Here is a 163411-nt window from a genome sequence, read left to right on the forward strand (position 1 = left end):
AAAAAAAGGGAAGCTGGTATTGTTATTCTTATAATTACGTGTGCTTCGTTTTGATGTCCTAGATACTAATTATAAAAAATTAAATTATACGTTCTCAAAACCTTTAGATTTTTTGAATCGTTAAAAACTAATAAAAGGGTTGACTTTACGACCTGAAAACCTTAAATTAGGGAAAACAGAACTCATGAAAACTATTCTTACAAGTATTTTACTTTTATTTTCAACCACTATTTTTGCGCAAATCCCGGATGCTATGAATAGCTCAAGTTTAAAAACTGAAGCTGATCGCATTACTGATGAATATGATCAACATTTAGGTTTAACGGGAATTCAATATCCCTTATTCAAGAATAAAGTGGCAGATTATTTAAGATTGGCTGAAAAAATTAAAGATGAAAATGAAGGACGTGCAGAATTGGATGCTCTTGTGGAAATGCAAGCTAGAGAATCTCTAGCTATGAATGATATTTTGACGCGACTTCAATACCGCTTGTATAAAAAACTAAAAAGTGAAATTCAGCCTTTAAAAATTGTAAAGAACTAGAGAATACATTTAATTTGACATTTTTCCGTATTCCGGAGTTTTTTAGAATTATTGCCATAAACAATTATGACTTGGTGACTTTAAGCTCCACTAAGTGTATGGACGCAGTTCCATTAACAGCTTCGTTGGAAATGTAAAGATCACCTTCTTCACTAAAAGTCATCCCTTCGGGTTGTGGAAAATTGATTTCGTCCAATTTATAGACGGTTTTTAAGGTTCCGTTAGCATCCAGAATAAGCAACTTCGGATGCTGTCCTTCCACTACATAAATATCATTGGTTATCGGGTGCACGGCAATTTCTGAAGGATTAAACGTCTTGTAGAGTTTTTTGTCTCTATATATTTTTAAGGCTTTTGCATTCATTTCAATTTTATACGCAGGCGTGTTGGTGTCTGCCTTTTTTGATGAAAGCGGAATTGTATATATGCCTTTAAAATCATCTTTGGAATCTCTGTCTTTGGGGATGGTGAGTAACGACGAATCAAGTGCAGAATAGGCCAAGGATTCCATATTATTGGCATCTTGAAAGCCTGTTTTATGTGTACTGACTATCTTGTTGGTAGTGTTCCAATTTTTAATTTCAAATAGCAATCCGTCACTTTGCATCACATACATGTCATCCTTATAAAGAGCAATGCCCTCATAATCACCCTTACCAGCAAACGGAATTTCTTCACTTATCGCTTTATCAGTTAAATCATAAATGAACAGCTTGCCGTCTTCATCTTGTATGCAAGCCAGAGTGTTATTGCCAACCCATACCATTCCACTAATTTCATTAAGTTCTACCGGCAATTCCCACGTTTCAGCAATGGTATAATTGTCCATACCATCAGCGATCTTTGCATTCGCTTTATTAACCCTCGAAAAACCGATGATACCAACGGCAAGCAAAACAGCAACAAATAGGCCGACATATAAATTTGCTCTTTTCATAACATTTAGTTTCTATGTCAAAGATCCATCATAAAACTGAAAACAAATTGGAATTGGTTGCGAATTGATTGATTTTATGGAATTTTTAACGTCTATTAGGAACGTGTAAACTTAACGTGTCAGAAAATGAATTACCTCCTAACATTGCCGCTGCAGTGAAAAACAAATATGCAGATTATAAAATTGATTCTGCAGAAGTTTATGAGCGAGATGGAACTAAAACTTATAAAATAGAAATTGAAAAAGGCTGGTTTAATGAACGCGATTTGACCATCGACGCCTCAGGGAAGATAGTGAATGATATTGAAGATTAATTTTTGATAGTGAGAGTGATTAGTAGGAAGGATTGGAACTAGGTTTCAGTCCTTTTTTTTTAAAATGGATGTTCAATATGGCCACAACCCAACATTATAAACTATGCCTTGTAGTATTGACTACAATTATTTTGAGCAAGTCTCAGGCACAGGCAAATTTTACTGGATATTTTGAACCTGCAGTTGAATTGTCCTACAAGATATCACCAACTTATAGTCATAGTTTCGCTATTGAAAATCGCAATGTCATTTACAGAAATAATGAGACGGAATATAATGTAAGGCAAATTGACATCTCCCATCTTTCTGAATATCAGTGGGACGCAAAATATGCTTTGGGACTAGGATTGCAATACCGTTGGGAAAATGCTTTTCAGACTGATGAAGAAAATGAGTTGAGACTGCAGCAACAAGTTGTGTACACGTCTGAAGCATCAAGTTTCAAGGCCTCTCACCGTTTTAGGACAGAGCAGCGGCTGTACGCATCTGTCACCAAACACAGACTTAGATACCGGTTGGGTTATACCATTCCACTGGCTCGCGAAAACTCTTTGCGACCTTATATGAAAGTGGGAACTGAAACTCTTTTGGAAGTTGCGTCAACCCAAAAGCCAGAATTGGAGCAGCGTTTTGGTGTTGGATTTGGATGGCTGTTAACTCCTAAGACAACATTTAAATTGGGAGTTGAATATCAATTGGCAGATTATCTTCAAGATTTAAACCATGAATTTTTTATGCTGGCAGAATTTGGGATTCAGCTTTAAAAATGACTGATAGGAAAATCTAATAATATCTCAAAACACGACGCTACAGTCCTCATCGTTGATTGTCATGTCAATTTGTTAAAGGTAAATACTAATCAAATCTCAGATAGAAATAAGGATTATACTCTGTTGGTATACAGTATTTTTTAAGTTTCGTGTATGGCACTTATGCTTCATCAGTTATTGCTGTATTCCTTTTCCTTTACTTCAAGAAAATGAATTAAAAATAAAAATATCTATTTTTGGCTGTCTTTTTCTTATTTTTAAAAGATTTTTAAAATTGATGTGTTCTTATAAGTAATTCATTACATGTAATTTAGGTGTAAACTTTCGTCTTAATGATTACAAAGTATAACTAAGTCAACTCAGCTTTAATATTATTAATAGCATTCCCCAATGATCTACTGAAAAGGTGTTTCCTATTCGTACAATTGGCATGTATTAATCTTAAAAAAAGCATATTATGAGCGCATTATTTCTTGGTAGCTGCGATGCAGGTAAACTTCCCGCAGACCGCAAAAAATTTCTGTCCCCTTATCACAAAGATGGTTTATTGGTTGGCACCGTTTCCTTTAGGGACGATGACCGAACAACTTGGCGTTCCTTTAGAGAGGAAAATGGATCTGACGTAGCAAAACTTCAGGAATTTCTTTCCGAGGCAGGATTTATGCCCAGAGGAGTTGTAGACGGTATTTTTGATTATGTCACGCAAGCTGCGGCAAGATTGTTTCAGGAATATGTTCGTACTCTTGATCCTGAGGGTGATAAAACCATGGTGCCTGATGGCATTGTGGGCAACGGTACCATGCAGCACGTCCAGCGTTGGAAAGATCAAGGAAAAGTTGCCGATTGGGGTAAAGCATCCGCATCAAATCCATCAGAAGAATATTCCAAATGGATCAAATTGCTCAATGAGGCCAAAGCCCATTACAAGGCAAACCCTGGCCCAATCATGAAGCATGTCAATACGCTCAATAAAACCTATTCTACACTAAAGGTCAATGATTGGGATTTTAGTACTAGTGAGATCCATCTTATTGGTGTCCGAAGAAAACAAGATGAAAGTATTCACGATCGTAAAAATGATGATTTGTTTGTCTTGCTCATCAATGGTATGGTCTTTAAATTTTGGGGTTCGACAGACCCAAGTTCCCGAATGGCGGGTCGAAAAGATGAAGCTTTTTTGGTAGAAGGGCAGCACAAATACCGCTTTGGATGGCATAAAATCTCTGAAGAACAAAAAATTTACCGAGCGCTCAAACCTTTTGACCCTGCCGGAGTTTTGGTACTGCGCGATTGGGATAATGATAATGCGCTAACAGCAAAGGATTTAGAGAAAGGCGGTGTACACCCAAACAATAGCATCAATATTCATTGGTCTGGTATTGGGAATTCCAATTATTCCGCAGGATGTCAGGTAATTGCAGGTAAGAATTACATTAACCATAAAGATCAATTGGTGGACTGCTCAGGGTTTGCATCTTCAAGTTATGGTAGTCTCAATGCCTCTGCAAAAATGACAAAAGGGGCCTACAATGTGCTGGCAGATTTAGTGGTTTGCTATTCCAAGCCCAATGTCAATCATATTTACTACACTCTTGGTAGGGAAGAATCTTTAAATATCGACTCAAACATCGGCGCAAATTATGCTCTTGACGCCATGAAAAAGATGAATCCAAGTGGTTTATAGAAGAGGATAAACATACACCAAATGATATTTTGATGTTGCTAATGCTGTTCTATCGAGAGCCTTCCGCAACAAAAAATTAGCGCTTAAAAGTGAGATTGATTACAATGGAGAAATTGACATTAACAGGATATCTGACATAGCATTTGTTAGTTCATTGTTTCGTTGATAACAAATGACAATAGCAAAACTATTGTATTCCTGCTCAAAGGCCAGATCAATCTATTTCCACTGATTGTCGAATAACATGTTAATCCCAAAATATCGGACAGTTGGTTTCAATCAAGCTCTAAATAGTAATGGTTATTAGTGCTGATTGGACTTGTAAAAATGTCACTGCCTCTTAGATAATTTCGACTTAAAAATGATATTATTCTAGATTCTCGGAATCATTTTTCTTCTTACCACTCATCATGAAGTTAATAAGGATGCCTATTAATGCGACACAAACTAATGCGAAAATGACGATCATGAAGACACCGTTGTTCCAGTTGGCATCTAAAAGTAAAGGTTGATACATGTTTATTATGTTTTAATTGTTTCCGGTAAAAATATACCAAATGGCTTTTAATAAACATGATTTTTGTCAGTCATTGGCAGCTTTTGTTTGAAACCGCCTATTTTGCCAAAAAATCTTTGATTTTAGCTTTGAAAATTAAAATGAAATCACATTTTAAGATGTGGAAATTGCATAGTTTTGCAACGTCTTAATACACAGTTAAAATGAAACCATATATTGTATTGATCCTTATGTTATGTTCCATAAGATCAGTAGCACAAATTGATTATAAGAGGCAGTTGGACAGTCTTACTACAGTCCACAAAATCTGCACTATAGAAAGCTCGATCAGGAATCATCGCGTGAAGTTAGATCAACTGAAAAAAGAAAACAAAAACCTCAACACGCAGTTGGTAGAGATCCAAAGTTTTCAACTTGGCCGCACAGATGCTGAAAAAGAGGAGCAGTTATTAGAGATTAATGTTTTGATAGAAGCTAATGCCACTGCGCTTACCAACGCAAAAGTGCAACTAACCACGCTCATTAATGATTTGTTGATAGCCAATGAAGTTGTCAAAGATTTACAGAATAGATAAACAATTTTAACTATAATGGGAATGTTGTTTTTTAACAACACCGATTGAACACAGTGATAATGATCAAAAGGGCAGCAAAGCAGCACTCCCATTGTTCTTCAATATTAAGCCTTCTTTGGAGGTAGTGCAAAGGCTACCGCATCGTGCTCAAAATGGTTGCGGTGAGAGCCATCGCAAAAAGGCTTATTGGCTGACAATCCGCATCTGCATAGAGATACCACATCACGTCCACCAAGGTCATAAACATTTCCGTCCTTATCTACAATTTCAAAATTTCCTTCCACTCTTAGTGAGCCGTTGTTGTTTACTTTTAGGGTTGTTTTACTCATAGCAATTTTTATTTAAATAGTGATTCTTGAGGTTGTTGATTTGAGTGATGGTCTTCAGGAATTAGAAGATTGATTATCAAGTTTCTAAAAAAGGAGACGCTAGATAGTCAATGATCTAAAAATGCAATACGTTCACTTTGCCGCTAATTTAGGTTAAGTTTTTGAATAACCCATTCACTAGTTGCTAGATGTTCACAACGCAATACCCACCATAAACAAAACCTTGGGAAATCTTTATTTTTTAATTTCTGTAATTTTATAGCAGTTAATTGCGAATAAGAACCCTAAAAAACTATGAATTTGAAACAGGATAAAAAATATTCTTGCCCTCAATAAATTGCTTTTGAAGGGAGTCCCACACAATTCGTATGTAAGCCAAGAGTCCATTCAGTAAAATCCGAGAGTGCTCTTTTGGGTCTCAAAAACTAGGATTAACAAAGCGCTAACAGAAAGACTAAAATTATTGCTGTAATTTAGTGTTTTTGGGCTAAAGTCTAGCCTGTCTTTTTTAACTACAAGTTGATAACACATGAAATCTCCACATACAGCATATTCTATTCTTGATTTAGCCTTAGTTTCTGAAGGCCATAGTCTACAGCAAACCTTTAATAATTCGCTTGATTTGGCACAAAACGCTGAACGTTTCGGTTACACGCGCTATTGGTTGGCGGAGCACCACAATGCCGTGAATATTGCCAGCAGTGCCACCTCCGTACTTATAGGTTATATCGCACAAGGCACAAAAACCCTTCGCATTGGTTCTGGTGGCATTATGTTGCCCAACCATTCGCCATTGATCGTAGCTGAACAATTTGGAACCTTAGGCTCTTTGTATCCAAACCGTATTGATTTAGGTCTGGGGAGAGCACCAGGAACCGATAGAGAAACTGCCCAAGCCATTCGCTCAGATTTTATGCAGGCCGCACATTCGTTTCCAGAAGAATTGGAAGACATACAGCAGTATTTTTCTATGGATAATGTAAAATCTAAAATCAGGGCCACAGTGGCAGAAGGCGTAGAGGTGCCTATTTATATTTTAGGATCCAGTACTGATAGCGCACATTTGGCCGCAAAAAAAGGCTTGCCTTATGCCTTTGCCAGTCATTTTGCCACCAAGCATTTAGAAGAAGCTTTGGAAATCTATAGAAAAGAGTTCAAGCCCTCTGAAGCTCTAAACAAGCCTTATGTCATGGCTGGTATCAATATTATTGTGGCCGAGACCGATGCTGAAGCTGAAAGTTTCGCTACCTCACTTATCCGCATGTTTGTTGGTATTTTCACTGGTAAAAGAGATTATATGCAACCCCCAACCGCCATGACTCAAGAGTTTAGAGAAATCATGCAACATCCGCAAGTACACCAAATGTTGAAATACTCTTTTATTGGTAGTAAAGCGACTGTAAAAACACAGGTCAAGAATTTTTTACAAAACAATCCTGTAGATGAACTTATAGCTGTCACCAATATCTATGATGTAAAAGATCGGATCAGGTCTTATGAATTGTTTGCGGAAATTATGGAAGAATTAAATACTGGACAGTAATGTCATAATAGTTTAGTTTGTAGCTTTTGCGTTAATATTCATTTAGTTAAGAGCAATAGATGTACTAATTATAAACCATCTTAAGTGTCTATAATTAAAACAATAAATGATGATAAAACCAAGAACTAAAACACCAGACTTATCCATTAATTTGGTTAATGATACCCAATGGACTTTAACCGATCAGCATCCTGAAAACTTTATACTACTCGTAGTCTACAGAGGTAAACATTGTCCTATTTGTAAAAAATATTTACAGACCATTCAAAAACATTTGAGTGAGTTTATTGAAAAAGGGGTGAATGTGATCGCTATAAGTTCTGATTCGGAAAAGCTTGCCAAAGCAACTTATGACGAATGGGATGTGGCCGATTTACCAATTGGCTATAACTTTCCAATTGCTGATGCACGAGAATGGGGACTTTATATCTCTAAAGGCATCAAGGAAGAACCTAAAGAATTCATTGAGCCCGCACTTTTTATAATCCGCCCTGACCAAACTCTTTATGCATCTTCAATTCAAACCATGCCATTTGCGAGGCCTGAAATTGAAGCGCTTTTAAAATCCATTGACTTTATCCTTGAAGAAGAGTATCCGGCAAGGGGAGAGGCCTAATTATTAGTTGACAGAAATAAAGAAGCACCTCAAAGTATTAAATTTGAGGTGCTATTTTTTTTTTTTTTCGTCTTGTAGAGAGATCATATGGGTAAGCATATTATTTTTGCTGGCTAGGAACAATGTATATCTCATTAATGTTGACGCGTTTTGGTTGCGATAATGAATAATAGATAGCATTGGCGATGTCTTCAGCCTCAAGCGGAGTCATTTCTTTCATCTCAGACATTTTATCTTTAATATCTTCATCTGTAATGGTGTCTGTAAGATTCGTGGCCACAGCGCCTGGTTCAATAGAGGTCACATTTATGCCATATTTGGGCGCCAATTCTTGACGTAAACCTTCTGAAAACATTTTAACCGCCGACTTGGTGGCACAATACACCGCACCTCCAGGAAAATAACGGTTTGCAGCCATAGACGAAATGTTGATGATATCGCCGCCTTTATTTTCAATTAACTGAGGTAATACAGCAGAAACACCATTAAGGACACCTTTAATATTGACATCCACCATTTTGTCCCACTCATCAGTTTTTAATTTTTCAACAAAAGATAAGGGCATCAGACCCGCATTGTTAATCAACCCATCTACTTTGCCGTAGGTTGCCACAGCTTTGGAAACTGCCTGTTTAAAATCGTCAGCTTTGGTCACGTCGCCAACAACTACGAGTGCTTTGCCGCCATTATTGGTTATACTGTCCTTTAAGGACTTCAGTTTGTCTTCACTTCGTGCCATGAGTATGACGCTAGCGCCGTGTTTAGACAATTTTTTTGCAGTCGCTTCACCAATACCACTGGATGCACCAGTAATAATGATTACTCGGTTTTCTAATGTCATAGTTTTATATTTTTAAGATTAGTATTTTCTAAAGATAGTTCGCCTGTGTGTAAATAATTTGCTCATTAGTAGTAGATATTGATGCAAATAATACAAATTCAACATTTTAAATTGTGATGATCAGAAATAATTATCGTAAAATAATGATGGAAACTGACAGATTGTAGATGGTTACGTGCTATTTCTATCCTTTAGTTTTGATAAAATTCATTATATTTAATGTTGAAGTATTCTTTGAAACTATTTGGGTTATGATCTCAAATTTCTTTGAATCTAAATTATAATCAACCTTTCAAAATAACCGATGAAACTTTTAACTCTATTAATTTTGATGACCATGATTCCACAGGACAATTCAGTCATTTTTGACTTTCAAAGACAGAAAGGTGCCGCCACTTGGTATGTCGTTAATGATGGTGTTATGGGCGGACTCTCTCAAGGAAAAATGTCCATCAATGATGCCGGCAATGGTGTTTTTAAAGGTTATGTAACTACCGAAAACAACGGCGGTTTTTCGTCGGTGAGACATTCGTTTTCTAAAAAGGACGTCTCGAATTTTAAGGTGGTTAAATTGCGAATAAAAGGTGATGGGAAACCGTATCAATTTCGCATCAAAGCCAATGAAGCTCAACAATATTCATTTATCCAAGAATTTAAAACTTCAGGAGAATGGGAAACGATTGTCATTCCATTTGATTCCTTTTATCCGAGTTTTAGAGGGAATAAACTTAATCGGCCCAATTATGATGGAAAATTTATGGAAGAAGTCACTTTTCTTATAGGTAATAAAAAGAAGGAAGCGTTTGCGTTGGAGATTGAGCGCATTTGGCTGGAGTGATAATAAGAAAAAAGGTTGCCTTTTAAAGACAACCTTTTTTGATAAAAATAATATGTTCTAATTATTTAAGACTTTCAAATAATTTTTGGGCAACCAACTCAGATGATGCTGGATTCTGTCCGGTAATTAGATTTCCATCTTGAATGGCATAAGGCGCCCAGTCCTCTTTTTTGGAGTAAATGCCGCCATGTTCAGTCAACATATCTTCCACTAAAAAAGGAACAACATCTGTCAATTGAACAGCTGCTTCTTCAGTATTTGTAAAACCGGTCACTTTTTTTCCTTTAACTAATGGGTTTCCGTTGCCGTCTTTAACATCTTTTAAAGCTGCGGGAGCGTGACATACAAAAGCAATCGGTTTCTTTTGACTGTTAAATTTTTCAATCAAAGTAATGGAGGTAGTGTCATTTGCTAAATCCCATAACGGACCATGGCCGCCTGGATAAAATACCGCGTCAAAATCATCTGGATTCATATCAGATAACTTGTTTGTGTTCGCAATCCTTGCTTTTGCTTCTTCATCCTTGTCAAATCGCTTTGTTGCTTCTGTCGCAGCATCTGGTGTATCACTAGTAGGATCTACTGGCGCAGCACCACCTTTTGGAGTTGCAATGGTAATGGTTGCGCCTTTATCTAACAACGTGTAATATGGGTTCGCAAACTCTTCAACCCAAAATCCTGTTTTTTTTCCTGTATCTCCTAATTTATCATGAGATGTCAATACAAATAATATGTTCATGTTGTTTTCTTTTTTAATTATTATGTGTTCTCCTGAAACGTTTTCAGAAGCTGTTTTGTTTTTTGTGTCTTTACAACTTGCTACGGTGATAATAGTAAGCACTATAGCTAATGATTGTGCTATTGTCATACGTTAGATTAATACGCCATTTTCACAATCTTTTCTACCTTATCTGGTGATAACGATTGGTGCTCGCCCAATCCCATCCAACCACGATCTGTGAAACGCTGTGAGATTTTTTCTGCCGTTCCTTCGTAATCCTTAGTATAATCAGATAGTTTAGTGTCGATACCCAATTCATGGAAAAAGGCTGTGGTTCTTTCAATAGCCGCATAGGCTTTATCGTCTATACTTCCATCTGTGATATTCCAAACGCGCTCAGCATATTGCGCCAATTTTTCTTTTTTAGCTTCAAAATTAAACTTGTAATGGCTTGGCGCGATAACCGCTAAAGTTCTGGCGTGATCAATTCCAAATAAAGCAGTCAATTCATGTCCCATGGCATGCACCGCCCAATCTGTAGGAACACCTTTTTGGATCAATCCGTTTAAGGCCATAGTACAACTCCACATAAAATTGGAAGCGGCTTTATAATCAGCCGGATCTTTTAATACTTTTGGAGCAACTTCAATGAGCGTTTGCAAAATACTTTCAGCAAATCGATCTTGTAATAAGGCGCCAATAGGATAGGTCATATATTGCTCTAACACATGGGTAAAAGCATCTGTCAAGCCATTTGCCAACTGACGTTCTGGAATAGACACAATTACTTGAGGATCCAATATGGAGAATTCAGGGAATAGACCTGGGCCTCCCATAGCTAACTTTTCCTTGGTTTCTTTTCTTGTGATGACAGCACCCGAATTCATTTCAGAACCTGTGGCTGGCAAGGTCAATACGGTACCAAAAGGCATACCTTTTTCTGTTCTGATATTTTTGCTTAAAATATCCCACGGGGTATCACCTTCATATAATGCAGCAGCAGATAAGAATTTGGTGCCATCAATTACAGAACCACCGCCAACAGCCAATAAATACGTAATGTTTTCATCTTTAATGATTTTTAAGGCGTCCATTAACACAGCGTATTCTGGATTTGCAGGAATTCCTCCAAACTCAATAACTTCTACTTTGGCCAAGGCTGATTTTACCTGATCATAAATCTCATTCTTTTTAATGCTTCCGCCACCATAGAGGAGCAATACTTTGGCATCTTTAGGAATTTCGTCTGTTAATTTGTTTATAGTGTCCTTCCCAAAAATAATTTTGGTTGGATTTTTAAATTCAAAGTTATTCATCTTCTATTTTATTTTTTTTGATTAAAATTTAAATTTTGACAATCATTTTCCCTTTGTTTTTACCATCAAATAAGCCGATAAAAGCGTTCGGGATCTTATCAAAACCATTGACTACAGTTTCTGAGTAGGTGAGCTTGTCTTCTGCTAACCATTCTGACAGCTTTGTCATGGCTTCAGGGAACTTTTCAGCATAATTGGAGACAATAAAGCCTTGCATTAAAGCACTGTTTTTAATTAGAAAAGGCTGTACACTGACGCTTTTTGGAATTTCTGTATTGTTATAAACGGAGATGGCGCCACAAATTACCATTCTCGCAAATTTGTTGATATTAAATAACACTGCATCAGATATTGGTCCACCCACATTGTCAAAATAGACATCAACACCGTTTGGTGCCAACTTGGCAAGGTCTGCTTTGATATCTTTGCTGGTGTTGTAGTTGATGCCAGCATCAAATCCAAACTTTGTCTTTAACAGGTCTATCTTTTCATCGGTACCAGCAATGCCGATAACCGTGAGTCCGAGAATTTTTCCAATCTGGCCTACAACACTTCCAACGGCACCAGCAGCTCCAGAAACGACAAGGGTTTCTCCAGCAACAGGTTTTCCTATTTGGGTAAGGCCTAAATACGCCGTTAAACCGGTCATTCCTAAGATTCCTAAATAGGCACTCAATGGCGCTTTGGAGGCATCAATTTTTAAAAGGTCTTTGCCATTAGAGACTTGTTGAGTTTTCCAATCCAACATTCCGGAAACAAAATCACCTTCTTTAAAGTTGTCATTTTTAGAAGTGATTACTTTGGCGATCACACCAGAATGTATGGGTTTGTTGAGTTCAAAAGGAGGAACGTAAGATTTGGCATCGCTCATCCGTCCTCTTAAATAAGGATCTACAGATACATAAGTTGTCTCCAGCAATAGTTCGCCTTGATTAATTGATATCTTGGAATCGTCGGTTACAAATTCAAAATCTGAAAGTGCAGGTTTTCCTTTTGGTCTATTTTTTAATAAAATTGATTGTGTCATAATTTATGTTTTTTATGGTATCTATTGTTATTTGCTAGTTTTTATGCTGCTCCAAGCCGATTGATAGGCTTCTTCCAAATGCGTTTCGTCCAATTTAAAATCACCGCGGTTCTGGGAGATCATTAAAAATGACAACGGTGTTATGGTGTAGGCATACAGCAAATAATCTGAAATGGGTTTGATAATGCCTTCTGTTTTACCACGTTCCCAAAGGTCGAGTAGCGGTTGTAAATGCTTGATACCTTCCTGTCTGATTGGTGCATCAATCATGGGTGCATTATCACACTGTGCTAAAAACATAGCGTTTTCACATTCTTTAAGCTTAAACGCAGCAATACGTTTCCAAATGGTTTCGAAACCTTCTTCCACAGACATGGTCTCATCAAAAGTTGCAAAGGCATATTTTGTGTAGTCTGCTTTTACTTCAATATAAGTTTTGTTGACCAAATCTTGCTTATTTTCAAAATATAAATAAATAGTGGCGGGAGAAACCTCAGCCATTTTTGCAATCTTGCTCATAGGCGTGGCATGAAAGCCATTGTTGATAACCAACCCGATGGTGGCCTTTATTAAGGCGTTTCGTTTATCTATGCTTTTCTGAAGTTTCGCCATGTTTGATTTTTTCTGATACAAATATATATAAAAATGAACGTTCATTCTTTTTTTTAACAAGACTTTATAACTGCTCGTGTTAAAGAAGGCCAAGGTATACTCGCTAATGTGTAAATCCCAAATTTTATCGTTGTAAAAGTTAAAAGCAGTACCATAGATATGCTCAAATATGAAGGCAGCCGAAACCCATTGGGTAACTATAGAAGCGCCTTTCATTAATGGAACTCGTAACATGGCTATTGCTTTGCAACAATCACTTGTTGTTATTCACTTCACATTTATGGAACAAAGGGTGTTATTACCCGCTAAAGTGTGTTTATATTTGCACAAAATAGAGTTTATGTCACAACAGTTTTCAGATTTAGGAATTAATGAGCCATTACAAAGTAGTTTAGCCGATTTACAAATTTCCTCTCCAACAGCTATTCAGGAAAAGACCATTCCCGTTGTTCTGAATCAAAAAGAAGATGTTGTGGTGTTGGCAAAAACAGGAACAGGAAAAACTGCGGCGTTCGGTTTGCCTTTGCTGCAATTAATTGATGTGACAAATACCACTGTACAAGTCTTGATTTTGGCACCTACACGTGAATTAGGTCAACAGATTTACAATAATTTAGTGTCATTTTCTACAAACAGTCCCGATATTTCTATCGCTTCACTAACGGGTGGTAGCCCCATTAAACCTCAAATAGAACGTTTAAAAACCACAACCCATATCGTGGTTGCCACGCCAGGGCGTTTGGTAGATTTGATGAAACGTGGCGCTATTGAAATTAAAAGCGTTCACTATTTAGTATTGGATGAAGCAGATGAAATGATAAGCGCTTTAAAAGAAGAGGTTGATATCATATTAAAGGACATTCCAAAATCAAGACGGACATTTCTTTTTACGGCGACCATGCCTGGAGCAATCAAACAGTTGGTTCAGAATTATATGTCCAAGCATGTGGTGCAGATTGAAGCAGATATGGCGACGGTTGGGCATCAAGGTATCGACCATCAGTATGTGGTGGTAGAACCTATTGAAAAATTGGAGGTATTGCTTCATTTTTTAAATTCGAAAGAAGGCGAACGCGGTATTATATTTTGTAAGACTAAGGCTGCCGTTAATAAATTGGCAAAAAACTTGGCCATCAATAAATTTTCTTCTGGTGCCCTGCATGGGAGTTTGACCCAAGGGATTCGCGATCGGATCATGGGGCAATTTAGAGAAGGCTATATTGATATTTTAGTAGCTACAGATTTGGCAGCACGTGGCATTGACGTTAAAGAAGTATCTTACGTGGTCAATTATCATTTGCCAGACACCTATGAGGCGTATGTACATAGAAGCGGCCGAACGGCTAGGGCAGGTGCAAACGGATTATCATTGACCATATTACAAAAAGAAGAAGTTGAAGATATTGCCGATTTTGAAAATGAATTGGGTATTGTTTTTAATGTATTTAAAAAAGCAGACGCACAAAGCATTGAAGAAAATAATGGCCTTTTGTGGGCTAAAAAGATCTTTAAGACCAAACCAAATCGTGAGGTTTCAGAAGATTTTAAATCGAAGATAAAAACTATTTTTCACCACTTGACAAAGGAAGAGCTGGTAGACAAAATACTAGCCAATTATTTGGCACAATCCACTTCTGAAATTCCAAAACCAGAAGTTCAAAAAAAAATAAAAAGAACCAATAACTATGGCCAATAGCATAAAAGATCAACAGGATATTTTAGATAAATTAAATATCAAAACCTTGCACCCCATGCAAAAGGAAGCCATTGCTGTAATTGCTTCAACTACCAATACCATATTATTATCACCAACAGGTACCGGTAAAACATTAGCATTTTTGTTACCATTATTGGACGTTTTAGACCCAACAAATCTAGATGTACAAGTACTTATTATCGTACCCTCACGTGAGCTTGCCATTCAAATAGAGCAGGTGGCCAGAGAAATGGGTTCTGGGTTTAAGGTGAATGCGGTTTATGGCGGCAGACCGATGTCTAAGGACAAAATCGAGATCAAGCATGTGCCTGCCATATTAATCGGAACGCCTGGCCGAATTTTAGACCATTTTGAAGCAGATCGTTTTTCTAAGACTAGCATTAAAACACTTATTTTGGATGAGTTCGATAAATCACTTGAAGATGGTTTTGAAGAGGAAATGAAAGCCATTATAGGGCAATTGCCTAGCATTAATAAACGGATTCTAACTTCCGCCACGCAACTTGAAAAAATTCCGGGGTTTGTGAGACTTAACAAACCTACAACGGTTGATTATTTGACCGTAAAAAGAAAATCGACTTTGGCCATTAAAACGGTGGTGTCCCAAAAGCCAAACAAACTGCCTGCTTTGTTGGAATTGCTACAGCACATTGGCAATCATCAAGGCATCGTGTTTTGTAATTTAAGAGAGAGCATTGACAGGGTAAGTCATTTTCTAACACGAAACAAGATCAATCATTCCTGCTTTTCTGGGGGGATGGAACAACAAGACCGAGAACGGTCGCTTATTACCTTTAGAAACGGGACAAGTCAAATACTCTTAGCTACTGATTTGGCTTCTAGAGGGCTTGATATTCCTGAACTCAACTTCATCATCCATTATGAGTTGCCCAAGCATAAAGAAGAATTCATTCACAGAAATGGGAGAACGGCCAGAGTCAATGCTAAAGGTACAGCGTACGTTCTGAAAGGAAGCGATGAGCAGTTGCCAGACTTCATAAAAGCATCCAAAGATATTAACATCTCCAAAAAAGCACCCGTTACGGAATCTTTTTGGGAAACCCTTTTTGTCTCTGGCGGACGTAAAGACAAGATTTCAAAAGGTGATATCGTTGGACTTTTTATGAAACAAGGTGGACTTACTCAAGAGCAACTGGGCAACATTGAATTAAAACAAGACTGTGCTTTTGTTGCGGTCCCACTTGCAGAGTCTCAACGCCTTGTAAAGATCTTAAACAACACGCGTTTAAAGAAGAAAAAAGTACGGATAAAGATTTTGGAGTAGAGACCTTAAACGTCCTATTTCCTAACCTTAATCGGTTTCAACTGAATCACGCCAACGGCATCCAAAACTCTTATAATAAGATAGGTCATGTCAATCTCATACCATTTGATGCCAAAATTTGCTCTACTGGCATATTTATGGTGGTTGTTGTGATAGCCTTCGCCCATCATTAGAAAGTCAAAACGGAATAAATTTTTGCTTGTATTTTTCATCTGATAGTTGACATAGCCATAAATGTGGCCAAACCAGTTGATGATCACCCCATGAATAGGCGCCATTAAGAAAGTCATCGGCAATAATAACCACTGCCACCATGCTGTGGCGAAGTACACAAAGAATAAGATATAAAGCCCAATCCAGAGCAATCGAGAAAAGCGTGAGCCTGCAAATTTATCAAACGTTGCCCATTGTGGTACATTTTTGGTAAAACGCTGGTCAACATCAATACGCTGTAGGTTAATATCCTGATAAATGGTTTTTGTTTTCCACATCATGGCAAACATATTTGGATCATGGGATGGGGAGTGAGGATCTTTTTCAGTATCGGTATATGCATGGTGCATGCGGTGCATAATTCCATAACCATAAGCACTTAAATAGCTTGAGCCTTGAAAAATCCAAGTCAATACAAAGGTAATGCGCTCCATGGTTTTAGACATCGTAAACACTTGATGTGCAGCATAGCGATGTAAAAAGAAAGACTGAAAAAACAAACCTCCATACCAAAGAACGAGAACAAAAATAACGATTATCATAACTTTTTTTTACAAAGATAGATGCATGCATTGTGCCAAACAATGAATCTAAATCAATAAAAAACGGAAACGGCCCCAGATACTGTTAAAACTTTCTAAATAAAGGATGGATTAAATGCGTTTCCTGATGCGGCTCAACGCTTGGGCTGTAATGCCAATATAAGAACTGATGTATTTTAGGGGAATGATTTTCAAAAGTTCTGGACGTTCCTTAAAGAGTTTCACATAGCGTTCTTCTGCTGTAAGGTTAAGCAAGTTTTGCTCGCGGCTGGATTTTATTAAAAAGAGCCGTTCTGCAGTCAATCTCCCAATAAGATTTCCCATCTGTGTTGTTTTATACACTGCTTGCAAATCATCATAAGTGATACTCAAAATAGTTGTTTCTGTAAGCGCCTGCAATTGATAGGCTGATGGTGTTTGGGTTAAAAACGAATCATAGGCACTGACAAACTGATCCTCAAAACTAAAGCCAAAAGTGATTTCCTTGTCTGGATTTTCCTTGGGAATGAATAAGCGCACCACACCAGATTCAATAAAAGAAATGTGTTTTTCTATGTCGTTGACTTTCAAAAAAATCCTCTTCTTGGGTATGACACGGCGCTGTAACTTAGACATAAAAAAATCCCAATCTTCATGAGATATGGTCGCAATTTGGTCGAGATAGGCCTTAATTTGTTTCACGTGGTATTGTAGTAGTTATTTGTGTTGTAAAGATAAGGATTTGAGTTTGGTTTTGAAATTCTGATGACGCGTCTTAGGTCTTTATTGTTTTGATTAGGAAATAAGACAAAAAAAGAGGTCGGCATTTACATACCGACCTCCAGAATAGATTCAAAAAATTAAGTTAATTTTCTACCTTTTTTCTTTTGAAATTATAGATGGTTTCGTCTATAGTAAACCAACAGAAATAGAAGATTCCCACAGAAAAGATGACATCACCAATCATTCGCAACCATTTTAAGGTCTGAACCACTGGAGAATATAATAAGTCTGCGTCTCTAGCAAATGAATATCCTTTTGTAATTGAAGTATATGCTTGAATGATGCCAATGGGCAACAAGCTAAAAAGCACCATGGCGGTAAGACCAATATTCAATAACCAAAATGCACGTTTAAGCTTGGTGTTTTGCCATACACGGTCAGAATAAAAACGCAGGCAGATAATAATAAAGCCCATTCCCAACATTCCGTATACACCAAATAAGGCGGTATGCGCGTGAACTGCCGTCGTGTTTAACCCTTGAATATAATACAATGCAATTGGCGGATTGATTAAGAACCCGAACACGCCAGCCCCGATAAAGTTCCAAAAAGCCACGGCAATAAAGAAAAATATCGGCCATTTGTATTTCTGAATCCAGTCTTTACTTTTTAATAAATTCCAGTTTTCTCTAATTTCGAAACCCATTAAGGTTAAAGGCACAACTTCTAAGGCGCTAAATGTAGCTCCTAAAGCGATGGCTTGAACGGGAGTTCCAGAATAGTATAAATGATGTAACGTTCCGATGATTCCTCCAGCCAAAAATATGGCAGCAGAAGCTACAGATACGCGACCTGCAGTTTTAGGAGAGATGACCTTCATTCTAGAAAAAATAAAGGCAATCACCACGGTTGCAAAAACTTCAAAGAAGCCTTCAACCCATAAGTGAACCAGCCACCATCTCCAGTAATTAATCACCGGCAAGCTACTGTTTTCGCCATACATCAAGCCTGAGAAAAAGAACATCCCAATAGCCACTACAGAAATTAGCAGAATGATGATAAGATCCTTTGATTCGTCTTTTTGTCTAATTGCAAACAGTAAATGTCTTCCCACCATAATGACCCACAAGACAAGACCAATGGCCAAGAAATATTGCCAGAAACGTCCCAAATCCATATATTCATAACCTTGGTGCCCAAAGAAAAAATTGGTGGTCAAATCCAAAAACTGATGCACACCAAGCCACTCACCAAGCATGGAGCCCAAGACAATAATTAGCAAGGCAAAAAACAAGAAATTAATGCCAAAAACTTGGTATTTCATTTCTTTGCCGGAAATCATCGGTGCCAAGAACAGACCCGTTGCCAGCCACGTAGCGGCAATCCAAAAGATGGCCAGTTGCGTATGCCAGGTTCGGGTAATGGAATAGGGTAGAAAACTTGAGAGATCGTACCCAAAAAATGCCTGACCTTCCACCGTATAATGTACCGTGATCGCCCCTAAGATAACCTGTAGGGCAATCAATAGCGAAATCACAATAAAGTATTTTAATACAGCTCTTTGAGAGCCCACCAATTGAAGATTAGAAAGTGGATCTACATTTGGTTTTTCTAAAATTTCTCCTTTTTCGTGATTCCTTAAATAATAATAAGTGAGAATTCCAATAAAAAGTAATAACAGTACAATCGACAAACCTGACCATATGATAGAGTCGTCGGTAATTAAGTTGTCAATCAAAGGTTCATGCGGCCAATTAGAGGTGTATGTATAATCCTTTTCTGGACGATTGGTACTTGCTGCCCAGGACGTCCAAAATAAAAACGCATTCAGCTGCCCTAATTTCACGGTGTCCGTCAAAGCACCTTTTGGGATGGCGTACTGCTCATAACCATCAGAAAAAATAGAACTGTAATGTTTGATGTTCTCTGAAATAGCATCCCATCGGACTTGAGAAATCGTGATGGTTTTAGTATCCGGATTAAAAGTGTTGGTTTTAACGTCTTTGATCAAACGTGCCTTAATAGCAGCTTTTTTTTCGACATCTAGGTCATCATAAGCGGTATCAAAATCAGCTTGTGCCCAATGTTCCAGCATGTATACCGCTTCTTTGTGTATCCAATCGGCCGTCCAGTCGGGAGCAACATAACTGCCATGACCCCAAATGGAGCCTACTTCCATACCGCCAATAGACTCCCAAACATTTTGTCCTATTTGGATGTCTTCTTTGGTGTAGGCCACCGCATTTGTTTCTTTAATAATAACTAGTTCTGGGATAGGTGGTTGGGTCTGATAAACTTCGGTGCCAACCCATATAAGTACTACAAAGGATAGTACAATAACGCTTATAAAAGCGATCCAAATTTTTCTCATGTTTTCTTGTAGGTTTAGTTAGTTTACAACACTGTTAACGCGGTCAATACTGTCATTTTTAGATAGTGACAACCGTATAATACAGTCTTTAGTGCAATAGAGATCGTGGGGAACATTAGCCTCTAAGGAAATGAGGTCTCCTTTTTTGAGTTCAAGTTTTTTTCCGTTGACGCCAAATTCTATTTCGCCATCAAAAAGCTCAATGACAATAGGAGATGGGGCTTTATGCTCTTTCATTTTTTGCCCTTTTCGCATGGCGATTCTCACTTCCTTAGAGTGGTCAGTTTCTAGAAGCACACTAATGGCAGGTTTATCCGTTTGGAAGACCAACTGGTCTGTAATCGATTGTTTTTTTCAATAAAATTTTGGGATTGAATTGTTAATTACTATAAAAAGGCCTTTTTATCCTTTATTGATATAAATGTTTATTTTTTGGAGAATCGACCACTTGAAAAACAGTGGCGAAATCCGCTTTGGTTTTCAAAATATAATGGGTGTGCTATAAAAACGGCTGGTCTTAAACTGTGGTTAAAAAACTTTAAAAACATGTGTATAGTTTAGACTACAAAAGTAAGTCAAAATTTAATAAAGGACAATTTTATCCTATTTAAAATTGAATAAAAAACACTAGTGTTTCTAGTACACTGAGGGTTAAGATTTTAAATTTAGTGAAGCTCGAAATGGCCATCCAAATAAATTCACGTATATAAAAAGTCATAGTTACTATTTATTGAGCTATGTTTACGATCATAAGTCAAATTCTTATTTTTAATCAAAAGTCACACCTATAGAACTTCAAAATGGCAGAACTATCATCGCATAAAGTTTGTTATTTGTTTTTAAACACCTATAATCAATGATTGCATCAGAAGCCTTAGTGACCTACATGTGGATTTTATTGGCCGTTTATGCTGCCGTCATCTTGTTTTTTGTCATCCGTGGCGCAAGGAAAAATAAAGATATTCAGGATTATGCCGTTGGTAATATTGGTTTTCCTTCTTGGGTGGTAGGTTTGTCTTTGGCGGCTTCCATGACCAGTGCGGCAACGTTTATCATAAATCCGGGATTTATTGCACTTTACGGGATCTCCGGAGTTATTTCTTTCGCTTTGGTATTGCCAATAGCAGCATTTATTTCGTTGATTGTTTTTACCAAAGGTTTTGCCAAACAAGGGAAAGCCGTGAAAGCAACCACTATGGCGCAATGGATTGGCAAGCGTTATCAAAGTAAAAACTACGCCATTTTCTTTGCTTTTGTTGCACTGTTGCTCATCACTTTTATTGTATTGATCAATGTGGGGCTCACGCAGGTCATCTCCAAATCGCTTAATGCTGAACCGTTTTATGTGCTGATGGGCATAACTGCATTTGTGTTTGGCTATATGATGTTTGGTGGTGCAAATTCTATGGTGTATACCAATACCATTCAAGCTATCATTATGTGTATTGTGGCCATTATTTTAATTGGCTCTGGCGCTGAATACTTTACAGATGGTGTTGATGGTTTTCTTGCAAAACTCAACGCAATCGACCCTAACTTAACAAAGCCCACCAATCCGTCAAGTTTCCTGTTTCGTGATTATTTTGAAATTATTGTTACGCAAATCGTTATTGGTGTTGCTATTGTTTGTCAACCGCACATTATTACCAAATCGTTGTTGTTAAAAGATTCAAGTAAAGTCAATACGTATTTGTTCAGTGGTATTTCTTTTATGGTCATTTTCTTTTTGGTGGTCATTGTTGGGTTATATGCGCGTATCAGTTTTCCTGATTTTACGGTGAATGGAGAAACCTTAAAAATGGATGAAATCATACCAACTTACGTGGTTATGAAATTCTCAGTAGGTGTTGGATTGGTAATTGTTGTCGGATTGATTTCTGCGGGCTTATCCACTTTGGAAAGTCTCATCCAATCCTTATCCATTACCATCACTTCAGATATCATCAATCCGCTATTTAAGGATAAATTTACCGAGAAAACAATTTCCATAAATAAAGTGGTGATTGTCGTGCTAGGAATTGTGAGCTTTTTGCTGAGCTGGAACCAGATTAAAAACCCAGATATCAGCGTTGCCATTTTTGCGCAAAACGGGGTTTATGCTTATTTTGCCGCCGCTTTTGTGCCTGTGCTTTTCGGAACATTTTTAAAGAATGTTTCCACAAGATCAGTGTTTATAGCAAGCATCACTGCCATTGTCGTGCATTTTGGTATATATTACGGACGGCTTACACCTTATATGCAGGAGCCTGTCAATAATCCGGGGGTTTCTGCAGCAATAGGAATTGTTACATCGCTTATAGTTGGCTATATATTTTATAAATTAGACGAAAAGAAACAACGTGGACTCACTAGATTGGACAGCTAAATGGGCTGATTATACGCCTGAAAAAATTGCGATGACTTCGTATGACACCAATAAAAGTTATACGTACAGCGATTTACATACCTATGCCAATCAATTAACGCACAAGTTTCTGGAACTTCATCTTGAAGAAGGCGATAGAATTGCCGTTTTAGCTGAACATAGTTTGGAATATATCGTTCTGTTTGTGGCGTGCCAACGGATGGGAATTATTATTGTCCCTTTGAACTATCGACTGTCACTAAAGGAAATCTCGAGACTGATCTCAGACTGTACGCCAAGTTTACTGATTTATAATCAAAACCATCAGGATAAAGTTGGGCAGCTATTACCTCAAAACCTAAAATCGGTCTCTTTTGATACACTGAGAACATATTATCAAAAAGTAGATGGAGTAGTGGCCAAATCCTTTCAAATGAAAGCCGACAACCCCTTATTCATATTTTATACCTCAGGAACCACTGGGGCACCAAAAGGCGTTATTTACACCAACAAGATGTTGTTTTGGAACAGCCTTAATACCTCCATGCAACTGGGGATTACGTTTAGGGATTCTACCATCAATATCCTGCCACCATACCATACGTCTGGTTGGCATATTTTTGTTACCCCATTATTGCACAAAGGCGCACACATAGGGATGTTAGAGAAATTTGATGCTGAAAAAACCTTGTGTTTATTGGAACTCAATAAAACGACCTTGTTTATGGCACTGCCCACCATGTTGATGATGATGCAGAAATCGGCAGTATTTAAAAAGGTAAACCTTAAAAAACTACGCTATATCATTTCTGGCGGAGAAAAAGTACCCTCAGAGCTTGTGAGCTATTGGAAACAAGAAAAAAATATTTACATCAGGCCGGGTTATGGCTTAACTGAAGCAGGACCGAGCATCACCTCGTTGCATCACAAAATGGCGCAACTGAAGCCCAATTCAATCGGGAAACCCAATTTTTATTTAGAGGTGAAAATCGTCGATAAAAAAGGCGCTAAGGTAAAACCAAATGAAGTAGGCGAGTTGTGCATTAAAGGCGATATTGTGACGCCTGGGTATTGGAACAATTCGGTTAAAACAAGTAATAAAATAAAGAAAGGCTGGCTCTTTACTGGGGATTTTGCCTATTGCGATGCCGAAGGTTTCTTGTATATGAAAGGCCGTAAAAACGACATGTACATCTCTGGAGGTGAAAATATTTATCCGCAAGAAGTGGAGGCGCAACTTGAAGAATTCATAGACATTAGCAAAGCCGTGGTATTAAGTGTAAAAGATGATAAATGGGGCCAATGCGGCATCGCTTTTGTTACCACGACCAATAAAATTCTTTCGGTCACACACATTCGAGAATTTTTAAAAACAAATCTTGTGGCATTTAAACATCCGAAATATATCTTTATTTTAGATGAAATCCCACTGACAAGCTTAGGGAAAGTATCCAGAAAACAACTCTATTCCCATTTTAACACCATCAAATCAGAACAATGAAACACTTTAACGTCTTACTTATTTTTATTTTGATCAATGCCTCTGCTTTTTCACAAAACTCCCAAAAGCCTATGAAAGAACTACTTTCAGACTATGATTTTAAAACGCATTCGATCACTTTGAACGATTTGGAAATCAGTTATATCAAAGAAGGCACTGGAAAAAAAACATTGCTTTTTGTACATGGGTTGAGCAGCAATGCTGATGCGTGGTCCAAAAATATCGCGGTTCTAAAAAAAGACTACACCTGCGTCGCTTTGGATTTACCTGGGTATGGAAAATCGTCTAAACCTGAAGCAGCCTACACAGCTTCCTATTTTGTAGACGTTGTGCACCAATTCATCGAAAAGTTGGAGTTGAAAAACATCGTATTGATCGGGCATTCCATGGGCGGACAAGCAAGTATTAAGTTGGCAACACTGCATCCTGAGGGCATTGAAAAACTCATTCTTGTGGCACCGGCAGGTTTGGAGCAATTTTCTGAAGCGAGTTCCAACGTAATGAAATCCTTTTTTACCACAGCATCCGTTAAAAACACTACAGATGCACAGATTGAAAAAAATTACGCGCTCAATTTTTATGTGCAGCCGGAAGATGTTTCCAAAATGATTGCTGACAGAAAAAAAATTAAGGAAGCGTCAAATTTTGATGCCTATTGCGAAGCTATTGTCAAGAGTGTTTCAGGGATGTTAAATGATCCTATTTATAATGATTTGGAGAACATCTCGCAACATACGTTAGTCATTTTTGGAGATCAGGACATGCTTATCCCAAACCGCTATTTCAATCCGACGTTGACCACAGAAGCTGTGGGGAACATCGCTTTGGAAAAAATTGAACATGCGCGTTTGGAGTTTATAAAAGATGCTGGCCATTTTGTACAGTTTGAAAAACCCAAGGAAGTCAACGCACTCATCCAGCAATTTGTAGATGGGAAATGAAAACGAAGCTCAAAAAATTTACAGAATTCAGTAAAAGTATACTACCTAATGAAGCCAAATATCTTGAGACCCAGTATCAGTTTGTAGATCAAGAAAAGCTTCAAATTATCCAGATGGTCATTGCCAATGCTTTGTCTCAAAGCACACGTAATGATTTTGATGACACTATAGACAAGCGTAAATATTCTTATATCAAAGATTGGATTGAAAAGAAACTGCTAAGTATTGATGTAGATGCGACCATTGGTTGGATCATGACTTTAAACCAAAAAATCCTTACAGATGCTATTGCTTCCAATGAAGAAAAAGAGTTTCTGAACTATATTTCTTCGTACAAAAATATCGATTTTACGTTTCAAAATTTATATGAACTTGCCAAGGAGTATAAATCCTATCTTTTGGTAAGAATGCGCTATAAGGACCATCAAATAGTGTCTGACTTTATTAAAACATATACCACACATGCTTCAAAGGCCAAGGAAATTAAGGAAAAACTCTATACAGCCACTACAGAAATTACCAACCAATACACCTTAAACAATAACGAAACCAAACATTTGGAAGAGTGGTTGCTGCAGGTTTTTAAAGACGATGGCATTAATGGTAAAAATAGGTATCAGGCGTTTGTATTGTTGGCTTTTATGTACACCAATTACAGCGAAAATGACAAGTTAAAAGTACTGTTTGACCAAATTGACATCTACTTCAGTCAAGGCATGATGTACTCCAGACGTTTGTTGTCTAACTATTATGCCAGTCGGGTGTTGTTGCATTCCAAACAGGATGAATTTAAGGAAGCAGAGTTTTATGGCTATCTTTCCATCCGCCAAAACAACAGCGATACCTTGATGTATCTGAATAACTTGGTCGCCATCTTATTGCGAAACAACAAACCTGAAAAGGCATTTTCCCTATTGGAAAAACATAAAGACCTGTATAAAGAAACGCATAATTACCATCAAAAAATTGGTTATTGTTCCTATCAAATTCGCGTATTATCTGAACTTCAAAAAAACAGTCTTGCAGAAGCCACAGCCAAAACCTTTTTAAGGAAACACAAAAACGAAGTCCTAAAACACCGTTGGCATCATTTTTTTACGTCGTATATCAGCACTTTGATCGCACAGGAAAAATATGAAGAGGTACTCAAACTCGCTACCAAGTTCGACTTGATTGAAAAAGAAGTAGAACGTCAGAAACAAAACAACTATGTCCCCAATATTTCTTGGAGTATTTCATTATCCAGATACATGGAGGGCAAGATCAATTCCGTGCGTTTATTGGAAGAAATCAAGGCGCCATTATTAGATATCCAGCCTACCAAAAATCAGAAGCAATTGATGATTAAAGTGATTGATCGTCTATCAAAAAACTTACCTGAAGCATTTTTAAAACTAAAGTCGCACATCTGATTTTAAGAGCCATGTCATTGGTATAAAGTAAGATAGTAGTCAATAAATCTCAAGATAATCCTTATAGTCACACCAAAAAGCTTTTGTTTTTGCTGAGCATTGTTCTCTAATTCCTAATAGATTGCCATCTAAACGAACTCAATCAATATGTCTTCATTATGAAAAAACTACTCTTATTACTAACCCTCATTGGTTCTTTTGTGGTCAACGCACAAGAAATGGGAACCGTTAGTGGATTAATTACTGACGCTGACGGTATGCCATTGTCTGGAGCAACGGTGTCTATTAAAATTTTGGACAAAGGCGCCATGACCGATTTTGATGGACGCTATACCATCGAAAATGTACAAGTAGGCTCTTACAATGTAGCTGTGTCTTACATTGGCTACGAGACAACCACCAAAAGTATTTTGGTCGTTTCCGGGCAAACAACCCAAGTGGATGCTTCACTAAAAGGTTCTGATACCGTTTTGGATGAAGTGATCCTGACAGCAAACAAACAACCCCAAAAAATTACGGATGTTCCTGCTACTGTTAACGTGATCCGTGCAGTAGATATTCAGGAGTTTCCAAGTTTTAATATTGGAGAATTGGCAGCACGACAAAAAGGTGTTGACTTTGTAAGAAGTGGGGTATTGGGCACTGGTATTAATATCAGAGGTTTTAACTCGGCCTTCAATTCAAAAAATCTTCAGGTTACTGATGACCGCTTGTCTACTTTAATTGCCACTGGATTGCCACTAGGCTCTTTTTCTACCATAACTAAGGATGATATTGAACGTGTTGAAATCCTTCTTGGTCCTAATGGAACGCTCTACGGGCCTAATGCACACAACGGATTGGTAAGTACCATCACCAAAGACCCGAGAAAATCTGAAGGAACAACCTTCGCTATTGGTGCAGGAAATCAAAACGTGCTTACCGCAAGATTGAGACATGCCCAAATAATTGATGATAAATTTGCCTATAAATTCCATTTTGAAAGATCTCAAGGTACAGAGTTCGATTATGTAGACAGTGTTTATGTTGGAACAACAGCCTATAAAGAACTCGATTTAGATCGTGATTTTGATTCGCAAAAATATGGTGCGTCCTTATTCTACAAGCCAACCAAAGGATCTGAGTTGATTGGATATTATGGACATAGCAATAGTAATAATATTGGTGTTACCAGTGCTGGTCGTAACCAAATTAAAGATTGGAGCATTGATGTTGCACAGGTTAAATTTGTGTCTAAAAACTTTTTTGCTAACACGTATTATACTTGGAGTAATACAGAAGATACCTATGCCATTAACCAACGTACCCAGAATTACGTCTCGTTTATTAACAATGGGTTCTCTGAGCAAGAAGCTCGCGAACGTTCGTTTTCAGAACAATGGTTTCCTACAGGCCCAGGCACAGGCATTGTATTGCAACGGGGCGCGCTATTTAAAGATGACTCAAGACGTTTCAATGCTGAAGGACAGTACAATAACAATTGGGATGCGTTCTTTTTAACCTTAGGTGCACAATACCAAAGGGATATGGCAGACTCCAAAGGCACGTATCTTTTAGATGAAGGCGGGATAGATTTGGACCAAACCGGTGTTTACGCCCAAATGGAATACAAACTGGAAGAAACAGGTTGGGGATTCTTGGCAGGTGGACGCTTGGATAATCATGATTTATACGGTTCCAACTTCATACCAAAATTAGCAATTACCAAAAAAGTAAATAATGGCACTTTCAGAATCACTTATGGTAAAGGCATTGCCGTGCCATCGATTTTGAATCTTAAAGGAAAATTATTTGGCGGATTGGTATTAGGAAACGGCGAAGGATTTACATTGACGGATGGTACAAAAATCCCAAAATTGGATGTAGAAACCATCAACTCTTATGAGATTGGGTACAAGGGCAAATTATCAGACAAGTTATTTATTGATACCAATGCCTATTATAACCGATCTGATAATTTTATCAGTCCACTGGTCAACGTTGCAGATGCTGCCAATGGCAATAATGTGACCTTCGTTGGCGACAAACCAATTGGGGAGGTCGTTGAAGGTTCTAATGGCGCTTTTGTATTGACATACCTAAACTTTGGTAATGTAGATACGTACGGAGTAGATGTTGGCTTAAACTATTATTTTGATGATAGTTTCAGAGCGGTGTTCAACTATTCATACTTTGGTCGTAATCTTGATAAAGAAGACCTTGCCAACGACGGAAATTTAGATGGCAAAGTGTTGGAAAGTGAGTTGCCAATCAATACCCCAAACAACAAGTTCAGTTTAGGATTCCACTACAATAAAGGCAACTTTTATGGCGCCATTTATGGACGTTATGTGCAGAAGTATGATTTCTTTTCAGGAATCAATATCGCTGCTGAAACACAGGATTTAGATGGCGATGGTGTTAATGAAATTGTTGAAAATGCACGTAACGGTAGAACATGGAACTATGGCCAATTAGGAGGTTTCACAGTAGATGCCAATGCAGGTTACAATTTTTCAGACAGCCTATCTTTAGGGGTGAGTATCACCAACTTATTTAATGCAGAAGTGAGAGAGTTTGTAGCTTCGCCAGTAATCTCAACATTGATTTCTTTCGAGTTAAAATACAATATCAACTTCTTTAAAAACAAGTCAGTAGCAACCAATTAAGTTTCTTGACCATGTCCAAAATACAAGTGAATACTATAGAGCTTGATTATGAAGATTATGGAAAAGGAAACGTACTGCTCCTGCTTCATGGTTTAGGATCATCAAAAAAAGATTGGGACTCACAAGTCCCTTTCTTTTCTAAAACACACCGCGTTATTACTTTAGACTTAAGAGGTCATGGCGCTTCAACAAAGCCTACAGATGCTTATGGCGTTGGGTTGATGACTGAAGATGTCAAGGCATTCTTAGACCAGTTACACATCAAAAAGGCGACGTTTGTAGGGTTTTCAATGGGTGGTGCTGTGGCATTTCAAATGGCGGCCAGCTATCCAGAATATGTAGAAAATTTGGTCATTGTCAATAGTGGCCCCGATTTTAATGATATGGGCAGCATCGGTGAAGACCTCTTAAATAGCAGGACCCACTTTTTGGAGACGAAGGGATTGACATTATTGGCAAAGGAGATTTCTTTTAATATGTTTCCTGAAGATCATCAAGTCGATTTGAGAAATGCTTTTGAAACACGCTGCAAAAACAATGATTACAATGCCTATTACCAATCTTTTGTGACCTTGATGGATTGGGGTTTGGGCAATCAATTGGAACACATTAAAGCAAGAACGCTAGTGGTCGCTTCAGATATGGATTACACACCCATTGCGTTCAAGGAAGCCTATGTTGAAAGAATGCAAAACGCCAGATTGACTCTTATAGAAAACTCCAGACATGGCGTGGTGATCGATCAACCAGATGCTTTTAACACCGCACTCGAAAAATTTTTAAAAGATGAATAAAATCGTTCTTATTACAGGAAGTACCAGCGGTATTGGTCTGGCGATAGCTACTCAATTTGCGAAGGAAGGTTACAACATTATGTTTCATGGTTTAGAATCTAATGGCGATGACATTGCAAAAGAGATAGGAGAGAAGTATCAGGTGAAAGTGGCATTTTCCAAAGCCAATTTGCTTCAGTCAGAAGCTGTGGAAGGCTTGATTGCAGAAACCATAAGCACTTTCGGGCACTTGCACGTGTTAGTCAATAATGCAGGGATCCAATTTGTGTCGCCCATAGAAGATTTTCCAAATGCTAAGTATGAAACTATCATCGCCATCAATATGAATGCGGTTTTTTATGCCTCGAAAGCGGCCTGGAACCAGATGAAAACACAACAATTTGGTAGGATTATCAATATTTCCTCCGTCCACGGATTGAGAGCTTCAGAGTTCAAATCAGCTTATGTGGCCGCAAAACACGGTGTGATCGGGATGACCAAAGTATTAGCGCTAGAAGGTGCACCATTTAATATTACTTGCAATGCCATCTGTCCGGGCTATGTCAAAACGCCATTGGTTGAAGGTCAGATAAAAGACCAAGCCAAAGCCCATCATATGACAGCAGATGAGGTAGTGCAAAAGGTCATGCTTAAAAAGCAGGCCGTCAAACAATTTATACCTGTTGAAGCCATTGCTGACATGGCGCTATTGCTGGCTAAAGAGTCGTCGACAACCATCACAGGAACGTCGTTTGCTTTAGATGGGGGTTGGAGTGCGCAATAAATAAAACCCAATAATAAGGTTAAAGAATTCATATTTGAATTAGTTGATAGAAACTCCTCGATGGTTATGCTTCGGGGTTTCTTGTTTTTTTACCCTGCCGTCTTTAAACTCTTTCCGGAGCTTAATCCAGCTCCTTTTGAAGGAGGAGTGGCTTCTGCTTCCACAGAGAAGCATAAGCCAGCTGGTTTTAAAATGTCGTATGGATTATTAAACTTCTTAGTCTCTAAGTTTCGTGAAGGACTTGGTTCTTGAAAATGCCCCCTGACCTATCCGTAGCTTTTCGAAGCAGTCACATAAACCTCCTGACTCCATACTTCGGGCTTCAAGCTTCTAGCTTTTTCTATAACTTTCAATAAAATTCACCAAACTGATTTCCAATAGGTTGCCAATCCTTTCAGTATTTATATTTTATAAAAAAATAATAAGCAACTCTAATTAAAATTTTACTATGGATTATTTTTTATAAATTCGTTATAATTGAACTCAACTAAACTACCCACAATGGAAATCACTGACTATATCCTTATTATATTAAAACTAATAGTAGGAATAAGTATTTTAAACGTCTGGTTGGTACAGCCTAACAAGGCCACAAAATGGAGGGGAGGCAATGCCAAAACAATTGTTGAAGAATTTGAGGTGTATGGGCTTTCTAAAACATTTTGTTACGTTATAGGTTTTTTGAAGGTAAGTTTATCTTTGCTATTGCTGGCATCCATTTGGTTTGAGAGTTTGACAGGGTATGCCAGTTCAGGTTTGGCTCTTTTATTATTAGGCTCAATTATTATGCATATTAAGATCAAAGACCCGATGTACAAATCGGTTCCAGCCACTTTATTTCTTCTGATGAATATTGCCATTGCGCTTTTAGCAGCTTAAAAGTATTTTGAAATTGTTTTAATAGCAATCAGCAGGTTGATCGCCGCAAAAGTAAACGCTGGTGACGATTTGATGAAATTATCTTTAATTTTAAGTCGCACAATAAATCCGGCAAGCATCAACATACTCAATCCTATGGAAGCCACGAGCAATATGATTGGGCTAACATAGAGACCTACCAGCAAGCCGATGGCTCCCAAAAGTTGTAAATATCCCGTTAAACGTCTATACTGTGGTAAGCTATAGCGCATAAACTCTGATTTGATAAATTCTGAATAAAAGCAATTGATTCCGAAGTAGACGAATGCCAAGCTAGAAAACCAGGTTAGTGCGGTGAGTAAATCCAAAAGTTTTAATCAAAGATACAAAATTGTACAAGGAAATGTCATGAAAGTGGCTATTCCATTGTAATTCGAGTTCCTCTTTTTTAAGCCCTTTCGTTGGTGTTCTTATGGAAGTGCAGGAGGGAAGCATAATGGAATGAAATGGAATAAAAGTTATAAAGCATTGAACCAAAATTGTAGTTTTTTGGACTAAAAGCACAATCATTTAATTTTAAGTTGTTTTAGTTTTGAAGTATGAACATTTAAAACATAGATCATGAAAACAATCAAATTAGTTTTAATCCTTCTTGTATTTACTCTAAATTATGCACAAGCACAAAATCAAACAACCTCTGAAAACAATAGCCTTATGAAAACTTATGTGATCGAACGTATTATTCCAGGAGCAGGAGACTTAACGGTAGAACAACTAAAAGGAATCTCTCAAACGTCCTGTTCTGTACTGGAAGAAATGGGACCAAAAATTGAATGGCAACAAAGTTATGTTACAGGAGATAAAGTGTACTGTGTTTACAAAGCAGAAAATATCACATTAATTGAGGAGCATGCTAAAAAAGGAGGATTTCCTGCAAATTCGATAAGTGAAGTTAAAACTATAATTAGTCCTGCAACGGCTAAACTATAGTTTTAAATTTGCAATCATCAAGAAGCTATCTGTCTCACAGGTAGCTTCTTATATTCTAAAAATGATTATCTTTCCTAAAAGATAATCAAATGCCAATATATATGGATTTTCATGATTTGCCTGATGGTGTTACGGCGGCACATATTGCAGAAATGCATCAAGCAGATTTAAAAATTGAACATAAATATAAGTGTCGTGGATTAACCTATTGGTGTGATGAAAGACGCCAAACCGCTTTTTGCTTAATAGAGGCTCCCAATGAACAAGCCATTAAAGAACTCCATGAAAAATCTCACGGAGCTGTACCACAACGCATTATTGAAGTTAATGACATACTCGTTGAATCGTTTTTAGGTCGAATTCAAGATCCTGAAAACCCGCAAAACACAAAACTTAATATTATAAACGATTCCGCATTTAGGATTTTAATGGTTGTAAATATCAAAAAGCAGGAATTAAGAACTGAAAATATAGACATATTGCAAGCCGCTCTTAGAGGTTATAATAAATCAATACTTAACATTGCCATCAACCATAAAGGACGTGTTGTTAAACAAGTAGCAAATTCATTTCTAATATCATTTACAAGTGTTGCAAATGCCGTGGAAAGTGCTATTAAAATTCAAGAATTGTATAATTGTGTCATTACCCCAGATGTCGAATTTAAGATTGGAATAAGTGCCGGAATTCCTGTAACAGCTAAAGAAAGCATTTTTGAAACATCTATACAAGAAGCCAACTATCTGTCTTATGTTACTAACGGAAAAATAATAGTATCACCAGAAGTTGAAGATTTATATGAGCATGAAACTCAAAGCAATCCAATTAAGATAAGGGGCGTCATTGCATTAAATACTACAGACATGGAGTTCTTAATTCGCCTATTTGAATATACCGAGAAGGTATGGACAAATTCAAATATAACCGTTGTTGATTATTATAAGAATTTAGGTTATAGTAAATCAAAATTGTATCGCACCATGATGTCTATAATGGGTCAGTCTCCTAACTACTTTTTAAGAGATTACAGACTGAATAAAGCGCTTGAATTATTAGACAGACACCTCTCAAATATTTCTGAAATTGCTGATCAAACAGGATTTAGTAGCCCATCGTATTTTTCAAAATGTTTTCAGGATACTTATGGGATATTACCATCTACTTATGTTAAGCAACTAGCTTATTAGACTTTATTTCAAAATGCCAATCCGCATCTGAGATGATAGCTACCTGCTCTAAATAGGTTTTTATTTTTTTAAGGTCTGTCAATTCATGGCAACTGAACGCCGTTAAAATTCAATAGAAATCCCATGTAGGTGGGAAGCGTCATGCATGACTGCCTTTTAACGCATCACCAAAGGCCCCAAAGTCTCCCAAACCGTATCCGCCAATATCTTATGGCCTTCCACATTAGGATGGATTCCATCACTTTGATTGAGGGACGCAATGCCGCCCACATCTTTCAAAATAAAAGGAATAAATTCCACATTATTTTTTTCGGCCAAGTCTGCATAAAGTTCTCTGAATTCAGTGGTGTAATCCTGACCCATATTTGGAGGTAATTCCATCCCTGCAAGAATGATGGTGGTCTCGGGACTTTTTTCTTTCACCACATCAATAATCGCCTGCAAATTAGAACGCGTTTCAGATAGCGCTACGCCACGCAAGCCATCATTGGCGCCAAGTTCCAATAAAAACAAATCCACATTCTGTTTGATGACCCAATCAATCCGGCTTTTTCCACCAGCAGTCGTTTCACCACTAACGCCCGAATTGATCACCGTATAATTTAAATCCAACGAATCGATCTTTTGCTGCAATAGCGCTGGAAAGGCATCGGCACTATCATCAAGTCCATAGCCCGCAGTAATACTATCCCCAAAACATAATATGGTTTTCGAACTTGTTTGTGTTGCCGCAGGAGCTTCAGTTTGTTCTACAGCCTGCTGGTCTTCCGTTGTTTTTTCAGATTTAGAATCGTCACAGGAGAACATAAATAGTGGGATCATAAAATAACAAAACTTTAAGAGTTTATGCCTAAACGACGTTGGTAGATATGAATGCAATTGTTTATTTTGAGCGTTGAACATAAGTCGCTATTTAAAATTAAAATTAGATGTCAAAGATATTAAAGATTACCGGGTTGGAAAAGACATATCCCAGTGGTAACAAACAATTAACGGTATTGCACGATATCTCCTTTGAGGTGGAACGCGGACAAACCTTTTCCATCGTAGGTCCTTCGGGAAGTGGGAAGACGACATTGCTTGGCCTTTGTGCTGGCTTGGATTCCCCAAATGCAGGCAGTGTGGAATTATGCGGACAGGATTTAAATAACTTAAATGAAGACGAACGCGCCCAATTACGAAACAAGGAAGTGGGCTTCATCTTCCAGAATTTTCAATTGTTGCCAACATTGACCGCGCTTGAAAATGTAAGTGTGCCTTTGGAATTACAAGGCAATAAAGACGCCACAAAGAAGAGTAAGATTTTACTGGAAAAAGTAGGCTTGGGCGTCCGCATCCATCATTATCCGTCACAACTTTCTGGTGGTGAACAGCAACGGGTGGCATTGGCAAGAGCCTTCGCGAATGCACCGTCCATCTTATTTGCTGATGAACCTACCGGCAATTTAGATGCCGAAACCGGTGAGAAAGTGATTCAGTTATTGCTCGACCTCAATAAAGAAAATGGCACCACCTTGGTGATCATAACGCACGATTTGGAATTAGCCAATCGCACCCAACAAATCTTGAAACTTAAGGGAGGAAAAATAGTAACCAACCAACCAACGACTGTCCTGTGAGCAACTCCAATTATAACCAAAACCTACAAACACCCTGGCTTTTTAAAATGGCATGGCGTGATGCCAAGGCCAGTAAAGTGCGGCTGCTGTTATTTATGGCCTCGATTATTTTGGGCATTGCGGCCGTGGTGTCCATTCAATTATTCAGTACAAATTTAAAAGACAATATCCAGCGCCAATCGAAATCCTTAATGGGGGCTGATTTTATAATCGACTCTAGACAAGTGCCGACGGAACGTGCACAGGCCATTATCGATTCGCTACAACCTGATGCGTCAGAGGTCAACTTTGTATCCATGGTTGCTTTTCCGAAGAATGGCGGCACCAAATTGGTACAGGTTCGCGGTCTCGAAGGTGATTTTCCTTTTTATGGTACCATTGACACGCAACCGTCTGATGTCGCAACAAGCTATCAGACCTCGGGCGGCGCTTTGGTAGATGCCACATTGATGCTTCAGTTTGATGTTCAACCGGGCGATTCCATAAAAATAGGCGAACTGACCCTTCCTATTGCAGGCGCTTTAATATCAATTCCGGGAAGTTCGGCTATTTCGAGTTCTGTGGCCCCTCCTGTGATCATCCCGTATCGGTTTATTGCCGAGACGGACTTGCTCCAGTTTGGAAGCCGGAAAGAATACCAATATTTCTACAAGGTTTCAGATACTTTAAACATAACCCGACTACAAGACCAACTCGAGCCATTACTCGATTTGGAGAATGCTGATCTGGACACCCATCTGAGCACCACCAAACGCTTAGGCCAGCGTTATGAAAATGTGGGCAAATTTTTGAACTTGGCGGCTTTTATTGCCTTGCTTTTAGGGTGTATTGGCATTGCCAGTTCGGTACATATTTATATTAAAGAAAAATTGAGAGCCATTGCCGTTCTGAAATGTATGGGCGCCTCTAGACTCCAGAGTTTTCTGATTTTCCTGATTCAAATTGCAGGGATTGGGATTGTTGGAGGTCTTATCGGGTCGTTGATAGGGGTCGGACTTCAAGAGTTGTTTCCGTATCTACTCAAAGACTTTTTGCCGTTTGCACTCGAAATTACGATTACGGCGCAACCCATCATTATTGGGGTGTTGCTCGGGTTATTTATGTCAGTGTTATTTGCGCTCTTGCCATTGCTGCGTACCTGGTATGTGTCGCCATTGGATGTGCTGCGTGTGGATGAAAAAGCTTCCCAAGAACCGCAAAGCATACGATTTTTGGTCTTTGGGGCAATTTTAGTATTCCTGTTTTTATTTTCACTGTGGCTGATCAAAGATGCCCTATACGCCTTGGTTTTTGTAGTTGCCACCGTCATTACCTTTGCGGTTTTAGCGGGGGTCGCCTTGGCTTTTATAAAGACCATCAAACGGTTTTTCCCCAAGCACTGGAGCTTTACGGCACGTCAAAGTTTGCTCAACCTCTTCAGACCCAACAATCAAACCGTCGTACTGGTGGTTGCCATTGGCTTGGGTACGTTTTTAATCAGCACCTTGTATTTCACCAAGGACATTCTGTTGGCAAAAACAGAAGTAGGGCAAAGCTCTGAAAATGCGAATATCATCATCTTGGATGTCCAACGTGAGCAGCGCGATTTGGTAGCCCAAAGTATAATAAGTTCGGGCTTGCCAGTGCTCAATAGCATCCCGTTGGTGACCATGCGGATGCACAGCATCAATGGCATCTTGGTTAATGAATTGCGCCAAGATAGCACCCGTCAAGTCCGCGGTTGGATCTTAAACCATGAATTCAGGACCACTTATAGAGATGAGCTGACTCCGTCAGAAGAACTGTTGGAAGGTGAATGGATCCCGAGATTAACGGCTGACGACCCTGTGGTCATTTCCATTTCAGACAATCTCGCATCCGACGCTAAATTGAGTGTTGGCGATCCTGTGACGTTTAATGTGCAAGGCGTGTTGATGGAAACTACAGTGGGCAGCATCCGTCAGGTAGATTGGGCACAGATGCAGCTCAATTTTACCATTGTCTTTCCTGCTGGCGTACTGGAGCAAGCGCCACAGTTTAACGTTTTTACCACCACAGTTCCAGATGAGGCAAGCTCCGCCGCACTGCAGCGGAATTTGGTCTCTAAATTCCCTAATGTCACCATTATTGATTTGCGACAGGTGTACACGTTGGTAGAAGATATCTTGGATCAGGTGTCATGGGTCATCAACTTTATGGCTTTTTTCAGCATCCTTACGGGCATTATTGTGTTGATTGGCTCGGTAAGAACCAGCAAATATCAGCGGATAAAAGAAAGTGTTTTGCTCCGGACGCTCGGAGCCAAAAACACACAAATCTTAAAAATTTCAGCTTTTGAATACGTGTTTTTAGGACTGCTAGGCAGTTTGATCGGGATTTTATTGGCATTGGTGAGCAGCTTGTGTTTGGCGCTTTTTGTGTTTAAAGAACCTTTTATACCGTCGCTGATTCCTTTTGTGGTGTTTGTACCTGGCATTACGGTATTGGTTGTTGCAATAGGGTTGAGCAATATTCAGACTGTTTTAAGAAGTTCTCCGCTAGAGGTGTTGCGGAGGGAAGGGTAGAAGTGGGAATCCTATTTTAGAAAATTTGTTTTTGATTTCGGAATTGATGACCCTTCCAATTCCTTTTCTGGAATTGGAGCCACCTTCCCTTAAAAAAAGGAAGAAGCTTTATTTGGGATGTCATATTAAAATTTAGACAAATCTTAGTTCTTGATGCTCGAAGTGCTGAAGTTTTACGATGGGTCTAATTCTTTTCTACAACATTAATTCTACCTTTAGAAACATTATTCCCTATTAATTGCGTAAATTGAGAACTAACATTTAGAAAAAAACTATGCAAAATATAATATTTCCTTTACTACTACAAATACCTACAAATGCCCCAAATCCTGGAGACAGTGGAACCGTTGATTTGTCAGAGCCCTTCGATCTGATCGTCTTTATCATTCTGCCCATAGTATTTGTCATCCTTTATTTTATTTGGAAGCGGAACAAGAAGCGGGATAGGGAGTAAAAATATGAGGCATATAAACGTTGTCAATAATGCAAAAAACAATGGAGATTATTTAAGTATATTGCATAAATGATTAAAAGATGGGAAGTTTAACTATATCAAAAAAAATATTGGACAAATACTTCGGGTACTTGAAAAATTTGGATAACAACGCCAAAAAAAAGCTGATAATTAAATTGACCAAATCACTAGAAACCAAATCGGAAAAAAAATTTGAAATCGCATCGGTTTTTGGAGCTTGGGAAGATGAAAGAACTTCAGACGAAATAATCAGCGAAATCAAATCTTCAAGAGTTGAAAAGCGAAATACTGCAAATTTATAATGAAATATTTACTTGACACGAACATCTGCATCCATCTTTTTCGTGGCAAATTCAACCTGATTGAAAAATTTTAACAAATTAATATTGAAGACTGCGCAATTTCGGAAATCACTCTGGCAGAGTTGATTTTTGGTGCGGAAAACAGCCCAAAACCCAAAAAAAATAATAAAATCATCGACAACTTTTCAGAACAAGTTAAAATTCTTCCAATTTTCAACTCAATCCCAACCTACGCAAAAGAAAAAGTGAGATTACGAAAAAAAGGAATGATGATTAGTGATTTCGACCTTTTGATTGGCTCAACAGCAATTGCGAATGAGCTGATTATGATTACAGAAAATGTTAATGAATTTGAGCGGATTTCTAATATCCAAATAGAAAACTGGGTAAAGAGATGAAGCATTATTGGCAACAAAGTTATGGTAAAAACAAGCAAAAATGTATTAACTTTTTACGAAAATGCTTCTATAGGTATCTTCATTTACCAATCCTGATGTCGCAATTGCTATCACCTGTGGTTTCTGTTCTCTCATAGATTTTAGTCAACCCTTATTCAATTGCCATTGCCTTAATTGCTACTATTTCAGATAAAAAACTTTCGATTAGATGTTCTGGATGACTTGTGTCTGGAATAGGGAAGTTGAACCAATCTTGTAAGTCTTTCGTAAACCCCGTTTTGTTTAAATAACTGTGCAATGCAAGGTTTAACCCCTTCGTGTATTTGGGATGGTCAGCACCTTGAGGGTCCTCATGGTATAAATCGTTTTGAGCAAAGCCTTCAAAAACAGGTCCTGTTATGTGTATTCCGAAATCTTGAGGATTCATGCCAATGGGACTATGGATTGTGGTTGTGAACTGATGCCAAAATGCAGATTGAATACAATTTTTTTGAAATAATTGCCTCACGACCTCTAGGGAATCAATAGTTTCTTGTTCGGTTTGGGTGGGAAATCCATACATAAGGTAGGCATGGACCATAATATTGTTTTGAGAAAAGTGATGGGTCACTCTCGTAACTTGCGCGATATCTACCCCCTTTTTCATTTTACTCAATAACCGGTCAGAGGCTACTTCCAATCCGCCAGTAACAGCAATACAACCCGATTTTGCCATGAGTTGGCACAGGTGGAAGTCGAAGGTTTTTTCAAACCGAATGTTGGTCCACCAGGTGATGTTGACCTGTCGTTCTATCAACTTGTTTGATAAAGCGCGTAACATTTTGGGTGGGGCAGCTTCATCTACAAAGTGAAAGCCTGTAATGCCGGTATCACTAATAATCTTTTCAATGTTATCCACTAAATGATCTGCCGTTGTATTTTGGTAGTTGCCAATATAGTCTAGGCTCACATCACAAAAAGAGCATTGTTTCCAGTAACAGCCGTGAGAAATGGTAAGTTTATTCCATCTGGCATCCGTCCACATGCGGTGCATGGGGTTGACCACATCTAAAAAAGACACATATTTATGAAAAGGGAGCCCGGAATAATTGGGTGATGGTAAATTTTTATGATGGTAAATAGTATTTGGGAGTTTGTTTTTGTAGACAACTTGATTGTTTTCAAGAACAAACGTTCGTTCCAGATGATCGCTGTCAATGTTACCATCAAGATGATCTACTAGTTTTAGCAACGGACCTTCGCCATCATCTAACGTGATAAAATCAACAAATTCAAAAATTCTTGGGTCTTTAAGAGAGCGTAATTCCGTATTGCAATAACCGCCTCCAAATGCAACGTGAATGTCAGGAAACAGCTGTTTGATAAATTGCGAACACCGCAACGCTGCAAATAAATTCCCGGGAAAGGGAATGCTAAAACAGACCAGGTTTGGAGTCTCGCTCTCAATTTGAGCGACTAGAATATCCAGCATTTGCTCTTCAATGATGGTGGGTTGGAAGCTCAAAAATTCATCTAATTGGTCAAAACTACTAGCAGAAGTTGCTATTTGCTCAGCATACTTTGTAAATGCAAAAAACTCATCAACATTGGCTTGAATAAAATCGCCAATTTCTTCAACAAACAGTGTGGCGTGATGCTTTGCTTTGTCGATAATTCCAAGGTCTCCAACTTCCCATTTGATGTCAGTATTAACATGAGACAACCGATGCCCTAAGGGTAAAAAACCAGTTTCCAAGATGTGATGTGCGGTTTCAATATCTTGTTTTTGAAGAAATTTAATAACCACATCAACCCGTGTTATGTACATTGATTTCATTATACTAAGCTCCGGATACTGATAATTATGTAAGTCTTCCGCTTCCTCAAAAATAGCAGTCAGAAACTCACTTGTAAAGATGGCTGTAAATAACTCAATGCTCAAATCGAAATGCGATACAGAGATGTGGTGCGATTCCAAGAAACCTTTCAGATACGCCGATGCCGGATACGCGGTATTTAACTGCGTAAAAGGAGGGATGATAAAAAGGATTTTAGACGACATGCTGCAAAGATAGAATTCTCTTCAAAGAAATGGATTGAATTGGAACTGTTTTATAATGCGCTTCAGATATATTTAATAGTTGAAATTTACCTTTTTAATTTAGGCGGGTCACAACTGTTTTTCAAACCTATCATGTTATGACCTGTAAGTGCGTTGACAGGCGTTTTGATGCGTTCAATAGTGTTGCGCTTAAAATTAGCTTGGAAGAATTGAAACTGATTGAATATGGGGTTCAAGATGTCAGCCCTTCAACGGAAATGTCTCAACCCAACCAGTCCATCCTGTTGCAACTTGAACAATGTACCAAACATGATCATGCACCCACTCATCGGTCAAAATTATTGAAGCTTCGCAAAGGGAGAAATACATTATAAATGAGATCTCCTCAGTCTTGAAGCTCTTTTTCGGTGGAGCGGTAAGGTTTATCTGACTTCAGTTACACACCTTTATCGGGTTATTCAACCTAAAAACATAAAGATTCATACAGGCGTTCATTAAATTTCACAAAGCCTGTCTCATAAAAAAAGAATTTGTGGCGGAGATGATTTAATTTACGATGTAATACAGCTTTGGTAACTTTTAGAGCGCTATCTTCGTCCCGTGATAATCTACTCACATTAATTAAAATAGCCCCAAATCATGAAAATCAAAAATGTATTACAAGCCTTTGCATTGGCAGCGGTTGTTCTTTTTACAGCCTGTTCAGATGATGATACCTCTGCAACCTACCTTTCCCCATCTGCGATCGTATCAAATCCGGCAGATGACGAGATAGACGTCGCAAGAAATAAAGTTATTTCTGTAGACTTCAGCGAAGAAATGGATCCATCCACTATTAATGCTTCGACATTTATAGTAACACAAGGAGATGTCACTATAGAAGGAACAGTATCTTATTCAGGAACCACTGCAAAGTTTATTCCGAAAACTAATCTTTCAGCAGACAAGGTCTATACCATCAGCATAACCACAGGAGTAAAAAATCTGGCTGGAAATGCTCTTGAAACTCGTATGGAACGAAAATTTACAACAAACATCAACGTTGCTGGTTTAGCAGTTGTAGACCTAGGAGCTGCAGGAAATTATGTGGTTCTTGCAAAAACAGCAATCAACAACAATCCAACGTCTGCAATTACAGGCAACTTAGGATTAAGTCCAGCTGCCACTTCTTACATCACCGGATTATCCTTGACAGATTTTACGGGCTATGCAACCTCAGCTCAAGTTACTGGAAAACTATATGCAGCGGATATGGCATCACCAACTCCAATTAATCTTACCACAGCAGTAGAGAACATGACTACGGCATATAACAATGCCGCAGGACGTCCTTTACCTGATTTTCTTGAACTAGGAGCAGGAAATATTGGTGGCATAACATTAACCGCAGGTCTTTATAAATGGACAAGTACGGTAACTATACCTACTGATGTCACTATTTCAGGAACAGCAGATGATGTATGGATTTTTCAAATTTCAGGAGATCTTACCATGAGTGCCGCAGTAAACATTACCTTACAAGGCGGAGCTAAAGCTTCTAACATTTTCTGGCAGGTAGCTGGTGAAGCCACCTTTGGTACAACGTCTCATTCTGAGGGGATCATCTTGTCAATGACAGGGATCACCTTTCAAACAGGAGCTACTTTTAATGGTAGAGCGTTAGCGCAAACGGCAGTTATACTTGATGGAAACACAGTAGTACAACCACAATAAATTAAGTTCTCACCGTATTAAAAAAGAGAGATGTTCCCTATGGGTCATCTCTTTTTTTTTGTGCTTAAAAGTAATCCGCATTCTTATGGATATAAGAAACCATCTTAACGGGTTTTTTTATTTTACACCAAAAGTATTCCTATGAATGTGCCACAATTTGCTGAAGTAGCAAACATAGCATGACATGAAGATACTAGTGTTTGGAATGAGATCAATTTTTGACAGACAAGGTTTAGATTCCGTTTGACCGGCCTTAATGTTTTAGGTTATGTTACCTTCCTATTTTAAGTAAAAACCCCAACTTAAATCCAAACCATCACTCCTTCTTTTTAAGCAAATACGCATAAGCCTCCATCCCTTTGGCATGTTCATAGATCACCTTGATCACGCCCACAAGGGGAAGCGCAATAATAGCACCCACGGTGCCCCACAGCATAGAGAAAAGAATAATGCCAAACACCGTTATAAACGGATTCAAGTCTATTTCATCACCAATAATCCACGGGGTAAGAATGTAATTTTCCTCCAATTGTGCTATTGAAATAACACCAATCACAATAAGTGCAGGGGTTGTACCTGCGTATAAATACGATAAGACCACTGCAATCCCACCGCCTATAATATTTCCAACATAGGGAATGATAGAAAAAAGCGCTGCAAACAAAGCCAAAACACCGCATAAGGCACAGAAGCTAGCATAAAACCCAGATAATAGAAACCGAACAAGAACAGCATAATCTTACTTTTACCAAAAAGATAGCTGCTAATGCTGTTAGAAGCATCACTTAAAAGTGAGGTCATGGCAGCCGCATTGAAAGACATTTTTTTAAAGAAATTAATGAACCTTCGCTTCTGCATCAATAAAAGGATGATGTACACAAAAATAATAAGTGATTGCGACAGTACATTCATGAGTGACGAGAGCACAACACCTGCCACACTCTCCATCTTGTCAACCAACCGTTTGTTATTGTCTATATAATCTTTATAGTCCCAATTCAAACGCTGGTTAGCCCATTCACTTAAGATGTTCAATTTTTCGGTGGCTTTTTTCTTTATTGTAGGCCAATCTTGGGCCATGGTATTGATTTGTGAGCGTATCAACCAGGTCAGTAGTAAAAAAATCACCACCATAATTACAATAGAAAGCGTGATGGCCAGCCAATTTGGTACTCCCCAATGCTTCATTTTTTGAGCAAGTGTATCTCATAAAATAGCAATAACGGCCGCAACCACAAGGGGCAATAAAAGGCTGGATCCAATGTATAGCAGCGCCAAAAGACCGCCAACACTAAGTAACGTTTTGATCAAATAACGTCCTGAAATCTCTATTTTGGTCGCTCATAAATTGGTCTTTAAGTTAAAAGTTTGGTATTTTTACCACAGCGGGCGTTGTAAAGTTGAAATAAATTTTCCGATGCGCTTTAGGGTGCTTTTGTTTATTACGTAAACTCTGAAAGTCGCCAAAGCCAAATTTCCGCTTCAGTGTCGCTTAGCCCAAAGTAGTTACCTAAATCATCATTTAATAGAAAGTACACGCGTCATCTCATGACTAGTAATAGCATTGAGAGGCCTATTGATGGTCATCTCACAACACAGCAATCTCATAAAGTTTTTCACTTACTACAATTAAGAGCAATCACTTGCTACTTATATGAGTAATTTTGTCTTATGAACTTTACAGAATACTATTCTCGGATATTGGAAATTCAAGGCCAACAGCCCAATCTCAGTTTTGAACAGCATAAAAAAATGTTCAATATTGTTGCCCTTGAAATGCGTTTGGAAGAATTAAAACGGATTGAACACCTCCTACAAGATCCTGAACTGCAACGGAAGATCCATCGGCGTGACCAAGCGGTGCGGGAGCAACTGGCAACACTTACCAAACATGATCATGCTGCCAATCTTTTGGCGAAAATGATAGAGGCGTCGCAGAGGGATTGAGATATTCGGAATCTAAGGTTTTTGAGAGCTACGACTAACTTAATGGATGTGATGTTAATGGTGTATTACATAACTTGCATTTTGTTTAAATCTACTTCCTTTGAATAGCCACATTGTTCACTAAAACCTTGATGAGGTTAAAAGGGTACCTCTACATGTCAGGATATTTCATCACCTAAAATGCTTTTTTTTTGAGAATTTACTGCTGTTCAATCGGTCAAATGGTATATATTGTTGGACAATAAAAAACCGAAAGGTGATTCTATTCCAGCAATAGACCTGCTTGTGAACAAATTTTGTACGGTTAAGAACAAGTTGGAACAATTATGAAAAAAATAATCTTGATAATCATTGCTTTAGTTTGGATTTCAGCTTTGATTATTTTAATAATCTCACTAACAGACATATATCCGAACACTATTTTTAAAGAGCATCGGAGTGTTGTGGGAATTGGTTTTATTGTAGTATCTGGATTATTAAAACTAATTTATAATTCATTTATTAATAAAAATAAAAACGTACACATTAAATTAAAAAACTATGCTGAATCTCAGAACTCGAGAAAATGAACAAGATAAATAAGAGTGAAATCCTAGCAAACCTGTTATGGACAGCCTTTGGAGTTATTGGCGCAATACATTACTACTCAAAAGCAGACTATTGGATTTGCGGAATCTTGTCTTTAATTGGTGTTCTTTATGCTTATAAATTAGTGAAATCAGTAACGGTACAATGAAAAAAATACACTTTGATAATATGAATATCTGGATATGGATTGCTATTCCAATCCTTTCTGTAGTTTTAATATTAATTGGTTCTTTTGAGCTGATCGACTTTGATAATCCCAAAATTATTAGGAGAATTGGTGCGGTCGGATTTGGTCTCTATGGAGTGCACTCCAGTAAGTTGTTTTGGTATAAAAATTTTGTGCAGTGAACCAAAAGAGGAGCATTGATCAAAATTGAATCTTTTATGGGAACAACTTTGAACTTTAACCAAATTAAAAAGACTGAACTGATTGAAAAAAAGTTGATCATCACTAAAATCAATGGAAACCAAGTGACGTTCGACTTGAATAACATAGCGGCGTCTGATATTCAAAGACTGAATGATATTCTTGTTAAAAATACTGTTGTGAATCCCGTGTAAAAATTTGGCTTGTTTCATGATTATTAAGGGACTGTTTCGTCATTGCCAGGAGCATCGTGTTAGCGTCATTGCGAGGAGCAAAGACAGTATATGAAAATTATAATGACTGCCTCTTGCGACGAAGCAATCTCATAAAAATACCTAGACAGATAAAGTTCAATCACTACATAAAAAATCCGTCGTTGTGACTTACTGATTGCTTTGTCGTGCCTACACGCAATGACGCCAGGGCGGGCCTCGCGCTATCGCATATGTGCAACAAGTGCTGTTTTCTTTTGGCTTTTTCCGAACTTAAATAGTTCATTGCCAGTAAAACTTCATTAGTCTATTTTGTTTAATGTTTTGTTAATTGTATTAAACACTATAAATTTTTGTTATATATTTGTTTCAATAACAACCATTTAAATATAAAACTATGAACATTTTAAAAACATTATCAGTTTTTGCCGTTGCCGGATTAATTTTTACATCATGCGGTGAATCTAAGAAAGAAAACACTACTACGCAAGAGATGGAAACTTCAGTAGAGGACACCTCCAGTACAATGGCAATGAATGAAACATCAGAACCAAACATTGTAGAAGTTGCGGTAGGAAACGAGAACTTTACAACATTAGTTGCTGCAGTAAAAGCTGCCGATTTGGTAGAAACATTAAGTGGAACAGGACCATTCACCGTGTTCGCTCCAACAAATGACGCTTTTGCGAAGTTACCAGAAGGAACTGTAGAGACGTTATTGAAACCAGAGAACAAAAGTAAATTATCTGGTATTTTAACCTACCACGTGGTATCAGGTAAATTTGAAGCTGCTGCAGTTATCGATGCTATAAAAAAGAATAACGGCAAATTTACTGTGGATACAGTAAACGGAGGCGCTATCACTTTAAGTTTAAACGGTGACAAAGTGATGTTGACTGACGCTAATGGCGGGACATCTACAGTAGTTATGGCCGATGTTGCTGCATCTAACGGTGTTATTCATGCAATTGATTCGGTTGTAATGCCTAAGTAAGTAATTACCCCTAAATAAACGATTAAAGCCAGCATGTTGCTGGCTTTTTTTATGTGGTTTGGTGAACATTGGTTTGAGTGCAAATTAAATTTCACTTCACAATGTGAGTTCTTTCCTAAGTCTGTTTTTTTTCAATTTCAACAACGCAACGCTATTCCGATTCCCAAAGTAATTTTTGGGCGGTACCGAAAGCTCCCAACTGATACACGGATATGGAGGCCGCCTGGAATTTCATGGTGCGAAAATTATGTTCCGCCAAACTATCCAACAAAGACGTTTTAGCAACACCCAGGCTGATGTGTGGATTATAATTTTCAAAGCTGTGTGCACTTACAAATTTGGGCACATAGGTAATGGTAAATTCATCTATGGGCGTTCCATCTGCATTTTGTACATACGATTCCTGAGAGCCGTTGTCAAGGATGTATGGTTCCAAAAGAGAAATGGTCTTTTTATGAAGTGCCATTAGCGATTTACTTTTTTCAATTCCCATTGAAGCGAAACTCTCGGTCTTATCCTTTTTATATTGGAGCTCATCAACCAAAAGGGTATCATTCTTTATAGTTTTATAGAGGCCAAGTAATAATTTTTCTATTTTGGGCAGATTCGTTTCTTGCACGTAACACTGTAATAAGGTGATGTGAGGGATCTGATTATCGTTGAGAGTGATATTCTTGGGATGGTTTTTCAATATCGCACCATTTAATTGAATGGCTTCTCGGGCAACGTCCTCAGGTAATGTGAGCAACACATTTATAGCTATCACTTTTTGTTGATTTTGGGCGCAGGAGTTGGTGAGCGCAAATAGTATAAGCGTTATTAACAGGTAATTATTTTTCATTTTTAAATTTTTGAATATTTCTTATAGTTTTCCAATAGCATCACATAAAATCAACGGGAAGCTGCCTCTGACAACCTTAATTTTACATGTGATTGCAACTTCCAAAGCATTGATCTCTCAGTTCGTGATTTTAATGGTCTCTAAATTAGTTAAAACCAAGCACTTTCCCCATGCTAACGTTTTTATGCTTGTCCGTTTCCACCAAGCGTAATCTAAAGTCATCAAAAAAGTACGTATCTTTAACTTTCATTTTTTAAGCTAAAACCCCAGTAAATTTATGAAGTATTTTTCATTAATGTCCTGCCTGCTCGTCTTACTTTTATTTGGTTGCAATGAGGTCAATCCTAAAGACGAAAAAGAGGTAAGTAATTTTGTAGAACAATGGAACGAAGCCCATACACAACTTAAGTCTCCTTACCTACAACGCGACTATATGGATGTCGTAACCTATTACGGAAAAGAGCGCACCAAAACCCAAGTGCAGCAAGATAAGAATTTGCTGTTTCAACAATTTCCAGATTATACACAGCGTATTTTAGATGACCAGCTTATCATCACGGAAGAGGCAGGAAACTATTTAGTGACCTTCACCAAGCGCGTCAACTACAACGGAATAGAAGCAGATTATCCCTCATTTCTCTCAGTGATGAATAAAAATGGTGATTTTAAAATTCTAAGGGAAGGCGTTGCTGAAAATGCTAAAGACCTTGATGTGCCTATTTTCCCTAGTGCGCGTGAAAATAATGTGATCCTTGCTAATAAAAGGAAACTGTACGGCGATTTTAATGGCGACGGTCTATCAGACTTTGCGACTGTGATCTCTCCAGAAATAAGCGCCGTTACAACTACGGAAGACCAAAGCAGTGATTTAGTAGAATGCAAAGGAGGCTGCAACAGCGTGATCATTTTTAGTAATAAGGACTTAGAACCTATCAACATTACAGGTGCGTACCAATCACAGATAGAAAACCTGAGAGACCTTAATAACGACGGGGCCGATGAGATTGGCTTTTGGGATATTAAACCAACCACTAAAAGCCTCTATATTTTTAATGCCACTACTGGTGCTCTACTTACCGAGCCAGTTGTAATTAATACAGCCGTCCATAAAAACCTCAGGCTTATTGACGTTTTTAAAAAAACAGGCCCCTATAAAATTACAGTCACAAGCAGTGCTCAAGTTAATGGGAAGTGGATCTTAAAGAGCGAGGTGATTGTATTGGACTGAGAAGCGGATCATAGAACTATGGGAGTTTCTTCAAGATTGACAGCTGTCGCAGGTGTCTAGGCCCGTGGATTCTATACAAATTCTACACTCAAGAGAGTAAAAATTCATCTGAGACATCCGATACATTCATGGGGATAACTGTGCAGCGTTGAGCATGATATAGGCATCTCCATTCCCAAGGTTCAGTAACTAAGCCTGCTTTTTAACCGTTTCATTAATCTTAAATTGTAGCAGTAACACCATCGCCACAAAAGCGACGCCAGTGATGAGCGATAACATGGTTATCTCTGATGAAATGGACGCTAAATCGCCACCATAAAACGCAATTTTCCTAAAGCCACTCAAAAACTGCGTTACCGGAATAAATTGGGATACGCTAGTAATGGCATGAGGTATGGCTGCGGTTGGCCATGTAAAACCACTCAAAATAAAAGCGGGGGTGGAGATGACCATCAATAATTCAGTAGCTTTTAATTGGCTTGGGATGGCAATGGAAAACAACATGCCAATGAACATCGACGCCAACGTAAGAAGGACGGTCAATACTAACATTGGGAAATTAAAAATGTCAGCAGTAATCCTAAAATAAACAAAAAACGAACTTATGATCAGCCATATAAATGGCAGCATGATCAAAAACGGCGTTGATTTTAATAAAATAAGGTATAAGGACGACTTATGATCTTTTACAAGATTGGCAAAATAACCATCTTCAAAATCTCTTGAAAACGCTAAGGCCATGGCTAAAAATATGATTTGTTGCATGATGGCGGCCAAGATGCCCGGGAGCATGAACGTGACATAGTTGCCTGTAGCATTGTAAAGTTTATTGAAGTTGATTTTAAAACTCTCATAAGACGCTTTTGCTTGATCAGGGTGCATGCCTTGTTTTTTAAGACCTTCTATTTCCATACCGGCATTTAAAGTCATCAACACTGTATTGATATGATTGCTTGCGGTATTGGCATTGACGATGTTTGCCATATTGAGATCTACACGGATTTCAGGATGCTTTTTTTGGAGGACGTTTTTTTCAAAATCGGTAGGCAAGGTGATGACTGCCGCATATTGTTCGGTTGGCATCTCATCTACAATAGCACCAGGAGTAGTGCGCACATCTTTAACAAACAAGCCTTCATTAACTTCAAAGGCATCAATGATCTTATCTGTTGTGGGACTTTGGTCTTGGTCCACAATAACGATGGGCAAATCCTTAACCTTGGCTTGTTGGTACACATAGCCGAACAAAATACCATAGCCAATGGGGGCACCAAAAAAGATAGCCATCAACACGCTATTTGAAAAAATACGCTTGAATTCTACCTTGAGTAAACTTCTGAAATTTTTCATGGGTTAGCGTTTTATAAGGATGGTGGCGTTGGTGTAAAATTGTTGATCAGATATATCAACTGTTGGTACAACCTTCAGTTCATAAATAGATTCAGACAACTCATACAAAGGTGAGGTGCTGGTAATATCAGCATATTGGGCCAGTTGTTTAATGGCTACAATTTTGGCGTTTGTTTCTTCTTTCGTATAAGGATTGACCACTATGAGTGCTTTGCCCACTTCAAAATCATAAATCTCTGATTCTGGAATGGTGAATCTGAAATACATGCTATCGGTTTTATAGCCGTTGAACAAGGTATATCCGGGGGTCAGCAGTTCGCCTTCCTCCAAGGTTACGGTTTCTACAGACATGTTTGCAGGTGCAATCAGGTACTGCTCATCAGAGGCCGACATGACTTCCTCTTTGGCGCCAAGCGCTCTGTCCAATTGACCTTGGGCTTGGGCTATTTGTTCTGAACGGGCGCCTTTTTTGACCTCGTCACTTTTGGCTTCTAAGGCTTTCACCTGTGCCTTGGCCATATTGAGTTTCATTTTTACTTCATCAAATTGCTGCTGGCTCACTAAAGAGTCCTGATACATATTTTGCAATCTATTATACGATTCCTGTGCAAACTCCAATTGGGCTTTCCCAGAATTCAACTGACCTTCAATTTGGTTGAGCTGCTCTACCGTAGCGCCATTAAAGGCCATATTCAATTGTCCTTTGGCAGCGGTAATGGCGCCTTCGGCTTGCATGAGTTTGGCATTGACTTCGGGGACGTTCATCAGCGCAAGCGTGTCGCCTTTTTTGACGGTTTGGCCTTCTTCAACGTAAATCTTATCAATCCGTCCGCCTATTTTACTACTGACGGAAATGGTTTCAAACTTTACTTTTCCTCTGTTGGAAGTGATCTCTTCGTTTTTGCAAGCATTTAATGCGAGTAGGGCAAAGGTGGCCAAAACTATGGTGGTATGTGTTTTCATATGTTGGGATAGTGTGTGGTTAATAAGTGAGTATGCCTTTGGCGTGCAGCAAATCGGCCACAGCACGTCGTTCATTAAAATAGGATTCCTGTAATTTGAAATTGGCTTTTTCAACATCATTTAGCGCATCAAGCACGTCATTGATGGACGCCAGGTTGTTTTTATACTGTTTGTTGATCATTTCATAAGTCTCATTGGCCAATTCAATTTCCTTTTTGACTATGGTTGTGTTTTGAAGTGATGCCTGATAGGTCAGCTCGGCTTTGGTGATGCTCAGCGCGATCATTTCTTCCGAATCTTCTATTTGATCTCTGTATTTCTGACTTTCCAAATGTGCCTTTTTACTTTTTAATCGGGATTGGTTGCCGTCAAAGACATTCCATCGGATTCCTGCACCGATAAACCATTTTGGATCTAAGAGCGATAAATCGTCTTCAATAAATTCATAATGACCCTTGACGGCTACCTTCGGAATAAAATTACTTTTCTCCATTTTTGCTTTGTAGAGGGTTGCTTTTTCAGCTTCTTCCAACGCTTTGATTTCATTGCGTTTTTCGGCAGTGGCAGCCTCAGCAACAGAAACGGACTGTAATTGCGGCTCTAACAATCTTAAATTCGCTTTGGTTTCTCCCGTAAGTTGGTGGAGCACTTCAATGAGCAAAATGTTATTGTGTTCAAAATCCAATTGTTTGCCTGCCAATTGTTGCTGTGCCAATTCAATTTTTTTTCGGCTGATAGGTGTTGCCAACCCATTCTCAATAGCTTTTTTGACATAGAACACTTGTTCTTCCAGGTACTCTTCTGAAGTGGTCAGCACTTTTTTGGAGGCTTTGACCAAAGCCAATTTATCATAGGCTTCAATAATTTTTAAGGCGACTTTATCCTTTTCTGCAAGTCCCAAATAATTCAGGGAAGTTTCCTTATGCTGACTCGCCTTTAGGGCATTACTGGCTTCAAGGCCGCTGAACAGCACCCAATCCAAATCGACCGACGATTTTAGGATGTTTTTGTTTTGTAGATTCGGCGCATCCTCTAATGGGATGTTATCAGGAAAGGGCGAATTAAACGGTAATCCAACCGCCTCCTTAATAACGAGTTTTTGGGTGGCCAGGAGTAAGTTTTGAGTGTTCTGATCAAATGTAATGTCGTCGTTGAGTCTTGTAAAACTGCCATTAAGGGTGATTTTTGGCAAGAACACGGATTTTGCTAATTGCTGGTCTACTTGGGCCTGTTCTGCTTCAATCCGATTGGTATTCAGGTTGTGGCTTTTGTTGAGTCCTTTTTGGATTAAATTGGTCAACTCCGGATCCAATTGCTGCGCTGTCATATAAGAAGGCACTGCGGTTGCAATGACAAACAAGAGAATCGCTACTACCACTTTTTTTCTTTTCATTATAAATGGTTTTATAAATACACTACAAAGATATCACTGAAGTTTAACTCTTCTTTTGACATAGGTCAAATAGTGGGGCGATGGGAAGGTTAGGTGTGAGATGGTAGGTGTGAGGGAATTTAGAACTGTTCACTAAATGGTGGTGGTTATTTTCGGGCATCGCCTTTTCTGATGCGGCTTAAGGTTTCTTGTGTCATCCCCAAATAAGACGCGATATGACCTAAGGGTACTTGATGGGAAATATCCGGAAACTCGGCCAGCATATAATCATAACGTTCCTTTGCGGTTTGAAACTGAAGGGCGTTAAGTTTATTGACCATTTTTGTCAGCATCTCGGTAGTGACCAATCGGCCTAATTTTTCCATTTTGTGGTATTTGGCAAACAGTAGATCGAGGTCTTCCTTAGGGATACAATAGACAATTGAATTTTCGAGCACTTCTAAATTGTATAAACTCGGCGTTTGTTGAAAAAAGCTGTCTGCACTGGTCATAAACTTACCAACGCCAAAAAACCATTGGGTAATTTCTTTGCCATTCTCATTGAGATAATAACTTCGGCCCATGCCTTGTTCCACAAAATATAGGGATTTGCAAACCTCACCTTGACGGACAAGAATTTGATTTTTTGGTCAGCGATTGTTTCTTGAAATGCGCAAGAATATCAGTCAACTCGTCTGGTTTTAAAGGTACTAAGGAGATGAGGAAGTCAGTGATATTCATAGGATAGTTGCTGTTCTGGAAGCTGTTGAAGTTTTTTACAAGATAGGTAAAATTGTAGAGATGCTTAAGGATGATAAATAGATCCTATTGACCGAGGATGATTAGATTAAGTACCAAAATTGAAACATCAAATTCTAAAAATTAACAGGCGTGTCCGTTAGTATAATTCGTGTCTTGAAGATTTTTTTATGTGTTTAACTTGTGCTGAGTACAGCAGAAGTATAGGGAGGGACATACGTTTATTTTCATAGAATTTATAAGAAATAAGCATCATAAAAAAGTCACAACCATACAATGATGTAGGTGTTTTAGATCGAACATTTTTAAAAAAAATTAACGTACATTGTATTCAAAATCAAGTATATGCCAATCTATATGGATTTCCATGATCTTCCTGACGGCGTTTCAGCAAAGCACGTTGCCGAAATGCATCAAGCCGATTTAGAAATTGAACACAAATATAACTGTCGTGGCTTGACCTATTGGTGCGATGAAAAACGACAAACTGCGTTCTGCTTAATAGAAGCTCCCAACCAACAGGCGGTTTTAGATTTGCATCAAAATTCGCATGGTGCGGTGCCACAACGTATTATAGAAGTGAATGATACCATTGTAGAATCATTTTTAGGGCGCATAGAAGACCCAAAAAAATCAAAAAACACAAGCCTGAATATTATTAACGATCCTGCGTTTAGAACCATCATGGTGGTTAAACTAAAACATAAGGTCTTACGAACCTCCAGTTATGATATTTTAAACGCCGCTATTAGAGGGTATACAACCTCCATAAAAACCTTGACCTCTGAATTTCATGGACGTTTAGTTCGGCAGGAATCCAATACCTTCTTGATATCCTTTGACTCTGTCACGGATGCGATGCAGTGTGGTGTAAAAATTCAAGAAGTACACAATTGTGTCATTACGCCAGATTTAGAGTTTAAAATAGGCATTAGTGGTGGCGTACCTGTAGCTAAAAGCGAAGGGCTTTTTGAAGACACCATAAAAATCTCCGATTATTTGAGCGATATCGTCAACGGCGATTTTTCTATTACAGAAGATGTAAGAGATCTTTACGAAGGGGAAAACCAAAATATATCTATACCCGAAAATAAAGCCATACGGGTTTTATCGAGCACCGATGTTGATTTTATGACGCACTTGATGGCCTATACGGAAAGTGCTTGGTCGCAAACGACAACAAATGTCAATGATTTTGAAGAAAGTTTAGGTTTTAGTAAATCTAAATTATACCGAACCATGATGCATTTGGTTGGGAAACCACCTAATATCTTTTTAAGAGAGTATCGCCTAAATAAAGCCTTGGGATTGTTGGAAAAACAACGCTCTAATATTTCTGAAATAGCCTATCAAACAGGCTTTAGTAGTCCGGCTTACTTTTCAAAATGCTTCCATAAAAAATATGGAATTCTGCCTTCCAATATGTATACTTCCTAAATAAATTACTGTTTCACAAATAATTACCCATTACTTCTTGTCTGGTCTAAAACTATTATTATTTGGTCTATTTGTAGATTCATAGCGCATTTTTCTATGCTACTTTTGATGTAAATCAATTTATAACCACAACAATTAAATTCAAAAGACATGAAAATTTCAAAAGACGACATCGAGGTGAAAATGGAGATTCCTGGCGCTATTCTACGTCAAAGAACAAACTTTGGAGATGCCACAGGACTAGGGAAAATGAGTGCAGAATATTTTAGTTTGTCTGCAGGAGTGGACACAACGCCCTTATTTATGGGACTTGAAGGGAATCTATGCCAATGCCCACATTGGGGTTACTTGTTAAGCGGCGAGATTACTACAACTGATGCCAACGGAATGGAAGAGAATGTAGGTTCAAAGGAATTGTTTTATTGGCCGGCAGGACACAATGTAAAGGTCAATGCAGATGCGGAAATCGTGATGTTCAGTCCTCAGAAAGAGCACACACATGTCATCAATCACATGATTGAAATGACCAAAAGTTAAAATCTTTTGCTTACTTAATTTCCAATCATAGATCATTTAAAATAATAGCTCCGAAGATTCCAAAAAAGTGGGATTGGCCATTTTATGGTCCTTAATAAGAATGATTGTTTCAAAATAAATAAACTCTAACCAACTTAAAACCAAGAATCATGTCAAATTCAGTAAAATCACTAGACCCTTCAATAATTGAAGCATTTGCCTCACAATTAAGAGGAAGCCTCATCCAACCATCGCACGCAGACTATCATGACACACGAAAAGTCTACAACGCCATGATTGATAAACGCCCAGGACTTTTCGCTATGTGTGTAGACGTTGCCGATGTAATTGCATCCGTGAATTTTGGCAGAGAAAACAATTTACTTGTTGCTGTCAGAGGCGGCGGACATAATGGCGGCGGATTAGGTCTTTGTGATGGCGGCTTAGTCATCGATTTATCTGGACTTAAATCGGTTCGTGTAGATACCTCAAACAATACCGTGAGAGTCGGTGGCGGAAACCTTTGGGGAGAAGTAGACCACGCCACACATCCTTTCGGATTGGCGGTGCCTTCAGGCATCATTTCTACAACTGGTGTTGGTGGCTTGACCCTCGGTGGTGGCGTTGGCCATTTATCTCGGAAATATGGATTGACCATCGATAATTTATTGGAAGCAGATTTGGTGCTGGCGGATGGCTCTTTTGTTACGGTCAATAAAGACCAAAAAACAGATCTGTTTTGGGCAATTCGTGGTGGTGGCGGAAACTTCGGCATTGTCACGTCATTTAAATTTCAAGCGCATCCTTTAAAAACAGTGATTGGTGGACCCACCTTATTTCCTATTGAAAAAACAGAAGAGATTATGGCATGGTATCATGATTTTATCATGAATGCGCCAGATGACTTAAATGGTTTTATCGCGACGATGGTTATTCCTGGAGCGCCTTTTCCTAAAGAATTGCACAACAAAAAATTCTGCGCCATTGTATGGTGCTATACGGGGAGTCAAGAAGAGTTTGACACACTTTTCAAAACAGTATTAGACCTCAATCCCGTGTTTGCGCATGTTGGCGAAATGCCTTATCCTGCAATACAGGCCCTATTTGACGGCTTTTTCCCTCACGGTTTACAATGGTATTGGCGAGCCGATTTCTTTAAAGAATTAAGTCCAGAAGTAAGCGTGCAACATTTAAAGTTCGGTTCTAAAATACCAACGCCCTTATCACAAATGCATTTATATCCTATCAGTGGTGCCGCAAGTAGAGTAGGCGCGGAAGAAACGCCTTGGGCGTATCGAGATGCCAATTATGCAGGCGTCATTGTTGGCGTAGATCCAGATCCTAAAAATGCGGATACAATTACGAATTGGTGTAAAGACTATTGGGAAGCATTACATCCCTATTCATCGGGCGGTGCGTATTCCAATTTTTTGATGGATGAAGGGCAAGAACGTGTGAAAGCCAGTTACAAACATAATTACGAGCGATTGTTAAAAATCAAAGCCGCCTATGATCCAGGGAATTTATTTAGGGTGAATCAGAATATTAAGGTGTGATAGGCATCATTTAATTGTTGATCACCAAATCCACGCAACTTTTTCAGCGCTTCCATAACAAAAGCAACAACCTGACTTTATACCCTTTTTTTGCCATACCATAAGTTGGCCCTATAATGCAGGCATGAAATGAATTCTATGTAATCATTTTTTTATATATTTACTTAACCACTTTATTATGAGTGATTAAGATCTCCCCACGTAAGAATTACAATTGTACAATCAATACCCTTTGTTGGGTATGTTCTCTCGATTTAACCTGTAATATTTTTATAACTAATACTCTGTTACCAACGTCATGAAAAAACTAATGATCATCTTCGTCATCCTGCTTATAAGTGGTTGTGCAACCATTCCACCCGAAATCACAAAGGCTCATTCCAAAGAATTAGAAATTATTGAGGCTTTAAAAGTGTCTCATTTGGCTATGGTGGACTCGTTCATTGATCAAAAAATCACAGTGTTTGAAAACTTCTTCTTTTCTAAATATGGACCAGTGTTTCGCGCCAACTGGATGGCATCTTTCAAGGAAATAAATAATCGAGAGTATGACGAAGAGCAGGATTTCCCGAGTTTGTATAATGACTTGGTGGCTGAATACCAAGAACTCATTGCACCAATTGAAAAGATCAGATTCGATTTAAAAACCTCTATAACGACAGAATATACCAATGCAGTTTCCTTGCACACTACCACTGGAAATTGGATAGAGAACCTCAAAAAGTTAAATGATTCTCAGCGTAAAACAATTAATTCTACTTTAGACACCATTAAACCAGGACTGTCGATAGATGCCATTAACATTGCTGTTGAAGAAGCAATTACTAAAGTTAAAGCTAAGTATCAATTGTAAAATAATGATTAACTAATTATAAGATTATGGCAAAAAAGAGCGAAATAGGCGAAGCCGCAAGTGAAAAGAGCAAGAAAATTTTTGCAGATGAAATTTCAAGCTTGACCATGTTAACTGCTGAAGAGATTCTAACACTATTTCCAAAGGAAACAGATAGAAAGGAACTTGAAGAACTTTTGAAAATAATTAATGCTGATAGTGAAGATAAAGTTAAGCAGCAAAAATTGGTTGACAACATTAATAAAATAAGCGGTGCAATCCTGACAATTGGAAAGAAATTTATTGGTGTGGTTTGAAAACCGAAATAAAAGTACCTATGACTTTAGATTAACTTACCGCTGACACAGGTCAGTAGGTTTTCAGATCTTAATAATTTATCAAATACTGATATTAAGGATTTTAAATGTTATTTGAAGAGATTGAAAGTTTAATAATATTCTAAATTATTTATTATGGCTTCACAAAATTACTTCTCCCTTTACCGAGAAGCGGCAGGACCTTCTATTTTTAAATCAGATTCAGAAGGTGATACTACTGGGACTGGTCCAAAAGCAATATTTCAATGGTTAGCACTTTTTTTAGGTGTATTAATACAACCATTTTATGCCTTTTATAAAGAGGCTAGAAATCTAGGTTCTCTAGGTGAAGTCTACCAAGATTATTACTTTGTATTGTTTGCAATAATAGTTTCTGTAGTTGCTTTTCCTAGTGTTTATAGAAATTCTTTCGATGTTAACAGGCCCAAATGGATGCAGTTAATTCCAGTATTTACAGCGGGTTTGGGCTGGCAAACTATTGTTGATACTGCGGTAGAAATAGCAAGCTCATCGCCACAGAAAGTAGAATCTGTTACTGCTGTATTAAATTTTATCAATAGCATATTAGTCTAAAAAACTATCATGCAAAAAATGCAATTATAACTTGAAGCCTATTTGTCCTATAATGTATTTGCTTTATGTAACTTGAACTATATTCACTAGATTTTACTTAAATTTCTGATTTGTTGAATCTTTCACTAAACCAAAAAATCAGGTTATATGTTACAGAACGTTTTATTAGCACGCGAAATATACGCATCAGAAGAACATCAAATGATGCAAACAATGATCCGGGATTTTATACACAATGAAATTATAGATCAAACAGATGCATGGGAAAAAAATGGGATGGTGAGCAGAGACATCTGGGAACGTGCAGGAGCTTTGGGTTTACTATGCATAGATATGCCTGAACAGTATGGTGGCAGTGGTTTGGATTTCAGCTTTAACGCCTTATTTATTGAAGAATTAGCAAAGGAAGGCATCAGCGGACCAGGTTTTTCATTACATTCTGATATTGTTGCGCCCTATCTCGTAAAGTATGGTACCAAAGCCCAAAAGCAAAAGTATCTCCCGCCAATGGCTACCGGAAAAATGATTACTTCCATCGGTATGACTGAGCCCAGCTGTGGTAGTGATCTTCAGTCTATCACAACAAACGCCGTAGATAAAGGCGACCACTATCTGGTAAACGGACAAAAAACCTTTATTACCAATGGGTATATGTGTGACATGTCTGTCGTTGCAGTTAAAACCAACGTAGGAACAGCCAAAGAAGGTGTGTCTTTATTGATTATGGAAAGTACTTTTGAAGGTTTTGAAAAAGGGGTGCCTTTCAAAAAAATAGGGATGAAAGCCCAAGATACCTGCGAATTGTTCTTTGATAACGTAAAAGTTCCAAAAGAAAATTTATTGGGTGAAGAAGGCTCAGGATTCAAAATTATGATGACCGAATTGGCTAGAGAGCGTTTGACAGTAGCGCTCAATGCTATTGGTGGCGCAGAAGGCGCCATTGAAAAAACGATTGCCTATACCTCGACAAGAACTGCTTTTAAACAGCCCATTGCCGGATTTCAAAACACACAATTTAAATTGGCCGAATGTGCCACACAATTACAAGTGCATCAAGCTTTTTTAGACCGCTGCACACTGTTAGTGTCAAGTCATCAACTCACTGCTGAAAGCGCATCCATGGCGAAATATTCTGCCACAGAAATGCACAATAACGTGGTAGATGAGTGCTTGCAGTTATTTGGAGGATATGGGTATATATGGGATTATCCAATTGCCCGTATGTATGCGGATAATAGGGTAGCCAGAATTTACGCTGGCACAAATGAGATCATGAAAGTATTGATTGCCCGTGGTTTGTTTAAAGAATTGTTTCAAGAAATGAAAACGAAGAAAAGAGAAAAAACAAAATAAATTTATCCAAAACCAGTGTGCAAATCCTTATTCTGGATTCTTAATACTTTGTACTAAATACTGAATTCTATTCAAACGTATGCCTTTGTTCCGCGGTTGCAGAGGCATTCAGTAATTGATTAAATAATTTTACGGTATTAAAATCGCGGGTAATTTCTCCCGATACCGCAATTCCCGAAATACCTGTTTCTAAAATAGCTGTAACATCATCTGTGGTGATGCCACCAACACCAATAATGGGCGTTTCCGTTTCTAAGACGTCCATAATCGCGGTATAGCCGTTTAATCCTAGAACCGGAGCCAAATTATCTTTGGTTGTCGTCAACCTAAAAGGCCCTAAACTGATATAATCAACTTCCTTGGTAAGTAATGCTTCACAATCTTGCAAAGTATTTGCTGTGCCGCCAATCATTTGCCAAGTGTATAAATGTTTTCTCGCTAGAGTAGGGCAGGCGTCTGTTTTTCCTAAATGGACACCATCAGCTTTGACGGTTTTTGCTATTTTGTAATAATCGTTTATAAGTAACCGGGTTTGAAAATGAGAAGTAATTTCTCTCGCTTCCCCAGCTATTTTTAAGACTTTTTTTTCTGACACATTTTTTAAACGCAATTGTACTAATTCTGCACCAGAAGAACACGCCTTTTGAATGTTTTCCAAATGTTCTTTCGGAGAGTTTCCTTGAGATATGTAATGGAGTTTAGGGATGATCATAACTTAGATTTTTTGCTATTGGGTATATTTTTGGCAAGGTACATATTTTAGGTGCGACATCATTCGGAAACATGGCCTGTAAAGTCCGAGGACCGTCAGAGATACCATTTTAACTACATTTAAAGGTTTATCGACACCAGTTTTATTATGTCAAATAGATTCAAAAATCTAGGTTGTTACATATCTTGCACAATTTGTTACATATGTTATATTGCTTATATACAAAGAGATATACCTTTATAATTGAAATGTAATTGTCCCTTGCAAAAGCGATTCCTTTGCCTTTCAAATCAAAACATAATTTTAATAGTTAAACCTTTATAAATGAAAAAACAACTACTCACTTTGTTATTTATTTTATTTGCGTCTTTAATTTCAATAGCGCAAACCACTGCAATTCCTGATCCAAATTTTGAACAAGCTCTTATTGATCTAGGCCTTGATTCCGGTCCTATTGATGGCGTAGTTACAACAGCAAATATTGAATATAATGTCTCTTCTTTAAATGTTTCTAATAAAAACATAACCGACTTAACAGGAATTGCAGATTTTGTTAATCTGAAACAATTATACTGTCAAGATAATAAGATTACCTCTTTGGATCTATCACAAAATTTAGCACTGGCATTTCTTGCTTGTTATAACAACGGAATGACAAATTTAAATCTGAACGGTAACATATTTCTAAAAAGTTTAAGCTGTTATAACAATCAATTAACGACTTTGGATCTGAGCTCGTTAGACAAACTCGATTACCTAAGGTGTGATCAAAATCAACTGAAAGCTTTAGATGTGAGCAATAACAAAGAGCTAAAAGTTCTTTACTGTTGGAACAACGAAATAGAAACATTAGATGTGAGCCTATTAACAAGGTTGGAGTTCCTTAATTTTTCAAATAATCAAATTTCAACACTAGATGTTAGCAATGCACCAAACCTTGAAGATTTGGTATGCTTTAGTAACAATCTAACTACATTGGATGTGTCACAAAATCCGAAGTTAATTAATTTAAATTATGGAAATAATAAAATGACAACAGCTGTTGACGTTACTCAAAACTTAGCGCTGGAACAATATTACTGTTATGAGAATGGTCTAACAAGTATTGATGTGTCAAAAAATGTGGCTTTGAAAAACTTAGGATGCTATAGAAATGAATTAACTGAGATTGATGTTTCTGGTAATCCCAAATTAGAAAGGCTATTTTCTTATATCAACCCGCTTACAACTAATCTCGATCTTACCAATAACCCACTTTTGGAACGTTTATGGTGTTATGCAAATGGACTTACAGCTCTAGATTTAAGCCAAAACGTATTAATTGAATCTTTGCAATGTGGTGGTGGTGATCCAATAACGAGTTTAGATTTAAGTAAGCAAACAGCGTTAACTTTTGTGAATGTTGGAGCTGCTCAATTAACGGAGTTAGATTTACGAAATGGTAATAACACAAATATCACTGATTTTAGAGCTGGCGGGAACCCAAACCTAACGTGTATTTTAGTGGACAACGCCGCATATAGTAGCACTAATTGGACAGTAAAAGATAACGCAAGCACTTTTGTGGAAAGCGAAGTGGCTTGTAGGGCTTTGAGTATAGGTGATGCTGATTTGGCAAATTTTACTGTGTATCCAAATCCTGCAAGAAATTTTATTAATATTAGCTCATCCACACCAATTTCAAAAATAGAAATTTATTCGCTTTTAGGAACCAAGGTTCTTGAAACCCTACAGACAGAACAAATAAATATCAGTACATTACCCGCAGGCGTTTACATATTAAATGCTCATACAAAAAATGCTAAAACTGCTGCTAGGATTATAATTAATTAAAATTTACGAAAGCATAAATGAATTCAAATTTCAAAACCTAGCGGCACTAATTCCCAACCAGACAAACATTCCTTATGGAGGTTTTCCAAATGTTTATTGGAAAGCTTCCTTGAGATTTGTAGTTCAAACGCATTATTATAAATAATAAGTAACAGCACTTTAATTTTAAATGTGGTCATTAAATCGATAGTTGAACCCTCTAAATCTAAGACTGGTATTGAAGTTATGACGTTGTTCATTTTAGATGTTGCTGCGTTTGGAAATGGCTGCAAAGTCAGGGATTTAATGCTTTTAAGTGTTTTTAATCAAAACTATTTAATGGTTACGTTTTCAATAGTATTTTGATCCACCAACATCTTTTGAGGTCAATCTGATCCTTAATTTTTATTGCGCTTTATCTCAGATCTTCTCATAGGCATGCCATCAATAGTCACAAAGATATCCTCCATAGGAGTGAGGCTGTATGTACGCAGTTTGATGCTCCCATCAAGACCAATTAACACTAGTTCAAAACCACTATCCTTTGATATGTATTTTTTGTACAAAGAACCACCAGTATTCCAACGGTCATCATTGGCGTTAAAATTTTTATAAGCGTCTGGGGAGGCAAGATAGATTTGTAGTTTTCGTTCTTCAAGTCCCGGTCGATTGTTTTCAAATAGCTGAACTTGTTTCTTAAAAGCATCACTAGAAGAATCTGTAGTTAAAACAATCAATATCCTTTCTTTCCATTGGTGGGAAGACATGTTTTGGGCGACTGTAGCGAAGGTTGTTAGAAGAATCATGAGTATGGAAAACACTATTTTTTTCATCTTCTTAAGATAAGGAATTAATTTGGAATTGATATAAAGAAGAAACTCATTCCGATGGCTTGATTGAAGTAAATGTTGCTGTTTTTAAATTATTTTGTATGAGCGAAATTTAATAATGATTGTGAGCTTTTTTTAATGCAATCATTTCAAATGTTACCTATTAAATCTAATTGTGATAAGTCTAAAGGTGTTAAATCTGTATCTATGTGAACTAAAATAAAAGGTTCAATTCGCAATTCTATTTAAACACATGTGCCTAATAATTGTTCTATAATTTATATTATGTAAAATAGAATATTTGGAGTACCTTATAAATCATGCACTTCGCCATCCTTCATTTTATTCCTCCTCTTTTATCTTTGTTTCCATTGATGACCTTCACTGCAATTGGATCTTCAGAACTATTATTAGTATTAATACCGAACTCCGGCCCAGATATTATTGTTTACGTCCACCCAAACATCATAGACTAAAAGTTTTTGGCCCGGCTGTACAAATAAACCGTTACGCTCATAATTTTCTCCTTCGTAGAGTTCGCTTTTAAACAATGGAGTTATGATATCTTCGTATTGTGGTGGTGTCGTTTGATCCCCAGCATAATACAGATGCTTACTGAAATTAAAATCGCCACCCTTGCTACCATACCAAACTGCTGCGGTTTTGGGAAGGAATTTGTTTATTTCACTATAAGCATCCGTATAATATTTTGTTGTTTTTCCGTAGTGATATAAAAAGGCAATATAACTGTCCAAATTATTTTTAGTGTAAGTGCTATTCCAATCTTGGTCCTCGACCGTTGTATTGAGCTGAGTTTCTTGATAGGCGTTTTCTGAATCATAGTCACCACCGTCTATGTTGTCAGAATCTGGAGTGAATACAGCTACTAAAAGAATAATAAAAGCCACGACCATTATGCCGCCCAAAATAATGCCTCCGATTATATATACAAGATTATTGTTAGACTTTGGCTTCGGTGTTGGAAAAACTGGCGCCGTATGTTGTTTTGGAGGAACAAAAGTTCCCTTTGGTACCTGTACAGTGTCATCATCCATTAATTGAAGGTTGATATCCTTTACCAACCTTTCAAATCCCAAATCGTGGCCAAGGATTGCAAAATCAATGAATTGTTTCCGCGCCAAGCGCATGGGCACATTGCACTCCTCTATTTTTATAGGGTTGACGCTTTTCCCTAAACTCAACGCGTAGGACATCTCATCTTTTACATTTTCTGAAGCCACCGAGGTCTTTGACAGAATAAGAATCAGAGCGTCTGCATTTTTTATTTCCTCTTCAATGGTGTCGTCCCAATCATTGCCTGTCATTATATTTTTGTCAAACCAAACATCAAAGCCCTGTTGGCGAAGTGCCTGTACAAGCGATGATACATACTCTGTATCCTTTTTGGAATAACTGATGAATATCTTTTTTGAAGCCATAACCTGAAGTTTTAAAATTTTAGCTCACGTTGTACAAAATTCTAAAGGAGAATATTTTTGTAATCCAAATTTACAAAGACTAAGGATTTTTTCAAATGTTGCCTTGTCACAGACATGTTTCTCAACAATTACTCGCAATATCAATCAAAAAGCTCATCTTGATTGCATAAGAGCATTACCGTCAAATTTTGAAATTAAATTACGATAAAAAATTGACTTTAAGGGATTTAATAAATGGTTCTTCTATGCTTTCGGCACCTATCAAACGGGTAAGGTCATTGAATGCATCGGAGTACCTCGATTTTTTTTCAGAAATTCCTGCCATTTTCGCGGCTTTTACTTCATAGTTATGAATTTTTCAACATACTATATTTAGCGATGTACCGCGCTGATTGGAGTTTTCCACATACTGTAAAATGGGTCTTTTTGGGTGCGCTACCTGTTTTGGTGGAAAAATGGATTAGCGCTGGGTTGGTCTTCATTTAATCGACTTAGAAGAGTGAGTTTAATTGCGGGAAAATAAACCAGTTTGTAGTCTGGATGAGTTCGGCCATCAATTGGGATTGCTTATAATATTTAATTTTATTCAGTCAAGTTTGGGTTGAAAAAGTGTTCAAATATTTTGGTCTGTACCTACCCCCTGTTAATCCTTAACCTCTTCCAGTGGACTTACACGTCCTGTGTATTCAATAGAACTTCTTGTTGTAGATTGTATTCTTATAGTACTTCTGTTATTTGGATATAGTGTGATCATGACATTATAATGTTCATTGCTGCGATGTTCGTCGTCAATTTTAAACCGAATATCAACCGCATGTTTTCTATTGTCATTTACAACTTTATAATTTTCGGGTACGTCATTAAATTCGATACCTGAATGGTTTCCGTTATAACCGCCACCAAAATTCTGTTCTCCAAAATAGGGTAAATACCCCTGAATGCTGTCGCCTTTAATGATCAATCTGTTGGCGTTTGTTGTAAGATCAATATTATTAGCACTGTTTCCTGGACCTAAAATATTGGAATTTGCCACTCGGCTAAACGCTGCACTCGCAAATGGCGACGCACTATTGGAGACTATCTCCAAAGATTTTGAAGCTATCAAATCCTGTAAATTTTGATACGCTTGGTTCTCTTGTTCGGTATAGTTTCTGTTGGAGCCACAGCCCATAAGTAACACGAATACCACACTATATAATAAGACTTGTTTCATAATTATTAATTTACGACATCTACTTGAAATTAGATTGATTTTGCGTGCTAAACTATTCTTAAATTTTTCTCGCAGAGGCGCGGAATAGTGTTTCTCGCAGAGGCGCCGAGTCGCGGAGTTGGTTGTTGCAGAATTGTAAATTCTCGCAGAGTCGCAGAGTCGCAGAGTCGCAGAGGGCAGGTAGGTTGCTGAAAACTCTATGTATCCCTTTTTGATTTTAAAAAAACGCAAAGCACTGAACACTAGTGCTAACTAGATAAGTCCACTAAAAGAAAAGGGTTAATTACAGTCGCCTGCAAATAACCCAATTTCTTTACTACTCTACAAGGGTAGATTCTATTTAGGATCTAAAATCAATTCAATCCGCTTTACAGCATCTTGATAATGGTATTTGGTTTCTGTATTTGAAACCGAGTTTTTACGGCTGTTCAATTGAGTTTTGAGTGTATTCAATTCGCCTCTAACCAAAGCCCTGACATCCGACTGATCAACATTATAGTAATCTCCAAAACGACTTGGTTTCAAAACTTCGGTCATTAAATACGCCATACGCTCAATATAAGCACGTTGCAAATTACGACGGTAAACATCTACGGTTTGGTTGCCGCTCAGCTCTTTCCAAATGCCTTTGCGCACGTCTTGCAACATCTCCAACGTTGAGTAATTATCCTCGCTGATGGCGCTTCCGTTAATCAATCTTCCCATCACATCAAAAGCAAGGATGCTGTTGAGATGTCTTGCTTGGGCACTTCTAAACATTTCTGTATACCCAGTGTGATCGATGTTACGGAGAATATTAAAGTTAACCATCCACGTTGGTGTTGCAAAAGCATTGTCGTGTAACCATGCCATCGCTTCATTTTGATCAGCTTTTGAGGCTGCTGTATAAATCACGCCGCCTTGGTTTGGTTTTTTAGTGTCTTCATAAACGCCACCAATATGAGTGGTAACGTGACCGATATAGCGGTTCCAAACACCCAACAACTCCCCTTGCAATTCTTTTAAATCGTCATAATCATTGCTTTTGTCACTGGTCCATTCTGGAAGATGCTCTGCCACATATTTTAAATTTTTGAGTCCGTAGCTACTGGCTTTTATAGAATTATTGCCAATATCCTCAGTTTGTGATGACGGATCAAAACGACTGCTTTGTTTGCCATATTTATAACGCGGATCGTCTGCTTTATCTAAGATCCATTTATTCAAGGTTGGGGTCTCCCCTTCTGTAGTTGCACCATTAATATAGCGGTAGCCCCAATTGGTCGCATAATGATCATAAGGTCCCATCTGACGGATAAAACGTACATTCTCATCTCCAGGTTGGGCTATATAATTGTAACGTGCATAATCCATTATACTTGCGGCAATTCCGTTTTCTCTTGTGAAAGCGCCATTACGGTAACTTTCCACATCATAGGCATTACTGGCGCCCATATTATGCGGAAATCCTAAGGCATGACCCACCTCATGGGCAATCACCATGCGCATCATTTCTCCTATTTCTTCATCGCTGGTATTTAAAGTGCGTGCCGTCGGGTTGGCAGCACCAGTCTCAAGCATGTAACGGTTTCTGTACGAACGTAAATGGTTATGGTACCAAATGATATCACTTTCAATGATTTCCCCGGTCCGCGGATCAGACACACTTGGCCCTACGGCATTTCTTGTGGTGCTTGCCACATAGCGTACTACGGAATAACGGATATCCTCCGGACTGAAATCTGGATCTTCTTCAAAACTAGGTGGATCTTTCGCAATGATGGCATTTTTAAAACCAGCCGTTTCGAAGGGTTTGTTCCATTCTTCAATGCCTTTTTTTATGTATTTACGCAGCTTTTCAGGTGTTGCAGGATCTAGATAATAGACAATTGGTTTGATAGGCTCAACCAATTCGCCACGATTATAAGCGGCAAGATCTTTGGGTTCCAAACGCCAGCGGCGGATGTATGTTTTTTGGTCTGATTTTAAAGCTTCACTGCTATAATCATATTGACTGACAGTGAAAAAGCCCACACGCGGATCAGCAAGTCTCGGCTGCATTGGTATGGATGGCAATAAGACCATAGACTGGTTCATTTGCAGACTAATGGTTTCTGTTTCCGGAAGCATCGGAGGTTTTGCAGCGTTGTAGCTAAAATCTTGTACGACTTCAATATTCAACGGAAAACTTTTTGCCGAGGTGATAAAACTACGGGAATCATCTAAATTGCGCACTTTGTAAGTCTCCCGCAAACTGCTTGACAAACCGCTGATGGCCTTTACATCACTGCTGTAAAATTTGGTCACATCAATAACCACTGCTGATGAATCTTTGTTAAAAGCTGCAATATCAAAAGCATATAAGATGGGTTCATAATTATTTGCCTTTACGGAAATGTTGATAGGCAAACTGTCATTGGCCACGGCGTTATACGATTTGACTTTGATTACTATTTTGTCTTGAAAACGCTCCCAGTTGATGAGTTGCTCATTGGCTTTAGAACCGGCGTTGACATAGCCTCCACCAAGATCAGAAGGTAATTTAGCAATACGACTCACGAGCAGCATGTCTTTATTGAGCAAGCTGTCCTGAATCTCAAAGAAATAGGTGTCCTTTATTTTATGGACCTTAAACAGACCTTCATCAGTCACGGCATCTTTGGTGATCACCTTGTCATAGGGTTTGATGGCCTCCTCTTTCTTTTTTTCAGGTGCTGGTGCCTCTACCTGATTTTTTGACTTCCTTTTTTTGTTTTTTGTGGATTGTGCATGGGTTGCCAGTGGATTTATAAGACAGCCAACAAACAGTGCTAAAAGACATAGTTTCTTCATTCGTTAATTTGTTTTATTAAGGTTGATAAAGATAGGAATAAGTTTTTAACAAGGATAACTTGACTATGTAAGTTGGAACTTATTGAAAATAAAAATGACCTTATCAGTTTATAGATAAGGTCATTTTTGTATGTACTATAATTTATGTTAGAGCATCGCTTCCAATTCTGCCCTATTCACAGATTTGCCATATATTTTCTGGTCAGGATCCATGATTTTAGTTTTGCTCAAATCGCCCACATAAACGGCATCGAAACCAATGTCTTCTATCAGTTGTCGGGTCACTTGTTTACTGTCTTCATCCTGTGCAGCATACGGAATCGCAATCCTATCCTGATCTCTCCAGGCTCTATTTTTGAGATGCTCTGCTTTGATCGTATTAAAAGCCTTAGCTGTTTTTGCAGTCCCAAATTTCATCGCCGTATATTCTGATGCATTTTCATTCCCGTCCCTAACGTCTTGTGCCATTTTTCCATCGCGTTCTGGATATGGATTTGTAGCATCAATAATCACCCGGTTGCCATATTCTCCTGCATACAATTCTGCTAACTGGTCAATCGCCTTAAAAGGGACGGCTAGCAAATACACATCAGCATTAGCTTCAAATGCTTTTTCAACACTCACTGCTTTCGCATTCCCTTCGGTCTCTCTGATCAAATTACTTAATTCTTCTGGGTGACGTGAACTGAAAAGTACCTCATGGCCCGCTTTGGCCCAATGTTTTCCTAAATTTCCACCAATATTTCCGCTACCTATAACTCCTATTTTCATGTATCTACCTATTATGTAATGTTATTGATTATTTTTTTATCGCCGTTGGCAACACAGCCTTGAAGTTCAAGGTCTACAATAACCCTAAGATATGTTGATATCAGAAAGAAACGTTGTTGGAATGCACAAGATGTTGACCCAATCCGTGTTTGGTTAGGGTAAATGAAAATCTTAGACTATAAAATTTAAAGGTAATTGAAGTTTGTTTGATTATTCTTCAGGTGGATGGCCATGGATGTCTTCAAACACCGTATCAAAGTTTTCTCTGATGTAAGCACGAAGTTTCATCCGGTAATCGTCATGCAGCCATTTCACAAAGTTATAGGTACTTTTACTGATGCACTGTGTGTAACGTTCCAAGCGGTGATTGATATCATCTTCCAACAATTTCATCAAGGCCAACGCATCATAAACATCTTCACTATTTTCAACACATATATGAGTGTGGTGTGCGATAGACTGCTCTAAAAGCACTTTTGAAGAATCGCCTTTATTGACAGAATCGATATAGGCCTGTTTCATGTCAAAATACACCTCTTCAGAATTGGCAAATTCCTTACGGATGGCATCAGGCATCTCATATCTAAAATTGGATTCAATATCGTCATCGTTAACAAGACTATCCAAGTAATAGTTAGGAGAACCAAAGATTTTATTCCAATCAATATCAGCACCCCATGGTCCAAAACGGTGGAGGTTGTTGCCCAAATCGATGATCTTAAAGACTTCTTTATCTTTATAGATACGTGACCCACGCCCTACCATTTGATAATATAATGCCAATGATTTAGTAGCTCTATTAAGGATGATGGTATCTACGGAAGGCTCATCAAAACCTGTAGTCAAAATACTCACGGATGATAAAATAGCATTTGGGGTTTCCTTAAACCATTTCAAAATCATCTTACGCTCCTTTTTGGTAGCTGTATTATCTAAATGGGCAATAGTATACCCAGCTCTTTTAAAGGTGTCATAAACATGTAGAGACGTATTGATGCCATTGTTGAAAATCAGCGTTTTCTTATTTAGCGAATGTTGCTCATAAGCATACACCACTTTTCTCAACATGTCTGTATTGGTATACAAATCTTCAGAAGATTTTACAGTATAGTCACCATTGGAGCCTATTTCCAAAGAGGTCAATCCCACATTATACTGATAGGTTTCTGCTGGAGATAGGAACTTATTTTCAATGAGTGATTCAATGGTTTCACCCGTAATAAGTTCATTATAATTGTCCTTCATTGGCAAATCTTTATTAGAGCTCAACGGCGTTGCCGTAACGCCCAAAATAAAGGATTTTTCGAAGTATTTGAAGAGTTTTGTAAATGAGTTGTAATGGGCCTCATCAATGATAACCAAGCCAACGTCAGAAATATCCAACATGTCTTCTTGAAGTCTGTTGTTCAGGGTTTCCACCATCGCCACAAAGCAGCTGTAATCTGCCTGATCATCCAAATTGGCCTTACTGTCCACCACTTTATTGGTGACATTAAATTCCGTCAGCATTCTTGAGGTCTGTTTCAACAATTCAATACGGTGGGTTAAAATCACTACTTTCTTATCGTGATTTTTGATATATTGTCTCACAAATTCAGAAAAAATAACCGTTTTTCCACCACCAGTAGGCAATTGGTAAAGCAAATGGTAATCTTCAGGAGCTTCATCAAAAGCTTTAAACACCTTGTCGATAGCTTTTTTCTGGTAATTGTATAAATCTTTACCGGTTTGACGTTCTAAATTTTCTGAAAGAGTTTTTACAGACATTGGTAATGTGGCTTAGGCGATTGGAATATTAAGAAGCTACAAAGGTAAGTGTATTAGAGGGGTATTACAATTTTTAGTCTAAAAGATATTTGTAATTTGCGAAGGTTAATCATGGATTTAAACAATTTACAACGCAATTTCGAGGGGTATTTGAACACTCCAATATTATGGTGTGATGATGATTTATATCGTTTAAAACCTTATATACTAAGGACTAGCGCCCCTGAACCATTTGAAGAACATCTTGGTCATAATCTCAGACTTGGGAAAATGGTGGAGCGATTTGTGTTCCATCAACTGGCAGCTGACCTCTCATGCACTATTTTAGCTGACAACATACAGATACAAGATGGTAAGCGAACAATTGGCGAATTGGATGTACTCCTTATGACTAAAGCTGGCCCCGTCCATTTAGAAATTATCTATAAATTTTACCTGTATGATCCCGATGAAGGCGATACTGAAATTTCACATTGGATCGGTCCGAATAGACAAGATGCATTGGTTCAAAAACTCAGCAAGCTCAAAGAAAAACAGTTGCCTCTCCTCTACCATCCCAAAACTCAACCCTTACTTGAACATTTAGGTCTTGCCCTCACTAAAATTAAACAAGAAGTGTTATTTAAAGCCCAATTATTTTTGCCGCTTGATCTTAAAGACGCAGTATTTCATAAATTGAATCCGGCATGTGTTGTCGGGTTTTATATCAGGAGAGATCAACTTTGTCGGTTTAAAAGTGCTCAATTTTTTATTCCCGAAAAAGGAGATTGGATCATGAATTGCCATGAAAATGTAGCTTGGTTGGATGATGTCGATTTTACAACTGAGGTCAATACCTGGCTCGATAAAAAGCGGTCACCTTTGTGCTGGTTAAAGGAGGGTGACACTATTGAAAAATTCTTTGTGGTCTGGTGGTGATTTGTGTGCTCAGTTGATCAGCGGGACCTTCGTGTGTTTTATCTTAATTCTTGCAGTATCCCTTCAAAAAGTTTTACTTTGCACACGCCAATTTTTAGATGGTGTGACATCGTCTGAAATCTAATTACTCATCATTCAACAACTTAAATATAAACTCTTATTTTGAAAGTCTGTATCGCCGAAAAACCAAGCGTAGCGCGAGAAATCGCCACTATATTGGGAGCCAATAGTAAACATGATGGGTATTATGAAGGCAACGGTTATGCAGTAACCTATACATTTGGACATTTGTGCACCTTGATGGAGCCCAATGACTATAAGCCGCATTGGAAAAGTTGGGATTTGAACAATTTGCCCATGCTGCCCGAAAAGTTTAAAACGAAGGTGGTGAGCAATTCTGGCATTCAAAAGCAGTTTATGATTGTCAAGAAGTTATTTGATACTGCTGATGTGGTTATTAATTGTGGAGATGCTGGTCAGGAAGGGGAATTGATCCAACGTTGGGTTTTGGACCAGGCGAATTACAAAGGCAAAGTGCAGCGTTTATGGATTTCTTCATTAACTGCCGAAGCCATTAAGGAAGGTTTTGAAAATCTGAAACCGTCAGAACAGTATGATAATCTTTTTTACGCAGGATTTTCTCGCGCCATTGGCGATTGGCTTTTGGGGATGAACGCCACACGTCTGTACACTCTGAAGCACGGCGGCTACAAGCAGGTATTGTCTGTGGGCCGCGTGCAAACGCCAACCTTGGCCATGGTGGTCAACAGGTTTAAAGAGATTGAAAACTTTGTGCCTCAACCCTATTGGGAATTGCAAACACTTTATAGAGACACGTTGTTCAGTTATGAAGAAGGTCGCTTTACCAAAATGGAAAATGGTGAAGTATTGGCCAATAAAGTTAAGGAGCACGAGTTCGAAATTGTGTCCATTACCAAGAAAAAAGGAAAGGATTACGCACCAAAATTGTTCGACTTGACAGGGTTGCAGGTGTATTGCAATACGAAATTCGGATTCTCGGCAGATGAAACCCTTAAGATTGTTCAGAAACTGTATGAGCAGAAAGTCGTCACCTATCCAAGAGTTGACACCACGTTTCTACCCAACGATATTTACCCTAAAGTGCCAGGCATATTAAGTAACCTTTCAAAATATGCATCGTTAACGACGCCAATTTTAGGAAAAAAGATTAAGAAATCGTCAAAAGTCTTTAATGACAAGAAAGTTACAGACCATCACGCGATAATTCCTACTGGTGTTGAAAGCAATTTGCAGTATAACCAACAGCAGGTGTATGACATTATTACAAGACGTTTTATCGCCGTGTTTTATGACGATAGTACGGTATCAAACACGACCGTTATTGGAAAAGCAGCAGATGTAAATTTTAAAGCCACCGGCAAAGAGATTTTGAGCAAAGGCTGGCGGGTTGTTTTTGAAACTGCCAATGGCACTAGTGGTACTGCAAAAGAAAACTTATTGCCAAGCTTTGTCAAAGGTGAAAAAGGATCACATGAACCGTCCTTTTTGGAAAAACAGACCAAGCCACCCAATCAATTTACAGAAGCGTCCCTTTTACGTGCCATGGAAACCGCAGGAAAGCAAGTTGATGATGATGAGATGCGCGAATTGATGAAAGAAAATGGAATTGGCCGTCCTTCAACACGCGCCAACATTATTGAGACCCTCTTCAAACGTAAATACATTGAGCGTAATAAAAAGCAAGTTCTGCCTACACAAATAGGCATTCAACTCATTGATACAATTCAAAATGAATTGCTGAAATCGGCCGAATTGACCGGCATGTGGGAAAAGCAATTGAAAGACATTGAAAAAGGCACCTATAGCGCAGCCCAATTTATTGCCAATATGAAAAAAATGGTGGATGCCTTGGTGTACGAAGTGCGGAGTGAAACCCAACGTGCCAACATCTCCCATATAAAGATTGAAGATAAGGCGGTAGCGAAAAAGGAGCCTAAGAAAAAAGCAGGAATCACTTCAATAACCTGTCCGAAATGTAAAAACGGAACATTGATCACAGGGAAAACGGCTTATGGTTGCAGTGACTTTAAAAATGGCTGTCGTTTTTTGCTACCATTTAAGTTTAAGGATAAAAAGGTTTCAGAAAAACAATACCTGCGCTTGCTTCAAAAAGGCTCTACAGTAAATCTTAAAGGATTCAAAAATGAAACTGGAGAATTGGAAGGACTCATCAGATTTGATGATATGTTTCAATTGGTATTGGAACCAAAAAAAATGGCCAAAAAAGAAACTTCAGACAGTTTGACTTGTCCAAAGTGTAAGAAAGGCACTGTCATAAAAGGGAAAACTGCTTATGGTTGTAGCCATTATAAAGAAGGTTGTGATTTTAGGTTTACGTTTGATGATGTGCGAAAAAAAGGTGAAGGAAAAAAAATGAGCAAAGAACTGGTTTACAGTATTTTAAATGGAAGAATCTAAATCATCACAACACGTTCATTATCTGCTTCATAAACCCTTAGGATACCTCAGTCAATTTATGAGCAACGCCAAACATGAGCGCAATAAAAAGTTTTTAGGTGCCCTTTATGAGTTCCCTGATGGTGTGATGCCTATTGGGCGCTTGGATAAAAATTCAGAAGGACTTTTATTGCTGACCACTGATGGTTTTTTGAGCAACACAATCTGTAGCAACCACGTTGAAAAGGAATATTATGTGCAGGTAGATGGTGCCATTACAGATACCGCAGTTGAAGAACTTCAGCGAAGTGTAACCATAGGATTCAAAGGCATTAAATACGACACCCAGCCCTGTAAAGTTTTCAAATTGAAGCATACGCCCAATTTTGCAGAGCGATCTAAAAAAATAAGGGATGCACGCCATGGGCCAACCTCATGGATTTCAATCACCTTAAATGAAGGAAAGTTTAAGCAGGTGCGCAAAATGACTTCTGCGGTTGGTTTTCCTACCCTGAGATTGGTACGTGTGCGCATTGGTAGCATTCATTTAAACAGAATGGCACCAGGAGATGTTATTAAAATGGATGAATTAAAGGTGGATTAAACGCGCTTTACTCTTACAGCATTCATACCTTTCATACCGCGTTCCAATTCAAAAGTTACTTTGTCATTTTCAGCGATATCATCTAAGAGTCCACTAACGTGACAAAAATACTTTTCATTGTTTTCAAGGTCGATGATAAATCCGAAGCCTTTAGAACTGTCATAGAATGACACTTTTCCTTGTCTTATTGGATCTTCTTCTTCACCTTCTTCTTTTTTGGGTACACCCAAAACAATATCTTCTGCTTCTACTTTAATCTTATCTGCAGGATTTGGTGGTGTATCTGTCAAATTGCCGTGAGCATCAACGTAAGCAAATTGGATACCATCGGTTCCTCCTTCTGCTTTACGGGCTTCTTTTTTCTTTCTTTTATCTTCACGCTTTTTTGCACGTGCTTTTTCTTTTTCAATTTTGTTAAAGGTCTGTTGCGACTTAGCCATTCTTTTTTTTTAATATGTTTTAAGGGTTAATTTTGAAATACCAATCAATACTTAGGATAAGCAATTTTGGAAATTGAAATGTCGAAAGATTAATCTAGTGATTGCAATGTAAATAAATAATACAGTAACATAAGTCTCTGATTATCTATATACCTTACAAATATAGGATTTTGATTTTAAATTCCATCTTTCAATACACTATTCTTTATGCGTGTCTGTTCAATTAATTAATCTGAGGGCCTTATTATAGTATATATCTTATGATTTAATTAAAGAATTTGAATTTCACTTTTAATAGCAAAAAAGAGCGACTAGTGATTAATAAATAATCCTTACGTTAATAACAGGCAGAGCGATCAGATTGATAAATGTCGTCTCAACTAATATTACTTGGAAAAAACTGACCTAATAATGCAATCTTATTTTAGCATTTAATTTCATATGAAAACGAACGAGCTGACAAGGGACATTGAGAAGGGATTCTTAAGAAGTGTTTTCCAAAATAGAGAATGCGGCTGTTTTTCCTTTAACTTAATTATAACACCTCCAAAAATCTTAAGATTAAGAAGTTACCTTCAATAGGCGTCAAAACCTTTTATAAAGCCGAACTGCATTAGGTGAAGTCTAATTATTTATCTAATTTTATAGTTAGAATCACATTAAACGTTTAAGAAAATGACTTTTATCTCTGAAAATATAATTCCTGGAAATTACGGCAAAAAATTCACAACAGATGTTGATGAAGCCTCTGAACAAGCAAAACTTGAAGCGGCCATTATGGATGTTGAGGGCGTCAAGGATGTTGTTTTTGAAAAAGATGTTTTCCCATTAGTGTTTACCGTGTATACAAATCAAGTTGTAGACATCACTGACCTGCAAAACAAAGCACTAGAGTTAGGATTTCATGTCATTGCCAAAGAGCCTTTCTTCCCTTTATTCTAAAAACTATTTCTCTTTTACAATTATAATACTGGCCGTTACACCAGTGAGAAGATTCCATTTTTTTGAAGATACCTGCAGACCATTATCATCAAAGACATGGAATTCTGCTGTATTTGGCCCTGACTCACCTTGGTTGAGCGCCACAAATTCTATTTTGTTGATACCTTCTACCAAAGGGACATCAAAATTCTTATAGCCTCCTGTCAGTAAAAGATCGGGTATAAAAACGATGCCATTTACAAAAACACGCACGCGGTCTCCATCAGGATATTCATGGTCTCTACATTTTATGTTGGCTTTCTTTCCGGTCATCCTAAAAGTGCCCAAAAACTGATCTTCCATGGTTTCCATCCTAAAACCTTGCTCTACAGCTTTACTGTTCCATTTTTTATCAAAGATTTCACCCGGATCTCTAAGGGTGCTGTTGTCAAACATTGAAAACTCTGTTTTCTCTTTTTCAAATGTGATGGGATTCTTAACCGTAGGTTTTTCTTCCTTTTTGACCGGTTCAATTTTAATAGGTGTAGGTGCTGGTTCCTTTTTGTCATCCTCTCGCTCTACGGCAGGAATAGGAATACTTTTAATTGGAATTTCCTGAGCCTTCATTTGAAAAATGGCAACGAGAAAGAAAATGCCTAAAAGATTATATTTATAAAATGCCATAAGCCTAAAACCGATTTTGAGTACTTAAATCAAAAACTGTACCTCTTAGCGAAACTAACGATTAATTCTGACTCTAATTTTTAAGGAAACGTTAAAACTTGCCGTTGAAACTCAACCTTAGCTTTCGGATGTATTCATCTATGAGCCAATCTTTGTAATTCTGGGTACTGTTCATCATACAATAGGAATATTGCTTGATTCTATAAGAAATATCATCCTGCAAATATTTGATCAAATCGCGTGCATCAAAAATAGTTTCGGCATTGGCAATGATCATCTGAGAGTGCTGTTCTATTGAACGTTCAATAGCAGTAATGGATTTTCGTCCTTCTGAAACAACTTTTTCATACTCTGCCTTAACATCAAAATCAATATTTTCAGAGTTGCTGAAACGTTCTCTGACCGAGTCTGGCATGACATAAACAAAGTCGCGCTCAATATCTTCATCATTGCGAAGGTTTTCAAGATAAAGATCTGGATATTTAAAAATGTGTTGCCAATCTACAGCTTGATTCCATGGTCCAAAACGAACAGCATTATTACCCAAGTCTAACACCAAAAAAGATTTTTTATCTGAAAGGATGCGAGAGCCACGCCCGATCATCTGAAAATATAATGTCAATGATCGTGTGGCACGATTCAAGATTACAGATTCTACGGTAGGTTCATCAAATCCGGTAGTCAAAATACTGACAGAGGTCAAGATGCCATCTGGTGTGTTTTTAAACCACTTCAAAATTTCCTTCCGCTCTTGTTTACTACAGGTGTTGTCTAAATGCCTCACATTATAACCCGCACGTTGAAATGAATAATACACCTCTTTTGAGGTTTGGATACCGTTGTTGAAAATTAAGGTTTTCTTGCCTTTAGACATTTCTTCATAAGCAAAAATAAGCTTGCTCAACATATAGGAATTGGTGTAGAGCGCTTCTGAAGATTTTACAGTATAATCGCCATTGATGCCAATTTTTAAGGTATTCAATTCCACATCAAAATTATACAGCTCTGCATTTGCCAAAAATCCATTTTTTATCAAGGTTGAAATATCATCACCAACTATCAATTTTTGGTAATTATCCTTCATTGGCAATTTGATATTGGAACTCAAAGGCGTAGCCGTGACACCAAGAATAAAACAGTTTTCGAAGAATTTAAACAGTTTTCTGAAAGAGTTATAATGGGCCTCATCAATAATAACCAATCCAATATCTTCCAAACGAAGCTTTTTTTCATTGAGACGGTTGTTCAAGGTTTCAACCATGGCCACAAAACACTTGTACTGATCTTGGTCTGGAAGTTCCTTAACCTTGCTGTTGATAATCTTGTTGTGGACATCAAAGCTGGTCAGCATTTTTGAAGTTTGCTTGCACAGTTCAATCCTATGGGTCAAAATAACCACTTTCTTATTATGGTTTTTGATATAGCGTCTAACAATTTCAGAAAAAATAACCGTCTTCCCTCCTCCCGTTGGCAGTTGGTACAATAAATTATAATTGTCTGGAGCAGTTTCCAATACCTCAAAAATCCTGTTGAGATCAGCAAGCTGATAATCATAAAGATTCTTTTTGGTTTTGGCTTCGTTAAGGTGTTCTGCAGTTTCAGACATAGAAATAGGACGTTCGGAAAAAATTTCCACAAAATTAAGGTATTATAGGGGTTAATGTTAGTTAATGTTGAAAAGATTTAACAAGTTGAGGATCATTGTCTCTAACCAATGCTTGAAGTACACTCCCTTCTAATTAAAGTCGGTTCAAAAAAAGCTTTCAGGTAAAATTCATTCTGCTAGAAGTACTTTTAAAAGAGATGAAGTGACTGTTTTAATACATGATGAGGCTGTGTCTATATTATTTAAAAATTATTTTCAGAATTAACATATTGATAAATAAGGACTTATCTATTTAAAAAAATATAAATTACTTTGTATTGCATAGTACTGTAACAAAACATTATTTGCTTCGTCTCTATAGTATAAACAACAACAAACCATCTAAAAATGTGGTACATTAAATTATAGAAATCATGAGAACATTAAACAGTAATCAAACAACAGGAACATTTCAGAACTCAAAAACCCTTACTTGGAACAGTAAAAGACGTTTTAAGAATTAATTTCAAAATTTCATCAATCATTTATACCAAGGTAACTATGAAAGCTTTAGCTAAAATAATCGATTCTTCAGGCAGTCTCGACGACGATCTAGACACTTTCAAAATGTAACCACCCCATTCAATCTGGCGCTCTCATCAAGCGCCAGTTTTTTATTTGGCACCAATTTTGTGATTTCTTTAACACATCCTTAAAACTTCACACTATGAGACACTCACAAAACTCTTCGCCACAAGTTAATGCTGGTTCAATGGCCGATATTGCCTTTTTATTGTTGATCTTCTTTTTGGTGGCCACCACCATCTCGGCCGATAAGGGTATCAATAGAAAACTTCCTCCTGAATGTCCGCCAGGTACGGACTGTTCTGCAGAAATCAACGAGCGTAATATTTTGAGAATAGAATTGAACTCTAAAAATGAGCTCATGGTTGATGGTGAAATTATAGAACTACAAGATCTAAGAGAGGTTACAAAAGCCTTCTTGGACAATAATGGCAATGGCACCTGTACGTATTGCAACGGAAATTCTCTTGAGCTATTTTCTGACCATCCTAAAGAAGCGGTTGTATCCTTAACCACGAGCGATACTTCTAACTATGCCGCCTTTATTGCAGCACAAGATGAATTATCAAAAGCCTACTATGAACTTCGTGAAGTATATTGCTATGCTGTTTTTGGGAGATCTCCAAAAGATTTAAATCCTGCACAATTAAAGGAAGTCAAAGAAGCCTATCCCTTTATCCTTTCTGAAGCTGAAACAAAATAAACTTTAAAAGCTGGTTCTTGATGTTAACTAGAACCAGCTTTTAATTTGAAGTCTTCTACACTCTATTTTAAATTTTTTCGATCTAAATTGATAAAAAACGCATAGGTTAATGCAGTGCGTTTGTAGCGTTCAAAACGACCTGAAGCGCCACCATGACCGGTATCCATGTTAACGTCCATCAACAATAGATTATCATCAGTTTTCATCTCACGCAATTTAGCGACCCATTTTGCTGGCTCCCAATATTGGACCTGACTGTCCCAATAGCCTGTTGTGACCAGCATGTTTGGATAGTCTTTTGCTTCTACATTATCATAAGGAGAATAGGATTTCATATAGTCATAATAGACTTTTTCTTTCGGATTTCCCCATTCATCAAACTCAAAGGTGGTTAAAGGAATCGTTTCATCGAGCATTGTAGAAACCACATCAACAAATGGAACAGCAGCCACAACGCCATTAAACAAATCCGGTTCCATATTAATAACCGCCCCAATCAATAAACCACCAGCACTACCGCCCATTCCATAAAGGTGTTCTTTGCTTGTAAACCTTTCATTAATCAAAAATTTTCCACAATCTATAAAATCTGTAAACGTATTTTTCTTTTTGAGCAATTTGCCATTTTCATACCAATCACGTCCCATTTCCTGTCCACCTCTAATATGCGCTATGGCATACACAAAACCTCTATCCAACAGGCTTAAAATGTTTGAAGAGAAAGCGGCTTCCTGATTAATCCCATAAGATCCATAGGCATATAATAACAACGGATTTTTGCCATTTTTCTCTACTCCTTTTTTATAAACCAATGAAATTGGAATTTGAGTGCCATCAGTAGCTGTTGCAAATAGGCGATTAGAAACGTAGTTTTTGCCGTCAAAAGTACCGCCAACAACTTCCTCCTGCTTTAGCAATTTCTGAGATTTCGAGTCCATATTATACTCATAGGTAGTAGAAGGCGTTGTCAATGAAGTATACACGTAGCGTAAAATGTTGGTATTGAAATCGAGATTGTTTGTGGTATATGTCCTGTAACTTGGGTCTTGAAAATCCAGATAATAATCCTGCGATTTGTCCCAAGTCATGACACGTATTTCACTTAATCCGTTTTTACGTTCAGAGGTGACCAAATGGTTCTTAAAAAGTTCAAAATCCTGTAAATACACATCCTCTCTATGTGGAATGACATCTACCCAATTTTCTTTGGCAGTATCATTTACAGGCGTTTTAACAAGTTTAAAGTTATGGGCATCCAAATTTGTTCTGATATAAAAATCATTGGCATAATGATCTACAGAATATTCGAGATTTTTTTCTCTTGGCTGTATAATTTTAAATTTTCCATTAGGTGTATTGGCATCTAAAAATTGAAATTCTGATGATAGGGTTTGGCTACTTCCAATAATAATGTAGGCATTGGATTTTGTTTTGTAAACATACGTGTTGAAGGTTTCGTCCTTTTCTTCAAAAACCAGTACATCCTGAGATTGATCTGTACCCAGAACATGTTTGTAAATTTTATTGTCCCGCAATGTTTGTGGGTCCTGTTGTGCATAAAAAAGGGTCTTATTGTCATTGGCCCAAATAGCGCTACCGCTGGTATTGCTTAATTTGTCTGTCAATAATGTACCAGTTTCTAAATTTTTGATATAAAGAACATACTCTCTACGTGAAATAGTATCAATACCAAACACCATGAGGTTATTGTCTGGACTTACAGAACGTCCACCAATACCATAATAGGTGTATCCATCAGCCAATTCAGGTCCATTCAAAAGGATTTCCTCATTGTCGCTTCCAGTTTTCTTTCTGCAATACAATGGGTAATCCATCCCTTCTTCATAGCGGGTATAGTAGCTGTAACCATTGTCAGTAACTGGAACAGATTGATCATCTTTTTTGATACGGCCTACCATTTCTTTGTATAAGGTATCCTGAAGTTGTTCAGTACCGCTCATCATCGTTTTCAAGTAGCTGTTCTCAGCTTCAAGATAGTTGAGTACATCTTGGGTTTGGGCATCAGGAGTTTGGGCATTTTTTTGTGCATCACTCAACCGCATCCAAAAATAATTATCGATGCGTTTGTCATCATTTGCAATCAGTTCTTTAGGGACTTTCTTTGCAATTGGATTCTCATGTTCATCAGCTACAGCAATTTGCTCATTTTTTTTACATGCAGAAAGCACGATTAAAAATGACATCAAGACATAAAATTTAATTTTCATAACACCCTTTATTTGTTAGTGGTTACAACGCTTAATTTTTAATAGGTAATCGAAAATCAATACAAACTTTTCTCCTTCCCCACTGCCTTGCGGCTTCAACATCAGTACCCATATAGATATCGATATGTTTACGCCATTTATGGTGCATTTTATCCTTTACCAAATACACACCTTCAAAACCTTCAATAACCACAGGCGTGTTGTACTCTAGTCCATTTTTCAAGAGATCTCGGGATACCGCAATATATTTCATGCCTGGTTTTAAACTGTCGCCAAAAGCGGTAATTTGAGGATTGTTGCCTGTTTGCCTAACTGTTGAGTTATAAGCACTTGCGATGACCGTAACGGAGTCCCAGTAATATTCGGGTTCTTCTTTTTGTGCTTCAGCACAACTCGTTAACATCAAGAGTAGTATTAAAAAACGTATTTGCATGAAATAAATATACAACTTAAAGAAACATAAATTCATTTTTGTAACTTGTCACATCATAAATTTATTGTAAAATCCATGACAAAAACTATGCTTTCTTTAAGTTTAATCACGCTTTTTATGAGCTGTAAAACTGACAACAAAAAAATGACAGATACCAATTCAAGTCAAGATTCCATCGCACTTATAGAGCGTGCAAAGGCTATTCATGAGCGTGTAATTACCTTAGACACTCACTGTGATTTTAACGTTAAAAACTTTACTGACTCTACTAATTACACCCAAGATTTAGAATCACAGGTGACATTGCCAAAAATGAACCAAGGCGGATTGGATGTGGCGTGGTTTATTGTCTATACAGGGCAAGAAGACTTGACGGACGAAGGTTTCAAGAAGGCTCATGAAACGGCTATGGGCAAGTTCAATGCCATTCATAAACTGGTAGATGATTTTGCACCTGAGCAAATTGAGTTGGCCCTGACTTCAGATGATGTAAGACGTATTGTCAAATCTGGAAAAAAGGTAGCCATGATTGGCATTGAAAACGGCTATTCGGTCGGAACGGACATTACAAATGTGGAGAAATTTTATGATTTGGGCGGACGTTATATGTCTTTGGCCCACAATGGCCACAGTCAATTGAGCGACAGTAATACTGGAGAATTGGATTCCATTTGGTTACATAACGGATTGAGTGCTTTAGGAAAACAGGTCATAACAGAAATGAACCGTGTAGGGATGATGATTGATGTGTCGCACCCAAGCAAAGAAGCGATGAGAGCTATGATTGATTTATCTCCAGTGCCACTTATCGCCTCTCATTCTTCAGCAAGAGCGTTATGCGATCATAGCCGAAATTTGGATGACGAGCAATTGGAATGGTTAAAAAAGAATGGTGGCGTTGTGCAAGCAGTGGCATTTTCGGCTTATTTGAACACTGAAAAGCACGAAAAATATGCGGCTTTCAAAAAGGAGATCGCTTTGAAAATAATGGACTCCATGAATGTGGCATATTTGGAACGAAGTGATCTTAAGGAATTATCAGAAGAAGAGCGAGATGCCTATTACAGTGTTCTTCAAAAGGTAAATCCTTTGGTAGACGCAAAATTAAAGACGATGAAAAATGTACCAGAAGCTGTAAACGTTTCAGATTTTATAGACCATATTGATTACATGGTGAATAAAATTGGAATAGAACACGTGGGTATCAGTAGTGATTTTGATGGTGGTGGCGGTATCGAAGGTTGGAAAGATGCTTCTGAAACTTTCAATGTAACATTAGAACTCGTTAAACGTGGCTATACTGAAGAACAGATTGCTATGCTTTGGAGCGGCAATTTGTTGCGTGTATTAGATGCAGTGCAGGCATTTGCAAAAAACATGCAAAGTTAAAACTCAAACATATAAATGTAAAAAGTCCGCTACACGCGGACTTTTTGCATTTATAATCAATAACGATTTACTTTGTTCTACTGTCTAAAATCAACTGTGCTTTTTCAGCATCAGCTTCAGAAACAAACAGCTGTATTTCACCAAGGAGCCCTGCATAAGAAGAATCCAATTTGTTCATTTCGTGGAACGCAATACCTTCATTTTCCAATAAATTTTTGATTTCCATAACTCTCACTTGGGAGGTGCCGGAATATATTTTTATGTCGCTCATGCTATCTGATTTTTAAAATTGAGGATTGAACTTTCTAAGTTAGGAAAAAAAAGTGACTTAAAAAGAGTTATTGCAGATTTGAACTAGCTTTTGATTTTAGTTTATGAGTGTGAATCAATAAAGTGTTGTGCTCTAAAACATCAACAATGGGTTAGATTTAGAAATTGAGCATTTAAAATATAATGGTTCGTGTATTCGTGGCAAAAATAACCCATGCAAAAAAAGAATCAATACGCTAAAACCTCCCTCAATGCCTTTTCAAACTTACCTTTTGACAAATACTGATCTTCCAATTGGTTGATGAACGGAATAGGTGTTTCCATACTCGCGACACGTTTTACTGGTGCGTCCAAATATTCAAAGCAGGTTTCCATAATCATGGCGCTCAAATCGCTCGCAATACCACCGAACATAGAATCCTCCTGAAGAATGATCACACGCCCTGTTTTCTTGACTGAGGTAAAAATAGCTTCGGTATCTAGAGGTTGCAGCGTTCTTAAATCGATAAGATCAGCTGCGATGTCTTCATTTTTTTCTAAGGTATCCAATGCCCAATGCACACCGGCACCGTAAGTTATAATTGTTACTGATTCGCCTTCTTTTAAAAGTGCTGCTTTGCCAAATGGAATGGTAAAATAATCCGTCGGTACTTCTTGACGAATGCTTCTATACAAAGCTTTATGCTCAAAATACAACACCGGATTTGGATCATTGATTGCGGTGGCCAACAAGCCTTTGGCATCATAAGGAAATGCTGGATAAACTACTTTTAATCCTGGGGTTTTTGTAAACCATGCTTCATTGGTTTGTGAATGGAAAGGTCCCGCGGCAACACCTGCGCCACAGGGCATTCTTACCACCACATCGGCATTTTGGTTCCAGCGGTAATGGGATTTTGCCAAATAGTTGACAATCGGATTAAAACCTGATGTCACAAAATCAGCAAACTGCATTTCTACAACCGCCTTCATTCCTGCAATGGATAAGCCCATGCCGGCTTCAATTATGGCCGATTCACATATAGGCGTATTTCGGACACGGTGGTTTCCAAACTCTTCTACAAAACCTTCGGTAATTTTAAAAACACCACCATATTCTGCAACATCCTGTCCCATAATAACAAGATCCTCATGCCGTTGCATACTTTGTCTCAATCCTTGGGAAATGGCATCTATAAAACGAATTTCTTCCTGTTTTGATTGTGGTTCAATGTGCTGATATTCATGCGATTTGTATACGTCGTTTAACTCAATACTTTCATCCGCAATAATCGCTTCTTCCGCGCCTGCGGTTTGTAAAGCCTTGTCAATTTCTGCCTTGATGGCGTGGTGCATTTCTTCATCGGTGGTTGTATTTAATACCCCTAAATTGAGAAGATATTTCCTATAATTATTTATAGGGTCTTTAGCTTCCCATTCTGCAATCAACTCCTGAGGAACATATTTGGTGCCACTCGCCTCTTCATGACCTCGCATTCTAAAGGTCTTGAACTCAATCAAGATTGGACGCGAACGCTTGCGCACACTTTCTGCAAGTTTTGAAATTTTACCATACACTTCAAGAATATTATTGCCATCTAATATAAAGGATTCGATGCCATAGCCTTTGCCTCTATCTGCCAAATCCTTGCAATAATACTGCTCGTTGGTTGGCGTTGACAAACCGTAACCATTATTTTCAATACAAAAAATGACTGGCAATTGCCATACAGCGGCAACGTTAAGGGCTTCGTGGAAGTCGCCTTCACTGGTACCTCCTTCTCCAGTAAAAACTGCGGTCACCTGATTTTTATTTTGGAGTTTGCTCGCCAAGGCAATACCATCAGCAACGCCTAATTGTGGTCCTAAATGAGAAATCATACCTACAATATGAAATTCTTGCGTTCCAAAGTGAAATGAACGGTCACGGCCTTTAGTAAAGCCATTTGCTTTTCCTTGCCACTGACTGAACAATCTGCTTAAAGGAATCTCACGTGTGGTAAACACCCCTAAATTTCTGTGCATTGGCAAAATATATTCTTCAGGTTGCAATGCCATAGTCACCCCAACAGAAATGGCCTCCTGGCCAATACCAGAAAACCATTTTGAAACTTTGCCCTGACGTAGAAGAATCAACATCTTCTCTTCTATCAATCTAGGCTTCAACATATTTTTGTAGAGCTGAAGAAGCGTCTTGTTGTCAAGATTTTTCTTATCATATTTAATAGCGCTCTTGGTAGGTGTCAACATAAGGTTGGATTTTAACTCTCAAATGTAAATAAAAATAGAGAGATTGACTCAAAACACTTGTTTTTTTAGCGTAATAAAGCGACTACGTTTTACAGTATTTTAGTTACTTTTGTAATAAAGCAGTTAAATCTAAAACCATATATAGCGATGAATGTGATACCAAGTGTAAACCTTCAGGATTTCGTTTCAGGCGATCCAGTCAGAAAACAGAAATTTATTGATGAAATTGGAAAAGCTTATGAAGAAATAGGTTTTGTAGCCCTTAAGGGTCATTTTTTAGATGATGCGTTAGTGGACAATCTTTATGGAGAGGTCAAGAATTTCTTTTCTTTACCTACAGAAGCCAAACAAAACTATGAAATTCCTGGTATTGGAGGTCAACGCGGATATGTCTCTTTTGGAAAAGAAAGCGCTAAGGGCCAGAAGCAAGGCGATTTGAAAGAGTTTTGGCACTTTGGACAGTATGTGGAAGATGATCCCGTACGGGCAAAAGAATATCCTGAAAACGTTACTGTTACTGAATTGCCAAGGTTTAATGAAGTGGGCAAAGAAGCTTACGCCATGCTTGAAAAAACGGCCAAATATGTACTCAGAGCCCTAGCGCTCCATTTAGATTTAGAAGAAACCTATTTTGATAATTACATTCATAATGGCAACTCTATTTTGAGACCTATCCACTATCCGCCAATTAAGGAAGAACCAAAAGATGCTGTACGTGCGGCGGCTCATGGAGATATAAATTTGATCACCCTTTTAATGGGGGCCCAAGGGCGTGGACTTCAGGTGCAAAACCATAAAGGCGAATGGCTTGATGCTATTGCACAGCCCGATGAAATTATGATAAATGTTGGTGACATGCTTTCAAGACATACCAATAACAAACTAAAATCTACCATCCATCGCGTGGTCAATCCACCAAGGGAGTTATGGGGTACTTCCCGTTATTCTATTCCATTTTTTATGCATCCAATCAGCGAAATGAAGTTGGATGTGTTAGAAAGCTGTGTTGATAAAGACCATCCCAAACAGTTTGAGGACATCACTGCTGGCGAATTTTTACATGAACGCCTAATTGAACTAGGGTTAATCAAAAAATAGTTTGCACTCGGCAGTCTTTAGTTGGCGTTCTTGTAACCACCGTAAACTGGAGACTGACGACTGAAGACTCAAGACTAAAAAAATGGATTTACAAGATCAACTTAAAAATTTGTTCCCTGAGCATACACCGGAAGATGCACCAGAAGCTGAGTCCTCCAACGTATGGCTACAAGATGACCCGATCATTTGCAAATATGAAAAGCGAAAGGGAAAACCAATCACTATTTTGGAAGGCTATACGGGAGCAACTGAAGATTTCAAAATTTTAGCCAAAGAACTTAAAACAACATTGAGTGTTGGCGGAAGTTTCAAAGATGATAAAATCATTATCCAAGGTGATTTCCGAACCCAAATTATGGAGATCTTAAAAGAAAAAGGTTTTGCTGTAAAACGTGTTGGTGGCTAATGTTACCTCAAACCCTACATATCACCAACGGCAATAATCTGACCGATTATTTGAAGGACCTTCATTATGAAGGTCACTTTTTGACTTGGCAAGAAATGCTTTGTGAAGGCCCAACCATAGAACGTATCGATTCTGACAAATTTTTCAATCTCAGAAAAAACTTTTTATTGGACTTTTATGACATTGAAATCAATGAAGATGAGCTCCGGCAAGAATTGGATATCTTAAACCATACTGATCAATTTCAAGAAATTGTCTTATGGTTTGAATATGATTTATTTTGCCATATTAACCTGATTGCTATCCTGAGTCTGTTACATCAAAAAAATGTCGAGCTCCCACTCTATTTGGTGTGCAGTGGCAGAGTAAAAGGAGAAAAAGAACTTAAAAGCCTGACCGAATTAAAACCGGAACAACTGCAGGAACATTATAACAACAAAATTGCGTTGTCTCGCAGAGATAGTGATTTGATGCATTCCTTATGGCAAGTATATTGCGGAAAAGACCATAATTTGTTCAAGCCATACATTGTTCAACAATCTTCTTTTCCCTATTTGAGCAATTGTTTGAAGGCTCATCTGGAGCGCTTTCCTGATTCAGAGACCGGCCTTTCAACTTTAGAGACGCATACGCTTCAAATGATATCAGATTATAAAATAAAATCAAAGCGTCACCTTTTGGGGTACATTCTTAATTTCCAAGGGTACTATGGCTTTGGTGATATGCAGATTAACAGAATGGTTGACGTGCTTGAGATATTCTTTTCTAAAGAAGGAGAGCAACTTGTTCTTAACAAAAAGGGATATGAAGCTATTGAAGAGCAGCATGATTTTTCTTCAGAATTTAATGCTCCAATGATTTTTGGAGGTGTCATAAAACATGATTTTAAGTTCAGTAAAATTCAAAATAAACTTATAAAAACAAATTAATGTCTATACAAGCATCAGAACTTATATTAAATCCAGATGGTAGCGTATATCATCTCAATTTGAAACCAGAACATTTGGCCAACACTATTATTACTGTTGGCGATCCTGATCGTGTGGACAGTATCACCAAACATTTTGATACCGTAGAATTTCAAACCAAAAAAAGAGAATTCCATACCCAAACCGGGACTTATAAAGGCAAACGTATCACGGTCATTTCTACAGGAATTGGTACCGATAATATTGATATCGTGTTTAATGAGTTGGATGCATTGGTGAATATTGACTTGGAAAATCGTGAAATAAGAAAGAAACTCACCACTTTAGAAATCATCAGAATAGGAACTTCAGGTTCCATCCAAAAGGAAATCGCAATAGATGCTTTTTTAATCAGTGAGTATGCCGCGGGTTTTGATAGTTTATTGCATTTTTATAAAAATGAAAATATTCAAGATCACGAGATTTCAGATGCTCTTGTAAAGCATACCAACTGGAATCCGTTAAAGTCAAAGCCCTATATTGTAAAATGCAATAACGCCTTATTTCGTAAATTTAGTTCTGACAAAACAGTAAAGGGTTTTACGGCTACGAATGTCGGGTTTTACGGACCTCAAGGCAGGGTTTTGAGACTCGCTTTAGAGGATGATGAACTGAATGCTAAGTTGGCAAGTTTTAGTTATAACACTATGCCTATAACCAATCTTGAAATGGAAACCGCAGGGATATATGGCTTATCAGCACTTTTAGGCCATAAGGCCATCTCGATGAATGCTATCATCGCGAATAGAGCGACGGGCGAATTTAGTGCGGATCCAAAAGCTGTTGTTGATGCCTTAATAGCATATACCTTGAACAAATTAGTAGAGTAATTAGGCTAAAAAGTATCCAGTACAATAGTAAAATTAACAAAAATATATTTCCTCACGATCACATTGATCTTGTGGGAATTAATTATAAAATATGCAATGAAGACTGTAAACATTGGAGGTGTTCCAGAACATTTCAATTTGGCGTGGTACTTAACGCTTAAGGGTGGGGAGTATAAAGATGAGGATATCAATTTGCGTTGGAAAGATTACCACGGCGGCACGGGCGCTATGACTGAAGCGCTCAGAACTGGCACCATTGATATGGCCGTTATACTGACAGAAGGAATTGTTAAGGATATTGCTGAAGGAAACCCGAGCAAAATTGTGCAGACTTTTGTACAAACACCTCTTATCTGGGGCATTCATGTAGCTCATGGTTCTGAATTTAAATCGGTTGAAGATTTAAAGGGAAAACGATGCGCTATTAGTAGATATGGGTCAGGTTCTCACTTAATGGCTTATATCAATGCTGAAAACCATGGCTGGAATTTGGAAACGGATCTAAATTTTGAAGTGGTACAAGACTTGGACGGAGCCGTTGAAGCTTTGAGCAATGGCAATGCTGATTATTTTATGTGGGAAAAGTTCATGACCAAGCCCATTGTAGATTCCGGTATATTTAGGCGCATTGCCAATTGTCCAACGCCATGGCCCTGTTTTGTCATTGCCGTAAGAAATGAATTCTTGGAAGCCAATGAACGTATCGTCAAAATTATTCTGGAAATCATTAATAATACAACTATTGATTTTAAGGAGATCCCAAGTATTGATCGGATGATTGCCAATAGATATGCTCTCAAATTAGAAGACGTTCAAGAATGGTTGACACTAACAGAATGGTCACAGAGTCATTTAGATGAAGCCACAGTAAAGAAAGTTCAGCAAAAATTAATTCAGCTAGATATTCTATCAGCACAACGCCCTTACCATCAAATTGTTAAAAATGTATAGATGAGTTTTAATTTTAACGTTTTATTAAGTTATTATGGTTTCATGATCCACGCGTAAAATTTTTTTATAGATTTGTACTCTCAAATCTTCATAGCCCTTTGACACAACCTATAAATTATGATCATCACTATTCTTGTTGTTGCTTTTTTAATTGCTTTAAATTTTCTACTGCTTGCCTTTAGTTGTAATAAAATCATGAAAAAAGACTTTATTCAGGCTCCTAAACCTGATCATCAATCTGACGCAGTAGTTACCAAACAATTGCACGAGCGTCAACTTGCTCCAACTGGGAGTTAGTTTTACTAAAACTTTTATTTCCAAACCAATATCCTCTATTTGCACTTAATGGTGACGGATGGCCTGAAGTAATGATCCTGTGTTTTGACGCATCAATAAATTTCAATTTTTGCTTTGCAAAACCTCCCCAAAGTATGAAAACTACATCCCTCTTCTGTTCGCTTATGGTTTTTATGACACTGCTTGTAAAGGTTTCCCAGCCTCTCTTTTGATGGCTTCCTGCTGCTCCTGCACGTACTGTTAAAGTAGCGTTGAGCAAAAGCACCCCTTGTTTTGCCCATGGTTCCAGATCTCCTGATATTGGATAGGGTTTACCCACATCTGTTTCCAACTCCTTAAAAATGTTTTTTAGCGATGGCGGATGTGCAATCCCATAGTTTACAGAAAAGCATAACCCATTGGCTTGGCCAGGTCCGTGATAGGGATCTTGTCCTATGATGACCACTTTTACCTGATCAAATGGGCACCAATCAAAAGCATTGAAAATGTCTTCTTCTTTTGGATAACAGGTATGCATACTATATTCCTCCCTAACAAATTTGGTCAAGTCCTTAAAATAAGATTTTTCAAACTCTGACTTCAATTGCTTTAGCCAACTGGAATGCATTTTGACGTCCATAATCATTTTTTTTATTTTGAATAAAAATAAAGCCATTTTTGTATGTGTTAAAATATATATTCCAAAACTTTAAATTTCCTTAAATTTGAACTTAATTATAAGATCCACCAAAAGCGAATGCACATTCAAGAGAAAACCCTAATAGACATTGAATTCCACACCGTCTTAAATCAAATGTCGTCCTATTGCATTACTCATTTGGGAACAGAGAAAGCCTTGCAGACGGCTCCTTTCGCCAACAAAGAAGTCTTGTTGAAGGCTTTGCTGCTTACCAACGATTATTTGTCGTCTTTTGATAATGATAATCGGATTCCAAACCACGGATTTGAACCAATTACCAGAGAAATCCAACTTCTTAAAATAGAAAACTCGGTTTTGGAGACTGAAAGTTTTAGAAAGATTAAAGCCATTTCCTTAGCGAGTAATGAGATTATTAATTTCCTGAAAAAATTTAAGGATTATTATCCCAACCTCTTTAATTATTCATTAAGTATTACGGTTACCGTAGAATTGATCAATGATATTGATGCGGTGATTGATCGTTTTGGGGATGTAAAAGACAATGCTTCGGAAGAGCTTTTTAAACTCCGCAAAGACATTAACAGCGTGAGGGGAAAAATCAACCAAAGTTTCGGATCGGCTTTAAACTCTTATATCGCTTTGGATTATTTAGATGACATTAGAGAATCTGTAGTTGAAAATAAGCGCGTTTTGGCGGTAAAGGCGATGTACAGGCGCAAAGTGAAAGGCAGTATTTTAGGGGGAAGTAAAACCGGAAGTATTGTTTATATAGAGCCGGATGCCACTTTTAGATACTCGCGGGAGCTCAACAATTTGGAGTTTGAAGAGAAGGAAGAAGTGACCAGAATCTTAAAGCAGCTCACGGATTACATCAGGCCATTTCATAATTTGCTAAAAGAATATCAGATTTATTTGACAGAATTGGATGTTATTTTTGCAAAAGCCAAGTATGCAGCGTCCATGAACGGTATTTTACCTGAAATTACTGACAACAGAGAATATGTCTTGAGAGATGCCATTCATCCTTTGCTCTATATTTCAAACCAAAAGAAGAATATAAAAACTTTTCCGCAATCAATTGAACTGCATCCCGACAATAGGATTATCGTGATTTCAGGACCAAATGCCGGCGGGAAAAGTATCACATTAAAAACGGTTGGTTTGCTGCAAGTGATGTTACAAAGCGGCTTGTTGATTCCTGTACATGTGCGGAGCAAATTGTGTTTGTTTGATCGGATACTGACAGATATTGGTGACAACCAATCGATAGAAAATCATTTGAGCACCTACAGTTACCGTTTGAAACAGATGAATTATTTCTTGAAAAAGTGCAATAAGAATACACTTTTTTTAATTGATGAGTTTGGTACAGGTAGTGACCCTGAATTGGGAGGCGCTTTAGCAGAAACCTTTTTGGAAGAATTTTACCATAGAGAAGCCTTCGGTATTATTACCACCCACTACTCCAACCTTAAGGTATTGGCCAATGAGTTGCCCTTTATGCAAAATGCCAATATGATGTTTGACGAAATAAGCTTGGAACCCATGTACAAATTGGCTTTAGGTCAGGCAGGTAGTTCATTCACCTTTGAGGTGGCGCAAAAAAACGGCATACCCTATAGTTTGATCAATCGTGCAAAAAAGAAAATAGAACGCGGTAAAGTCCGCTTTGATGCCACCATTGCAAAGCTCCAGAAAGAACGCAGCAAGCTTGAAAAAACAGAGCAATCCCTAAAGATTAACGAGCGGAAAACACAATCTGAAGCAGAAAAGCTTGAAGAAACCAATATTAAAATCCAAAAGAAGCTGGAAAGCTATCAAGAATTGTATGATAGCAATCAACGGTTGATTTATTTGGGTCAGAAAATGAATGATCTTTCTGAAAAATATTTTGACAACAAGAGAAAGCGAGAATTGATGGACGAGTTGTTCAAGTTGGTGCAGATTGAAAACTCAAAACGAAAGAAGCTTTCTGCCAAAGTGAAAAAAGTTCAGAAAGCCAAAGAAGAAAAAGTCATTAAAGAGGCTGAAAAAACGGTGGACGTCATTCGACAAAAAAAGAAAGCAGCGAAGATCAAAGTAGAAGCAGCACCAAAACCGAAAGCTATTTTTAAAATTGGAGACCGGGTCCGGTTACAAGATGGAAGGGCCGTCGGCAGCATTGACAAACTCGAAAAAAATAAAGCTACCATAAATTATGGCATGTTTACGACTAACGTGAGTGTGGACCAGTTGGAATTGGTTGAAAGAGTGAAGTAGCTATTAGTGGGCAGTTGGCAATTTTGAATGGTCTGTTTGTCAGTTTCAGTGTAATACATAAATATAAAAGTTAACATATCATGGCGCTAAATTTAGGAAACAACAAACAGCTGATTCTTTTTGACGGGGTTTGTAACCTTTGTGACGCATCGGTGCAATACATCGTCAAACATGATCAGCATGATATGTTCAGGTATACAGCGCTGCAAAGTGATGTGGGGAAAGAAATTATAGAGACATTTAATATTGACACCGCAAAAATGGATTCTATTCTGCTTTATTCGGTAGAGAAAGGAATTTACTATAAATCGACAGCCGCATTGAAAATTGCATCACAACTTGGGTTCCCAAGAAATCTCATGGCCATATTTCTAATTGTCCCTCCATTTATTAGAAATTGGGTGTATGATTATATTGCGAAAAACAGGTATGAATGGTACGGCAAGAAGGAAGAATGTATGATTCCGACAGCGGAATTGAAATCTAAATTTTTATAAATCAGAACCTACAGAATACAAAAAAAGTCCTCGGCAAAGAACTTTTTTAAAATTTAACAACTTAGTTGAAAATTAATCGAAACTAAAAAACGGAACTTTTAATAGTATCGAGGGAATACTCTTTGATGTAGCACATTATTTTGATACAGTAAATTTATAGCATTGGGCTGCACTCCAAAAACAAAATCGTTGTATGCCTCAAAATATTTGATAAAAAAGAGAAACGTGCACAAAACAACTGAAAACCGACATTTCGCTGAAAAAAAGCCTCAAAATAAATCTTTCAAATAAATCCAACCTTTAAAAGTTGGGAATGACTGAAAATCTTCAATTCCATTAATTTACACCGTCGACCCCTATCAAGCCAATAGAAAAACTCTTAATTTAAGGCCATATCTTATAATGTTGCCAATCTGCTATTGTACAAATAATCTTTATACATACTCTTGTAATAAACTTTACGCTCAATCGATTCAATCACGGGAGTTGCAAAATCAGCATCGTACATTTGCCCCATTACATTTAATCCGCCAGGACTGAACACGTTTATTTCCATCAGTTTTGAGCCCACGATATCAATTCCTACCAAAAACATACCGTCTTGCACAAGTTTAGGTCTCACAATATCTGCCAGCTCCATGATTTGATCGGTCATCTTAACTTTTTGGGGTTGCCCACCTGCGTGAATATTACTTCTGATATCTCCGGAGGCATTTACGCGCTGCATTATGGCATATTGCCCGTTGGCCTTCAACGGTTCGCCATTCATTAAAAATAAACGTGTGTCGCCTTTTGTGGCTTCGGTTAGATATTCTTGTGCAATCACAAAGCCGTCTCTACAAATGGCATCAATAGTTTGCGAAAGGTTGTGTTCATTTTTTTTATCCATCATAAACACATTGGTACCTCCTGAGCCTTGCAATGGTTTAAGGATCATTTTTTGTTTCTGGTCCTTGAAAAACTCTTTGATTTCGTTGTGATCTCTGGTGATGATGGTTTTTGGACGGAGGATTTCAGGAAAATGCTGAAAGTACATTTTGTTGACAGCGCCAGCTAAGCTACTGGGATGGTTAAGAACAATAACGCCGTTTGCCGCAGCAATTTCACCAAAAATAAAGGCCGCATTATAGGCCCAATCACGTTCATTGATTTCATCGGCAGGATTGTTTCTTAAGAACAGGACATCCAAATTTTTGGATGACATATTAACAAATTCTTCCTTTTGCAGGGCTTTAAAATACGTTTCTTCACTTTTAAAAACCCTGTCTTTTATAGTTTTGCAGCGTACTGACAGATGCCCTTGAGAGGCATATGACAGCTCGCCAACACCAATAAAAAATACGTCATGCCCTCTTTTGTAGGCCGCATAGCCCAAAGCGGGCGTTGTATAATTCCATTTTTCTGTGGAATGTTCATTTATTATAAATCCTATTTTCATTTTATTTAATTTACAAGTTCAACAATGGTAATGCCTTCACGTAGCTTTTGTAATCGTAATTTTACGTCGTTACGATCTAAAAATCTTGGTAAAATAGGCTCTTTCAAAACCTTTCGGTAAAGTAATTCTTCAATTAATTTAATATGCGTCACATTAAACTTACCTGTATAAAGAGGTTCAAGCTTGCCACCGTTTTTCAAATAGGCCATTAAATCAATTAGTCCTGCAAGATAGACCGCATCTTTTGTTAGTCCGCCGCCTCTAAATACACGCATCGTAATGTAATACGCAGTACGCTCAGAGAATGAATAGGTTTCTCTTAGCATATCAAAAGTTTCTATAAAGCTGGCATTATCAACCATAGATTGTACAGCAATAACCCGTCCTGCCAAAAGCCTGAGTCTATTAACTGTTAAACCTCCCACCAAATACTCTGCTATTACCGCTAAGCCTTCCTGCAATTGATCATAGCCTTCAAAACCTTCATACATTTGCTTCAAGGGTTGGCTTTTTCCATTACAATAGGTTAAGATATGTGTACCAATTTCATGCTGAATAAGCGCGTCACATCTATTGGCATCAAGGTCCATTTCAATATTTATGAGTAATTTTGACTTTGAGACCATGATGCCTGCAACATCATCCCTAATTTCAATACCGAGGTCTAAATCTGGAAATAGTTCTACATAATGATTCATTTCTCTTTGTGCGTATGCTGCAAATTCTACCCCGTTTAAACGCTTTGAACTTTTAATGTTTTCTGTTTGGGGGTATACTTTTAAAATATGCTCTGCAGTGGCTAAAACGTCTTCTCTAATCACGCCATAGAGACTTTCTCCTATAAATCTAAAATTATCAGTACCGCGTTCCTCCAGCATAATCAGTTGCTTTTCTATTTCAAGACGTTTACCTCTCAAAATAAAGGCTATGGTGGGGTCTTCTATAAGATCTAAAGGGATGTTATAAAGTTTACGTTTTTCAAGTTCCGGATCAATGGCAAGGAGTCTGTATTTGAAAGAAGGAACGGTTTTGAATTGATTTTGCTCAAATTTGTCCCATTCTTCATTACTGTTTACAGGTGTAACTCTTAGCAGGAAAGACATACCTTCACTAATCTCTGCCAATTTTGCATCTGATGATAAGGTCACCTCATCAATGTGGGTTTTACCAAGCATCAAATAGTTTTCAAATGCATCTGTAGTTTGCACTCTTATAAATTCATAAACAGCCCTTTTAATTGTTTCGGAGAAAATGGTATAAAACTTCCTGAAAAACAGAGTGAACAATTTATTGGTGTACGTGTTTTTGTAAACTACCGGTATTGAAATTCCTATAATCAGTGTTCCTGATTTTTTAGACGCATTAATATCTAGTAAAGACGTTAAGTGTTTTGGGTGCCTAAATTCCGTTTGGATGATTTTACAACTTACATTGGACAAGGTTTTTTTGATTTCGCTAAACCCATCGCTTAAAGCATTCACCGTCTCCAATGATTTATTTTTAGGAGCGTAAATTTGAAACTGATTTCTCAAAGAGTCCTCGTTTGGCCATAATTCTAAGATCAAAAAAGTATCAAACTTTTCAGAAGTCATTAGTCTAATGGCTTCCAATAGATGCGAAATATCAATACTTTCGTCCACAATAACATAAGACGCCTGTGTTTTCAAAAGCCTTGAAAAATAAACATCTCGCTCTTTAAATCTGTAAACACAAATAAAGGGAAGCAGTTTATCAATATGCAATAAGCCTTTTCTTGGCAACGCCACATTTACTGGAACATTTTCAGTAATATTTTTGCAAATTGTTTCAATTAATTCAGCAGCTATATGGTGTTGTTCAATCATTTAATTGGAATATATATTATAAAAATTTGAAGCGTGTTCAGGAAGCCGCTTTTTAAGACCTTTTCTAATGGCAGACACCACTTCTGGGTATGAGACTTGACCTTCTTCATCACAATATATTTTAGCCACTTCTGTAGCCAAGACCAAAGAGTTATCGAAATTGTTGGTAATAAATTTTAAAAAATAGCCATTTCCTTGGAAGGTATCATTTACTTTGGCTGTTGTTGGGATACCATTAGGCAGTTTAATTTCAGATAATTCTTTCCTCCAATCTTCCACCGAATTTCTGTAGCGTTCATTATCAATATTTGAAGTCCCTAAATTCCAGGTTGGCACTTCTCTGTCCCAACGTTTCCAATTATAGCTATGCATATCATAAACAATACAGCATCCAAATTTCATCTCCAACGTTTTAATGAGCGCATAAACAACTTTATAAAAATTTTGATGTTTTTCAAGACTTCTTGACTTCTCATCTTCAGTCAATGGTTCTTTCCACAGTTGTTTGCCCCAAGCATCTTCATAGATTGCAGTATCAGGGTCTCTGTTTAAATCATATTCAAATCTTGAGTCTAGGCCCGAAATCACTATAGGATGGGGTTTCAACATGTTTTTGGTTTTTGGATCTTCTTCATACCAACGGTCATATTCCGAATGCAGACATTTTGACCATAATTCTTTCCGGAACTGATGCCCGTTATGTATTGCTGCACAAGCATAGGGTACATAGTCGTCAATTTTGATAGTGAAGGAATAATCAGAGGCCACGGCATGAAATAACTCTTCAGATTCAATTTTTGAGATAATGTCTTTAACTGATAATTTCCGCATATGCTAAAATTTTAATTAAATTTAAAATTAGTGCTTTCAAAATAGGTAGACTGACTCATATCATAGCAATTGTGTCGGTAATTGATTTGTCATACAGTATTAAGAATTTATTAAGAGTTTACTAAGTTTCAGTCTGCCTAAGTACATCAGAAACTTCTGTAAATTATAATATTTTACGTGTGATTTTTGGGATACATTTGCCAACTTATTTTAAACATTGCGATGAACTCTAAATATTATGTTGCAGTTATTACCGCCTTTAGCATTTGGGGCTTTTTTAGTGTGGTGCTCAAGTCTCTTGAAGCATTTACAGCATTTGATATTTTGAGCTATCGAACCTTAGGTTCTGTTGTTATTATGCTTTTTGTGTCGTTACTGCTTCGGCCAAAGGCTTTGAAAGCAAATTTAGATTTGTTCAAAGGATTGGGGCAGCTAGACAAACGACGGATTATCATTGTCAACATTCTGAGTGGTCTCTTCTTGGCTTTAAATTGGTATATCTATATCTATGTAATGAACAATGTTAGCGTAAGTGCTACGTCATTGGCCTATTTGATATGTCCTATTTTAACCATGGTGTTGGCGTATGCAATTCTGAAGGAAAAGCTTTTTAAATTGCAGTGGGTTGCTGTGGCATTGAGTTTGACAGGATGTTTGATGCTCTCTTTAGGTAATTTAACTGACTTGTTTTACAGTATGATTATTGCACTTACCTACGCTTTGTATTTGGTTTTACAACGAAAGAATCAAGAGATGGATCGGTTTTTAGTCTTAACCTGTCAGGTTTTTTTTGCGGTTCTTTTTCTTTTGCCATTTATAGTCACCTACGATTCTCCAAATGAAAAAACACCTTTTTTCTATGGCATGTTGGCATTAATCGCGGTGGTATTCACCATTATTCCAATGTTTCTTAATATTTATGCGCTAAGAGGTTTAAACTCGTCTGTTGTAGGTGTTTTTATTTATTTAAATCCGCTCATCAATTTTATGTTCGCCATTTTCTATTTTGATGAAAAGGTCAGTTTTTTGGAAGCGATATGTTATTTTCTCATCCTTGTTTCTATTGTCATTTTTAATTTTTCAGCGATAAAAAACAGGATCAACAGAAGGCGCGCGGCACATATTTAATAGCTGTTATATTCTAGAAAAGAACCAAAACCGCTAACTTAATATATTAGAATCGAGACTCAAACCGCAGATAATACGGTAAAATATCAAACTTAAGGCCGGCTTAATTTTAATTGGAGATGAATGATTCGAAGCTAGGGCATATTCCTGAAATTACCACAGGATTTGGATTACCCTTAGTTCTAGTTGTTATTCCGTTAAAGTTCCATATTCTGTCCAAGAGCCGTCGTAAACAGAAATGTTATTGTAATCAGCTAAGGTCGCTCCGAGCGCCACAACACAAGCTGTTATACCAGAACCGCATGAAAAGGTCAGTGCGTCTGATGGTTTGGCTAGCGTATTGAAGATATGTTTTAATTCATTAGTGCTTTTAAGACAATACTCGTCTATTAGACTTTCAAAAGGTAAATTAATCGAATTTGGAATCGTACCTCTTCTCAAACCGGCCTTTGGTTCATCAACCAGACAATTAAAGCGTTTTTCCGACCGTGCATCAATAATAATTTGAGACTTATCTTGAGTTTCAGCGCTGACATCCTCGAAAGATTTCATCAAATTGTTATCCTTAAGGCCAACAAAATTGCCTTTCTGTCCCTTATATGATTGATAGGGCCCAGTCTTGTATTTGAATTTATTCCATTCAGGAAGTCCACCGTCCAAAACAGCGACATTGTGATGACCAAACACCCTGAAAAGCCACCACGCCCTTGCACTCGAATAAATCCCTTTATCGTCATAAACAACGATAACACTATCTTTATTTATGCCAAGAGTTTGTGCTTCTTGTGTAAACTGCCCTTCTGAAGGACATGTGCTCGGAAAGGGTGCTAAAACATCACTAAATTTAATTTTAATATCAAAAAACCGTGTGTGTGGAATTAGTCTTTCAGCTAAAACAGTTTCAGATACTTCACCTGCTTTTGGAATGCTGGCATTCAAAACAATAAGCTCGGGTGCTTCTAAATTATCTTTTAGCCACTTAACTGACACGATAGGATGCATAATTGCTGATGGTTAAGAATCGAGATCAAATGTTTCCGTTGGGCTTTTATGATCTTTATAATCCATCATGTTTTCGCCATCGGCTATAATAGAACAAACCGTGGCATCTCCAGTAACGTTAACCACGGTTCTGAACATGTCCAGAATCCGGTCCACTGGAAAAATAATTGCAATCCAAGCGGGATTTAGTCCTACAGAATCCAACACAATAATCAACATGACCAAACCTGCACTCGGCACTGCGGCTGAGCCAATAGATGCTAACGTAGTGGTCATCACAACGGTCAATTGCTGGCCAATAGTCAAATCAATCATATGTAATTGCGCCAAGAATATAACGGCAACTGCTTGGTAAAGACTCGTCCCATCCATGTTGACAGTAGCTCCAATAGGGAGTACAAAACTGCTTATTTTTTTGTTGACGCCAAGGTTTTGCTCTACACACTCCATTGTTACAGGAAGTGTTGCTGCACTACTGGATGTAGAGAATGCCAAGGTTTGCGCTGGGCTCATAGCTTTAAAGAAGCCTGCGTAAGGAATTCTTTTAACAAAACCCTTCAATATTAAAGGATAGGTTACAAATATCATGATGAGGAGCCCCGATAGAACCGTCAAGGAATACCAACTCAAGCCTTTGAAAATTTCAATTACCTTTCCAATATCATTACCTGCCATTTTGCTAACGACCCCTGCCAATAATGCAAATACAAAAAATGGTGCAGCTTGCATGACAATATCTACCATTTTGAGGAAGACCTCATTGATGCCATCGACCAATTTTAGCACAGGACCCGATTTATCATCGGGAATAAACAGCAGACAGACTCCAAAGAAAATTGCGAAAAAGATAATTTGCAACATCAGGCCATTGTTGGAGAGTGCATAAAAGAAATTATCAGGCACAATATCCACCAATGGCTGTAAGGGTGTGGATTCCTTTTGCTTACCGGCAGTTTCAATCTTATCTGAAACAGAAACTTCTCTCAAATCCTTTTTGGTCAAATCAGAAATTTCCTGTGCTCTTTTAAAAAATTTAGGATCTTTTAAATAATTGATCCCATCTTTAATTTGATACCCTTGCGAATCTGCCCAGATTTCATAGTTGATCCGGTTGTCTATTCGGCTTTGCTTGTCAATAAGTTCGCCTGGTTTTACCGTGTTTACCAATAAGAGTCCAAGTGAAATTGCAAGAATTGTGGTTACTAAATAGATAAGTAAGGTCTTCCCTCCCATTCTTCCTAAACTCGACGGGTCTCCAATATTAGCAACACCACTTATAATTGAAAATAATACTAAAGGAACGGCAATCAACTTTAATAAGTTGATGAAAATGGTTCCAAACGGATCAATCCAGTTGATGGTAAATGCGCTCCAGCCCATAGTGCTGGAAACTAATGCCCAAATAATACCAAGGACCATTCCGATGATGATTTTCCAGTGTAATGCTAGTTTCTTCATAAGCTGCATTCCTGCAAAGGCAAGAATCTTTTCTATTAATTAATTATAAATTATAAAGCTCAAGGCATCTCAATTTAGTGATGAGACTCCTGCCTGCGCAAGAGCTGGTAGTCTGCTAAAACCAGCGCTGCCATGGCTTCCACAATAGGGATTGCTCTGGGTACTACACAAGGATCATGTCTTCCTTTACCTTGCATTTCTACAATGTCTCCTTTATTGTCGAGAGTGTTTTGCTTTTGGATGATGGTTGCAACAGGTTTAAACGCGACCCTGAAATAGATATCCATTCCGTTGCTGATGCCTCCTTGGATGCCACCAGATAAATTGGTTTTTGTACTACCGTCTTCATTGAATTGATCGTTATGCTCACTGCCCTTCATTTTAGCACCACAGAATCCGCTGCCATATTCAAATCCTTTAACGGCATTAATGGAAAGCATTGCTTTACCTAGTTCGGCATGTAATTTATCAAAGACAGGTTCTCCAAGACCTACTGGTAGATTCTGAATGACACAAGTGACCGTTCCTCCTATGGTATCGCCTTGCTTCCTGATTTCTCTTATTTTTTCAATCATTTGATTGGCAATCGTTTCGTCAGGGCAACGTACAGTATTGCTTTCAATCTTTGAAAAATCTAAATCTTGATAAGGTTTGTCCAAAAAGAGATCCCCTACAGACGATGTATAGGCATGAATCTTCACGTCTTTTAACATTTGTTTTGCAATGGCACCTGCCACAACTCTACATGCGGTTTCTCTTGCAGAGCTTCTTCCGCCGCCTCTGTAATCGCGTACCCCATATTTCTGATCGTAGGTATAATCTGCGTGACTTGGGCGGTATACATCTTTTATGTGCGAGTAATCATTTGATTTTTGATCGGTATTTTTGATGATAAACCCTATTGGGGTTCCTGTCGTTTGCCCTTCAAAAATTCCAGATAAAAATTCAACTACATCTGACTCTTTTCTTTGGGTTACAATATCAGACTGTCCGGGCTTGCGACGGTCCATTTCTAATTGTATGGCTTCAAAATCTAAGGGTATTCCTGACGGGCAACCATCAATAATACCGCCAATAGCGACACCGTGGGACTCTCCAAAAGTGGTGAGCTTGAACAATTTTCCGAAGGAATTTCCTGCCATATATGTTATTTTATGCTAATGTAATTGTATTCTGAGAGAAACAAAAATAGAATTTTAAAACCTTTTTTGACTTTTTAATTGCACAAACGTAACAATTCCTTAATAAAATGCTCATAATTAATTAATTGTGCAGTAACCTTTAAGACATATTTAATTTTTTCCTTTGTCTGCAGAAACTGAATCTAAACCATTGAAATTAAAAAGAAAAGTTGAAGTTGCAGTCATCTCAGATGTACATTTGGGAACTTACGGCTGCCATGCTAAAGAATTGCTCACGTACCTTAGTAGTATAGATCCGAAGAAGCTGGTCTTGAATGGAGACATTGTGGACATTTGGCAGTTTAGCAAGCGCTATTTCCCTAAATCACATTTAAAAGTCATTAAGAAGCTTATAGATATGGCTGCTGATGGCGTTGAAGTGATTTACATTACGGGAAACCACGATGAAATGTTGCGTAAATTTAGTGGGACTTCCATTGGTAATATTTCTATTGTAGATAAAACTGTCTTAGAATTAGATGGTAAGAAAGCGTGGATTTTTCATGGTGATGTGTTTGATGTTTCAATTCAAAATGCTAAATGGCTTGCCAAACTAGGAGGTTATGGCTATGACATGCTTATTGTTTTGAATGGTATCATCAATTGGTGTTTGGAAAAATCTGGAAGAGAGCGTTATTCGTTGTCCAAAAAAATAAAAACAGTGTCAAAAGTGCTTTAAAATACATCAACAATTTTGAAGATGTCGTTTCTGATCTCGCTATTGAAAACAATTATGATTACGTTATTTGTGGACACATCCATCAACCTAAAATGCTGCTAAAGGAAAACAAGATGGGTAAAACAATGTACTTAAATTCAGGCGATTGGGTCGAGAATTTTACCGCGTTGGAATATCAATTTAAGCGTTGGAAAATCTACAATTACCAACATGATAAACTGTCTGCTTTTTTTGGTGATGAGGAGCTAAAAGACATGGATATCAAAGACTTAATTGCAGCAATCACCATTATCGACCCAAAAAAAATAAGTTTTAGGCGGTTATGAATGAGGTGTCACTTAAATTCTATTCTTGTAAAATCTAACTTCGTCAAAGCATCCAGTAATTCATAAGGACCTTACAGAAGTGCGCGTCTCAAAATAGTGATAGGGTGCAACGCCTCTCTTTGTGTGCCATCTTTAATTTGGTGTCTGCAGCTGGTTCCATTTGCTGAAATTACAGTGTCTACTGTGGTGCTTCTTACCGCAGGGAATAGCGTCTGCTCACCCACTTGCATGCTGACTTCGTAATGTTCTGCTTCATAACCAAAACTCCCTGCCATTCCGCAACACCCACTTGGGATAATGGTCACTTTATAATTCTCTGGCAGATTTAAGACCTCGAAACTTGAAAGTTGGTTGCGCAGCGCCTTTTGGTGGCAATGGCCATGAAATTTGATGGTTTTGGTGTTCTGGGTAAATTGTGAGGGTTTAATGTTGCCTAATAGGATTTCTTGTTGGATAAACTCTTCAATCAAAAAGGTGTGTTTCGCTATGCTTCTGGCAGCTTCTTTTTCATCGGCTAACTTTGGATATTCATCCGTAAAAGTTAAAATTGCAGAGGGTTCTATTCCTACCAATGGCGATTCTGAAGAAATGAGCTCTTTAAAAATAGCCACATTTTCATTCGCCACTTTTTTGGCCTGTTCGAGCAGTCCTTTGGATAAAAATGCGCGACCTGATTCTGAGTGCGAAATAAACTTAATGTGGTAGTTTAAACCTACTAATAATTCGATGGCATCTTGTCCAATGGACGCATCTAAATGATTTGTAAACTCGTCATTAAAGAAGTAAACCGTTTTTATATTTTTTGATCCAACTATCTGATTAACATTCTTTTTTATATAGTTATTTAAGCTTTTGGTTGAGATCAATGGCAAGGTCCTTTTTTTGGCAATCTTGAACGTGTTTTTCAGCAATGAGGACGTCAATTTATTATTAAAAAAGAAATTTGTGAGTTGAGGCATTCTACTCGCAAAATTGTTCAAATCATTATTATAGGCAAAGAGTTTTGTCCTTAAAGAGACACCATTTGCTTTTTGATATTGGTACTGAAATTCTGCCTTTAAACTCGCGACATCCACACTGCTAGGACATTCACTCGCGCAAGCTTTACAACTCAAGCAGAGGTCAAAAACCTCTTTCAATTCATGGTGATCGAACTTATTTACTTTTTCCGAATTTGTCAAAAACTCCCTCAGGGCATTTGCCCTGGCTCGGGTAGTATCTTTTTCATTTCTTGTGGCTCTGTAACTTGGGCACATCGTCCCGCCAAATTCAGGGAGTTTCCTGCAATCACCAGAACCATTGCATTTTTCAGCTTCCCTTAGGATTCCTAATGATGCTGAAAAGTCCAATAAGGTTTCTATTTCTGGCTCGACTCTATCCGATTGATAACGCAGATTTTCATCCATAGGATAGGCATCTACAATTTTGCCAGGATTGAAAATATTTTGAGGATCGAAAACAGTTTTGATACGTTTCAGGAGTTGGTAATTTTCCTCACCAATCATTAAAGGTATAAATTCAGCTCTGACAATACCGTCACCATGCTCCCCACTCATGGAGCCTTTGTACTTTTTTACCAAATGTGCCACGTCAGTTGTTATTTGCCTGAAAAGCGCCACATCCCCACTCTTTTTTAAGTTTAGGATGGGTCTTAAATGCAACTCTCCTGCGCCAGCGTGTGCATAGTATATGGCTTTTTGATCATGGCGCTTCATTAATTGTGTAAACTCATTGATATAATTGGCCAGATCAGGTAAGGCTACAGCCGTATCTTCAATACACGCTGCCGATTTTTTATCGCCCACCATATTGCCAAGTAGTCCCAGGCCTGCCTTTCTTAGTTCTACTGCTTTATCAATCTCTGATCCAACCAAAACAGGCGTTGCATAGCTCAATCCTGAATCTTGAATGACTTTCACGAGAGCGTCAGCTTGTTTTTGAACATCTTCAAACGAGTTCGCTCTGACTTCACACATCAAAATCGCCTCTGGATCACCAATAATAAAGGTTCTGTTCTCTGCTTGGGTTTTATTTTGTTTGGTACAATCTAAGATGGTCTTATCCATCATTTCACAGGTAAAAAGATGGTGCTGCATGGTCATTTCTACACTTTGCAAGCACGCTTCTATACTTTCAAAATGTGCTGCAACCATTATGCTTTCACTCGGTGGCAGTAGATCTAGGTGTAATGTAATTTCTGTTGTAAAGGCTAAAGTACCTTCACTCCCAGACAAGAGTTTACACATATTGAACTCTTCTGAAGTTGTACTGAACACCTCACTTTTTAGAAGTTCATCAATGGCATAACCTGTATTGCGGCGGTGGATTTCTGGCTTGGGGAAACTATCAGTGATACGTTGTTGCACGTCTTGTGGTTGAAGCTCTCGATACAGTTCCTCATAGATACGTCCTTCTAAGCTGTTCAGTTTCGTATTCGAAAAGAAATCTTCCTTAGATGTATTTGCAAAGACCGCCTCACTCCCATCACTTAATATGGTTTTCATTTTTAGAACCTTGTCCCTGGTAACGCCATATTGAATTGAGGTGGTGCCAGAAGAATTGTTTCCCACCATACCGCCAATCATACACCGGTTGGATGTAGATGTATTGGGTCCAAAAAAGAGTCCAAAAGGCTTTAAATAGTTATTGAGTTCATCTCGTACAACGCCTGGCTGTAGGGTAACAGTCCTTGCTTTTTCATTGATATCGAGAATTCTGGTAAAATGTTTAGAAACATCCACAACAATCCCTTCTCCAACACACTGGCCTGCCAAAGATGTGCCTGCCGTACGTGGAATCAAGGAGGTTTTATTGACTGTTGCAAAATTAATCAGCAATTTTAAATCGGTTATGGTTTTGGGATATGCCACGGCCAAGGGCAACTTTCTATAAACTGAAGCATCCGTAGCATAAAGCGCTTTCATTAAGTCATCTGTAAAAAACTGTCCTTCCAATTGATCCTTAAGACCTTGTAATTCGGCGCTGAACTCTTTATTCATCTATAGGTGTAAAATTCTGATTAAGACTAATAATAATGGCTTAAAATTAGGTGTATTTTGCCAATTTTAACATAAAGTTGGCGGATTATTTTAGCTTCTATAGCAATTCAAAATGTACATTTGTTAAAACTTAAAAACTCAAATTATGAAAAAAATACTTTTAATTGCTGTTGCATTTGTTGGTGGTACCATGATGATGAATGCTCAGGATATTGCTGACAATGCTATTGGTTTACGTATAGGCGGAAACAGCGATGGTTCTGGTGCTGAAGTTTCTTACCAGCGTGCACTTGGAGATTCTAATCGTTTGGAATTAGACTTAGGTTTCATAAACTCTAATAAGAAAAATGATGAATATGACGGATTTAAACTTGCTGGTATATACCAATGGGTATGGAATATTGATGGCGGCTTTAACTGGTATGCTGGTCCTGGTGCTGGTATTGCAAGTAAAAATTATAATAAATATAGAGGATTAGATATTGACGAAACGCAAACGTTTGTTTTTATAGGAGGAGACGTAGGAATTGAATATAATTTCGATTTTCCATTATTATTATCTCTTGATTTCAGACCAGAATTTGGTTTAGGAAATGACGAGTTTAATAATAATGAATTAGATTTTGCATTAGCCTTAGGTGTAAGATACCAATTCTAAAACGCAACCAATTTTCTTTAAGGAAGATATGACACGAAAAACCATCATTTTAAAAAATGATGGTTTTTTTTATTGTTATTTTTTTAGATGCAGATTGCGATATTCGGTAGGCGTCATCTGATATTCTTCTTTAAAGATTTTAGAAAAGTAGCTGCGACTAGTTAAGCCAATTTTATAAACCACTTCAGAGATATTGAAATTTGTGCCTCTTAACAATGTTGACGCAAGATCTAAACGCACCGTGTTGATGTAGTTGTTAATAGTAGCTTTATATAGAATTTTGAATCCTTCTTGAAGTTTTGCTTCGGTTAGCCCTACTTCTTTACAGATATCACCGATGGTAAATGTCTTTTCAATATTCTGTCTGATATATTGCACAGCCTCTCTAACTTTAGAGACTTCATACTGCCTTAAAACATGTCGGTTTTCTTCGCTCATCAAATCGTCTTGGTACTGTAAAATTTGTTTTCCCAACAATTGATATCCACTACTGATCATAAAAATGGATCTTAGGAGAAAGTTATCTTCAAAATTTTTAATCTCTTCAAACACTTCGGCAAGTGCCAAACTGTAGTAGCCTTCGTGATAAAAACTATTTTTGGCAAGGACATCTCCAAATATAGTGTTGAGCTCAGATTTGATAATTTCTGAAGAACATTCTCCATAAAGCGCAAACTGTTCTCTGTCCATTTCCAAACTGTAAAGGTTGATCTCTTGATCTTTCTTAAACCGTATCACATGACCATTATAATCTTTACTGGCAACAATAGCTTGTTGATATTCATGCAAATCGTGCACTTGAGCTTCATTGGAAAACCTATGATCAAAATTGCCTTTAGTGCAGTACAAAAATTTTAATGGATGGGTTAAATCTTTGACGAACTGAATTTCCACATCCATTTTAAACTGACAATGGTATTCTATAATGCCCAATCCAGATTCAAGCATCATCGCTTTTATATAGCCTGTGCCTACGTTTTCGGTAAGTTCTAGGTGATACTCTCTGCAATGGAGCTGGTAAGATAATTGCAATGCTTCAGCCAAATCTTTGATGACCAAATCCACTGGTAAAGAGTTAACTTTTATCGTAATCATGAAATGAAAATTTTAAGTTTTGGAATTTTGAATGATGGCAGCATTTATATTGGAAGCTTTATTTAGTAAGGGCACATTCTTTTAAAGTTCGAACATAGATGGCTTCATATTGTGGTACGACATTGGTGATCGCAAATTTTGCTGCTTCTTTGGTGGCATTCAACTTAAATGTTTGCAGTCGGTCTTCATCGCTCAAAATATGAATAGCATTTTTTGACATGTCCTCAACATCACTCACATTGCTTAAAAATCCGGAGACACCTTCGATGTTGACTTCAGGAATTCCCCCAGTATTACTAGAAATAACTGGTACTCCTGACGCCATTGCTTCTAATGCTGCCAAACCAAAACTTTCGGTTTGCGAAGGCAATAGAAACAAATCGCTAAAGCATAATATTTTATCAATTTCATTACTGTTTCCAAAAAAGACCACTTTATCTTCAATCCCCAATTTTTCACAAAGACGCTCAGCTTCCAATTTTTCAGGGCCTTCCCCTACCATCATTAATTTTGCGGGCATCGCTTTCTGAATGTTATAGAATATCTTGATGACATCAGGAATTTGTTTCACTTTACGGAAATTACTGATATGGGTGATGATCTTTTCATTATCCTCTGCCATAATACCTCTTTGGCAATCAGTAAATTGTGTTTTATGTCTGCTAAAATCTATAAAATTGGGAATGACATCAATATCTTTCTTAATATCGAATAAACGTAGGGTGTCGTCTTTCAAACTTTGGGAAACTGAAGTGACGGCATCAGATTTGTTGATGCTAAACGTGACCGCTGGTTTATAGAACGGGTGGCTTCCTACCAGAGTAATATCTGTGCCGTGGAGTGTGGTTACAATAGGAACATAAATGCCCTCTTCCTGCAACATTTTTTTGGCCATATAGGCCGCGTACGCATGTGGTATGGCATAATGGACGTGCAAAATTTCTATGCCGTGCAATTTGACCATATCTACCAACTTGCTGGACAGCGCCAGCTCATAGGGTTGGTATAAGAACAAGGGATATTCAGGAACAGTAACCTCATGATAATGGACATGTTCTCCCAACAAATCCAATCTTACAGGTTGGCTATAGGTTATAAAATGAATTTCATGACCACGTTTGGACAGCGCAAGACCCAACTCTGTTGCCACCACACCACTACCGCCAAAGGTTGGGTAACATACAATTCCTATTTTCATGTTTTAGTTTTTAATTGAAATACCTAAATGCACTTAGGGTTCGGGTTTATAAATTTATAAAATTTAAAATTAAAGTTTTTTAACCTTTTAAGAGTGTGGCTGCATACTTTACGTACTTACAACTTGTCCTCAGTTTAATCAATGATTGCTTCGTAGATCAATCTCTGAATTTCAGTTCTGATCCCTTCTTTGAGCAAAATATTATTATTGGCGGTTGGATAGGTTCTGTTTGACAAAAATACATATATAATTTCCTCATCAGGATCAGCCCAAGCATAAGTACCTGTAAAACCGGAGTGCCCAAAGCTAGATAAAGAGACACATCCACAGGTGGGTCCCGCCGTTCCCAATTGCGGTTTGTCAAATCCAACGCCACGTCTTACCCCATCTTCACAGTAATAGCAGGTGTTAAATTTATCAATCGTTTCTGTTTTCAAATACCGTTTACCACCATAAAACCCTTTTTGAAGGTACATCTGCATAATTTTGGCAACATCGTTACTATTGCTAAATATCCCGGCATGTCCGCCTACGCCATTTTGCATTGCCGCACCCATATCATGCACATAGCCCTGAATGGTTTGGTATCTGTAATAATCATCTTCCTCACTAGGCACCAATTGTGAATTACTAAATTTTGAAGCGGGATTATACGTGGTATGGTTGGCACCCATAGGTTGGTAAAAATGTTCTTGCACCAACTCATCCAATCCTTTATTATAATAACGTTCAATGTATTTTTTCAGAATAAAATAAGGGAAGTCGCTATACCTGTAACTCAAACTTGGTAATAAATCAGTATCCCTTATTATTTTTTGGATGGTGTCAGGATAATCGTGTCTTAAATACATCTCCTCTGCTACCTTAACGTTGAACATCGGACTGGACTTTCTTCTGTAAAACTTAGGATCTGGTTTTTTGTTGGCATCAAGAGTAGCTGTGTAAAAAGGGATCCAAGGTTTCAATCGCGCATAATGTGATAACATTTGTTTTAAAGTGATATTTTTTTTGTTGGAGTCTCTATACTCAGGTAAAATTTGAGACAGCTTTGTTTCTGTAGAGACAATGCCTTTCCCTTCCAGTTCCATCAGTAACGGTAAAGTTGCCAGAATCTTTGTCAGCGAAGCTACGTCATACATATCATCTAAATCCACCATTTCATTGCCGTCATAGGTGTGTTTGCCAAACGCTTTGTTATAGATGACCTTGCCTTTTCGTGCCACCAAGATTTGTAACCCTGGTGCTGCTTTATGAGCAATAGTAATATTGGCCATAGAGTCCAATTTTTTCAATTTTTCTGAACTCATCCCTACCGATTCCGGAAGTCCATAACTTAATGACTGTAAGCTATTATATATATACCCGACACCAACCTTAAAATGTTCAGCGGTCGAAACGGGTAATGTGCCTTTTGCAGGAATGGCTCCAAAGATAAGTTGGGCCGATTTGCGCATGGAAATTTCACTGTTTTGATAGCTCACCACGATGCCCTCAATATTTTCTATAGAATGTAAGTCGATAAGCGCATAAGGACTTGCAAAAACATCTAGAATAACCGTGTTGGTGCGTGCCATTTCATAAAGCCAAATCATTTCCTTATCTGAAAATTGATAGGGTTTCCATGGATTGACGTTCGACTTATGAAGGCCCACAATCACTGTATTGTAATTTTGAAGTTTGGTCAGCAGCTCATCTAACTTATCAGCTTTAATGTGATGGACCTTGGTATATTTTCTCAATTCCTCAAGATAGGCGGAGTTATCAAGAGAATCACCCAGTTCTACATAGGCTATTTCTTTTGTTGCCAAATGTCTTAAAGGCAGAATTTCCTTCTGGTTACGCACCACTGTAATGGCATTTTCAATAAGTTTTTCGTAAAGCAAATCATCTTTCAATCGGTTGAGATCTTCTACCAAATTTGCAGTCCCTATAGGTATGTAATCCTGAAGGCCCACTTTGTATTTGGCCATTAGTATTTTTTTGACAGAATGTGCCAATCGTTCTTCAGTATAAACATTGTTTACATAAGCGTCCACCATTTTATCAATGGCGATAGGCACGTTTTCAGAAATTAAAAGTACATCATTGCCCGCCAGAAAAGCCGCAAGATCAATATCTCCAGGTGTACTGAAATTAGACACCCCTTTCATTTCTAGGGCATCAGTGAAAATAAGTCCTTCAAATTGTAAGCGCTCCTTTAAGATATCTGTAACAATATGTTTTGATAAAGAGGAAGGTGTTCCTTCTATAGGCTCTAAACTCGGTACGTTTAAATGGGCCACCATAACACTGGATAAGCCTTCACTGATCAGTTTTTTATAGGGGTAGAGTTCAATGGAGTCGATCCGTCTTTCATTAAAATTAATGGTAGGCAGTGTTTTATGACTATCTGTATCTGTATCTCCATGACCAGGAAAATGTTTGGCGTTTGCCAGCACTCCGGCACCCTGCATTCCTTTCATAAATGCCAAGGCTTTGGCGGTCACATTGTCTCTATCTTCTCCAAAAGAGCGGTTTCCGATAATTGGATTTTTAGGATTGGTATTAATGTCTACAGCTGGCGCAAAATTAAAATGAACACCAATACGCTTGCAATGTTCCCCAAGTTGATGGCCCATTTGCTCTATCAGAGTGTTATCTTTAATTGCGCCAAGTGTCATATTATATGGAAACGCATAAGTAGAATCCAAACGCATGCTCAGGCCCCACTCGGCATCCATACCTATCAACAGAGGCACTTTGGAAATGGCTTGGTATTGGTTGTTTAGTTTTGCTTGTTTAACAGGACCACCTTTAGAATAAATGAGCCCTCCAATGTGATAATCATTAATAAGCTTGGCAATCTCAGTTTCATTAGATTTGCTGTTGTTGGACAGTGCCCTAGCCATAAACAATTGCCCTATACGCTGACGAAGATTCAACCCGTCATAAATGCTATCCACCCATTTTTGTTGTGCCACTGCATCTGTTGTTGCTAATGGATTTTTAGAGTTCTGGGCTGAACTCGGAAAAATATAGAAACAAAAAATGAGGGAGAATATAAAGCGCATATAGATTAGGTATTTTAAGCTAAGTAATCAATTTAGATACGGTGGCAAAGTACCACTTTTACTCGTAAGCCTATAAAATTTTAAGATAGTTTTATAACGAGCCTCAGCAATTAAATAGCTTGAAATTTTAGACAGTATTTTGTAGAAAAAAATTGGTATTCAATGCTTTAAGAGAATAGAATTCAAAAAAGATACCTCGTAAGAGATGAATAGTTTAATTTAAGAAACGATTGTGCCAACTTTCACTTGCAGGGACTTCCCAATTCTCATTAAATTCTGCAATGTTGATGACCAAATTATTGAAAACAATGGTGTTTTTTGAAACTGCCTTTTCCTTCGCCATTTTTTTGAAATCCAATAGTGTTTTATAGGCAATGAAATCCCCCTGTTTGTAAGACACATTCATCTTGTCCATAAGGTCTACATTGTAATCTTTTTCCAATTGCTGAACAAAATGCACCGAAGCATCAATGCTGCAACCCGTGGCCTTGTTTAAGTTTTGATTTAAAGCAAAAACGATAAACCGCTTGTACTTGATAAGATATCCAGACCGTAAATCACTACCATGTGCGGTCCAGTTTGTAATAAAGGTATCTATTTTAGATTCTAACTCTACAATCTCTTCATCTGTAAATGAACGATTGGCTTGATAGATCCAAACTCTAGATTCTTCAGGTAAGGTATTAAAATCGACTAGCATATTTTTGTTTTTTCTGACTACAAAAGTACACTTTTACATCCAATTCTTATCTTGGGATTCAATCTTAAATAACAGATAATCATAGATGGATCTGGCGTCATGTTCTTTAATGTATGGAATTTTAACCTGCTCTGATGCCGTAGCGATGTAAACGGACGCGATATTTTTTTGTTTCTGAAAAATGCTCTGTTTCAACTCTACTGATTGAATTTTGTGGAGTTCGCTGATATTCCGTAACCGATCAATAAATCCGCTAGTGATGGTGAGATAGGTATCGGTAATTTGGTAGCTGGCCTTTTTATAGGTGTAATGGACAAATAAAACTATCCACGTTATACTAATGAAATTAATGAGCCAAAAGTAGGCTCCAAATACAAAAAAAGCAGGAATATTAACCAGAGCGCCAATACCAATGGAGCGCCACATTAGCAAACGTTTGTAATACCTATCGGGTTTTTGGTACACTCCTTCATCATTATAATCCTTAAAAAATTTTTGGACCAAGTGAGAAACCTGATCTTTTTCTAGAGCTACAATCTTAAAGTTTTTCTGTTGTTTTTTATTGACCATCGCCTGTTTGATGGACAGGGTGTGCAACCCCAAATACCTTTTAAGGCGGTTGGTTTTAATGACTAGATTTTGGATCTTTGCTGGTGTTAAAGTCAATGACACTTTGTTAAACAGCCCTTTATTGATCTCAATGGTGTCTTCATTTTCAATCACTTCCAGATTATAATTAGAAACAAATGTTTTGATCACCGAAAACAGCATCGAAATAAGGATAGCAAGAGCGACAATGAGCAGGTTGGCCAAAATAAAATTGAGGATATTGCCAGTTTCAAACTCTACAGAAGATTCTAGTCGATCTTCAAGATTGAGATCTTGAACGTATTTGCCAAATTCACTATACAATCCAAATACAAAGGAAACGATGATCAAAAAACTTTGGATATGACTTTGTGACAGGCCTTCCAATAACAAGCGTTTCACTGAAGCCTTAAAAAACACGGTGGTCTGCATTTGTTTTTCATCAAGTTCCAAATCAACAAGGTGATTCTTACTGAACAATTGCTGTTTGAGATCAAGAGCAGTTTCACGATCAAGAGCATTGATTTCAATTTCAGCCTTGTCATCTCCTGCGGTTTCGATGTTTAGCGAAACGACATTGATAAGTTGCTGAATAAAATTTTGCTTAACGTAGACATTCTGGATCTTTGACTTCGGAATGATTGTGGTGTCCTTATTTATGATACCTGTGGATAAGTGAAACTCATCTGTATCCAAATAAAATTTAAAATTTCGAAATTTGAGAATCGCTAACACCAGAATCACTATAAAAATACTCAGAATGATAAGTGTGATGTGTGTGGTGGATAAAAATGCAAGTGATTTATTTTTAGATATCGATAGCCCATACACCAAAAAAAGGCCAAAGAAATTCCTGATAAACTTGTACGAATTGAGTGCGAAGATAACGAGAATCCCTTTTGACGATTGCCGTGTTGGCTTTGAAAAATCAGTTAGTTCCATTGACCTTTCCACTTAAAAAGTCATTGATTTGCTTTGCCTCATCGTAGTTTAAACCATCAATGCTCAAATCAATTCCAGATTCTCCTGCGGTAAAAATCTTCAGGGTCGCCAGGTTAAATTTTCGAGCTAACCAACTTCTGGAAATCTCTAAATGCTGGATCCGTGAAATTGGCACCGCAGAAATTGAATTCACCAATAAGCCTTTTGAATAAATAACATCCTGCTCTCTAATGGCATATTTGCGCTTTTTAAAGGCTAATACAGTGATGACGACATCAATTATGCAAACTAACACAACACCCCATAGGACATACCAGAATACCAAATGGAAATTTACAGCTTCGACCATAAATTTGGCAATGATCAATGCTGAAAACAGAAGGCTATAGAATAAGCTTCTGTTAAGAACAATAATTTTAAGATATCGTTTTGAAATAGGTTTAAAGACTATATCATCAATGGTGGGCAAAGTCTCTAAGTCAATTTGCTGATTGGTGAACATAGGCACTTTGAGTGTTTTTTTTAAAGGCGTATTATTTTTTGTTGTGTTTCTTTAAATTTCTATAGGTTAAAAACCCATACATAACTACGGCAAACGGGAAATAAAATGCCAATCGTTGCCAACTAAATTCACGACCCAAGATATAGTCAACAAATAATATCACGACACAAAATATAGTTCCACCAACAAGTGCTGCAACAATCACTCTCTTTTTACTGACTTCTGGCATGTTATAGATCTTGTGCATTTGCTATCAACTCTGCAATATCCATGACGGCAATTTCAGATTCTTTATCCTTGGCCTTAACACCATCCGTCATCATGGTATTGCAAAAAGGGCAGCCTGCAGCAATAATTTCAGGTTTCACGTCAATGGCTTGCTCAGTGCGTGCCACATTTATTTCTTTATTACCAGGTTCAGCATCTTTAAACATTTGGGCACCACCGGCACCACAGCAGAGTCCGCGCGATTTGCAACTTTTCATTTCCACCAGCTCCGCATCCAATTTGCGGATAAGCTCTCTTGGTGCTTCATAAATATCATTGCCACGACCTAAATAACACGGGTCATGAAAAGTAATGCGCTTGCCTTTAAATTGACCGCCTTCAATGGTAAGGCGTCCTTCATCTAAAAGAGATTTAAGAAATTGGGTATGATGCATTACTTGGTAACTGCCACCAAGTCCTGGGTATTCATTTTTTATCGTATTGAAACAATGCGGACAGGCCGTAACGATTTTCTTAATTTCATAAGCATTAAGCACCTCAATGTTGGTGACGGCCTGCATTTGAAAAAGAAATTCATTGCCCGCGCGTTTGGCAGGATCTCCTGTACAGCTTTCTTCAGTCCCTAAAACAGCAAAATCGACATTGGCCCTATGTAGTAGCTTTACAAAAGCTTTGGTTACTTTCTTCGCTCTGTCATCAAAACTTCCCATGCAACCCACCCAAAAAAGTACTTCGGGTTGTTTTCCTTCTGCCAGATATTCTGCCATCGTTGGCACTTTCAATGTGTTACTCATATATAATGGTTTGAGGTTTGAGTTCTATAACTTGAAACTCAAACCTTTTTAAACGTTATTAGTCGTGTTGACCATCATCAAAAACCTGAATGGTCACATTTTTGTCTACAAGATCTGTGAACTTCCCTTTATAGCGTGTTGCTTTTACCAAATGGTTATCAATCCAGTGGTAATTACCACCTCTTGGTTTGCCCATAAGCAGGGTGTGGTATTTGAAACCGTGTTTCTTTAACCACGTTTCTGTATACCCTCGATGCTCTTCCATACGAGAGGTAAAGAAACAGATCATATGGCCTTCTTTAAACCATTTATTACAGGTGATCAATGCATCTGGATAAACTTCTGCCGTGAGCATGCGTTCTGGTTCTTCATTTGGGATGTCATCGCAAATGGTACCATCAATATCTATTAAGTAATTCTTAACGCCTTTAGGAAGCACAGGACTTACCTTTTCTCCTTTTTCTACTTTGTCATGTAAAAACTTGTCTGCCTCTTCTCTTTTCATAAATTTTCACCCTTTTGAACGTCGGGATTTTTTTTATTAATTATACACTTGACTTAAAAAATTCAAGCTTAAAACTAATATTATTCTTTTAAATGACCCTTGATAGTGCCTTTATTATAATCTTTTTCAAGAATACGCAATAATTAAAGTCTTCTGTAACATTAAGTTCAATTATTGGATTGATTTTCAACACATCTTGAAAAGGCAATTTCGAAACCTATTCGTTTTTCCAGTTCAATCTATCCATTTGATTGTAAGGCCAAGGTGCGCCATTATTTTCAACATTTGTCATCATGTTATTCAGTTCCAAGGGTGCTGCAGATTGCTCCATCACCAAATAGCGGCGCATCTCCATAATAATAGATAAGGGGTCAATACTCACAGGACAGGCCTCAACACAGGCATTGCAAGTGGTACAGGCCCAAAGCTCTTCTTTGGTAATATAATCATTCAACAATTGTTTGCCATCATCTTTGAACGTACCACCGTTGGCGTCAATATTTTTTCCTACTTCTTCAAGACGGTCTCTAGTATCCATCATGATTTTACGAGGCGATAATTTTTTACCGGTTTGGTTGGCAGGGCATTCACTGGTGCATCGTCCGCATTCCGTACAGGTATAGGCATTGAGTAATTGTACCCAACTCAAATCTTGAACATCACTAGCTCCAAATTTTGCAGGTGCTTCTGTATTTTCTGGTTGGGCGGCAAAAGGATCAATGTTTGGATCCATCATCATTTTGACCTCATTGGTCACGGATTCCAAATTATCAAATTCTCCTTGTGGTTCTACTCTTCCAAAATAAGTGTTTGGAAATGCCAAAAGAATATGCAAATGCTTGGAGAAATAAAGGTAATTTAAGAATGCCAAAATACCTAAGATATGCAACCACCAAGCACCACGTTCAATGATGTGAATGGTACTTTCTGAAAATCCGTTAAATAAAGGCGCAATAAACTGACTGATCACATTGCCACTGTTCATGGCTTGAAATTTTAGGTCGGTAGCATTCATAACCAGAAACAATACCATGAGCACCATTTCAATATAGAGAATATAGTTGGCATCATTTTTTGGCCAACTCGTCATTTCATTGGCCCAAAACCGTTTGATTTTTAAGGTGTTCCGTCGCAACCAAAAGACAACCACAGAAACAAACACAAGTGTGGCGAGGATTTCAAAGCTCGCAATCAGAAAACCATAGACTGATTGAGGTAATATGGATAGAAACACTCGATGGTCTTCATAGAGTATGCCAGCAAATAAACCATCAATAATGATTTCTAAAACTTCAATATTAATAATAATGAAGCCTAAATAAACGATGACATGCAGAAAACCAGAAATAGGTCTTTTTACCATTTTGCTTTGGCCTAGCGCAATCTTTGCCATGTTTTTCCAACGCTGTGGCTTGTGATCATTGGCATCAACATCATGACCTAATTTAATATTGCGGATTAGCTTTTTTACATTTTTTGCAAAATAACCAATGCCAACAATGAGTGCTATGGCAAAAAGGATATTTGGAATGTAATTCATTATACGTTGGTTAGTTATTTTCTAGTTCTACTTGAATTTCTTCTGGTTGTGATTTTACATCTTCAATGATGTTACCTTCAGCATCAAACTGCTTTGCTTTTTTTCCGAAGACCGAAAAATGGACGTAACGTTTTGGATTCAACTTAACGTCTTGGAGCAGTTGTTCCAATTGTAAGGAGGCCATTTCAAGATTTGTATATAATTGATCGTCATTGAGCATTTTGCCAAGGGTGCCTTTGCCATCCTTAACACTTGCCAACAAATCATTGACTTCTTGAAGTGTATTATCCAGACTTGCGAATGTTTTTGAAATTTCGACCTGCTTAAATTCTGTAGTAATCTCAGCCAGGTTGCCAGATAAGGTATCAAAATTACCGATTGCAGAGGTTAAGGCAGCATCATTTTTAACCACCAAAGTACTCATGGCATTCGATACGGATCTAAAGGAGATAATAGTTTTGTTTAGTTCTGCAATGGCAGACCTCAAACCATCCTCGTTTTCATTAATGATTAACGTATTGAAATTGCTCATTAATGAATCGGCGGTTTTTAAGGTCACACCCAAGTTACTGCTGATTCCTGAAAAGTTTTTGGTTAAGCTTGTGATAAGGCCTTCTTCAATTTCAGATTCCAAAAATTCACCATCTTCAGCAAGTTCTGGTCCAGGCATTGGAATAATTGCCAAGGCATTTCCACCCATAAGGCCTGTTTCATACATGCGAATTTTACTGTTTGTTGAAAACTTGACGTTTTCAGTAACCACAATCGTCACAATTGTTTTGCCCGTAAGGTCGTCATAAGATATTTCTTCAACCTTACCTATTTTGTTCCCTTTAATAGTTACTATAGATGATGTACTCAACGCGTTGTAATCAAATTGTGTTTGGTAGCGATTATGCTCATTTAAGATGTTGATACCTTTCAAATAATTAATCGTAAAAACCATAAGTAATATCCCTGATATTACTAAAATGGCTGTTTTAACTTCTCTTGATATTTTCAAAGTCCTTGAGATTTAGTTGCACAAAATTAGGTATAAATATATTAAGAATCTTTTTAATTAGAGGGAGATTTTAGAACCTCAGAGACCTCCACACGCTTGCCATTTTGATAGGCAACAACAAAAGCGGAAGGATAGCCTTTGCTCTTTGCAACCTCTGCAAGATCTTTAACCTCATTATAATCAGAAGTATGGCCGTAGAAATATTTAAAATACTTACCCTCCTTTTCTCTTGAAATATCCTGCAACCCTTTAAAATTAAAAGATTTTGGCTCAATTTTATTTGAACTGGCCGCTAATTGTACTTTAAAAATAGTATTCAGATAAACAGCTTTAGTAGATTCTTTAGGCTTAATCTCTTGATCAACAGCTTCTTTAATCATTTCAGTATTAGCCACTTCTTTGTAAATATTTTGTCCTACATTTCTATCTAAGATCATTTTATAATCCATAATTCCTTTGTAAATGGACAAGGACATTTCGTTTTGTCCTTTGGTAGAATTGAGATAAGAACCCTCTGATTTATAAGTTAAAAATCCAGTTTCTACTAAAACACTAGGCATATACGTATTGTGCAACACCCAAAAACCTGCTTGTTTAACGCCCCTATCATTTCGCTTCAAAGAACTGGTAAAATTATCCTGAACCAATCGCGCCAATTGTGTGCTTTGATCTAGATAATCTTCTTGCATTAAGGTGAGACCTATAAAAGATTCCGGAGAATTGGGATCAAAACCATCATAATGGGATTTGTAATCATCCTCCAAGAAAATTACCTCATTTTCCTTTTTGGCAATTTCAAAGTTTTGCTGATTGGCATGTAAACCCAAAACAAAAGTTTCAGCACCATGGGCACTTGAGTGGTGAGCGTTGCAATGGACAGAAACGAATAAATCAGCATCAGCATCGTTCGCTATTTTTGCCCGCCCTCTAAGAGTTACAAAAACATCAGTTTTACGGGTGTAAATCACTTTAATATCAGGATGCTTCTCTAAGGCCTTCCCTACTGTTAAAACAATATTAAGTGCGATTTCTTTTTCCTTGTAACCGTTTCCCGTATTTCCTGGGTCATGGCCACCATGTCCAGCATCAAGAACGACTACAAATTTGCCCTTGTTTTTCTGAAAGGGATGTGCAGTTGTAATAAAACCAGCAAATAAAAGGATATGTAATACGAATATGTAATGAAGGTGCGTTCTCATAAAGGCTTTAACGAATAAAAAACTCGGTTTATTTTAATTTGAAATTTTAAATGAATAATAATCAATCACAAAAAAATATATGTAATTTTGACTTTTCAAAAACCGAGCCATACTTTTACAAAAATACACTTAAAAGCATTGCAGACAAACAGCTTTAATATTCTTTTTTCCCTGAGTTTTACAGTGTTTATTAACACTTTGGGGTTCTCTCAAGAAATCCCTAAAACCCAAACTCCCATATTGCCAAAAACAGAAAATGATACGATGAGGGTTACTATTGATGTTGACTCTCTATTAAAGCCCACCGTCAATCTTAAGGAAACCGATAGCACATTACAAGACACACTCCCCAAAAAAAAAGAATTTCTAACTGATGTAGTCAACTATAAGGCATTAGGCTATGTGACTCTCAACCAAAGGTTAAAACAGACCACCCTGTATGATGAAGCTGAAGTAAATTATCAGGATATGGAAATTAAGGCTGGCATAATTGTCATTGACCATAACAAAAATTTGGTGTATGCCGGACGATTAAAAGATTCAGCGGGTGTCTATTCTCAAGCGCCTACTTTTAAACAAGGCGCTAATTTAGTAGAACCAGATTCTATTATTTTCAATACAGAAACCAAAAAAGCCCTGATTTTTAATTCGAGGACTGAACAAAGTGGTGGCTATATCATTGCTGATGTGACCAAAAAGGAAAATGATTCTGTCTATTTTATCAATCGCGGAAAGTTTACGACCTCTGAAAATAAAGATGATCCAGAGTTTTACTTTTTAATGCGCAAGGCTAAAATTGTTCCCAATAAAAAAGTGGTAACAGGCTTGACCAATATGTATATCTATAATGTTCCTACACCCATTGGCTTGCCTTTTGCTTTTTTTCCATTGACAAAAAAGCAGACTTCAGGCATCCTTTTTCCTACGTTTGGTCAGGACAGTAGGCGTGGTTACAACCTTCAAAATGGAGGATATTATTTTGCCATTAGTGATTATGTGGATTTGGCGGTTTATGGTGATTATTATACTAATGGTAGCTACGGATTGCGCACGGAAAGCAGCTATGCCGTACGTTATAAATTTAGAGGAAATTTTGGCTTCAGGTACGAGAATTTAATTAATGAAGAACGCGGTTTTCCAAATTACTCTAAGACCTCTATTTATAATCTCAGATGGTCACACTCCCAAGATTCAAAGGCGAATCCAAGTTCACGATTCTCAGCTTCTGTCAATTTAGGGAGTAGTAAATATTATCAAGAATCTGTCAATCAAATCAACGCGTCCAATTTCTTGAATAACACGTTGTCATCGTCAGTGTCCTATGCCAAGTCATTTACAGGTGAGCCACAGGTCAACCTGAGTGTTACCGCTACCCACTCACAAAATACCAGGACGCAACAAATTGACATGACCTTACCTACTTTTCAAGGAAGTGTGAGTAGGATCTTCCCTTTTGCACCAAAAATCGGGACCAAAAAAGGAATTATTGATAATATCAATTTTCAATATAATGTCAATGCCCAAAATAAGATCAACACTACCGATTCTCTCTTTTTTACTAAAGAAATGTTCGATGATGCCAGGGTTGGCGTACAACAAAGCATTCCCATCTCAACAAACTTCAAAGTGTTTAAGCATTTTAGTGTGAGCGCAAGCACCAATTTTCAAGAAAACTGGACGCTCAATACGATTCGTAAATATTATGATGACGAGGAAAATAAAATATTAAAACAAGATTTAAGTGGCTTTGATAGCTTTAGGACTTATAATTTCAGTACAAGTATTGGAACCACCATTTACGGGATGTTCAATTTTGAAAAGAAAGGACAGGATGCGACGATTAAAGCAATCAGGCATATCATGAGGCCTTCCATAAGTTATAACATTAACCCTTCCTTTGATGAATATTATGATTCCTTTGATTATATCACTGCGAATGGCGATCTAACAAGAGCAGAATACAGCCGATTTGAAGAATCCATTTATGGCTCACCAAACAAAAACTTTTCAAGCTCATTGGGCCTGAACTTAGGAAATAATCTTGAAGCCAAGGTAAGAGATCGGGATTCTACAAAAACAGAACCCAAAAAAATCATTTTATTGAACAACCTTAATTTCTCAACCTCCTATAATTTTGCGGGTGATTCGTTACAATGGAGTCCCGTAAGAGTTTCTGGTGGTACGCAACTGTTTGATAATAAAATGAGTGTTAATTTTGGGATGACCTTAGATCCTTACGCACTTGATAATAACAATAGACGTGTAGACCGATTTAATGTCAACAATGGTGGTAGTCCGTTTAGATTGACCTCGGCAAGTTTAAATGTAAGCTACTCCTTGAGTAGTGATAGTTTTTCTGGAGAAAAAGAAGTAGATCAGGATGCTATTGACGAATCTGTAAGAAGTGGTGGACGTGCGGATGATCTTTTTGGGGAACCGCAGAATTTTGCCAATCAACGCTTAGGCGATGAAGAGCGTGATAATGAAAAAGAGATGGACTCTGAGTTTTATAAATTCACCATTCCCTGGAGTTTACGTTTAGCCTATGCTGTTAATTATTCCAACAGTTCACGACAAAACGAGATTTCATCAAATTCCCTGATGTTTTCTGGAGATGTAGATTTATCGCCACGGTGGACAGTTGGGGTGTCTTCAGGTTATGATTTCAAGAATCAAGGTTTTACGTATACACAATTGCGTTTTGAGCGCGATTTGATGAGCTGGAAGATGAACTTTAGTTGGATTCCATTCAGTCAACGTGCTTCATGGAACTTCTTTATTGGGATCAAATCAGGCTTGTTGAAGGATATCAAATACGATAAGCAACGTGAACCTGATCAAAGATTATAGTTGAAATTAAAAAAAAACTAAAAAGCTAAATTCCAAATTCTAAATTCCAAATTCCAAAAAAGTATAAAATCGTCATGAAAAAAATCATTAACACACCCAATGCTCCTGCTCCTATTGGCCCCTATAATCAGGCCGTTTTAACTGGAAATACGCTATATACTTCGGGACAAATTGCTTTTGACCCAAAGACAAATGCATTGGTACTTGATACCATTGTGGCTGAAACCAGGCAAGTCATGGAAAACCTGAAGGCTGTTTTAGCTGCTGCAGATATGACTTTTGAAAACGTTATTAAGGCTTCAATTTTTATTAGTGACATGAATAACTTCGGACAAATTAACGACGTTTATGCCACCTATTTTGATGCCGATACAGCGCCCGCAAGAGAAACGGTAGAAGTTGCCAACCTGCCAAAGTTTGTGAATGTTGAGATTAGTATGATTGCGGTAAAGTAAATCAAAATTTCAAAATCTGAATAAAAAAAGCAGTGTTCATACGTTGAGAACACTGCTTTTTGTTTTACCAATTATTTTAAATCTTGCTTACAATTTCTTTGTGTGGTAGGCCACTAAGCCTTCAATAGGGCGACGGACAAAATTTCCTGTCGTAAATCCCATTTCTTTGGCGACTTCCTTAATCTGATCTTTAGCAAAAAATGCAATTGAGCCCGCAAAATGGACCGGTACTTTTTCTACCTCATTTTTAAACTGAAAAATCATGTTTTTTGCAAACAATCTAATGCCTTCTTTAATCATATTTTGAATATAAGTAGAATCTACGTTCAAGAACATAAATTCGGCAAAATTTGCCAAATACGCATTAGGACTCGGTTGCTTATAAAGGTTGAATTTAATAAAATCAGCATCCATATTATACTTATCGGCAAAAGATACTCTGATGGTTTCTGGCATATGATTAAAGTAATAATCACGCACCATCTGTTTGCCAAAATAGTTACCCGAAGCATCGTCCATTAAAGTATATCCCAATGATTGCACACGCTGGTGTAGACGGGTCCCATCATAATAACTACAGTTAGAGCCTGTACCCAAAATGCACACAATGGCAGCCTCATCATCCTGATTGATCGTAGCTCTTACGGCGGCCATCGTATCTTCAGTGACTTCAACTTCTGCGTTTACGAAAATGTCTTCCAACACACGTTTTAAAAGCAATCTCGGATTTTCAGTACCGCAACCTGCACCATAAAAGAAGATATGAGTAACGTCGCGTTTGTTCTTCATCAATTCTTCACTCTTTCGGATAATTTTATAAAGCTTCTTTTCCTTAAGAATTTCAGGATTCAAACCACTGGTTCGAATTTTCTCCTGGATTTGTTCGCCATTATTGTCTACTGAAATCCAATCGCATTTTGTAGAACCACTGTCAACTATTAATATCATGTGTATGTAGGATAAAAAATCCGTAGAACTCCAAGCTGTCTAAAACAGCAAAAGTTATACGGATTTTATGGAGTTACTTATTTAGAGTGAATGTGTTGTGCCAATTCAACCAATTTGGTAGAATATGCAAATTCGTTATCATACCAGCCCACAAGTTTGAAGAATCTTGAATTCAATTCAATTGCAGCATCAGCATCAAAAACACAAGTTCTTGTTTCTCCCACAAAATCTTGGGAAACTACCAATTCTTCAGTATAGCCAAGTATACCTTTCATCTCTCCTTCTGAAGCATCCTTAAATGCTTTCTTAATGGCTTCCAAAGATGTTTCTTTAACTGTTCTCACAGTTAAATCTACCACAGATACATCAGCAGTAGGAACTCGAAAGGCCATACCTGTCAGTTTTCCGTCAAGTTTAGGAATCACTTTACCAACAGCTTTTGCAGCTCCAGTTGATGCAGGGATAATATTCAGTAAGGCACTTCTTCCACCTCTATAATCTTTATTGGATGGTCCGTCAACCGTTAACTGCGTGGCGGTGGTTGCATGAATGGTTGTCATCAAGGCCTCTTCAATACCAAAATTGTCATCAACAATTTTTGCCATTGGTGCCAAACAGTTGGTGGTACAAGATGCGTTAGACACGATTTTGTCTGACGCTTTTACATCTTTATGGTTAACGCCCATTACAAACATTGGGGCATCTTTACTTGGTGCAGAAATCACAACTTTTTTGGCACCTGCTTCAATATGATAATGAGCAGATTCCATAGTGGTGAAAATTCCGGTACAATCAGCAACAACGTCTGCTTCTACTTCATCCCATTTTAAGTTACGTGGATCTTTTTCGGCAGTCACACGAACGGTTTTACCATTCACAACTAAATGGCCATCCTTGACTTCAATAGTGCCGTCAAATCTCCCATGCACTGAATCATATTTTAATAAATATGCTAAGTGTTCTACTTCCAACAAATCATTGATTGCTACAACATCTACATCTGGTTTATTTAGTGTTGCTCTAAATACGATTCTTCCAATTCTTCCAAAACCGTTTATTCCTAATTTTAAATTTGCCATCTTCTTTCTATTATTTATTAGTATTATTTATTTCTTATTATCATTAATCTTCAACATTGAAAATTGTGAACCTTAAATTTTTAAGTAGACATGATCTCTGACACGCGTAATAATTCTCTGTCAATTTGCGATTTTCCTTTCACGGCTTGTTCCAATGGGGTCAACGTCACTTTGTCGTTAATCAGTCCAACCATATAATTTGTTTTACCTTCCAGCAAACTTTCTACAGCTTTAACCCCCATTCTACTGGCCAAAACTCTATCAAAACACGACGGAGAACCACCGCGCTGCATATGGCCCAAAACAGAAACCCTAACATCATACTCGTCCAAATTGGCCTCTACATAATCTTTAAGCTCAAAAACGTTTTTGCCAATCTTGTCACCTTCGGCAACTACCACAATACTAGACGATTTCCCAGACCGCTTGCTGCGTTGCAGGGATTCTAAAAGACGTTCAAGACCCATATTTTCTTCAGGAATCAAGATCTCTTCGGCCCCAGCGCCAACGCCAGCATTCAAAGCAATATGGCCAACATCACGCCCCATAACTTCTACAAAAAATAGACGGTTGTGAGAGCTTGCCGTATCTCTAATTTTATCGATGCATCCTACCACCGTATTCAAGGCCGTATCAAAACCAAGGGTATGGGTAGTCCCGAAAATATCATTATCAATAGTTCCTGGGATTCCAATAACCGGAAAATTGTATTCTTGGTTGAACACAAGTCCGCCATTAAAGGTGCCATCGCCGCCAATAACTACAAGTGCCTCTATATTGGCCTCTTTAAGTTTTTGATGTGCAATTGCTCGTCCTTCAGATGTTCTGAATTCTTTTGAACGGGCTGATTTGAGGACGGTCCCGCCCTTGTTGATAATGTCTTTCACGCTACGTGCATCCATAGACTTAAAATCACCTTCCATCATCCCTTCATAGCCGCGATAGATACCAACACATTCAACATTATGGTAAGCGCAGGTTCTAACTACGGAACGAATGGCTGCATTCATCCCAGGAGAGTCGCCTCCAGAAGTCATTACCCCAATTTTTTTTATGCTCTTTGACATTTATATTTTTGTTAGAATAGTAAAACTACTAAACAAATACTATAATTATGGTAGGAATTAGCATATTTTGACGAATCGATTAAAATTCAATCGTTTTCGTTAATAACTAAGGCGATTTAATTAAGAAAGAATGACTACAATTTTCGATTCAATCCTTTTGACCTTTCATTTTAATATACTCAGATAGTGGATCTTCTTCCTTTATCGCCACTTTCTCTTCTTTCTCAACTGTTGCTTCCTTTTTGTTTTTTCCTGAAAAAATAATTCTGAGCAGTTCTCTGAATGTATCAAATTCCACATTATAAGTCAACCCAACACCTTGTGTATAGCCAATTTCTTCACCAAAATTTCGGATGTTATTTTCTCTGTTGAAAAATTTTGCAGATAAGGTGCCATCTTCGTTTAATAACAATTCTATTTCGGCATCTCCAGCAATCACCGTCTCATTAACTCCACCAATGGGAACCCCTACTTTACCATTGAACAACACACGGTCGCTAATTTTGGTGCTTAAGGTTAATCCCAATCGGTCATCGGTTCGGTAATCAGGGGTTTGTTCTCCCGCTTGAAAATTCAAACCTAGTTTCAGTTTATCATCATCACTGGACAAGAGGCCGTTAAACAAACTGTTTACACGGTCTGCAATGGTGCCATATGCTTGTTGGCCCAAACTGATCTCACTTGCAAAAGAGCCCGTTGCCAATAAAAATAGCGCCTGGTTCTCTCTACTTTCTTTGGTTTCCAAACGGTATTCCAATTCTGATTTTACGGTAGAACTGGCATTGGGAAATGTGACGGCAAAATCTGGCGTAGGCTGTTCCAATTGGCCTGTCAGACTGATCTCTACATTTACGGGAATACTCCGGTTGATTGGATTGTCTAATAAAATGGAAGGGTTGGCCTCGGTTTTATAAATGGCCTTGAGGTTGATTTGGGCTTTTAAAGCATCGCCTTCCCAAATAATACTGCCACCTGGTTCTACCACAAGATCTTTTTGGATCAAGCCACCATAGGAAAAGTTGTAAATGCCTGTAAATACTGAAAAATCACCCCACATTTTAAACTTACCGTTGGTATTAATTTCAAACAGTAAGTTGCCTTCCCCACTGCCGCGTATCGTACTGCCTGAGTTTCTGTCAATCACAATTTCAATATCGGCATTTTGATTGACGTCTAAATCAAATTTAAGTTCCAGTCCTTTTACCCGAGTGTCTGTAATAAGTTCTCCTTTTAAGCGCGCTGCTTTTTCTTCAGGACTCAAAAAATGAATGTAAGTATTGTCTCCAAAACTTTCAACATCATTTAAAGGGATTTTAAAAACTGTGCCTTGGGAGGTGCTGCCATCTACTTCAATTACCAACTGATCTGTTGGGCCATAAATACTTGCGGTGCCGTTCATGAAAGCGGTTCCGTAATACAATGCATCCTCAGCATCATCAGTATTTAAGACCAATAATCGGTTGGTGTCAATATCCAATCCAAGCTTCCAATCAGAGAAGTTTTGATGAGAAAGGTATCCGTTTAGGGTGGCTTTTGAAAAGAATTCAGAATCAGTAAGCACAACGTCATTGAAAATAAAACGCTGGTCTTTTAGAGTAACCTCCGTATCAAAATCAAACGCATAATCCACATTTAAATACGGGATGGCCAACCCTGCGTTATCCAGGATCAAATCACCTTCAATTTGTGGTTTTTTTAAGTCTCCAGTTACTTGTACAACCCCTGAGGCCAAGCCTCTAATGTTATTGATCACATCTGCTCCAAAGACATTGAGCGGTTCCAAATCAAACTCATCAAAGGCAATCGTCAAATCAATATTGGAGTTATTGGCGCTAACGTCAATGTTCCCCTTTGCATCCAATGACTTTAAGTTGTCATTTTTTAGAAACAAATCTACCTGATAATTGGTGAGTGATTGATTGCCCGCGATATCTGCCTTTAAGTCGCCCAACAAATACTCATTAAACTTAAAGTTTTCAATGGTCACATTGGAATTAGGCACATACACACCATTTTGTTGAAGCACATCTAATTTGCCGTTGACAATGCCCCCAAATGAGAGGCTGTCCAGCGTTGGTGTAATTTTGTTCAGATCGACTTCCTTAAAACTAAGCTTGATGTCTTTATAGGTAGAATCCCGCAACACCCCGGCTAGCAGTATTTCTGCATCTTGATGACTAAATAGTACGTCAGAAATATTAAATTCCTTAAAATCTCTATCAAAAGCGACTTTATTCAATTGGTTTTTCTGCTCGTTAATAAACCAATTGTTGTCTTTTATGGTCACATCAGACTTTTTAAAGCCGACAACCGATTTGTTGTCCTCATCAATAGTATAAAACAAACTTAAATTGAATTGGTCTTTATTTTGTTTCCCACCCTCAAATTCAGATTTGATAAACAAGGTATCTCTAACAGTAACATTGATCAGGCTGAATTTTGAGATATTATAAAAATTGGTATTGATGGAGTCAATTTCTATAAACGTATTAAACAGCGGATTGCTATTATCAATGTTGATCTGAATGTCATTGGCAAAATAATCCAGCAATTTAATTTGAGGCGAATTAAATGTCAAATTGAACCCGCTTTGGTCACTTTCAACACGTCCCTTAATAAAGGTGTTTTTACCAAGTTCCAAATCGGGATAGAAAACCTCTACAATTTTGTTGTAAATGGTAAAGTTGAAATCAAGATATTGTTCTGTTAAAACTTTACGCGGCACATAATTGGTATAGATACTACCAATGGAGTTTTCGACCAGTTTTCCAATATCATTGAATTTGAAAACGCCACTCACCGTGCCTTCAACTATGTCAGGAGAATTGATTTCTATAATACGCTCAGCATCATTAAAACGTGAGGTAATCTCGAAGTCTTCAAAATAGTAATAATCGTTTTCATTGATATACGTGGTATTTTTAAAGGTCAACGCTCCATAGGCATCGTCAAGATTTGAACCATTCATGTCTATAAATATGGTCCCCATAAAAACTGAAATGCTATCCTTCTTTGCAAAATTTAATTCTTTAAGATTGGCGTACTCCACTTCCGCAGTAAAATTTAAGGAACTGACTTTTTTTGACATGTCAGCCAAACCATTAAATCTAAACTTGAAATTTTCATCGTTGGAAACTAAGTTTCCATTAAACACTTTATTCCCTAATTGCCCAGCAACGTCAATATTTTGGTAATTATAATTATTGTAATTGATGCTAAAAATTTGGCCGTTAACATTGGTTTTTAATTTTTCAAGTGTGAACCCTTTTCCATCCACATCCAGGTCAAAGTTTGTTTCCTTTACATTGGGATCATTCAGTAGCTGTCCGATATCGAAATTTTCAAAAACAATATTTCCTCTATAGCTCGCATTATCAATATCATCAAAGCGCAATAAGTTTAAATTGGAATCAATATGGCCAAGTGCAGTGTTTATACTTAAATCTGCGAAAATATCTTTTGAGGTAATTTTTGCCTTCCCGTAAATTGTAAAGCCTCCCAGTTTGGAAAAAATACTAGGTATAGACGCTCCTAAAACATTGGGCATTAACGATTTTAAATCATAATAATTGGAAGATAGATTACTGAAATCACCATCCATTGAAAATGTGTTAGTTTCAGTATTAAGTAAATTCTTGAAATTGATATCACCATAAATTTTTGTTTGACTGCTAGTGGTGAGCCTAAGGTTATTCAAATTCAAATCATTGAGGGTACCCGTCAATCTCACATTGAACTTGGCATGGTCTTCAGCTCCAAATCCATTATAAAATGTGTTCAATTCATTGAGCATGATGTCAGAGTCCTTGAAATTGGCAATGATTTCAACTTTATTACTAAAATCCTGAAAATCTTCTCTTTTGTAATTGAAAGTCAACTCGCCATTCAAATAGGATTTTGGTGTTGTGATGGAAAGGTCTGCAAAGGTCATGTGGTCCAATGTATATTCAAAATTGGTGACCATATTTTTAATGGTCAAACCTCTGCTGTCCTTGAAAGTCAATGTATTGATACGTGCGCTTACGTCACTGCCGTTGATCAGAAAATTGGTAGCATTGAGATTTAGATGGTTAAACTCAAGAATTTTGCTCGTTTCTTTGTTGTCATTGATCATCCTAAACGTACTGCCATAAATGGACACATCACTTGAGGATAGTAGGAAACTACTTTTTTTACGAGGGTTATTTTCTGCAAACCTTGCTACAAAAACGTCGAGATTGGTTTCATTTTCACCCAAATAAGTTCTGACATTAAAGGTTAAACCTTGTACATCAATGTCTCCAAACACTAATTTGCCTTTGGATAAATTTCTATAGCTGAGTATGGAGGTGTTTAACTCTTCAATGCCAATGAGCGTATCTTTTTTGTAGTCTTCAATGTAAATGCCCTTAAGTTCCACATCGCCATTGAGCTGCAGCCCTACCTTATTGACGTAAATATGGGTGCCATAATCGTCATTGATCCGTTTGGTAACCTTTTTACCTAAATAAGTCTGAACTGGCGGAATGGAGAGGATAAGCACCAAAATGATGAAGAGCAATAGAAATATTGCTACAATTTTAGATGCTATTTTTAAAAGTTTTTTGATACGTTTTAAAAGTTATAACTTTGAGCCAAAATTAACAATTATTGTGCCTAATCTTAACTAATGGCTACACAAAATATTTATATTCTTGCTATTGAGTCTTCGTGCGATGATACCGCGGCTTCTGTAATGCTTAACGGCAAAATACTGAGCAATGTTGTGGCGGGTCAAAGTATCCATGAAGCTTATGGTGGCGTAGTGCCAGAATTGGCGTCTAGAGCGCATCAGCAAAACATTGTTCCGGTGGTCCATCAAGCTTTAAAAAAGGCAAATGTTGATAAAAAACAACTGAGTGCCATTGCCTTTACACGTGGTCCGGGGTTGATGGGTTCTTTATTGGTTGGGACTTCCTTTGCAAAATCCTTGGCTTTCGGATTGGATATCCCGCTAATTGACGTCAACCACATGCAAGCTCACATTTTGGCCCATTTTATCGATGAAGACGGATTTGAGAAGCCTCCGTTTCCGTTTTTGGCCATGACCATTTCTGGCGGACATACTCAAATTGTAAAGGTCAATTCTTACTTTGATATGGATGTTATTGGAGAAACCATTGATGATGCTGTCGGTGAAGCTTTTGATAAGAGCGGAAAAATATTGGGACTTGGGTATCCTGCCGGACCAGAAATTGACAAACGTGCAAAATTGGGAAACCCGAAGGCTTTTAAGTTTACAAAGCCTAAAGTTGAAGGACTGAATTTTAGCTTTTCGGGATTGAAGACGGCCATTCTTTATTTCATTCAAAAAGAAACCAAAGCCAATCCTGATTTTATTGAGCAACATTTGAATGATATTTGCGCTTCCATTCAATACACCATTATAGGCATTTTGATTGACAAGTTAAAGCTTGCGGTAAAAGAAACGGGAATTACCCATATCGCTATTGGCGGCGGTGTTTCAGCAAATACCGGAATTAGGCAAGCCTTGAAAAACGGAGAGGCAAAATTTGGATGGACCACCTATGTGCCAAAATTTGAATTTACGACAGATAATGCCGCAATGATTGCTATTGTTGGTTATTTGAAATATTTGGAAGGCGATTTTGCAGCGCAAAGCGTAACAGCTTCTTCCCGACTAAAAATCTAAAAATACCTGAACAACCCCATTATGCAGCTTTTTTACAACCCGACTATCAGCGAAGAAACCACACATATCTCCTTTTTAAAAGAGGAAAGCAAACATATTGTGAAAGTGCTTCGTAAAAGTGCTGGTGACCAACTTCAGATCACCAATGGAAAAGGCTGGCTTTTTAATGCTGAAATTACCACTGCAGACATAAAAAACTGTGTGGCTTCTATTCTTTCCAAATCTTTTGAACCCTCTCGGAACTATAAGATTCATTTGGCAGTAGCGCCAACCAAAATGAACGATCGTTATGAATGGTTTTTGGAGAAAGCCACGGAAATTGGTGTGGACGTCATCACACCTATTATCTGCGATCACAGTGAACGGAAGGTCATCAAAACTGACCGATTTGAGAAAATCCTGCAATCGGCCATGAAACAATCGTTGCATTATTATTTACCGGAATTACAGGAAGCTATTTCATTTTCTGATTTTATTTCCCAAGAGTTCGAAGGTCAAAAATTTATTGCGCATTGTGAAGAAACAGTTAGAGCTTCTTTTAAAAACAGTTTGCAACTCCAAAAAGATGTGCTCATTCTCATTGGTCCCGAGGGCGATTTTAGTGCAAAAGAAATTCAATTTGCCATTGACGCCCGATTTAAACCAGTCATGTTAGGAAACACCAGATTGCGTACTGAAACTGCGGCTGTTGTAGCATGTCATAGCATCGCTTTTAAAAATGAATCATAACTTTAGTTGATTTAACATAATTGATTCTTTATCAATTTATTGTGCTTAAACTAAATCACTATGACTAAAGTGCCATAGATTTTTTAAAACAGACTGAAAGTCTGTTGCATTCGTGAAATTTACAGTAAATGATTAACGACTGTATTTTCAATGAACCAATGAATTCGTGAAAATTCGTGAAATTCGTGTCAAAATTTTTAGAAGCTAAAGCGAGATGCACTAAGGCACATAGTTTTAACTAAATCTGAGACCAATAAATTTCTGTGTTAGTACTGGGCTGAGTCTGCTTAAAGGCCTTACATCAAATAAAAAACAATCAACTTGTTACATCAAACACAACACCATTTAACCGGCTCTGAACAACACAATTGAAATCTTTAATGCGTTTTCATAGTTTTTATTTCTATTTTTGAAGCATGACATTGAGTTTAAAAAGATCAAAACTATCTGTTGCCATTTTGTTATTTGGCATAGGAATGACAGCTTCAATACATGCACAAGAAATTGCAGTTTTAAAGTATAAAGGCGGTGGTGATTGGTATGGCAATCCGACGTCGTTGCCCAACTTAATTTCGTATTGTAACATTAACATCAATACTAAACTCAATCCACAACCACAAACCGTAGAACCTGATAGTCCTGATATTTATCAGTATCCTTTGGTGCACATGACAGGGCATGGCAATGTGTTTTTTAGTGAGAATGATGCTGAGAATTTGAGAAATTATCTGATCTCTGGCGGATTTTTACATATAGATGATAATTATGGTATGGAACCTTATTTGGTAAAAGAGTTAAAAAAGGTGTTTCCAAATAAAGAGCTGATAGAATTGCCAAAAACCCATCCCATCTTTAGTGCCGCGTTCAAATTTCCTGAAGGACTGCCTAAAATCCATGAGCATGATGGTAAAAGACCTCAAGCTTTTGGGATGTTTGAAAATGACCGATTGGTGGTGCTGTTTACCTATGAGAGTGATTTAGGAAACGGTTGGGAGGATGAAGAAGTCTATAACGATCCTTTTGAAGTAAGGGAGAAAGCGTTGAAAATGGGAGCGAACATTGTGAAATATGTTTTTGAGAACTAACGGTTGTATGATTTATACGCCACGGGATTGAAGCTATTTGCTCAATGAGCATTAATCTATAAAATCATCAATTGGAGAATTTAATTTTCCATTTCTTGCCTCACTTAAATTCTTTAGTTCTATAATCCCTATCCCATGCAACTTACCCATTATACTTCCAAATTTAACCAACGCACCTTTCCAATCACATTGGTTTGTGAAAACGTAACCAACGCTGCCAATATTGGAAGTCTGTTTAGAACCGCTGATGCCTTTGGATTGGAACAGGTGATATTTTGTGGCAGCCCTATTCCTTTTGGAAGAAAAATGGCAAAAACGTCACGGGCTACTGAAAAGTACGTGAATTTTAAATGGCAGGAAAACAGCTCTGAGGTCATACATACCCTCAAAGCGTCAGGGTTCCAAATTATAGCCTTAGAAATATCAGCATCCAGTACACCGCTCAGCAACATGACACTTGACACCCAAAAACCAATAGCCCTGCTTATTGGGGACGAGAATTTTGGTGTTTCTGAGGCTTGTTTAAAATTGTCTGATCATAGTATACATATCGATATGTTTGGACATAACAGCAGTATGAATGTTGTACAGGCAACCAGCATAGCGCTCTATGAGATCACAAAACAACTTGTTCAACTATAAAATCACCTGATTTGCCTTACCGAAAAATTTTGGAAACCGTTAAAATTTCTTGTGACCGCATACTTAATTTGATCTATATTTAAAAAATGAAAGCGAACACCATCTCTAAAGGATTCTTACAGACCATAGCCATTGTTTTTGGCATTTTATTGCTCATTTATTTTCTCTACAAAATACAGTCTTTATTGTTATATCTATTTATAGCTGGAGTTATTTCACTCATTTTCAGACCTGTCGTTTATTTTTTTAAGCATAAGCTCAAAGTAGGTAGAAATTTATCAGCCTTTATCACGCTTTTGATTATTGGAGGTCTCTTCGCCCTGATTTTATGGCTTTTTGTTCCAATTATTTTAGAACAGAGTAAGAACATTTCAGAAATAGATTTTGAAATGGTCAAAACAGATTTAAATGAATTGAGTATTCAGGCAAGCGAATATCTGGGTGTTGAAAAAATAAATATTATAGAAGCGATCAAGCGGACAGAATTTGTTAGAAATTTTGATTCTGAAATTGTAGAAAGCTTTGTAAATATTTTTGTAAATAACATTACTAATTTTATCATTGGTCTATTCTCAGTATTATTCATCTCCTTCTTTTTATTGAAGGATGAACGTATGATTTCCAATGCTGTGGCTATTTTTGCTGAGGAAGGAAAGGAGCGTCGTTTTTTGAGAGTTTTAGATAAGGTTAAGGAACTATTGTCCCGTTATTTTATTGGACTCATGATACAAACTATGATCATGGCCGTTTTTTATCTGGTGTTACTCTCGTATATCGATGTTAAAAACGCTCTTGCTATAGCTGTTATTTGCGCCTTCCTTAACATTGTGCCTTATTTAGGACCGCTTCTAGGCGGCGTCGTCATGATCTTGGTAGTCGTTTCAAACAATTTGGGAGCCGATTTTTCGTCAGATTTATTACCGCTTCTAATAAAAGTTATGATAGGTGTGGCCATTGCCCAATTGATTGACAATCTCGTGTCTCAGCCTTTCATTTTTAGTCAGAGTGTCCGTTCCCATCCATTAGAGGTTTTTATCGTCATCATTTGTGGTGGCTTACTTTTTAGCATTCCAGGAATGATTTTGGCAGTCCCAGTCTACACGACAATTAAGGTGATCTCAAAAGAGTTTCTGTCAGAATATAAAATAGTAAAGCAGTTGACCAAAAACCTCTAGCTTATGAACGCTGCTATTCTACGCCCTGACGTTCAAGAGTACATCAATCAGCACCTTAAAACAGATCCCACACTCTTGATTTTAAAAGGCGTTCCTTTTACTGAGGTGTCTGTTCAAGAGCTTGTAGAACAGATTGAAGCGAAAAACAAATGCGAAAAGAAATTGCCTAGGTGGTTTCAAAAATCTGCCATTTACTATCCCAATAAGTTGAGTATTGAACAAACGTCTTCTGAAGTAACCGCAGCTTATAAGTCCGGGTTGATAGAAGGTGAAACCCTCATTGATCTTACCGGTGGTTTTGGTGTGGATGCATACTTTTTTGGGAAGCATTTCGAGAAGGTTACACATTGTGAATTGAATGACGAATTGAGCCACATTGCCCATCACAATTTTGAAAGACTTGAGATTCTTAATATTAAGAGTGTTGCTAGTGATGGCTTATTATATCTTGAAAATTCCGAAGAAAATTTTGATTGGATTTATGTTGATCCTTCAAGGCGCCATGACAGCAAAGGCAAGGTCTTCTTTTTGAAAGACTGTCTACCGAATATTCCTGAACATTTGGCGACGCTGTGGTCTCATTCAAAAAATATCATGATTAAAACTTCACCGCTGCTGGATATTACAGTCGGTTTAAATGAGCTTGAACATGTCAAAACCATCCACATCATTGCGGTCAATAATGAGGTAAAAGAATTGTTGTGGGTTTTGGAACACGGATTCTCAGGTGAGATCAGCATTAAAACAATCAATCTCAAGAAACAATATTCAGAATATTTTGATTTTATTTTAGAGGATGAGTCAAAGGTGGAAACGACTTATAGTGAGCCACTCACCTATCTTTTTGAACCAAATTCTGCCATTCTGAAATCGGGTGGGTTTCATTCCCTATCAGAAACATTTAACGTCAGTAAACTTCATAAACACTCCCATTTATATACGAGTGATACCTTGATTGAATTCCCAGGGAGAGCGTTTAGGATCTTAAAATCCATCCCCTACAATAAAAAGCAAGTGAAAGGATTGTCCATTGAAAAGGCAAATATCACCACCAGAAATTTTCCTGAGTCGGTGCAAAATCTTCGTAACATGTTCAAGATTAAAGATGGCGGAGAACAGTACCTGTTCTTTACCACAAATATGCACAACCAAAAGATTCTATTGGTTTGTATAAAAGCCCAATAGAATCTGATTTAAATTTGGCCGTAGCCATTTGTAATTAGCATACGTTGTTTTTTAAAACCTCGCCAATCGAGGAGGTTCTTGAGTTTTAAAATTAGAAGAGATTGAAGACTGGTCCCAACAGCACGTAAAGAATAATAAATACAATGATGGTACCAATACATCCACATTTGCCACCTCCTATTTTTTTTGCTCCCCAACCTGCAAGAAGCGCCCTAAAAATGTTCTTCATCTTTTATAAATTTAAGATCGAAATATAGAACTAATTTCGAATCCTGAGGTGCGCATTACCTAGAATTTATATCTCAAATACTGATTTTTCAGTAAAGCCATAGCACACCGCAGATGCTACGCTGCGTTTGGTGTTCAAGCCTGTGAATTCGCTAAATGCAGGAAGAATCAATCGGTGTTCAGAGAGCTCAAAACACGGCAGTTTTATCGATACCTTGCCTCTTCCCTTGATGGTAACTCCGGGATGGGTATGTCCAGATACGCAAAAAACGTTCGGTTGACAGTGTTGTTCATCATGCACAAACCGGAGTGTTCCGACATCTTTGTGGGTCTTGAATACTTCAATTTCCATAGCTTCATAAAAACTATTTTTAAGGCGGTCATGATTGCCTTTGATCAGTTCAAATTCTACTGTGTTATTATCTTGTATGAAGGTTTGAAACTGATTCATATCGGTATTGTTTTCCGCGTGAAAGAGATCACCCACCACCAAAATAGTCTTAACGGCAAAATGGTCTATTAAACCTTGGAGACGCTTTAAATCGTTATCCAAAATAGCCGATGGGATAGCGATTCCTGCTTTTCTGAAATGTGCCGTTTTGCCAATATGTAAGTCAGAAACTACTAAAGTTGCCTCATCTTGCCAATACAGAGCACGCTGATTTGTAAGCGTTAATGTTATATTTTGAACGGGAATGTCCTTGGTTACAATACTCATAGTTGCGTTTGCTTCATCACCTCGTCACGAATACGTCTAATACGTGCATCCAGGTCTTCGCTGGTTAACGATTGACGTAAACTGTCCACTTTTATTGGGAAACTCAAAGGTGTGAAAGATTTTGCAAATTTAAGAATAAGTTTGCTTTTAGAAATGCGTTCAAAAGCTTCTTTTAAACGGACTTCTTCCAACTGCTGATTAAATACTTCTGTATAGGCTTGACGTAACAATAAATTCTGAGGTTCGTAGTCTTCCAAAACTCTAAATATTAGTCCTGAAGACGATTGTAAACTCTTGTTATTTTTACGATTCCCCGGCTGACTCTGCACAACCAAACCCGAAATAACCGCAATATCCCTAAATTTCCGGGAAGCCATTTCAGAGGCGTTGATACTACCAATCACATCTTCCATTAAATTTTCTTTGGATAGAATTGTTTTGATAGTAAGTTCATCAATGGGAATGGACTGGTCGCTCAACAATTCAAATCCGTAGTCATTCATGGCGATGGTAAATGTCAACGGTTTTATCAAACTTAGACGATAGGCTATCAACGCCGCCATGACTTCGTGTACCAAGCGTCCTTCAAACGGATACATAAACACATGATGCCCATCTTTTGTTTCAATCAATTCGATCAAAAATTCGTCTTTCTGAGGGATATGTGAGTGTTTTTCCTGCTGAGAAATGAGCGGATGCAAAAACTTGAGTTCCTTTTCTGTAGTTTTCGGATGTAACGATTCTGAAAGTTTATCGCGTAAATACTGGCTCAAATAGGATGATAAAGGCAAGCGACCGCCCATCCAACTTGGGGTCACTGCCGATTTACGTTTACTGCGTTTCACCAAAACAGTCATGTCTTTAATAGTGACGATTTCCAGAACGCGACCAGCCAAAATAAAATGGTCATTCGGTTTCAATTTGGAGATAAAATATTCTTCCACCATCCCAATATAACCGCCAGAAAAAAATTTTACTTTCAACATGGCATCACTTACAATAGCACCAATGTTCATTCGGTGCAACATGGCTATCCGTCTGCTTTCAACCTTATACAAACCAGTGGCGTCCACAATAACTTTATGATATTCTTCATAAGACTTTAGGGTATTTCCACCCTCGGTAATAAAGTGCAAAGCCCAACGCCAATCTTCTTCCGTCATATAATGAAACGCATGTACTTTTTGAATAGCAACAAAAAGTTCTTTCTCATTAAACCCTTCACCAACGGCCAAGGTTACCATGTATTGAATAAGGACATCAAACGTGAGCACCATCGGTTCCCGGGCTTCAATACGTTTGTCTTTTACCGCTTGTTTTAGGGCAGCTGCTTCAATCAATTCTAAAGAATGGGTTGGTACGAAATAAATTTTTGAAGTTTCATAAGGTGAATGTCCGCTACGTCCGGCTCGCTGCATAAACCGTGCAATGCCTTTGGGTGAACCTATTTGAATGACACAATCTACGGGTTTAAAATCTACGCCCAAATCTAAAGACGAGGTGCAAACCACCGCTTTTAAATGCCCGTCAGAAATAGCATCTTCTATCCAATTGCGCAACTGGGCATCAATGGAACCGTGGTGGATGGCAATTTGTCCAGCCAAATCGGGCTCAACTTTTAAAATTTGTTGGTACCAAATCTCCGATTGATTTCTGGTATTGGTAAAGATGAGCGTGGTATTATTGGCGTAAATAATGGGGATGATTTTGGCCACCATTTTTACGCCCATATGGCCAGCCCATGGCAATACTTCAATCTCGTCTGGCAGCACTGTAACAATCTCAATGTTTTTTTCTCCTTGGCTACAATCCGTTTGGTTTTGATGTTTTTATAAGGGATCAATACGTTTTGGGCTTCATCCAAATTACCAATGGTGGCTGTGATTCCGAAAATCTGCATCTTTGGGGATGAGCTCAGCAGTCGTGAAATAGCTAATTCCGTCAACACGCCACGTTTTGATCCGAGCAGTTCGTGCCATTCATCCACGGCAACACAGTTTAAATTTTTAAAAAAGCGGGAATTGTTTTTTTGTGAAAATAGAATATGAAGAGTTTCTGGAGTGGTCAACAACACATCTGGCATTAAACGTTCCTGACGGCGTCTATCTTTTTGCGGAGTATCGCCATTTCTGACTTCGACTTCCCAATCCAGACCAATTTCTTCCACAGCAAGAGTCATGGCTTTTGCCAAATCTTTTGCCAAAGACCGCAGCGGACTTATCCAAAGCAATTTTATGCCTTTTTGGTAAGCTTCAGGTTGGTTGAGATAATCTATGACTACGGCCAGAAATACAGAAAATGTTTTTCCAAAGCCTGTAGGAGCCACCACCATCCCACTCGCTCCATTATGGAATTGGTTCCAAGTTTGCAACTGAAACTCAAAAGGTTTTTGCCCTTTTTGATGCATCCAATCGGCAATGATGTGATAGCCTTGAGAGTCTTGAACGTTTTTCAATTTGGATTCGTAATTAGAAGTTTGACTTGCTCAATGGTATCAATCTCAGCAACGGTCTTATCACGACGCCATCTCACAATACGCGGAAAACGTAAGGCCACGCCAGACTTATGGCGATTGCTTAAGGCGATGCCTTCAAAGGCGATTTCAAAAACCAACTCAGGTTTAACGGTGCGCACAGGCCCAAATTTTTCGATGGCATTCTTATTGACAAATCTGGAAATTTCTGTGATTTCAATATCGGTCAATCCAGAATAGGCTTTGGCTACGGTAACCAAACCGTCGTCTTTTTTTACTGCAAACGTATAATCAGTATATTTTGAACTTCTACGTCCACTTCCCTTTTGTGCATAAATCATAACCGCATCTATCGTTAACGGATCTACTTTCCATTTCCACCAGTCGCCTTTTTTACGTCCCGTATGATATGGCGAGTTCTTTTGCTTCAGCATCAAACCTTCGCTGTTGAATTCTCTGGCGCTATTCCGGATGGCGTCAAGTTCATTCCATTCTTGGAATTCTATAATTTCAGAAATCACCACATTATCATGTTTCAATTCGCTCGTCAATAATTCCTCCAATAATTGACGGCGGTAGCTTAGTGGTTCTGAACGGACATCTTCGCCATTCCATTCCAATACATCATAACCATAAAAGCCAACAGGAATCTCTTCGAGCATTTTTTTGCTGACATTCTTTCTGTTCAAACGTTTCTGCAAATCATTAAAGAGCAAAACGGCGTTGTCTTTAAGCGCTAATATTTCGCCATCAATCACAAAATCTTCTTTTAAGCTTTCCATGCTGGCAACAAGCTCCGGAAACTGACTGGTGACCAATTCTTCACCTCTTGACCATATGAAGATCTCACCATTGCGTTTGACGATTTGCCCTCTGATTCCGTCCCATTTATACTCCACTTGCCATGCGTCAGGTGTTCCCAACTCTGGCAACTCTTTCTCTAAGGCATAAGCCAAACAAAACGGATACGGCTTAGAATTATCATAATTGATATGTTCGCCATGTAGCAAGTCTTCAAAACTAATGCTGTTGATATCCCAATTGCCAATAATACTGTGCATAAGCTGGTTGGCGTCAATCCCCGAATATTTTGAAAGCGCGTTGACCAAGGTTTTCTTGGAGACACCAATTCTAAAACTCCCGCCAATCAGTTTGTTGAAAATCAGACGTTCTTGCATTTCAAGCCCTGACCACGCATGACGTACATACTCTTTTTTATCTGCATCAGATTTTGGTTTTAAGGCAAGCAATTCGGTCATCCAATCGCTCAATGATTTTTCAATATGATGCGTAGGGTCTGGCAACATCAAGGCGATGGTTTCACCTAAATCGCCCACACTACTATAGCTTTCCAAAAACAGCCATTCAGGATAGCCTGTAATTTCCATACACCACTGCCGCATAAGCGTGGTCTTTACAGGACGTGGGGGTCGTTTTCCTGTGAACAACGTAATCAGCCACAGCTTATCTTTGTTGGGCGCAATGTTGAGATAATCCACCAACGCGTCAATTTTCGCATTGGTTTTATTCGTGATTTCGATGGCGCTGATCAAATCAGAAAAATGTTTCATGAGCTGACGTTTTTATCTGTTACCACTTCCTTCTCTTCTTCCTCGGTGCCATATTCTGTTTTCACTTCCGCAGAAGGAATGCCAATTTCATTCAAGTATTTTGAAAAGGTAGCTTGACTGCCATGGGTAACATATACTTTTTCAGCTTCGGTAGCTTTTACTGCAGATAGAAGCCCGTTCCAATCGGCATGGTCGCTTACTGCAAAACCTGCATCTACCGCTTGCCATCTTCTATTGCCACGGATCTGCATCCAACCGGAACAAATAGCTGTAGCAGCATTGGGGATTTTTTTTAACAGTTTTGAACCCAATAAACCTGGGGGCATAATGACAATTTTATTTTGTAGGTCTTCTTTCTTGAAATCGTAAGTCAGCAATTCGGTTTTAGGCAGTGAAATCCCTGAACCTTCAATCGCAGTATTGAGATTATGGATTGCCGAATGGACATATATTTGATCCACATGCTCCATCATTTTCATAATGCGCTGTGCTTTCCCTAAGGAGTAGCCTAAAAATACACTCGTCCTGTTGTGCGACTGATTTTTTATCACCCAATCCTGCATCTGCTGCTGGAGTTGTGCTTCAGGCAACCAATTATAAATGGGAAGGCCAAACGTGCTTTCGGTAATAAACTCATGGCATTTTACAGGTTCAAACGGAACGGTCAAATAATCATTCTTCACTTTATAATCGCCGGTAAAAACGACAACAAAGCCTTTGTATTCCAAGCGGATCTGTGCAGAACCAATCACATGGCCCGCGGGAAAGAAGCTTACCTGCACCCCATTGATCATCTTGGGTTCATTATAATTAAGAGATTCAATATGAATGTCGGCACCCAAACGGTGTTTTAATATCGCCTTAGAATCGGTCTGACACAAATAGTACTTCATGCCATTGCGCGCATGATCAGCATGCCCGTGGGAAATAATCGCGTAATCTACGGGAAGCCATGGATCGAGATAAAACTTTCCGGGGATGCAATAAATGCCTTTTTTTGTGAATTTAACGAGTTTCAAATGGGATGGCTTACAAGGTGATTTTAAAACTGACGACTTAACATTGCTAAAAAAACTCGAACCGAAGTCCGAGTTGTGTTATATTATGGTTTTAGTGTTCCCACGTCCATAGTGTCTGGCTGGTTGCCTGTAATGGCACCAACGCCTATTTTAACCAAGTTCACCAATTTGTTGCTTTTTGGATCCCAATAAAAAGCTTCAGTAGGTTTCACGGAAATTGCGGTAATGTTTGGATCATCTTTGCCGTCAAACCAAGCATCATCAGCACTACCATAAAGCTCGTCAATCATAGCTCTGTCTGTAGTAATGGTCGCCATTCCATAAACATTTAAAAATTGCATGTCGCTTTTATCACCATAGATGAGGTGTAAGTTGGCGTCATTCATAATGTTTTGGTTGTGGGTGCTGTTTTTATTGCTCAAAAACCAAATGTTCCCGTGAGCGTCTACTTTTTTAGTGCTCATGGGGATCATGTGGAGCGGTGTTTTCTTGAGGTTGGTGGCCATCATGGTAAAGTCGATATCTTCTGCCATCTCTTTAATTTTATTTTTGGCCTCGTCGTTGTATAAATTCTCTTTGCTCATAAAGTTTTGCTTTAGATTGTTTAAAAGTACAATTTGTTTAATTTATCCATAAAAATACTCAACAAATAAATAATCCGTTGGTTCTATTCAATAAAATAATAGCGCAATACCAAATTAGTTGTTATGATGCTCAGTTCATTATTGACGCACTCATATACCATCGTTATGGATAGGAACAGCAGAGAAAATATCAGAATTCATTTAAAACACCCATGTCACCAAGGAAGCTGAAGCAGCTCAGATTTTTATCAGTTTTAAGTGTTGGGGAGATACTCAAGATTGTGAAAGTGTAACCGTTTTTTTGAACATTTGGAGCAAGAACGCCATCAGTGATGCCGTGGATAAACCACTTTTACTCTTCTTAAGTTTTTAGGTGATGTGTATGAAGCCAAGGAAGGCTCAAACAAAAAATCGAAATAAATAACTACAGCTTTAAAAAATAGGCTATCATAACTTATGAAATAGCCTCTTTTTCGGTGTTACATTCGGACTTCTACCGGAGACCATTTCTCAAATATTCAATTCTGAAGGACCAGCTTTAGTTTTGAGACTCCTTCTTTGAATAAGGATGGCGTTTGCACTTAAACTTTATAAGGTAATTGTTTTAAATCCACTTTCCTGCAAGCCAAACAACTACACAAACCCCGTCTGGCGTAGTTTCAATAGATTTGTGATAATCTGATTTTTTAACTTCAAAGTAATTCATTGCAGACTCGCATACAACGATCCGGATGCCAAGGTTTTCACTGATGTCAATAAAAGAAATCAGACTTTCATCTGTGGCCAAATCTTTAGCTGCTGCACTGATTATTACAATCTCAAAATCCAATTGCGTATTGGTCTCTTTAAGTTTTTTACAGCATTCTCAATGGCAGTAACACTCAGCGATTGAGCCGAAGTTGAGGTGTACATTGACACTAAGTGATTTAACTCTCTGACGTGTTTGTCATTAACACTATCACCATCCAGAAGCTTGATTTCATTCTCCATTAATTCAGCACTCACAAAATCGGGTTTGAATTGGTCGGGGATTTCAGTCTTTGAATGCGGGATGTGGAAAATCAAAGAATTTTCAAACGCATCACTAATCGAATTCATTCCCAAAAGTGTATGATATCCAATCATAATTAATTGCAGTTTTTATGTTAATCTTAATATTATTCTGTAGGGTTAGATATTACGCTCTCTTAGTTTCAAGCAGAGTTTTGTACTTTTGATAGCTTGTGTTCATTCCAGCGGGTTTTCCTTAATTTGAAATACATAAAAAAATAGCTATATAAATGAAAATTGAGGTAAATAAAGTAGCGCAACTCACAGGACATAATGCGGCAATATACGCATTAGATAAAGGAACATCTGAACATCTTATTTTTTCTGGTAGTGTAGATAAAGTCATCGCACAATGGGATTTAGAAACATTTCAATCTGAAAAATTCGTAGCCCGTTTCCCTGCTCCTTTATATTCTATTTGTCATATTCACCAAAAGCAATGGTTACTGGCTGGAACGTCAATTGGTACTGTTCATATCTTTGATTTAGAGAAAAACGAAGACATCGCAATCCTAAATAACCATACGTCCCAGGTTTTTAATATATCGTATTCTATCGAAACAAATTGTATCTATACTTCTGGTGGAGACGGTTATTTAGCAATTTACGCACTGGATACCTTTGTCTTGATCAAGATGATTAAGTTATGTGATGAAAAAGTGCGACATATCGATTTTAATTATGCGACTTCTGAAGTCGCTGTTGCTGCAGGTGAGGGTAACATTAGTATATTCGATCTCAAAACATTCTTAGAAAAAAAGATCTTTGTCGGACATCAGCTTTCAACAAATGTTGTGCGCTTCAGTCCTGATGGAAAGCTCCTTTTAACAGGTGGACGCGATGGTCATTTGAATATCTGGCAAGTGGAATCTTATGAACTAATAAAGTCAATTCCTGCTCATGATTGGGCCGTTTATGATATTGCCTATAGCCCAGATGCCACTTTATTTGCTACGGCTAGTCGTGATAAAACTTTAAAAATATGGGATTCCAACACCTTTCGACTATTAGAAGTGGTTGACAGAGAAAACAATGATGGACACCAATTTTCGGTAAACAAATTAATTTGGAGCGCTTATAACAATTATTTGATTTCTGCCAGTGACGATAAAACGATCATTGTATGGGAAGTCAATCGAAATGAGAGCTTCTAAAACAAATCACAATTGCAGAGAGCGAGACGAAATCATGTCAGAGGGATTAGAAACGTAGAATTCTTCCTGTATAGACTAACTACAATTTTTGCTTAATCTTAAAATCCCACAACTTTATGACTTGATCCAAAATATAGACGGTGCACATAGACTATTTTTATCAAAAAAAGCAAACCAAATGGTTTGCTTTTTAATGTGAGCCCGACAGGATTCGAACCTGTGACCGCCTCCTTAGAAGGGAGGTGCTCTATCCAGCTGAGCTACGAGCCCATTCAAGAACTAAGTTCTGAAATGGTAAGACAATAAAAACAAATTTCATTTGTCTTACGGTCGGCAAATATACACTTTCTATTAAAACATCATAAATAAATAGTAAAAAAATTACGGTTTAAATTGCATGTTTCCTGCATACAAAAAAAATTAATTATCAAAACTCTTAATTACTAATTACTTAAGTCTGCAGTTTTGACCTAGATGTTTTAATGAACTTCTTCAGAATTTGTTAAAATCGTTTTTTACAGTGCAAAATTTATGGGATTATATAGTAACAAACACAGCACTGCGCTAAAAATATCCTTAAAATAAGAAGGTATTAACTCACCAACTCAAAAGCTTGTTTCGCAATCTCCAGTTCCTCGTTGGTAGGAATGACCAGTATTTTGACCTTGGAGGACGTGGTGTTGATTTCCCGCAGCTCGTTTGATTTCATTTCATTTCTAGTCTTGTCCAATTCAATTCCGAAGACATTCAAATCTTCACAAACTAGTTTTCTGATATTGCTTGAATTTTCTCCAATTCCCGCAGTAAACACAATTGCATCCAATCCGTTCATTACCGCCACATACGCACCAATGTATTTTTTAACACGATAGGCGTTCATGGTTAAGGCGAGGATGCAGTTTCTATCTCCTTTTTCAGCATTGGCTTCAATGTCCCTTAAATCCATACGTCCTGTAAGGCCTAACATCCCACTCTCTTTGGTGAGCATAGTGTTCACCTCATCCAATGTGAAGTTCAAATTATTGACCAAATGGAAAATAATAGCGTGATCTATGTCGCCGCTTCTCGTTCCCATAATCAAGCCATTGGAAGGTGTAAATCCTAAACTGGTGTCTATACTCCTACCATCCACAACTGCGGCCATGCTGCAACCATTTCCCAAATGAATCGTAATGATTTTGGATGCTTGCAATTTTAAATGTGTAATTGCCTTTTCAGAAACATACTGGTGGCTGGTACCGTGAAATCCATACACCTGAATACCATGGTCTTCATATAGCGTATTGGGAATAGCGTATTTTTTTGCTTTTTCTGGAATAGTTTGATGAAAAGCAGTGTCAAAAACTGCAATTTGTTTGGCCCGTGCAAAAAATTCTTCAGCAACCAAAATACCCTCAAGATTACCAGGGTTATGCAATGGTGCCAAAGCAGCATATTCTTGAATTTTTGTCTTTACCTCCGTTGTGATTAAAGTGGTATTGGAGAATGAATTTCCACCGTGTACTACGCGATGTCCAACCACCTCAATTTCGTCGGTATTGGCGATAACGCCCTGATCCGCATCAAGCAACACATCCACAATTTTGTGCAAGCCTTGCTTATGGCTCCTTATAACCTCTACCTTTTGAAGGTTGACGTTTTTTGTTTTATAGTTTAATATGGCATCTTCATGGCCAATACGCTCTACTAGTCCGCTACAGATCAATGTTTCGGAAGGCATATCCATTAACTGAAATTTTATGGAAGAGCTTCCGGAATTGATTATTAATATCTTCATAGGAATGATTATAATTTAGATGCCTTGTGCCTGAATTGCCGTAACAATTACGGTATTATAAATATCGTCTTCGGTGCAGCCGCGACTCAAATCGTTGACCGGTTTATTTAAGCCTTGTATTATCGGTCCGATGGCTAAGGCTTTTGTTTCTCGTTGTACTGCTTTATAGGTGTTGTTTCCTGTGTTAAGATCAGGAAAAATGAAGACGTTGGCCTGTCCTGCAACTTCAGAATTTGGAAGCTTTAATTTGCCTACCTTGACGTCAACCGCTGCATCATATTGAATAGGCCCTTCCACTTTTAAATCAGGTCTTTTTTCCTTTACAATTTTTGTGGCTTCCCTTACGCGTTCCACATCTTCTCCTACCCCTGAAGTACCCGAAGAATAAGATAGCATCGCAATTTTTGGCTCAATGCCAAAAACCAAGCTGGTACCTGCAGATGAAATGGCAATATCTGCCAATTGCATTGAGGTAGGATTAGGATTGATTGCACAATCGCCATACACAGAAACGCGATCATCCAAACACATAAAAAATACGGAGGAAACAATAGGAGCTTCTGGTTTGGTTTTTATAAATTGAAGCGCAGGAAGGATGGTGTGCTGTGTGGTATGCACGGCTCCAGAAACCATACCATCAGCATCACCTTTATAAACCATCATGGTTCCAAAATAGGATACATCTTCCATCAAATCTTTAGCCATCGCAAGATTGACGTTTTTGTGTTTCCGAAGTTCAAACAATGTTTCTGCATAACTTTCAAAATACACAGACTCAATAGGATTGATGATGTTGACCTTGTTCAAGTCCAAGCCAATATCCAAAATTGTTACTTTTTCTTCAATTGCAATTCTATCCCCTAGCAGGGTAATGAAAACCACATCCAAATCAACGAGTCGCTTTGTGGCTCTTAAAATGCGCTCATCCAGTCCCTCGGGTAACACAATATGTTTCTTGTTTGATTTTGCTTTTTGGAATAAATTGTACTGGAACATTCTAGGTGTAATGCCTTTTGATTTGAAGGTAATGAGACGTTCTACCAAAGCTTCCACATTGACATATTTTTCAAATTCTTTGATGGAAGTGGTTATCTTTTCAGTGTTTTCAGCATATATCTGCGATTTAATATTCCCAAGGCTATTCGTAACCGAAAATGTTCCTCCGTTCACCAAAATAATCGGAACAACATCTGAAAGCCCTTCAATGAGTTTGAGAATTGAATCTTCTGGCATGATCCCTCCAGTAAGTACTATACCAGATATGGACGGATAGTTGTGTGAAATATTGGCCTGCAGAGCACCTAAAATAATGTCCGCCCTGTCCCCTGGTGTAATGACCAAGGCATTTTCTTTTAAATGAATCAGATAATTACGCAGTTGCATTGCTCCCACACTAAAGTTGCCCGCTTGATTGTTAATAAAAGCTTCACCAAAAAGTATCTTTGCGTCTAAGGTGTCTACAATTTCCTTAATGGACGGGTTTGCCAAACTGTAATTCAACGGAATTGCGTTTACGATCACATCAGACGGCAAGTATTTTTCCAATTCAGAAACTACCAATGTCAGGTTCTGTGGTTCTATTTTATTGGCGATTACGGACAGAATCTCAACTCCTTTGTCTCTAAAGGAATCAAAAGCCATTTGTAAATTTCCCACAAGTTCATCCAATGTTTTACCAACTCCGCCTCCAATAATAATAGCAGGCACACCCAAGTTTTTGGCGATCAACACATTAATATCAAACTCCATGATAGAACCTTCGCCAATAAAACTGGTACCTTCTACTAAGACAAAATCGAAACGCTCTTCAAGGGCTTTATACTTATCAATGATCCTACCTATGATCTCATCGTCCTTGTCTTCATTTTTTTCCGGATAACCTCACTTCGCGTATATGCATAAGCATCTTCAAAAGTGATATCCAAATTGAAATATGTTGACACGGTATTGATATGGTTGTCTATTTTTCCAGGTTCAAAATTATCAATGATAGGTCTGAAATAACCTACTTTGGCAGCCTTCCCCAATAGGGATTGCATCAATCCTAGAGAAATAATAGACTTACCGATGTTGGGTTCGGTGGTGGCAATGTAAATGCCTTTATTGGTTGTTTTTTTTGACATAATGCTCTACTAATGTAGTTGCAGTGGGTTAATTTCCCAGCTAGTGTGCAACGAATATTTATAAATTCTTTTCAAATCAGACGTCTATTTTTTATCCTGAGAGAGGATCCATCCAGATCAGTGAGATTTTTCAACAAAAATAGCGATTTCGTTCCGTAAAGCCAAGGCGGGCCCATATGACTTTCGTCATAGTTCATCAGCGCTTTTTTCGAACGTTATGGTCAATTATTTTCAATTTTTAAGTGACAATGTTTTACGGAATATCTGTTTCTGGTTGCTTCCCCAGTTGACATAAAAATTCAAAAAGTGTCAAATAAAAAACTTTTTTCCATAGTGAAATACTAAATAATCATCTTGTAGTCAGTATTTTAAAGTTAAATTCAGTAATTTAACGGGACGTTTTGTGTCCGTTTAAATTATAGGATTTGAGTCTTGAAATCTCGAATTTATATCTTTTAATAAGACAGAACTATTTTTTAAACCAACCTAATACCAATATTATGGAACCGATCAAAAAACTTGTGGTTTATGGCAAAAAAGAAACCGACGAAGAAGGCGTTGTTGTTTATAATTTACAAGCCAGCAATAGGGATGTTTCCAATCAACACGAAATAGAATTAGCGGAAAATGACAAGTTGTTGGAATTGGTTCTTGATGATGGCACAACTTGGATGTGTGATGCCTCAACCATGCATGAGGTTTTTCCGGAGCTCGATCCGGCATTAAAACCTCCCGGTAGCCGTGATATGCAGCCCGAAATTTTTGTATTGCCTGAATCTGTGGAAGCACCGGCAACAGAACGGGGAATTGTTGGTAAAATTGCGGTAAAGCTTTTAAAAGTATTTGCAAAGAAGGCCATTGGCAAAGGTGTGGTAGATCTTTCAAAAAAATTGGAAGACAAACATTTGCAAAATGAAATTGACAGCGCCGTGATCCCTAAAAACTTTTTGGCTACGGGTGCAGGGTTGTTCACCGTTGACAAGGATTTTAAATTCGGGACTTTTGACGGAAAACCTTCCAACAATCCGTTTTTTCTTTTTATCCATGGCACCAATTCAGATACCTTCGGGGCATTTTGTGATTTAAAGGCTTCCCCAGCTTGGAATACGCTACATCAACTTTTCGGACAAAACGTACTCGCTTTTCAGCACAGAACGCTTACCGAAAGCCCTTTGCTGAACGTTGTGAAACTTGCCCAAATGCTTCCCGATAATTCTGTCGTGCATATGCTTACCCATTCCAGGGGCGGCATTGTTGGAGATATTCTCAATAAATACAGTAATAACAATGACGAATCTTCCATCGGGTTTAATAGCGACCACATTGCATTGTTGGAAAAAGAAGGTGATCGGGAAGAAGACATTGAGAATATAGAGGCGCTCAACAAAATTTTTAAGGATAAAAAAATAACCGTCGCCAAATTTATCAGGGTAGGCTGCCCGGCTGCAGGAACCAAGCTGGCTTCAAAACGGTTGGACCATATCCTGAACGTATTTTTTAATTTGATAACCCTAGTAGGTGGCGCATTTGGTGATATTTTAAAAGAACTGCTTTCCGCAGCCGTTGAGAGCAAGGATGATGTTAATGTACTTCCTGGCTTGGAGGCCCAAAGGCCAGAATCGCCCTTTATAAAAATATTAAACGACCCATCTCCGGAAACCGCTATTAACGGCAAACCATTAGCTGTAATTTCAGGAAACGGGAGAGTAAGTTTTTCGGGACAGGGGCTTTTTGTAATCCTCGGAAAGTTGTTCTACTGGCAACGTAATGATTTGGTTGTAAATACAGATTCTATGTATTTGGGTGCAAAGCGCAAGGATAATATCCAATATTTCTTTGATCAAGGCACTGAAGTCAACCACGTGAAATACTTCGAAAATGATAAAACTAGGGAAGCGATAGAGTTGGTGCTAAAGACAGCGGAAGGTGAACTCATTCCGGGGTTTAAATGTATAGCACAATATGAAATTCCTGGAAGCGATAGGGCTCTTATAGAATCTGGTGAATTGTACCCTTCCACGTCCCCACCTTCAGGCACAAAACCGATTGTGGTGTTGTTGCCCGGAATTATGGGTTCCAATCTCACACAAAAAGACAAGGAAATTTGGCTCCATTATGGCCGTATTCTTACCGGTGGTTTGATTAAGCTTGGGTATTCCAATGTGAACAAGGTTGTTGCTGATTCTGTGGTGAAGACCTCGTATTACAAACTTTATAAATGGTTGTCGGGCAAATATGATGTGGTAGTCTATCCTTTTGACTGGAGAAAACCACTTCCCGAATGTGCGAGTGAATTCAATACAAAAATTAAAAGTTTGCTTAAAGTAGGGCAGCCCATAAAGATTATTGGGCATTCCATGGGCGGGCTATTGGCTCGAGATTTTATTCTTAATCACGATAATACCTGGCAAGATTTAAAGGCTTCAAAAGGCTTTAGAATGCTTTTTCTTGGGTCGCCACTTGGGGGTTCGTTTAGAATTCCTTCAGTGTTATTTGGGGAGGATGCCATCATCAAAAAGTTAAGCAAACTGGATCTCTTCCATACTAAAGAAAATTTGCTTAAAATGTTCTCGCAATTTCCTGGTATTTTGGCCTTGTTACCATTATCGACAGACCCCAAAAATGATTTCGCGAAAATGGAAACATGGGAAAATATGCGGAAGTATTTTGGAAAATCTGACTGGCCTTTACCCCTTCAATCTGATCTTGACTATTTTAAAAATTACCGGGACAATATATTAACTAAAAGAGATGAAATAGATTATTCTAGTATGGTATACATTGCCGGAAAGGATAAAATGACCCCTTGTGGTTATTATCTCGATGAAATTCCTCCAAAAAAACAGCTGTATTTCCTATATACCAGTGAAGGTGATCAAAGTGTAACTTGGGAGTCTGGTATTCCCAAACAGCTAATTGAAGCCAATGCCGTTTATTACTCTCGAGTAACCCACGGCGCCCTGGCCAATGAACCGGATCTTTTTAATGCCATAGATGAAATACTTGTTAGCGGACAAACCAAACTGCTCCGCAATACAAAACCTTTATTAAGAGGAGAAGAAAAAATATTCAGGGCAGAACCAGATATCGATTTTGATCTTTCCCAAAGCGGATTGGAAAAAACTATTTTTGGTCTTGGCAATGACAATGAACCTGTTGGAAGTCAAATACCAGTTACAGTTACCGTTAGTAATGGCGATTTGCGCTACGCGTCATATCCGATTATGGCAGGGCATTTTTTGAACGACGGCGTGCTCTATGCAGAAAAGTCCGTAGACAATTACCTTAACGGCAGCCTTACTTCAAAACACAGATTGGGGCTTTATCCTGGCGACATTGGCACCAATGCCATATTTGGCAGTGCCAAGGATAGCGACTTTGAAGGCGCCATTATAGTAGGGCTTGGGGAACAGGATCAGCTGACCTCTTTTCAACTTTCAAAATCTGTGGAACAAGGGGTGTTAAACTATCTGCTGAGCATCCGTGGCAAGGATATTCCCAAAAAAGGCATCGGCGTTTCCTCCTTAACAATAGCCTCAGCATATGGAGGCCTTACGGTTGCAGGTTCCCTAAAAGCCATTATTGAAGGGGTAAACCGTGCCAATGACAAAGTAAAAATGTTATCCGATGAAGGCTACAGAACCGTCCAAAATATCGAAATTATTGAACTTTATGCTGACAGAGCCCTAAACTGTATGTATGCGCTCAACAAAATAGCTAATAAGGAAAATTCAACCTACAACATCATTATCGGCAACAAACGAATCAAAAATCTATTGGGTATCCAGAAAAGAACACCATTGGATAATGCAGAGGGTTGGTGGAACAGGATCACCATTAAGTACAAAGAGGCCAACGAGCAAACTGGTGCTCCATCAAGTATGGTGTTTGGTTCCTCCACTGGCGATTCCAGAGAAGAAGAAAACGAGCTCTACAGCAGTACGCCGTTGATAGATTTGTTTATATCGGAAGTTTCGAGCAGCAACCAATGGTCGGCCTGCACTGCAAAAACCCTATTCGAATTATTGATCCCCAATAATTTAAAAGAGAAATTGAAACGAAAAGGGAATATCTCTTGGATACTCGATGGCAAAACGGCATCCTACCCTTGGGAACTTCTACAAGACAACACGACCAATGCCAAACCACTTTGTATTAATGCAGGGATGATACGGCAGTTGTCCACCAAAGACTACAGGATAAATATCAAACGTGTTGCCGAAAAAGGGGCACTGGTAATAGCTGATCCTATATTAGATGGCTTTATTTCTCAATTGCCAGGTGCCAAAGAAGAAGGAATGATGGTCAAGGAGACTTTGGAAAATGTAGGTTACCCTACAACATCTCTCATAGGGACAGGCGCAGAAAGTATTATCAAGAATTTTTTCTGCAATGATTATACAATTATACATTTGGCGGGACACGGAGTTTTTAACCCAAAATTTCCAAAAAATTCAGGCATGGTTATCGGGAAGGAGCTATTCCTTACGGTATTTGAGATTCAACAGATGCCTGTGGTACCCGAACTTGTTTTTGTAAATTGCTGTCATCTTGGGTATAGTAATTCAGAGGATGAACGGTTTTATCGCGAACGCTACAAACTGGCGGCAAACATTGGTACCCAATTAATAAGCATCGGTGTGAAAGCCGTAATTGCTGCCGGCTGGGCCGTTAATGATGCTGCAGCATTAGACTTTGCCCAAGTTTTTTATAGCAGTATGTTCTCAGGAGATAATTTTGGAGATGCCGTAAAAAATGCCCGCAATTACATATATGAAAAACATCCTGGCAATAATACGTGGGGAGCCTATCAATGTTATGGAGATCCGTACTTTAAACTGAAAGGTATCTCGGGAGGAAAAGGTTCTTGGTCGCCAAGTTATATCGTTCCACAGGAAGCCGAGATCGATTTGGATAACCTATTAAATCAATTGCAAATGGCCACAAGTGCAGATAAGGATCATTTGGCAGAATTGAACACTATAATGAAGGCAGTGGAACGAGATGTTTTTAAAACTCCGCAAATTATAGAGAGAGTAGCCAAAATTTATCAGGAACTTGCTATGTATCTGGAAGCCACGGAAAACTATGAAGAGCTGCTAAAAATGGAAAATGCAGAGTTCTCCTTCTCTTGTATGGAAAAATATTGCAACACAAGAGCAAAACTGTACATCAGGGATATTTTCGAAAATGAAAAAACCAAGTCAACTTCCAAAAAAGAGGCCTACACAAAAACAGAACGTGTAATCAGTGATCTTTCTGTATTACTTTTTGCTGGAGAGACGGCTGAACGTCACAATCTTATGGGAAGCGCGTATAAACGACTAGCCATGTTGGCTCCGGATTCTAAAAAACGGAGCGATGCTTACAAATCTTCGATTTCCCACTATGAGAGAGCCTATAAGCACGATTTTAATTCAAACAAAATTTATTCTCTTTCCAATGCCATTGAGCTCGCTTGCTTGTTGGTCTTCAATGGCGCTATTAAAGATGGCGGTGAGTTTACGGTAGATAAGAAAAAATATAAATTAAGATCTATTTCAGAAGCGCAACAACTACTTGATGAACATCAAAATAAATTAAAGGAAAAATCTGAGTCCGAAGACCTTAATTATTGGGATTTGATTGCCTTTTTAAATATTGATCTCTGTCTTCTTTTGATTATTGAAGATGGAAAAATTGAAACAAAGTGGGATGAGGTCATTCAAAATTTCAAAAAAGTTTGGCAAAAGGCTGGCTCTGTAGCCAAAAAAACGGCAGAGTTGGAGCATCTTGATTTTTTAATCCTATCGCTTAATATAGAGGCTGATTTAGATGGTGAGGGTTATAAGCCGAGCAAAGATTTGGAAGCTCGAATCAGCGAATTGAGGACTGCGCTGAGCGGGATGAGGAAAAAATTGAAGTCCCAGACGGCTGTAAAAGAAAAACCAAAAACCACAGCAGCTAAAACAAAATCAAAACCGAAGCCTAAAAAATAGATGAAATAGATACGTATTTAATAGATAGTTCTAAAAACTCTTAGAGACCGACAACTATACGAGAATTCCGGTAGGAAAAGGAACACCCCATTGTACACCTATAGTCGATTTTAAATACTCTGAACTGATAACTTATAAAGTAAAAAAAACACTGATAATTATACGATTAACAGTGTTTTAGTTTGACAGATTACTAGGTTCGTCAGGGTGGCAGGACTAATTAAAAAGTCATAACACCCTGTATATCAAAATTTTAAAACACTATTAACTGTAGATGTTCACCTGATTGTACACTAAAGTCAAAAAGAACGATTTAAAAACAAATTTTATTTGTCTTAGGTTTTGTAAAGATACAATTTGTATTAAAAGTTCATAAATAAAAAAAAACATTTAAAGATTTATTTTAGATTTACACAAGATTATATACATAAGTAATTGATAACCATATATTTGGTTTAAAATATAATAATTTCGAGTGTCATTTCCTTAGTTGTATAATGGAATGGTAAGAATTTCATCAAATGGTTTCAAAATTACAACGGTTCCAATACTACGGATCATATTGATAAACCTATCCAATCCTCATATAAACAGGAACATAATGTTAATTGCGGTAAAACCGTAACTATATAAATATGAAATTCAATAACTTTAAAAAATAATAAAAACCAAATCTCATGAAAAACTATTTCTATTTACAATGCCGTTGTTATGCTTGTTTGTCATAACATTCGCAAGCTGCAACAATCATGACGATGATCCAACTGACCCTATAAGCCAATTGCCTCCAATGGCACAAACAGGGGAAAGCTCTTTTGGATTTCTTTTAAATGGCAAAGCAGTAGTAGTTACTAATAGTTCTCAGATGGCGGCAATATATCAAGGCGGTTTATTCAGTTCGTTGCAGGAGGCACCTTTTTAATCCGAGAAGATCCATTAGTAGAGAATAATAACTATAGTCTCATTGGCAAGGCAAGAAATGGTGAAGATGTTGAGCAGGGATCATGTTATTATGATTTTGATAATTCATATGAAGGATATGTAAATTTTTCTAAAATAGAACGAGATAATTTTATTGTTTCAGGGACATTTGAATTTTCAACGTTTACTGATAATTGTGAAACGATTAGAATAACCAACGGACGTTTTGATATGAAATATATACCATAGCTCAATCTTTTTACCAAATCATTTATTTTTAACTTTAATAAACATTAAAAAACCACATCTCATGAAAAAACTATTTCTATTTATAATCCCATTGTTATGCTTGTTTGTTTTAACCTTCACAAGCTGCAACAATGATGATGATGATGCTCCAACTGACCCAATTGACCAATTGCCGCCAATGACCCAAACAGGGGAAAATACTTTTGGGTGTTTGGTTAACGGAAAGCTTTTCGTTGTTACGAATAATACTAAACAAGTTGCTGTTTATCAAGGTGGAGGATTATCAATTGGTGGGGAGAAAGATTTGAACGGTTTTTTCTCAGAAGTGAGTATGTTTATAAGCGAAACATCAATTGGAGAGATGATTATTGAAAATGAAAATTATATTTTGAATAATAATAGTTTAATGAAGGGGCAATATTATAATGATGAAGAGAATTGTTTCTATTTTACAAATCAATCTCATACAGGGTTTTTAAAGATAACGAAATTAGATAAAATAAATTTTATTGTTTCAGGTTCATTTGAATTTCAATCTGTATCGGAAGATTGTACGGATTCAATAAAAATTACTGATGGACGATTCGACCTCAAATATATTTCTTAACAAGTAAACACTTAGTAAAATCTAACATTAATTAATTATTGTAACTATGAAATTAAATTTACTATCACTGTTTTTCTTTTGCTCAATTTTAATGGGGTTTTCGCAAAATTCAAATTATTACGACCGTATGGAGCATGTCTTTGGTAACATAGATAAAGCCAAAGTCACTACCGGATATCTTAAAGAATTTGGTGTGCGCTTCAATGAAGTTGAGGATTATAATGGCGTTATAAAGTCTAGTAATCTTTGGATAAAACACAATGGCAATCACTTTACAATGATGTTAATTATGGTAAAACCATAACTATATATAAAAAATCAATAAATTGAAGAAATAAATAAAAAAACCAAATCTCATGAAAAAACTATTTCTATTTACAATGCCATTGTTATGCTTGTTTGTTTTAACCTTCACAAGCTGCAACAATGATGACGATGCTCCAACTGACCCAATTGGCCAATTACCGCCAATGACACAAACAGGAGAAAACACTTTTGGGTGTTTGATAAATGGAGAGCCCTTAATTGTTAGCAATACAATTGAGTTAACTGCAATATATCAGGGTGGCGTTTTACAACTGGGTGGGGGTTTCGAAAATAATATAACAGATAAAGATATAACTATAAATATAGAGGAACCTTTAAACATAAATGTTCCTTATGACTTAACAAACTATCCTGTCTATATCGCAAAATTTACGAAAAATTAGATAATAACGTTAATTGCAATTACGATTTTGAAAATACATTTGAGGGTTTTATTTACTTTATCCAAATTCGATCAAGTTAATTTTATAGTTTCGGGGACATTCGAATTCTCAACAACTACCGAAGGATGTGACACTATAAGGATTACCAATGGTCGATTCGATCTAAAATATATACCATAAAAGCATATTATAGTTAACCTAAAATCTAAATTTTATGAAGAATCAATTACTTTCATTATTACTTGTTCTATTTTCTTTTTCAGTAATTTTTTCGCAAACCTCAGATTATTACAATCGCATGTCCCATATTTTCGGGAATATAGATAAAGCTAAAGTCACTACTGGGTATCTTAAAGAATTTGGAGTGCGCTTCAATGAAATTGAGGCTTATAATGGCGTTATAAACTCTAATAATCTTGTTGATAAAACACAATGGCAATCACTTTATAATTCACTCTACTCTATGCGTGTCGGAGATGCAGCGGCTTCTATGCTGGCTCCTGCTACTGTTTTTAGTACTCTAAAACCACAAACAAGAAGTATTACTGTTGATGTGTTATTTGCAGCGCAATATTATACCTACCAACAATATAAAAGTAATGCCGTAAGCAATGGCGATGTTACTATTAATAATGACCATATCTCTGATGTGGCTGGTCGTAATCCTTATGATACCAAAACTATTTTTGGAGTTTCACCGTTAATAAGCGAATTGCAAGGCGACACCTTTTCATTTGAATTACCGAGTGCATTGGTTTATACAAACACAAATTTACCATTGAGCCAAATACAAGTGGATTTTGATGATGGGTACGGTTATCAAACGGTTTCATTAAATACTGTTAAAAATGTTAGCTATACATCAGGAGGTGAAAAGGAACTCAAGGTAAAGTTTGTTTATAGTGGAGGCCCTACGCTGTACAGCCATTCCAAAATATACGTAAATTATATACCACCAACAGGTCAAGCAAGGTTTGATAAAACGGGCGCAACAACCCATTTTATTACAGGTGCAGTTTACCAAGGAGCAACCGCTTCAGGATTAATTACTGTTGAAACCGCTGACACAGATGGAATTTTTGATAAACCTTTAATTGTGATAGAAGGATTTGACCCAGAGAACAGTTTTGATTACGATGATTTAATAAATGAAGATGGAGCAGGTGGTATTGATATTAGAATTAGTAGTGCTGGTCAACCCTTACTTACTTTAAATCAAGCAATTGAAAACGAGGGCTATGATCTTGTATTCGTCAACTTTGTCAATAGTACAGATTATATACAGCGCAACGCTTATATGGTAGAAGCCGTTATAGCTTGGGTAAATGCCCGAAAGGCACTCAATGCAAGCACAGAGAAAAACGTGGTCTTGGGTATGAGCATGGGAGGATTGGTAGCACGCTATGCTTTAAGGCACATGGAAACAGACGGAGACCCAAACACTAATCACGACACCAAGCTCTACATTAGCCATGATGCGCCACACCAGGTCACCAAGCTCAGTATTACATAAATTTAAAATTGTGGTAAATGAAATTAGTTTGCTTAAACAGAAGTAGTTTTATTTTATTGGCTTTAATTCTAAGGCAGTTAGGACTTTCAGTATTCCGTAGTGGTCCAAATACGGAAAATGTATACTTATTTCTAAAAAAGAATTATGGATGTTACAATTTGTTGAAAGAAAAATTGAGTCATACCATAAATAAATATGACTTGGAAATAAATTGGCGTGGAGAAATTGAAAAAAAACGTCCAACTGGAATGGTTAATTTATTTATAAGTAAATCATGTTTTTATGAGTCAGATTTTAACCATATTATCAAAATATATCTTTCTGGCTGCGAAATAATTGAATCAGGCAAAATCGAACAGAATGACAGGTGGATTATCTTAGGCCACGAAGCAATGATATTATCAAACGATTTGATCGATTTTAAACTTTCAAAGAGAGAAAGGAAAATCGTCAACCTTGTTGAACATTTTGCACAGAACGAAATGGTTCATGATAAGTATTACACAATTGAAGAAGCTTTATCAATTTTAGATTTATCTATTTAGACTAAAAAAATAATTACAAAGTCAATGTGAAAAACAAAACACCAATAATAATATTTTCATAAATTATAGGAGTTGAGATGCCTATTCCGTTCCCGCAATATGGCGTTCTGAACAGCTTACCAGCACGAGTGAGCAATACTTATATTTGCACCGTGATTATTTGGGCAGTATTATAGGCATTACCGATAAAGATGGCACTTTTAAAGAAAAGCGGCATTTTGATGCGTGGGAGGGCCGAGCGTAAAGAAAAGCCAAGGGTTTGGCTTTTTAGCGAAGAAGCCAGCTGGCGTACTGGCAAAAGTTAACAGATGGCAACAACTTTGCGCTGACCAAATTTGGAGTCTTTGATAGAGGCTATACAGGTCACGAACATTTATTGGGTGTTGGACTGGTGCACATGAACGGACGTTTGTACGAACCTGTAGTGCATCGGTTTTTGATGCCGGATAATTTTGTTCAGGATCCATACAATACACAGTCTTATAATAGGTATGGGTATGTATTGAATAATCCATTATTATATTCCGACCCAAGCGGTGAAATTATTCCATTATTAATAATTGGCGCGGCATTGGTGGGCGCATATATTGGTGGAGCACAAGCGAATGGAACTTGGAACCCCCTTAAATGGGATTACAAGAGTAGCGGTACATGGATTGGTATTGTCGGTGGGGCTGCAATAGGTGTGGTTTCTGCAGGAATTGGAATTGCTGTCACGGCCGCAATCACTCCCGCATTGGCTAGTTTAGGTATTACCGGGGGCATTTTGGGTGGTGCTATTACGGGTATTGCTACTGGTACGGCTGCCGGTGCTTTTTCAGGTGGCTTTAGTAGTATTCTTCCAGGCGGGAGTGGTAATTTTTGGGATGGAGTAGTTAGAGGTGCTGTTATGGGCGCTATTACTGGAGGCATTTTAGGTGCATCTATTGGAGGTCTTATGACACCGAAGGGACATAACGTTTGGACTGGTGTTGCACCTCGCGCAGCCGTTGCGCCTGTAAGTACCATGCAAGCAACTGGAGTATCAACAATAGATGATGCGGCAAGTATAAAAACCGAAGTTCTAACCTCAAAAATCGCCAGTCCAGCTCCATCCACTAACCCTTCAGTGGCGCCAGCTGCAACTACACCAATAAAAGACGGTATGGGTATTGTGGAAGTTAATATTAGACCTGTGCAAAACCCACTTGATTTAGTTGGCTCTCAGGGTTTAAAACCCGTTGGCTCCTACTTGTTAGAATTTGAAGGAATGGGTAATACAAATATGTTCTATGCAGGAAAAGGACCATATAGCCGGATGTTACAATCTATTAATAGAATAGAAAATACATTTGGCGATAAAATAATTAATAGTACTTTTATTCCAGCTAATACAGCAAAAGATGCATTTATTCAAGAGCATATTTTTATGATGCAATTTGGGGGACCGAAGAGTTTTAATCCTTTCTCGCCCACTTATAATTTAATATTTTCACCTGGAAAAAAATTAGGAGGATTTTAATATGACAACAGACATTATAGACGGATTTAAATTTCAGAATGATTTAGACGGTTCAAAAAAATTAATAATCGAATCTTCAAGATTAGACGATTGCATAAAATATATTTTGGATGGAAATACAAAATCTATTACAATCAATTGTTTTCAAGGTTATTCGTTAGATAACATAGAATTTTTAAAAGAAATATCAGAGGTTATAGATGGATTACATTTACCAGAAACCAAATTTGACATTAAAATTATTAACAGCCTTCATAATCTAAAGTTTTTGGGATTTGCTGACAACAAAAAGGATACTATAAATCTTCCAATTTTCCAAAAATTGAAATTTTGGCAACCAATTATTCTAATAGATTAATTGGATTAGAAACTTGTACAACATTAAACAATTTAACATTGACAGGATTTAACTCTAAAT

Annotated in this window: 141 protein-coding genes, 1 tRNA gene and 4 pseudogenes; 75 read left to right on the forward strand and 71 right to left on the reverse strand. The window is 37.7% G+C overall.

Features of this window, described 5'->3' with window-relative positions:
* The first annotated feature begins 184 nt into the window (after positions 1-184).
* On the forward strand, positions 185-544 hold the full coding sequence (locus A9996_RS03885; RefSeq protein ID WP_146608920.1) for a hypothetical protein: 360 nt from the start codon (positions 185-187) through the stop codon (positions 542-544).
* Between the two features lie 64 nt (positions 545-608).
* On the opposite strand, the gene A9996_RS03890 is transcribed toward A9996_RS03885, so the two are convergent.
* Positions 609-1481 (reverse strand): SdiA-regulated domain-containing protein, encoded by an 873-nt coding sequence (locus A9996_RS03890; RefSeq protein ID WP_066431147.1) that lies wholly within the window; start codon positions 1479-1481, stop codon positions 609-611.
* Positions 1482-1597: 116 nt separating this feature from the next.
* On the opposite strand from A9996_RS03890, the gene A9996_RS03895 reads away from it, so the two are divergent.
* The 4 genes from A9996_RS03895 to A9996_RS03910 all read left to right on the forward strand — a co-directional run bounded on the left by A9996_RS03895 (position 1598) and on the right by A9996_RS03910 (position 5341).
* Positions 1598-1795: a PepSY-like domain-containing protein gene (locus A9996_RS03895; RefSeq protein ID WP_066431148.1), complete on the forward strand. Its 198-nt coding sequence runs from the start codon at positions 1598-1600 to the stop codon at positions 1793-1795.
* 77 nt (positions 1796-1872) lie between these two features.
* Positions 1873-2559 (forward strand): DUF2490 domain-containing protein, encoded by a 687-nt coding sequence (locus tag A9996_RS03900; protein WP_066431149.1) that lies wholly within the window; start codon positions 1873-1875, stop codon positions 2557-2559.
* Positions 2560-3022: 463 nt separating this feature from the next.
* Entirely contained in the window at positions 3023-4249 is a 1227-nt protein-coding gene (locus A9996_RS03905) for a peptidoglycan-binding domain-containing protein (RefSeq protein ID WP_066431152.1), read from the forward strand.
* 720 nt (positions 4250-4969) lie between these two features.
* The gene (locus A9996_RS03910) at positions 4970-5341 is read left to right on the forward strand and encodes a hypothetical protein (RefSeq protein ID WP_066431154.1); all 372 of its coding nucleotides are present in this window, start codon (positions 4970-4972) and stop codon (positions 5339-5341) included.
* 104 nt (positions 5342-5445) lie between these two features.
* Here A9996_RS03910 and A9996_RS03915 read toward each other — a convergent pair whose 3' ends face one another.
* A complete protein-coding gene (locus tag A9996_RS03915; RefSeq protein WP_066431156.1) occupies positions 5446-5670 on the reverse strand; it encodes a CDGSH iron-sulfur domain-containing protein in 225 nt (74 codons plus the stop codon).
* A 529-nt stretch (positions 5671-6199) separates the two neighbouring features.
* Between A9996_RS03915 and A9996_RS03920 the strand changes: the two genes are divergently transcribed.
* Together A9996_RS03920 and A9996_RS03925 are read left to right on the forward strand one after the other, a co-directional pair.
* Entirely contained in the window at positions 6200-7213 is a 1014-nt protein-coding gene (locus A9996_RS03920; protein ID WP_066431159.1) for an LLM class flavin-dependent oxidoreductase, read from the forward strand.
* A gap of 106 nt (positions 7214-7319) precedes the next feature.
* Positions 7320-7829 (forward strand): peroxiredoxin-like family protein, encoded by a 510-nt coding sequence (locus A9996_RS03925; protein WP_317047100.1) that lies wholly within the window; start codon positions 7320-7322, stop codon positions 7827-7829.
* A 100-nt stretch (positions 7830-7929) separates the two neighbouring features.
* Here the strand turns inward: A9996_RS03925 and A9996_RS03930 are convergent, their stop codons facing one another.
* The gene (locus A9996_RS03930) at positions 7930-8670 is read right to left on the reverse strand and encodes an SDR family oxidoreductase (RefSeq protein WP_066431162.1); all 741 of its coding nucleotides are present in this window, start codon (positions 8668-8670) and stop codon (positions 7930-7932) included.
* Positions 8671-8974: 304 nt separating this feature from the next.
* Between A9996_RS03930 and A9996_RS03935 the strand changes: the two genes are divergently transcribed.
* Complete coding sequence (locus A9996_RS03935; protein ID WP_245905262.1) at positions 8975-9508, forward strand: CIA30 family protein; 534 nt, start codon at positions 8975-8977, stop codon at positions 9506-9508.
* 61 nt (positions 9509-9569) lie between these two features.
* Here the strand turns inward: A9996_RS03935 and A9996_RS03940 are convergent, their stop codons facing one another.
* The 4 genes from A9996_RS03940 to A9996_RS03955 are packed head-to-tail and all read right to left on the reverse strand — an operon-like array spanning position 9570 to position 13184.
* Complete coding sequence (locus A9996_RS03940; RefSeq protein WP_211272628.1) at positions 9570-10376, reverse strand: type 1 glutamine amidotransferase domain-containing protein; 807 nt, start codon at positions 10374-10376, stop codon at positions 9570-9572.
* Between the two features lie 8 nt (positions 10377-10384).
* Entirely contained in the window at positions 10385-11545 is a 1161-nt protein-coding gene (locus tag A9996_RS03945) for an iron-containing alcohol dehydrogenase (RefSeq protein WP_066431168.1), read from the reverse strand.
* A gap of 28 nt (positions 11546-11573) precedes the next feature.
* Positions 11574-12572 carry an NADP-dependent oxidoreductase gene (locus tag A9996_RS03950; protein ID WP_066431170.1) on the reverse strand — a complete coding sequence of 333 codons (999 nt, stop codon included), beginning with the start codon at positions 12570-12572 and terminating at the stop codon, positions 11574-11576.
* Positions 12573-12599: 27 nt separating this feature from the next.
* The gene (locus A9996_RS03955) at positions 12600-13184 is read right to left on the reverse strand and encodes a TetR/AcrR family transcriptional regulator (RefSeq protein ID WP_066431493.1); all 585 of its coding nucleotides are present in this window, start codon (positions 13182-13184) and stop codon (positions 12600-12602) included.
* A 340-nt stretch (positions 13185-13524) separates the two neighbouring features.
* Here A9996_RS03955 and A9996_RS03960 point away from each other — a divergent pair, with 340 nt between their 5' ends.
* Together A9996_RS03960 and A9996_RS03965 are read left to right on the forward strand one after the other, a co-directional pair.
* Entirely contained in the window at positions 13525-14880 is a 1356-nt protein-coding gene (locus tag A9996_RS03960) for a DEAD/DEAH box helicase (protein ID WP_066431495.1), read from the forward strand.
* Positions 14870-16186: a DEAD/DEAH box helicase gene (locus tag A9996_RS03965; protein ID WP_066431172.1), complete on the forward strand. Its 1317-nt coding sequence runs from the start codon at positions 14870-14872 to the stop codon at positions 16184-16186. The genes A9996_RS03960 and A9996_RS03965 overlap by 11 nt, the downstream gene beginning before the upstream one ends.
* Before the next feature lie 14 nt (positions 16187-16200).
* Here A9996_RS03965 and A9996_RS03970 read toward each other — a convergent pair whose 3' ends face one another.
* The 4 genes from A9996_RS03970 to A9996_RS03985 form a co-directional block, all read right to left on the reverse strand.
* Positions 16201-16941: an acyl-CoA desaturase gene (locus A9996_RS03970; RefSeq protein WP_066431175.1), complete on the reverse strand. Its 741-nt coding sequence runs from the start codon at positions 16939-16941 to the stop codon at positions 16201-16203.
* Between the two features lie 111 nt (positions 16942-17052).
* The gene (locus A9996_RS03975) at positions 17053-17622 is read right to left on the reverse strand and encodes a Crp/Fnr family transcriptional regulator (protein WP_066431177.1); all 570 of its coding nucleotides are present in this window, start codon (positions 17620-17622) and stop codon (positions 17053-17055) included.
* 163 nt (positions 17623-17785) lie between these two features.
* Positions 17786-20014, reverse strand: a complete 2229-nt coding sequence (locus A9996_RS03980; protein ID WP_066431180.1) for a nitric-oxide reductase large subunit — start codon at positions 20012-20014, stop codon at positions 17786-17788.
* Between the two features lie 18 nt (positions 20015-20032).
* Complete coding sequence (locus A9996_RS03985; RefSeq protein ID WP_248912315.1) at positions 20033-20311, reverse strand: cupin domain-containing protein; 279 nt, start codon at positions 20309-20311, stop codon at positions 20033-20035.
* 559 nt (positions 20312-20870) lie between these two features.
* On the opposite strand from A9996_RS03985, the gene A9996_RS03990 reads away from it, so the two are divergent.
* The 8 genes from A9996_RS03990 to A9996_RS04030 all read left to right on the forward strand — a co-directional run bounded on the left by A9996_RS03990 (position 20871) and on the right by A9996_RS04030 (position 31296).
* Positions 20871-22379, forward strand: a complete 1509-nt coding sequence (locus tag A9996_RS03990) for a sodium/pantothenate symporter (RefSeq protein WP_066431184.1) — start codon at positions 20871-20873, stop codon at positions 22377-22379.
* Positions 22354-23859: a class I adenylate-forming enzyme family protein gene (locus tag A9996_RS03995; protein WP_083993835.1), complete on the forward strand. Its 1506-nt coding sequence runs from the start codon at positions 22354-22356 to the stop codon at positions 23857-23859. The genes A9996_RS03990 and A9996_RS03995 overlap by 26 nt, the downstream gene beginning before the upstream one ends.
* Entirely contained in the window at positions 23856-24800 is a 945-nt protein-coding gene (locus A9996_RS04000) for an alpha/beta fold hydrolase (protein WP_083993836.1), read from the forward strand. The genes A9996_RS03995 and A9996_RS04000 overlap by 4 nt, the downstream gene beginning before the upstream one ends.
* Positions 24797-26212, forward strand: a complete 1416-nt coding sequence (locus tag A9996_RS04005; RefSeq protein ID WP_066431187.1) for a hypothetical protein — start codon at positions 24797-24799, stop codon at positions 26210-26212. The genes A9996_RS04000 and A9996_RS04005 overlap by 4 nt, the downstream gene beginning before the upstream one ends.
* Positions 26213-26370: 158 nt before the next feature.
* Positions 26371-28860, forward strand: coding sequence for a TonB-dependent receptor (locus tag A9996_RS04010; protein WP_066431190.1), 2490 nt, complete (start codon positions 26371-26373; stop codon positions 28858-28860).
* 11 nt (positions 28861-28871) lie between these two features.
* Positions 28872-29654 (forward strand): alpha/beta fold hydrolase, encoded by a 783-nt coding sequence (locus A9996_RS04015; RefSeq protein WP_066431192.1) that lies wholly within the window; start codon positions 28872-28874, stop codon positions 29652-29654.
* A complete protein-coding gene (locus A9996_RS04020; protein ID WP_066431195.1) occupies positions 29647-30417 on the forward strand; it encodes a 3-hydroxybutyrate dehydrogenase in 771 nt (256 codons plus the stop codon). Before A9996_RS04015 ends, A9996_RS04020 begins: the two co-directional genes overlap by 8 nt.
* A gap of 501 nt (positions 30418-30918) precedes the next feature.
* A complete protein-coding gene (locus A9996_RS04030; protein WP_066431200.1) occupies positions 30919-31296 on the forward strand; it encodes a DoxX family protein in 378 nt (125 codons plus the stop codon).
* On the opposite strand, the gene A9996_RS04035 is transcribed toward A9996_RS04030, so the two are convergent.
* Entirely contained in the window at positions 31293-31643 is a 351-nt protein-coding gene (locus A9996_RS04035) for a DoxX family protein (protein ID WP_066431203.1), read from the reverse strand. The two genes, A9996_RS04030 and A9996_RS04035, sit on opposite strands and share 4 nt — an antisense overlap.
* 253 nt (positions 31644-31896) lie before the next feature.
* Between A9996_RS04035 and A9996_RS04040 the strand changes: the two genes are divergently transcribed.
* Both A9996_RS04040 and A9996_RS04045 read left to right on the forward strand, forming a co-directional pair.
* Positions 31897-32265: a DUF4242 domain-containing protein gene (locus tag A9996_RS04040; protein WP_245905261.1), complete on the forward strand. Its 369-nt coding sequence runs from the start codon at positions 31897-31899 to the stop codon at positions 32263-32265.
* Between the two features lie 89 nt (positions 32266-32354).
* Positions 32355-33452 carry a nickel-binding protein gene (locus A9996_RS04045; RefSeq protein ID WP_066431208.1) on the forward strand — a complete coding sequence of 366 codons (1098 nt, stop codon included), beginning with the start codon at positions 32355-32357 and terminating at the stop codon, positions 33450-33452.
* Positions 33453-33608: 156 nt separating this feature from the next.
* Here the strand turns inward: A9996_RS04045 and A9996_RS04050 are convergent, their stop codons facing one another.
* Positions 33609-34355, reverse strand: a complete 747-nt coding sequence (locus tag A9996_RS04050; RefSeq protein ID WP_066431209.1) for an arylesterase — start codon at positions 34353-34355, stop codon at positions 33609-33611.
* Between the two features lie 26 nt (positions 34356-34381).
* Between A9996_RS04050 and A9996_RS04055 the strand changes: the two genes are divergently transcribed.
* The 6 genes and pseudogenes from A9996_RS04055 to A9996_RS04075 all read left to right on the forward strand — a co-directional run bounded on the left by A9996_RS04055 (position 34382) and on the right by A9996_RS04075 (position 38789).
* Positions 34382-35071, forward strand: a complete 690-nt coding sequence (locus tag A9996_RS04055; protein WP_066431214.1) for an ABC transporter ATP-binding protein — start codon at positions 34382-34384, stop codon at positions 35069-35071.
* A gap of 95 nt (positions 35072-35166) precedes the next feature.
* Positions 35167-35760, forward strand: a pseudogene (locus A9996_RS21030) (ABC transporter permease); the annotation flags it as partial.
* Positions 35761-35922: 162 nt separating this feature from the next.
* The gene (locus A9996_RS04060) at positions 35923-37614 is read left to right on the forward strand and encodes an ABC transporter permease (RefSeq protein WP_394337356.1); all 1692 of its coding nucleotides are present in this window, start codon (positions 35923-35925) and stop codon (positions 37612-37614) included.
* 274 nt (positions 37615-37888) lie between these two features.
* A complete protein-coding gene (locus A9996_RS04065) occupies positions 37889-38068 on the forward strand; it encodes an adenylosuccinate synthetase (protein WP_066431218.1) in 180 nt (59 codons plus the stop codon).
* 80 nt (positions 38069-38148) lie between these two features.
* Positions 38149-38391: a hypothetical protein gene (locus tag A9996_RS04070; protein WP_066431220.1), complete on the forward strand. Its 243-nt coding sequence runs from the start codon at positions 38149-38151 to the stop codon at positions 38389-38391.
* A gap of 98 nt (positions 38392-38489) precedes the next feature.
* Positions 38490-38789, forward strand: a complete 300-nt coding sequence (locus A9996_RS04075; protein WP_262510702.1) for a PIN domain-containing protein — start codon at positions 38490-38492, stop codon at positions 38787-38789.
* Positions 38790-38940: 151 nt separating this feature from the next.
* On the opposite strand, the gene A9996_RS04080 is transcribed toward A9996_RS04075, so the two are convergent.
* Positions 38941-40830, reverse strand: a complete 1890-nt coding sequence (locus tag A9996_RS04080) for a B12-binding domain-containing radical SAM protein (protein WP_066431222.1) — start codon at positions 40828-40830, stop codon at positions 38941-38943.
* Between the two features lie 137 nt (positions 40831-40967).
* On the opposite strand from A9996_RS04080, the gene A9996_RS04085 reads away from it, so the two are divergent.
* Together A9996_RS04085 and A9996_RS04090 are read left to right on the forward strand one after the other, a co-directional pair.
* A complete protein-coding gene (locus A9996_RS04085) occupies positions 40968-41204 on the forward strand; it encodes a hypothetical protein (protein ID WP_066431224.1) in 237 nt (78 codons plus the stop codon).
* 265 nt (positions 41205-41469) lie between these two features.
* Positions 41470-42543: an ice-binding family protein gene (locus A9996_RS04090; RefSeq protein WP_066431225.1), complete on the forward strand. Its 1074-nt coding sequence runs from the start codon at positions 41470-41472 to the stop codon at positions 42541-42543.
* 316 nt (positions 42544-42859) lie between these two features.
* Here A9996_RS04090 and A9996_RS20430 read toward each other — a convergent pair.
* A pseudogene (locus tag A9996_RS20430) lies at positions 42860-43731 on the reverse strand (AI-2E family transporter).
* 483 nt (positions 43732-44214) lie between these two features.
* Between A9996_RS20430 and A9996_RS04100 the strand changes: the two are divergent.
* The 3 genes from A9996_RS04100 (at position 44215) to A9996_RS04115 (ending at position 46651) form a co-directional block, all read left to right on the forward strand.
* Positions 44215-44490 (forward strand): hypothetical protein, encoded by a 276-nt coding sequence (locus A9996_RS04100; RefSeq protein ID WP_066431226.1) that lies wholly within the window; start codon positions 44215-44217, stop codon positions 44488-44490.
* 972 nt (positions 44491-45462) lie between these two features.
* Positions 45463-45639 carry a hypothetical protein gene (locus A9996_RS19510; RefSeq protein ID WP_157487178.1) on the forward strand — a complete coding sequence of 59 codons (177 nt, stop codon included), beginning with the start codon at positions 45463-45465 and terminating at the stop codon, positions 45637-45639.
* Positions 45640-46054: 415 nt separating this feature from the next.
* Positions 46055-46651, forward strand: coding sequence for a fasciclin domain-containing protein (locus A9996_RS04115; RefSeq protein ID WP_111625764.1), 597 nt, complete (start codon positions 46055-46057; stop codon positions 46649-46651).
* A 151-nt stretch (positions 46652-46802) separates the two neighbouring features.
* Here the strand turns inward: A9996_RS04115 and A9996_RS04120 are convergent, their stop codons facing one another.
* Positions 46803-47492: a hypothetical protein gene (locus A9996_RS04120; protein WP_066431229.1), complete on the reverse strand. Its 690-nt coding sequence runs from the start codon at positions 47490-47492 to the stop codon at positions 46803-46805.
* Between the two features lie 277 nt (positions 47493-47769).
* Between A9996_RS04120 and A9996_RS04125 the strand changes: the two genes are divergently transcribed.
* A complete protein-coding gene (locus A9996_RS04125; protein ID WP_146608918.1) occupies positions 47770-48720 on the forward strand; it encodes a hypothetical protein in 951 nt (316 codons plus the stop codon).
* 189 nt (positions 48721-48909) lie between these two features.
* Here A9996_RS04125 and A9996_RS04130 read toward each other — a convergent pair whose 3' ends face one another.
* The 4 genes from A9996_RS04130 to A9996_RS04145 form a co-directional block, all read right to left on the reverse strand.
* The gene (locus A9996_RS04130) at positions 48910-50070 is read right to left on the reverse strand and encodes an ABC transporter permease (RefSeq protein ID WP_066431234.1); all 1161 of its coding nucleotides are present in this window, start codon (positions 50068-50070) and stop codon (positions 48910-48912) included.
* A gap of 3 nt (positions 50071-50073) precedes the next feature.
* A complete protein-coding gene (locus A9996_RS04135; protein ID WP_066431236.1) occupies positions 50074-51033 on the reverse strand; it encodes an HlyD family secretion protein in 960 nt (319 codons plus the stop codon).
* 19 nt (positions 51034-51052) lie between these two features.
* Entirely contained in the window at positions 51053-52426 is a 1374-nt protein-coding gene (locus tag A9996_RS04140) for a TolC family protein (protein ID WP_066431239.1), read from the reverse strand.
* Between the two features lie 146 nt (positions 52427-52572).
* Positions 52573-53001: a Crp/Fnr family transcriptional regulator gene (locus A9996_RS04145; RefSeq protein WP_248912318.1), complete on the reverse strand. Its 429-nt coding sequence runs from the start codon at positions 52999-53001 to the stop codon at positions 52573-52575.
* 508 nt (positions 53002-53509) lie between these two features.
* On the opposite strand from A9996_RS04145, the gene A9996_RS04150 reads away from it, so the two are divergent.
* The 7 genes from A9996_RS04150 (at position 53510) to A9996_RS04180 (ending at position 59769) form a co-directional block, all read left to right on the forward strand.
* A complete protein-coding gene (locus A9996_RS04150) occupies positions 53510-54601 on the forward strand; it encodes a nickel-binding protein (RefSeq protein ID WP_066431242.1) in 1092 nt (363 codons plus the stop codon).
* Between the two features lie 150 nt (positions 54602-54751).
* Entirely contained in the window at positions 54752-55138 is a 387-nt protein-coding gene (locus A9996_RS04155) for a cupin domain-containing protein (protein ID WP_066431245.1), read from the forward strand.
* A 149-nt stretch (positions 55139-55287) separates the two neighbouring features.
* Complete coding sequence (locus tag A9996_RS04160; RefSeq protein ID WP_066431248.1) at positions 55288-56673, forward strand: FAD-binding oxidoreductase; 1386 nt, start codon at positions 55288-55290, stop codon at positions 56671-56673.
* A 298-nt stretch (positions 56674-56971) separates the two neighbouring features.
* Positions 56972-57526 (forward strand): hypothetical protein, encoded by a 555-nt coding sequence (locus A9996_RS04165; RefSeq protein ID WP_066431249.1) that lies wholly within the window; start codon positions 56972-56974, stop codon positions 57524-57526.
* A 26-nt stretch (positions 57527-57552) separates the two neighbouring features.
* Positions 57553-57822, forward strand: a complete 270-nt coding sequence (locus tag A9996_RS04170; RefSeq protein ID WP_066431251.1) for a hypothetical protein — start codon at positions 57553-57555, stop codon at positions 57820-57822.
* A 156-nt stretch (positions 57823-57978) separates the two neighbouring features.
* Complete coding sequence (locus A9996_RS04175) at positions 57979-58416, forward strand: hypothetical protein (RefSeq protein ID WP_066431253.1); 438 nt, start codon at positions 57979-57981, stop codon at positions 58414-58416.
* 147 nt (positions 58417-58563) lie between these two features.
* Positions 58564-59769: an acyl-CoA dehydrogenase family protein gene (locus tag A9996_RS04180; protein ID WP_066431255.1), complete on the forward strand. Its 1206-nt coding sequence runs from the start codon at positions 58564-58566 to the stop codon at positions 59767-59769.
* A 67-nt stretch (positions 59770-59836) separates the two neighbouring features.
* Here A9996_RS04180 and thiE read toward each other — a convergent pair whose 3' ends face one another.
* On the reverse strand, positions 59837-60481 hold the full coding sequence (thiE, locus tag A9996_RS04185; RefSeq protein WP_066431257.1) for a thiamine phosphate synthase: 645 nt from the start codon (positions 60479-60481) through the stop codon (positions 59837-59839).
* A 324-nt stretch (positions 60482-60805) separates the two neighbouring features.
* Between thiE and A9996_RS04190 the strand changes: the two genes are divergently transcribed.
* Positions 60806-62314 carry a leucine-rich repeat domain-containing protein gene (locus tag A9996_RS04190; protein WP_066431259.1) on the forward strand — a complete coding sequence of 503 codons (1509 nt, stop codon included), beginning with the start codon at positions 60806-60808 and terminating at the stop codon, positions 62312-62314.
* A gap of 23 nt (positions 62315-62337) precedes the next feature.
* Here the strand turns inward: A9996_RS04190 and A9996_RS04195 are convergent, their stop codons facing one another.
* The 7 genes from A9996_RS04195 to A9996_RS04225 all read right to left on the reverse strand — a co-directional run bounded on the left by A9996_RS04195 (position 62338) and on the right by A9996_RS04225 (position 71124).
* The gene (locus A9996_RS04195) at positions 62338-62553 is read right to left on the reverse strand and encodes a hypothetical protein (protein ID WP_066431262.1); all 216 of its coding nucleotides are present in this window, start codon (positions 62551-62553) and stop codon (positions 62338-62340) included.
* Positions 62554-62691: 138 nt separating this feature from the next.
* Positions 62692-63126 carry a DUF4174 domain-containing protein gene (locus tag A9996_RS04200; protein WP_066431264.1) on the reverse strand — a complete coding sequence of 145 codons (435 nt, stop codon included), beginning with the start codon at positions 63124-63126 and terminating at the stop codon, positions 62692-62694.
* Positions 63127-63539: 413 nt separating this feature from the next.
* On the reverse strand, positions 63540-64562 hold the full coding sequence (locus tag A9996_RS04205) for a toll/interleukin-1 receptor domain-containing protein (RefSeq protein WP_066431266.1): 1023 nt from the start codon (positions 64560-64562) through the stop codon (positions 63540-63542).
* 643 nt (positions 64563-65205) lie between these two features.
* Positions 65206-65775: a DUF4251 domain-containing protein gene (locus tag A9996_RS04210; protein WP_083993839.1), complete on the reverse strand. Its 570-nt coding sequence runs from the start codon at positions 65773-65775 to the stop codon at positions 65206-65208.
* A gap of 336 nt (positions 65776-66111) precedes the next feature.
* Positions 66112-68586 carry a zinc-dependent metalloprotease gene (locus tag A9996_RS04215; RefSeq protein ID WP_066431270.1) on the reverse strand — a complete coding sequence of 825 codons (2475 nt, stop codon included), beginning with the start codon at positions 68584-68586 and terminating at the stop codon, positions 66112-66114.
* 147 nt (positions 68587-68733) lie between these two features.
* Complete coding sequence (locus A9996_RS04220) at positions 68734-69357, reverse strand: NADPH-dependent F420 reductase (protein WP_066431272.1); 624 nt, start codon at positions 69355-69357, stop codon at positions 68734-68736.
* A gap of 210 nt (positions 69358-69567) precedes the next feature.
* On the reverse strand, positions 69568-71124 hold the full coding sequence (locus A9996_RS04225; protein WP_066431275.1) for a DEAD/DEAH box helicase: 1557 nt from the start codon (positions 71122-71124) through the stop codon (positions 69568-69570).
* Between the two features lie 111 nt (positions 71125-71235).
* On the opposite strand from A9996_RS04225, the gene A9996_RS04230 reads away from it, so the two are divergent.
* From A9996_RS04230 to A9996_RS04240, 3 genes are all read left to right on the forward strand, one after another.
* Positions 71236-72042, forward strand: coding sequence for a DUF1853 family protein (locus A9996_RS04230; protein WP_066431278.1), 807 nt, complete (start codon positions 71236-71238; stop codon positions 72040-72042).
* 162 nt (positions 72043-72204) lie between these two features.
* Positions 72205-74502, forward strand: a complete 2298-nt coding sequence (locus A9996_RS04235) for a DNA topoisomerase 3 (RefSeq protein WP_066431285.1) — start codon at positions 72205-72207, stop codon at positions 74500-74502.
* Positions 74489-75085 carry a pseudouridine synthase gene (locus tag A9996_RS04240; RefSeq protein ID WP_066431287.1) on the forward strand — a complete coding sequence of 199 codons (597 nt, stop codon included), beginning with the start codon at positions 74489-74491 and terminating at the stop codon, positions 75083-75085. The genes A9996_RS04235 and A9996_RS04240 overlap by 14 nt, the downstream gene beginning before the upstream one ends.
* Here the strand turns inward: A9996_RS04240 and A9996_RS04245 are convergent.
* A complete protein-coding gene (locus tag A9996_RS04245) occupies positions 75082-75525 on the reverse strand; it encodes a cold-shock protein (RefSeq protein WP_066431290.1) in 444 nt (147 codons plus the stop codon). The genes A9996_RS04240 and A9996_RS04245 overlap by 4 nt on opposite strands.
* Positions 75526-76200: 675 nt before the next feature.
* Here A9996_RS04245 and A9996_RS04250 point away from each other — a divergent pair.
* Positions 76201-76467, forward strand: a complete 267-nt coding sequence (locus A9996_RS04250) for a hypothetical protein (protein ID WP_066431293.1) — start codon at positions 76201-76203, stop codon at positions 76465-76467.
* A gap of 3 nt (positions 76468-76470) precedes the next feature.
* Here A9996_RS04250 and A9996_RS04255 read toward each other — a convergent pair whose 3' ends face one another.
* Complete coding sequence (locus A9996_RS04255; RefSeq protein ID WP_083993840.1) at positions 76471-77130, reverse strand: hypothetical protein; 660 nt, start codon at positions 77128-77130, stop codon at positions 76471-76473.
* Positions 77131-77221: 91 nt separating this feature from the next.
* On the reverse strand, positions 77222-78736 hold the full coding sequence (locus tag A9996_RS04260) for a DEAD/DEAH box helicase (RefSeq protein ID WP_066431297.1): 1515 nt from the start codon (positions 78734-78736) through the stop codon (positions 77222-77224).
* Positions 78737-79442: 706 nt separating this feature from the next.
* Here A9996_RS04260 and A9996_RS04265 point away from each other — a divergent pair.
* Positions 79443-80003: an ExbD/TolR family protein gene (locus A9996_RS04265; RefSeq protein ID WP_066431298.1), complete on the forward strand. Its 561-nt coding sequence runs from the start codon at positions 79443-79445 to the stop codon at positions 80001-80003.
* Positions 80004-80065: 62 nt separating this feature from the next.
* Here the strand turns inward: A9996_RS04265 and A9996_RS04270 are convergent, their stop codons facing one another.
* Positions 80066-82231 carry a S9 family peptidase gene (locus A9996_RS04270; protein WP_066431299.1) on the reverse strand — a complete coding sequence of 722 codons (2166 nt, stop codon included), beginning with the start codon at positions 82229-82231 and terminating at the stop codon, positions 80066-80068.
* Positions 82232-82262: 31 nt separating this feature from the next.
* A complete protein-coding gene (locus A9996_RS04275; protein ID WP_066431300.1) occupies positions 82263-82634 on the reverse strand; it encodes a 3D domain-containing protein in 372 nt (123 codons plus the stop codon).
* 147 nt (positions 82635-82781) lie between these two features.
* Between A9996_RS04275 and A9996_RS04280 the strand changes: the two genes are divergently transcribed.
* Positions 82782-84053, forward strand: coding sequence for a dipeptidase (locus A9996_RS04280; protein ID WP_245905259.1), 1272 nt, complete (start codon positions 82782-82784; stop codon positions 84051-84053).
* Positions 84054-84120: 67 nt separating this feature from the next.
* Here A9996_RS04280 and A9996_RS04285 read toward each other — a convergent pair whose 3' ends face one another.
* Complete coding sequence (locus tag A9996_RS04285) at positions 84121-84324, reverse strand: putative signal transducing protein (RefSeq protein ID WP_066431306.1); 204 nt, start codon at positions 84322-84324, stop codon at positions 84121-84123.
* A gap of 227 nt (positions 84325-84551) precedes the next feature.
* On the reverse strand, positions 84552-86552 hold the full coding sequence (locus tag A9996_RS04290; RefSeq protein ID WP_066431308.1) for an alpha-ketoacid dehydrogenase subunit alpha/beta: 2001 nt from the start codon (positions 86550-86552) through the stop codon (positions 84552-84554).
* Positions 86553-86699: 147 nt separating this feature from the next.
* On the opposite strand from A9996_RS04290, the gene A9996_RS04295 reads away from it, so the two are divergent.
* From A9996_RS04295 to A9996_RS04315, 5 genes are all read left to right on the forward strand, one after another.
* Entirely contained in the window at positions 86700-87650 is a 951-nt protein-coding gene (locus A9996_RS04295) for an isopenicillin N synthase family dioxygenase (RefSeq protein ID WP_066431310.1), read from the forward strand.
* An 82-nt stretch (positions 87651-87732) separates the two neighbouring features.
* Positions 87733-88056 carry a translation initiation factor gene (locus A9996_RS04300; RefSeq protein ID WP_066431312.1) on the forward strand — a complete coding sequence of 108 codons (324 nt, stop codon included), beginning with the start codon at positions 87733-87735 and terminating at the stop codon, positions 88054-88056.
* Positions 88056-88985: a DUF1835 domain-containing protein gene (locus A9996_RS04305; protein WP_066431314.1), complete on the forward strand. Its 930-nt coding sequence runs from the start codon at positions 88056-88058 to the stop codon at positions 88983-88985. Before A9996_RS04300 ends, A9996_RS04305 begins: the two co-directional genes overlap by 1 nt.
* The gene (locus A9996_RS04310; protein ID WP_066431317.1) at positions 88985-89854 is read left to right on the forward strand and encodes a nucleoside phosphorylase; all 870 of its coding nucleotides are present in this window, start codon (positions 88985-88987) and stop codon (positions 89852-89854) included. The genes A9996_RS04305 and A9996_RS04310 overlap by 1 nt, the downstream gene beginning before the upstream one ends.
* A 96-nt stretch (positions 89855-89950) precedes the next feature.
* Positions 89951-90805, forward strand: a complete 855-nt coding sequence (locus A9996_RS04315; RefSeq protein ID WP_066431319.1) for a substrate-binding domain-containing protein — start codon at positions 89951-89953, stop codon at positions 90803-90805.
* A gap of 250 nt (positions 90806-91055) precedes the next feature.
* Here the strand turns inward: A9996_RS04315 and A9996_RS04320 are convergent, their stop codons facing one another.
* On the reverse strand, positions 91056-91721 hold the full coding sequence (locus tag A9996_RS04320) for a uracil-DNA glycosylase (RefSeq protein WP_066431510.1): 666 nt from the start codon (positions 91719-91721) through the stop codon (positions 91056-91058).
* 117 nt (positions 91722-91838) lie between these two features.
* Here A9996_RS04320 and A9996_RS04325 point away from each other — a divergent pair, with 117 nt between their 5' ends.
* A complete protein-coding gene (locus A9996_RS04325; protein WP_066431322.1) occupies positions 91839-94001 on the forward strand; it encodes an endonuclease MutS2 in 2163 nt (720 codons plus the stop codon).
* A gap of 80 nt (positions 94002-94081) precedes the next feature.
* Complete coding sequence (locus A9996_RS04330) at positions 94082-94498, forward strand: thiol-disulfide oxidoreductase DCC family protein (protein ID WP_066431325.1); 417 nt, start codon at positions 94082-94084, stop codon at positions 94496-94498.
* A 397-nt stretch (positions 94499-94895) separates the two neighbouring features.
* Here the strand turns inward: A9996_RS04330 and A9996_RS04335 are convergent, their stop codons facing one another.
* From A9996_RS04335 to A9996_RS04345, 3 genes are read right to left on the reverse strand one after another with little or no spacing between them, the layout of a single operon-like run.
* Positions 94896-95936, reverse strand: a complete 1041-nt coding sequence (locus tag A9996_RS04335) for a glutathione synthetase (protein ID WP_066431328.1) — start codon at positions 95934-95936, stop codon at positions 94896-94898.
* A 5-nt stretch (positions 95937-95941) separates the two neighbouring features.
* The gene (locus A9996_RS04340; RefSeq protein WP_066431330.1) at positions 95942-97780 is read right to left on the reverse strand and encodes a peptidase MATCAP family protein; all 1839 of its coding nucleotides are present in this window, start codon (positions 97778-97780) and stop codon (positions 95942-95944) included.
* Complete coding sequence (locus A9996_RS04345) at positions 97781-98611, reverse strand: N-formylglutamate amidohydrolase (protein WP_066431333.1); 831 nt, start codon at positions 98609-98611, stop codon at positions 97781-97783.
* A 222-nt stretch (positions 98612-98833) separates the two neighbouring features.
* Here A9996_RS04345 and A9996_RS04350 point away from each other — a divergent pair, with 222 nt between their 5' ends.
* Positions 98834-99739 carry an EamA family transporter gene (locus A9996_RS04350; RefSeq protein WP_066431335.1) on the forward strand — a complete coding sequence of 302 codons (906 nt, stop codon included), beginning with the start codon at positions 98834-98836 and terminating at the stop codon, positions 99737-99739.
* Positions 99740-99928: 189 nt separating this feature from the next.
* On the opposite strand, the gene A9996_RS04355 is transcribed toward A9996_RS04350, so the two are convergent.
* The 3 genes from A9996_RS04355 to aroC all read right to left on the reverse strand — a co-directional run bounded on the left by A9996_RS04355 (position 99929) and on the right by aroC (position 103341).
* Positions 99929-100741 carry a sulfurtransferase gene (locus A9996_RS04355; protein ID WP_066431338.1) on the reverse strand — a complete coding sequence of 271 codons (813 nt, stop codon included), beginning with the start codon at positions 100739-100741 and terminating at the stop codon, positions 99929-99931.
* A gap of 12 nt (positions 100742-100753) precedes the next feature.
* Complete coding sequence (locus tag A9996_RS04360; RefSeq protein ID WP_066431512.1) at positions 100754-102199, reverse strand: dicarboxylate/amino acid:cation symporter; 1446 nt, start codon at positions 102197-102199, stop codon at positions 100754-100756.
* A 74-nt stretch (positions 102200-102273) separates the two neighbouring features.
* On the reverse strand, positions 102274-103341 hold the full coding sequence (aroC, locus tag A9996_RS04365) for a chorismate synthase (protein WP_066431341.1): 1068 nt from the start codon (positions 103339-103341) through the stop codon (positions 102274-102276).
* A 190-nt stretch (positions 103342-103531) separates the two neighbouring features.
* Here aroC and A9996_RS04370 point away from each other — a divergent pair.
* Positions 103532-104385, forward strand: a pseudogene (locus A9996_RS04370) (UDP-2,3-diacylglucosamine diphosphatase).
* Between the two features lie 71 nt (positions 104386-104456).
* Here the strand turns inward: A9996_RS04370 and A9996_RS04375 are convergent.
* Complete coding sequence (locus A9996_RS04375; protein WP_066431347.1) at positions 104457-107384, reverse strand: FAD-binding and (Fe-S)-binding domain-containing protein; 2928 nt, start codon at positions 107382-107384, stop codon at positions 104457-104459.
* Positions 107385-107529: 145 nt separating this feature from the next.
* Here A9996_RS04375 and A9996_RS04380 point away from each other — a divergent pair, with 145 nt between their 5' ends.
* A complete protein-coding gene (locus A9996_RS04380; protein WP_066431349.1) occupies positions 107530-108042 on the forward strand; it encodes a hypothetical protein in 513 nt (170 codons plus the stop codon).
* A 75-nt stretch (positions 108043-108117) separates the two neighbouring features.
* On the opposite strand, the gene A9996_RS04385 is transcribed toward A9996_RS04380, so the two are convergent.
* From A9996_RS04385 to A9996_RS04440, 12 genes are all read right to left on the reverse strand, one after another.
* The gene (locus tag A9996_RS04385; RefSeq protein WP_066431353.1) at positions 108118-109137 is read right to left on the reverse strand and encodes a helix-turn-helix transcriptional regulator; all 1020 of its coding nucleotides are present in this window, start codon (positions 109135-109137) and stop codon (positions 108118-108120) included.
* 58 nt (positions 109138-109195) lie between these two features.
* Positions 109196-110335 (reverse strand): N-acetyl-alpha-D-glucosaminyl L-malate synthase BshA, encoded by a 1140-nt coding sequence (bshA, locus tag A9996_RS04390; protein ID WP_066431358.1) that lies wholly within the window; start codon positions 110333-110335, stop codon positions 109196-109198.
* Between the two features lie 134 nt (positions 110336-110469).
* Positions 110470-113385 carry a serine hydrolase domain-containing protein gene (locus A9996_RS04395; RefSeq protein ID WP_066431361.1) on the reverse strand — a complete coding sequence of 972 codons (2916 nt, stop codon included), beginning with the start codon at positions 113383-113385 and terminating at the stop codon, positions 110470-110472.
* 214 nt (positions 113386-113599) lie between these two features.
* A complete protein-coding gene (locus A9996_RS04400; protein ID WP_066431365.1) occupies positions 113600-114085 on the reverse strand; it encodes an ABC transporter ATPase in 486 nt (161 codons plus the stop codon).
* Positions 114086-114118: 33 nt separating this feature from the next.
* Positions 114119-115615 (reverse strand): PH domain-containing protein, encoded by a 1497-nt coding sequence (locus A9996_RS04405; protein WP_066431372.1) that lies wholly within the window; start codon positions 115613-115615, stop codon positions 114119-114121.
* Positions 115602-116117: a PH domain-containing protein gene (locus tag A9996_RS04410; protein ID WP_083993841.1), complete on the reverse strand. Its 516-nt coding sequence runs from the start codon at positions 116115-116117 to the stop codon at positions 115602-115604. The genes A9996_RS04405 and A9996_RS04410 overlap by 14 nt, the downstream gene beginning before the upstream one ends.
* A gap of 31 nt (positions 116118-116148) precedes the next feature.
* Positions 116149-116364, reverse strand: coding sequence for a hypothetical protein (locus A9996_RS04415; protein WP_146608917.1), 216 nt, complete (start codon positions 116362-116364; stop codon positions 116149-116151).
* Positions 116348-117139 carry a (Fe-S)-binding protein gene (locus A9996_RS04420; RefSeq protein ID WP_066431379.1) on the reverse strand — a complete coding sequence of 264 codons (792 nt, stop codon included), beginning with the start codon at positions 117137-117139 and terminating at the stop codon, positions 116348-116350. The genes A9996_RS04415 and A9996_RS04420 overlap by 17 nt, the downstream gene beginning before the upstream one ends.
* Positions 117140-117197: 58 nt before the next feature.
* On the reverse strand, positions 117198-117644 hold the full coding sequence (locus A9996_RS04425; protein WP_066431381.1) for an HAD family hydrolase: 447 nt from the start codon (positions 117642-117644) through the stop codon (positions 117198-117200).
* A 217-nt stretch (positions 117645-117861) separates the two neighbouring features.
* Positions 117862-119184: a 4Fe-4S dicluster domain-containing protein gene (locus tag A9996_RS04430; RefSeq protein WP_066431383.1), complete on the reverse strand. Its 1323-nt coding sequence runs from the start codon at positions 119182-119184 to the stop codon at positions 117862-117864.
* A 10-nt stretch (positions 119185-119194) separates the two neighbouring features.
* Positions 119195-120187, reverse strand: coding sequence for an MlaD family protein (locus A9996_RS04435; protein ID WP_066431384.1), 993 nt, complete (start codon positions 120185-120187; stop codon positions 119195-119197).
* A 53-nt stretch (positions 120188-120240) separates the two neighbouring features.
* The gene (locus A9996_RS04440) at positions 120241-121386 is read right to left on the reverse strand and encodes an N-acetylmuramoyl-L-alanine amidase family protein (RefSeq protein WP_066431390.1); all 1146 of its coding nucleotides are present in this window, start codon (positions 121384-121386) and stop codon (positions 120241-120243) included.
* A gap of 87 nt (positions 121387-121473) precedes the next feature.
* On the opposite strand from A9996_RS04440, the gene A9996_RS04445 reads away from it, so the two are divergent.
* Positions 121474-124236, forward strand: a complete 2763-nt coding sequence (locus A9996_RS04445; RefSeq protein ID WP_066431392.1) for a putative LPS assembly protein LptD — start codon at positions 121474-121476, stop codon at positions 124234-124236.
* Positions 124237-124310: 74 nt separating this feature from the next.
* On the forward strand, positions 124311-124691 hold the full coding sequence (locus A9996_RS04450; RefSeq protein WP_066431394.1) for a Rid family detoxifying hydrolase: 381 nt from the start codon (positions 124311-124313) through the stop codon (positions 124689-124691).
* Between the two features lie 87 nt (positions 124692-124778).
* Here the strand turns inward: A9996_RS04450 and A9996_RS04455 are convergent, their stop codons facing one another.
* The 4 genes from A9996_RS04455 to A9996_RS04470 form a co-directional block, all read right to left on the reverse strand.
* Entirely contained in the window at positions 124779-125639 is an 861-nt protein-coding gene (locus A9996_RS04455; protein WP_066431397.1) for an N-acetylglucosamine kinase, read from the reverse strand.
* A gap of 77 nt (positions 125640-125716) precedes the next feature.
* Positions 125717-126718, reverse strand: a complete 1002-nt coding sequence (gene gap, locus A9996_RS04460) for a type I glyceraldehyde-3-phosphate dehydrogenase (RefSeq protein WP_066431400.1) — start codon at positions 126716-126718, stop codon at positions 125717-125719.
* An 80-nt stretch (positions 126719-126798) separates the two neighbouring features.
* A complete protein-coding gene (gene pfkA / locus A9996_RS04465; protein WP_066431402.1) occupies positions 126799-127785 on the reverse strand; it encodes a 6-phosphofructokinase in 987 nt (328 codons plus the stop codon).
* A gap of 148 nt (positions 127786-127933) precedes the next feature.
* On the reverse strand, positions 127934-132325 hold the full coding sequence (locus A9996_RS04470) for a translocation/assembly module TamB domain-containing protein (RefSeq protein WP_066431405.1): 4392 nt from the start codon (positions 132323-132325) through the stop codon (positions 127934-127936).
* Positions 132326-132433: 108 nt separating this feature from the next.
* Between A9996_RS04470 and tsaD the strand changes: the two genes are divergently transcribed.
* From tsaD to A9996_RS04500, 6 genes are all read left to right on the forward strand, one after another.
* Entirely contained in the window at positions 132434-133456 is a 1023-nt protein-coding gene (gene tsaD, locus A9996_RS04475; RefSeq protein WP_066431407.1) for a tRNA (adenosine(37)-N6)-threonylcarbamoyltransferase complex transferase subunit TsaD, read from the forward strand.
* 21 nt (positions 133457-133477) lie between these two features.
* Positions 133478-134185 carry a 16S rRNA (uracil(1498)-N(3))-methyltransferase gene (locus A9996_RS04480; RefSeq protein WP_066431409.1) on the forward strand — a complete coding sequence of 236 codons (708 nt, stop codon included), beginning with the start codon at positions 133478-133480 and terminating at the stop codon, positions 134183-134185.
* A gap of 476 nt (positions 134186-134661) precedes the next feature.
* Positions 134662-135270, forward strand: a complete 609-nt coding sequence (locus A9996_RS04485) for a DUF4159 domain-containing protein (protein ID WP_066431515.1) — start codon at positions 134662-134664, stop codon at positions 135268-135270.
* A gap of 135 nt (positions 135271-135405) precedes the next feature.
* Positions 135406-135912 (forward strand): TrmH family RNA methyltransferase, encoded by a 507-nt coding sequence (locus A9996_RS04490; protein ID WP_066431411.1) that lies wholly within the window; start codon positions 135406-135408, stop codon positions 135910-135912.
* An 86-nt stretch (positions 135913-135998) separates the two neighbouring features.
* Positions 135999-137087 carry an AI-2E family transporter gene (locus A9996_RS04495; RefSeq protein WP_066431414.1) on the forward strand — a complete coding sequence of 363 codons (1089 nt, stop codon included), beginning with the start codon at positions 135999-136001 and terminating at the stop codon, positions 137085-137087.
* A 3-nt stretch (positions 137088-137090) separates the two neighbouring features.
* The gene (locus A9996_RS04500) at positions 137091-138272 is read left to right on the forward strand and encodes a class I SAM-dependent methyltransferase (RefSeq protein WP_066431416.1); all 1182 of its coding nucleotides are present in this window, start codon (positions 137091-137093) and stop codon (positions 138270-138272) included.
* 91 nt (positions 138273-138363) lie between these two features.
* Here the strand turns inward: A9996_RS04500 and A9996_RS20070 are convergent, their stop codons facing one another.
* The 9 genes from A9996_RS20070 to A9996_RS04535 all read right to left on the reverse strand — a co-directional run bounded on the left by A9996_RS20070 (position 138364) and on the right by A9996_RS04535 (position 145990).
* Positions 138364-138501 carry a hypothetical protein gene (locus A9996_RS20070; protein ID WP_169817237.1) on the reverse strand — a complete coding sequence of 46 codons (138 nt, stop codon included), beginning with the start codon at positions 138499-138501 and terminating at the stop codon, positions 138364-138366.
* A gap of 66 nt (positions 138502-138567) precedes the next feature.
* Positions 138568-139218: a ligase-associated DNA damage response endonuclease PdeM gene (gene pdeM / locus A9996_RS04505; protein ID WP_066431423.1), complete on the reverse strand. Its 651-nt coding sequence runs from the start codon at positions 139216-139218 to the stop codon at positions 138568-138570.
* Positions 139215-140990 carry a helicase-related protein gene (locus tag A9996_RS04510; RefSeq protein ID WP_346210584.1) on the reverse strand — a complete coding sequence of 592 codons (1776 nt, stop codon included), beginning with the start codon at positions 140988-140990 and terminating at the stop codon, positions 139215-139217. The genes pdeM and A9996_RS04510 overlap by 4 nt, the downstream gene beginning before the upstream one ends.
* Positions 140939-141673 carry a DEAD/DEAH box helicase gene (locus tag A9996_RS20930; RefSeq protein ID WP_346210585.1) on the reverse strand — a complete coding sequence of 245 codons (735 nt, stop codon included), beginning with the start codon at positions 141671-141673 and terminating at the stop codon, positions 140939-140941. The genes A9996_RS04510 and A9996_RS20930 overlap by 52 nt, the downstream gene beginning before the upstream one ends.
* Entirely contained in the window at positions 141670-143262 is a 1593-nt protein-coding gene (locus tag A9996_RS04515) for an ATP-dependent DNA ligase (protein ID WP_066431424.1), read from the reverse strand. Before A9996_RS04515 ends, A9996_RS20930 begins: the two co-directional genes overlap by 4 nt.
* On the reverse strand, positions 143259-144281 hold the full coding sequence (locus A9996_RS04520) for a ligase-associated DNA damage response exonuclease (protein WP_066431433.1): 1023 nt from the start codon (positions 144279-144281) through the stop codon (positions 143259-143261). The genes A9996_RS04515 and A9996_RS04520 overlap by 4 nt, the downstream gene beginning before the upstream one ends.
* 83 nt (positions 144282-144364) lie before the next feature.
* A complete protein-coding gene (locus A9996_RS04525) occupies positions 144365-144865 on the reverse strand; it encodes a pyridoxamine 5'-phosphate oxidase family protein (protein ID WP_066431435.1) in 501 nt (166 codons plus the stop codon).
* A 604-nt stretch (positions 144866-145469) separates the two neighbouring features.
* Complete coding sequence (locus A9996_RS04530; protein WP_066431439.1) at positions 145470-145694, reverse strand: hypothetical protein; 225 nt, start codon at positions 145692-145694, stop codon at positions 145470-145472.
* Positions 145676-145990 (reverse strand): hypothetical protein, encoded by a 315-nt coding sequence (locus A9996_RS04535; RefSeq protein ID WP_146608916.1) that lies wholly within the window; start codon positions 145988-145990, stop codon positions 145676-145678. Before A9996_RS04535 ends, A9996_RS04530 begins: the two co-directional genes overlap by 19 nt.
* 155 nt (positions 145991-146145) lie before the next feature.
* Here A9996_RS04535 and A9996_RS04540 point away from each other — a divergent pair, with 155 nt between their 5' ends.
* Positions 146146-147069, forward strand: coding sequence for a WD40 repeat domain-containing protein (locus tag A9996_RS04540; protein ID WP_066431445.1), 924 nt, complete (start codon positions 146146-146148; stop codon positions 147067-147069).
* 196 nt (positions 147070-147265) lie between these two features.
* Here the strand turns inward: A9996_RS04540 and A9996_RS04545 are convergent.
* The 3 genes and pseudogenes from A9996_RS04545 to pta form a co-directional block, all read right to left on the reverse strand.
* Positions 147266-147339: transfer RNA gene (locus A9996_RS04545), tRNA-Arg, on the reverse strand.
* Positions 147340-147661: 322 nt separating this feature from the next.
* The gene (locus tag A9996_RS04550; RefSeq protein WP_066431448.1) at positions 147662-148846 is read right to left on the reverse strand and encodes an acetate/propionate family kinase; all 1185 of its coding nucleotides are present in this window, start codon (positions 148844-148846) and stop codon (positions 147662-147664) included.
* A gap of 15 nt (positions 148847-148861) precedes the next feature.
* Positions 148862-150969: pseudogene (gene pta, locus A9996_RS04555) on the reverse strand (phosphate acetyltransferase).
* A gap of 500 nt (positions 150970-151469) precedes the next feature.
* On the opposite strand from pta, the gene A9996_RS04560 reads away from it, so the two are divergent.
* The 10 genes from A9996_RS04560 to A9996_RS04600 all read left to right on the forward strand — a co-directional run bounded on the left by A9996_RS04560 (position 151470) and on the right by A9996_RS04600 (position 163351).
* Entirely contained in the window at positions 151470-156947 is a 5478-nt protein-coding gene (locus tag A9996_RS04560; RefSeq protein ID WP_066431451.1) for a CHAT domain-containing protein, read from the forward strand.
* Positions 156948-157647: 700 nt separating this feature from the next.
* On the forward strand, positions 157648-157869 hold the full coding sequence (locus tag A9996_RS20200; RefSeq protein ID WP_066431457.1) for a hypothetical protein: 222 nt from the start codon (positions 157648-157650) through the stop codon (positions 157867-157869).
* Positions 157869-158117 (forward strand): Riean_0653 family protein, encoded by a 249-nt coding sequence (locus tag A9996_RS21115; RefSeq protein WP_487246416.1) that lies wholly within the window; start codon positions 157869-157871, stop codon positions 158115-158117. Before A9996_RS20200 ends, A9996_RS21115 begins: the two co-directional genes overlap by 1 nt.
* Positions 158118-158178: 61 nt before the next feature.
* A complete protein-coding gene (locus A9996_RS04570) occupies positions 158179-158724 on the forward strand; it encodes a Riean_0653 family protein (RefSeq protein ID WP_066431459.1) in 546 nt (181 codons plus the stop codon).
* A gap of 46 nt (positions 158725-158770) precedes the next feature.
* Complete coding sequence (locus A9996_RS04575; protein ID WP_146608915.1) at positions 158771-159028, forward strand: hypothetical protein; 258 nt, start codon at positions 158771-158773, stop codon at positions 159026-159028.
* A gap of 52 nt (positions 159029-159080) precedes the next feature.
* Positions 159081-159434 carry a Riean_0653 family protein gene (locus A9996_RS04580; protein WP_157487179.1) on the forward strand — a complete coding sequence of 118 codons (354 nt, stop codon included), beginning with the start codon at positions 159081-159083 and terminating at the stop codon, positions 159432-159434.
* A 214-nt stretch (positions 159435-159648) separates the two neighbouring features.
* Entirely contained in the window at positions 159649-160947 is a 1299-nt protein-coding gene (locus A9996_RS04585; RefSeq protein ID WP_146608914.1) for a lipase family protein, read from the forward strand.
* Between the two features lie 17 nt (positions 160948-160964).
* Positions 160965-161492 (forward strand): hypothetical protein, encoded by a 528-nt coding sequence (locus A9996_RS04590; RefSeq protein WP_066431477.1) that lies wholly within the window; start codon positions 160965-160967, stop codon positions 161490-161492.
* 325 nt (positions 161493-161817) lie between these two features.
* Positions 161818-162993, forward strand: a complete 1176-nt coding sequence (locus A9996_RS04595; RefSeq protein WP_262510701.1) for an RHS repeat domain-containing protein — start codon at positions 161818-161820, stop codon at positions 162991-162993.
* A gap of 1 nt (position 162994) precedes the next feature.
* Positions 162995-163351, forward strand: a complete 357-nt coding sequence (locus A9996_RS04600) for a hypothetical protein (protein ID WP_066431483.1) — start codon at positions 162995-162997, stop codon at positions 163349-163351.
* The last annotated feature ends 60 nt before the right edge of the window (positions 163352-163411 follow it).

The organism is Gelidibacter algens, assembly GCF_001678675.1.
Lineage (GTDB): Bacteria > Bacteroidota > Bacteroidia > Flavobacteriales > Flavobacteriaceae > Gelidibacter > Gelidibacter algens.

Excerpts from the sequence above, each read along its gene's own strand:
- A9996_RS03885 (WP_146608920.1), top strand. The coding sequence starts at position 185 with ATGAAAACTATTCTTACAAGTATTTTACTTTTATTTTCAACCACTATT.
- A9996_RS03890 (WP_066431147.1), bottom strand. The coding sequence starts at position 1,481 with ATGAAAAGAGCAAATTTATATGTCGGCCTATTTGTTGCTGTTTTGCTT.
- A9996_RS03900 (WP_066431149.1), top strand. The coding sequence starts at position 1,873 with ATGGCCACAACCCAACATTATAAACTATGCCTTGTAGTATTGACTACA.
- A9996_RS03905 (WP_066431152.1), top strand. The coding sequence starts at position 3,023 with ATGAGCGCATTATTTCTTGGTAGCTGCGATGCAGGTAAACTTCCCGCA.
- A9996_RS03910 (WP_066431154.1), top strand. The coding sequence starts at position 4,970 with ATGAAACCATATATTGTATTGATCCTTATGTTATGTTCCATAAGATCA.
- A9996_RS03915 (WP_066431156.1), bottom strand. The coding sequence starts at position 5,670 with ATGAGTAAAACAACCCTAAAAGTAAACAACAACGGCTCACTAAGAGTG.
- A9996_RS03920 (WP_066431159.1), top strand. The coding sequence starts at position 6,200 with ATGAAATCTCCACATACAGCATATTCTATTCTTGATTTAGCCTTAGTT.
- A9996_RS03925 (WP_317047100.1), top strand. The coding sequence starts at position 7,320 with ATGATGATAAAACCAAGAACTAAAACACCAGACTTATCCATTAATTTG.
- A9996_RS03930 (WP_066431162.1), bottom strand. The coding sequence starts at position 8,670 with ATGACATTAGAAAACCGAGTAATCATTATTACTGGTGCATCCAGTGGT.
- A9996_RS03935 (WP_245905262.1), top strand. The coding sequence starts at position 8,975 with ATGAAACTTTTAACTCTATTAATTTTGATGACCATGATTCCACAGGAC.
- A9996_RS03940 (WP_211272628.1), bottom strand. The coding sequence starts at position 10,376 with ATGACAATAGCACAATCATTAGCTATAGTGCTTACTATTATCACCGTA.
- A9996_RS03945 (WP_066431168.1), bottom strand. The coding sequence starts at position 11,545 with ATGAATAACTTTGAATTTAAAAATCCAACCAAAATTATTTTTGGGAAG.
- A9996_RS03950 (WP_066431170.1), bottom strand. The coding sequence starts at position 12,572 with ATGACACAATCAATTTTATTAAAAAATAGACCAAAAGGAAAACCTGCA.
- A9996_RS03955 (WP_066431493.1), bottom strand. The coding sequence starts at position 13,184 with ATGGCGAAACTTCAGAAAAGCATAGATAAACGAAACGCCTTAATAAAG.
- A9996_RS03960 (WP_066431495.1), top strand. The coding sequence starts at position 13,525 with ATGTCACAACAGTTTTCAGATTTAGGAATTAATGAGCCATTACAAAGT.
- A9996_RS03965 (WP_066431172.1), top strand. The coding sequence starts at position 14,870 with ATGGCCAATAGCATAAAAGATCAACAGGATATTTTAGATAAATTAAAT.
- A9996_RS03970 (WP_066431175.1), bottom strand. The coding sequence starts at position 16,941 with ATGATAATCGTTATTTTTGTTCTCGTTCTTTGGTATGGAGGTTTGTTT.
- A9996_RS03980 (WP_066431180.1), bottom strand. The coding sequence starts at position 20,014 with ATGAGAAAAATTTGGATCGCTTTTATAAGCGTTATTGTACTATCCTTT.
- A9996_RS03990 (WP_066431184.1), top strand. The coding sequence starts at position 20,871 with ATGATTGCATCAGAAGCCTTAGTGACCTACATGTGGATTTTATTGGCC.
- A9996_RS04000 (WP_083993836.1), top strand. The coding sequence starts at position 23,856 with ATGAAACACTTTAACGTCTTACTTATTTTTATTTTGATCAATGCCTCT.
- A9996_RS04005 (WP_066431187.1), top strand. The coding sequence starts at position 24,797 with ATGAAAACGAAGCTCAAAAAATTTACAGAATTCAGTAAAAGTATACTA.
- A9996_RS04010 (WP_066431190.1), top strand. The coding sequence starts at position 26,371 with ATGAAAAAACTACTCTTATTACTAACCCTCATTGGTTCTTTTGTGGTC.
- A9996_RS04015 (WP_066431192.1), top strand. The coding sequence starts at position 28,872 with ATGTCCAAAATACAAGTGAATACTATAGAGCTTGATTATGAAGATTAT.
- A9996_RS04020 (WP_066431195.1), top strand. The coding sequence starts at position 29,647 with ATGAATAAAATCGTTCTTATTACAGGAAGTACCAGCGGTATTGGTCTG.
- A9996_RS04030 (WP_066431200.1), top strand. The coding sequence starts at position 30,919 with ATGGAAATCACTGACTATATCCTTATTATATTAAAACTAATAGTAGGA.
- A9996_RS04040 (WP_245905261.1), top strand. The coding sequence starts at position 31,897 with ATGAAAACAATCAAATTAGTTTTAATCCTTCTTGTATTTACTCTAAAT.
- A9996_RS04045 (WP_066431208.1), top strand. The coding sequence starts at position 32,355 with ATGCCAATATATATGGATTTTCATGATTTGCCTGATGGTGTTACGGCG.
- A9996_RS04050 (WP_066431209.1), bottom strand. The coding sequence starts at position 34,355 with ATGTTCAACGCTCAAAATAAACAATTGCATTCATATCTACCAACGTCG.
- A9996_RS04055 (WP_066431214.1), top strand. The coding sequence starts at position 34,382 with ATGTCAAAGATATTAAAGATTACCGGGTTGGAAAAGACATATCCCAGT.
- A9996_RS04065 (WP_066431218.1), top strand. The coding sequence starts at position 37,889 with ATGCAAAATATAATATTTCCTTTACTACTACAAATACCTACAAATGCC.
- A9996_RS04070 (WP_066431220.1), top strand. The coding sequence starts at position 38,149 with ATGGGAAGTTTAACTATATCAAAAAAAATATTGGACAAATACTTCGGG.
- A9996_RS04080 (WP_066431222.1), bottom strand. The coding sequence starts at position 40,830 with ATGTCGTCTAAAATCCTTTTTATCATCCCTCCTTTTACGCAGTTAAAT.
- A9996_RS04085 (WP_066431224.1), top strand. The coding sequence starts at position 40,968 with ATGACCTGTAAGTGCGTTGACAGGCGTTTTGATGCGTTCAATAGTGTT.
- A9996_RS04090 (WP_066431225.1), top strand. The coding sequence starts at position 41,470 with ATGAAAATCAAAAATGTATTACAAGCCTTTGCATTGGCAGCGGTTGTT.
- A9996_RS04100 (WP_066431226.1), top strand. The coding sequence starts at position 44,215 with ATGAACTTTACAGAATACTATTCTCGGATATTGGAAATTCAAGGCCAA.
- A9996_RS19510 (WP_157487178.1), top strand. The coding sequence starts at position 45,463 with ATGGGAACAACTTTGAACTTTAACCAAATTAAAAAGACTGAACTGATT.
- A9996_RS04115 (WP_111625764.1), top strand. The coding sequence starts at position 46,055 with ATGAACATTTTAAAAACATTATCAGTTTTTGCCGTTGCCGGATTAATT.
- A9996_RS04120 (WP_066431229.1), bottom strand. The coding sequence starts at position 47,492 with ATGAAAAATAATTACCTGTTAATAACGCTTATACTATTTGCGCTCACC.
- A9996_RS04125 (WP_146608918.1), top strand. The coding sequence starts at position 47,770 with ATGAAGTATTTTTCATTAATGTCCTGCCTGCTCGTCTTACTTTTATTT.
- A9996_RS04130 (WP_066431234.1), bottom strand. The coding sequence starts at position 50,070 with ATGAAAAATTTCAGAAGTTTACTCAAGGTAGAATTCAAGCGTATTTTT.
- A9996_RS04135 (WP_066431236.1), bottom strand. The coding sequence starts at position 51,033 with ATGAAAACACATACCACCATAGTTTTGGCCACCTTTGCCCTACTCGCA.
- A9996_RS04140 (WP_066431239.1), bottom strand. The coding sequence starts at position 52,426 with ATGAAAAGAAAAAAAGTGGTAGTAGCGATTCTCTTGTTTGTCATTGCA.
- A9996_RS04150 (WP_066431242.1), top strand. The coding sequence starts at position 53,510 with ATGCCAATCTATATGGATTTCCATGATCTTCCTGACGGCGTTTCAGCA.
- A9996_RS04155 (WP_066431245.1), top strand. The coding sequence starts at position 54,752 with ATGAAAATTTCAAAAGACGACATCGAGGTGAAAATGGAGATTCCTGGC.
- A9996_RS04160 (WP_066431248.1), top strand. The coding sequence starts at position 55,288 with ATGTCAAATTCAGTAAAATCACTAGACCCTTCAATAATTGAAGCATTT.
- A9996_RS04165 (WP_066431249.1), top strand. The coding sequence starts at position 56,972 with ATGAAAAAACTAATGATCATCTTCGTCATCCTGCTTATAAGTGGTTGT.
- A9996_RS04170 (WP_066431251.1), top strand. The coding sequence starts at position 57,553 with ATGGCAAAAAAGAGCGAAATAGGCGAAGCCGCAAGTGAAAAGAGCAAG.
- A9996_RS04175 (WP_066431253.1), top strand. The coding sequence starts at position 57,979 with ATGGCTTCACAAAATTACTTCTCCCTTTACCGAGAAGCGGCAGGACCT.
- A9996_RS04180 (WP_066431255.1), top strand. The coding sequence starts at position 58,564 with ATGTTACAGAACGTTTTATTAGCACGCGAAATATACGCATCAGAAGAA.
- thiE (WP_066431257.1), bottom strand. The coding sequence starts at position 60,481 with ATGATCATCCCTAAACTCCATTACATATCTCAAGGAAACTCTCCGAAA.
- A9996_RS04190 (WP_066431259.1), top strand. The coding sequence starts at position 60,806 with ATGAAAAAACAACTACTCACTTTGTTATTTATTTTATTTGCGTCTTTA.
- A9996_RS04195 (WP_066431262.1), bottom strand. The coding sequence starts at position 62,553 with ATGAACAACGTCATAACTTCAATACCAGTCTTAGATTTAGAGGGTTCA.
- A9996_RS04200 (WP_066431264.1), bottom strand. The coding sequence starts at position 63,126 with ATGAAAAAAATAGTGTTTTCCATACTCATGATTCTTCTAACAACCTTC.
- A9996_RS04205 (WP_066431266.1), bottom strand. The coding sequence starts at position 64,562 with ATGGCTTCAAAAAAGATATTCATCAGTTATTCCAAAAAGGATACAGAG.
- A9996_RS04210 (WP_083993839.1), bottom strand. The coding sequence starts at position 65,775 with ATGAAACAAGTCTTATTATATAGTGTGGTATTCGTGTTACTTATGGGC.
- A9996_RS04215 (WP_066431270.1), bottom strand. The coding sequence starts at position 68,586 with ATGAAGAAACTATGTCTTTTAGCACTGTTTGTTGGCTGTCTTATAAAT.
- A9996_RS04220 (WP_066431272.1), bottom strand. The coding sequence starts at position 69,357 with ATGAAAATAGGAGTTATAGGTAGCGGAAATATTGGTGGAAATTTAGGA.
- A9996_RS04225 (WP_066431275.1), bottom strand. The coding sequence starts at position 71,124 with ATGTCTGTAAAAACTCTTTCAGAAAATTTAGAACGTCAAACCGGTAAA.
- A9996_RS04230 (WP_066431278.1), top strand. The coding sequence starts at position 71,236 with ATGGATTTAAACAATTTACAACGCAATTTCGAGGGGTATTTGAACACT.
- A9996_RS04240 (WP_066431287.1), top strand. The coding sequence starts at position 74,489 with ATGGAAGAATCTAAATCATCACAACACGTTCATTATCTGCTTCATAAA.
- A9996_RS04245 (WP_066431290.1), bottom strand. The coding sequence starts at position 75,525 with ATGGCTAAGTCGCAACAGACCTTTAACAAAATTGAAAAAGAAAAAGCA.
- A9996_RS04250 (WP_066431293.1), top strand. The coding sequence starts at position 76,201 with ATGACTTTTATCTCTGAAAATATAATTCCTGGAAATTACGGCAAAAAA.
- A9996_RS04255 (WP_083993840.1), bottom strand. The coding sequence starts at position 77,130 with ATGGCATTTTATAAATATAATCTTTTAGGCATTTTCTTTCTCGTTGCC.
- A9996_RS04260 (WP_066431297.1), bottom strand. The coding sequence starts at position 78,736 with ATGTCTGAAACTGCAGAACACCTTAACGAAGCCAAAACCAAAAAGAAT.
- A9996_RS04265 (WP_066431298.1), top strand. The coding sequence starts at position 79,443 with ATGAGACACTCACAAAACTCTTCGCCACAAGTTAATGCTGGTTCAATG.
- A9996_RS04270 (WP_066431299.1), bottom strand. The coding sequence starts at position 82,231 with ATGAAAATTAAATTTTATGTCTTGATGTCATTTTTAATCGTGCTTTCT.
- A9996_RS04275 (WP_066431300.1), bottom strand. The coding sequence starts at position 82,634 with ATGTTAACGAGTTGTGCTGAAGCACAAAAAGAAGAACCCGAATATTAC.
- A9996_RS04280 (WP_245905259.1), top strand. The coding sequence starts at position 82,782 with ATGAGCTGTAAAACTGACAACAAAAAAATGACAGATACCAATTCAAGT.
- A9996_RS04285 (WP_066431306.1), bottom strand. The coding sequence starts at position 84,324 with ATGAGCGACATAAAAATATATTCCGGCACCTCCCAAGTGAGAGTTATG.
- A9996_RS04290 (WP_066431308.1), bottom strand. The coding sequence starts at position 86,552 with ATGTTGACACCTACCAAGAGCGCTATTAAATATGATAAGAAAAATCTT.
- A9996_RS04295 (WP_066431310.1), top strand. The coding sequence starts at position 86,700 with ATGAATGTGATACCAAGTGTAAACCTTCAGGATTTCGTTTCAGGCGAT.
- A9996_RS04300 (WP_066431312.1), top strand. The coding sequence starts at position 87,733 with ATGGATTTACAAGATCAACTTAAAAATTTGTTCCCTGAGCATACACCG.
- A9996_RS04305 (WP_066431314.1), top strand. The coding sequence starts at position 88,056 with ATGTTACCTCAAACCCTACATATCACCAACGGCAATAATCTGACCGAT.
- A9996_RS04310 (WP_066431317.1), top strand. The coding sequence starts at position 88,985 with ATGTCTATACAAGCATCAGAACTTATATTAAATCCAGATGGTAGCGTA.
- A9996_RS04315 (WP_066431319.1), top strand. The coding sequence starts at position 89,951 with ATGAAGACTGTAAACATTGGAGGTGTTCCAGAACATTTCAATTTGGCG.
- A9996_RS04320 (WP_066431510.1), bottom strand. The coding sequence starts at position 91,721 with ATGGACGTCAAAATGCATTCCAGTTGGCTAAAGCAATTGAAGTCAGAG.
- A9996_RS04325 (WP_066431322.1), top strand. The coding sequence starts at position 91,839 with ATGCACATTCAAGAGAAAACCCTAATAGACATTGAATTCCACACCGTC.
- A9996_RS04330 (WP_066431325.1), top strand. The coding sequence starts at position 94,082 with ATGGCGCTAAATTTAGGAAACAACAAACAGCTGATTCTTTTTGACGGG.
- A9996_RS04335 (WP_066431328.1), bottom strand. The coding sequence starts at position 95,936 with ATGAAAATAGGATTTATAATAAATGAACATTCCACAGAAAAATGGAAT.
- A9996_RS04340 (WP_066431330.1), bottom strand. The coding sequence starts at position 97,780 with ATGATTGAACAACACCATATAGCTGCTGAATTAATTGAAACAATTTGC.
- A9996_RS04345 (WP_066431333.1), bottom strand. The coding sequence starts at position 98,611 with ATGCGGAAATTATCAGTTAAAGACATTATCTCAAAAATTGAATCTGAA.
- A9996_RS04350 (WP_066431335.1), top strand. The coding sequence starts at position 98,834 with ATGAACTCTAAATATTATGTTGCAGTTATTACCGCCTTTAGCATTTGG.
- A9996_RS04355 (WP_066431338.1), bottom strand. The coding sequence starts at position 100,741 with ATGCATCCTATCGTGTCAGTTAAGTGGCTAAAAGATAATTTAGAAGCA.
- A9996_RS04360 (WP_066431512.1), bottom strand. The coding sequence starts at position 102,199 with ATGAAGAAACTAGCATTACACTGGAAAATCATCATCGGAATGGTCCTT.
- aroC (WP_066431341.1), bottom strand. The coding sequence starts at position 103,341 with ATGGCAGGAAATTCCTTCGGAAAATTGTTCAAGCTCACCACTTTTGGA.
- A9996_RS04375 (WP_066431347.1), bottom strand. The coding sequence starts at position 107,384 with ATGAATAAAGAGTTCAGCGCCGAATTACAAGGTCTTAAGGATCAATTG.
- A9996_RS04380 (WP_066431349.1), top strand. The coding sequence starts at position 107,530 with ATGAAAAAAATACTTTTAATTGCTGTTGCATTTGTTGGTGGTACCATG.
- A9996_RS04385 (WP_066431353.1), bottom strand. The coding sequence starts at position 109,137 with ATGATTACGATAAAAGTTAACTCTTTACCAGTGGATTTGGTCATCAAA.
- bshA (WP_066431358.1), bottom strand. The coding sequence starts at position 110,335 with ATGAAAATAGGAATTGTATGTTACCCAACCTTTGGCGGTAGTGGTGTG.
- A9996_RS04395 (WP_066431361.1), bottom strand. The coding sequence starts at position 113,385 with ATGCGCTTTATATTCTCCCTCATTTTTTGTTTCTATATTTTTCCGAGT.
- A9996_RS04400 (WP_066431365.1), bottom strand. The coding sequence starts at position 114,085 with ATGCTAGTCGATTTTAATACCTTACCTGAAGAATCTAGAGTTTGGATC.
- A9996_RS04405 (WP_066431372.1), bottom strand. The coding sequence starts at position 115,615 with ATGGAACTAACTGATTTTTCAAAGCCAACACGGCAATCGTCAAAAGGG.
- A9996_RS04410 (WP_083993841.1), bottom strand. The coding sequence starts at position 116,117 with ATGTTCACCAATCAGCAAATTGACTTAGAGACTTTGCCCACCATTGAT.
- A9996_RS04415 (WP_146608917.1), bottom strand. The coding sequence starts at position 116,364 with ATGCACAAGATCTATAACATGCCAGAAGTCAGTAAAAAGAGAGTGATT.
- A9996_RS04420 (WP_066431379.1), bottom strand. The coding sequence starts at position 117,139 with ATGAGTAACACATTGAAAGTGCCAACGATGGCAGAATATCTGGCAGAA.
- A9996_RS04425 (WP_066431381.1), bottom strand. The coding sequence starts at position 117,644 with ATGAAAAGAGAAGAGGCAGACAAGTTTTTACATGACAAAGTAGAAAAA.
- A9996_RS04430 (WP_066431383.1), bottom strand. The coding sequence starts at position 119,184 with ATGAATTACATTCCAAATATCCTTTTTGCCATAGCACTCATTGTTGGC.
- A9996_RS04440 (WP_066431390.1), bottom strand. The coding sequence starts at position 121,386 with ATGAGAACGCACCTTCATTACATATTCGTATTACATATCCTTTTATTT.
- A9996_RS04450 (WP_066431394.1), top strand. The coding sequence starts at position 124,311 with ATGAAAAAAATCATTAACACACCCAATGCTCCTGCTCCTATTGGCCCC.
- A9996_RS04455 (WP_066431397.1), bottom strand. The coding sequence starts at position 125,639 with ATGATATTAATAGTTGACAGTGGTTCTACAAAATGCGATTGGATTTCA.
- gap (WP_066431400.1), bottom strand. The coding sequence starts at position 126,718 with ATGGCAAATTTAAAATTAGGAATAAACGGTTTTGGAAGAATTGGAAGA.
- pfkA (WP_066431402.1), bottom strand. The coding sequence starts at position 127,785 with ATGTCAAAGAGCATAAAAAAAATTGGGGTAATGACTTCTGGAGGCGAC.
- tsaD (WP_066431407.1), top strand. The coding sequence starts at position 132,434 with ATGGCTACACAAAATATTTATATTCTTGCTATTGAGTCTTCGTGCGAT.
- A9996_RS04480 (WP_066431409.1), top strand. The coding sequence starts at position 133,478 with ATGCAGCTTTTTTACAACCCGACTATCAGCGAAGAAACCACACATATC.
- A9996_RS04485 (WP_066431515.1), top strand. The coding sequence starts at position 134,662 with ATGACAGCTTCAATACATGCACAAGAAATTGCAGTTTTAAAGTATAAA.
- A9996_RS04490 (WP_066431411.1), top strand. The coding sequence starts at position 135,406 with ATGCAACTTACCCATTATACTTCCAAATTTAACCAACGCACCTTTCCA.
- A9996_RS04495 (WP_066431414.1), top strand. The coding sequence starts at position 135,999 with ATGAAAGCGAACACCATCTCTAAAGGATTCTTACAGACCATAGCCATT.
- A9996_RS04500 (WP_066431416.1), top strand. The coding sequence starts at position 137,091 with ATGAACGCTGCTATTCTACGCCCTGACGTTCAAGAGTACATCAATCAG.
- A9996_RS20070 (WP_169817237.1), bottom strand. The coding sequence starts at position 138,501 with ATGAAGAACATTTTTAGGGCGCTTCTTGCAGGTTGGGGAGCAAAAAAA.
- pdeM (WP_066431423.1), bottom strand. The coding sequence starts at position 139,218 with ATGAGTATTGTAACCAAGGACATTCCCGTTCAAAATATAACATTAACG.
- A9996_RS04515 (WP_066431424.1), bottom strand. The coding sequence starts at position 143,262 with ATGAAACATTTTTCTGATTTGATCAGCGCCATCGAAATCACGAATAAA.
- A9996_RS04525 (WP_066431435.1), bottom strand. The coding sequence starts at position 144,865 with ATGAGCAAAGAGAATTTATACAACGACGAGGCCAAAAATAAAATTAAA.
- A9996_RS04535 (WP_146608916.1), bottom strand. The coding sequence starts at position 145,990 with ATGATTGGATATCATACACTTTTGGGAATGAATTCGATTAGTGATGCG.
- A9996_RS04540 (WP_066431445.1), top strand. The coding sequence starts at position 146,146 with ATGAAAATTGAGGTAAATAAAGTAGCGCAACTCACAGGACATAATGCG.
- A9996_RS04550 (WP_066431448.1), bottom strand. The coding sequence starts at position 148,846 with ATGAAGATATTAATAATCAATTCCGGAAGCTCTTCCATAAAATTTCAG.
- A9996_RS04560 (WP_066431451.1), top strand. The coding sequence starts at position 151,470 with ATGGAACCGATCAAAAAACTTGTGGTTTATGGCAAAAAAGAAACCGAC.
- A9996_RS20200 (WP_066431457.1), top strand. The coding sequence starts at position 157,648 with ATGCCGTTGTTATGCTTGTTTGTCATAACATTCGCAAGCTGCAACAAT.
- A9996_RS04570 (WP_066431459.1), top strand. The coding sequence starts at position 158,179 with ATGAAAAAACTATTTCTATTTATAATCCCATTGTTATGCTTGTTTGTT.
- A9996_RS04575 (WP_146608915.1), top strand. The coding sequence starts at position 158,771 with ATGAAATTAAATTTACTATCACTGTTTTTCTTTTGCTCAATTTTAATG.
- A9996_RS04580 (WP_157487179.1), top strand. The coding sequence starts at position 159,081 with ATGAAAAAACTATTTCTATTTACAATGCCATTGTTATGCTTGTTTGTT.
- A9996_RS04585 (WP_146608914.1), top strand. The coding sequence starts at position 159,649 with ATGAAGAATCAATTACTTTCATTATTACTTGTTCTATTTTCTTTTTCA.
- A9996_RS04590 (WP_066431477.1), top strand. The coding sequence starts at position 160,965 with ATGAAATTAGTTTGCTTAAACAGAAGTAGTTTTATTTTATTGGCTTTA.
- A9996_RS04600 (WP_066431483.1), top strand. The coding sequence starts at position 162,995 with ATGACAACAGACATTATAGACGGATTTAAATTTCAGAATGATTTAGAC.